Source organism: Microbacterium sp. APC 3901 (assembly GCF_030407765.1).
Lineage (GTDB): Bacteria > Actinomycetota > Actinomycetes > Actinomycetales > Microbacteriaceae > Microbacterium.
Map to the genome: position 1 here is coordinate 1 of NZ_JASDCU010000005.1, position 229889 is coordinate 229889.

The 229889-nt window shown below is 67.3% G+C and carries 219 protein-coding genes, 5 tRNA genes, 1 other RNA gene and 2 pseudogenes; 158 read left to right on the forward strand and 69 right to left on the reverse strand.

Translation table 11 applies throughout. The features are described from left to right. From QMA07_RS05695 to QMA07_RS05790, 20 genes are all read left to right on the forward strand, one after another. A partial coding sequence (locus QMA07_RS05695; RefSeq protein WP_356762404.1) for a flagellar hook protein FlgE occupies positions 1-1200 on the forward strand: 1200 nt, incomplete at its 5' end. A 137-nt stretch (positions 1201-1337) separates the two neighbouring features. After that, on the forward strand, positions 1338-3215 hold the full coding sequence (locus QMA07_RS05700; RefSeq protein ID WP_290160535.1) for a heavy metal translocating P-type ATPase: 1878 nt from the start codon (positions 1338-1340) through the stop codon (positions 3213-3215). 126 nt (positions 3216-3341) lie between these two features. Then, positions 3342-3557 carry a flagellar FlbD family protein gene (locus tag QMA07_RS05705; RefSeq protein ID WP_290160536.1) on the forward strand — a complete coding sequence of 72 codons (216 nt, stop codon included), beginning with the start codon at positions 3342-3344 and terminating at the stop codon, positions 3555-3557. Position 3558: 1 nt separating this feature from the next. Then, complete coding sequence (locus QMA07_RS05710) at positions 3559-4356, forward strand: MotA/TolQ/ExbB proton channel family protein (RefSeq protein WP_290160537.1); 798 nt, start codon at positions 3559-3561, stop codon at positions 4354-4356. Beyond that, the gene (locus tag QMA07_RS05715; RefSeq protein WP_290160538.1) at positions 4353-5162 is read left to right on the forward strand and encodes a flagellar motor protein MotB; all 810 of its coding nucleotides are present in this window, start codon (positions 4353-4355) and stop codon (positions 5160-5162) included. The genes QMA07_RS05710 and QMA07_RS05715 overlap by 4 nt, the downstream gene beginning before the upstream one ends. A 35-nt stretch (positions 5163-5197) precedes the next feature. Continuing rightward, positions 5198-6091 (forward strand): flagellar motor switch protein FliM, encoded by an 894-nt coding sequence (locus QMA07_RS05720; RefSeq protein ID WP_290160539.1) that lies wholly within the window; start codon positions 5198-5200, stop codon positions 6089-6091. Further along, positions 6091-6747, forward strand: coding sequence for a FliM/FliN family flagellar motor switch protein (locus QMA07_RS05725; protein ID WP_290160540.1), 657 nt, complete (start codon positions 6091-6093; stop codon positions 6745-6747). The genes QMA07_RS05720 and QMA07_RS05725 overlap by 1 nt, the downstream gene beginning before the upstream one ends. A 2-nt stretch (positions 6748-6749) precedes the next feature. Beyond that, positions 6750-7178: a flagellar biosynthetic protein FliO gene (locus QMA07_RS05730; RefSeq protein ID WP_290160541.1), complete on the forward strand. Its 429-nt coding sequence runs from the start codon at positions 6750-6752 to the stop codon at positions 7176-7178. 127 nt (positions 7179-7305) lie between these two features. Then, on the forward strand, positions 7306-8160 hold the full coding sequence (gene fliP, locus QMA07_RS05735) for a flagellar type III secretion system pore protein FliP (RefSeq protein ID WP_290160542.1): 855 nt from the start codon (positions 7306-7308) through the stop codon (positions 8158-8160). Continuing rightward, positions 8160-8435 (forward strand): flagellar biosynthesis protein FliQ, encoded by a 276-nt coding sequence (gene fliQ / locus QMA07_RS05740; RefSeq protein WP_042541106.1) that lies wholly within the window; start codon positions 8160-8162, stop codon positions 8433-8435. Before fliP ends, fliQ begins: the two co-directional genes overlap by 1 nt. Then, the gene (locus tag QMA07_RS05745; protein WP_290160543.1) at positions 8435-9196 is read left to right on the forward strand and encodes a flagellar biosynthetic protein FliR; all 762 of its coding nucleotides are present in this window, start codon (positions 8435-8437) and stop codon (positions 9194-9196) included. Before fliQ ends, QMA07_RS05745 begins: the two co-directional genes overlap by 1 nt. Further along, positions 9193-10296 (forward strand): EscU/YscU/HrcU family type III secretion system export apparatus switch protein, encoded by a 1104-nt coding sequence (locus tag QMA07_RS05750; RefSeq protein ID WP_290160544.1) that lies wholly within the window; start codon positions 9193-9195, stop codon positions 10294-10296. Before QMA07_RS05745 ends, QMA07_RS05750 begins: the two co-directional genes overlap by 4 nt. 48 nt (positions 10297-10344) lie before the next feature. Continuing rightward, on the forward strand, positions 10345-12411 hold the full coding sequence (locus QMA07_RS05755) for a flagellar biosynthesis protein FlhA (protein ID WP_290160545.1): 2067 nt from the start codon (positions 10345-10347) through the stop codon (positions 12409-12411). A gap of 89 nt (positions 12412-12500) precedes the next feature. Beyond that, positions 12501-12749, forward strand: coding sequence for a carbon storage regulator CsrA (gene csrA, locus QMA07_RS05760; RefSeq protein WP_290160546.1), 249 nt, complete (start codon positions 12501-12503; stop codon positions 12747-12749). A gap of 121 nt (positions 12750-12870) precedes the next feature. Then, positions 12871-13353 (forward strand): flagellar export chaperone FlgN, encoded by a 483-nt coding sequence (gene flgN, locus QMA07_RS05765; RefSeq protein WP_290160547.1) that lies wholly within the window; start codon positions 12871-12873, stop codon positions 13351-13353. 7 nt (positions 13354-13360) lie between these two features. Further along, entirely contained in the window at positions 13361-14767 is a 1407-nt protein-coding gene (gene flgK / locus QMA07_RS05770; RefSeq protein WP_290160548.1) for a flagellar hook-associated protein FlgK, read from the forward strand. Between the two features lie 17 nt (positions 14768-14784). Beyond that, positions 14785-15672 carry a flagellar hook-associated protein FlgL gene (gene flgL, locus QMA07_RS05775; RefSeq protein WP_290160549.1) on the forward strand — a complete coding sequence of 296 codons (888 nt, stop codon included), beginning with the start codon at positions 14785-14787 and terminating at the stop codon, positions 15670-15672. Continuing rightward, on the forward strand, positions 15669-16067 hold the full coding sequence (locus QMA07_RS05780; protein ID WP_290160550.1) for a flagellar assembly protein FliW: 399 nt from the start codon (positions 15669-15671) through the stop codon (positions 16065-16067). The genes flgL and QMA07_RS05780 overlap by 4 nt, the downstream gene beginning before the upstream one ends. A gap of 240 nt (positions 16068-16307) precedes the next feature. Further along, a complete protein-coding gene (locus tag QMA07_RS05785; protein ID WP_140037226.1) occupies positions 16308-16622 on the forward strand; it encodes an HU family DNA-binding protein in 315 nt (104 codons plus the stop codon). A gap of 170 nt (positions 16623-16792) precedes the next feature. Next, positions 16793-17596: a sigma-70 family RNA polymerase sigma factor gene (locus QMA07_RS05790; RefSeq protein WP_290160551.1), complete on the forward strand. Its 804-nt coding sequence runs from the start codon at positions 16793-16795 to the stop codon at positions 17594-17596. 35 nt (positions 17597-17631) lie between these two features. Here QMA07_RS05790 and QMA07_RS05795 read toward each other — a convergent pair whose 3' ends face one another. Further along, on the reverse strand, positions 17632-18720 hold the full coding sequence (locus QMA07_RS05795) for an AAA family ATPase (protein ID WP_290160552.1): 1089 nt from the start codon (positions 18718-18720) through the stop codon (positions 17632-17634). Positions 18721-18851: 131 nt separating this feature from the next. On the opposite strand from QMA07_RS05795, the gene QMA07_RS05800 reads away from it, so the two are divergent. Then, positions 18852-19229, forward strand: coding sequence for a hypothetical protein (locus tag QMA07_RS05800; protein WP_290160553.1), 378 nt, complete (start codon positions 18852-18854; stop codon positions 19227-19229). Positions 19230-19265: 36 nt separating this feature from the next. Here QMA07_RS05800 and QMA07_RS05805 read toward each other — a convergent pair whose 3' ends face one another. Further along, positions 19266-20099: a zinc-ribbon domain-containing protein gene (locus QMA07_RS05805; protein ID WP_290160554.1), complete on the reverse strand. Its 834-nt coding sequence runs from the start codon at positions 20097-20099 to the stop codon at positions 19266-19268. A 101-nt stretch (positions 20100-20200) separates the two neighbouring features. On the opposite strand from QMA07_RS05805, the gene QMA07_RS05810 reads away from it, so the two are divergent. Then, complete coding sequence (locus QMA07_RS05810; RefSeq protein ID WP_290160555.1) at positions 20201-21091, forward strand: TIGR01777 family oxidoreductase; 891 nt, start codon at positions 20201-20203, stop codon at positions 21089-21091. Between the two features lie 27 nt (positions 21092-21118). Here the strand turns inward: QMA07_RS05810 and QMA07_RS05815 are convergent, their stop codons facing one another. Continuing rightward, positions 21119-21883 (reverse strand): SDR family oxidoreductase, encoded by a 765-nt coding sequence (locus QMA07_RS05815; protein WP_290160556.1) that lies wholly within the window; start codon positions 21881-21883, stop codon positions 21119-21121. A 100-nt stretch (positions 21884-21983) separates the two neighbouring features. On the opposite strand from QMA07_RS05815, the gene QMA07_RS05820 reads away from it, so the two are divergent. Beyond that, the gene (locus tag QMA07_RS05820) at positions 21984-22820 is read left to right on the forward strand and encodes a helix-turn-helix transcriptional regulator (RefSeq protein ID WP_290160557.1); all 837 of its coding nucleotides are present in this window, start codon (positions 21984-21986) and stop codon (positions 22818-22820) included. Here QMA07_RS05820 and QMA07_RS05825 read toward each other — a convergent pair. Both QMA07_RS05825 and QMA07_RS05830 read right to left on the reverse strand, forming a co-directional pair. Beyond that, on the reverse strand, positions 22792-23727 hold the full coding sequence (locus tag QMA07_RS05825; protein WP_290160558.1) for an isoprenylcysteine carboxylmethyltransferase family protein: 936 nt from the start codon (positions 23725-23727) through the stop codon (positions 22792-22794). The genes QMA07_RS05820 and QMA07_RS05825 overlap by 29 nt on opposite strands. Before the next feature lie 49 nt (positions 23728-23776). Next, positions 23777-24616: an aldo/keto reductase gene (locus QMA07_RS05830; protein ID WP_290160559.1), complete on the reverse strand. Its 840-nt coding sequence runs from the start codon at positions 24614-24616 to the stop codon at positions 23777-23779. Between the two features lie 22 nt (positions 24617-24638). On the opposite strand from QMA07_RS05830, the gene QMA07_RS05835 reads away from it, so the two are divergent. The 5 genes from QMA07_RS05835 to QMA07_RS05855 all read left to right on the forward strand — a co-directional run bounded on the left by QMA07_RS05835 (position 24639) and on the right by QMA07_RS05855 (position 28587). Then, positions 24639-25061 carry a YchJ family metal-binding protein gene (locus QMA07_RS05835; RefSeq protein ID WP_290160560.1) on the forward strand — a complete coding sequence of 141 codons (423 nt, stop codon included), beginning with the start codon at positions 24639-24641 and terminating at the stop codon, positions 25059-25061. A gap of 34 nt (positions 25062-25095) precedes the next feature. Next, positions 25096-25827, forward strand: a complete 732-nt coding sequence (locus tag QMA07_RS05840; RefSeq protein ID WP_290160561.1) for a C4-type zinc ribbon domain-containing protein — start codon at positions 25096-25098, stop codon at positions 25825-25827. A 25-nt stretch (positions 25828-25852) separates the two neighbouring features. Further along, positions 25853-27550, forward strand: a complete 1698-nt coding sequence (locus QMA07_RS05845) for a bifunctional 3'-5' exonuclease/DNA polymerase (RefSeq protein ID WP_290160562.1) — start codon at positions 25853-25855, stop codon at positions 27548-27550. A gap of 30 nt (positions 27551-27580) precedes the next feature. Next, positions 27581-27966, forward strand: an RNA gene (gene rnpB / locus QMA07_RS05850) — RNase P RNA component class A. A 93-nt stretch (positions 27967-28059) separates the two neighbouring features. Further along, positions 28060-28587 carry a hypothetical protein gene (locus QMA07_RS05855; RefSeq protein ID WP_290160563.1) on the forward strand — a complete coding sequence of 176 codons (528 nt, stop codon included), beginning with the start codon at positions 28060-28062 and terminating at the stop codon, positions 28585-28587. 98 nt (positions 28588-28685) lie between these two features. On the opposite strand, the gene ppgK is transcribed toward QMA07_RS05855, so the two are convergent. Next, complete coding sequence (ppgK, locus tag QMA07_RS05860; RefSeq protein WP_290160564.1) at positions 28686-29432, reverse strand: polyphosphate--glucose phosphotransferase; 747 nt, start codon at positions 29430-29432, stop codon at positions 28686-28688. A 70-nt stretch (positions 29433-29502) separates the two neighbouring features. On the opposite strand from ppgK, the gene QMA07_RS05865 reads away from it, so the two are divergent. The 4 genes from QMA07_RS05865 to QMA07_RS05880 are packed head-to-tail and all read left to right on the forward strand — an operon-like array spanning position 29503 to position 34982. Continuing rightward, positions 29503-29718 carry an SPOR domain-containing protein gene (locus QMA07_RS05865; protein ID WP_290160565.1) on the forward strand — a complete coding sequence of 72 codons (216 nt, stop codon included), beginning with the start codon at positions 29503-29505 and terminating at the stop codon, positions 29716-29718. Positions 29719-29720: 2 nt separating this feature from the next. Beyond that, on the forward strand, positions 29721-31058 hold the full coding sequence (glnA, locus tag QMA07_RS05870; RefSeq protein WP_042541155.1) for a type I glutamate--ammonia ligase: 1338 nt from the start codon (positions 29721-29723) through the stop codon (positions 31056-31058). 9 nt (positions 31059-31067) lie between these two features. Continuing rightward, positions 31068-34043: a bifunctional [glutamine synthetase] adenylyltransferase/[glutamine synthetase]-adenylyl-L-tyrosine phosphorylase gene (locus QMA07_RS05875; protein ID WP_290160566.1), complete on the forward strand. Its 2976-nt coding sequence runs from the start codon at positions 31068-31070 to the stop codon at positions 34041-34043. A gap of 9 nt (positions 34044-34052) precedes the next feature. Beyond that, entirely contained in the window at positions 34053-34982 is a 930-nt protein-coding gene (locus QMA07_RS05880; RefSeq protein ID WP_290160567.1) for a diacylglycerol kinase family protein, read from the forward strand. Here the strand turns inward: QMA07_RS05880 and QMA07_RS05885 are convergent. Then, positions 34969-36123 (reverse strand): AI-2E family transporter, encoded by a 1155-nt coding sequence (locus QMA07_RS05885; protein ID WP_290160568.1) that lies wholly within the window; start codon positions 36121-36123, stop codon positions 34969-34971. The two genes, QMA07_RS05880 and QMA07_RS05885, sit on opposite strands and share 14 nt — an antisense overlap. Before the next feature lie 133 nt (positions 36124-36256). Between QMA07_RS05885 and QMA07_RS05890 the strand changes: the two genes are divergently transcribed. Continuing rightward, positions 36257-36757 carry a GNAT family N-acetyltransferase gene (locus QMA07_RS05890; protein WP_290160569.1) on the forward strand — a complete coding sequence of 167 codons (501 nt, stop codon included), beginning with the start codon at positions 36257-36259 and terminating at the stop codon, positions 36755-36757. A 206-nt stretch (positions 36758-36963) separates the two neighbouring features. Here QMA07_RS05890 and glnA (QMA07_RS05895) read toward each other — a convergent pair whose 3' ends face one another. Continuing rightward, the gene (glnA, locus tag QMA07_RS05895; protein WP_140037208.1) at positions 36964-38388 is read right to left on the reverse strand and encodes a type I glutamate--ammonia ligase; all 1425 of its coding nucleotides are present in this window, start codon (positions 38386-38388) and stop codon (positions 36964-36966) included. Between the two features lie 160 nt (positions 38389-38548). Here glnA (QMA07_RS05895) and QMA07_RS05900 point away from each other — a divergent pair, with 160 nt between their 5' ends. Beyond that, entirely contained in the window at positions 38549-38935 is a 387-nt protein-coding gene (locus QMA07_RS05900) for an RDD family protein (RefSeq protein WP_140038711.1), read from the forward strand. A 6-nt stretch (positions 38936-38941) separates the two neighbouring features. Here the strand turns inward: QMA07_RS05900 and QMA07_RS05905 are convergent, their stop codons facing one another. Beyond that, entirely contained in the window at positions 38942-39421 is a 480-nt protein-coding gene (locus tag QMA07_RS05905) for an ATP-dependent zinc protease (RefSeq protein ID WP_140037207.1), read from the reverse strand. Between the two features lie 26 nt (positions 39422-39447). Between QMA07_RS05905 and QMA07_RS05910 the strand changes: the two genes are divergently transcribed. Next, positions 39448-40635 carry a RimK family alpha-L-glutamate ligase gene (locus QMA07_RS05910; protein WP_290160570.1) on the forward strand — a complete coding sequence of 396 codons (1188 nt, stop codon included), beginning with the start codon at positions 39448-39450 and terminating at the stop codon, positions 40633-40635. A gap of 65 nt (positions 40636-40700) precedes the next feature. On the opposite strand, the gene QMA07_RS05915 is transcribed toward QMA07_RS05910, so the two are convergent. Continuing rightward, positions 40701-41411 carry a DUF4191 family protein gene (locus QMA07_RS05915; protein ID WP_290160571.1) on the reverse strand — a complete coding sequence of 237 codons (711 nt, stop codon included), beginning with the start codon at positions 41409-41411 and terminating at the stop codon, positions 40701-40703. Positions 41412-41572: 161 nt separating this feature from the next. Between QMA07_RS05915 and QMA07_RS05920 the strand changes: the two genes are divergently transcribed. Further along, a complete protein-coding gene (locus tag QMA07_RS05920) occupies positions 41573-43093 on the forward strand; it encodes a hypothetical protein (RefSeq protein ID WP_290160572.1) in 1521 nt (506 codons plus the stop codon). An 8-nt stretch (positions 43094-43101) separates the two neighbouring features. Here the strand turns inward: QMA07_RS05920 and sucB are convergent, their stop codons facing one another. The 3 genes from sucB to QMA07_RS05935 form a co-directional block, all read right to left on the reverse strand. After that, entirely contained in the window at positions 43102-44874 is a 1773-nt protein-coding gene (gene sucB, locus QMA07_RS05925) for a 2-oxoglutarate dehydrogenase, E2 component, dihydrolipoamide succinyltransferase (protein ID WP_290160574.1), read from the reverse strand. A 67-nt stretch (positions 44875-44941) separates the two neighbouring features. Further along, positions 44942-46315 (reverse strand): dihydrolipoyl dehydrogenase, encoded by a 1374-nt coding sequence (gene lpdA / locus QMA07_RS05930; RefSeq protein ID WP_290160575.1) that lies wholly within the window; start codon positions 46313-46315, stop codon positions 44942-44944. Between the two features lie 2 nt (positions 46316-46317). Then, the gene (locus QMA07_RS05935; protein ID WP_290160576.1) at positions 46318-47793 is read right to left on the reverse strand and encodes a leucyl aminopeptidase; all 1476 of its coding nucleotides are present in this window, start codon (positions 47791-47793) and stop codon (positions 46318-46320) included. 103 nt (positions 47794-47896) lie between these two features. Here QMA07_RS05935 and QMA07_RS05940 point away from each other — a divergent pair, with 103 nt between their 5' ends. The 3 genes from QMA07_RS05940 (at position 47897) to QMA07_RS05950 (ending at position 50930) form a co-directional block, all read left to right on the forward strand. Continuing rightward, on the forward strand, positions 47897-48838 hold the full coding sequence (locus QMA07_RS05940; RefSeq protein ID WP_290160577.1) for a PAC2 family protein: 942 nt from the start codon (positions 47897-47899) through the stop codon (positions 48836-48838). Positions 48839-49005: 167 nt separating this feature from the next. Continuing rightward, positions 49006-50238, forward strand: coding sequence for an RNA polymerase sigma factor (locus QMA07_RS05945; protein WP_042540194.1), 1233 nt, complete (start codon positions 49006-49008; stop codon positions 50236-50238). Continuing rightward, the gene (locus QMA07_RS05950; protein WP_290160578.1) at positions 50238-50930 is read left to right on the forward strand and encodes a coenzyme F420-0:L-glutamate ligase; all 693 of its coding nucleotides are present in this window, start codon (positions 50238-50240) and stop codon (positions 50928-50930) included. Before QMA07_RS05945 ends, QMA07_RS05950 begins: the two co-directional genes overlap by 1 nt. A gap of 102 nt (positions 50931-51032) precedes the next feature. Here the strand turns inward: QMA07_RS05950 and QMA07_RS05955 are convergent, their stop codons facing one another. Then, positions 51033-52049 (reverse strand): sugar-transfer associated ATP-grasp domain-containing protein, encoded by a 1017-nt coding sequence (locus QMA07_RS05955; protein ID WP_290160579.1) that lies wholly within the window; start codon positions 52047-52049, stop codon positions 51033-51035. Between the two features lie 79 nt (positions 52050-52128). Here QMA07_RS05955 and QMA07_RS05960 point away from each other — a divergent pair, with 79 nt between their 5' ends. Together QMA07_RS05960 and QMA07_RS05965 are read left to right on the forward strand one after the other, a co-directional pair. Beyond that, positions 52129-52836: an alanine racemase C-terminal domain-containing protein gene (locus QMA07_RS05960; protein ID WP_290160580.1), complete on the forward strand. Its 708-nt coding sequence runs from the start codon at positions 52129-52131 to the stop codon at positions 52834-52836. Further along, entirely contained in the window at positions 52833-53873 is a 1041-nt protein-coding gene (locus QMA07_RS05965; protein WP_290160581.1) for an alanine racemase, read from the forward strand. Before QMA07_RS05960 ends, QMA07_RS05965 begins: the two co-directional genes overlap by 4 nt. A gap of 54 nt (positions 53874-53927) precedes the next feature. Here the strand turns inward: QMA07_RS05965 and QMA07_RS05970 are convergent, their stop codons facing one another. Continuing rightward, entirely contained in the window at positions 53928-54140 is a 213-nt protein-coding gene (locus QMA07_RS05970; RefSeq protein ID WP_042540282.1) for a hypothetical protein, read from the reverse strand. A gap of 179 nt (positions 54141-54319) precedes the next feature. Here QMA07_RS05970 and QMA07_RS05975 point away from each other — a divergent pair, with 179 nt between their 5' ends. Then, positions 54320-56425 carry a DNA topoisomerase IV subunit B gene (locus tag QMA07_RS05975; RefSeq protein WP_290160789.1) on the forward strand — a complete coding sequence of 702 codons (2106 nt, stop codon included), beginning with the start codon at positions 54320-54322 and terminating at the stop codon, positions 56423-56425. A gap of 3 nt (positions 56426-56428) precedes the next feature. On the opposite strand, the gene QMA07_RS05980 is transcribed toward QMA07_RS05975, so the two are convergent. Next, entirely contained in the window at positions 56429-57646 is a 1218-nt protein-coding gene (locus tag QMA07_RS05980; RefSeq protein ID WP_290160582.1) for a glycosyltransferase, read from the reverse strand. A 32-nt stretch (positions 57647-57678) separates the two neighbouring features. On the opposite strand from QMA07_RS05980, the gene QMA07_RS05985 reads away from it, so the two are divergent. From QMA07_RS05985 to QMA07_RS06000, 4 genes are all read left to right on the forward strand, one after another. Further along, positions 57679-58668 carry an NAD-dependent epimerase/dehydratase family protein gene (locus tag QMA07_RS05985; protein WP_290160583.1) on the forward strand — a complete coding sequence of 330 codons (990 nt, stop codon included), beginning with the start codon at positions 57679-57681 and terminating at the stop codon, positions 58666-58668. Continuing rightward, a complete protein-coding gene (locus QMA07_RS05990) occupies positions 58665-59462 on the forward strand; it encodes an MBL fold metallo-hydrolase (RefSeq protein ID WP_290160584.1) in 798 nt (265 codons plus the stop codon). Before QMA07_RS05985 ends, QMA07_RS05990 begins: the two co-directional genes overlap by 4 nt. Continuing rightward, positions 59462-60754 (forward strand): F390 synthetase-related protein, encoded by a 1293-nt coding sequence (locus tag QMA07_RS05995; RefSeq protein ID WP_290160585.1) that lies wholly within the window; start codon positions 59462-59464, stop codon positions 60752-60754. The genes QMA07_RS05990 and QMA07_RS05995 overlap by 1 nt, the downstream gene beginning before the upstream one ends. Before the next feature lie 104 nt (positions 60755-60858). Continuing rightward, entirely contained in the window at positions 60859-61683 is an 825-nt protein-coding gene (locus tag QMA07_RS06000) for a 3-oxoacyl-[acyl-carrier-protein] synthase III C-terminal domain-containing protein (protein ID WP_290160586.1), read from the forward strand. Between the two features lie 76 nt (positions 61684-61759). On the opposite strand, the gene QMA07_RS06005 is transcribed toward QMA07_RS06000, so the two are convergent. Continuing rightward, positions 61760-64201 (reverse strand): DNA topoisomerase (ATP-hydrolyzing), encoded by a 2442-nt coding sequence (locus QMA07_RS06005; RefSeq protein WP_290160587.1) that lies wholly within the window; start codon positions 64199-64201, stop codon positions 61760-61762. Positions 64202-64260: 59 nt separating this feature from the next. On the opposite strand from QMA07_RS06005, the gene QMA07_RS06010 reads away from it, so the two are divergent. Further along, complete coding sequence (locus tag QMA07_RS06010) at positions 64261-65382, forward strand: nucleotide pyrophosphatase/phosphodiesterase family protein (protein ID WP_290160588.1); 1122 nt, start codon at positions 64261-64263, stop codon at positions 65380-65382. A gap of 21 nt (positions 65383-65403) precedes the next feature. Here the strand turns inward: QMA07_RS06010 and sepH are convergent, their stop codons facing one another. Beyond that, positions 65404-66441 (reverse strand): septation protein SepH, encoded by a 1038-nt coding sequence (gene sepH / locus QMA07_RS06015; protein WP_290160589.1) that lies wholly within the window; start codon positions 66439-66441, stop codon positions 65404-65406. A 196-nt stretch (positions 66442-66637) separates the two neighbouring features. Here sepH and QMA07_RS06020 point away from each other — a divergent pair, with 196 nt between their 5' ends. Next, positions 66638-66931, forward strand: coding sequence for a DUF4193 domain-containing protein (locus tag QMA07_RS06020; RefSeq protein WP_042540214.1), 294 nt, complete (start codon positions 66638-66640; stop codon positions 66929-66931). A 69-nt stretch (positions 66932-67000) separates the two neighbouring features. Here the strand turns inward: QMA07_RS06020 and QMA07_RS06025 are convergent, their stop codons facing one another. Then, complete coding sequence (locus QMA07_RS06025; protein WP_290160590.1) at positions 67001-67465, reverse strand: DUF3093 domain-containing protein; 465 nt, start codon at positions 67463-67465, stop codon at positions 67001-67003. A 12-nt stretch (positions 67466-67477) separates the two neighbouring features. Here QMA07_RS06025 and dut point away from each other — a divergent pair, with 12 nt between their 5' ends. From dut to dxs, 5 genes are all read left to right on the forward strand, one after another. Next, complete coding sequence (gene dut, locus QMA07_RS06030) at positions 67478-67951, forward strand: dUTP diphosphatase (RefSeq protein ID WP_042540218.1); 474 nt, start codon at positions 67478-67480, stop codon at positions 67949-67951. Further along, complete coding sequence (locus tag QMA07_RS06035) at positions 67944-68531, forward strand: DUF3710 domain-containing protein (protein ID WP_290160591.1); 588 nt, start codon at positions 67944-67946, stop codon at positions 68529-68531. Before dut ends, QMA07_RS06035 begins: the two co-directional genes overlap by 8 nt. After that, positions 68528-69262 carry a DUF3159 domain-containing protein gene (locus tag QMA07_RS06040; RefSeq protein ID WP_290160592.1) on the forward strand — a complete coding sequence of 245 codons (735 nt, stop codon included), beginning with the start codon at positions 68528-68530 and terminating at the stop codon, positions 69260-69262. The genes QMA07_RS06035 and QMA07_RS06040 overlap by 4 nt, the downstream gene beginning before the upstream one ends. 153 nt (positions 69263-69415) lie before the next feature. Then, positions 69416-72253: an aconitate hydratase gene (locus tag QMA07_RS06045; protein ID WP_290160593.1), complete on the forward strand. Its 2838-nt coding sequence runs from the start codon at positions 69416-69418 to the stop codon at positions 72251-72253. Positions 72254-72424: 171 nt separating this feature from the next. Continuing rightward, on the forward strand, positions 72425-74383 hold the full coding sequence (gene dxs / locus QMA07_RS06050; RefSeq protein WP_290160594.1) for a 1-deoxy-D-xylulose-5-phosphate synthase: 1959 nt from the start codon (positions 72425-72427) through the stop codon (positions 74381-74383). 54 nt (positions 74384-74437) lie between these two features. Here dxs and QMA07_RS06055 read toward each other — a convergent pair whose 3' ends face one another. The 4 genes from QMA07_RS06055 to QMA07_RS06070 all read right to left on the reverse strand — a co-directional run bounded on the left by QMA07_RS06055 (position 74438) and on the right by QMA07_RS06070 (position 77323). Continuing rightward, the gene (locus tag QMA07_RS06055) at positions 74438-74602 is read right to left on the reverse strand and encodes a hypothetical protein (protein ID WP_290160595.1); all 165 of its coding nucleotides are present in this window, start codon (positions 74600-74602) and stop codon (positions 74438-74440) included. Next, positions 74599-75132, reverse strand: coding sequence for a hypothetical protein (locus QMA07_RS06060; RefSeq protein ID WP_290160596.1), 534 nt, complete (start codon positions 75130-75132; stop codon positions 74599-74601). The genes QMA07_RS06055 and QMA07_RS06060 overlap by 4 nt, the downstream gene beginning before the upstream one ends. A gap of 140 nt (positions 75133-75272) precedes the next feature. Then, on the reverse strand, positions 75273-76718 hold the full coding sequence (locus tag QMA07_RS06065; RefSeq protein ID WP_290160597.1) for a glycerol-3-phosphate dehydrogenase/oxidase: 1446 nt from the start codon (positions 76716-76718) through the stop codon (positions 75273-75275). Further along, positions 76715-77323: a TetR/AcrR family transcriptional regulator gene (locus tag QMA07_RS06070; protein ID WP_290160598.1), complete on the reverse strand. Its 609-nt coding sequence runs from the start codon at positions 77321-77323 to the stop codon at positions 76715-76717. The genes QMA07_RS06065 and QMA07_RS06070 overlap by 4 nt, the downstream gene beginning before the upstream one ends. 20 nt (positions 77324-77343) lie before the next feature. On the opposite strand from QMA07_RS06070, the gene QMA07_RS06075 reads away from it, so the two are divergent. The 3 genes from QMA07_RS06075 to QMA07_RS06085 are packed head-to-tail and all read left to right on the forward strand — an operon-like array spanning position 77344 to position 81528. Next, positions 77344-78966, forward strand: a complete 1623-nt coding sequence (locus QMA07_RS06075) for an FAD-binding oxidoreductase (RefSeq protein WP_290160599.1) — start codon at positions 77344-77346, stop codon at positions 78964-78966. Between the two features lies 1 nt (position 78967). Next, complete coding sequence (locus tag QMA07_RS06080; protein WP_290160600.1) at positions 78968-79879, forward strand: YegS/Rv2252/BmrU family lipid kinase; 912 nt, start codon at positions 78968-78970, stop codon at positions 79877-79879. Continuing rightward, positions 79876-81528 carry a GMC family oxidoreductase gene (locus QMA07_RS06085; protein ID WP_290160601.1) on the forward strand — a complete coding sequence of 551 codons (1653 nt, stop codon included), beginning with the start codon at positions 79876-79878 and terminating at the stop codon, positions 81526-81528. Before QMA07_RS06080 ends, QMA07_RS06085 begins: the two co-directional genes overlap by 4 nt. A gap of 47 nt (positions 81529-81575) precedes the next feature. On the opposite strand, the gene QMA07_RS06090 is transcribed toward QMA07_RS06085, so the two are convergent. From QMA07_RS06090 to QMA07_RS06105, 4 genes are all read right to left on the reverse strand, one after another. Then, the gene (locus QMA07_RS06090; RefSeq protein WP_290160602.1) at positions 81576-83735 is read right to left on the reverse strand and encodes a 3-hydroxyacyl-CoA dehydrogenase NAD-binding domain-containing protein; all 2160 of its coding nucleotides are present in this window, start codon (positions 83733-83735) and stop codon (positions 81576-81578) included. A gap of 5 nt (positions 83736-83740) precedes the next feature. Further along, the gene (locus tag QMA07_RS06095; RefSeq protein WP_290160603.1) at positions 83741-84946 is read right to left on the reverse strand and encodes a thiolase family protein; all 1206 of its coding nucleotides are present in this window, start codon (positions 84944-84946) and stop codon (positions 83741-83743) included. 73 nt (positions 84947-85019) lie between these two features. Next, entirely contained in the window at positions 85020-86213 is a 1194-nt protein-coding gene (locus QMA07_RS06100) for a ribonuclease D (protein ID WP_290160604.1), read from the reverse strand. Next, entirely contained in the window at positions 86206-86787 is a 582-nt protein-coding gene (locus QMA07_RS06105; protein ID WP_290160605.1) for a DUF3000 domain-containing protein, read from the reverse strand. The genes QMA07_RS06100 and QMA07_RS06105 overlap by 8 nt, the downstream gene beginning before the upstream one ends. Positions 86788-86812: 25 nt before the next feature. Here QMA07_RS06105 and QMA07_RS06110 point away from each other — a divergent pair, with 25 nt between their 5' ends. Next, entirely contained in the window at positions 86813-87967 is a 1155-nt protein-coding gene (locus QMA07_RS06110; RefSeq protein WP_290160606.1) for an alpha/beta fold hydrolase, read from the forward strand. Here the strand turns inward: QMA07_RS06110 and QMA07_RS06115 are convergent. Together QMA07_RS06115 and QMA07_RS06120 are read right to left on the reverse strand one after the other, a co-directional pair. Next, a complete protein-coding gene (locus QMA07_RS06115) occupies positions 87951-88382 on the reverse strand; it encodes a SufE family protein (protein ID WP_290160607.1) in 432 nt (143 codons plus the stop codon). The genes QMA07_RS06110 and QMA07_RS06115 overlap by 17 nt on opposite strands. 19 nt (positions 88383-88401) lie before the next feature. Beyond that, positions 88402-89295, reverse strand: a complete 894-nt coding sequence (locus QMA07_RS06120; RefSeq protein ID WP_290160608.1) for a sulfurtransferase — start codon at positions 89293-89295, stop codon at positions 88402-88404. 145 nt (positions 89296-89440) lie between these two features. Here QMA07_RS06120 and zapE point away from each other — a divergent pair, with 145 nt between their 5' ends. From zapE to QMA07_RS06140, 4 genes are all read left to right on the forward strand, one after another. Then, on the forward strand, positions 89441-90493 hold the full coding sequence (gene zapE / locus QMA07_RS06125) for a cell division protein ZapE (protein WP_290160610.1): 1053 nt from the start codon (positions 89441-89443) through the stop codon (positions 90491-90493). A 115-nt stretch (positions 90494-90608) separates the two neighbouring features. Beyond that, the gene (locus QMA07_RS06130; protein ID WP_290160611.1) at positions 90609-91847 is read left to right on the forward strand and encodes an ammonium transporter; all 1239 of its coding nucleotides are present in this window, start codon (positions 90609-90611) and stop codon (positions 91845-91847) included. Positions 91848-91867: 20 nt separating this feature from the next. Continuing rightward, positions 91868-92446 carry a type II toxin-antitoxin system PemK/MazF family toxin gene (locus QMA07_RS06135; RefSeq protein ID WP_290160612.1) on the forward strand — a complete coding sequence of 193 codons (579 nt, stop codon included), beginning with the start codon at positions 91868-91870 and terminating at the stop codon, positions 92444-92446. An 83-nt stretch (positions 92447-92529) separates the two neighbouring features. Then, positions 92530-92910 (forward strand): SPW repeat protein, encoded by a 381-nt coding sequence (locus QMA07_RS06140; protein WP_290160613.1) that lies wholly within the window; start codon positions 92530-92532, stop codon positions 92908-92910. Between the two features lie 50 nt (positions 92911-92960). Here QMA07_RS06140 and QMA07_RS06145 read toward each other — a convergent pair whose 3' ends face one another. From QMA07_RS06145 to QMA07_RS06190, 10 genes and pseudogenes are all read right to left on the reverse strand, one after another. Then, positions 92961-93383: a GIY-YIG nuclease family protein gene (locus tag QMA07_RS06145; protein ID WP_290160614.1), complete on the reverse strand. Its 423-nt coding sequence runs from the start codon at positions 93381-93383 to the stop codon at positions 92961-92963. Between the two features lie 29 nt (positions 93384-93412). After that, positions 93413-93865 (reverse strand): hypothetical protein, encoded by a 453-nt coding sequence (locus QMA07_RS06150; RefSeq protein ID WP_290160616.1) that lies wholly within the window; start codon positions 93863-93865, stop codon positions 93413-93415. A gap of 34 nt (positions 93866-93899) precedes the next feature. After that, positions 93900-94516, reverse strand: a pseudogene (locus QMA07_RS06155) (ABC transporter ATP-binding protein). Continuing rightward, positions 94513-95580 (reverse strand): iron chelate uptake ABC transporter family permease subunit, encoded by a 1068-nt coding sequence (locus tag QMA07_RS06160; protein ID WP_290160618.1) that lies wholly within the window; start codon positions 95578-95580, stop codon positions 94513-94515. Before QMA07_RS06160 ends, QMA07_RS06155 begins: the two are co-directional and overlap by 4 nt. Next, positions 95577-96605, reverse strand: coding sequence for an iron chelate uptake ABC transporter family permease subunit (locus QMA07_RS06165; protein WP_290160620.1), 1029 nt, complete (start codon positions 96603-96605; stop codon positions 95577-95579). Before QMA07_RS06165 ends, QMA07_RS06160 begins: the two co-directional genes overlap by 4 nt. Before the next feature lie 10 nt (positions 96606-96615). Further along, entirely contained in the window at positions 96616-97506 is an 891-nt protein-coding gene (locus QMA07_RS06170) for a siderophore-interacting protein (RefSeq protein ID WP_290160622.1), read from the reverse strand. After that, a complete protein-coding gene (locus QMA07_RS06175) occupies positions 97503-98468 on the reverse strand; it encodes an ABC transporter substrate-binding protein (RefSeq protein WP_290160624.1) in 966 nt (321 codons plus the stop codon). Before QMA07_RS06175 ends, QMA07_RS06170 begins: the two co-directional genes overlap by 4 nt. A gap of 107 nt (positions 98469-98575) precedes the next feature. Continuing rightward, complete coding sequence (locus QMA07_RS06180; protein WP_290160626.1) at positions 98576-99364, reverse strand: AraC family transcriptional regulator; 789 nt, start codon at positions 99362-99364, stop codon at positions 98576-98578. A gap of 68 nt (positions 99365-99432) precedes the next feature. After that, positions 99433-100332, reverse strand: a complete 900-nt coding sequence (locus tag QMA07_RS06185) for a hypothetical protein (RefSeq protein ID WP_290160628.1) — start codon at positions 100330-100332, stop codon at positions 99433-99435. A gap of 25 nt (positions 100333-100357) precedes the next feature. Continuing rightward, positions 100358-100430, reverse strand: a tRNA-Val gene (locus tag QMA07_RS06190). 152 nt (positions 100431-100582) lie between these two features. Between QMA07_RS06190 and QMA07_RS06195 the strand changes: the two genes are divergently transcribed. The 3 genes from QMA07_RS06195 to QMA07_RS06205 all read left to right on the forward strand — a co-directional run bounded on the left by QMA07_RS06195 (position 100583) and on the right by QMA07_RS06205 (position 100874). After that, a tRNA-Gly gene (locus QMA07_RS06195) sits at positions 100583-100655 on the forward strand. Between the two features lie 53 nt (positions 100656-100708). Beyond that, positions 100709-100779, forward strand: a tRNA-Cys gene (locus tag QMA07_RS06200). 23 nt (positions 100780-100802) lie between these two features. Continuing rightward, positions 100803-100874, forward strand: a tRNA-Val gene (locus tag QMA07_RS06205). An 83-nt stretch (positions 100875-100957) separates the two neighbouring features. Here the strand turns inward: QMA07_RS06205 and QMA07_RS06210 are convergent. The 3 genes from QMA07_RS06210 to QMA07_RS06220 form a co-directional block, all read right to left on the reverse strand. Further along, positions 100958-102304 (reverse strand): deoxyribodipyrimidine photo-lyase, encoded by a 1347-nt coding sequence (locus tag QMA07_RS06210; RefSeq protein ID WP_290160630.1) that lies wholly within the window; start codon positions 102302-102304, stop codon positions 100958-100960. Positions 102305-102360: 56 nt separating this feature from the next. Beyond that, positions 102361-102780 carry a hypothetical protein gene (locus tag QMA07_RS06215; protein ID WP_290160632.1) on the reverse strand — a complete coding sequence of 140 codons (420 nt, stop codon included), beginning with the start codon at positions 102778-102780 and terminating at the stop codon, positions 102361-102363. Between the two features lie 62 nt (positions 102781-102842). Further along, on the reverse strand, positions 102843-103793 hold the full coding sequence (locus tag QMA07_RS06220) for an alpha/beta hydrolase (protein WP_290160633.1): 951 nt from the start codon (positions 103791-103793) through the stop codon (positions 102843-102845). A 176-nt stretch (positions 103794-103969) separates the two neighbouring features. On the opposite strand from QMA07_RS06220, the gene QMA07_RS06225 reads away from it, so the two are divergent. The 5 genes from QMA07_RS06225 to QMA07_RS06245 are packed head-to-tail and all read left to right on the forward strand — an operon-like array spanning position 103970 to position 108807. Beyond that, complete coding sequence (locus QMA07_RS06225; RefSeq protein ID WP_290160635.1) at positions 103970-105127, forward strand: histidine kinase; 1158 nt, start codon at positions 103970-103972, stop codon at positions 105125-105127. Continuing rightward, a complete protein-coding gene (locus QMA07_RS06230) occupies positions 105124-105813 on the forward strand; it encodes a response regulator transcription factor (protein ID WP_290160637.1) in 690 nt (229 codons plus the stop codon). Before QMA07_RS06225 ends, QMA07_RS06230 begins: the two co-directional genes overlap by 4 nt. 43 nt (positions 105814-105856) lie before the next feature. Continuing rightward, complete coding sequence (locus QMA07_RS06235; RefSeq protein ID WP_290160639.1) at positions 105857-106216, forward strand: YnfA family protein; 360 nt, start codon at positions 105857-105859, stop codon at positions 106214-106216. Between the two features lie 45 nt (positions 106217-106261). After that, positions 106262-108262 (forward strand): threonine--tRNA ligase, encoded by a 2001-nt coding sequence (thrS, locus tag QMA07_RS06240; protein ID WP_290160641.1) that lies wholly within the window; start codon positions 106262-106264, stop codon positions 108260-108262. Then, positions 108259-108807: an HIT domain-containing protein gene (locus QMA07_RS06245; protein ID WP_290160643.1), complete on the forward strand. Its 549-nt coding sequence runs from the start codon at positions 108259-108261 to the stop codon at positions 108805-108807. Before thrS ends, QMA07_RS06245 begins: the two co-directional genes overlap by 4 nt. A 6-nt stretch (positions 108808-108813) precedes the next feature. Here the strand turns inward: QMA07_RS06245 and pdxY are convergent, their stop codons facing one another. Both pdxY and QMA07_RS06255 read right to left on the reverse strand, forming a co-directional pair. Continuing rightward, entirely contained in the window at positions 108814-109665 is an 852-nt protein-coding gene (gene pdxY, locus QMA07_RS06250; protein WP_290160645.1) for a pyridoxal kinase PdxY, read from the reverse strand. A gap of 46 nt (positions 109666-109711) precedes the next feature. Continuing rightward, a complete protein-coding gene (locus tag QMA07_RS06255; protein WP_290160647.1) occupies positions 109712-111019 on the reverse strand; it encodes an aminotransferase class I/II-fold pyridoxal phosphate-dependent enzyme in 1308 nt (435 codons plus the stop codon). A gap of 112 nt (positions 111020-111131) precedes the next feature. Between QMA07_RS06255 and pdxS the strand changes: the two genes are divergently transcribed. From pdxS to QMA07_RS06280, 5 genes are all read left to right on the forward strand, one after another. After that, positions 111132-112025 carry a pyridoxal 5'-phosphate synthase lyase subunit PdxS gene (gene pdxS, locus QMA07_RS06260; protein WP_290160649.1) on the forward strand — a complete coding sequence of 298 codons (894 nt, stop codon included), beginning with the start codon at positions 111132-111134 and terminating at the stop codon, positions 112023-112025. After that, positions 112015-112620 carry a pyridoxal 5'-phosphate synthase glutaminase subunit PdxT gene (gene pdxT / locus QMA07_RS06265; protein ID WP_290160651.1) on the forward strand — a complete coding sequence of 202 codons (606 nt, stop codon included), beginning with the start codon at positions 112015-112017 and terminating at the stop codon, positions 112618-112620. Before pdxS ends, pdxT begins: the two co-directional genes overlap by 11 nt. A gap of 73 nt (positions 112621-112693) precedes the next feature. Further along, positions 112694-114157, forward strand: coding sequence for a DUF3375 domain-containing protein (locus QMA07_RS06270; protein ID WP_290160652.1), 1464 nt, complete (start codon positions 112694-112696; stop codon positions 114155-114157). Further along, positions 114150-114809 carry a DUF4194 domain-containing protein gene (locus tag QMA07_RS06275; protein WP_290160654.1) on the forward strand — a complete coding sequence of 220 codons (660 nt, stop codon included), beginning with the start codon at positions 114150-114152 and terminating at the stop codon, positions 114807-114809. Before QMA07_RS06270 ends, QMA07_RS06275 begins: the two co-directional genes overlap by 8 nt. Next, positions 114806-118165, forward strand: coding sequence for an SbcC/MukB-like Walker B domain-containing protein (locus tag QMA07_RS06280; protein ID WP_290160791.1), 3360 nt, complete (start codon positions 114806-114808; stop codon positions 118163-118165). Before QMA07_RS06275 ends, QMA07_RS06280 begins: the two co-directional genes overlap by 4 nt. Before the next feature lie 18 nt (positions 118166-118183). On the opposite strand, the gene QMA07_RS06285 is transcribed toward QMA07_RS06280, so the two are convergent. Beyond that, positions 118184-119563: an aminotransferase class V-fold PLP-dependent enzyme gene (locus QMA07_RS06285; protein ID WP_290160656.1), complete on the reverse strand. Its 1380-nt coding sequence runs from the start codon at positions 119561-119563 to the stop codon at positions 118184-118186. Positions 119564-119739: 176 nt separating this feature from the next. Between QMA07_RS06285 and QMA07_RS06290 the strand changes: the two genes are divergently transcribed. The 8 genes from QMA07_RS06290 (at position 119740) to QMA07_RS06325 (ending at position 128336) form a co-directional block, all read left to right on the forward strand. Further along, on the forward strand, positions 119740-120501 hold the full coding sequence (locus QMA07_RS06290) for a YebC/PmpR family DNA-binding transcriptional regulator (RefSeq protein WP_290160792.1): 762 nt from the start codon (positions 119740-119742) through the stop codon (positions 120499-120501). 45 nt (positions 120502-120546) lie between these two features. Beyond that, a complete protein-coding gene (ruvC, locus tag QMA07_RS06295; RefSeq protein ID WP_290160658.1) occupies positions 120547-121131 on the forward strand; it encodes a crossover junction endodeoxyribonuclease RuvC in 585 nt (194 codons plus the stop codon). Between the two features lie 9 nt (positions 121132-121140). Further along, complete coding sequence (ruvA, locus tag QMA07_RS06300; protein ID WP_290160660.1) at positions 121141-121746, forward strand: Holliday junction branch migration protein RuvA; 606 nt, start codon at positions 121141-121143, stop codon at positions 121744-121746. After that, on the forward strand, positions 121739-122764 hold the full coding sequence (gene ruvB / locus QMA07_RS06305; RefSeq protein WP_140037145.1) for a Holliday junction branch migration DNA helicase RuvB: 1026 nt from the start codon (positions 121739-121741) through the stop codon (positions 122762-122764). The genes ruvA and ruvB overlap by 8 nt, the downstream gene beginning before the upstream one ends. A gap of 74 nt (positions 122765-122838) precedes the next feature. Further along, on the forward strand, positions 122839-123246 hold the full coding sequence (locus QMA07_RS06310; RefSeq protein WP_290160662.1) for a preprotein translocase subunit YajC: 408 nt from the start codon (positions 122839-122841) through the stop codon (positions 123244-123246). A 52-nt stretch (positions 123247-123298) separates the two neighbouring features. Next, entirely contained in the window at positions 123299-125029 is a 1731-nt protein-coding gene (gene secD / locus QMA07_RS06315; RefSeq protein ID WP_290160663.1) for a protein translocase subunit SecD, read from the forward strand. After that, complete coding sequence (secF, locus tag QMA07_RS06320; protein WP_290160664.1) at positions 125029-126018, forward strand: protein translocase subunit SecF; 990 nt, start codon at positions 125029-125031, stop codon at positions 126016-126018. Before secD ends, secF begins: the two co-directional genes overlap by 1 nt. Positions 126019-126086: 68 nt before the next feature. Further along, a complete protein-coding gene (locus QMA07_RS06325) occupies positions 126087-128336 on the forward strand; it encodes a bifunctional (p)ppGpp synthetase/guanosine-3',5'-bis(diphosphate) 3'-pyrophosphohydrolase (protein ID WP_290160665.1) in 2250 nt (749 codons plus the stop codon). On the opposite strand, the gene QMA07_RS06330 is transcribed toward QMA07_RS06325, so the two are convergent. Then, the gene (locus QMA07_RS06330; protein WP_290160666.1) at positions 128323-128874 is read right to left on the reverse strand and encodes a type IV toxin-antitoxin system AbiEi family antitoxin; all 552 of its coding nucleotides are present in this window, start codon (positions 128872-128874) and stop codon (positions 128323-128325) included. The genes QMA07_RS06325 and QMA07_RS06330 overlap by 14 nt on opposite strands. A gap of 61 nt (positions 128875-128935) precedes the next feature. Further along, on the reverse strand, positions 128936-130297 hold the full coding sequence (locus QMA07_RS06335) for a DUF349 domain-containing protein (protein ID WP_290160667.1): 1362 nt from the start codon (positions 130295-130297) through the stop codon (positions 128936-128938). A gap of 215 nt (positions 130298-130512) precedes the next feature. On the opposite strand from QMA07_RS06335, the gene QMA07_RS06340 reads away from it, so the two are divergent. Both QMA07_RS06340 and QMA07_RS06345 read left to right on the forward strand, forming a co-directional pair. Continuing rightward, on the forward strand, positions 130513-131583 hold the full coding sequence (locus tag QMA07_RS06340; RefSeq protein WP_290160668.1) for an FAD-dependent oxidoreductase: 1071 nt from the start codon (positions 130513-130515) through the stop codon (positions 131581-131583). Between the two features lie 31 nt (positions 131584-131614). Continuing rightward, the gene (locus QMA07_RS06345; RefSeq protein WP_290160669.1) at positions 131615-132334 is read left to right on the forward strand and encodes a winged helix-turn-helix domain-containing protein; all 720 of its coding nucleotides are present in this window, start codon (positions 131615-131617) and stop codon (positions 132332-132334) included. A 77-nt stretch (positions 132335-132411) separates the two neighbouring features. Here QMA07_RS06345 and QMA07_RS06350 read toward each other — a convergent pair whose 3' ends face one another. Continuing rightward, positions 132412-132711 (reverse strand): hypothetical protein, encoded by a 300-nt coding sequence (locus tag QMA07_RS06350; RefSeq protein WP_290160670.1) that lies wholly within the window; start codon positions 132709-132711, stop codon positions 132412-132414. 111 nt (positions 132712-132822) lie between these two features. On the opposite strand from QMA07_RS06350, the gene QMA07_RS06355 reads away from it, so the two are divergent. The 45 genes from QMA07_RS06355 (at position 132823) to QMA07_RS06575 (ending at position 183274) form a co-directional block, all read left to right on the forward strand. Further along, positions 132823-134154 (forward strand): replication-associated recombination protein A, encoded by a 1332-nt coding sequence (locus QMA07_RS06355; RefSeq protein ID WP_290160671.1) that lies wholly within the window; start codon positions 132823-132825, stop codon positions 134152-134154. Between the two features lie 161 nt (positions 134155-134315). Further along, entirely contained in the window at positions 134316-134945 is a 630-nt protein-coding gene (gene rpsD, locus QMA07_RS06360) for a 30S ribosomal protein S4 (RefSeq protein WP_052677824.1), read from the forward strand. 106 nt (positions 134946-135051) lie between these two features. Continuing rightward, positions 135052-135240: a hypothetical protein gene (locus tag QMA07_RS06365; protein WP_140037135.1), complete on the forward strand. Its 189-nt coding sequence runs from the start codon at positions 135052-135054 to the stop codon at positions 135238-135240. Positions 135241-135320: 80 nt separating this feature from the next. Then, on the forward strand, positions 135321-137981 hold the full coding sequence (alaS, locus tag QMA07_RS06370; protein ID WP_290160672.1) for an alanine--tRNA ligase: 2661 nt from the start codon (positions 135321-135323) through the stop codon (positions 137979-137981). Continuing rightward, positions 137978-138454, forward strand: a complete 477-nt coding sequence (gene ruvX / locus QMA07_RS06375) for a Holliday junction resolvase RuvX (protein ID WP_290160673.1) — start codon at positions 137978-137980, stop codon at positions 138452-138454. Before alaS ends, ruvX begins: the two co-directional genes overlap by 4 nt. Beyond that, a complete protein-coding gene (gene mltG / locus QMA07_RS06380) occupies positions 138454-139989 on the forward strand; it encodes an endolytic transglycosylase MltG (RefSeq protein WP_290160674.1) in 1536 nt (511 codons plus the stop codon). Before ruvX ends, mltG begins: the two co-directional genes overlap by 1 nt. After that, the gene (locus tag QMA07_RS06385) at positions 139986-140798 is read left to right on the forward strand and encodes a shikimate dehydrogenase (protein WP_290160675.1); all 813 of its coding nucleotides are present in this window, start codon (positions 139986-139988) and stop codon (positions 140796-140798) included. Before mltG ends, QMA07_RS06385 begins: the two co-directional genes overlap by 4 nt. Before the next feature lie 54 nt (positions 140799-140852). Then, the gene (gene aroC / locus QMA07_RS06390) at positions 140853-142082 is read left to right on the forward strand and encodes a chorismate synthase (protein WP_290160676.1); all 1230 of its coding nucleotides are present in this window, start codon (positions 140853-140855) and stop codon (positions 142080-142082) included. Continuing rightward, positions 142066-142584, forward strand: a complete 519-nt coding sequence (locus QMA07_RS06395) for a shikimate kinase (protein WP_290160677.1) — start codon at positions 142066-142068, stop codon at positions 142582-142584. The genes aroC and QMA07_RS06395 overlap by 17 nt, the downstream gene beginning before the upstream one ends. After that, positions 142581-143669, forward strand: a complete 1089-nt coding sequence (aroB, locus tag QMA07_RS06400; protein ID WP_290160678.1) for a 3-dehydroquinate synthase — start codon at positions 142581-142583, stop codon at positions 143667-143669. The genes QMA07_RS06395 and aroB overlap by 4 nt, the downstream gene beginning before the upstream one ends. Then, a complete protein-coding gene (locus QMA07_RS06405) occupies positions 143666-144103 on the forward strand; it encodes a type II 3-dehydroquinate dehydratase (protein ID WP_290160679.1) in 438 nt (145 codons plus the stop codon). The genes aroB and QMA07_RS06405 overlap by 4 nt, the downstream gene beginning before the upstream one ends. Before the next feature lie 74 nt (positions 144104-144177). Next, on the forward strand, positions 144178-144738 hold the full coding sequence (gene efp / locus QMA07_RS06410) for an elongation factor P (RefSeq protein WP_140037127.1): 561 nt from the start codon (positions 144178-144180) through the stop codon (positions 144736-144738). Between the two features lie 3 nt (positions 144739-144741). Further along, complete coding sequence (gene nusB, locus QMA07_RS06415; protein ID WP_042536620.1) at positions 144742-145152, forward strand: transcription antitermination factor NusB; 411 nt, start codon at positions 144742-144744, stop codon at positions 145150-145152. A gap of 56 nt (positions 145153-145208) precedes the next feature. Further along, on the forward strand, positions 145209-148508 hold the full coding sequence (locus tag QMA07_RS06420; protein WP_290160680.1) for a DEAD/DEAH box helicase: 3300 nt from the start codon (positions 145209-145211) through the stop codon (positions 148506-148508). 75 nt (positions 148509-148583) lie between these two features. After that, positions 148584-150161, forward strand: a complete 1578-nt coding sequence (locus tag QMA07_RS06425) for a Rieske 2Fe-2S domain-containing protein (protein ID WP_290160681.1) — start codon at positions 148584-148586, stop codon at positions 150159-150161. A 76-nt stretch (positions 150162-150237) separates the two neighbouring features. Then, the gene (gene pyrR, locus QMA07_RS06430; protein ID WP_042536623.1) at positions 150238-150768 is read left to right on the forward strand and encodes a bifunctional pyr operon transcriptional regulator/uracil phosphoribosyltransferase PyrR; all 531 of its coding nucleotides are present in this window, start codon (positions 150238-150240) and stop codon (positions 150766-150768) included. Beyond that, the gene (locus QMA07_RS06435; protein ID WP_290160684.1) at positions 150765-151730 is read left to right on the forward strand and encodes an aspartate carbamoyltransferase catalytic subunit; all 966 of its coding nucleotides are present in this window, start codon (positions 150765-150767) and stop codon (positions 151728-151730) included. The genes pyrR and QMA07_RS06435 overlap by 4 nt, the downstream gene beginning before the upstream one ends. Continuing rightward, positions 151727-153031: a dihydroorotase gene (locus QMA07_RS06440; RefSeq protein WP_290160686.1), complete on the forward strand. Its 1305-nt coding sequence runs from the start codon at positions 151727-151729 to the stop codon at positions 153029-153031. The genes QMA07_RS06435 and QMA07_RS06440 overlap by 4 nt, the downstream gene beginning before the upstream one ends. Further along, on the forward strand, positions 153028-153555 hold the full coding sequence (locus QMA07_RS06445) for a hypothetical protein (RefSeq protein ID WP_290160687.1): 528 nt from the start codon (positions 153028-153030) through the stop codon (positions 153553-153555). The genes QMA07_RS06440 and QMA07_RS06445 overlap by 4 nt, the downstream gene beginning before the upstream one ends. Continuing rightward, complete coding sequence (gene carA / locus QMA07_RS06450; RefSeq protein ID WP_290160689.1) at positions 153552-154697, forward strand: glutamine-hydrolyzing carbamoyl-phosphate synthase small subunit; 1146 nt, start codon at positions 153552-153554, stop codon at positions 154695-154697. The genes QMA07_RS06445 and carA overlap by 4 nt, the downstream gene beginning before the upstream one ends. Continuing rightward, positions 154697-157984 (forward strand): carbamoyl-phosphate synthase large subunit, encoded by a 3288-nt coding sequence (gene carB / locus QMA07_RS06455; RefSeq protein WP_290160691.1) that lies wholly within the window; start codon positions 154697-154699, stop codon positions 157982-157984. The genes carA and carB overlap by 1 nt, the downstream gene beginning before the upstream one ends. Further along, complete coding sequence (gene pyrF, locus QMA07_RS06460; RefSeq protein WP_290160693.1) at positions 157981-158826, forward strand: orotidine-5'-phosphate decarboxylase; 846 nt, start codon at positions 157981-157983, stop codon at positions 158824-158826. The genes carB and pyrF overlap by 4 nt, the downstream gene beginning before the upstream one ends. After that, the gene (gmk, locus tag QMA07_RS06465) at positions 158819-159727 is read left to right on the forward strand and encodes a guanylate kinase (RefSeq protein ID WP_290160695.1); all 909 of its coding nucleotides are present in this window, start codon (positions 158819-158821) and stop codon (positions 159725-159727) included. Before pyrF ends, gmk begins: the two co-directional genes overlap by 8 nt. Before the next feature lie 64 nt (positions 159728-159791). Continuing rightward, entirely contained in the window at positions 159792-160049 is a 258-nt protein-coding gene (gene rpoZ, locus QMA07_RS06470) for a DNA-directed RNA polymerase subunit omega (protein WP_042536631.1), read from the forward strand. A 93-nt stretch (positions 160050-160142) separates the two neighbouring features. Next, a complete protein-coding gene (metK, locus tag QMA07_RS06475) occupies positions 160143-161336 on the forward strand; it encodes a methionine adenosyltransferase (RefSeq protein ID WP_290160702.1) in 1194 nt (397 codons plus the stop codon). A gap of 29 nt (positions 161337-161365) precedes the next feature. After that, entirely contained in the window at positions 161366-163324 is a 1959-nt protein-coding gene (locus tag QMA07_RS06480) for a primosomal protein N' (RefSeq protein ID WP_290160704.1), read from the forward strand. A 60-nt stretch (positions 163325-163384) separates the two neighbouring features. Further along, positions 163385-164305, forward strand: coding sequence for a methionyl-tRNA formyltransferase (fmt, locus tag QMA07_RS06485; RefSeq protein ID WP_290160706.1), 921 nt, complete (start codon positions 163385-163387; stop codon positions 164303-164305). Further along, positions 164302-165831, forward strand: a complete 1530-nt coding sequence (locus tag QMA07_RS06490; RefSeq protein ID WP_290160708.1) for a transcription antitermination factor NusB — start codon at positions 164302-164304, stop codon at positions 165829-165831. Before fmt ends, QMA07_RS06490 begins: the two co-directional genes overlap by 4 nt. A gap of 4 nt (positions 165832-165835) precedes the next feature. Next, entirely contained in the window at positions 165836-166516 is a 681-nt protein-coding gene (gene rpe, locus QMA07_RS06495; protein WP_290160710.1) for a ribulose-phosphate 3-epimerase, read from the forward strand. Further along, entirely contained in the window at positions 166513-166776 is a 264-nt protein-coding gene (locus QMA07_RS06500; protein ID WP_042536637.1) for a phosphoribosyl-ATP diphosphatase, read from the forward strand. Before rpe ends, QMA07_RS06500 begins: the two co-directional genes overlap by 4 nt. Positions 166777-166814: 38 nt before the next feature. Next, complete coding sequence (gene hisG, locus QMA07_RS06505; protein WP_290160713.1) at positions 166815-167657, forward strand: ATP phosphoribosyltransferase; 843 nt, start codon at positions 166815-166817, stop codon at positions 167655-167657. Continuing rightward, positions 167657-168418, forward strand: coding sequence for an imidazole glycerol phosphate synthase subunit HisF (gene hisF, locus QMA07_RS06510; protein WP_290160715.1), 762 nt, complete (start codon positions 167657-167659; stop codon positions 168416-168418). Before hisG ends, hisF begins: the two co-directional genes overlap by 1 nt. Next, positions 168415-168774, forward strand: a complete 360-nt coding sequence (hisI, locus tag QMA07_RS06515; RefSeq protein WP_290160717.1) for a phosphoribosyl-AMP cyclohydrolase — start codon at positions 168415-168417, stop codon at positions 168772-168774. The genes hisF and hisI overlap by 4 nt, the downstream gene beginning before the upstream one ends. Beyond that, entirely contained in the window at positions 168771-169361 is a 591-nt protein-coding gene (locus tag QMA07_RS06520) for a Trp biosynthesis-associated membrane protein (RefSeq protein ID WP_290160718.1), read from the forward strand. The genes hisI and QMA07_RS06520 overlap by 4 nt, the downstream gene beginning before the upstream one ends. A gap of 48 nt (positions 169362-169409) precedes the next feature. After that, on the forward strand, positions 169410-169655 hold the full coding sequence (locus QMA07_RS06525) for an HGxxPAAW family protein (RefSeq protein WP_290160720.1): 246 nt from the start codon (positions 169410-169412) through the stop codon (positions 169653-169655). Positions 169656-169657: 2 nt separating this feature from the next. Then, the gene (gene trpC, locus QMA07_RS06530; protein WP_290160793.1) at positions 169658-170428 is read left to right on the forward strand and encodes an indole-3-glycerol phosphate synthase TrpC; all 771 of its coding nucleotides are present in this window, start codon (positions 169658-169660) and stop codon (positions 170426-170428) included. Then, positions 170428-171696: a tryptophan synthase subunit beta gene (gene trpB, locus QMA07_RS06535; protein ID WP_290160721.1), complete on the forward strand. Its 1269-nt coding sequence runs from the start codon at positions 170428-170430 to the stop codon at positions 171694-171696. Before trpC ends, trpB begins: the two co-directional genes overlap by 1 nt. After that, positions 171693-172496, forward strand: a complete 804-nt coding sequence (trpA, locus tag QMA07_RS06540) for a tryptophan synthase subunit alpha (RefSeq protein WP_290160723.1) — start codon at positions 171693-171695, stop codon at positions 172494-172496. The genes trpB and trpA overlap by 4 nt, the downstream gene beginning before the upstream one ends. A 10-nt stretch (positions 172497-172506) precedes the next feature. Beyond that, entirely contained in the window at positions 172507-173535 is a 1029-nt protein-coding gene (gene lgt, locus QMA07_RS06545; RefSeq protein ID WP_290160724.1) for a prolipoprotein diacylglyceryl transferase, read from the forward strand. A 135-nt stretch (positions 173536-173670) separates the two neighbouring features. Then, positions 173671-178194 (forward strand): glutamate synthase large subunit, encoded by a 4524-nt coding sequence (gltB, locus tag QMA07_RS06550; protein ID WP_290160794.1) that lies wholly within the window; start codon positions 173671-173673, stop codon positions 178192-178194. Further along, a complete protein-coding gene (locus QMA07_RS06555; protein WP_290160725.1) occupies positions 178187-179653 on the forward strand; it encodes a glutamate synthase subunit beta in 1467 nt (488 codons plus the stop codon). Before gltB ends, QMA07_RS06555 begins: the two co-directional genes overlap by 8 nt. Positions 179654-179709: 56 nt before the next feature. Beyond that, positions 179710-181161, forward strand: coding sequence for a pyruvate kinase (gene pyk, locus QMA07_RS06560; protein ID WP_290160727.1), 1452 nt, complete (start codon positions 179710-179712; stop codon positions 181159-181161). A 123-nt stretch (positions 181162-181284) separates the two neighbouring features. Further along, positions 181285-182040 carry an alpha/beta hydrolase gene (locus tag QMA07_RS06565; protein ID WP_290160729.1) on the forward strand — a complete coding sequence of 252 codons (756 nt, stop codon included), beginning with the start codon at positions 181285-181287 and terminating at the stop codon, positions 182038-182040. Further along, positions 182019-182696, forward strand: a complete 678-nt coding sequence (locus QMA07_RS06570; protein WP_290160730.1) for an alpha/beta hydrolase — start codon at positions 182019-182021, stop codon at positions 182694-182696. Before QMA07_RS06565 ends, QMA07_RS06570 begins: the two co-directional genes overlap by 22 nt. 125 nt (positions 182697-182821) lie before the next feature. Further along, the gene (locus tag QMA07_RS06575) at positions 182822-183274 is read left to right on the forward strand and encodes a hypothetical protein (RefSeq protein ID WP_290160731.1); all 453 of its coding nucleotides are present in this window, start codon (positions 182822-182824) and stop codon (positions 183272-183274) included. Positions 183275-183281: 7 nt separating this feature from the next. Here the strand turns inward: QMA07_RS06575 and QMA07_RS06580 are convergent. Beyond that, a tRNA-Leu gene (locus tag QMA07_RS06580) sits at positions 183282-183364 on the reverse strand. A gap of 101 nt (positions 183365-183465) precedes the next feature. Here QMA07_RS06580 and QMA07_RS06585 point away from each other — a divergent pair. Together QMA07_RS06585 and QMA07_RS06590 are read left to right on the forward strand one after the other, a co-directional pair. After that, positions 183466-184086: a response regulator gene (locus QMA07_RS06585; RefSeq protein WP_140037099.1), complete on the forward strand. Its 621-nt coding sequence runs from the start codon at positions 183466-183468 to the stop codon at positions 184084-184086. Positions 184087-184089: 3 nt separating this feature from the next. Further along, positions 184090-184653 carry a GNAT family protein gene (locus QMA07_RS06590; protein WP_290160732.1) on the forward strand — a complete coding sequence of 188 codons (564 nt, stop codon included), beginning with the start codon at positions 184090-184092 and terminating at the stop codon, positions 184651-184653. Here QMA07_RS06590 and QMA07_RS06595 read toward each other — a convergent pair. Beyond that, positions 184628-185056, reverse strand: coding sequence for a hotdog fold thioesterase (locus QMA07_RS06595; RefSeq protein WP_056376870.1), 429 nt, complete (start codon positions 185054-185056; stop codon positions 184628-184630). The two genes, QMA07_RS06590 and QMA07_RS06595, sit on opposite strands and share 26 nt — an antisense overlap. Before the next feature lie 45 nt (positions 185057-185101). Between QMA07_RS06595 and polA the strand changes: the two genes are divergently transcribed. The 6 genes from polA to QMA07_RS06625 all read left to right on the forward strand — a co-directional run bounded on the left by polA (position 185102) and on the right by QMA07_RS06625 (position 193536). Continuing rightward, positions 185102-187735, forward strand: coding sequence for a DNA polymerase I (gene polA / locus QMA07_RS06600; protein ID WP_290160733.1), 2634 nt, complete (start codon positions 185102-185104; stop codon positions 187733-187735). Between the two features lie 93 nt (positions 187736-187828). Next, positions 187829-189505 (forward strand): DUF885 domain-containing protein, encoded by a 1677-nt coding sequence (locus QMA07_RS06605; RefSeq protein ID WP_290160734.1) that lies wholly within the window; start codon positions 187829-187831, stop codon positions 189503-189505. A gap of 53 nt (positions 189506-189558) precedes the next feature. Next, the gene (locus tag QMA07_RS06610) at positions 189559-190593 is read left to right on the forward strand and encodes an LLM class flavin-dependent oxidoreductase (RefSeq protein WP_290160736.1); all 1035 of its coding nucleotides are present in this window, start codon (positions 189559-189561) and stop codon (positions 190591-190593) included. A gap of 42 nt (positions 190594-190635) precedes the next feature. Beyond that, positions 190636-191988 carry an MFS transporter gene (locus QMA07_RS06615; RefSeq protein ID WP_290160737.1) on the forward strand — a complete coding sequence of 451 codons (1353 nt, stop codon included), beginning with the start codon at positions 190636-190638 and terminating at the stop codon, positions 191986-191988. 37 nt (positions 191989-192025) lie between these two features. Beyond that, complete coding sequence (locus QMA07_RS06620; protein WP_290160738.1) at positions 192026-192784, forward strand: SGNH/GDSL hydrolase family protein; 759 nt, start codon at positions 192026-192028, stop codon at positions 192782-192784. Beyond that, positions 192781-193536, forward strand: coding sequence for an SUMF1/EgtB/PvdO family nonheme iron enzyme (locus QMA07_RS06625; RefSeq protein ID WP_290160740.1), 756 nt, complete (start codon positions 192781-192783; stop codon positions 193534-193536). The genes QMA07_RS06620 and QMA07_RS06625 overlap by 4 nt, the downstream gene beginning before the upstream one ends. Positions 193537-193538: 2 nt before the next feature. Here the strand turns inward: QMA07_RS06625 and QMA07_RS06630 are convergent, their stop codons facing one another. Further along, positions 193539-193964 carry a GNAT family N-acetyltransferase gene (locus tag QMA07_RS06630; RefSeq protein WP_290160742.1) on the reverse strand — a complete coding sequence of 142 codons (426 nt, stop codon included), beginning with the start codon at positions 193962-193964 and terminating at the stop codon, positions 193539-193541. Between the two features lie 20 nt (positions 193965-193984). Beyond that, complete coding sequence (locus QMA07_RS06635) at positions 193985-195310, reverse strand: MFS transporter (RefSeq protein WP_290160743.1); 1326 nt, start codon at positions 195308-195310, stop codon at positions 193985-193987. A gap of 95 nt (positions 195311-195405) precedes the next feature. On the opposite strand from QMA07_RS06635, the gene QMA07_RS06640 reads away from it, so the two are divergent. The 6 genes from QMA07_RS06640 to QMA07_RS06665 all read left to right on the forward strand — a co-directional run bounded on the left by QMA07_RS06640 (position 195406) and on the right by QMA07_RS06665 (position 198120). Then, positions 195406-195774 carry a VOC family protein gene (locus QMA07_RS06640; protein WP_290160745.1) on the forward strand — a complete coding sequence of 123 codons (369 nt, stop codon included), beginning with the start codon at positions 195406-195408 and terminating at the stop codon, positions 195772-195774. 117 nt (positions 195775-195891) lie between these two features. Further along, positions 195892-196344 carry a GNAT family N-acetyltransferase gene (locus QMA07_RS06645; RefSeq protein WP_290160746.1) on the forward strand — a complete coding sequence of 151 codons (453 nt, stop codon included), beginning with the start codon at positions 195892-195894 and terminating at the stop codon, positions 196342-196344. A 27-nt stretch (positions 196345-196371) separates the two neighbouring features. Beyond that, on the forward strand, positions 196372-196704 hold the full coding sequence (locus tag QMA07_RS06650) for a metalloregulator ArsR/SmtB family transcription factor (protein WP_290160748.1): 333 nt from the start codon (positions 196372-196374) through the stop codon (positions 196702-196704). Beyond that, the gene (locus tag QMA07_RS06655; protein WP_290160749.1) at positions 196701-197192 is read left to right on the forward strand and encodes an SRPBCC domain-containing protein; all 492 of its coding nucleotides are present in this window, start codon (positions 196701-196703) and stop codon (positions 197190-197192) included. Before QMA07_RS06650 ends, QMA07_RS06655 begins: the two co-directional genes overlap by 4 nt. Before the next feature lie 133 nt (positions 197193-197325). Then, positions 197326-197559 carry a hypothetical protein gene (locus QMA07_RS06660; RefSeq protein WP_290160751.1) on the forward strand — a complete coding sequence of 78 codons (234 nt, stop codon included), beginning with the start codon at positions 197326-197328 and terminating at the stop codon, positions 197557-197559. Further along, positions 197560-198120: a GNAT family N-acetyltransferase gene (locus tag QMA07_RS06665; RefSeq protein WP_290160753.1), complete on the forward strand. Its 561-nt coding sequence runs from the start codon at positions 197560-197562 to the stop codon at positions 198118-198120. 31 nt (positions 198121-198151) lie between these two features. Here the strand turns inward: QMA07_RS06665 and QMA07_RS06670 are convergent, their stop codons facing one another. Continuing rightward, on the reverse strand, positions 198152-198559 hold the full coding sequence (locus QMA07_RS06670; protein WP_290160755.1) for a TM2 domain-containing protein: 408 nt from the start codon (positions 198557-198559) through the stop codon (positions 198152-198154). Between the two features lie 581 nt (positions 198560-199140). Between QMA07_RS06670 and QMA07_RS06675 the strand changes: the two genes are divergently transcribed. Both QMA07_RS06675 and QMA07_RS06680 read left to right on the forward strand, forming a co-directional pair. Continuing rightward, the gene (locus QMA07_RS06675; protein ID WP_290160757.1) at positions 199141-199647 is read left to right on the forward strand and encodes a BON domain-containing protein; all 507 of its coding nucleotides are present in this window, start codon (positions 199141-199143) and stop codon (positions 199645-199647) included. 37 nt (positions 199648-199684) lie between these two features. Next, positions 199685-200524: a universal stress protein gene (locus tag QMA07_RS06680; protein ID WP_290160759.1), complete on the forward strand. Its 840-nt coding sequence runs from the start codon at positions 199685-199687 to the stop codon at positions 200522-200524. 55 nt (positions 200525-200579) lie between these two features. On the opposite strand, the gene QMA07_RS06685 is transcribed toward QMA07_RS06680, so the two are convergent. Both QMA07_RS06685 and QMA07_RS06690 read right to left on the reverse strand, forming a co-directional pair. Beyond that, positions 200580-201059, reverse strand: a complete 480-nt coding sequence (locus tag QMA07_RS06685) for a universal stress protein (RefSeq protein ID WP_290160760.1) — start codon at positions 201057-201059, stop codon at positions 200580-200582. 104 nt (positions 201060-201163) lie between these two features. Continuing rightward, positions 201164-201586, reverse strand: a complete 423-nt coding sequence (locus tag QMA07_RS06690; protein ID WP_290160762.1) for a pyridoxamine 5'-phosphate oxidase family protein — start codon at positions 201584-201586, stop codon at positions 201164-201166. A 158-nt stretch (positions 201587-201744) separates the two neighbouring features. Between QMA07_RS06690 and QMA07_RS06695 the strand changes: the two genes are divergently transcribed. Beyond that, positions 201745-204258, forward strand: a complete 2514-nt coding sequence (locus tag QMA07_RS06695; protein ID WP_290160763.1) for a phosphoketolase family protein — start codon at positions 201745-201747, stop codon at positions 204256-204258. 15 nt (positions 204259-204273) lie between these two features. Here QMA07_RS06695 and QMA07_RS06700 read toward each other — a convergent pair whose 3' ends face one another. Beyond that, positions 204274-204927, reverse strand: a complete 654-nt coding sequence (locus QMA07_RS06700) for a response regulator transcription factor (RefSeq protein WP_290160764.1) — start codon at positions 204925-204927, stop codon at positions 204274-204276. A gap of 179 nt (positions 204928-205106) precedes the next feature. On the opposite strand from QMA07_RS06700, the gene QMA07_RS06705 reads away from it, so the two are divergent. Further along, positions 205107-205709, forward strand: a complete 603-nt coding sequence (locus QMA07_RS06705; RefSeq protein ID WP_290160765.1) for a pyridoxamine 5'-phosphate oxidase family protein — start codon at positions 205107-205109, stop codon at positions 205707-205709. 167 nt (positions 205710-205876) lie between these two features. Here the strand turns inward: QMA07_RS06705 and QMA07_RS06710 are convergent, their stop codons facing one another. Continuing rightward, positions 205877-206464 (reverse strand): universal stress protein, encoded by a 588-nt coding sequence (locus QMA07_RS06710; RefSeq protein WP_290160766.1) that lies wholly within the window; start codon positions 206462-206464, stop codon positions 205877-205879. Between the two features lie 399 nt (positions 206465-206863). Here QMA07_RS06710 and QMA07_RS06715 point away from each other — a divergent pair, with 399 nt between their 5' ends. The 6 genes from QMA07_RS06715 (at position 206864) to QMA07_RS06740 (ending at position 213575) form a co-directional block, all read left to right on the forward strand. Continuing rightward, entirely contained in the window at positions 206864-208468 is a 1605-nt protein-coding gene (locus tag QMA07_RS06715; RefSeq protein WP_290160767.1) for a GAF domain-containing protein, read from the forward strand. Next, positions 208465-209112 carry a response regulator transcription factor gene (locus tag QMA07_RS06720; protein ID WP_290160768.1) on the forward strand — a complete coding sequence of 216 codons (648 nt, stop codon included), beginning with the start codon at positions 208465-208467 and terminating at the stop codon, positions 209110-209112. The genes QMA07_RS06715 and QMA07_RS06720 overlap by 4 nt, the downstream gene beginning before the upstream one ends. Positions 209113-209452: 340 nt before the next feature. Continuing rightward, a complete protein-coding gene (locus QMA07_RS06725) occupies positions 209453-210001 on the forward strand; it encodes a flavodoxin domain-containing protein (RefSeq protein ID WP_290160769.1) in 549 nt (182 codons plus the stop codon). Beyond that, on the forward strand, positions 209998-211431 hold the full coding sequence (locus QMA07_RS06730; RefSeq protein ID WP_290160770.1) for an MBL fold metallo-hydrolase: 1434 nt from the start codon (positions 209998-210000) through the stop codon (positions 211429-211431). The genes QMA07_RS06725 and QMA07_RS06730 overlap by 4 nt, the downstream gene beginning before the upstream one ends. Before the next feature lie 109 nt (positions 211432-211540). Beyond that, entirely contained in the window at positions 211541-212599 is a 1059-nt protein-coding gene (locus QMA07_RS06735; protein WP_290160771.1) for a zinc-dependent alcohol dehydrogenase, read from the forward strand. Between the two features lie 130 nt (positions 212600-212729). Beyond that, positions 212730-213575 carry a class I SAM-dependent methyltransferase gene (locus QMA07_RS06740; protein ID WP_290160772.1) on the forward strand — a complete coding sequence of 282 codons (846 nt, stop codon included), beginning with the start codon at positions 212730-212732 and terminating at the stop codon, positions 213573-213575. Positions 213576-213589: 14 nt separating this feature from the next. Here the strand turns inward: QMA07_RS06740 and QMA07_RS06745 are convergent, their stop codons facing one another. Both QMA07_RS06745 and QMA07_RS06750 read right to left on the reverse strand, forming a co-directional pair. Continuing rightward, positions 213590-215938, reverse strand: a complete 2349-nt coding sequence (locus QMA07_RS06745) for an excinuclease ABC subunit UvrA (protein WP_290160795.1) — start codon at positions 215936-215938, stop codon at positions 213590-213592. Between the two features lie 136 nt (positions 215939-216074). Beyond that, positions 216075-216182, reverse strand: a pseudogene (locus QMA07_RS06750) (AraC family transcriptional regulator); the annotation flags it as partial. Positions 216183-216363: 181 nt separating this feature from the next. Here QMA07_RS06750 and QMA07_RS06755 point away from each other — a divergent pair. Continuing rightward, positions 216364-216963 (forward strand): DUF308 domain-containing protein, encoded by a 600-nt coding sequence (locus QMA07_RS06755; RefSeq protein WP_290160774.1) that lies wholly within the window; start codon positions 216364-216366, stop codon positions 216961-216963. Positions 216964-217028: 65 nt separating this feature from the next. On the opposite strand, the gene QMA07_RS06760 is transcribed toward QMA07_RS06755, so the two are convergent. Next, positions 217029-217793 carry an SDR family oxidoreductase gene (locus tag QMA07_RS06760; RefSeq protein ID WP_290160775.1) on the reverse strand — a complete coding sequence of 255 codons (765 nt, stop codon included), beginning with the start codon at positions 217791-217793 and terminating at the stop codon, positions 217029-217031. A 120-nt stretch (positions 217794-217913) separates the two neighbouring features. Here QMA07_RS06760 and QMA07_RS06765 point away from each other — a divergent pair, with 120 nt between their 5' ends. The 4 genes from QMA07_RS06765 (at position 217914) to QMA07_RS06780 (ending at position 220602) form a co-directional block, all read left to right on the forward strand. After that, the gene (locus QMA07_RS06765) at positions 217914-218387 is read left to right on the forward strand and encodes an NfeD family protein (protein WP_290160776.1); all 474 of its coding nucleotides are present in this window, start codon (positions 217914-217916) and stop codon (positions 218385-218387) included. 9 nt (positions 218388-218396) lie between these two features. After that, complete coding sequence (locus QMA07_RS06770) at positions 218397-219323, forward strand: SPFH domain-containing protein (RefSeq protein ID WP_290160777.1); 927 nt, start codon at positions 218397-218399, stop codon at positions 219321-219323. Continuing rightward, positions 219320-220093: a glycerophosphodiester phosphodiesterase family protein gene (locus QMA07_RS06775; RefSeq protein ID WP_290160778.1), complete on the forward strand. Its 774-nt coding sequence runs from the start codon at positions 219320-219322 to the stop codon at positions 220091-220093. Before QMA07_RS06770 ends, QMA07_RS06775 begins: the two co-directional genes overlap by 4 nt. Positions 220094-220218: 125 nt before the next feature. After that, positions 220219-220602, forward strand: a complete 384-nt coding sequence (locus QMA07_RS06780) for an RNA polymerase-binding protein RbpA (protein ID WP_042536672.1) — start codon at positions 220219-220221, stop codon at positions 220600-220602. Here QMA07_RS06780 and lnt read toward each other — a convergent pair. The 9 genes from lnt to QMA07_RS06825 all read right to left on the reverse strand — a co-directional run. Further along, positions 220599-222122 carry an apolipoprotein N-acyltransferase gene (lnt, locus tag QMA07_RS06785; RefSeq protein ID WP_290160780.1) on the reverse strand — a complete coding sequence of 508 codons (1524 nt, stop codon included), beginning with the start codon at positions 222120-222122 and terminating at the stop codon, positions 220599-220601. The genes QMA07_RS06780 and lnt overlap by 4 nt on opposite strands. An 11-nt stretch (positions 222123-222133) precedes the next feature. Then, entirely contained in the window at positions 222134-224611 is a 2478-nt protein-coding gene (locus QMA07_RS06790; RefSeq protein WP_290160781.1) for a DEAD/DEAH box helicase, read from the reverse strand. Continuing rightward, positions 224608-225366 (reverse strand): twin-arginine translocase subunit TatC, encoded by a 759-nt coding sequence (gene tatC, locus QMA07_RS06795; RefSeq protein ID WP_290160796.1) that lies wholly within the window; start codon positions 225364-225366, stop codon positions 224608-224610. The genes QMA07_RS06790 and tatC overlap by 4 nt, the downstream gene beginning before the upstream one ends. A gap of 55 nt (positions 225367-225421) precedes the next feature. Next, a complete protein-coding gene (tatA, locus tag QMA07_RS06800) occupies positions 225422-225679 on the reverse strand; it encodes a Sec-independent protein translocase subunit TatA (RefSeq protein WP_140037037.1) in 258 nt (85 codons plus the stop codon). 27 nt (positions 225680-225706) lie between these two features. Then, positions 225707-226696, reverse strand: coding sequence for a WYL domain-containing protein (locus QMA07_RS06805; RefSeq protein ID WP_290160783.1), 990 nt, complete (start codon positions 226694-226696; stop codon positions 225707-225709). Beyond that, a complete protein-coding gene (locus QMA07_RS06810) occupies positions 226693-227688 on the reverse strand; it encodes a WYL domain-containing protein (protein ID WP_290160784.1) in 996 nt (331 codons plus the stop codon). The genes QMA07_RS06805 and QMA07_RS06810 overlap by 4 nt, the downstream gene beginning before the upstream one ends. Continuing rightward, positions 227688-228605, reverse strand: a complete 918-nt coding sequence (locus QMA07_RS06815) for a hypothetical protein (protein WP_290160785.1) — start codon at positions 228603-228605, stop codon at positions 227688-227690. The genes QMA07_RS06810 and QMA07_RS06815 overlap by 1 nt, the downstream gene beginning before the upstream one ends. A gap of 10 nt (positions 228606-228615) precedes the next feature. Then, positions 228616-229635 (reverse strand): tRNA (adenine-N1)-methyltransferase, encoded by a 1020-nt coding sequence (locus QMA07_RS06820; RefSeq protein WP_290160786.1) that lies wholly within the window; start codon positions 229633-229635, stop codon positions 228616-228618. Beyond that, positions 229632-229889 (reverse strand): HAD-IA family hydrolase (locus tag QMA07_RS06825; protein WP_290160787.1); only part of this gene is annotated, 258 nt, incomplete at its 5' end. The genes QMA07_RS06820 and QMA07_RS06825, both read right to left, overlap by 4 nt.

Genomic DNA, 229889 nt, shown 5'->3' on the forward strand with positions numbered 1-229889 from the left:
GATATCCGTCTCACCCCAGGAAGAGAGAACCCCATGCTCCGCTCGCTCTACTCCGGAATCTCCGGCCTCCGCTCACACCAGACCATGCTCGACGTCACCGGCAACAACATCGCGAACGTCAACACGGCCGGGTTCAAGGGCTCGTCCGTGCTGTTCCAGGATTCGCTGTCACAGCTCGTCGGCAACCCCGGCATCCCCGACGACGAGGTCGGCGGTCGCAACCCCGCCCAGGTCGGTCTCGGTGTGCAGGTCGCCGGTGTCCGGACCAACTTCGCGCAGGGTTCCGCTCAGGCGACCGGCCGCGGAGGTGACCTGATGATCTCGGGCGATGGATTCTTCGCCGTCCGCTCGGGTGGCGAGACCCTGTACACACGCGCAGGCGGATTCTCGTTCGACCCCACGGGCAAGATGGTCACCGCCGACGGCTCTGTGGTGCAGGGGTGGTCCGCCCAGGACGGCGTGGTCAACACCGGGCAGGCGACGGGCAACATCGTGCTCCCGCTCGATGCGGTGTCGCCCGCGAAGGCGACGACCGAGGCGACCGTCACCGGCAACCTTCCGTCGACGGCAGCGACCGGCGATGAGCTGGTGCGCGATGTCACGGTCTACGACGCGCAGGGCACGCCCTCGACGCTCAGCCTGACCTTCACGAAGACGGCGACCGGATGGGACGTCACCGAACCTGCCAGCGGCGCGACCGGGTCGCTGGCCTTCACCGACGGCAAGCAGACCGGAGCAGGCCTCACGCTCGCCGCCGGTGCCGTGAGCGTCGACCTCGGTTCGGTCACCGGCTACGCGGAACTGTCGACGGTCGCGGTGACTGAGCAGGACGGGTCGGCCGCCGGCACCCTGAAGTCATACAGCATCACGGGCGACGGATCCATCGTCGGCACGTTCAGCAACGGTGCGACCCAGACGCTCGGCAAGATCGCCATGGCGACGTTCGCCAACCCCGAGGGGCTCGAGAAGGCCGGTGGCACGGCCTACCGGGCGTCCGTCAACTCCGGTGCCGTGCGCATGGGCGAGCCGGGACAGGCCGGATTCGGCGACCTCGTCTCGGGCGCGCTCGAGATGAGCAACGTCGACCTCTCGCAGGAGTTCACCAACCTGATCGTCGCGCAGCGTGGCTTCCAGGCCAACGCGCGCATCATCACGACCAGCGACGAGGTCCTTCAGGAGCTCACCCAGCTGAAGCGTTGATACCGACGGACCCGGCGCCTTCTCACGGCACCGGGTCCGTGCGGAACGACCCGGTGGCTCGGGGTGCGCGGCGTCGAGACGCGAAGGGGCATGCGCAACCCCTGGCGCCGGAGTCGGGCGGGCGAGATGCTGAGGCCATGCGCTTCGTCCTGCGGTACCCCGTGATCATCATCACCGCCCTGGTCCTCGCGGGGGTGCTCACTCTGCACCTCGTCGGCACGGACGCCGTCGGACGATGGGCGGCGACTGCCTATGTCGGAGCATTCGTCCTGTGGACACTCTTCAGAATGGTGCGGGATGTGCTCCGCGGCCATGTCGGGCTCGACATCCTCGCGGTCGTGGCGATGGTCGCCACTCTCGCAGTCGGAGAGTACATCGCGGCGCTCATCATCGTCCTGATGCTCTCCGGCGGTGAGGCGCTCGAGCAGGTCGCGGGCCGCCGGGCGAAACGGGATCTCTCGGCGTTGCTGGATCGGTCTCCGCGCATCGCCCATGTCCTCGTGGATCCGCTGGCACCCGACTCAGAGGAAGTTCGGGATGTCGCGGTCGACCGTGTGTCGGTCGGAGACACGCTGCTGGTGCGTCCCGCCGAGATCGTGCCGATCGACGGCATCCTGCTCTCGGAGGCGGGGGAGTTCGACGAATCGTCGCTCACCGGGGAGAGCATGCCGGTGGTGCGCGACTCCGGGGGCGAGGTGCTGTCCGGAGCGATCAACGGAGCACGGGCGGTTCGAATCCGCGCACTGCGCTCGAGCGCCGACAGTCAGTACCAGCAGATCGTCGCGCTGGTGCACGCAGCCGAAGAATCGCACGCCCCCGTCGTGCGTCTCGCGGATCGCTTCGCGATTCCGTTCACCGCAGTCGCACTCGTGCTGGCCGGCACCGCATGGGCGATCTCCGGCGACTCGACGCGGTTCGCCGAGGTGCTCGTGCTCGCCACCCCGTGTCCTCTCCTCATCGCGGCGCCCGTGGCATTCCTCGGCGGGCTCTCCCGTGCGGCCAAGACCGGTGTGATCATGAAGGGCGGTGCGGTGATCGAGCAGCTGGCTCGCGTGCGGTCCGCGGCCTTCGACAAGACGGGCACCCTCACCCAGGGGCGCCCCGACCTCGTCGCTGTGCGACCCGCCTCGGGGATCGATGCAGACGAACTGCTGATGCTCGCGGCATCCGCCGAGCAGTACTCATCACATGTGCTCGCCGAAGGAATCCGCCGCGCCGCTGCCGAACGTCGGCTCGTTCTACATCGCTCCGACGACGCGAGCGAGGTCGCGACCAACGGCGTCGTGGCCGTCATCGACGGTCGCACCGTCGTCGTCGGCAAGCCCGCATTCGTCGCATCGCTCGCCCCTGACACTGTGCGCGCGACGCTCGGAACGGGCGAAGCCGCGGCCTACGTGGCGATCGACGGGCGGTTCGCGGGCGTCCTCGTCCTCGCGGATGCGCCGCGACCGGAGGCGGCCGCGGTCGTGTCCTGGCTCCGCGCTCACGGGATCGAACGCATCATGATGCTGACCGGAGACGCCCGGTCGACCGCGGATTCCGTCGCGGGCGCGGTCGGGATCGACGATGTCCACGCAGAGGTCCTCCCGCCCGAGAAGGTCCGGCTTGCCGCCGACCTCCGTCCGCGACCGATGATGATGGTCGGCGACGGAGTCAACGACGCGCCGGTGCTGGCGGCCGCCGACATCGGGGTGGCGATGGGCGCGCGAGGGGCGACGGCCGCGGGCGACGCTGCAGACGTCGTCATCCTCGTCGATTCGCTGACGAAGGTCGTCGATGCGGTCGCCGTCGGACGACACACGCTGCGGGTTGCGCTCACTGCGATCTGGATCGGCATCGGGCTGAGCGTGGGGCTCATGCTCATCGCGATGACAGGAATCATCCCGGCAGTCGCGGGTGCTCTCGTCCAGGAAGCCGTCGACCTTGCGACGATCCTCTATGCGCTCCGCGCACTGGGAGGTCCGCCCACCGGACTCGTCACGGATGTGACCTCACCCCGCGGCGCCATCCGCTAGGACGCGAGCACCGCCCGGGGTCGAGCGTGTCGCCATGCGACCCGCCGGTGGTTACCGGGGGCGGGCCGCGTCGCGATAGTCGGCGCAGACTTCCCCCTCTCGTCCGAAGCCCGGAGACCCCACCCGATGATCATCGTCACCCGCCTCGACCGCACCCGGTTCGCGGTGAACCCCGACCTGATCGAACGCATCCAGGCGTCACCGGACACGACGCTGCACATGGTCGACGACCGTGTATACGTCGTGGTGGAGGACCTGGACGTCGTGATCGACCTGATCGTCGCGTACCGCGCTCGCGTCCTCGGTGCGGCCCACTCGCTGACCTCGCAGACGGGGGCGTGACGTGGATCCCGCGTTCATCATCGGAGTGATCCTCGCGTTCGGCGCCCTGGTGGCGATGATCACGATGGAGGGCGCGAGCTTCGAGGCTCTGCTCATCCCCGCGCCGATGATCCTGGTGCTCGGCTCGACGATCGGCGTGGGCATCGCCAGCCACACTCTGCGTGACACGATCCTCGCGGTGAAGAGCCTGGGCCGCATGGTGCGCGGACCGAAGTCGACGCCCGAGGCGGTCATCCCGTTCCTCGTGGGCTACGCCGAGAAGGCGCGCGGCGAGGGGCTGCTCGCGCTCGAGCAGGAGCTCGACAGCGCACCGGACGACTTCACCAGACAGGCACTCCAGGCTCTCGCGGACGGAACCGATGCGGAGGATCTCCGCATGGTGATGGACGACGAGATCGCCGCTGCGTCGTCGCGAAGCCGTATCGCGTCGAAGTTCTTCGGCTCGTTGGGCGGGTATGCGCCGACGATCGGCATCGTCGGCACGGTCGTCTCACTGACGCATGTGCTCGAGAAGCTCGACGAACCCGATCACCTCGGTCCGATGATCGCCGCGGCCTTCGTCGCGACGCTCTGGGGCCTGCTCTCGGCGAACTTCATCTGGAACCCGATCGCCGGACGACTCGGCCGGATCGGAGCCGTCGAACTCGAGCGGATGACCCTCGTGTCCGAGGGGATGCTCGCGATTCAGGCCGGCAGCGCACCCCACCTCCTGCAGGAGCGCCTCGAGGCGCTGTCGACCGTCAAGCCCAAGGCCGGCAAGCAGAAGCGGGAGTCGGAGACGGCAGAGGGCATGCAGTGAGCGCAGCCCGTCGAGCTCGCGGTCGCGGGCATGAGGATGACTCGCACGACGAGCCGGACGAGCGCTGGGCCGTCTCGTACGCCGATATGGTCACCGTGCTGATGTGCCTGTTCATCGTGCTGTTCGCGGTGTCGAACGTCGACAAGACGAAGTTCGAGATGCTCGCGAACAGCCTGGCGACGGGGTTCGGACAGGAGAGCACCGAGGGGGGTGCCGACAGTGCGGAGGGCATGATCGTGCCGCCCGAGCTGCAGGACGACGACGGCGTGGTCGACCTCGCCGCCCGCGCAGAGACCGAGTTCGAGTCGCTCGTGGGCCTGCGTGATCGCATGAGCACGTCGCTGGCCGCCCAGGGACTGCAGGACACCGTGCAGTTCGTGATCGACGACAGAGGACTCCAGGTGGGACTCGTCGGCGCCGAGACCTTCTTCGCCGACAACAGCACCGACCTCTCGGCGAAGGCGAATGCCGTGCTCGACAACATCGGAGACGTGCTGGCCACGGTCGACAACCCCGTCAGCGTCGAGGGGCACGCCGACCACAGGGTTTCGGCCGCCCCGTTCCCGACCAACTGGGAGCTCTCGGGAGGTCGCGCGACCCAGGTGGCTCGATTCCTCGTCGAGCACGAGGGCCTGGGTGGGCCGCGCGTGAAGGCGACCGCGTTCTCCGACACCCGCCCCATCGTGCCCGGCGACAGCCCCCAGGCACTCGCCAGCAACCGCAGAGTCGACATCGTCGTCGAGTCGAACGAGGAAGAGCAGGTGAGAGCGCTGATCCCTGCGCTCGCGGCTGCCGCGAACAAATGAGCACTCACGTGAACACCACCGTTGAGGAGACCGTCATGACCGTATCCGCTGTGCTCGACGACCCTGCCGTGCGCTACCCGGCCTACGATTTCGGACGCCCCGCCCAACTCGGACGCGAGAGCACCCGGCACCTCGAGGCGGCGTTCGAGTCGTTCGCCCGGCTGTGGTCGTCGCAGCTGACAGACAAGATCCGCGTGCGGGCGCACCTCGCGCTCGAGAGTGTCGACCTGGTGTCGTACGAGGAGTACTCCGATACGCTCCCCGGCACGACGGCCATGGTCGCGGGGTCGTTCGCCGATCGCGATGAGCCGTGCGTCGTGCAGTTCGGCCTCGACAGCGCCCTGCTCTGGGTCGTGCAGATGATGGGCGGCAGGAACACGTCTCTTCCGGCATCCCGCACCTTCACGCCGATCGAACTCGCTCTCGTCCGCAACCTGATGGAGGGCACGTTCGAGCACCTGCACGCCAGCCTCGGCGCCCTTCTTCCCGGGGCGCCGCGATTCAGCGCAGTGCATTACAACCCCCAGTACATGCAGGTCATCTCCGCCACGGCCGCGGTGATCGTCGCCCGCTACACGATGCGGCTGGGGGACTCGGAGTCGACGGCGACCGTCATGCTGCCCGCGTCGGCAGTGGTCGATCGACTTGCGGCGACGGAATCGGATTCCGCCTCCGCTCATTCAGCCGATCACACCCTCGAGCAGGTGCGCAGCACCCCGTTGGAGCTGACCCTGCGTCTCGCCCCCATCACGATCGGCACCGGCGAGATCCTCGATCTCGCCCCGGGCGACCTGCTGCGCCTGCCGCACCCCGAGACACGGCCCTACGAGCTCATGGCGGGACAGACCCGAATCGCCCTCGCCACGCCCGGCAGCAGGGGCTCACGCCTCACCTGCAAGATCACGACCACCCATGAGGAGACCCACTGATGAGCACCTTCCACGAGACCGCCATCGCCGCGGCGATCGCCGGCAAGCTGCCGTTCGGCTACCCCGTGATCCCGGCCCCCTCGACAGACCCCGGTGCGTCGGGAGATGCGGTCGTCGTCACCTTCACCGGCAGCCCCGGCGCGCGTCTCGCGATCCAGATCGTCGACCCGTCACAGCTCGAGGACGGCTCGAAGAACGCGCCCCTCACCGATCGACTGCACCCGATCTTCGAGGCGGCCACCGCCGTGCTCGGCAGCGGCTCGCTCGGAGACGGCGCGCTGATCGCCGCCACGGACGTCTTCACTGACGCGGGCACGCAGGTGTTCGACATGGTCGACGCCGACGGCAGCGTCGTGGCGCGTGCAGCCGTGCGCATCGACGGCGCCCGATCTGCCACGGCAGCGGGGCCTCAGCGGTTGAACCGCATCGCGGGCGTCGAGATGGAACTCGTGGTCGAGATCGGACGCACGCGGATGCCGGTGCGCGACGTGCTCTCACTCGAACCGGGGCGTGTGGTGGAGCTCGATCGCGCCGCCGGCTCACCGGCAGACATCAAGCTGAACGGTCGCCTGATCGGCCACGGCACCGTCGTGGTCGCCGAGGGCGACTTCGCCATCCGCGTCGAGCGCATCCTCGACGGCGCCGAGACGGTCTGACCATGGACGACATCCTGGTCGCGCTCCGCGCGATCGTGGCGCTCGGAGCGGTGCTCGGACTGCTGCTCTTCCTGAGCCGTCGCCTGCAGAAGTCGCAGGCGAAGGGTGTGAGCCCACTGGCCGGACTGATGCCGAAGAGGCTCGCCAAGCTGTCGGAGCTCGTGCCTTCGCGTCCCGTGACCGCCCCGCGCGCGCGGCCGGAGAAGATCACCGTGGTGGCGCGGTCGGGCATCGGGGGCAAGGCCCAGCTCGTGGTGGCCGAGTTCGGCGGCATCCGCTACGTGCTCGGCGTGACCGAGCATGGGATCAACGTCGTCGACACCCAGGAGGCTCCTGCGCTGGCAGAGGAGATCCCCGCAGAGGAGGAGCGCTCCGTCGTCTCCGAGACGCCTGACGACATCGTAGACCGCGCGTTGCGCTCGGTCGCCTGACGGCATTCACCCCGTCGTCGGTCGCGGTTACGAGCACCTCGTCGTGTCGCGATAGTCGATTGCGAGCACGGATCGCTCGACCCTCTGGCTACGGATCGGCCACGTCACCCTTCTTCGGAGTGCCGCCGTGCCCGTACCCGCCGCAGTCGCCGCGTCGCCTTCAGCGCGCGCCCCGCGACTGTCGCGTCGTGCCTGGGTGATCCTCGGCGCCGTCCTGGTCGTCGCCACGGCGCTGGTGCTGCTGCAGACAGCCGGTGCGCAGGCGGCCACCATGCTGCTTCCGTCGCAGATCGGCGACGGTGACGGCGACAGCGTGACGATCAACGGCATCAACGGCATCAACGGCGCGCCCTCCGACAGCATCATGACGCTGCTGGGCATCACCGTTCTCAGCGTCGCTCCGGCTCTGCTGCTGATGATGTCGAGCTTCACCAAGATCTTCGTCGTGCTCGCCCTCACCCGCAATGCGCTCTCGCTGCCGTCGATCCCGCCGAACCAGGTGCTCGCCGGGCTCAGCCTGTTCCTGACACTGTTCATCATGTGGCCGGTGCTCACCGACATCAACACGGTCGCGGTCGCGCCGTTCACCGACGGTCGGATCGACTTCGGCAGAGCCTTCGAGCTCGCGCAGGAGCCGCTGCGGCAGTGGATGCTCACCTACACCCGCGAAGAGGACATCGCCCTCATGCATCGGGCGGCGCAGATGGAGAACCCCACCGATGCCGCCAGCATCCCGCTGCAGACCCTCGTGCCGGCGTTCATGATCAGCGAGCTGCGCGCCGCCTTCCTGATCGGGTTCATCATCTTCGTCCCCTTCCTCGTGATCGACCTCGTCGTCGCCAGCGCTCTGATGTCGATGGGCATGATGATGCTCCCGCCGGTCATGATCTCACTGCCGTTCAAGATCCTGCTGTTCCTGCTCATCGACGGCTGGGGCATGGTCATCACCGCGCTCGTCCAGTCATACAACGGGGGCGGCTGATGAACCCGGAGGCTGTCATCGACATCGGCCAGGCGGCGCTGATCGTGGGAGCGAAGCTCTGCGCGCCCCTGCTCATCACCGCCCTCGTGGTGGGATTCGCGATCTCGCTGCTGCAGTCCATCACCCAGGTGCAGGAGATGACCATCTCGTTCGTGCCGAAGCTCGTGGCCGTCGGCATCGCCCTGCTCGTGACCGGGCACTGGATGATCGCCGAGATGATCGCCTTCACGAACGAGATGTTCGCGCGGATCCCGTCGCTGCTGAACGGCGGCTGATGAACATCCCCATCGACTTCACGTGGCTGGAGGCGACGTCCCTCGCATGCGTGCGGATCACGGCCTTCCTGGTGCTGGCCCCGCCGTTCAGCCACGGCACGATCCCGATGCGGGTCCGTGCGATGCTCGGCGTCGGACTCGCTCTCGCCGTGTCGCCCGTGGTGACGGCAGGCTACGAGCGCCTCGACACCGGAGCCTTCATGCTCGCCCTGGCAGGTCAGGCCCTGACAGGGGCGCTCCTCGGCTTTCTCGTGATGGTGCTCTTCAGCGCGATCCAGGGAGCGGGGCACCTGGTCGACACCTTCGGCGGGTTCCAGCTGGCGCAGGCGTTCGACCCCGGCATGGCGATCAACGGCGCCCAGTTCACACGACTGTTCCAGATGACGGCGATCATGCTGCTGTTCGCCTCGGATGGATACCAGCTCGTGCTCGGAGGCCTGTTCCGATCGTTCGACGCGGTGCCGGTCACCGGGATGATCGACCTCGCCCGACCGGCGGAGGCACTCGTGGGCGCTGCGGGACAGATGATGCTCAGCGCCGTGCAGATCGCAGGCCCGCTGCTCATCGTCCTCTTCCTCGCCGATGTCGGGCTCGGACTGGTCAGCCGTGTCGCGCCGGCGCTGAACGCGTTCGCGATGGGCTTCCCGATCAAGATCGGCCTCACGCTGCTGCTCGTCGGGTTCGTCTACGCGGCGCTGCCCAGTGTGGTCGCGGTCATCGCGGAGGAGGCCGCGAGGCTGCTGTTGGGGGTGACGCGATGAGCGAGTCCGACAGCGGCGAGCGCTCCGAGAAGGCGACCGAGCGTCGCCTGAAGGAGGCGAGGAAGAAGGGTCAGATCGGCCGCAGCCAGGACTTCACCGCCTGGGTCTGCATCGCGGCCGCCGCCGTGATGATGGTGCCGACGATCGCCTCGGGCACACAGGTCGTCACCGAGCTCTTCCTCGCTGTGACACCCGTCGCGATGAACCCCACCGACGATGCGGCCCTGGACGTGCTCGGCTCGGCGATCGCGTCGCTCGGCGGCATTCTGCTTCCGATGCTGGTGGTGGTGCTGCTCGCCACGACGGCCACGGCTGTCGCCCAGGGCGGCATCCATCTGCGGGGTGTGACGATGCGCACCGAGCAGTTCAACATCGTGTCGGGCATGAAGCGGGTCTTCGGGCAGCAGGCGCTCTGGGAGGGCGCCAAGGCACTGCTGAAGACGGTCGCGATCGGTCTCGCGCTCTGGATCGTCGTCTCGGGGCTCGTGCCCGTGCTCATGGCGAGCGGCAGCCACAACATCACCTGGCTGCTCGAGCAGGCGGCCGGGGGAGCGGTCGCGCTCCTGCAGGTCGCCGTCGCTGTGGGCATCCTGCTGGCCGCGATCGATGTGGCCGTGGTGATGCGACGCAATCGCAAGCACACCCACATGACGAAGAACGAGGCCAAGGACGACCACAAGAAGAGTGAGGGCGACCCGCTCGTGCGATCCCAGCGTCGTTCCCGTCAGCTCGCCATGAGCCGCAATCGCATGATCGCCGCGGTCGGCGACAGCGATGTCGTTCTCGTGAACCCCACGCACGTCGCGGTCGCGCTGCGGTACGAGCCGGGCAAATCGGCCCCTCGGGTGGTGGCGAAGGGTGCGGGAATAGTCGCGCAGAAGATCCGCGAGAGGGCGGAGGAGGCCGGCGTTCCGATGATCAAGGACATCCCGCTCGCGCGCGCGCTGCACTCGGCCTGCGAGATCGGGCGGGAGATCCCCGAAGAGCTCTACACCGCCGTCGCCCAGGTGCTCGCCTTCATCGAGCATCTCAAACGACGAGGGTCAGCCAGAGGGACGCACACGATGCCCTTCGCGAGCACCAGGGACCGCGGCCTCTGAGCCGGGGCCGCGAAGAGAACGAGCAGAGAGCATGAGAAGGCGAGACGCATGATCGGTCAGCTGTTGTCCAAGGCGACGGTGCCCGTCGGGGTGGTGGGCATCATCCTCCTGCTCATCGTGCCCATCCCGACCGGGCTCCTCGACGTCCTCATCGTCCTGAACATCTCGTTCGCGCTGTTGATCCTGCTCACGGCGATGTTCGTGAAGAAGCCGCTCGACTTCTCGGTCTTCCCCAGCCTGCTGCTCGTCGCGACGCTCTTCCGGCTCGGTCTGAACGTCGCATCGACGCGTCTCGTGCTCAGCGAGGCGCATGCGGGTCAGGTGATCCAGGCGTTCGGACAGATCACGATCAGCGGGTCCCTCGTGATCGGTGCGGTGATCTTCCTCATCCTCACCGTGATCCAGTTCGTCGTCGTCACCAAGGGTGCAGAACGCGTCGCCGAGGTGGGGGCTCGATTCACCCTCGATGCCATGCCGGGCAAGCAGATGGCGATCGACGCCGATCTGAATGCCGGACTGATCACCGACGCCGAGGCGCGCAAGCGGCGAGCCGAGGTGGCGGCGGAGGCCGACTTCTACGGTGCGATGGACGGTGCGTCGAAGTTCGTCAAGGGTGACGCGATCGCGGGCATCGTGATCGTCGTCATCAACTTCGTCGGCGGCATCATCATCGGCATGGTGCAGCACGGAATGGAGGTCGGCGACGCGCTCGAGACCTACAGCATCCTGACGATCGGCGACGGTCTGGTCACCCAGATCCCCGCGCTGCTGATGGCCGTGTCCACCGGCATGATCGTGACTCGCGAGAACGCCGAGTCCGAGATGGGGCAGGCGGCCGGCCGCCAGCTCATGCAGTCGCGCAACGCTCTCGTGATCACGGGACTCGCGGCCATCGCCATGGGCTTCATCCCCGGGATGCCCCTGGTGATCTTCCTGGCGATCGGGGCGGTGCTGCTGTTCGCGGCATCCCGCGTCAAGGCGAACGAAGACCGCGATGCCGCGCTCGAAGCCGATGCGCTGCAGCAGGAGGCCGTCGAGGCCGGGGCGGAGGGGCCGGAAGAGCTCATGGACAGGATGCGCGTTCATGCTCTCGAGATCTCGCTGTCTCCTGACATCGTCGACCTGGCGTCCGGGGGAGCAGGGGACCTGCTCACCCGGGTGAAGTCCCTTCGTCGCAAGCTCGCTCTCGACATCGGCATCCTGATGCCGCCGGTCCGCACCCGCGACAACATCGATCTGCCGGCGCAGACGTACTCGATCCTGGTCGCCGGGGTCGAGGCCGGGCGCGGCTCGGTCCCGCGGGGACACGTGCTCGCGATCGGCACGGGGCTCGAGCAGCTTCCCGGCACGGCCGTGGTCGACCCCGTGTTCGGTCTCGAGGGCAAGTGGGTGCCCGCCGAGATGTCGCACGCCGCCGACATGGCCGGTGCGACGGTGATCGATCGGGCCAGCGTGATCATCACACACCTCTCGGACATCGTGCAGAGTCAAGCCGATCGGCTGCTCTCTCTCGAAGACGTGCGCCAGCTCACCGAGCACCTGAAGCAGTCCAGCCCGGCGACGGTCGAGGAGCTCACGCCGGCCGTGCTGTCGCTCGCCGCGATCCAGCGTGTGCTGGCGGGACTTCTCGCCGAGCGTGTGCCGATCAACGACCTCGCCCGCATCTACGAGGCGCTCGCCCTTCGAGGCAAGATCTCGACCGAGACCGCGGGGCTGATCGATGCGGCGAGGGCAGCGCTCGGACCGGCTGTGGCCGCACGTTTCGCGGAGGACGGGCGGATCCGTGTCGTCATGTTCGATCCGATGCTCGAACAGCAGATGCTCGAGGGGATGCGGGTCGTCGACGGTCATCCGCAGATCGTGCTGACGCCGGAGTCGACCATGCAGGTGCTCGAGAACGTGCGGCGCACCGTCGCCGAGCTCGAGCAGGTGGGTCCGGAACCGGTGCTCGTGTGCGCTCCATCCCTCCGTCAGGCCGTGCGTCGCATGGTGTCGTCGCAGGTCAGCGGCCTTCCCGTGCTGTCATACGACGAGGCGGCGGCAGGCGGCCTCGCGACCGATGTGGTCGGAGTGGTGCGCATGACGCAGTCGGCGCTCCCGAGTGCCGCGGTGTAGCGCCGGATTCTGCTCATTTACGAGCTGAGTGCGATACGTTTGTGAGCAGAGGGCGCACCGGCGCTCACGCCATGGAAGGCAGACGACGCATGCTGGTACTCACGAGACGCGCCAACGAGAGCATCGTGATAGGCGACGACATCACCGTCACCATTCTCGCGGTGACGCCCAGCGGCGTGCGCGTCGGCATCGATGCTCCTCGGGACAAGCGCATCAACCGCGCCGAGATCGTCCTCGCTGTCAGCGATGCGAACCAGGAGGCCGTGCAGACATCCTCCGACGAGTCCGCAGAGGCGGCTCTCCTCAGCATCCTGGGACGAACGCCCCCCGCTCCCTGAACCGGCGCTCCGAGCGTCATCTCCCTGCACTCGGAGTTACTGGCCCGCTCCTTGTCGCGATAGTCGTGAATGTGACGGGCGATCCCGTCATGGAAACCGTGACATGACGAGGTGACGAATCGTGGCCGCTCACGACCTGAGCATGCAACTGATGCGAGAGCGCGACCTTCTCGAGGTGCTGCTCTTCAAGCTCGACGAGCAGCAGATGCTTCTCGCGACCGGACGCAACCGTTGGATCCACCATGCGGCGAACGAGATCGAGCGGGTCCTCGCGGCCATGCCGACCGTCGCCCTCTCGCGTGACACCCTGGTCATCGCGGTGGCAGACGAATGGGGCGTGCCAGAGGTCACGACGCTCCGCGATCTGATCGCGGCAGCGCCGACCGATGCATGGCGAGAGATCCTCTCGGGCCACCTGGAGGCCATGACGACGCTCGCCGACGAGATCGGCGACATGAAGAAGGTCAACGAGCAGCGTCTGCGCACCGCCATCCGTGTGACCCAGGAGACGATCGCGGGTCTCGGCGTTCCGACCGGCGAGTACGACACGCACGGCGACGTGGTCCGCGGCGGGGACGCCCGACTGCTTGACACGAGGGTGTGAACCGGAGATGTCTTCATTCTCAGGGCTCCGCCTCGCAGAATCCGCGCTGTCGGCGGCACGAGCGGGCATGACCGTGACCGGCCAGAACATCGCCAATCAGGCCACCCCCGGCTACACACGTCAACGCGTGGAGCAGACGTCGTTCTCGGCGCCCGGGCAGACGGGCCTCTGGCCATCGGGACTCGGCATCGGCGGCGGCGTCGGCGTGACCGGGATCGCGCGTCTCGGCGACGACATCCTCGACGCCCGCGTCCGCGATGCCCTGTCGACGTCGGGCTTCTGGGGCGCTCGTGCGACGGCCGCGAGCAGCGCGGAAGGGGTGATGGCCGAACCGACCAAGGACGGTCTCGCGGCGAACCTCGATCGCTTCTGGGCCGGTTGGTCCGACCTCGCCAACACGCCGGACTCGGCGGCGGCGCAGGTCGTGCTCACGAACGCCAATGTGCTCATCGGACAGATCGCTGCGGGATACCAGACGATCGCCGGACAGTGGAGCGACATGCGCGGACAGGTCGACAGTCAGCTCGCCGACGTCAATGCCGTCGCGGGTCAGGTGGCCTCGCTCAACGGGCAGATCAGGGATGCGCTGCAGTCCGGTCGCAACGCCAATGAGCTGATCGACCAGCGCAACGTCCTCGCCCAGCAGCTCGCGACCGCGGTCGGTGCGAAGGGCAACGTCGAGGCGGACGGAACCCTCACTCTACGCATCGACGGCAACGCGCTCGTGTCGCGCGACAGCAGCCGAGCGCTCTTGGCGAGCGGGCCGCGTGACATCGCCGACGCCGGTCGGATCACCGTCGCGTGGGCCGATCGACCGGGGCTGGCAGTGCCGATCACAGGCGGCGTCGTCGGAGGCACGATCAGCGCCCTCGCCCCTGCGTCCGATGGAGGCACGCTCGCCGGCGTCGCAGCGGCGTACAACGAGACGGCGACGGCGCTCGCGACCGCCGTGAACGACGTGCACCGCACGGGTGCCACCCCGTCTGGGGGTGCCGGTGGCGACTTCTTCGCGCTCAACGGCGCGGGCCCGGCCGCTCTCGGCCTCAGTGTGGTTCCCACCGGCCTCGACCAGCTGGCCCTGGCGGCACCGGGAGCCGGAGCCAAGGACACGACGATCGCCGACCGCATCAGCGCACTCAGCGCATCGGCGACGGGGCCCACCAAGACCTGGTCGACCTTCGTCACCGGGTTCGCGGTATCCGTCGCAGGCGATCTGCAGCGCGCCGACATCGCCGACATGGGAGCTGTCGCGGCGGTCACCGCCCAGCAGTCGAACTCGTCGGTGGACGGCGATGAGGAGACGATCAACCTCCTGACCTACCAGACGGCCTACCAGGCAGCGGCTCGTGTGCTCACCGCTGTCGACGAGGCACTGGACCTGTTGATCAACCGCACCGGCCTCGTCGGCCGCTGACTCTGGGGAGAGTGAACATGATCGGTCGTATCACCAGCAGCACCATGACGCAGCAGTCCCTGCGGACGCTGCAGACCAACCTCGCAGACCGCGAGCGTCTGCAGAATCAAGCGGCTTCGCAGCGCTCCTTCCGCTCGCCGAGCGAAGACCCCGCTGCCGCGGCCACTGCGCTCGGCGTGCACGGCGACCAGGCGCGCGTCGCGCAGTTCGCTCGCAACCTCAGTGACGGGATGGCGTGGGTCACCACTGTCGACACAGCTCTCGGGGCCAGTGCCGACCTGCTCAATCGCGCGCGGGATCTGACCGCTCAGGGTGCCAACTCCGGGGCGCTCAGCCCGACTGCGCGCGAATCGATCGCGCAGGAGCTGGAGTCGATCAGCGCGGAGCTGCTCGCCAAGGCGAACACGAGGGTGCTCGGTCGGAGCGTCTTCGCAGGCACGAGCGACGGGGGATCCGCGTTCGATCCGACCACCTTCACCTTCAACGGCGGGCCGGGCGACGGGGTGCACCGCCGCATCAGCGACAACGAGACCGTGCGCGTCGACTTCGACGGCTCGCAGGCGTTCGGCGAAGGTGCCGGCAGCGCGTTCGCCCTGCTGAACGACATCGCGGCCGATCTGCGCAGCGGCGTGGAGGTCGGCGCGCGTCTCGGCGACATCGACGCGCGCTTGACGGATGTCACCGCGGCTCGAGGATCGACAGGGGCGCGCCAGGTGCAGATCGAGCGCGCCTCGGCGCAGAACCTCTCCGCATCGATCGACCTCGAAGCCCGCCGCACCGAGGTCGAGAACGTCGACAGCCTCGAGGTGCTCGTGCGACTGCAGTCGGCCGAGCTCGTGTTCCAGTCCGCCCTGCAGGTGACAGCCCGATCGCTGCAGACCAACCTGATGGAGTTCCTGCGATGAGCGCGTCCACCGACCAGAGGGCCGGGGTGCTGGACGTCGAGTTCGCCGCGCCGATGCCAGGGCTCAGCCCGCACACCGCGTTCACTCTCGAGCAGATCGACGGGGCGGAGGGTCTGCATGCACTGCGCGCGACGGGTGCGGATGTGCGGTTGTTCCTCCTCGATCCGGCCTCCGGGGACTACGGCTACGACCCCACGATCCCGGCCGAAGTGCGGGGGCAGATCGGTGCCGCGGACGATTCGGACATTCGGGTGTTCGTCGTGGCGAACCCTTCGGCCGACGGCGTCTACATCAACCTGCGCGCTCCGATCCTCATCCACGCCGAGTCCGGCCGTGCGGTGCAGGTGATCCTCGAGGATCAGCGATACCCGATTCGCGCTCGCCTGGGCGGCTGAGCGGGCTGCTCGTTCGACGGCTCTTCCGTGGGGGTGAATTCTCGGCAAGCAGAGGATTCTGGAATTCACCGCATATACCAAGGAAGAGCGACTATCCTCTGAAGGCACAGGCTGGGGTACTGGCGGGATCCCGGCGTCGTCGCAGGAGATCGGGGCCTGGGGCGCGTCACGGATGCGGTTGGTAGGGGTACAGCGCACGGCGCTCGGTGACGAGCGACATTCCATGGGACGGAAGACAACATGAGCACATCAAGGACGCTCGAGACGAATCGTGTGAGCAAGCGGGAGTTCGTGCAGAGGTTCGCACGGCGCGGCGGCATCTCGGTTCAGGCGGCACAGACTGCATACACGGCGATGATCGACGAGCTCCTCGACCTCGTCGGCAAGGGCAACACGGTCACGCTCACGAATTTCGGAAAGTTCTATCCGCAGACGCACAAGGGGCATCGTGTGCAGTTCGCGAAGGACGACGGAGACGCCGAGGTCAACGACTACACGGTGCTGAAATTCTCTGCGACTCGAGAGGTGAACCGTCGAGTCAAGGTGAACGACTAGTCATCGTTATCTGAACGTAAACGAGAATCCCCGGGGGTTTTGGCCTCCGGGGATCTTTTGTGCCCGTCTCGCCCCTAGCATGTAGGTGAAAGCAGTTCTGGTCGCTGGGGAGAGGCCACGCTGTGAGTCGCTGGGGAGGGCTTGCACTTACAGTGAAAGAGGCTAATCCGGTGCCTGAGCGCGCGCGCGACCAACTCGTGGTCGATCACCTGCACATCGTCGGCGCGGCAACGGCGTACGTGGCTTCACGCATGACCCACGTCTCCCGCGACGACCTCGCCTCAGCCGGTGCGCTGGCGCTGGTCCGTGCAGCTGAGAAGTTCGATGCGAGTCACGGCGTGCCGTTCGGGGCGTTCGCTCGGGCGCGCGTCAACTGGGCGCTGAAGGACGAGCTGCGGTCTATGGATTGGGCACCGCGAGATGTTCGTGTGCGGGCCAAGCAGACGGTCAAGGTCAGGCAGACCCTGTCGGCGGCGCTCGGGCGCACGCCCACAGTGACGGAGATCGCGGCCGCCATGGGCGTCGACATCGCTGTCGCGCGAGAGGGGCTGGCAGACGCCGAGCGTCTGCTCACCAGCCTCGATGCGCCGGATGCGCCGGAGATCGTGTGGACCGGGTACCTGCCGGAAGAGCTCGCGATCGCTGCGGAGCGCGATGAGTACCTGCGACGGGCCGTCGCTGCGCTGCCGGAGCGCAAGCGAGCGATCATCACGGCCATCTACTTCGACGATCGCACGGTGACGGAGCTCGCGGACGAGCTCGGCGTCTCGCACGCTGCCGTCTCGCAGCAGCGAACCGCCGCGGTGCGTATGCTCCGCGATGCGCTGGACCGTCACTACGCCGACACTCCGCCGAGCGAGTCCGCGCCGGCCGCGCGCTCATCGGCCTCAGCGCTGGACGCGTATCTCGAGCGCCTCGCCGCCAGCGGACAGCGGTTCACGCGTGCGATCCTGTCGCACGCCATCGGCGTCTGATCAGGGCCCGCCGGCAGACACATCGACGGAATCGGTCAGAGACTGAACCCGTAGCTCGCCTGAGCTACCAGGATGAGGTTGACCGTCGTCGGGTAGACCTCGGGCTCTTCGTCGTCATCGTCGAGCAGCTCGAGCTTGTGGATCGGCACGAAGATGCTGCCGTCCGGTTCGAAGATCAGGTCTTTGGGCACGAAGGACGCGAAGATCGACCGCGTCGCGTGCCGCAGCTCGAACGTTCGACCGACGTCGCCGCGCTCGAAGAGGTTCATCTCGACTTCGTCGGACCAGACCTTGCCGTCGGGGAAACGAGCCTCGATCCGATAGGTGCTGGGTTCGATCGCTTTGATGTTGAGGTCCTCGACGACATCCGCGAACAGCGCGTCGGGCTGCTCGAGCTCGAACGCGATGGCGCGGAGGTGGTCGTAGTTGAGGCGAGCCCGACGGGAGAACAGGGCGACGTTCTCGATCTCATCGGGGTCGGCGTGCGGGGCCTGGTCGATCAGGTACTGACGCACCTCGTCGGGACCGGGGTACTCGAATCGCATGTGGTAGTGAAATCGCCCCGGGCGGTTGACGATGTACGTGCTGACATCGCTGATGTCGTTCACGGTGAGGCAGTAGATCCGCTTCACAGACGAGAGGCCGTCGAACAGCGACAGGAACTGATTCTGCCGATTGCCTCCCTCCGTCCCGCCGCGGCGCCCTGCAGTGAAGACCTTCTCGAACTCGTCGAAGATGATCAGGCACTCGTCGAGTGTGTCGAGGAACTCGACGATGCCGTCGTTGTCCTCGGAGACGATCACGACGGGCAGGCACTGCTCGCGGGCTTCCTCTGCGACCATGCGCAGGAACAGGGTCTTGCCGATTCCCTTGTCGCCGGAGAGCATCACACCGAGGCTGCGATCGGTGAGGGCGTAGGAGCGGAAGATCTTGTCGACCTTCCTGTCACGGCCCCCGTAGACGCGTTCAGTGCCGACGGTGAGGTCGTCGATCTTGATCAGGCTGAATCCCTCTTTCGAGGTGAAATGCACCCGATACGTACCGAGGGGGAATTCGTGATGCGTGCGGACGGCCGCGTCATACACGCGGACGTGTCCGCCCGTCTCGATGTAGGTGCTGGTCAAGATCCTTCTCCTTTTCTCCCCGTTCTCATATATCGGTCGAGATCCGATCGTCGTAAGGCATTCGGGCGAAACTTTTCGCAGTACTCTGAGCGGACAGTGGGCGTGGGGACGCCCGGATCAGGGGATCCATCATGGGCGAGTACACAGGGGACGAAGAGCCGGTCGCAGGTTCGATCGTCATCGTGGTCGAGGCGGCGCCTCAGGGGCTGATGCAGTTCACGCTGGATCCAGACGCCCGGCAGCCCGCATGGCAGGTGATGCTCGTCGCTCACGACGACGCCGTGATGGGGGCTGTGACGACGCCGGAGCAGACGGCTGAGCTGCTGGTGCGCGGAAGCGTCGAGTGCATCAGGCAGCGCATCCCGAGCCTCGAGGTCGGCGGCCTGACCATGCGACCCGAGCTCGGCCCGAACGACAGTGCGCAGATCGTCGCTGCCGGAGACGCCAGCTTCCTGAAGTCGGAGTGGGACGCTGTCGTGAGGCCGGGTGAGGATCCTCCCGAGGGATGAGGCCGAGCACGGTCGCCCGGGTGCGCCGTGGCGCCGTCAGTGTGGCGTCAGGTATGCGTCGACGATGATCGGTCCGCGGATCCGGCGGAGCTCGTCGATGATGCGATCGATACCGCGGGCGGAGACCGCTGGCATCTGCAGGTCGTGGGGGCCCAGCGGTTCGAGCCGCCCCGTGCGGATGCGGATGACCTCCCAGCCGACCGCGCGCAGGGCGCGATCCTTGCGCAGGTCCGTGTCCTGGCGCTTGCCGACGTGCTCGAGTCCGTGACGTCCGACGGTGTCGTACTCGATCGCGACGCGAAGCTCGGGAAGCAGGATGTCGGGCCAGACCTCGGTGTGGCGGAAGAACGGTCGCGAGACCTTGACCGCGTTGACACCCGGCGTGAAGGCGATGCGAGAGGCGAGCGCTGCGCGGAGTCGGGCTTCGGCGGCGGATGCCGGTGCCGGAGCACACACGCTCGAGAAGGCCTCGCCGGTCGGCAGATCGGGAGTCTTGCCGCAGAGCGTGAGCTGCGGTTTCGGGCGCCGTGGGATCGCGCGGGCCTCTCCCAGCACCACGGGCTGAGGGCGGGCGAGCATGGAGCATTCGGGGCACCATGCCGACTGGCGACGCACCCGCCCCGGTCGCTCGCGCTGTTCCGACGGCGTGGCGGCGAAACGGTGGCCGACCCGGCACTCCCAGCACAGCAGCACGTCGGCCGCCAGCGGCACTTGGGAGAGCGCGATGCCGTGGTTGAGCTCGGGGTGGTACTGGCGGATCAGCTCGGGGTAGGCGGCCCATTGCGAGCGATAGGCGCCGACCTCGTAGGGCACGTCTCGCCCTCGCGAGAACTGACGTCTCGCCCACCACGACTGCACTGGTTCGGCCACGTCGGGCAACCTACCCGCCGCCCCGGACATCGCCAGAGGGCGTCGGACGTGACAGACTCGCGGAGAAGAACGAGTCCGGTGAACGGACGGAGGGAGTCATCATGCCGCAGCGGATCGTGATCAGTGGCGCATCGGGTCTGATCGGCACGGCCCTCGCGTCGTCGTTGCGCTCAGACCACGTGGAGGTGACGACCCTCGTGCGTCGCACCCCGCGGGACGCCTCCGAGGTGCAGTGGGCGCCGGGCGAGCGCGAGCTCGACCCCGACGTGCTGGCGGGGGCTGACGCTGTGGTCGCCCTGGGCGGGGCGAGCGTGGGTCGTCTGCCCTGGACCCCGCGCTACCGCCGTGAACTCGTCGAGTCCCGGCTGACGACCACTCGCACCCTCGCGACAGCGGTGCGCATGCTGCGAGACGATGCTCCGTCGCTCATCTCGGCATCCGCCGTCGGCTATTACGGCTCGGCACCCGGCGAGATCCTCACCGAGGCGTCGCTCGCCGGCGACACATTCCTCGCGCAGCTCTGCGTGCGCTGGGAGCAGGAGGCACTGCGCGCGGGGGAGCAGACGAGGGTTGCGCTGCTGCGCACAGCCCCGATCATCCATCGCCAGGGTGTGCTCAAGCCGCTGATCCAGCTCACCCGATTCGGGGTCGCTGGTCCCATCGGGCCCGGCACCCAGATCTGGCCGTGGATCTCTCTGGAGGACGAGGTCCGCGGCATCCGGCACGTGATCGACCAGCGCCTCGAGGGCCCCGTGAACTTCACCGGCCCGACGCGCGCCTCGGCGAACGACATCGGTCGCGCACTCGCAGAGAAGATGCGGCGTCCGTTCTGGATTCCCGCTCCGACCTGGGCGCTGAGGCTCGCACTGAGCCGCGCGGCCGCCGACTCGCTGCTCGTCTCGGACGCCGATGTGCGACCCTCGGCGCTCGAGGAGTCCGGCTTCGAGTTCAGCCACAGGACCGCGAAACAGGCCGTCGACGCAGCGATCTGATCGCGCTGCGTCGACGTCCGACTCGGCTCAGCGGGCGTGGGGGTCGCGCCGGTTGAGCGTCTCGACGACCTGCGAGTAGTCGCCCCGCGCCTCGCCGTAGCGCAGGAACTTCACGTTCTCGACCTGGATCTCGGTGGCCTCCGGCTGCGTCTCGATCAGTTCGACGACCTCGGTGACGAACTCGTCGAGGGGCATCGCGAAATCGCTGGTCTCCTGTCCGGGCATGAGGGAGGTGCGCACAGCCGGCGGTTCGAGCTCGAGCACGCTCACGCTCGTGTCGGAGAGCTGCAAGCGCAGCGATTCGCTGAGCATGTGGATGGCGGCCTTCGTGGCGTTGTACGAGGGCGTGACGCGCAGCGGGGCGAAGGCCAGACCGGACGACACGGTCATGATCGTGGCATCCGGCATGGTGCGCAGGTGCTCGATGAATGCCGCGATCAACCGAATCGGCCCGAGCAGGTTCGTGGTGACCGTCGCCTCGGCCGTCTCGAGGAAGCCTTCGGGCGATGTCCAGTCCTCGGGACGCATGATGCCGGCCATCGCGATGACGACGTTGAGCGAAGGGTGCTCGGCCAGGACGGTCTGCGCCGAAGCAAGGATGCTGTCGGCATCCGTCGTGTCGACCTGGACGGTGTCGATGCCCGGGTTCACCGCCGCGATCTCGTCGAGCAGCTCGACACGTCGCCCGCCCACGATCACGGTGTTGCCTCGCTCGCTGAGTCGCCGAGCGAGCGCGAGCCCGATGCCGCTCGTGGCGCCGGGGATGAAGATGGTGTTTCCGCTGATGTTCATGCGTCCACTCTTCGTGCTCCGGCAGTCCCTCTCCAGAGACGGTGCATCCAGGGATCCGCGGTCCCTGGATGCGCGAGGGCGAGCAGGAGATACTGCAGTGGTGGAGAGAGAAGCACTGGCGGAGTTCCTCGTGCGACGCAGGGAGCAGCTGCAGCCGTCCGACGTGGGCCTCGGCGAGGGAGCGCGCCGGCGCACTCCCGGCCTGCGCCGCGAGGAGGTCGCGCAGCTCGCAGCCATGTCGACCGACTACTACGCGCGCCTCGAGCAGCAGCGGGGTCCGCAGCCCAGCGTGCAGATCCTCGCTTCGCTCGCGCGGGCGCTGCGGCTGACTCCCGACGAACGCGACTACCTTCACCGCATCTGCGGTCACAGCGCCCCGGATCGCACGATGTTCACCGACTATGTGCACCCGGGCATGCTCCGTGTCCTCGACCGCCTCGACGACACGCCCGCCTTCGTCGTTTCCGTACTCGACGAGGTTCTGATCCAGAATGACGCCGCACGGGCTCTGCTCGGTGATGTGAGCGGCCTGGAGGGGATGGAGCGCAGCGGGATATACCGCTGGTTCGCGAACCCGCAGGACGAGCGCCGGCGCTATCCGGAGCAGGATCATCCTCGACACGGCAGCGTGCTCGTGGCCTCGCTCCGATCCGCCTACGGCGCGCTCGGTGAGCGCTCACGGGCCGGGGAGATCGTCAGGGAGCTCACCGCCCGCAGCTCCGAATTCGTCGAGCTGTGGGCTGTGCACGAGGTGCGGCGGCGTTTCGAAGACCACAAGGTCCTCATCCATCCGGAGGTCGGCCCGATCGAGGTCGACTGCCAGGCCCTGTTCACCGAGGACGAATCCCAGGCGCTCATCGTGCTGACAGCAGCGCCGGGCAGCGACGCAGCGAGCAAGCTCGAACTGCTCAGAGTGCTCGGGACACAGCGGGTCTGACCGGCAGCCAGCACGACACCCTGTTGCTGTACTCCACGAACTCCGACCCGAATCTCGCTTCCAGATCCGCTTCCTCGAGCGGCCGCACGACGGAGTTCCAGAGCAGGGATCCGAACAGCGAATAGGCGACGACGAGCCAGGAACCCAGGATGAGGCCGACGCTGATGCCCTGTGCGATGCCCGCGACGGCCATCGGGTTGCGCACATACCGATACGGGCCGGTGATCACGAGTCGTCGCGCCATCTGCGAGGGGAGCGGGGTGCCCTCACCCTCGACCGACATCGACACTGCCGACCAGATTCCGAGGGCGGTCGCGGCGACGAGCAGCACACCGCCGGCCAGATGGACGATGGGCGGAACCTCCATGCGCAACGACCATCGGGCCTCGACGAGCGACACGACGAGGGGGATGACCAGCAGGAAGGTGCCCCAGAAGAACAGAGTCTGCAGCCCGGTGCGGGCGAGCAGCGTTCGTGTGCCGACCTTCGCCGCAGACCGGAACGCGAGCGGACCGGTGATCAGCCACTCCACGGGAGCTCGTCCGCAGAGCAGCACGATTCCGGCCGCGATGCTCGCTCCGGCAGCGATCACCATGACGAGGGCGCCCCACCCGGCGAGACCCGTGGCCGTGGCGTAGACGGCCATGCCGACGGCGACGATCGCCGTCCAGGGAACGGTGATCCACAGAGCCCATCGGGAACCGGCTGCGATCATCGCCGAACCGATCACGAAGAGCGGGAGGTCGAACACCGCCACGAGTCCGGCGGGCAGGTCTCCGAGGGTGAGGTGACGCACGTCGGCCGACAGTGCCACCGCGATCCACCAGGCCGCTCCGGCCAGAGCCTGCACAGCGAAGTACAGCCGAGCCGTCACCGGGGTGATCGGGATCCCTGCGATGACCGGCATACGGTCAGTCTATGAGCGCCGACTGCCGCAGCCTGCTCAGGACGCTGCCTCAGGACTCCTCGTGCGATGCGGGATCCGCGTCGAAGAGCCGCCCGTCCGCGCGTCCGAGCGCAGTGATCGCCTCGACCTCGGCTGTCGTCAGCACGACTTCTCCTGCGGCGAGGTTCGAGACCTGGTGCTCGAGGGAGGATGCCTTCGGAATCGCGACCGTCTCCCGTGCGACGTGCCACGCGAGCACGGTCTGCGCGGGGGAGATGCCGTGCGCTGCCGCCACCTCCCCGATCACGCGCTCTTCGATCAGCTCCTTCGCGCGACCGAGCGGACTCCACGCTTCGGTGAGGATGCCGTGCTCTCGGTGATAGGCGAGCTGCTCGTCCTGCGGGAAGTACGGGTGCACCTCGATCTGGTTGACGACCGGGCGGACGCCGGTCTCGCTTTCGATGCGTTCGAGGTGCTCGGGAAGGAAGTTCGAGACACCGATCTGCCTCACGACTCCTCGCTGCTGAGCCTCCACCAACGCCTCCCAAGCCTGCACGTACTCGTCCTGATGCGGGTTCGGCCAGTGGATGAGGTGCAGGTCGATCGCATCGACGCCGAGCCGTGACCGGCTCTCTTCGATGCTCGTCCGCGCCTTCGCGCGGGGGTGATGGCGGCCGGGCAGCTTGGTCGTGACGATCAGTTCTGCGGCGTCCACGTCGGATGCGCGCACGCCACGGCCCACAGACCCCTCGTTCTCGTAGTTGAACGCCGAGTCGATCAGGCGGTACCCGGCGCCGATCGCTGAGGCGACGGCGTCGGCGCCCGCATCCCCGTTCAGGGCATACGTGCCGAATCCGAGAGCCGGAAGAGTGAAGCCGTTGTGGGCCGTGAAAGAGGGAAGAGCCGTCATGGCGCCAGCGTACGCTGGAGGCATGGATGAGGTGCAGAGGATGGCGTCAGACGACGGCGTCCCCGATAATGCCGCTCGGTGTCCGTGCGGCTCGGGAGACCTCTTCGGCGGATGCTGTGGCCCGTTGCTCGGCGGGATTCCCGCGCCCACGGCAGAACGCCTGATGCGCTCGCGCTTCACGGCGTTCTCGATCAAGGAAGCCGCATATCTCTCGGCGACCTGGCATCCGTCAACGCGACCCGGCGAGATCGACCTCGACGACGACGTGGTCTGGCGACGCCTCGTGATCGTCGACCGCACCGCCGGCGGCCCGTTCGATCGCGACGGCGAGGTCGAATTCGAGGCCTTCTGGCAGCAGCGCGCCGAGCGCGGTTCGCTCCGAGAGCGGAGCCGCTTCGTGCGAGAGGACCGCAGGTGGCTGTACCTCGACGGGCAGGTCGGGTGATGGACGTGACCGCGCAGCGACTAGATTTGAGAGCGTGAACGCCAGCCCAGAACACCAGCGCATCCTGCTCGACGTCGCCGACCTGGACCGGCGCATCGCGCAGGCGGAGCGCGCACGTACCAAGCCGCCTCAGGCCGCTCGCATCACCGAGCTGGTCGCGATCCGTCAGGATCAGCTTCGCGAGCTGACTGCTCTCACCGGCACGCGCGACGACGTGCGCACCGAGCTCACGCGGCTCGAGTCCGATGTCAAGCTCGTCGAGCAGCGCCGGGCCCGCGACGCCGACCGCCTCGCCACGGCGACGAACTCGAAAGAGGCGCAGGCGCTCGAACACGAGATAGCCAGCCTCGCCAAGCGTCAGAGCGATCTCGAGGACATCGAGCTCGATCTCATGGGCCGTGTCGAAGACGCCGAGGCAGCGGTCGCGGCGCAGCAGGCTCTGCTCGGCACGACGACATCCGAGGGCACGGCGCTGACTGCGCAGGCCAAGGCCGATGTTGCTGCTGCGACCGATCTCCTCGCCCAGCTGACCCGCGATCGCGAGGCTGTGACCGCCTCCCTTCCCGAGCCGCTCCTGGCCGACTACACGCGTCGCGCCGCGAACAGCGCCGGTGCTGCCGTCTTGACGCGTGGCACGTGCGAGGGCTGCAGGATGCTGCTCCCGGGCACCGACCTCAACGACATCCGCAACGCGCCCGACGACCTCGTGGTGTTCTGCCCCGAGTGCGGCTGCATCCTGGTGCGTACCGAGGAATCCGGGCTGTGATCTCCGCGCCGCGAGCGCGACGGCGGTGAACTCGCGGCAGCAGACCGAGCGTCGCGTCGTCCTCGTGGCGGCCGGCTCGGGCGGATACACCGCGGTGGAACTCGATACCGACGATTCCGAGATCGGTCGAGTCGATCTCTCTGCGTCTGAGCTGTCCTCGTGGGTCGCGGCTCAGGAACACGACAACCCGCCGCGCTGGGTGATCCGCAGCGCCAGGGAGATCTATCCGGTGCTGCTCGCGGCAGGTATGCTTCTCGGTCGTTCGCACGACCTGCTGCTCTGCCACGCGATCCTTCGCGACACCGACAAGGTTCCGCGCCCGCTCGCCCCCTCGGAGGCCTGGGTGCGCCGCGAGCCCGTCGATGAAGCACCGGCACTCTTCGACGTCGTCGCGCACGATGCACCGGATGATCCTGTCAGTGAAGCTCTCGACCAGTACCGGGAGCAGCGCCGCGTGCTTCGCGACAGCAAGGACGGGCGGCTCACGCTGCTCACCTCGGCCGAATCGGCCGGCGGCCTCATCGCCGAGGAGATGAGAGCCGCGGGCCTGCCGTGGAACGAGTCGGTGCACGACGGCATCCTCACCGAGATCCTCGGCACCCGCCCGGTCGCCGGTGGCCTTCCCAGTCGCATGGTCGCGCAGGGCGAGCGGGTGCGCTCGATCCTCGGCGACCCGCACCTCAACCTCGAGAGCCAGCCGAAGCTGCTCCGCGCGCTGCATCGCGTCGGCGTGCAGGTCGAGTCGACCGGTCGGTGGGAGCTCGCCCAACACAGCCACGCCGTGGTCGAACCGCTGCTGGCCTACAAGAAACTGTCGCGGCTGCTGAGTGCCAACGGATGGGGATGGCTTGCCGAGTGGGTGCATGACGGACGTTTCCGACCGATCTACATCACGGGCGGTGTCGTGACGGGGCGCTGGGCCTCGGCCGGAGGCGGCGCTCTGCAGCTGCCGCGCAATCTGCGCGCCGCGGTGCGCGCCGACGAAGGATGGACGCTGGTGGTCGCCGACGTCGCTCAGCTCGAGCCGCGCATGCTCGCAGGCATGGCCGGCGACCGCGCGATGGCGCGAGCAGCACAGGGCAAAGACCTGTATGCGGGAGTCGTGGAATCGGGTGCCGTGGCTACGCGCGAAGAGGCGAAGTATGCCGTTCTCGGTGCGATGTACGGGGCGACGACCGGAGACAGCGGGCGCCTGGTCCCTCGGCTGCGCAAGGTGTATCCGAGGGCGATGGCGCTCGTCGACAAGGCCGCACGGTTCGGTGAGGACGGGGGAGTCGTCTCGACCTGGTTGGGGCGATCGTCTCCTCGTCCGTCGATGGAGTGGGAGGCGATGCAGGCTGCTGCCACCGATTCCGACGCCGATCCTGCAGAGGTGGCTCTCGCGCGGCGGCGCGCTCGCGACTGGGGGCGGTTCACCCGCAACTTCGTGGTGCAGGGAACCGCCGCCGAATGGTCGTTGATCTGGCTCGCCGAGATCAGACACCGCCTGCATGCTCTTCCCGAGGCAGAGCTGACGGCCCCCGCATCCGGGATCTTCGGCACGCGTGCGCACCTGGCGTTCTTCCTGCACGATGAGGTGATCCTGCATGTGCCTCGGGAGCAGGCGGATGCGGCCGCGGATGCCGTGCGCGACGCAGCAGTGGTGGCCACTCGACGGCTCTTCGGGGGGTTTCCGATCGATGTTCCGCTCGATCTGCGGATCACGGAGTCTGCGGAGAAGTAGGCCGCTCTGGTCGTAGACTGGAGCTGCGAATGGGTCGACTGGACGGTCGCGTGGCGGGCAACCGCACCGAGGAACGTCCGGGCTCCTCAGGGCAGGACGGTGGGTAACGCCCACCCGGAGCAATCCGCGAGAAAGTGCCACAGAGAGCAGACCGCCCCGTCTCGGTCCCCGAGCTTGTCGAAGGGCCCGAAGGGGTAAGGGTGAAAGGGTGGTGTAAGAGACCACCGGGGGCCATGGTGACATGGCCCGCCAGGTAAACCTCGTCCGGAGCAAGGTCAGACAGAGGATGTTGACGCGGCTCGCCGAGTCCTCGGGTAGACCGCTAGAGTGCCACGGCAACGTGTCGCCGAGAGAGATGGCCGTCGAAGGGGCGAAGAACCCCGGAACAGAACCCGGCGTACAGGTCGGCCCATTCGCATCGACCCGCTGATCACGATCATCGTGGTCGGCGCCTCGCGGTGGCCGGACCTCTGCTGGCGTCTCTGCCGAATGCTCGGTAGCGTTCGTCCATGTCGTACCGCACAGCTGCCGCCGTGTCGCTTCTCGCCGCCCTGTGCGTCGCGGCGATCACCGGATGCACCGCACCGACATCGGAGGCCATGGAGACTCCCGCGCCCGCTCGGCCCGTGGCCGACCCGACACCGATCGACACGCCGGCACCCACGCCGACCTCGACCGCCCCGGCGAGCCGCTGCGCCGTGCTGTCGCAGATCTCGATCCCCGGCTACAGCGAGGGAGACGAGGAGCCGACCTGGTACGCGACATGGAACGGTGTGGTGCCGGTGGACAACGGGGAGACGGACTTCGCGCGCGGTACGGTCGCGAAGACAGCGGACGGCCGTATCGCGACCTACACGGTCGCCGCTGGCGATGCACCGTCGGCGATCAGGGAGCGACTGTGCACTGACGTCTACGCGGCGATGACCTACAACCGTCTGGGCTCGTTGCTGTACCCGGGCGATGTTCTGATGCTGGGGCCTGGGGCCATGGAACCGCTCGCGACGGAGCCGTTCATCATGGAGCCTCAGCGACGCTGACGCTGCTGCAGGTGTCTGCCGAGAAGGCCGGACACAGCCCGCAGATGCAGAAGGCCCCGCCGGATCGGCGGGGCCCTGTGCTGTCGATGGTGGTGGGGTCAGTCGCCGGCGAGGGACGCCGCGCCGATGATGCCCGAGTTGTTGCGGTGGATCGCCGGGACGATCGGAGTCTTGAGGTCGAGCAGCGGGAGGAAGTCTCCGGCGTTCTTCGACACGCCGCCGCCGACCACGAACAGGTCGGGGCTGAAGAGGAACTCGATGTGCGAGTAGAACTTCTGCAGACGTTCGGCCCACTCCGACCAGCTGAGTCCTTCGCGCTCGCGCGCGGACGTGGCGGCGTAGGTCTCGACGGACTCGTACTCGCCGAAGTTCAGGTGACCGAGCTCGGTGTTCGGCAGCAGCACGCCGTCGTTGAGGAAGGCCGAGCCGATACCGGTGCCGAGGGTCGTGAGCAGTGTGAAGCCGCGCACGTCGCGGGCCGCACCGTGCCGTGCCTCGGCGACACCCGCCGCGTCGGCGTCGTTCACGAAGACGATGTTGCGTCCCAGCCCGTCGCGGAAGAACTTCTCCGCATCGAAGTCCACCCACTCCTTCGAGACGTTGGCGGCCGACAGGGTCTTGCCGCGCTTCACGATGGCGGGGAACGCCACGCCGAGCGGCAGAGTCGGGTCGTGAACGTCGAGGGTCTTCAGCACTGTCTGCACCGCCTGCAGGACGTCCTGCGGAGATGCGCCCTCAGGAGTGGGCACGCGCACCCTGTCCGAGGCCATGGTGCCGTGCTCCAGGTCGACGAGACCTGCCTTGATTCCAGTGCCGCCGATGTCGACGCCGATCGCTTTTGCCATGGTCGATAGCTTAGCGACCGACGTCAGCGCCGATAGGATCGATGACACCACGTGAAGAAGGGGATCGGCCATGTCGAACGGCGATGAGAAGTACTGGTACAACCTGGAGACCGGTCAGGTGGAGTTCGGCATGATCTCCGCATCCGCTGACCGCGTCGGTCCTTTCGACACCGAGGTCGAAGCATCTCGTGCCCCCGAGAAGCTCAAGGAGCGCTCGCGCGCCTGGGCCGAGGAGGAAGCAGCCGAGAACGGCTGGGACGCCGGCACCGGCAAGGGCGCTGAGTGACCGTGGACAAGCAGAGAGATTTCGTCCTCCGGACGATCGAAGAGCGCGGCGTCAAGTTCGTGCGCCTGTGGTTCACCGATGTCATCGGCACCCTCAAGTCCGTCGCCATCGCGCCGGCCGAGGTCGAGGGCGCGTTCGCCGAGGGGATCGGGTTCGACGGCTCTGCCATCGAGGGCCTGACCCGCAGCTACGAATCCGACCTGCTCGCGCAACCAGACCCCACCACGTTCCAGACCCTGCCGTGGCGCGGTGAGATCGACCCCACCGCGCGCATGTTCTGCGACATCACCACGCCTGACGGGCGACCGGCCGTGTCCGACCCGCGGCACGTGCTCAAGCGCACCCTGGCCAAGGCCGCCGATGCCGGGTTCACCTTCTACACGCACCCCGAGATCGAGTTCTACCTGCTCAAGTCCTCGTCGTTCGGTCCTGAGGGACCGGTCCCCGTCGACTCGGCCGGGTATTTCGACAACGTGCCCGGCGGCACGGCCCACGACTTCCGCCGCCGGTCGGTGCGGATGCTCGAGGATCTCGGGATCTCCGTCGAGTTCAGCCACCATGAGGGCGGGCCGGGGCAGAACGAGATCGACCTCCGCTACGCCGACGCGCTGACCATGGCCGACAACGTGATGACGTTCCGCACGGTCATCAAAGAGGTCGCGATCGAGCAGGGCGTCTACGCGACGTTCATGCCGAAACCTCTGAGCGGCCACCCCGGCAGCGGCATGCACACGCACATGTCGCTCTTCGAGGGTGAGCGCAACGCGTTCTATGAGGAGGGCGCGAAGTACCAGCTGTCGAAGACGGGTCGCCACTTCATCGCCGGGCTCCTGCGGCACGCCAACGAGATGGCGGCCGTGACCAACCAGTTCGTCAACTCGTACAAGCGCCTCTGGGGCGGCGACGAGGCTCCGAGCTTCGTCACGTGGGGCCACAACAACCGGTCCGCGCTCGTCCGCGTGCCGATGTACAAGCCCAACAAGGGCGGATCGTCGCGCGTCGAATACCGTGCGCTCGACTCTGCAGCGAACCCCTACCTGGCCTACGCGCTCATGCTCGCAGCGGGTCTCAAGGGCATCGAGGAGGAATACGAGCTTCCGCCAGAGGCTGAGGACAACGTGTGGTCGCTGAGCGACGCCGAGCGCCGTGCGCTGGGCTACTCCGCGCTGCCCGCGAGCCTCGACCACGCGCTCGAGTACATGGAGAGCTCCGAGCTCGTCGCCGAGACCCTCGGTGAGTCGGTCTTCAACTACGTGCTGCTCAACAAGCGCAAGGAGTGGGAGGCCTACCGCGGCCAGGTCACGCCGCTGGAGCTGAAGAACAACCTCGAGCTTCTCTGAGCGTCGCCCATGGCCCGTTCGGACGATTCCGTCTCTCTCTCCGCGCTGGCCAGGCTGGGGTTCGCCGAGCTCAGTGAGGCGGCGGCGAACCTCAGCGAGCTCGCGACGCTGATCGGTGTCGAGCGATCGCTCCTGCTCGGCGAAGCCGACGGAGCCGACCCCGATGCAGCGGTCGAGGGGATGCTGCGCGTGGCGAGGCGCGATCCGGCTCCCCTTGCGGCGCTGTTCTCCGACGCTCAGTCGCGCAGGCGCGTGTGGCGGGTGTTCGGCGCATCCCAAGGTTTCGCGGACTTCTTCCTGAGACACCCCCGCGAGATCGCGGTGCTGGGCGAGCCGACGGACGAGTTGCCATCGGCAGACCAACTGCGCGAGCGGATGCTGGATGCGGTTCGCGCCCGCGACGGTTTGGCAGAGTCCGGAGACGATGCGGCGGTGGTGACGCTTCGTGTCGCCTACCGGCGCAACCTCGCGGCGATCGCCGCGTTCGACCTCACGTCGTACAGTCCCGTTCGCATCGTCGGCGACGTCGCCGCAGCGCTGGCCGACATCGCCGGCGCGGCGCTGGAGGCAGCCCTCGCGGTCGCTCGTCGACGGCTCGTCGACACGATGAGCCACGAGCAGGTCGCCGCCACGCAGCTCGCGATCATCGGTATGGGCAAGGCCGGCGCACGCGAGCTGAACTACGTCAGCGACGTCGACGTGATCTTCGTGGGGGGAACTGCAGACGAAGAGCTCGTCTCCGAATCGAAGGCGATCGACATCGCGACGCGCCTTGCCAGAGAGACGATGCGCGGCCTGAGCGGCATCGAGGTCGAACCGCCGCTCTGGGAGGTCGATGCTGCCCTCCGTCCAGAGGGCAAACAGGGCGCGCTGGTGCGATCACTCGGCTCGCATCTGGCGTACTACGACCGCTGGGCCAAGAGCTGGGAGTTCCAGGCGCTGCTGAAGGCGCGACCTCTCGCGGGCGATCCAGACCTCGGCGCCGAGTACATCGCCGCGGTGCAGCCCAAGGTCTTCTCCAGCGCCGCGCGTGAGAACTTCGTCGACAGTGTGCAGCGCATGCGCGAGCGGGTCATGGAGCACATCGATCCCGAGGATGCGCCGTACCAGCTCAAGCTGGGATCCGGTGGCCTGCGGGACATCGAGTTCACCGTGCAGCTCCTGCAGCTCGTGCACGGCCTCACCGACCCGCGCCTGCGCACGCGCGGCACGCTGGAGAGCCTCGATGCCCTCGTCGAGGGCGGCTACATCGGTCGGGCCGAGGCAGCGTCGTTCGCAGACGACTACTGCGTGCTGCGGCTGATGGAGCACAGACTGCAGCTGAGGGAGCTCAGCCGCACCCATCTGATGCCTCGCACTCCCGCCGGCCTGCGGGTGCTGGCTCGCAGCACGGGTCTCGGCGAATCCGGCGAGGCGATCTGGGCTCGATGGGAGAGCACTCGGCGGGAGGTGCGCGACATCCACACCCGGCTGTTCTACCGTCCTCTTCTGAGCGCCGTGGCCTCACTGCCCGAAGAGGAGCGCACCCTGTCGACCGCGCAGGCGCACGATCGGCTCATGGCCATCGGCTTCCGCGACCCGGCCGGTGCTCTGCGGCACATCGGCGCGCTCACGACGGGGTTGAGTCGCAAGGCGACCATCCAGCGGCACCTGATGCCCGTGATGGTCCGCTGGTTCGCCGACGGCAGTGATCCCGACTACGCGCTGATCGCGTTCCGTCGCATCAGCGAGCGCCTCGGTGACACCCCCTGGTTCCTCAGGATGCTGCGGGATTCGTCTGGCGCCGCCGAGAGTCTCACACGGCTGCTGTCGTCGTCGCGCTACGTCGGCGAACTCATGGAATGGATCCCGGAGTCCGTCGCCTGGCTCGACAGCAGCGAGCTGCTGCGCCCGCGAAGCGGGGCCGCCCTCGACGAGGAGGCCAGGGCGATCCAGACACGCCACAAGAACGTGGGTGACGCACTGCAGGCGGTGCGAGCGCTCCGACGTCGAGAGCTCCTGCGCACGGCGATGGGCGGAGTCCTCGACGTGCTCTCGATCGAGCAGATCGCGACCTCGCTCACCGAGATCACCGACGCCACGATCCAGGCCGCGCTGCGCGCGGTTCGGCGTGAGATCGTCCCCGCCGAGGATGAGGCGCTCGACTTCGCGGTGATCGGCATGGGGCGGTTCGGGGGAGCGGAGCTGGGATTCGGCTCGGACGCCGACATCCTCTACGTGTACGACGCGAACGGCGTCGACCCTCAGCGAGCGCAGTCGCTCGCGACGCGCATCGTGGCAGGGCTCCGGGAGCACCTGACCGATCATCGGGTGCCGCTCGATCTCGATGCCGATCTCCGACCGGAGGGGCGCAACGGCCCCGTGGTGCGGTCGATCGAGGCCTATGCGGAGTACTACCGGCGCTGGTCGCTCTCGTGGGAGGCGCAGGCGCTGCTGCGGGCACGCGGAGTGGCGGGGAGCACCACTCTCATCGCGAAGTTCACGGCTCTTGCCGACAGCATCCGCTATCCCGCGGAGATCGATCTGCAGGGCACCCGTGAGATCAAGCGGATCAAGGCGCGGGTCGAGGGCGAGCGGCTGCCGCAGGGAGTGGATCCGCGTCGTCATCTCAAACTCGGCCCTGGCACGCTCAGCGATGTCGAGTGGCTGGTGCAGCTTCTGCAATTGCAGCACGCGCACGACGTCCCGGAGCTGCGGACCACGTCGACCCTCACGGCCCTCGGGGCAGCCGTCGACGCGGGATTCGTGCCGGCCGAAGCCGCCGATCTCCTCCGCGCCGCATGGCTGCTGTCGAGCCGCCTGCGCTCCGCGATCACCCTCTACACGGGCAAGACGAGCGACGTGCTGCCGACGGATCCGCGCGACCTCGATGCGATCGGTCGACTGCTCGGATACCCCGACCGCTCGGCGAGCGTGCTCGACGACGACTACCTGGGAGTCACGAGGCGTGCGCGCCGGGCATTCGAGCAGCTCTTCTACGGCTAGCCTGTCTTCATGACGATCTCGAAGCTCGGTGTGATCTGGAACCCGTCCAAGGTCGACGGGGATTCGCTGCGCGATGCCGTCGCCGCGACCTTCGTCTCGGACGGCGTCGAGACGCCCGTCGAGTGGTGGGAGACCAGCATCGAGGACCCGGGTCGAGGCATGGCCGCCGAGGCCGTGGACGCAGGCTGCGACGTGGTGATCGCGGTCGGTGGAGACGGCACCGTCCGGGCTGTCGCGGAATCGTTGGCGGGCACGGACTCCGCGCTCGGCATCGTGCCGCAGGGCACCGGCAACCTGCTCGCGCGCAATCTCGAGATCCCCTTGAATGACATCCCCGCGGCGCTGGCTCGCGTCCGCGACGGCGAGCCGCAGCGGATCGACATGGGCTGGGTCGATCACGACGGCACCGAGCATGCATTCGTGGTGATGGTCGGCTTCGGCATCGACGCGCAGATGCTGGTGGAGACCGACGAAGATCTGAAGAACCGTGCCGGATGGATCGCATACGTGGAGGCGATGGGGCGTGCCCTCGCCGGCACGGAGATGACCGACATCACGCTCACACTCGACGATCAGGAACCGCAGGCTCTTCGCGGCCACACGATGCTGATCGGCAACTGCGGCATGGTCCAGGGCGGCATCCGTCTTCTGCCCGACGCCGTGCTCGATGACGGGCTGCTCGACATGCTGCTCGTGAGTGCCGATGGGCCCTTGCAGTGGCTCGACACCGTCCGCGCCTTCGTCTGGGAGAACGGCATCCGCCGCATGATGGGCAATGTCGATACTGCCGTGAGCACCGACTCGACGACCCACATCTCCGCTGAGCGAGTGCGAGTGCAGCTGGCGTCGCCGCAGACGTTCGAGATCGACGGAGAAGAGGTCGGAGCGATCTCCGACTTCACCGTGCGGGTTCAGCCCGCAGCTCTCACCGTTCGCTGAGAGTGCCCGGCGGGACGACCTTGCTGTCCTGCGTCGGGAAGACCACCTTCTGCACGATGATGATGATGCTGGCCGCGACCGGGATGGCGACGAGAGCACCGAGGATCCCGCCGAGCGCGCCGCCGGCGATGGCCGCGATCACGACGAGAGCACCGGGAACGGCAACCGCCTTGTTCATGATCCGCGGCGAGAGCACGTAGGCCTCGATCTGCATGTAGACGAGGTAGTAGCCGAACGCGATGAGCGCGGTGATCGGGCTCGCGATGAGGCAGATCAATGAGTTGATGATCGATGCGCTCAGAGTTCCGACGAGCGGGATCAATGATCCGATGAAGGCGATCAGCGCGAGCAGCGCCGGCACCGGGGCCCCGATGATGCTCAGCACGATGAGGCTCAGGATGCCGTTGATCAGCGCGAGGCTCGCCTGTCCCATCACGTAGCGACCGACGGCGCCTGAGACGTCTTCGAGCAGTCCTCCGAAGGTCTCGCGCTGGTACGAGGGCACGAACCGCACTGCGACGCGCTTCATGCTGCGCAGCGAGGCCATGAAGTACAGGGTCAGGATGAGCACGATGGTGATGCCGGTGAAGCCACCGGCGATGCCGGCACCGACCGCGAAGACGCCGCCGCTGATGTTCAGGATGTTGCCCGGATCCTGGACGAAGCTCAGCACTCCCTGAGCCGCATCGTCGAACGTGGAGCCGAACTGCTCGCTCACGTCCTTGAACCAGGCGCTGGCCATGAAGTCCTCGACCATCCGGGGGCCGTCCTGGATCAGATTGGTCACCTGTTCGACGAGGAGCGGGATGATCGCGAGGATGATCCCCGCGAAGGCCAGGATCACGATGGAGACCACGATCGCGACTGCGGCCGGACGGGGAAGTCGACGCTCGATGAACGACACGATCGGGTCGAGACCGAGAGCCAGGAAGAGCGCGACTCCGATGTAGACCAGCACGGTCGCGAGCTGATTGACGATTCCGCCGAGCAGCAGTGCGACCAGCACGCCGAGCGCCCCGAGGAGGCCGAACATGAAGGGGTTGATCCGGGCGATAGCTGCAGCCGCGGTCTTGGGCTGAGCCGGGGGAGTCTCGGTCGTGTGGACCTTCTTCGGCTGCAGCCTGTCGTTCTTGCGGCGCATGATGGCCCCTCGCTTATGTTCGTTCGGACCCCTCAGTTGACCAGTCGGTGCAGGGGAAAGCAAGCGCGACACGGTCATGCCCGTTGTGGTGTATGGCGTGTTGAATGTCGGATGCCTGTGGCATCGTGCACGTATGGATGCGCTGACTCTCAGACCTTGGTCTGCCGGTGATCTTGAGCTGCTGCGTATGGCGAACACGCCGGAGATGACGGCCCATCTGAACGGCATCGAGAGCGAGCATCAGCTGCTCGACCGGAACGCGCGCTACCTGCGCCTGTGGGAGGCAGGAGAGGCGAGGATGTTCGTCATCGCAGACGAGCACGGATGCTCGCTCGGTTCGATCGGCTTCTGGAACGTCGAGTGGCGCGGCGAGCCGGCGTTCGAGACAGGGTGGTTCGTTCTTCCCGAGGCGCAGGGGAGAGGTGTGGCATCTCGTGCTCTCGGACCGATGCTCGATGAGGCGAGGCAGCACCGTGCCGGGCGGAGGTTCGGGACAGCATTCCCGTCCGTCGAGAACGCGGGCTCGAACGGAATCTGTCGACGCGCCGGATTCGAGCTGGTAGGCACCGTCACCGACGACTTCCGTGGCGCGGCCCTGATGATGAACGAGTGGGTGCTGGACCTCAGCGGCTGAGTGCGCGGACGTGCCCTACTCGGGCTTCTTCATCGAGTTCTCGGGCGCCTCGGAGTTCTCGTGTGATTCGGTCATGTGCAGGACCATATGTCAGCGATCGACTGCCCGCATCCCCTCACGACGGAACCGCTGCATGAGGCGGTGACGCAGGAAGACGAGAACGCCCCCGAGCCGCGGCTCGGGGGCGTTCTCGGTGACTCCGCGGGTCAGACGCCGAAGTACAGCTCGTACTCGAACGGGTGCGGGCGCTGAGCCATCGGCAGGATCTCGTTCTCGTACTTGTACGAGATCCAGGTCTCGATGAGCTCCTCGGTGAACACGCCGCCTTCGAGGAGGAACTGGTGGTCGGCCTTCAGCGCCTCGAGCGAGTCCAGCAGGGAGTTCGGAACCTGCGGGATGTTCTTGGCCTCCTCGGGGGGAAGCTCGTAGAGGTCCTTGTCGACGGGCTCGTGCGGCTCGATGCGGTTCTTGATGCCGTCGAGTCCTGCCATGAGCTGCGCCGCGAACGCGAGGTACGGGTTTCCCGATGCATCCGGCGCGCGGAACTCGATGCGCTTGGCCTTCGGGTTGGAGCCCGTGATCGGGATGCGGATCGCAGCCGAGCGGTTGCCGGCCGAGTACACCAGGTTGACCGGCGCCTCGAAGCCCTTCACCAGACGGTGGTAGCTGTTCAGGGTCGGGTTGGTGAACGCGAGCACGGCCGGAGCATGTGCGAGCAGTCCGCCGATGTACCAGCGAGCGATGTCGCTGAGCTGGCCGTATCCGGCCTCGTCGTAGAACAGCGGCTTGCCGTCGTTCCACAGCGACTGGTGTGTGTGCATTCCCGAGCCGTTGTCGCCGTACAGCGGCTTCGGCATGAAGGTGGCGACCTTGCCCCACTCTTCCGCGGTGTTCTTGACGATGTACTTGAACTTCAGGATGTCGTCCGCCGAGTGCACCATGGTGTCGAAGCGGTAGTTGATCTCCTGCTGGCCGGCGGTGCCGACCTCGTGGTGCGAGCGCTCGAGGATGAACCCGGCGTCGATCAGCTTCAGGGTGATGTCGTCGCGCAGGTCAGCGGTCTTGTCGACCGGGCTGACGGGGAAGTAACCGCCCTTGTACGGGGTCTTGTTGGCGAGGTTTCCGCCCTCTTCTTCGCGACCGGTGTTCCACGCGGCCTCTTCGGAGTCGACCTTGTAGAAGCTCTCGCCGGCGGTCACCGAGTAGCGCACGTCGTCGAAGATGTAGAACTCTGCCTCGGGGGCGAAGACCGCGGTGTCGGCGATGCCGGTCGATGCGAGGTACTTCTCGGCCTTCTTGGCGACCTGACGCGGGTCCTTCGAGTAGATCTCACCCGTGCGCGGGTTGTAGATGTCGAACACCATGACCAGGGTGCTCGCCTCGCGGAAGGGGTCGACGTAGGCCGTGGTCACGTCCGGGATGAGCTGCATGTCGGACTCGTGGATGCTCGCGAAACCGCGGATCGAGGAGCCGTCGAACAGCTGGCCGTTGACGAAGAAGTCCTCATCGACAGTGGACGCCGGGATGTTGAAGTGCTGCTGGACACCAGGGAGATCAGTGAATCGGATGTCAAGGAACTTGACGTCGTTCTCCTTGATGTAGGTCAGCACCTCGGACGAATCTTTGAACATGTACGACTCCTGGATTGCGGATCGATGGCTTCACGGCCATTGTGCACAGTACGTGCGGGGCGTTACCCCACGGTATCCGCTTTGTTTCCGGGATGTTACGCGCCGGTAGGCTGGATACGTGACGGATGCTGTGAACACGTACCCCGGAGAACGACTCGGAATGCCGCAGACGGGGACGGGCAGCATCGCCCGCCCTGGGCGGCGGATCGGGGCGCTCCTCATCGACTACGTCGCAGCGACGATCATCGCTACGGGCTTCCTCGGGTACGACCAGTTCGCATTGCCCGGGGAGGCGGGCCTGACGATGTTCGCCCCGATGGCCGTGTTCGCCCTGCTGCAGATCCTGTTCATCCCGACAGCGGGCGGCAGTCCCGGGCACCGCATCCTCGGCATGCGCGTCGTGCGCCTCGGCGGTGGCTGGGTGGGTGTGTGGCGACCGATCGTACGCACACTGCTCATCGTCGTCGTGATCCCGGCGGTCATCTGGGATGCCGACCAGCGCGGAATCCACGACAAGGTGACCGGACTCGTTCTCATCCGCGCCTGACGCGGCTCACTCCTTGCCGCGGTTGCGGCGTCTCGCTTCGCGCGGTGCGCGACCTCCGAGGAATGACCGCGCTGGGTCGACGACATAACCCTGTCGCAGGGCCTCGCGTCCGATGAGCATCCGGAAACCCATCTCATCTCGGTTGCTCAGCGTCACCTCCGCGAGCACCTCTCGGTCGTGCAGACGGATGAGCATCTCGACGACGAGTCGCTCCTGCGCGTGACCCGAAGAGCTGCGCACGGCGCGGCGGTCGTGCACGGGGGATTCGACGATCACGGCGTCCTCCTGGCTGTCCTGCCAGGGCTTCACCCGGAACCGAACCCACGACACGCCGTCTCGCTCGAACTCCTGGATCTGAAATGCATGCAGCGAGGAGGTCCGGGCGCCCGTGTCGATCTTGGCTTTGAGCCAGTCCACGCCGAGATCGGGCAGGCTCACCCATTCTCGCCACCCGATAAGGGTGTTTGAATGGGATGACTTACTCACCCGACCATCCTGGCAGGAAAACCCCCGTGAAGATCGCAGTGCTCTCCCGCGCGCCGCAGGCGTACTCCACCCAAAGGCTGCGCGCCGCCGCGCTCCAGCGAGGTCATACCGTCAAGGTGCTCAACACGCTGCGATTCGCGATCGATCTCACGGCCGACGAGCCGGACCTGCATTACCGAGGTCGGCAGCTCAGCGACTATGACGCGATCCTGCCCCGGATCGGCAACTCGATCACCTACTTCGGCACCGCGGTGGTCCGCCAGTTCGAGCAGATGGACGTGTACACGCCGAACACGGCGAACGGCATCTCGAGCGCGCGCGACAAGCTCCGCGCGAACCAGATCCTCTCCCGTCACAACATCGCGATGCCGCCCACGGCCTTCGTGCGCAATCGCGCGGACGTGCGGCCGGCTATCGAGAGGGTCGGCGGTGCTCCCGTCGTCATCAAGCTCCTCGAGGGCACGCAGGGGATCGGCGTCATCCTCGCACCGCAGGTGAAAGTGGCCGAGGCGATCATCGAGACCCTCCACTCGACCAATCAGAACGTGCTCATCCAGAAGTTCATCTCCGAGAGCCGCGGACGAGACATCCGGGCGCTCGTGGTGGGTGACCGCGTGGTGGCGGCGATGCGACGTTCGGCAGCCGGAGACGAGTTCCGCTCCAATGTGCACCGCGGCGGCTCCGTCGAAGCCGTCGAGCTCGACCCCATCTACGAACGCGCGGCTGTGCGCTCGGCGCAGATCATGGGCCTTCGGGTCGCCGGCGTCGACATGCTGGAGGGTGACGACGGCCCGCTGGTCATGGAGGTCAACTCGTCGCCGGGACTGCAGGGCATCGAGACGGCCACCAAGCTCGACGTCGCCGGAGCGATCATCGACTACATCGCAGGACAGGTGGCGTTCCCCGAGATCGATGTGCGCCAGCGCCTGACGGTCTCGACAGGCTATGGCGTCGCCGAGCTGATGGTGCACGGCGCGGTCGACCTCGTCGGCAAGACGCTCGGCGAGGCAGGGCTCTGGGAGCGAGACATCACGGTGCTCACGCTGCACCGCGGCGTCTCCGTCATCCCCAACCCGCGCAAGCATGTCGTGCTCGAGGCCGACGATCGGCTCTTCTGCTTCGGCAAACTCGACGAGATGAGATCGATGGTGCCCGAGCGTCGGAGGCGCCGCGCCAAGGTCCGCCGCCTTCCGCGTCAGCCGCTCTCGGAGTGAGACGACGAAGCGCGGCCGCCCTCGCAAGAGGCACGGCCGCGCTTCGTCGTATGGAAAGCGTCAGATCAACGCGGGCGCTGTGCCCTGACCTTGGTGGGGTCGATGCCCTTCGGGATCGGCAGCGACGAGATCGACTGCGATACGGACTCGATGCGTCGGATGACAGCGCCCATCGTGGCCTTGTCGATGACCTTCGGAAGCTTCTTGATGGTCTTGGCGAGGTCGGCGATGGCGACATCGTCATCGCCGTGGCCGACGTAGAGCACGGTGACAGGCACGCCGTGCGCGACGCGTGCGGCCTTGCTGCGCTCGTCGTTGACGAGGCGGGTCAGGCGCCCTCGCGAGCCTTCTCCGACGACGACGACGCCGCCGCGTCCGACCGTGCGATAGACGGCGTCCTGCGTCTTCGGGTTGATTCCCACCGGGGTCTCGGAACCCTGCCAGTTGCGGCCGAGGCTGGTGCTGAGCACGTGGCCCGTGGCGCCGGGCATCCCGTCGATCTTCTGGTACATCGCAGAGGTCGACAGACGCGTCATCAGGAACATCGCGCCCAGCAGACCGAGCATCAGACCCGAGATGCCCCAGAGGATCAGGGTCCACACCTGGAACGGCGGGATGAGGTAGCCGACGATGAGGCCGACGAGCACACCGATGATCAGCAGCGCGATCTGAGCCCAGGGCAGCCAGGGGTAGATCTCCCTCGTGAACTTGAAGAGGGACTTGATCTGGGAGAAGAACCCCGGACGCTTCTCGGGCGCGGACGTGCGGTTTGCCATGTGCATAAGAATACCGACTCCGGGAGGCGCGCATGGCGTCCGTTCGCGTCAGGCGGATTCCAGGTGTCGTCCTTCTCTGCACAGGTCGCCGATCCCCGCGGATGCGTCCACATCGCTCCTCCCGAGCACACCCGATTCGCGCGATGCGCTGACATGGGACGATGGGACACACGGAAGCGCGACCGCGAGGGCCGGTGCTCGTGCCCGGGGCTCATCGTGCGATCAGGAAGATCGACGCGGGTGAAGGGCCCTATGCGGGCACGCTGGTCACCCGAGACGGGTCAGTGGCGGTGCAGGTCGACGCTGAGGCGATCAGCGGCTGGGCAGGGTGGGAGCACGCGGGCGACGATCACGTCGCCGCACCGCTCGACATCGTGCGGCGATCCGACGGGCATGATGTGCTTCTGCCGTGGTGCACCGAGCGCGTCTCCGCGTTCTTTGGCCGCCGGGCCGCAGCCGGCGCCGTGCTCGCTGCCGGAGAGACGACGACTCTGGTGGCCAGCATTCTGCGCGGGCTGGGTGAACTCACGAGAGCCGAGGGGCAGGAGGAGACAGGCGAGTGGTGGCTCACGGACGACGGACGACCGATATTCGTGATCGGCGCGGGCGAGACTGCGCGAGCGGCGACTGCGGGTCTCGTGGCTCGGCTCCGGAGGGACAGTGCGGATCGCGCACTCACTCGCCTGCTCATCGTGGTCGAGGAGGGACTGAGAGCGGACACCGCGAGACCGGGGATGCCGGCGCGACAGCTCGAGAAGTGGGAGGCGGAGCTGTGTGACACGGCCGCTCCGAAACCGCTGAGACGGGATGTGCATGCGCCCGAGCTGGCGAGGGATGTTGATGCGGCGGGCCGCGCGGTCGTCGTGCGGCCCGACGCGCGGAGTCGGTTGCGAAGCCGCGGGTCGCTTCCACGGGGGGCCGGCGGAGTCGTCGCGCTGTCGACGCGCTTCGATGCAAGGCTCGTGCATCGCCTCGGCGACTGGCGAGCCGCGCTCGTCCGCCGGATCGAGCGCCGAACCCGGCGCAGCGGTGTCGGGGTGCCCATCCGTCGAGAGAAGGCTGCCGACGTGAACGCCGCCGCCCCGGACGGCCGCGACCCCGTGAGACGCGGTCGGCGAACGATCGTCGCCGCGGCGGCCGCCGCCGTTGTGCTCGCAGGCGGCCTTCTCTGGCCAGGTGGAGCGACGGGTGAGCCCGACGGGAGAGGTCCGACCGCCGTCCCGGAGAGCACTCCCCGTGCGTCGGACGTCGACCGCCTCACCGCCGATCCGTCGACGACGTCGTCGCCGTCTTCACCGGAGCCGGATCAGGTGCCGGATGCGGTGACACGGGGGGAGGGATCGCCGCGCGACGGATCTGAATCCGCGGATCCCGTCGAGGCGGCGCAGGCGCTCATCGGCGCGATCAGCATCTGCGCGGAGAACGACGACAAGGTCTGCGACGGTGCAGTGGCTCAGGGGTCCACCGCAGTCGTGGATGCGCTGGGCGGGGGCCGAGGTGAAGCGCTGCAGCTCGAACCGGTGGATGAGTACGGAGACGTCGCTGTGATCCGAGCGTCTCCGCCCCACGGCAGAGTCGACGGAGCGGTGGCCGATGACGGGGAGCGAATGGTCGTGCTCGTCCGCGTGGCAGAGAAATGGCTGGTCCGCGACGTGTACGACGTCGCGGACCAGCCAGGATGATGCTGCGGTCAGGCTCCGAGCTGAGCGGCGAACTGCGCCGACTCGAGGCGGGCCTTCACTGCGCCGAGGAAGCGGGCGGCGTCAGCTCCGTCGATGATGCGGTGGTCGTACGAGAGCGCGAGGTACACGTACGAGCGGACGGCGATCGCATCCGCGCCGCCGACCTTGACCAGACCGGGGCGCTTGACGACCGTTCCGGTGCCGAGGATGGCCGACTGCGGAAGGAACACGACCGGCGTGTCGAACAGCGCGCCACGCGAACCCGTGTTGGTCAGCGTGAACGTGCCACCGGCGAGCTCGTCGGGCTTCAGCTTGTTGTCGCGCGTGCGTGCTGCGAGATCAGCGATCTCGTGCGCGATCTCGGCGATGTTCTTGGACGCCGCGTCGCGCAGCACCGGCGTGAGCAGGCCACGCTCGGTGTCGACCGCGATCGACACGTTCTCGGACTCCGGGTAGACGATGTTCTCACCGTCGACCGTGGCGTTCACGATCGGGAACGCGCGCAGGGCCTCCGCGGCAGCCAGAGCGAAGAACGGCAGGAAGGACAGCTTGTCGCCGGTCTTCTCGAGGAACGAGCCCTTGACGCTGTCGCGGTACTCCGCAAGAGCGGTCACATCGACCTCGACGACCGTCGTGAGCTGAGCCGTCTGCTGCATCGACTCGACGGCGCGCTTGGCGAGAACCTTGCGCAGGCGCGACATCGGCTGAGTGGTGCCGCGCAGGGGCGAGACCTCGAGCGGAGCGGGGGCAGCAGGAGCCGCGGCCGCAGCCGGCGCGGACGACGCGCTCTCGGCGGCCTTCAGCACGTCTTCCTTGCGGATGCGTCCTCCGACACCGGTGCCGGTGACGCTCGCGAGGTCGACGCCCTGCTGCGAAGCCAGACGGCGCACGAGCGGGGTCACGTACAGGTTGTCGCTCTCGGTGGGGAGAGACAGCTTCTGCTCGGCCTGAGCCGGAGCCGCCGCGGCGCCGCCGGTGGCCTGCTCAGGAGCTGCCTGCGCGGGAGCCGCAACGGGCGCCTCAGCGGCAGGTCGCTCTGCGGGCTTGTCGACGGGGGCCTCCGAGACGGATTCCTTCGCCTCGGGAGCTTCTGCGGCAGCCGGCTGCGCGGCGGGGGCCGGAGCCTCTGCGGCGGGGGCGGTCGGAGCAGCACCGGAACCGACTCGAGCGAGCACTGCGCCCACCTCTACGGTCTCGTCTTCGCCTGCGACGATCTCCTGCAGCACGCCCGCGACGGGAGACGGGATCTCGGTGTCGACCTTGTCGGTCGAGATCTCGAGCAGGGCCTCGTCGACCTCGACGGTGTCGCCGATCTGCTTGAGCCAGCGCGTCACGGTGCCTTCGGTGACGCTCTCGCCGAGTTCGGGGAGGACGATGTCGGTGGCGTCGCCTGAGGGTGCGGCGGCGGGCGCTGCCTCGTCGGCTGCGGGCGCGGCGGCCTCCGGCTCTGCAGGGGCCTCTGCCTGCGGCGCGGCCGGCTCAGCGGACTCTTCTGCAGCGGGTGCGGCGGCCGCGGGAGCGTCCTCTGCCGGAGCAGATGCGCTGCCGTCGCCGATGCGCGCGAGCAGCGCGCCGACCTCGATGGTCTCGTCCTCGGCGACGAGGATCTCCTCGATGACACCGGTGACAGGCGAGGGGATCTCGGTGTCGACCTTGTCGGTCGAGATCTCGAGCAGGCCCTCATCCGCCTGAACAGTGTCTCCCACCTGCTTGAGCCAGCGGGTGACGGTACCCTCTGTGACGCTCTCGCCGAGAGGGGGGAGGACGACGGATGTGCTCATGACTGAGTCTCCTTCAAGAAGTTAAATGACGCGTGACTAGCTTAGTGAACTGTTCACCGGTTGGTGTTCAGAGGGCGTGCAACGGCTTTCCCGCGAGGGCGAGGAAGGCTTCTCCGAGTGCCTCGCTCTGCGTGGGATGCGCGTGGATCAGGGGAGCGATGTCCTCGGGGTGGGCTTCCCACGCGACGGCCAGCTGGCCCTCCGTGATGAGCTCGCCCACACGGTCGCCCAGCAGGTGGACGCCGATGACAGGGCCGTCCTTGAGCCGGACGACCTTCACGAGCCCGCCGGTGCCGATGATCTCGCTCTTGCCGTTTCCGGCGAGGTTGTACTCGTAGGCCACGACGGAGTCTGCGCCGTGCTCGGCGACGGCAGCGTCTTCCGTGACACCGACGGAGGCGACCTCCGGGCTCGAGTAGGTGACCTTCGGGATCTGGATGTCGGGGACGTTCACCGGTGACAGCCCGGCGATGCGCTCTGCGACGGCGATGCCCTGCTGGAATCCGCGGTGCGCGAGCTGCAGACCGGGCGTGATGTCGCCCACGGCCCACAGTCCGGGGACGCCGGTCCGGAGGTCGTCATCGACCGTGACGAAGCCGCGGTCGAGCGTCACCCCCGCCTCTTCGAAGCCGAGATCGGCCGTGACGGGTCCACGACCGACGGCGACGAGCAGGTAGTCCGCGGTGAACTCCTTGCCGTCCTCGAGCGTGACGGTGACCGAGCTGTCATCCTGAGTCGCGCTCTGGTAGCGGATGCCGAGGGAGTACTGGATTCCGCGACGCCGGAACGCCCTCTCGAGACCCTTGCTCATCGCGATGTCCTCATTCGGGACGAGATGCGGCAGCGCCTCGATGATCGTGACCTCGGTGCCGAACGACCGCCACACGCTCGCGAATTCGACGCCGATGACACCACCGCCGAGCACGAGCACACGCTCAGGGATCACATCGAGCGACAGCGCCTGCTCGCTGGTGAGGATCCGACCGCCGATCTCGAGTCCGGGGAGAGTGCGGCTGTAGGAGCCGGTGGCCAGCACCACGTCTGCGCCGACGTACACGTCGTCGCCCACGCTCACCGAGCGGTCGGGATTGAGGCGACCGAGGCCTGCGACGGTGGTGATGCCTCGAGCCTTCACCAACCCCTCGAGACCCTTGTACTTCTTCGCGACGATTCCTTCCCGGTAGGCGCGGACGCCTGCCGGATCGATCCTGTCCAGAGTCGCTGAGATGCCGACATGTGCAGCATCCCGCACGTGCTCGGCGACCTCTGCGGCGTGCAGCAGTGCTTTCGTCGGGATGCAGCCGCGGTGCAGGCACGTGCCGCCGACCTTGTCCTTCTCGATCAGCGCGACGGACTTGCCGAGCTCGCTCGCACGCAGAGCCGCGGCATACCCGCCGCTGCCTCCGCCCAGGACGACGATGTCGAAGGTGTGCGTGGTCATGGTCATGCCTCCTTGTGGGATGCTTCGGCGAACGCGATGATCGATCGGACCATCGCTCCTGTGGGGCCCTTGTCGGTGAAGCCGTACGGCGCACCGTTGTGCTCGCCGGAACCGGCGATGTCGAGATGCACCCAGGGGATGCGGGGCGCGTCCTTCTCGTCGGAGACGCGGCCGACGAATCGGCGCAGGAAGAGACCGGCGTACGAGGCTCCGCCCATGCGATCGCTCATGTTGGCGTTCTGCATGTCGGCGATGGGGGAGTCGAGCGAGTCCTCCATGTACGTCGGGAGCGGCATGTGCCATGCCAGTTCGTCGGCTGCGTCGGTCGCGGTGAGGAACTCGGCGACCGCGTCGTCGTCACCGAACACACCGGTGTGGCGGTGGCCGAGAGCCATCACGATCGCCCCGGTGAGGGTCGCGACGTCGATGATGACGTCGGGGTTCTCGCGGCTCGCGGCCACGAGACCGTCAGCCATGACCAGGCGGCCCTCGGCATCCGTGTTCGGGACCTCGACGGTCGTGCCGTCGAGGATGCGGATCACGTCGCCCGGGCGCAGCGCTCGCCCTGAGGGCATGTTGTCGGTGATGCAGAGCCACGCGGTGACGTGCGCGGGCAGCCCGAGTGCGGCGATCGCACGCACAGCGGCGGCACTCGTCGCGGCGCCCGCCATGTCGAACTTCATGCCCACCATCGAGGCGGCCGGCTTGAGCGAGAGTCCGCCGGTGTCGAACGTGATGCCCTTGCCGACGAGGGCGATGTGGCGTGTGGCGTTCGCAGGTGCGTAGTCGAGTCGCACGAGGCGTGGCGGCCTGTCGGAGCCCTGCGCGACACCGAGGATGCCGCCGAAGCCCTGCTCGGCGAGTGCGTCCTCGTCGAAGATCTCGACGGTGACGTCGGCCAGGCCCGCGACGCTGTCTGCCGCGCTCTGGGCGAGCTGAGCGGGGCTCTGCCATTCGGCGGGGACGAACACGAGGTCCTTGACCAGGGCCACGGCTTCGCCGACGGCGATCGACTTGGAGATGGCGGCGTCATCGAGCTCTGCGTGCAGCAGCACCGACGATGCACGGCTCTTGCCCGCATCCTTTCGGTAGCCGTCGAAGCGGTATCCGCCGAGCACTGCACCCTCTGCGGCGGCAGCCGCGAACTCCTCGAGGCCCGGAGTCAACGCGACGGACACCGTCTCGAACCCGGTCAGCGAGCGGAGCGCCGCACCCACCGCGTTGCGCACGGACCGGGCGTCCGGAGTGCGCCCGACGCCGACCACGGCGAGCGGCAGCGTCGTGACCTCAGGCGCGTAGGCGCGGGTGAAGGCGGACGCCGAACCCGTGAAGCCGATGCCCTGCAGCGAATCCGCGAGTCCGGGATAGTCATGCAGTGGCTCCGCCGAGTCCGAGATCTCGGGGATGACGAGCACTGCGGCGTCTGCAGCGCTTCCGGGGAAATGATCTGAGGTGCGCGAGAGCGCGGGAAGCGTCATGACTCCATCCTAGGTTGGTCGCGCGCGTGGCCGCCGAGCGTGTGTTCGCTCTCAGCTTGAAGGTCACCGCCCGGCCGTCCGACGCTGCTCGTAGCATTGACTCATGCCCTTCTCCGGAGAGATCCATGAACGCGTGGCGAACGCGCCGGTCGTGCCGCGCGGACTGCCCCTTGTCCTGCTCCTCACCGGTTTCACCGACGCGGGCAACGCGGTCTCGGGCCTCATCGAGCACCTGCGGGAGACGACCTCTCCTCAGCCCGTCGCGGTCTTCGACAACGACGTGCTGCTCGACTACCGCGCGCGTCGCCCGGTGATCTCGTTCGATCAGGACCACCTGACCGAGTTCCGCCCCGCACGTCTCGAGCTGTCGCTCGCGACGGACGCACTCGGACAGAAGTTCCTCCTCCTCGCCGGCTACGAGCCCGATTTCGCATGGAATGAGTTCGCACGCACCGTGCTCGACCTCGCCGACGAGTTCGAGGTCTCCGGGCTCAACTGGGTGCACTCGATCGCGATGCCTGTTCCGCACACCCGCCCCATCGGCACGACGGTGAGCGGCAACAGACGCGAGCTCACGGTCGCGCACTCGGTCTGGCGCCCGCGCACTCAGGTGCCGGCGACCGCGGGCCACCTCCTCGAGTTCCGTTTCGCCGAGCACGGCGATCGCGTCGTCGGCTTCGTCCTGCTCGTCCCGCACTATCTCGCCGAGACCGAGAACCCTGATGCGGTGATCGCGGCTGCCGAGAAGCTGATGGCGGCGACCGGTCTGGTGATCCTGCTCGACGAGGTGCAGGAGCGCCGAGAGGACTACCTCACCCGCGTCGACGAGCAAGTGCTCGGCAACGACGAACTGCAGCAGATGGTGCAGGGGCTCGAGCGCCGCTACGACGCATACATGGCTGGTCGCGATCCCGAGGACGGGTCGTACGACGAAGGGGGTTTCAGCGAGCGCGACCTGCCGAGCGCAGACGAACTGGCCGCAGAGCTCGAGCGCTACCTCGCCTCACGTCCCAGCGGCGACGAGGACAAGCCGGGTCGGGGCTGACCTCCGCGACGCGAAGTTCGGCGGATTGCGCCTGCATGCCCACACGTGTGCGATACTAGGAGTCTGACCCGTTGTCAATCGATCTTTCCGGAGATCGGACTTGACAAGGGTCTTACTAGTGTCCGAAATGCTCCGGGGCCTGCGAGCGGCCCCGTGAAAGGCGAAACGTGACTCCTGCCACGACGAAGAAGACCCGGACGAAGAAGACCGCCGACGCTCCTGAGGTCGACGCTCCTGTCGAGGAGGCGGCCGAGAAGCCGGCCCCCAAGACGGCTGCGCAGCGGGCCGCCGCCAAGCGCGCGCCTGCGAAGAAGAAGAAGGCCGAAGACATCGTCGAAGACGACGAGACCCCTCCCGCCGCAGAGCCCGACGAGGACGACGAGGACTCGAAGCCCAAGTTCACCGAACCTCTGCCGACCGGCGCCATCGTCATCTCGTCGAACGACGACGAAGACGTGCCCGTCTACTCGACGCAGATCACCGGTGCGACCGCCGACCCGGTCAAGGACTACCTGAAGCAGATCGGAAAGGTCGCCCTGCTGAACGCGGCCGAAGAGGTCGAGCTCGCGATGCGCATCGAGGCCGGACTGTTCGCCGAGGAGAAGCTCTCCACGATGACGGCCGCCGAGAAGGCCAGCCAGCTCGGACTCGACCTGCAGTGGGTCGCCCGTGACGGCCAGCGCGCCAAGAGCCACCTGCTCGGTGCGAACCTGCGTCTCGTCGTCTCGCTCGCCAAGCGCTACACCGGCCGTGGCATGCAGTTCCTGGATCTGATCCAGGAGGGCAACCTCGGTCTGATCCGCGCGGTCGAGAAGTTCGACTACACCAAGGGCTTCAAGTTCTCGACGTACGCCACCTGGTGGATCCGTCAGGCGATCACCCGCGCCATGGCCGATCAGGCCCGCACCATCCGCATCCCGGTGCACATGGTCGAGGTCATCAACAAGCTGGCCCGCGTGCAGCGCCAGATGCTGCAGGACCTGGGTCGCGAACCCACGCCTGAAGAGCTCAGCCGTGAACTGGACATGACGCCCGAGAAGGTCGTCGAGGTGCAGAAGTACGGCCGCGAGCCGATCTCTCTCCACACGCCGCTCGGTGAAGACGGCGACAGCGAGTTCGGTGACCTCATCGAGGACACCGAGGCCGTGGTCCCTGCCGACGCCGTGGGCTTCACGATGCTGCAGCGCCAGCTCGAGCAGCTGCTCGACTCGCTGTCCGAGCGCGAGGCCGGTGTCATCCGGATGCGCTTCGGACTCGGTGACGGTCAGCCCAAGACCCTCGACCAGATCGGTGACACGTTCGGCGTGACGCGTGAGCGCATCCGTCAGATCGAGTCGAAGACGATGGCGAAGCTCCGCCACCCGAGCCGCTCGCAGTCGCTGCGGGACTACCTCGAGTGATGCAGGCGAACGAGGGCAAAGCGCTCGAGGCGCGTGTCGACGGCAAGAACTACGCGCGCATCCCGCTGCGGACGCGCGTGGTCATGCCGAACGACGATCTCGACGCAGTCGTCATGGAGTACGCGAAGGATGCGGTGCAGCCGGGCGACCTGCTGTTCGTGACCGAGAAGATCGTCGCGATCACGCAGGGTCGGTCGTACCGACTCGATGAGATCTCGCCGCGCCCTCTCGCGCGCTTCCTCTCGCGATACGTCGTCCGCACCTCCTACGGCATCGGACTCGGAATGCCCGAGACCATGGAGATGGCGCTGCGGGAGTGCGGCACGCTGCGGATCCTGTTCGCTGCCGGCGTCTCGGTCATCACCAAGGCCTTCGGCCGTCGCGGCGATTTCTATCGCATCGCCGGCGACAAGGCCCGTGCGATCGACGGTCCGACGAAGAACACGATCCCGCCGTACAACCAGGCTGTCGTGCTCGGACCGAAGGATCCCCGCGGGGTCGCGGAGCGCCTGAAGAGGATGCTCGGCGGAAACCTCGAAGTGGCCGTCGTCGACATCAACGACATCGGCGGCAACATCCTCGGTTCGACGCTCGACAAGGCGGGCGAGCGTCGGCTCGTCGAGATCCTCGGCGACAACCCGCTCGGACAGGCGACGCAGTCGACCCCGATGGGTATCGTCCGCGAGGTCTGACCCTCCACCTTTCGACAGGCTCAGGGACTCAGGTCCAGTGCCCCAGACAGCAAGAAGGCCCGGATGTTCGGCATCCGGGCCTTCTTCGTGTCTTGAGCGCGGTCAGAAGCCGATCGCGGCCTGGTAGCGCGGCTTGTGACCGGTGCGGATGCCCGTGACGCTCGGCTTGTTCTCGTATACGCCTGCCCCCCAATTGCCCTCGACCAGGACGGGCCCGTCGGGGGTGACGACGACATCCCAGCCGACGTACTGGATCTGCGGCACGACACGAGCGACCTGATCGACGAACTCGCGGACCTCATCCATCATCGGCAGCTGGAAGTCGGCGATAGGGAACCCGGAGTCGGGGTGCGTGACGTGCACGTGGCCGTGCGAGTCGTACCCGGAGCCCACCGAATGACCGTTCTCGTCGAGCATCGTGTAGAAGCCGCCGAAGCTCATCTGGTCGCTCACCGCGCCGCGCCCGAACTTCTGCGCCATCGCGAGGATGTGCGTCCTCTCGCCGTCGAAGAAGGCCGTGATGCGCGTGGTGTTGACGGTGCCTGGGCAGACGGCCGCGAGATCGGCGTGCTGGCGGATGACTTCTTCGACGAGCACCTGCTTCTTCGAGAGCAGCTCGGCGTGGAACGCGTTCCAATCGGTGACGTCGGCGGCGTGGTAGCGGTGCACTCCGGTGCCAGCCTGGCCGTGGGTCTCTTTGACGACGATCGTGCCCTGACGCTCCGTGAAGTCCCGCAGCTCGTCTGCGTTGTCGTCGGTGATGAGCATCCACTCCCGCTTGAGGAAGGCGTCGAAGACGGCGTTGAACTCCGCCTTGTCATGGAAGAGGTGACGGTAGTCGGGGTGGTCGTACTTCTGCGAGATCTCGTTCGACACCGGGTGGGTCATGAACGTGTCGCGCTCCGCCTTGGTGAGGATCGCGAAGTCGTAGTCGATGTAGTCCTGGAACCCGACGTTGTGACGGCCGGCAGACCAGAGCATGTCGACGACCACGAGCGGCACGGCCTTGCCATGCTGGGACGACGCCTCTTTGGCTCTCTCGATGACCGAGGCGACGTCGATGCGGCGGGCACGCGCCAGCAGATAGCGGACGCGGGGCGCGAGGGAAAAGCGTGACATGGATCTCCAAGGTCGGGGTCTCCTCCAGTCTACGGTGGGTGCGCAGGGCATCCTGAGAAGGCGGAGCTAGGCTGGAAACGTGTGTGAGAAGACATCGAGCTCCCGTCCGCGCGCGCTGATCTCACGGTCCGCGCTGGCCGCTGCATCGGCTGCCGCGGTCGATGCCGGGGGCCGCGTGGCCGACCTTCGGCGGGATGCCTGGGGGCACGGTCTGTTCGCTGTCGCCCACGCCGTCGTCGCTGCAGGCGCGGCTGCCGTGCGGGTGGATTGCGCGGCAGAGGCCGAGGCATTGGCGCTGGAGGGCATAGACGCGGTGACGGACGTCGCTGCGGACATCGACCCGACCCTGCTCTACGGCCTGCCTGACGCTGACGGGACGCTGCGGACGCGGCCGGTGATGCGTCTGGTGGGCAGAGTGCTCTCGACCAAGCCACTCGCAGCCGGAGACGCGGTCTCGTACGGCTACACGCACCGAGCGACGCACGATACGACCGCCGCACTGGTGACGGGCGGATACGCGCAGGGGATCGTTCGCGCTCTGGGCAATTCTGCCCATGTCGAGATCGAGGGCGTTCAGCGTCCGATCATCGGGCGTGTCGCGATGGATGTCTGCGTGATCGATCTGCAGGGCTCGGCCGGAGTCACCCCCGGAGCCGACGCGACGTACTTCGGAGGACGCGGATCCGCCGCTCCTGGCCTTGCGAGGTGGGGGGCGGTGACAGGACTCACGATCGCCGAGCTCATCGTGGTCGCGGGCTCCCATGCCGAGCGGGGGTGGGAGGCATGAGGCGCCCGGAGCTGCGCGTCGACACGGACCGCTTCCGATCGAACATCCGCGCCGTACGCGATCGCATCGCTCCGTCAGAGCTGATGATCGTGCTGAAGGATGACGCCTACGGTCACGGTCTCCGCTGGGCGGTGGAGGCCGCCCAGGGAATGGGCGTCGAGTGGTATGGGGCGTACGACGTCCGTAGCGGAGTCGAGACCAGGCGCGTACTGGGTGGCACCGGGCGCATCTTCGCCTGGGCCACCTCGACCGACGATGAAGTCGACGAGGCGCTGCGCGCAAGCATCGACCTGGGAGTCGGATCGGCGGAGTATCTGGCCCGCATCACGGCGGTGGCGGAGCGACTGCGAGTGCGGGCGCGGATCCACCTGAAGATCGACACCGGACTGCATCGCAACGGTCTGCTTCCCGCCGAGTGGGACCGCACCATCGGCGAGGTGCGAGCGGGTGAGGCCGCGGGGCATCTGCAACTCGTGGGCATCTGGAGCCATCTCGCCGAGGCCAGCGATGGCGAGGACGACGAGGCTCAGAACCTGTTCCTCGATGCCGTGCGAGCGGCCGAGCAGTCGGGCACGACTCCCGAGGCTCTGCACCTGACGGCATCCGCCGCGTCCTGGTGGCGCCCTGAGCTTCGCGGCTCGGTGTCACGGATCGGCGCGTTCTGCTATGGAGTCCGCTCCGCCGACGGCCCGGAGCTCGCCGGGGTGACACCGGTCGCGGAACTCTCTGCGACGGTCGTCGACATCGTCGACGGGAACGCCGTGGTGGGCATCGGAGCATTCGACGGCATCCCGTCGACGCTGACAGGGGCCCGAGTCGGCACGCCGGCCGGGGCCCGTGGCTTTCTGAGCATCGACGCGACGACCTCGATGGTCGAGGGGTGGCCGGGAATGCGGCTCGGCGACCCGGTCTGGATCTTCGGCGCAGGCGAGCACGGCGAGCCCAGCGCCACGACCCTCGCCGAGCGCATCGACACCGTCGGCGAGGAGATACTGACCCGGCTCACGGCTCGCGTCCGACGGGTCAGCACCCCTTAACGAATGCGGAGCCCGTCAGATGACGGGCTCCGAGGCGGATCGAACCGCAGCTGATCAGTCGATCAGGCGAGCGGTCTCGTCGTGCCAGCTCGTTGCGATGCTGCGGAGCTTCTCTTCGTACTTGCGCCCGTGGTGCGCGCAGAAGAGGAGTTCGGAGCCGTTGACCTCGGCGGCGATGTAGGCCTGAGCGCCACACGAATCACAGCGATCCATGGCGGTCAGGCGGAACTCGACGGCGGAGGTCTCACGTTCGGTCGTTGCGTTCATCATGGTGCCTCCTTGAGTGTCGGGTTCGCTGGTTGGGCGTGTTCAATACAACCACGCTGACGCTGTGCGCATGCCCGCTTTGCGGCGTGTTTCGCTCAGCGCGTACGCACCGCACCCGTCCCGGGCCTTCGCGGGGAGTGTCTGCGGCTCGATCAGAGGGATCGCGAATAGAATCGGAGATTGTGACCGCCGAGTATTCCGCCCATCATCTCCAGGTGCTCGAAGGGCTCGAGGCCGTCCGCAAGCGTCCCGGTATGTACATCGGTTCGAACGGATCCCCGGGCCTGATGCACTGCCTCTGGGAGATCATCGACAACGCCGTCGACGAGGCCGTCGCGGGCAACGGCTCGAAGATCGACATCATCCTGCATGAGGACGGCAGCGTCGAGGTGCATGACCGCGGCCGTGGCATCCCCGTCGACGTAGAGCCCCGCACCGGCCTCACCGGAGTAGAGGTCGTCTTCACCAAGCTGCACGCCGGTGGCAAGTTCGGCGGCGGGTCGTATGCGGCATCCGGCGGTCTGCACGGTGTCGGCGCCTCAGTGGTCAACGCCCTCTCCGAGCGCCTCGACGTAGAGGTCGACCGAGGTGGCAAGACCTACGCCATGTCGTTCCACCGCGGCGAGCCGGGGCTCTTCGCCGACAAGGGCGAGAAGCGTCCGGATGCCCCGTTCACGCCGTTCCAGGACAAGAGCGAGCTGCGCGTGGTCGGCAAGGCGCCCCGCGGCACGAGCGGCACCCGCATCCGCTACTGGGCGGACCATCAGATCTTCACCAAGGACGCTGCGTTCCAGCTCACTGACCTGGTGACCCGTGCGCGTCAGACGGCCTTCCTCGTCCCGGGGCTGGAGCTCGTGATCCGCGATGAGCGCGCGGCCAACGGCTCCGAGGTCGAGGGGCAGCCCACCGAGACCTCCTACCGCTATGACGGAGGCATCTCGGAATTCGTCGAGTACCTTGCGAACGATGCACCCGTCACAGACACGTGGCGCATTCAGGGCGAAGGAACCTTCAAGGAGACTGTTCCGGTTCTGCAGGCCGACGGCCACATGATCGCGACCGAGGTCGAGCGCGTCTGCGCCGTCGACATCGCGATGCGGTGGGGCACAGGCTATGACACGACGACCCGTTCGTTCGTGAACATCATCGCCACGCCCAAGGGCGGCACTCACAACCAGGGCTTCGAGCAGGAGCTGCTCAAGGTCCTCAGGGCGCAGGTCGATCAGAATGCCCGCCGGCTGAAGGTCGGCAGCAACGACAAGCTCGAGAAAGACGATGTGCTCGCCGGACTCACCGCGGTGCTCACCGTGAACGTCCCCGAGCCGCAGTTCGAAGGCCAGACGAAGGAGATCCTCGGCACACCGGCGGTACGTCAGATCGTCGCCCAGGTGCTTCGCAAGGATCTCGCCGCCCGGTTCAGCTCGACCAAGCGCGACGACAAGAGCCAGGCGACGCAGCTGCTCGACAAGGTCGTCGCCGAGATGAAGGCTCGAGTCTCTGCGCGAGCCCACAAAGAGACCCAGCGGCGCAAGAACGCCCTCGAGTCGTCGACGCTTCCGACCAAGCTGGTCGACTGCCGCACCAACGAGGTCGAGCGCAGCGAGCTGTTCATCGTCGAGGGCGACTCGGCTCTCGGCACCGCCAAGAACGCGCGCAACAGCGAGTTCCAGGCGCTGCTGCCGATCCGCGGCAAGATCCTCAACGTGCAGAAGGCTTCGGTGGGCGACATGCTCTCCAACGCCGAGTGCGCCTCGATCATCCAGGTGATCGGCGCGGGCTCCGGGCGCAGCTTCGACATCGACGCCGCACGGTACGGCAAGGTGATCCTGATGAGCGATGCCGATGTCGACGGCGCACACATCCGCACGCTGCTGCTCACGCTCTTCTACCGGTACATGCGTCCGCTCATCGAGCACGGTCGGGTGTTCGCCGCTGTGCCTCCGCTGCACCGTGTGATCGTGATGAACCCGGGGTCCAAGCCCAACGAGACGATCTACACCTACAGCGAGCAGGAGATGCACGCGCTGCTCGCGAAGCTCCGCAAGTCGGGCAAGCGCTGGCACGAGCCGATCCAGCGTTACAAGGGGCTCGGCGAGATGGACGCAGAGCAGCTCGCGAACACCACGATGGAGCGCGGCGGACGCCTGCTGCGCCGTGTGCGCATGGAGGATGCCGAGGCGGCCGGTCGGGTGTTCGAGCTGCTGATGGGCAACGAAGTCGCACCCCGCCGCGAGTTCATCATCGACTCGTCCGACCGTCTGTCGCGTGAGTCGATCGACGCCTGATCGTCAGCGCTGCAGAGCCAGTGCGGCTCGGTAGGCGTCCAGCAGTGCGTCGCGGTGGGTGTCCTGAGCGACTCTCTCCCGATGAGCGATCGCGGCTGTGCTCATCTGAGTGAGCCGCACCGGATCGTCGCGCAGCTCTCGGATCGCGGTCGCCAGGCCCTCGGCATCCGGTGTTCGGGTGATCACACCACCGCCCTCGGGCAGCATCTCGACGAGGTCGGGATCCGTGACGATCACCGGCAGACCGGCGGCGATGCCCTCGAGGATCACCATCGGCTGGTTGTCGAAGTCGAGAGAACTCGACACCAGCACGTGAGCGTCCCGCATCGCCTCGAGCACGCGCGATTGGGGGACGCCGCCATGCACCGTGAGCCGGCCGGCCGCCATGCCCGCCGATGCCGCGGCGATGCGACGCCTGGCCACACCGTCTCCCAACATCTCGGCTCGGATGCCGGAGGTCCGCCTCACGGCGTCGACGAAGACCTCGGGACGCTTCTCGGGCGAGAGCCTGCCGCACCACACCACACGAAGCGGCTCTCCGGGCTCGAGGGTGCGCGGCAGCGCAGCGCCGACCTCGTCGAGCACCGTCGCTTCCAGCCCGTTCGAGAGCACGGTGAGCGGTGTCCGCACCCCCTGAGCCGAGAGCTTCGCCGCGAAGTGGGCTGAGGGCACGATGACCTGATCTGCGTGGTTCGCCTGGCTGACCATGAGGCGCCACATGCGCCGTGCCGCTCGCGTCTTCGTATAGGGCGCGCTGCCGTCGACAGTCACACCGTCATGGCTCAGGCGGCGGCGGTGCATGGCGGCGAGCAGCGCCGTGGTGATCGAGGGCAGCGGCAGCACGGAGCGGGTGTAGACGTCGATGCGCCCGTGCATGGTCTGCACGACCGGCAGGCCCAGAGCCTTCGCCGCCTCGAACCCGCCCAGCGCTGCGAACATCTCGGTGTGCACGTGGACGAGCTCGATGCCGCGCGAGCGCATACCGTCTGTGAGTGCCACCGCCACTGCCGAGGGTGGCCAGGCGAACGGGTATCCGTCCGGCGCGAAGCCACGAGAGGTCGGAAGGCGCACGACGTGCGGGTCATCGCCGGACTCGGCCAGGGGTGCGAACACGAAGACCTCGTGTCCGGCATGCTCGAGCGCCTCTCGGTGCGCCTTGATGACGGTCTGCACGCCGCCGAGCGTGGGCAGGTAGTAGTCGGTGACCATGGCGATGCGCACTCGACCACAATAGGGCGACTATCGTGATGAGCATGTCCGGAGCCCGTGTGCTGGTGACGGGGGCGAGCGGGTTCCTCGGCGGCTACGTCGTGCCCGAGCTGCAGAGATACGGATACGAGGTCTTCGCCGCCGGTCGCAACGAGCAGGCACTCGAGCGGGTCGCCGATGACGAGCACCGCGTGCTCGGCGATCTGTCGTCTCTCCGCTCGCTGGATCTCCCGGTGGACGCCGTGATCCATTGCGCTGCGCTGTCGACGCCCTGGGGGCGCTGGAGGGACTTCCGCGAGGCGAACATCGACGGCACCGGTCACGTCATCGAGTTCGCCCGTCGCAACCGTGTGCGCCGTGTCATCCATGTCTCGTCTCCCAGCGTGTATGCCGAGCCTCGGGACCGTATCGACATCCGCGAATCCGAGGTCGACCGCTCCAATCGACTGAACGGGTACATCCGCTCGAAGATCGCCGCAGAGGATCTGCTGTTCGAGGCGCTGGACAGCGGCACGATCGCGGAGCTCGTGATCGTGCGTCCTCGCGGCCTGATCGGCGTGGGCGACCCGAGCCTCGTGCCCCGTCTCCTCGACGTGCACGCGCGCATCGGCGTGCCGGTCTTCGACGGCGGGGAGAACCTCATCGACGTCACAGCGGTCGAGAACGTGGCCTCGGCGCTGCGGCTCGCGGTGACTCGGGGCGACGCCGCGGGCGGGGTGTACAACATCACCAATGACGACCCGCGGCGATTCCGCGCGCTGCTCACGATCCTGCTCGAGCGGATGGGGGAGACCCCGCGATTCCGCCGGATGAACCGGCGTGTGGCCTGGGTCCTCGCATCGTCGATGGAGAGACTCTGCTTGGCCCTGCCGTCGCGGCCGGAGCCGCCGCTCACCCGATATACGCTCAGCACGATCGCGTTCTCGCAGACACTCGACATCACGCGGGCGAAGACGGAGCTCGGATACCGCCCGGAGGTGTCGCTCGATGACGCACTGGCCGGTGTGGCCGCGCACCTGAGGGAGAACACGTGACCGGTCGCCTCCGCCACTACGTCTGCGGCAGCACCTCGCATGACGTCGGCGCGATGTTCCGCGGCGCACCGCATGGTGTCCGCGAGTTCCCCTCCGGCGTGTTCTTATACGATGCCGCGGGCGGCCGGCGCGTGTTGTTCGACACCGGCTACGCGACGGGTGAGTGGAACACCGGCTGGCGCGGTGCCGTCTACCGCCGGCTGCTTCCGCCGACGGTCCGCGACGCCGACGATGTGGCCGACCGCCTACGCGCAGACGGCGTCGACCCGGCATCCGTCTCGCACGTCGTGCTGTCTCACCTGCATCCGGATCACGTCGGGGGAGTCCGTCGTTTTCCCCACGCCACCTTCGTGCTGAGCGCGGGGCACGTGCGGACGCTGTCGGCTCCACCTCTGCGCGCAGGGGTGCTCACCGGGCTGTTCCCGAGCTGGTTCCCGGATGCAGAGCGGCTCGTGCTCGACGACGAGGCGTTCTCCACGGTCGAGATCGGCGGCACCGCGCTGCGCGCTCACGATCTCCTCGGCGACGGCTCGTACCTCGTCGTCGATCTGCCCGGCCATGCCGACGGGCACCTCGGCGCGCTGATCGAGCGCCGCGTGCTGCTCGCCGGCGATGCGGCGTGGGGGAGCGATCTGATCCACGCCTCCGGGACTCTGAGAGCCCTGCCTCGCGCCGTCCAGCACGATCCGGCACGGTACTCCGCCACGGCACGGAGTCTCGGCGAGATCGCCGCCTCCGGCATCCGCGTGGTCTGCAGTCATGATCCGCTCGAGGCGAACGAGCTGCTGAGCTGATGTCGAAGCTCCGGATTCTGCGCGAGTTCGTCGCGGTGCGGTGGCTCCGCCAGTTGCGCACCCGGGCTGCGATCGAACGGCGGCAACGGCGCCTGCTCCGTTCCCACCTGAGATTCCTGCGTCGGCGGTCGCCCTATTTCCATGACCTCCTGGCGACTCGTTCGTTCGCGGACCTGCCGCTCATGGACAAGAGCGCCATGATGAGCCGCTTCGACGACATCAACACCGTCGGCATCGGGAAGGACCAGGCGCTCGCGCTGGCGATCGCGAACGAGCGCTCCAGAGACTTCGACGCAGACCTCGGCTCGAACTCGGTCGGGCTCTCGAGCGGCACCAGCGGCCACCGCGGTCTCTTCGTGGTGAGCAGCGCCGAACGCGATGCCTGGGTCGGAACCGTGCTCGCCCGCACCCTGCCACGGGGCACGCTCTTCGGACACCGGATAGCGCTGTTCCTCAGGGCGGACAACACCCTGTATGAGTCGGTCGGCTCGCGGGCGGTCTCGTTCCGCTACTTCGACGTCTACGCCGACATGGACGACAACATCGATCGGCTGCGGCAGTACCGACCGACCATCCTCGTCGCTCCGCCCTCGGTCCTGAGGCTGATCGCGCGAGCGGCCGACGCCGGTGGGTTCGATGTCGTGCCCCAGCGGGTGTACTCGGTGGCCGAGGTGCTCGAGATCTCCGACGAGCAGCGCATCACAGCCTCGCTCGGTCAGCCCCTTCTGCACCAGATCTACCAGTGCACCGAGGGGTTCCTCGCACACACCTGCGAGCACGGGGTGATCCATCTGAACGAGGACAACATCCTGGTCGAGCGCGAGGCGCTGGATGCCGAGCGGTTCACGCCGATCGTGACGGACCTGCGCCGCCGCGCGCAGCCGATCGTGCGGTATCGGCTCGGTGATGTGCTGCGCGAGCGGACGAGTCCGTGCCCCTGCGGCAGCGCGCTCACGGCCATCGAGCGCATCGAGGGGCGAGAGGGCGACACACTGTTCTTCCGGTCACTCGGCGGCCGCGATGTGCCCGTCTTCGCGGACGTGATCACGCGCGCGCTGCTCTTCGCCGAGGGGTTCGACGAGTATCGCATCACCCAGATCGGCGAGTCGCGGCTGCGGATCGCGCTCGACACCGCCGACGATCGATCTCGACGTCTCGTCGAAGACGAGGTGCATGCGCTGGCCGACCGGCTGGGCTGCGAGCGACCGGACATCGCATTCATCGACTATGTGAGCGACGGGTCCGTGAAACTGCGGCGCGTGGTGCAGGAATGGGGGGACCGGAGATGGTGAGGAACTGCGAGATCGTGGGCTGGGGGACGTCTCTGCCTTCGCGCGTCGTCCGATTCGGGGAGGAGACGCGATACCGCATCGAGGACGACGTTTCTCATCTGGACATGCTGGCGGAGGCGTGCGAGCGGGCACTCGCGCACGCGGGCATCACGGCGAACGACGTCGACCTCGTGCTCGGCGCATCGGCCGCAGGGATCCAGCCGATCCCGTGCACGGCCGCACTCGTGCTCGAGAGACTCACGCTCACCGGGCACGCCGCGGCCTTCGACGTGAACTCGACCTGCACGAGCTTCATCACGGCTCTCGACATCGCCTCGCGGTATCTCGACGCCGGCGACCACGAGACGATCGTCGTGTTCGCGGGCGACGTCGGAACTCGGTTCCTCAACCCGGAGCAGCGGGAGAGCTTCGAACTCTTCAGCGACGCGGGCGCCGCGGTCGTGCTGCGCCGCTCGAACGACCCGGGCCGCGGGGTGATCGCCAGCGCTCAGCGCACCTGGCCCGCCTACGCTCACGACACCGAGATCAGGGGAGGGCTGTCGAGGTCACCCTCTCAGGCGTATGCCGCCGGCGACCCTGCCGACTACCTCTTCGACATGAACGGGCGACGGGCGCTGCTGGGCATGATGCGCGTGCTTCCCGAGTTCTTCGACACCTTCCATCGGTCGTCAGGCGTCTCGTTCGACGAGGTGGCGCTCTGGGTACCCCACCAGGCGTCGGCGGCGCTCGGGCCGATGCTCGACCGTCTCGGAATCCCGATCGAACGCCGCGTCGACGAGGTGCGCGAGTTCGGCAACATGGTCTCGTCGTCGGTGCCGTTCATGCTCGCCCGGGCTCTCGACACCGGTCGCGTCGGGACCGGAGACACCGTGATCCTGTGCGGCACCGCAGCGGGCCTCACGGCGAACGTCTTGGCTCTCCGGCTCTGAACCGCGTCGTCGGATCGGAGACGGAGCCGCCCGTCGAGTCGGGTGCCGCGGAGAGCCGCTGAACCGTCTCGAGCACTCAGACCAGGGTGCGGCCGATGCTCCCGATCACGCCGTCGATCGGCTGACCCGATGCGTCACGTCGTGCGCCGGGTTCGGGGAGCTTGCGCACCGCACCGGTCGGGTCGACTGCCTGTGCGGGGCTCGGCCCGACCCAGGCGACCGTGAGACGGTCCTCGCCCTTCAGGAACGAGTGTGCGCGCACACCGCCGGTCGCTCGACCCTTCGACGGGTACTCCGAGAAGGGCGTGACCTTGGCGCGACCCGGCTCGGTGCCGGGCAGGATGCTGTCGGACCCCGAGACGGTGGCGACGACCGCATCCGCATCGGGTGCGACCGCGCCGAAGAACAGCACGGACGATCCGGAGCCCAGCTTGATGCCGGCCATTCCACCGGCGGGAGCGCCCTGGGGGCGCACGGCGGATGCGGAGAAACGCAGCAGCTGGGCATCGCTCGTCACGAACACGAGGTCGGCGTCGTCCTGAGCTTCCACGGCCCCGACGACGGTGTCGCCGGGCTTCATGCCGATGACCTCCAGATCGGGACGCACGGGCAGGGTCGAGGGGACGATGCGCTTGACCGTTCCCTGCGCCGTGCCCAGGGCGATCGGAAGGTCGCTGTCGAAGCGCACGAAACCCAGGATCCGCTCTCCGCGGGTGGTGATGCCCAGATAGTCGCGCAGCGGGACACCCGCCGCGAGCTGCACGGAGGAAGACGGAACGGACGGCAGATCCACGGGGGAGAAACGCAGCACGCGACCCTCGGTGGTCAGCGCGCCGATCTCTGCGCGGACCGTTGTCTCGACCGTCGTCAGGATCGCGTCGTGCTTGCTCCGTCGGGCCGGAAGCGTCAGCTCCTGGCCCTCGGCGAGGTCGACTCGCACGGCACGGCCCGTCGTCGACAGCACGAGCACGGTCGGAGCGTCGGCGATCTGCAGGTCTACCGCTCCCTTCGTGGCGCGCGGCTTCGGGGGCGCGGCGTTCATCAGCAGTGTGCGGCGAGGGGTGCCGTATGCGTCAGCCGCGGCATCCAACTCTTGGGCGACCACCGCTCGAAGGAGCACGTCACTCCCGAGCAGCTCGCGCAGCTTGGCGATCTCGGCGAGAAGCGCGTCGCGCTCGGTCTCGAGCTCGATGCGCGAGAACTTCGTCAGGCGCCGCAGGCGCAGCTCGAGGATGTACTCGGCCTGAAGCTCGCTGAGATCGAACACCGAGCGCAGGCGTGCACGCGCCTGCTCGGAGTCGTCGGACGAGCGGATGACCTGGATGACCTCGTCGATGTCGAGGATCGCGATGAGCAGACCCCCCACCAGGTGCAGGCGCTCTTCTCGACGCGCGAGGCGGTAACGGCTGCGACGTGTGATGACCTCGAGCCGGTGCGCGACGTAGACGCGCAGCATCTCCTTGAGACCGAGCGTGCGCGGCTGCCCGTCGACCAGGGCGACGTTGTTGATGCTGAAGGAGTCCTCGAGCGGGGTGAGGCGGTAGAGCTGTTCGAGCACGGCATTGGGGTCGAAGCCGGTCTTGATGCCGATCGCGACGCGCAGCCCGTGATTGCGGTCGGTGAGATCGGTCACGTCGCTGATGCCCTGCAGCTTCTTGGACTGCACGGCGTCACGGATCTTCTCGATCAGTCTCTCCGGGCCGACCATGTAGGGCAGCTCGGACACGATGATCCCGGTGCGTCGCGGCCCGAGCGGCTCGACCGACACCTTTCCGCGCACCTTCAGGGCGCCGCGTCCGGTGGCGTACGCGTCTCTGACGCCGTCGAGCCCCATCAGGATGCCGCCCGAGGGGAAGTCGGGGCCGGGCACGAACTCCATGAGCTCTTCGGTGGTGGCGTCGGGATTCTCGAGCAGGTGGGTGGCTGCGGCGACGACCTCGATCAGGTTGTGCGGTGCCATGTTGGTCGCCATGCCGACCGCGATGCCGCTCGCGCCGTTGACCAGGAGATTCGGGAAAGCGGCGGGCAGCACGGAGGGCTGCTGGAACTGACCGTCGTAGTTCGGGATGAAGTCGACGACGTCCTCATCGAGATTCTCGGTGAGAGCCATCGCGGGGGAGGCGAGCCGTGCTTCGGTGTAGCGAGCGGCTGCGGGCCCGTCGTCGAGCGAGCCGAAGTTGCCGTGGCCGTCGATCAGCGGCACGCGCAGAGCCCATTCCTGGGCGAGGCGCACGAGGGCGTCGTAGATCGCTGAATCGCCGTGCGGGTGCAGCTTTCCCATGACCTCGCCCACGACACGAGCGCTCTTGACGTGACCGCGGTCGGGGCGGAGACCCATCTCGGCCATCTGATAGAGGATGCGACGCTGCACCGGCTTCAGGCCGTCGCGCGCGTCGGGCAGAGCCCGCGAGTAGATCACCGAGTAGGCGTATTCGAGGAACGAGCCCTGCATCTCTGTTTCGAGATCGATGTCCTGGATTCGCTCGGGGGCGAGCTCGGCAGGCGGGGTCTTCGGCATGGGCATCCTGAATGGTGCGAGGCTGAGGGCGTACGGGAGCCTATGTCAGACTGGCTCGGATGTCCCTCATTCTACCGTCCGAGTCGCTCGCAGCCCGCAGCGTCGTCGGGGTGGCGGACGACGTGTTCGCCGCTCTGCGCGGCGAATCGGCGAGCCTGCCGCGTGCCGAATCCGTCGTTCTCGTGCTCATCGACGGACTCGGCGCCATCAGTCTGCGCGCCCACGCGGGCCACGCCAGGGCGCTCACGTCCGGGATGGCGAAGAAGGACGTGGCGCACTCGGTCTTCCCGTCGACCACCGCAGCCGCCCTCACCAGCATCCTGACCGGGGTATGGCCGGGGCAGCACGGTCTGGTCGGCTACCGGGTTCTCGACGCCGCGCGGGGCATCCTGGTCAACCAGCTCACCGGCTGGGAGTCGGAAGGGCTCGATCCGGCGACCTGGCAGGCTGCTCCGACGGTCTTCGAACGCGCCCGTGCGGAGGGGCGCCCGACCTATGCGGTGGGCGTCGCAGCCTACGCGGCGAGCGGGTTCACCCGAGCCACGCTGCGCGGGGCCGACTTCGTCGCCGCGCAGACGCCCGCAGAGCGCGTCGAGGTGGCCTACGACCTCGCCGAGCGCCACCCCGGTTCACTGATCTACTGCTACCTGCCCGAAGCCGACAAGGCCGGGCACAGGTACGGCCTCGACTCGGTGCACTGGGTGTCGGCGCTCGAAGAGATCGATGCCGCGCTGTCGCGGCGCGTGCCGTCGGGCGTCGGCGTCCTCGTGACCTCGGACCACGGCATGCTCGACGTGCCGGCGCACCGGCAGGTCGTGCTCGAAGCCGAGCACCTCGTCGGGGTGCGGCACATCGGCGGAGAGCCCAGGATGCTGCACGTCTACCTCGAGCCGGATGCCGATTCGACCGAGGTCGGCGAGCGGTGGCGCCGCGATCTCGACGGCCTCGCCGACGTCGGCACCCGGGAGCAGGCGATCGCATCCGGATTGTTCGGCCCCGAGGTGACGCTGGCCGCCGCATCGCGGATCGGCGATGTGCTCGTCGTGGCCAGGGGCAACGGGGCCGTCTATGACGGCACCGCAGCAGATCAGCGCAGTAGAGGGATGATCGGTCAGCACGGCGGCATGACTCCGGAAGAGCGTCAGGTTCCGCTGCTCAGGTTCGGCGCTTTCGCCCGCTGAGCGCGGGCACCCCCTCAGGGCCTATTCGTCGGTGCGAGCCCCGAACACGATCTCGTCCCATGACGGCATCGCGTTGCGGCGGCGGCGTCTTCCGTTGCCCTCGTTCGAGGGCTCGGGTGCGGCCTTCGGCTCGTCGTCTTCGTCGGGCTCGTCGTTCTCGAGGGCATCGAACAACGCGATCGGATTCTGGTCCGTGTCGCCGTCGTCTGCGTGGTCGAGGATCGGCGCGGTCTCGCGCTGACCGCGCCGGCGTCGCAGCGCCTCGAGCAGATCGGCGGTCTCCGGGCTCGTCGTCGCCGACTCCGGTGCACGCTTGATGGCCGCATCCTGCACAGCGGCTGCCGATCGCTCAGGCGCGATGCTGTCATCGTCATCAGCGTCGGGCGTCGGGAGCAGACGAGGGCCGAACGCGCCGGAGTCGAAGCGGCTGTCGTCCTTGTAGGGCGACGCCTGCCGTTCGGCCTCGACGGCGCGCAAGCGCGGGATGAGACCGTCGGGCAGCGAGCCCTGGCGTGACAACTGGGTGGCGTCGGCGTTGAGGGGCGCCAGTGCACTGCGTCGGGGGTCGAAGCTCCAGCGAGCGTCGTGCTCGACCTCGTTGGCGGTGAACTCGAGCTTGATGATCCAGCCGGTGTCGTCCTTCCAGCTCGCCCAGCGCTCGGCTGAGGCCTCGACGTCTGCGAGCTTGGCGCGGATCGCGGTGCCGAAGGTGGGCTGAGCGTCGGGCTCCACGTCGCTGCCGATCAGCACCGGCACGGCGAGGGCCTGGCCGATGACGTGCTCACGCTCGGCGAGAACCGGTCCCTCGAAGCGGATGACGTCGTCGACGCCGATGCCGAGGAGTGCGGCGACCTCGGGTGCCGTGAGGCCGGCGCGGATCTGCGCCTGGATGTCGCGCGGACTCGCGGCGAGCCGCTGGGCCGTGGGCTCGCTCTGTCGCGTCGCCCGCCGGATCTCGCGGTGCAGGACGTCGTCGATGGGCAGCGCGAACCGCTCGCCCGACTCGGTCGCGAGTACGAGCAGTCCTGCTTCTGTGCCGACGATGGTGACGTTTTCCATGCGAATGCCCCTCTGATGGGTGTGCGTTCATGGTGTCACGCAGGGCCGCTCAGAACCGGGAATACTCTGGGCGTGCCGTGAGTTTGGTCTGTCGCAGCCGCGGGCATTTGCTTATTCCTCCGCGGTCATGCAAACTATGGCCGCCGATTACCCCGACGGCGCACCACCCACTCGCATGAAAGTGGAGATTCACCACATGGCAACCGACTACGACGCTCCCCGCAAGAGTGAAGACGACTCCGAGTCGATCGAAGCCCTCAAGGAGCGTGTGCCGGACAAGCTCTCCGGCTCCTCAGGCGACGAAGACGCGGACAACCCGTCCAGCTTCGATCTCCCTGGAGCCGATCTTTCCGACCTCGAACTTGATGTCGTCGTGCTGCCCGCGCAGCAGGACGAGTTCACCTGCATGAACTGCTTCCTCGTGAAGCACCGTTCGCAGCTCGATCACGAGGGCGCTTCCGGCCCCATCTGCAAGGAGTGCGCTGCCTGAGCGCACCTGAGAACAAGAACTCACGCGCCCCCGACCTCACGGTCAGGGGCGCGTCGTCTTGTGGTCAGGTCAGCGCTGGGCTGCGACGATCGCGGCGGCCAGTCGATCGGGCGTGCGCGTCGAGATGGTCCAGGTCTCCACGGGGTCGTCAGGGTCGTCGTTCGGAACGACGACGACACCGTCGACACCACCGCGGATGAGATGCCAGCCTCGTGCCGGCAGACCGGGCCCCCGCGCCTGGCGCGCCTCTTCGGCGCTCAGCGCTGTGGGCGTGCCGAGGTGCCGGACCTCGATGTGCGCTCGACCGGCACGGAGTACGTCGCCGTCGACCGCGACGACCGGGGCAAGGCCTATGAAGGCGACCACGAGCACGGCCGAGACGGCGGCTCCGACGATCAGGGCGACGGTCGAGCCGATGGGCACGAAGATGAGCGCCACCATGGGGCCGGCCAGAGCGACCGTCACCAGCAGCCACAGGCTGGGGGACAGTCTCTCGCGGTAGCGGGTCCGCGTGTCAGGAGCGATGTTCTGCATTAGCCTCGGGGGGTGACTGAATCCGTTGATGTCCCCATTATCGCCTCTGTCGTGCCCGGCTACGCCCACCCAGGCGATGCCGGAGCCGATCTGGTGGCGGCCGAGGCCGTTCATCTGGCCCCGGGGGAGCGGGCGCTCGTCGCGACCGGCGTGCGCATCGCGCTTCCTGAGGGCTATGCGGCCTTCGTGGTTCCGCGCAGCGGTCTCGCGGCCAAGCACGGGATATCGATCGTGAACTCCCCGGGCACGGTGGATGCCGGATACCGCGGCGAGATCAAGGTGAGTCTGATCAACACCGACATCCACACGGCGTACGATGTCGCCGTCGGTGATCGCATCGCGCAGCTGATCGTGATGCCCGTGACCCGTGCCACCTTCATCCCGGTCGAGGAGCTGCCCGGCAGCGTCCGCGGCGAGGGCGGCTTCGGCTCGACCGGCTACCAGGCAGGACTCCATTCATCTTCGGCAGGACAGATCAATGACTGACAACAACGCGACTCCCTCGAAGTCGGCACCGGACGACCGGGCGACGCAGGGTCCCTTCGACGACTCCGAGGCGAACCCGGTTCGTCCGTACATCGACCTCGGCGGCATCAAGATCCTGCCGCGCGAGGGGCTGAATCTCCGACTCGAGGTCGAAGAGCAGTCCAAGCGCATCGTCGCGGTCGGACTCGACTACGCCGACTCCTCTCTCCAGGTGCAGCCGTTCGCAGCGCCCCGTTCGGGCGGACTGTGGGACGAGACCCGGGTGCAGCTTCGCGATCAGGTCCGCACCCAGGGCGGACGGGTCGAGGAGCGTGAGGGGCCGCTCGGCAAAGAGCTGCTCGCCGAGGTCCCCGCGGCCGCCAATGAGGGCTCTGGGCTTCGGCTCGCCCGGTTCATCGGGATCGACGGTCCTCGATGGTTCCTCCGTGGCGTGATCGGCGGAGCTGCCGCCTCGGACGTCGAGGCCGCTGCCAAGGTGGAGGATCTCTTCCGGTCGATCGTGGTCGTCCGCGGTGGAGCGCCGATGCCTCCGCGTGACCTGATCCCGCTGAAGATGCCCGCGACTCCCGGCTCCGCGTGACCACCCCGGCTCCCGATCCCGAGCGCGAGCAGAGCGCATCCGACATCGTCGGGGCCGCGCTCGGCGGCGCTGCCCGACGCGCTGGTCTCGACCCGGCCGAGAGCGACGCGACGCACAAGGTGGTGTGGTCCGCGATGGGCGGATGGCGCGGCATCCTCGAATCGGTGCTGCCCAGCCTCGCGTTCGTCATCCTCTTCACGATCCGCCCGGAACCCCTGATCCTCCCTCTGGGAGTGTCGGTCGGACTCGCAGCCGTGTTCACCGTGGTCAGGCTGATCCAGAAATCTCCGCCCTCGGCTGCCATCGGCGGTCTCGTGGCCGCTGCGGCGGCCGCCGCTCTCGCACTGTGGACGGGGCGGGGCGAGGACAACTTCGTGCCCGGGCTCATCACCAACGCCGTCTACGGCACCGGCATGCTCGTCTCGGCCCTGATCGGCTGGTCGTTGATCGGTCTCGCCGTCGGCTTCCTGATGGGAGAGGGCACGGCGTGGAGGCGCGATCGGCGCAAGCGGCGCGCGTTCCTGTGGCTCGGCATCGCATGGGCTGCTCTGTTCTACGCGCGTCTCGCAGTGCAGCTGCCGCTGTACCTGGCAGGGGACGTCACGGCGCTCGGCACGCTGAAGCTCATCATGGGGCTGCCGCTGTTCGCCCCGCTGATCGCAGTCACCTGGCTCGTCGTGCGTGCGCTGTATCCGCGCCCCGCCGGTGCCGACACGACGCGGCGGTCGTGATAGATTTATCTTGACATCAAGATAAATTGCAGGCTTTCGCCCGGAGGCAGAGCAGAGCAGACTGGTTAGGTCTGCCTTGCTAGCCGCAGGGGCTCGCTGGCGAGCAAGATGGAGGCGCCTGTCGCTCCCATCCGAATAGAAGGAGACGGAATCGTGTCCACGGTGAACAGCTTCGGTGCCAAGAGCACCCTGACGGTCGGCAGCACCGACTACGAGATCTTCCGCATCGACACGGTGCCCGGTTTCGACAAGCTCCCTTTCAGTCTCAAGGTCCTCCTGGAGAACCTGCTTCGCACCGAAGACGGCGCGAACGTGACGAAGGCGCAGATCGAAGCCCTGGGTTCGTGGGATGCCGCGGCTGATCCGAGCACCGAGATCCAGTTCACGCCGGCCCGTGTGGTCATGCAGGACTTCACCGGTGTGCCCTGCATCGTCGACCTCGCCACCATGCGCGAGGCCGTCACGGCGCTGGGCGGCGACGCGAACAAGATCAACCCGCTCTCGCCCGCCGAGATGGTCATCGACCACTCGGTGATCGCCGACCTCTTCGGCTCGGAGAACGCTCTCGAGCGCAACGTCGAGATCGAGTACGAGCGCAACGGCGAGCGCTACCAGTTCCTGCGCTGGGGCCAGACGGCCTTCAGCGACTTCAAGGTCGTTCCCCCGGGAACCGGCATCGTCCACCAGGTGAACATCGAGCACCTGGCCAAGGTCATCTACGACCGCGACGTCGACGGCGTGCTTCGCGCCTACCCCGACACCTGCGTCGGCACCGACTCCCACACCACCATGGTCAACGGTCTGGGCGTGCTCGGCTGGGGCGTCGGCGGCATCGAGGCCGAGGCTGCGATGCTCGGGCAGCCGGTGTCGATGCTCATCCCGCGCGTCGTCGGCTTCAAGCTCTCGGGCGAGATCCCCGCAGGCGTCACGGCGACCGACGTCGTCCTCACGATCACCGACCTGCTGCGCAAGCACGGCGTCGTCGGCAAGTTCGTGGAGTTCTACGGCGAGGGCGTCGCCTCCGTGCCGCTCGCGAACCGCGCCACCATCGGCAACATGTCGCCCGAGTTCGGCTCGACCGCCGCGATCTTCCCGATCGACGACGTCACCCTCGACTACCTGCGCCTGACGGGTCGCAGCGAAGAGGCCGTCGCACTGGTCGAGGCCTATGCCAAGGAGCAGAAGCTCTGGCACGACGCCTCTCAGGAGCCCGTCTTCAGCGAGTACCTCGAGCTCGACCTCGGCACCGTGGTGCCGTCGATCGCCGGCCCGAAGCGCCCGCAGGACCGCATTCTGCTCTCCGAGGCGAAGTCGCAGTTCGAGCAGGACATCGTGGCGTACGCCTCGGCGTCGACGTCGGACTCCGTCGTCGACCTCGAGTCGAAGCACTCCTTCCCGGCATCCGACCCCGGTTCGGTGCCCGGCGAGGAGGAGCCCGCCACCACCCGCCCCGTGCACATCAACAGCGGTGCTCCGGCGCACGCGTCGAAGCCCGTGCCGGTCACGACTCCGTCCGGCGAGAAGTACATCCTCGACAACGGCGCGGTCACCCTCGCGGCGATCACCTCGTGCACCAACACCTCGAACCCCTCGGTGATGATCGCCGCAGGTCTGGTCGCCCGCAAGGCGCTCGAGAAGGGGCTCAAGCAGAAGCCGTGGGTCAAGACCACACTCGGCCCCGGCTCGAAGGTCGTCACCGACTACTACGAGAAGTCCGGTCTCGACAAGGACCTCGAGGGCCTCGGCTTCTACACGGTCGGCTACGGCTGCACGATCTGCATCGGCAACTCGGGCCCGCTGATCGAGGAGGTCTCCGCGGCCATCAACGATCACGACCTCGCCGTGACCGCCGTGCTCTCCGGAAACCGCAACTTCGAGGGACGCATCAGCCCCGACGTCAAGATGAACTACCTCGCCAGCCCGCCGCTGGTGATCGCCTACGCGCTGGCAGGGTCCATGCACTTCGACTTCGAGAACGACGCGCTGGGCAAGGGCACCGACGGCGAAGACGTCTTCCTGAGGGACATCTGGCCCACGCCGGCCGAGGTCCAGGAGCTCGTCGACTCGTCGATCTCGCGTGAGCAGTTCATCAAGCAGTACTCGACCGTCTTCGACGGCGACGAGCGCTGGCGCAGCCTGCCCACTCCGGACGACGACATCTTCCAGTGGGACGAGAACTCGACGTACGTGCGCAAGGCGCCGTACTTCGACGGCATGACGATGGAGCTCACCCCGGTGCGCGACATCGACGGAGCTCGTGTCATGGCGACCCTGGGCGACTCTGTCACGACGGACCACATCTCGCCCGCCGGCAACATCAAGCCCGGCACGCCCGCGGCGCAGTACCTCACCGAGCACGGTGTCGACCGCAAGGACTTCAACTCCTTCGGATCGCGTCGTGGCAACCACGAGGTCATGATCCGCGGCACGTTCGCGAACATCCGCCTGAAGAACCTCATGGTCTCGGCCGTCAACGACGGTCAGGTCGTCGAGGGCGGGTACACCCGTGACTTCACGAAGCCCGGCGGACCGCAGTCGTACATCTACGACGCGAGCATGAACTACCAGGAGCAGGGCACGCCGCTCGTCATCTTCGGCGGCAAGGAGTACGGCTCCGGCTCGTCGCGGGACTGGGCCGCCAAGGGCACCAGCCTGCTGGGCGTCAAGGCCGTCATCACGGAGAGCTTCGAGCGCATCCACCGCTCGAACCTCATCGGCATGGGTGTCGTCCCGCTGCAGTTCCCCGCCGGCGAGAGCTGGGAGTCGCTCGGTCTCGACGGCACCGAGGTCGTCTCGATCTCGGGACTCGAGGAGCTCAACAACGGAGTGACGCCGAAGACGGTGCATGTGACCGCGACGCCGACCGAGGACTCACCCGAGGGCAAGCAGGTCGTGGAGTTCGACGCGGTCGTGCGCATCGACACCCCCGGTGAGGCCGACTACTACCGCAACGGCGGAATCCTGCAGTACGTGCTGCGCTCGCTGGTCTGATCACAGCGACGACAGGGGCCCGGTTCTTCGGAACCGGGCCCTTTCGCGTGTGCGCAGCCTGTGTCAAGGGGGCGAGGCGTTCTCCGAGCTTTCGCGGATGGCCGCGGTAGGATCGATCAGGCTTCCGAACCGGAATCGGATGCCGCAAACGGTGCCTAAGAGGAGGTGCAGATGCCCATTCTTCCGAGCATCTCAGGACCCCGTGATCTCGACTCCCTCTCTGAGGAGCAGCTCATCGAACTCGCCGGCGAGGTCCGCGAGTTCCTCGTCGAGAACGTGTCTCGTACCGGCGGCCATCTCGGCCCCAACCTCGGAGTGGTCGAGCTCACGATCGCTCTGCACCGGACCTTCTCGTCGCCCGACGATCCGTTCATCTTCGACACCGGACACCAGTCCTACGTGCACAAACTGCTCACGGGGCGACAGGACTTCTCGTCTCTCCGTCTCCGCGGCGGACTCGCAGGCTACCCCCAGCGCGGCGAGAGCGCGCACGATGTGGTCGAGTCCTCCCACGCCTCGAGCTCTCTCAGCTGGGCGGACGGCGTGTCGCGTGCACTGACGGCGACCGGTCGCGGCGATCGTCACGTCGTCGCGGTGGTCGGAGACGGCGCGCTCACAGGCGGAATGACGTGGGAGGCCCTCAACAACATCTCGGATGACAACGACCGCAACCTGGTGATCGTCGTCAACGACAACGGGCGCTCGTACGCCCCGACGATCGGCGGGATGTCGCGATACCTGAACCGGGTGCGCACCGCCGCGACCTATAAAGAGCTGCACCACAAGTCCGATCGGCTCTTCCGCGCCTTCGGGCCCGTCGGTCGGGCGGTCTTCCGAGGTGTACGGGGCGGTACGCACGGATTCCTGTCACGCTTCACGAACAACGAAGCGCTGTATTCCAATCTCGACATCAAGTACCTCGGGCCGGTCGACGGGCACGACCTCCCGGCTCTCCTCGAGACCCTCGAACTCGCGAAATCCTACGGCGCTCCGGTCATCGTGCACGCCATCACGGAGAAGGGGCGCGGATACCAGCCGGCCCGTGACGACGAGGCCGACCAGTTCCATGCTGTCGGGCGCATCGATCCGACCACGGGCGAGACCCTCTCGTCGGGCGGCACCGGCTGGACTGATGTGTTCTCGGACGCACTGGTCTCGGTGGGCGAGCGTCGAGATGACGTCATCGCCATGACGGCAGCGATGCTGCGTCCCACGGGGCTGGCTCCATTCGCCGAGCGCTTCCCCGACCGCGTCTATGACGTGGGCATCGCCGAGCAGCACGCGGTGGCCTCCGCCGCAGGACTCGCGTTCGGCGGGCTGCACCCCGTCGTGGCGCTGTATGCGACCTTCATCAACCGCGCCTTCGATCAGGTGCTCATGGACGTCGCTCTGCATCGTGCGGGCGTCACCTTCGTCCTCGACCGCGCGGGTGTCACCGGGCCAGACGGCCCCAGCCACCACGGCATGTGGGACCTCGCGATGCTGCAGATCGTCCCGCACATCCGCATCGCGGCACCGCGAGACGCGGCGCGCCTGACGGAGGCTCTCGACGAGGCCGTCCTGGTGGACGACGCCCCCACGGTCATCCGGTTCCCCAAGGGCGATGTCTCGCCCGAGCTGCCCGCGATCGAACGACTGCACGACGGTGTGGACGTGCTGGCGCGAGGAGAATCCGAGGACGTCCTGCTGGTGGCCATCGGCCCGTTCGCGGCTCTCGCGATGGATGTCGCCGAGCGACTGCGCGCGCAGGGCATCGGCGCGACGGTGATCGATCCGCGCTGGGCGATCCCCGTGCAGCCCTCGATCGTGAGCATGGCTGCACGGCATCGTCTGGTGATCACCATCGAAGACGGCATCCGCGTCGGCGGCATCGGCACTCGCGTTCGTCAGGTGCTTCGCGAGGCGGGTATCGACACCGCCGTCGACGAGCTGGGACTGCCGGATGAGTTCATCGATCACGCCTCGCGGGACCAGATCCTCGCGGACGCGGGTCTCACCGCGTCGAATATCGCGCAGGATGTCGTCTCTCAGGTGCTCGGAACGCGGATCCCGGTCGCACGGGACGCCGGTGCGACCGGAACGAGCGACGCGGACGGTGCGATCGACGTGCCGCTCCACGACCGACGCTGATCGACGTCGCGTGCCGCGCGTCGGACGCTGACGGGGACGCAGGGAACCCGGCGATCAGTTCAGGGCGTGCAGGGCGGCGACGGCCTGGGCTCCTCGATCGGACTCGCGGAGCGCGGTGGAGAGCAGGTAGCCGTCGGTCAGCGCATCGCCGGTGACCATGACACGCACCAGCTCGACTCCGCACGCGCGGCGCACCTCCTCGGCGCTGGCCGCGATCACGCGGGTGTTGATCTCGTCGTTGTGCGGCAGCTCCGCGCCGTCGAGTCCACGGATGACGTCTCGCAGCGCTGCGCCGACGATGTTCGAGGCGCGTTCCTTACGTTGACGACGTCGAGCTCGAAGACCCGGAGATCTCGTCCGGTCGGTATCGGGCGCCACTCGAACGATGCATGCACGCGGTGCTGATGCCCGTTCGCGCCGGTCATCTCGCGCGCAGGCAGATCAGTGGCGCGACAGCGCACATCGATGAGCCGGTACCAGTAGAACAGCGGGAACGCTCCGTGGGATCCCGGGTCGAGCACGACGACCTCGCCCACTGCACCGCCGCGGGACGTGGGACGACGCTGTGGACGGTTCCGGATGATCGGCTTTCCGTTCCGCGTGCGGATCGCCGCCCACCCCTCGTCGACTGTGACGACGAAGATCTTCAACAGCGCCGGCACGACCAGGAGGATCGTGAGGATCGCCGTGCCGGTCTTGAAGAGGCCCGACATTCCCTTGCCGCCCAGCATCGAGAGGAGCATGTCCATGCCACAACTGTGCCTCCTCGAGCGCACGCAGATGACGATCTTCGACCCGCCCGCACAGGTGTTCATGCTCTGTTCCGCGCTCGTTACCCGGCCTGCCGCGAGGCGGATACGGGAGCGCGGCGCTGCGGCGAGCGGCGTCGTCAGGAGAGCTCGGAGAGGATCTCGGCGACCACTGATTCGACGTGTGCTCGCTGGCGCTCCCGGTCCGCATCGACGAGTCCGACGCGCGTGCGTCGATCGAGCACGTCATCCGCGGTCATCGCACCCTCGGAGCGGACGGCGAAATCGATGTGCGCACGCGTGACCTGCCCGCGTTCCACGCCGGGCCTCACCGCGACGGCAGTGTCGGTGAGCCGCAGGGATGCCGTGCTGCTGGGGCCCGCGTCGAGGCCCGCGGTGTCGACGGCGAGGTCGACGGCATCCTCGGCCATCCGTCGGTAGGTGGTCAGCTTGCCTCCGAGCACGTTGATGAAGCCCTTCTCGGAGACGGCGACGAGATGACGACGAGAGATGTCCGCGGTCGAGGTCGCGCCGGTGTCGACCAGCGGGCGCAGCCCCGCGAATGATCCGCGGACCTGATCCCGCGTGATCGGCGCGGACAGCACACGGTTGAGGTTCGTGAGCAGGAACGCGATGTCGCCCTCGGTCGCCACGGGCACGCGGGGCACCGGCCCCGGAGAATCCTCATCCGTCAGTCCGACGATCACCCGTCCGTGCTGCTGCGGCAGTGCGAACACGTATCGACTGATCGAGCCCTCGTGCGGAATCGTCAGCGCGGCCGAGGGGTCGCCGAGATCTGCGGCGTCGAGCACGATATGCGTCCCGCGACTGGGACGCACCGTGATCGACTCGTCGAGGCTCCCGGCCCAGACGCCGGTGGCATTGACGACCGCACGGGCGCGGACATCGAGACGCTCGCCCGTCAGCACGTCTTCTGCTGTCGCGCCGTCTGCACGCAGTTCGAGCGCTCGCACCCGGGTGAGGATGCGAGCCCCGCGACCGGCTGCGGTCCTGGCGACCGTGACGACCAGGTGTGCATCGTCGGCGAGCTGGCCGTCGTACGACAGCATCCCGCCTCGAAGCCCCGCGTGGCCGAGCGCAGGAACAAGGCGCTGCGCCGTTCGCGCCGACACGAGGCGCGGCGGAGGGAGGAAACGACGCGGCGTGCGTGCTCGCACTCGGAGCACGTCTCCCATCGCCATCCCGAGCGACCCGGCTGCGCGCTGGCGCGCCGTCACTCCGGGCGCGAAGGGAAGGAGCTGACCGAGCGGGCGGATGAGATGCGGCGCGATCCGCGTCATCAGCAGGTGGCGCTCGACGGCGCTCTCCTTCGCAGTGGCGAGATCACCGGTGGCGAGGTAGCGAAGTCCGCCGTGCACGAGCTTCGAGCTGAACCGGCTGGTCCCGAACGCGAGGTCCTCAGCCTCGAGAAGAGTGACGCTCAGACCTCGTGCTGCAGCGTCGAGCGCCACACCGACGCCCGTGATGCCACCGCCGATGACGAGGACATCCACCGGCTCGTCGCCGGCTCGGCGCAGCTCTGCGGCCCGACGCGCGACGTTGAGGTCGGGGGAGTGCGAGGTCATGGCCGGAGCAGCCCGTCTAGCGCGGCGCGCAGCTCTCGCTCCCACGATTCCTCGGAGAGGAGCTCCGAGACCGTCCCGTGCGAGAGCACTGCCGACTGGGCGATGAGCAGCAACATGACCGCGATCTCGCCTGGATCGCCGGCGCGAACCGTCCCGCCACGCTGGGCAGCGCCGATCGCCGTGGCCAGCCAGCCCAGGATCATGCGCTGGCTCGACCCGACCCTCTGCAGCGTGTACCGGGTGAACGCTTCCGGCTCTTCCTCCAGAAGTCGCCCGTACACGGTGTCGGCGCGGAAGAGAGTGGAGAAGCGGAGAACGTCATCGACGAGTTCGTGACGGGTGGTGGCATGACTCGGGAAATCCTCGAGGATCAGGGCGACTCTGCGGAGAAGGGCCGCTCGCACGACGTCGTCGGCGTCGCTCCAACTGCGATAGATGGTGGGCCGGCTGTGCCCGGCACGCCGAGCGAGCTCCGCGATCGTCACGCCGTGCACGCCGCGACGGGCGATCAGGTCGTCGGCTGCGTCGAGGATGCGGGATCGCGTGGGATCCCGATCGGGCGCACTGCGGTCTGATGCCTCGGCGAGTGCTTGACGTTCTTCCATGATGTGTCACACTGTAACGCATGAGTCGAGAGAGCGGCAGAGTCGCCGTGCGGTCGGAGATGCGCTGGAACGGCTGGGGGGATCCAGCCCGGGCATCGGATCTGCCGCGCGCGGTGCGGATGCTTTTGCCGTTGCTGCTGGGACGCCTGCAGAAGCCCGCATCCGCGGTCGACCTCGCCGACGTGCAGCTCGAGACATCGTCACTTCGCGGGGACGACCTGCGGGAGTTCGCGGCAGTGGTCGGAGCCGAGCACGTCGACACGACGGACGAGTCGAGGATCCGCCATGCAGGTGGGCGCTCGACACCGGACCTGCTCAGACGGCGGAGGCGGCATCAAGCTGCGCCGGATGCGATCGTGTGTGCAGGGAACCACGACGAGGTCGTGGCCGTGCTCCGCCTGTGCGCTGACCGGGGGATAGCGGTGATCCCGTTCGGCGGAGGGACGAGTGTGGTCGGCGCCCTCGACCCCGAGCGCGGCGCCCACCGCGCGGTGATCAGCCTGGATCTGCGGCGGCTCTCCGGCCTCATCCGTCTCGACGAGGTGAGCGGAGAAGCCCGTATCGCCGCAGGGACGACCGGTCCGGATGCCGAGGCGCTGCTGGCTGCTCGGGGCTTCGAACTCGGGCACTACCCGCAGAGCTTCCGATATGCCACGATCGGCGGATTCGCCGCTGCGCGCTCGTCGGGGCAGAACTCGGCCGGGCACGGACGGTTCGATTCGATGGTCACCGGTCTCAGAGTCGCGACCCCGACCGGAGACGTCGATCTCGGTCGATCACCGGGCTCCGCAGCCGGGCCCGATCTCATCAGGGTCTTCCTCGGATCGGAGGGCATCTTCGGAGTCATCACCGAGGTCTGTGTCCGCGTGCATCCGGTGCCACGAGAACGAGTCCTCGAGGCGTGGAGCTTCGCGGACTTCGCGCACGGAGTCGACGGTCTGCGGCAGGTGGCCCAGAGCGGTGGCGGCCCCACCGTCATCCGCCTCTCCGACGAGGCCGAGACCGCCGTCAGCCTCGCCCAGGTGGGCCGGATCGGAAAGGCGCTCGCGAAGGGTGCGAGCATCGTCACGGTGTACGAGGGTGACGGCATCGCCGAGCGTCGAGCACGTACGTCCGAGATCCTGACAGCTGCGGGAGGAGTGTCATCCGGCGAGGGCGCTGCGGAGGGATGGCTCGACGGCCGTTTCGACGGTCCGTACCTGCGCGATTCCCTGCTGGATGCGGGAGTGTTCTGCGAGACGCTGGAGACTGCGACCACCTGGTCGAACCTGTCGGCGCTCAAGGCCGAGATCACCGCCGCACTTCGCGATGGATTCGCGGATGCCGGCGCCAGATCGTATGTGATGTGCCATGTCTCGCACGTCTATCCCACGGGGGCCTCGCTGTATTTCACGGTGCTCGCGAACCTCCGATACGACCCCCTGGAGGCGTGGACGGAGATCAAGAGACAGGTGAATGATTCGCTCATCTCGGCTGGGGGCACGATCAGCCATCACCACGCGGTCGGTCGCGATCATGCCCCATGGCTCGAGCAGGAGATCGGAGCGACGGGGGTGCGAATTCTGACGGCGATCAAGCGAGAGCTCGACCCGACGTGGATCCTCAACCCGGGCGCGGTCATCACCTCGGATCGGTCGGGCTGACGTGGCTGAGCACGTCGCCGTGCTGTCGAACCCGTTCTCCGGCAAAGGGCGCGGCGCGCAGGAGGCCGAGGCCGCCCTCGCCCATCTGCGCGCCAGAGGCCTGGACGTGCGGGTGTACGCGGGAGAGTCGGCCGCGTCCGGGCGGATGCTGGTGGCGCAGGCCCTCGATGAGAGCCCTCGGGTGCTCGTCGTCATCGGAGGCGACGGCACGCTGTCCGGCATCCTCGACGCAGTGTGCGCGGCCGGCATCCCCGTCGTGCTGGTGCCGGCTGGCACCGGCAACGACCTTGCTCGAGCTCTGGGGCTGCCCCGCCGCGACCCGGTCGCCGCGGCCGAGCTCGCCCTGACCGGCGTTCCGCGCGCGATCGATGTCGGCGAGGTCCGCGCCGCGGGGCGGACCGACCTGTTCCTGACGATCGCCGCCCTCGGATTCGATGCGAAGGTCAGCGATCGCACCAACCGGCTGCGCTGGCCGCGCGGCGTGCTGCGCTACTACCTCGCTCTGGTCGTCGAGCTCGTGCGTCTCCGGCCGATGGAGTTCACTGTGTCAGTCGACGGCGAGCCGCCGAGCCAGGAACCGGGCACACTCGTCGCGGTGGGCAACACCGCGAGCTACGGAGGAGGGATGCCCCTGTGCGTCGGCGCCGCCGCAGACGACGGGCTGCTGGACATCGTGCAGGTCGCGCCGCTGACACGACTCCGGCTGCTGCGCTTGTTCCCCCTGCTGCTGCGGGGAGCGCATCTGACGAGATCCGAGGTGACCCGCCGTCAGGCCCGTTCCGTGACGGTCAGCGCCCCGGGGCTCGTCGTCTACGCCGACGGAGAGCGGATCGCCGAGAACGAGTGCACCATCGGAATCCGCCGGGCGGCTCTGACGATCCTCGTGCCCGCCGCTGCGGGGGAGCGGCGATGAACGACACCTCGCGCGATCCGCAGCACGGCGGTCCCTTCGATGAGGAGGTCGTCGTCATCGGCTCGGGGTTCGGCGGCTCGGTGGCCGCGCTGCGGCTGGCGGAGAAGGGCTATCGCGTCCGCGTGTACGAGGCCGGTCGTCGCTTCGAGGACGAGGACTTCCCGAAGACCAACTGGAACGTCCGCCGCTACCTGTGGGCGCCCAGGCTCGGCTGCTTCGGCATCCAGCGCATCCATCGGCTGCCGCATGTCATGATCCTCGCGGGAGCAGGGGTGGGCGGAGGCTCTCTCAACTACGCGAACACCTTGTATCAGCCCAGCGGTGCGTTCTTCGACGATCCGCAGTGGAGTGCTCTCGCGGAGTGGGAGGCCGATCTCGCGCCGCACTATGCGACGGCGAAGCGGATGCTCGGAGTGGTCGAGCGTTATCCGCACACCGGCCCGGTCGAGCGCATCATGGCGGGTGCAGCCGACGACCTCGGTGTGGGCAGCACGTTCCGGCACGCACCGGTCGGCGTCTGGTTCGGAAAGCCCGGCGAGCGCACACCGGATCCCTTCTTCGGCGGCGAGGGCCCCGACCGCACAGGCTGTACGCTGTGCGGAAACTGCATGGTCGGATGCCGCGTCGGCGCCAAGAACACCCTGATGAAGAACTATCTCGCACTCGCCGAGAAACGCGGTGCCGTCATCGAAGCGCTGCGCACCGTCACCGAGGTGCGTGAACTACCCGACGGTGGCTTCGCGGTGACGACGGAGCGAAGCGGGGCGTGGTTCCGGCCCGAGCGTCGCACCGTCCGCGCACGTCAGGTGGTGCTGGCCGCGGGGACGTGGGGTACGCAGCAGCTGCTGCACCGGATGAAACGCGCCGGGGCGCTTCCTCGCGTGTCCGATGCGGTCGGCCGCCTCACCCGGACCAACTCGGAGGCTCTCGACGGCGCCGTGGCCGTCTCGGTTCCTGCCTCTCTCGAACTCGCCCGAGGAGTCGCGATCACCACGTCGTTCCACATCGACGCGAACACGCACGTCGAGAATGTGCGGTACGGGCCGGGATCGAATCTCATGGGTGCGCTCGCGTCGGTCATGGTGCCGGGCGACCGCGGGCTCGGACGACGACTGGCGAGTCTGATGGGTCAGTTCCTTCGAGGTCCGATCCGTCAGCTGCGTCTGGGGTCGCTTCGACGCTGGAGTGAACGCGGCATCATCGCGCTCGTGATGCAGACCGCCGACAACTCGCTCACGCTGTCGCTGCGTCGACGCCTCGGGCGGCTCGTGATGACGAGCAGACAGGGGCACGGCAAGCCGAACCCGAGCTACCTGCCGCAGGCGCACCGCGCGGCCGCGGCGATCGCGGCGCGCGTCGAGACCGAGGGCGGCGTCGCGGCTGCGGCCCGAGGATCATGGCCCGAGGTCTTCGGCATCCCGCTGACCGCTCACTTCCTCGGCGGTGCCGTCATCTCATCCAGCCCCGAGACCGGCGTGGTCGATCTCTACCACCGCGTGTGGGGGCATCCGGGCCTGCATGTGGTCGACGGCGCCGCTGTGCCGGCCAACCCCGGAGTGAACCCCTCGCTGACGATCACCGCGCTCGCTGAGCGAGCGCTCTCGCACTGGCCACGCTGCGGCGAGGTCGACGAGCGCCCGACGCTGTAGACACGAAGGAGGGGGCCGCCTCATGGCGACCCCCTCCGATGTTCAGATCAGCGGTTCTCGATGCCGCGGATCTGCGGGGTGTGGAAGTCGCCACCGAACGCCCGCTGTGACGCGCCCTCTCGGTCGAGGTACGGCGATGCGCCGCCATCGATGAACGGCCAGCCGGCGCCGAGGATGAGGCACAGATCGATGTCCTCGACCTCGGGCACGACGCCCTCGTCGAGCATCAGCTTGATCTCGCTCGCGAGGCCGTCCTGCACGCGCTGCAGGATCGTCTCCGCCGATGCCGGCGTCTTGCCGACGGCCGGCTTCAGCAGCTTCTCGGCCGGCTTCGTCCAGCCGGTGACGCGACCGCCCTTGTCCTTCTCGACGACCGCATCGAGCTCTGCGAGAGCGTGGAAGTTCTCGTTCGCATAGAAGCGGTCGGGGAACGCGTGCGCCATCGTGTCCTGCACGTGCGCGGCGACCTTCCATCCGACCAGATCGATCAGCTGGAAGGGACCCATCGGCAGGCCGAGCGGTGCGAAGGCCTTCTCGACCTCCGTGATCGGGGTGCCCTCGTAGACTGCACGAGCCGCTTCGCCCATGACCTTGGCGAGCAGACGGTTCACCACGAAGCCGGGTGCGTCCGCGGTGAGCACCGCGTTCTTGCCGAGGTTCTTGGCGACGACGAAGGCGGTCGAGAGCGCGGCCTCGGAGGTGCCAGGCGTCTTCACGATCTCGATCAGCGGCATGACCGCAACCGGGTTGAAGAAGTGGAAACCGACGAGGCGCTCGGGATGAGCGAGCTTCGCGCCGATCTCCTCGACAGACAACGACGAGGTGTTCGTCGCGAGGATCGCGTCTTCGGCGATGACCTTCTCGATCTCGCCGAACACCTGCTGCTTGACCCCGACCTCTTCGAAGACGGCCTCGATGACGAAGTCGCAGTCGGCGTAGAGGCTCTTGTCGGTGGTGCCGGTGACGAGCGCCCGGAGCTTGTTGGCGGAGTCCGCGTCGAGGCGGCCCTTCGCCTCGAGCTTGCCGATCTCCTCATGGATGTAGGCGACGCCCTTGTCGACGCGCGCCTGGTCGAGGTCGGTGATCAGTACGGGCACCTGCAGTTTGCGCACGAACAGCAGCGCGAACTGGCTCGCCATGAGGCCGGCGCCGATGATGCCGACCTTGGTGACCTTCTTGGCCAGCGCCTTGTCGGGGGCTCCCACCGGGCGCTTCGCGCGCTTCTGCACGAGATCGAAGGCATACATCGAGGCCGCGAACTGATCACCCGTGACGAGATCGGCGAGCGCCTCGTCTTCGCGGGCGAATCCCTCAGCCTTGGTTCCGCTCTTCGCCTTGTCGAGCAGATCGAGAGCGGCGTACGGAGACTTCGGAACAGTGCCGATCTTCGACTCGAGCATGCCGCGGGCCATCTTGATGGCGATCGGCCACTTGGTGAGACGCTCGATCTTGCCCGGCTCGTTCTTGCGCTCGACCTTCTTACCGCTGAGGACGGCATCCGCCCAGGCCAACGAGTTCTCGAGGTAGTTCGCCGCCGGGAAGATCGCGTCGACGATGCCCAGATCGAAGGCCTGCTGCGGCTTCAGCATCCGGTTCTGCTTGAGCGGGTTCGAGATGACGACCTCGAGGGCGTTCTCGATTCCGATCAGGTTGGGCAGAAGATACGCCCCGCCCCACCCGGGGATGATCCCGAGGAAGACCTCGGGGAGCGCGATCGCCGCTGCGGACGCGTCGACCGTGCGGTAGCTGGAGTTCAGCGCGATCTCGAGACCGCCGCCGAGCGCGAGGCCGTTGACGAAGGCGAACGACGGGACGCCGAGCTCGCCGAGCTTGCCGAGCACCTTGTGACCGAGTTGCGCGATCAGACGTGCGTTGTCACGCGAGCCGACCTTGCTGATGTCGGAGAGGTCGGCGCCCGCGGCGAGGATGTACTGCTTGCCGGTGATTCCGACCGCCTGGATCTCTCCGCTCGCCGCGCGTGCGGCGAGTCCGTCGAGCGTCTCGCCGAGGGCGGTGAGCGTGGCGGGACCCAGGGTGTTCGGGCGGGTGTGGTCGCGTCCGTTGTCGAGCGTGATCAGCGCAAGAACCTTGCCCGACGTGAGACGGATGTCACGAACAGGGGAGTGCGTGATCACCTCGCCGTCGGTGAGGGCCTGGATGGGAGAGAAGTCGACGTTCGCGTACTGCTCGGAAATCGAGTTGGCCATCGGGCTTACTTCCTCTTCTTGCCGTCGTAGTGCGGGTTCTCCCAGATGACGGAGCCGCCCTGTCCGAGACCGACGCACATGGCCGTCAGGCCGTAGCGCACGTCCGGGCGCTCGGCGAACTGCGCCGCGAGCTGGATCATCAGACGCACACCGGATGCCGCGAGGGGGTGACCGAGTGCGATGGCGCCGCCCCACTGATTGACCCGCGGGTCGTCGTCGGCGATGCCGAAGTGGTCGAGCAGGGAGATGACCTGGATCGCGAAGGCTTCGTTCAACTCGAACAGCCCGATGTCGGCGATCGTCAACCCGGCCTTCTTCAGCGCCTTCTCCGTCGAGGGGATCGGCCCGATTCCCATGATCTCCGGCTGCACACCTGCGAAGGCGAACGAGACCATGCGCATCTTCGGCGCGAGGCCGAACTCCTTCACAGCGCCGCCCCCGGCGAGCAGCGACATCGTCGCGCCGTCGGTCAGCGGCGACGAGGTGCCCGCCGTCACACGACCGTGCGGACGGAAGGGCGTCTTCAGCGCTGCGAGATCCTCCATCGTGGTCTGAGGACGACGCCCCTCGTCCTCGGTGGCGAGGCCCCAGGCGCCGTCAGCGCCCTTGGTCGCGACCGAGACGAGGTCGGGCTGGATCTTTCCGGCGTCGTACGCCGCCTGCACCTTGTGCTGACTCAGCATGCCGAACCGGTCGGAGCGCTCCTTGGTCAGGTGCGGGAAGCGGTCGAAGATGCGCTCGGCCGTGACACCCATGTTCAGGGCGCCGGGGTCGACCATGCGCTCCGAGACGAAGCGGGGGTTGGGGTCGGCGTTGCCGCCGATCGGGTGGTGGCCCATGTGCTCGACGCCGCCGGCGAGGGCGAAGTCGTACATGCCGACGCCGATCGACGCGCCCATGGTCGTGACGCTGGTCATCGCGCCGGCGCACATGCGCTCGACGGCCAGTCCTGGCACCGTCTGCGGAAGCCCTGCGAGGATCGCCACGGAGCGGCCGAGGGTCAGTCCCTGGTCTCCGGTCTGGCTGGTCGCGGCGATGGCGACGTCGTCGATACGGTCAGCGGGGACGGCGACGTTCCGCTCCATGAGGCCGATGGTCGCCTTGACAGCGAGGTCATCAGCGCGGGTGTTCCAGTACATGCCCTTTTCGCCGGCGCGCCCGAAGGGGGTGCGCACTCCATCGACGAAGAAGACGTCCGATATTTCGGCCACTCTGCCTCCAAGTTTGTGCGGTGGCCTCAGTCTATGGAGGGCCGGAAACGGGGAGGAATCGGTTGGATCGAACCTACGAAGCGTCCGACGGGGCCACGTCGACGGTTTGCGCGGCCTCTACAAAGGCGTCGGCGATCTTCTGTGCAGTCTGTGCAATCTGCCAGGGGCGCGCACCGAGCTCGGCGAGGGCGTCGCCGATGGCTTCAGGCGTCGTTCCCGGCACATCCCAGGCCACTCGACGGAGGTGATCGGGGGTGAGCAGGTTCTCCGTCGGCATCCCGAGCTCTTCGGCAGTGGCCTCGACGACCGGCCGCGCCGCCTTGAGGCGAGCATCGGCTTCGGGATTGCGGTCCGACCAGGCCCGCGGCGGCGGCAGTGTGTCGCTCGGAACCCGCTCGCGCGGGAGCTCCTCCGTCGCGCGGCCGTCGACCATCGCCTGCCACCAGCGATCGAGCTGCGTTCGGCTCGCTCGACCTTGAAAATCCTTGATGCCGGCGAGCGCCTGCTTGCTCTGCGGGTTCGCGAGCACCGCCGCGATCAGCGAGCGATCCGGCACGAGACGCCCCGGAGAGACATCCTGATCCTGCGCGAAGGCCTCTCGGGCCTGCCACAGCGAGCGCGCGACGGCCAGGTTTCGGGCGCCGCGCACTTGGTGGAGGCCGCTCAGGCGGCGCCAGGGGTCTTCACGCGGAGGCTTGGGAAGCCGGGTGAGAGTGGCGGCGAACTCCTCGGCCGCGAACTCGGTCTTGCCCTGCTCCTCGAGTTCCGCCTTCAGCGCCTCGTAGACGTCGATGAGATGCAGCACGTCGAGCGCCGCGTACTCGAGCCACGCAGCGGGAAGCGGTCTGGTCGACCAGTCCGCCGCGGAGTGCTCCTTCTTGAGGGTGATGCCGAGCGTGTTCTCCACGACCGCAGCGAGGCCGACGCGCTCGTGACCCAGCAGACGCGATGCGAGCTCGGTGTCGAAGATCTCCTGAGGCAGCAGATCGAGTTCGCGGAGCGACGGGAGGTCCTGGCTGGCGGCATGGAAGACCCAGAGCACATCGCCGATCGCTTCCTGCAGCGGGCTGAAGTCGCCGAGCGCGGGAGGATCGAAGAGGAAGACCCCCGCGTCACGGCGGAACACCTGAACGAGATACGCCCGCTGGGAGTAGCGGAATCCGGATGCCCTCTCGACGTCGACGGCGACAGGACCCGTGCCTGCGGCCAGAGCGGCGCATGCCGCATGGAACTCCGAGACGTCGGAGATCACGGAGTATTCAGTCACGTGCTGCCTTTCGCGCGCCGATAACGGCGATGCCCTCGGAACCCGGCGGAAGGCCCGCCAGCATCCCGACCAGTTCGACCCAGGCCTCGACGTGGGGTGTGAAGGGGCCCTCGGGTGTCCAGGACGCCCTCAACTCTATCTGTGCGCCGTCCCCTTCGAGAGCGAGGCCACCGAACCCCTTCGACAGGGTCTTGGTCGACGTGCCGGACGCGGAGTGATAGCCGGCGCCTCTGGAGTCGAGCGCGTCGACGAGCCACGACCACGTGACGTCAGCGAGCAGGGGATCGGTGCCGATCTCCGTCTCCAGTGGCGCCTGGGCGAAGATCACGATGCGCCAGTCCCCGTCCCACGCCGCCGGATTGTCCGGGTCGTGCAGCAGCACGAAGCGCCCGGTGCCGTAGGCGGACTCTCCGACGTCGTCCGGGCGGACATCGGCGGCGAGCGCGAGGGCGTGCGGAGCGAGGCCTTGCGGCGTGGGTATCTCGCGGATGGTGATGTCTGCGCGGAAGGCGATATCGCGCAGTTCGGCCACGGCGGCGTCGAAGATCGTCCCGGCATCGGGGTGAGCGGTCACGGCAACAGGCTAGAGTCAGGAAGCGATGAAGAGTCTCAGGCACGCCGTTGCGCTCCTTGTCCCTGCACTGCTCGCTCTCGGGACGGCGCTGGCCCTGCTCGTGTTCAGTGTGGCCCGCCGGGTCGTGATTCCGAAGAAACGGCCGGCCGACGTCGAGATCCTCGCTGTCGACACCGGCGCGCAGACGATCGAGCTCACGCGGACACGAGACACCGAGCTGCCGGGGCGATACGGTCTCTTCACCTCCGGCACGTACGGGTACGTCAAGCTCGGTGCCGTGCTCAGCGCCGACGCGACGACCGTGCGGCGCAAGCTGCTCACGCAGATCGAGCCCGGCGCTCGCGTCGACAGGACTGCGGCGTTCAGCGGCTGGTACTACTCCTCACCGACGGAGCTGCACCTGCCGTGGCAGAACGTGCTCATCGGATCGCCGGCGGGGCCGTGCCCGGCATGGCTCTTCCCCGGCGAGTCGTCGACGTGGGTGGTCCAGGTGCACGGCCGCGGCGTCACCCGTGCCGAGTGCCTGCGCGCAGTCCCGGTGCTGCACGCGGCCGGCTTCCCGAACCTCGTCGTGTCCTATCGGAACGATGGCGAGGCTCCGCGCAGCAGAGGCGGCGCGTACGCGCTGGGGGCATCAGAGTGGCGTGATGTGGACGCCGCAGTGTCTTTCGCCCTGCGCCACGGGGCTGAGCGTGTGATCCTGATGGGGTGGTCGATGGGTGGTGCCGTCGCGATGCAGACCGCCCTGAACTCCGGCAACCGCGACCGCATCGCGGGACTGATCCTCGAGTCGCCCGTGATCGACTGGCGCAGCGTGCTGCGCTTCCAGGCGCGGGCGGCGGGAATGCGCGCGCCGCTGCCTGATCTCGCGATGGGCGCGCTGTCCGTTCCGTTCACGGCGCGGCTCAGCGGCGCGGAGAACGCGATCCCGTTCGACAGCCTCGACATGGTCGCGCGAGCCGAAGAGCTGAAGGTGCCCGTGCTCATCCTGCACAGCGACGATGACGGATTCGTGCCGGCCGACGCTTCTCACGCGCTGCAGGAGGCCCGCCCGGATCTCGTCACCATGCCGGCATTCTCGGGTGCACGGCACACGAAGATCTGGAACTACGACCAGACCGGGTGGAGCGATGCCATCACGGGCTGGCTCGCAGCCGAGGGCTTCAGCGCTTCTGCCTGACCTGGTTCTTGGCGCGCATGAGCATTCCGGTCATTCCGCCGATCCGCAGTGGCGACACGGCTCGGGTGAGCCCGATCGACTGGGGGTAGTCGTCGGGGATCCCCAAGACCTCATCGGCGGTGAGGCCGGTGAGGCCCTGCACGAGGATGCTCGCGAATCCGCGCGTGGTCGGAGCCTCGGGCGGAGCCGTCGCGTGCATGGTGACCACGTCGTCGTTGACCTCGACGTAGATGTAGACGGGTGACTGGCACTCCGCCACGCGTTCGTACATCTCCGGATGGTTCGCGACCTCTGCGGAGACCTCAGGCAACTCGTCCGAGTACTCCAGCAGGAGCAGCAGGCGATCAGCCTCGGGGGTCTCGAGGAATCCGTCGCGGATCTCGGCGAGGGTGTCAGGAAGTTCGCTCATGCTCATCCCTGTCATCCTTCCACGATCACAGGGATCCGGGCTCCGATCCGGTGACGATCGGTACCCGAACCGCGCTGCCCCACTCGGTCCACGATCCGTCGTAGTTGCGGACGTTCTCGAATCCGAGCAGGTGCTTGAGCACGAACCAGGTGTGGCTGGAGCGTTCACCGATGCGGCAGTACGCGACCACCTCGTCGCCGTCTGCGAGACCGGCGCCGTCGCGGTAGATAGCGTCGAGTTCAGAGCGCGACTTGAAGCCGCCGTCTTCTGCGACCGCCTTCGCCCACGGCACGCTCTGGGCCGTCGGGATGTGCCCTGCGCGCAGTGCGCCCTCGTCGGGGTACGCCGGCGCGGTGGTGCGCTCACCGCTGTACTCCTCGGGAGAGCGCACGTCGATCAGGGGGTTCCCGATATGGGCGAGGACGTCCTCCTTGTACGCGCGGATGACGGAGTCGTCGCGCTCGACGACCGGGTAGTCCGCAGGCGTGACCTGAGGTGCGTCTCGGGTGATGTCACGTCCCTCCGCGATCCAGCGATCGCGACCGCCGTCGAGAAGTCGCACGTCTTCGTGACCGAACAGCGAGAACACCCAGAGCGCATAGGCGGCCCACCAGTTGTTCTTGTCGCCGTAGATCACCACGGTGTCGTCGCGCGAGATCCCCTTGCTGTTCAGCAGCTTCGCGAATCCCTCCCCGTCGACGTAGTCGCGAACGACCGGGTCGTTGAGCTCGGTGTGCCAATCGACCTTCACGGCGCCCGGGATATGGCCCGTCTCGTAGAGCAGCACGTCCTCGTCGGACTCGACTACCACCAGTCCGGGCGTGCCCAGGCGCTCAGCGAGCCACTCGGTGGTCACGAGCCGGCCGGGCTCGGCGTACTCGGCGAACTTGGGTGAAGTGGTGTCGAACTCGATGGCCACAGGGATCTCCTCAGACGGTGAGCGGCGATGATGCAGGGGCGACGGCGTAATGTGGAGCCGATACTTCGACGATAGATCCACGCCGTGCGCCCTGCACCCGATTCGTAAGACTTCGACACAGGTGCGCCCCCGATACAGGACCGTGATGACCGACACGCCCACCCGCACGGGCATCGTGCACCTGACAGATCGACAGCCGACCGTCACCGGTCCCGAGATGCTGGCCAGCCTCGTGCCGCCGCCGCAGTTCGACGGGGCCACCTTCGACAGCTACCGGGCGGATCCCGCATATCCGTCGCAGGAGGAGGCGAAGGAGACTCTGATCCGCTTCGCGGGACGCGGCGGAGCTCCGGCGAAGCGCGGCGGCTTCTTCAGCCGAGCCAAGAAGGAACCGGAGACCAAGCCCGGCGTCTACCTCGACGGCGGCTTCGGAGTCGGGAAGACCCACCTGCTCGCGTCGATCTATCACGCGATGCCCGCCCGCAGGAAGTACTTCGGCTCGTTCATCGAGTACACGGCCCTGGTCGGTGCACTGGGATACAAGAACACCGTCGACCTGCTCAAGGGCGCCGACCTGCTGTGCATCGACGAGTTCGAGCTTGACGATCCGGGCGACACCATGGTCATGACACGCCTGATCGGCGAACTCGTGCCTACAGGCACCAAGCTCGCCGCCACCTCGAACACCCCGCCCAACGCGCTGGGTGAAGGGCGCTTCGCCGCGCAGGACTTCCTGCGGGAGATCCACGCGATGTCCGACAGCTTCCAGACGATCCGCATCGACGGCGTGGACTTCAGACAGCGCGCCCTCGACGGCCACGCCGTGGTGAGTGACGCGTCCACGTACAGCGCTGCAGTGCAGACCGGCTCGGCGGACGGGGTCGCATCCGACGACTCTTTCGCCGATGTCATCCGTCATCTCGCCCGGGTGCACCCTTCGCGGTACCTGCGGGTCATCTCGGGGCTCGACCTCGTAGGCCTGAAAGACGTGCACGTGCTGACCGACCAGTCCGAAGCTCTGCGATTCGTCGCTTTCGTCGACCGCGTGTACGACGCGCAGATCCCCATCGTCGCCACCGGGGTGAGCCTCGATCAGGTGTTCGCGGAAGAGATGCTCAACGGCGGCTATCGCAAGAAGTACCTGCGTGCTATCTCCAGACTCAATGCACTTACACACGCGGATCGCAGTGTCGCGTAACGCGATGTTCACACACACGGCGTCTCTGTAACGCTGCCGCAACAAACCTCACGCATTCCGGAAATCGGGCGTCGTCACACTGAAGCTCTCAGTTTCCCGAATGTGAGGTTTGACTATGGATGCTCCAGGCAACATCTCCTGGGCGATCACCGCGACCGCCCTCGTACTGCTCATGACGCCCGGCGTCGCCTTCTTCTACGGCGGTCTCGTCAAGGCCAAGAGCGTCGTCAGCATGATGATGATGAGCTTCGGCTCGATCGGCCTCGTCGCCGTTCTGTGGATCCTCTTCGGATTCTCGATGAGCGCCGTCGACAGCCCCACCGCCTTCGCAGGCAACCCCTTCGCCGACATCGGCCTCTCCAGCCTCGCGGCCGGTGAGGGCTCGAACGTCGCACTTCTCGGAGTCGCCTACGGTGCGACCTTCGCGATCATCACCGTCGCGCTCATCTCGGGCGCCATCGCCGACCGCGCGAAGTTCGGCAGCTGGCTGATCTTCGCCGGCGTCTTCGCCACGGTCGGGTACTTCCCGGTCGCCGCATGGGTCTGGGGCGGCGGTTGGATCATGAACCTCGGCACCACCCTCTTCGGCGAGGACAGCGGCATCGGCGTGATCGACTACGCCGGCGGTACCGCTGTGCACATCAACGCGGGTGCAGCAGCACTCGCCCTCGCGATCGTCCTCGGCAAGCGCATCGGCTTCCAGAAGGGCATCCTCAAGCCGCACAACGTCCCTCTGACGCTCCTCGGTGCCGCACTGCTGTGGTTCGGCTGGTTCGGCTTCAACGCCGGAGCCGAGTGGCTCGCAGAGGACATGGGAGGGGTCGGACTCATCGGTCTGAACACCCTCGGCGCGACGGCGGCCGCGATCCTCGGTTGGATCCTCATCGAGAAGATCAAGGACGGAAAGCCCACCTCGGTGGGTGCCGCATCCGGTGCCGTCGCCGGTCTCGTCGCCATCACCCCGGCCTGCGCCAACCTCACGCCCGGATGGTCGCTGCTGCTCGGTGCTGTCGCCGGTATCGTCTGCGCACTCGCGGTGGAGATGAAGTTCCGTCTCGGTTTCGATGACTCGCTCGACGTCGTCGGCATCCACCTCGTCGGTGGACTGATCGGAACGCTCTACCTCGGCTTCTTCGCGACCGGAACCGGTCTCTTCGTCGGTGGCGATGCGCGTCAGCTCGCCGTCCAGGCGATCGCAGCCCTCGGTGTGCTGATCTACTCCTTCGTCGTCGCGTTCATCATCGGCTTCGCGATCGAGAAGACGATCGGCTTCCGCGTGACCAGCGAAGACGAGATCGCCGGTGTCGACCAGGTCGTGCACGGCGAGGAGGGCTACGCGCTGGCCGACGCCTGACCTGCCGTTAGGGTGACCGTGTGAGCAACTCGAACGGCATCCTGGCAAGACTCGCGGAGATCCTCTTCACAGCACTGGGATCTGACCGGGCGTCTCAGACGAGCAATCGTCCGAGACGCCCGGTCTCGCGTGTACGCAGCTCCGAAGAAGTGCGCTCCGCGGCATCCGATGCGAGAGGATCGCGGCCGGGCACGGAGACCGTGCGCATCGACCCCGATCGGGTCGAGCGGCTTCGCGTCGGCTACGCGCCTGATCGGGATGGAGCGCCGGACGCCGGCGAGATCATCTGGACCTGGGTTCCGTATGAGGAGAACGACGGACGAGGCAAGGACCGTCCGGTGCTCGTGATCGGTCGTGAGTCCACGGATCGCGTGTACGCGGTGCGCATGACGAGCAAGGCGCACGACGGCGACCACGACTACCTGTCGATCGGTTCCGGCGACTGGGACTCTCAAGGGCGCGAGTCATGGGTCGACATCGAGCAGCTCTACAGCGTGCACGAGAGCGGGCTGCGCCGTGAGGCGGCTGTGCTCGACCGGTCACGCTATGGTCGCGTCGCGTCGGCGCTGGCCAGCCGGTACGGCTGGGCGAGCGCCTGATCGACTGACTCCTGCAATCCGTTCGACGAAGCGCTGCGAACCATCTGTGAGTCGCAGCCCGCGACGACATCACAGGAGGCATCATGCGTTTCATCCCCACCAAGGTCCATGGCATCCTCGACTACGTCGTCGGCGTGGCGCTGATCGCTGCTCCGTGGCTGTTCGGTTTCTCGACCGTGGGCGGACCCGCCGTCATCATCCCGATCGTGCTCGGCATCGGGCTCATCGTCTACAGCCTGTTCACGAAGTACGAATGGGGCCCCTTCGGCGTCATCCCGATGCCGGTGCACCTCGTCTTCGACATCGTCGCAAGCCTGTTCCTGGCGCTGTCGCCGTGGATCTTCGGCTTCTCGACCGAGGCACCCAACGTGTGGGTCCCGCACGTCGTCGTCGGTGTCGCCGTGATCCTCGTCGTGCTGTTCTCGCAGCCCCAGCCCGCGAAGGTCAAGGCCGCACGCGTCTGACCCCGCTGAACTCTGAAGCCCCGCACGGAACGTCGGCCCCGTGCGGGGCTTCAGTTCTGCAGCGCCGAGCTCACCCAGCGTGCGTACAGCTGCCATGGCTCGCCCTCAGCGCGCAGCGCCGCGATGTGGGTCGCGAGCCCGGCGTCGAGCGTGAACCATTCACCGCCCTCCCGGATGTCGGCGAACTCGCGATGCCTCGCCTGCTCGACATCCCGACCGCCGGGCTCGAAGGCCAGGAGCTCTTCGTGACGGATGCTGGAGAGCCGCTGACGAGGACGACGACTGGTGCCGATCTTCACGCGGCGGTCGTAGCGGATGTAGTAGACGACCTCGATCACGGGGCGCGGCAGATCGGGATCCGGTGAATCCCCGTATCGCCACCCGCACCATGCGCACATCAGCGCCGAGGCCACGCGCACTGCATCGGCATGGCCGCAGAGCGAGCAGGGGCTGGGAAGCGGGATGGCCGACACGCTGGGCACGCTACCCGCGGCCACCGACCTCAGACCTCGCCGCGACGCCTCTTGAGGCCGCGAGGCACCCAGTTCCACCAGGTGAAGTGGTGATCGCCCTGTTCGATGTCGAACTGCTGTCCGCACACGGTGCACTCGCACAGGTATGTCATGGACCAGCCGGGCTCGCTCGTCGAAAGGATCAGGACGTGGCCGCGCGTCTCCTCCTTGCGCGGATCGTGCGTGAGCTGGCCGGGGTAGGCGGCGCACCAGCACTTGCCGTCTCGATAGTGTTCGAGTTTGCTCAGGGCGTGCGCGAAGTGGCCGTCGTTCGAATAGATCGCGCCGCCCAGGTCGAGCTGCGCAGCCGCGAGCCGGAGTCTCGGAAGTGCTTCGAGGAGCGGGTCGAGCGTCTCGGGATCCCGGGAGTGGATGGTCTCCCACACCGCCGGCATCACGCGGCTGCGGTCACCCGAGAGGAAGTCGTCGAGCAGGGTGGTCATCCGGCCAGGCTAACAACTCCGCGTCGCCGCCTTCTCAGCGGGGGACGACGAGGGGAGTACCCGTGTGCGGGTCGGAGATGACGGTGCAGTCCAGCCGGAAGACCTCTGCGACGCGATCCGAGGTCACGATCACCGACGGTTCACCGCAAGCCACGATCCTGCCGTCGCGCATCATGATCATGTGATCCGCGAACCGCGCAGCTTGGTTGAGGTCGTGCAGCACAGCGACGATCGTCCGACCTTCGGCGTGCAGCTCGTGGAACAGCCGAAGCAGCTCGTACTGGTGAGCGATGTCGAGGAATGTCGTCGGCTCGTCGAGGAGCATGGTGGGCGACTCCTGTGCGAGCAGCATGGCGACCCACACGCGCTGCCGCTGTCCACCGGACAGCTCATCGACCAGGCGCCCGGCGAGTTCGGTCGTGCCTGTGGCGGCGAGCGCTGCGGCCACGGCCGACTGATCGCGATGAGACCACTGGCGCGGGCGAAGGCGCGCAGCAGCGTCGACTTGCCGCAGGCGTTCGGCCCGACGATGACCGTGAAGGCGCCTGCGGGGATGTCGACGCCGAGGTGCTCTGAGACGATGCGGCCGTCGTAGCCGATCGTGAGGTCATCCGCGCGCAGCCGCGCAGTGTCGCTGTCGATGATGGTCATCGTCTTCTCGCTTCCTGAATGAGCAGCCAGACCAGATAGACGCCGCCGAGGCACACCGTGACGATGCCGACGGGGATCTGCGTGGGCGCGAACAGTCGTTGTGCCAGGACGTCGCTGGAGATCAACAGGAGCGCTCCGACGGCCGCGGACCCCGTGAGCGTCACACTCGCCGAGCCGGTCAGACGTCGAGCGATCTGCGGTGCGGCCAGCGAGATGAAGGCGATCGGGCCCGCCATCGCCGTGACGGCGGCGGTGAGGCAGACCCCCAGGACGATGAGCGTCAGTCGAGTGCCGCCGGTGCGGACGCCGAGCGCGGATGCCGTGTCGTCACCGAGTTCGAGCAGGTGCATCCGATCTGCGAGCAGCGCCACGGCGACACCGACGGGGACGATCACGCACGCGGCGATGGCGACCTGCTCGGCGGTGATGACGTTCAGGGATCCGGCGCCCCACGCGCTCGCGAGCATCGCGATCCTGAGGTCGGCGTTGAGGATGATCCAGGTGTTGACGGATGCCAGCATCGATGCGACGCCGATGCCGACGATGATGAGCCGGAAGCCCGTGAATCCTCGGCGGAACGCGAGGAGGTAGACGAGCAGAGCTGTCGTCGCGCCACCCGCCAGGGCCGCAGCGGCCGTCGAGGCGACGCTGACACCCATCGTCGTGATCACGAGCAGCGCGCCGGTGTAGGCACCGGCGTCGAATCCGATGACATCGGGGCTGCCCAGCGGGTTGCGGGTGAGCGACTGGAAGATCGCGCCTCCGACGCCCAGCGCGATGCCGAACACCAGAGCTGCCAGGACGCGGGGGAGCCGCCACTCGACGATCACGAGTTCGGCCCGCGGCTCGCCCATGCCGAGCAGCGTCACCAGCACCTCGCCGGGTGAGAAGGCGACATCGCCGAGAGTCAGGGCGAAGATGCCGACGGCTGCTGCGGTCAGGAGAGCGGATGCGGTCACGATCGTGGCCCGTACACCTATCCGTCGGGAGAACACCGGGGTGCGCAGTGTGAAGACGCGTCGGCCGGCGTCGACCGCGACCGGCGATGTCAGGAGAGCCGTCACAGACCGCTCACCTTCCGCCGGCGCACGAGTGCGATGAGCACAGGTGCACCGATCAGCGCAGTCATCACCGAGACCGGAAGCTCTCCGCTCTGGAGCACCGATCGGCCGACCACGTCAGCCGCGAGCAGCAGCAGCGGGGCTGCGAACAGGGTCCCGAGGAGGATCCACCCCTGGTGGGGGCCGACGAACCAGCGCACGGCATGGGGAACCATCAGACCGACGAAGGCGATCGGTCCGGCCGCGGCGGTGGCCGCGCCGCATAACAGCGTCACGGCGACGATTGAGAGCACCCGGGTCAGGACGACACGCGAACCGAGGGCGGTCGCCAGGTCGTCGCCGAGCGCGAGTGCATTGAGCGAGGGCGCGAGGCAGAAAGCGAGCACGAGGCCGGCCAGGAGGAACGGGATCACGGTGTAGACATCCGGCGTGAGAGCGGTCAGTGATCCGGCGTTCCACGTGCGGATCGCATCGAAGGCCTGGGGGTTCAGCAGGCCGATCGCCGCCACGACACCGCCCATCACAGCTCCGAGGGCCACGCCGGCGAGGGTCATCCGCAGTGGATCCGGTGCCGTGCGACCCGCGGATCCGATCAGGTAGACGAGGACGGTCGCGACGATGGCTCCGGCGAACGAGAACCAGATGTACCCGCTGGCCGCGCTGAGTCCGAAGAATGCGACCCCGATCGTGACGCCGAGGCTGGCGCCGGCGTTCACGCCGAGGATGCCGGGATCGGCGAGCGGGTTGCGGGTGAAACCCTGGATCAGCGCACCGGCGATGCCGAGCGCGGCGCCCACGGCGAGCCCGATGAGGGTGCGCGGGACGCGCATGCCCTGGACGATCGCGCCGGGGTCGCCCTCACCCGTGGTGAGGCCGCTCCAGACCTCGTCGAGGTCGATGCGCTGCGAACCGAAGAAGATGCTGGCGACGCAGACGATCGCCAGTGCGATGGCGAGGAGGACGACCACCAGGCCCCGGCGCGTGGCCGAGACCTGGACCGTCTGCTCCTCCGTGAGAACGTCGGTCATGAGGCGGCGGTCACAGGCCCAGTTTCTCGAGCTCGGCCTCGTACGCTTCCTCGATGTCCTCTGCGGGTCGAGTGGCGTCGTCCCACATCGCCATCAGACGCGCGTGGGTGCCCTCATCGAGTGAGTCGTAGCGCTCTCGCCACGCCTCGGCGTTCTCGGTCCAATACCCGATCACCTTGTAGGCAGACGCGGGCAGCTTCAGCTCGTGGCGCAGATGCTTGCGGACCCCGCGGGTCGCCTTCGTCTCGCCGGCGACCCAGACGTAGCCGGGACCGCTCGGAAGCTCGGACGCCCGGAGGATCTCCTCGATGCGCGTGGGTGCGTGGCCGTTGCCGCCGTGCACCCAGTGCAGCTCGACGCCCTTGGCCGGACTGATGTCGAGTTCATCCTCGGGGGACGACACCTCGAGGACGACTCGGGTGCGGATGCCTGCGGGAGCGTTCTCGGCGAGGCGCGCGGCCGCGGGAAGACCGGTGGCGTCGGCGATCAGCAGCTGCCACTCGATCTCGGACGGCGGATCGTAGAGCCCCTTCGGAGTGTTCACACCCACGACGTCACCCGGTCGGGCGTTCAGCGCCCACGCGGCTGCGACGCCGCCGTCGTGCACGACGAAGTCGATCGTCAGCTCGGCGGCCTCGGCATCCCATCCCCGCACCGTGTAGGTGCGCATCGGAGCAGGCTCGACGCCTTCGGGGAAGTCCCAGTAACCGTCTGCCGTCGGGAAGGGGAGATTCGGCTCGTGCTGTCCCTCAGCGGGGAAGAAGACGCGGAAGTACTCGTCTCCGATCCCGGTCGAGACGAATCCGTCGAGCCCATCGCCGCCGAACACGATGCGGACCATGCCGGGACTCAGACGCCGGATGCGCTCGACGACGATTCGGTGGATCAGATTGACGGTCATCCGAGAAGAGCCTTCTCGACCACGGTGAGGAACGCGTCCATGCCGCTGGGGGAGCCGTAGATCATCTCGTAGTTGTAGGGGTGGTAATCGCCGCCGTCGACGAATGGAAGGTCCTGCCAGAGCTGATTCTGCTGCAGCGCGGCGTCGTCCTCGATCCAGACGGTGCCGTCTTCGTCGGCCCCCGTGAAGACGATGTCCACGGCGTCCAGCTGACCGACCTGCTCGGGGCTGAGCCTCGCATAGTCTTCGCTCGCAGGAAGGCCCTCTTCTGTGGCGTTCATGAGCTCGTGCATCTCGAGGCCTAGGTCGGCGAACACGAGGCAGGGCACGCCGTAGCAGGATGTCGTGACGTGGCCCTCGAAGTAGCCGACGTCGGCGACAACAGGATGGATGTCGGCAGCGTCGAGACGAGCCTTGATGTCTGCTACTCGTTCTTCGTACTGGTCGACCCAGGCCTGCCACTGCTCTTCGCGTCCGAGATCTTCCGCAGCCTGAGCCACCACATCCCGCCAGTCACCGCCGTCGAACGCGTTGTAGGTGTAAGTGGGCGCGATCTTCTGCAGCTTGCCGTCGAGGTCCTCCTCGTAGCCGAGACCGTTGAGGATGAAGTCCGGCTCTGCCCCGAGCACGGCTTCGAGATTGAACTCGGGGAAGTTGCCGAACGTCGCGAGTCCTTCGAGCTCTTCCTGGGGGAAGAAGTCGGGGAACGCTGTGAAGTCGTCGCGGATCGGCTGGGTGTCGGCGAGCTCGAATCCGAGGGTGATGAGGATGTCGAGGTCGGTCGTGTAGAAGCCGAGTGCCGACTGAGGTTCGGCGGGGATCTCGATGCCGGCGCCTGCGGGCGTCGTCACTTCGACGGTCTCGCCGTCTTGTGCGGAGCCGGCTGCGGTCGAGCCGGCGCAGGAGGTGAGCAGAAGGCCGGTCGCGACGAGCGCGACGAGAGAGAGGGGCGTGGAGCGCATGGATCGTCTTCCAGTGTGGATTCGGGAGGCGCCAAGAAGTTAGCTAAGGCTTGGCTTACCAAGTATGGATCGACCCCGTGTCGTCCAGGTGCCAGCCCGTGTCGTGCTCAGGCCGACTTCTTCGTGGCGTCGCTCCGCACCGTCGCGAACTCGCCGGGGGTGCGTCCGAGTTCGCGTCGAAACGCCTGCACGAACGCACTCGGTGTCGCATAGCCCGCTCGTCGGCTGACGTGAGCGACGGTGTAGTCGGCGGCGAGCCATTCGATGGCACGCCGCATGCGCGCGCGGGTGCGCCAGGTGGAGAAGCTCATGCCGGTCTCAGACACGAAGAGGCGCGACAGATTGCGGGCGCTCGCGCCCACGTGGTGACCCCAGTCCTCGAGCGAACGATCGTCGGAAGGATCGGCGAGCAGGGCCCCCGCGACGAGTCGCGTCCTCGTGTCGCGGGGGAGAGGGAGGTCGATCGTCGACACCTCGACGGGTTCGAGCAGGCTCAGAGCGAGCTCCTCGGCGTGGATGCGCGGGGAAGCCGAGAGGTGCGGGGATGCCCCGAGTCTGTCGAGCACGGCACGGACCACCTCGGGAATCGCCACGGCCGTCGTGCGGGTGGCGATCGGGGGGATGTCGACATCGATGAATGTGCAGCGGAACGCGGTACCTGCTGCCGCCACCACCCGGTGCGTGACGCCGGCGGGGATCCAGAGCCCGAGGGATCCGGGAATCGCGAAGTAACCGTCGTCCGTCTCGGCAGTCAGCGCTCCCCGTGTGCCCCACAGCAGCTCGTGCTGATCGTCGTGGGAGTGCGCATCCCACTCGACATGATCTGCGAGTTCGAAGGAGCGGGTGTCGATCCGCCAGACGACGGACTCGTCGAGGTGCTGTCCGATCAGCGACATCGTCTCCCCGCCTGTCCTCTCGCGGTTGCGGTTAGGTCACCCTAAGTTACCACGGTGGACGGGCGCGCTCAGCGTGGGGTGAACGACACCCCGGCGCTGATCAGCCGCAGTCGGGCGGCGATCAGTTCGGCATCGAGTGTCGCGCCGGAGATCTGGAACTCGCCGGCGAGCTCTTCGGCGACCGTGGGTGCGCTGATCACGCCGATGAAGTCGACGAGCGCGATCTGATTGCCCGGTGCAGTCGCTGCGGATGCCTCCCTGGTCCACGCTGCGAAGTCCTCGGCAGCGGCGTCGGACAGGGTCACGGCCACGACGTCGCCGCTCACCTCGACCTCGATGATGGCGTCTCCGACCAGGCGTGCAGAGGAGGGGAGGAGCAGCTGGGTCAGCATCGCCTCGTCGCAGGCGATGACGTGCCCTTCGACGGAGATCGGACCGAAGCGCAGAACGTCGCACGGGGGAGTCGCCGAACCGTCGCCGAGGTCTGCGCCGCCCGTCGCCGGGTGCACGGCGTCGACCGCGTAGAAGCCCTCGGCGGCGGGGGCCGAGATCGCGCGAGCGAACGCGTCGATGTCGGTGCTCGTGACATCCGCGCCGAAGGTCACGGCGAGTTCGTCGGCATCCGTCTCGGTGACGTCGACCACCTCGATACCGGCGTTCTCCGCGTGGAAGGCGAGCGCGGTGCGGGCGGCGTCGAGAGTCGCCGGGTCCAGCTCACGCTCCGCCGCGAGTTCGATGACGAGCGCGTCGCCGGATTCGGATTCCGCCGGCGGCGTCGACTCGGACGGCGCCGGGGTGTCGGGCGTCGTCGGCGCGGGCTCGCCGGAGAGCACTCCTCCGAAAGCGAGCAGGAGCACGATCGCGACCGCCCAGACGACGCTGAGGATCGCGGCGATGGCGACGGCAGGACGACGGCCGCATGCGGACCCGGCGGAGCTGCTCAGTCTGACGAGAGAAGCCCCGCACAACCTGAGTTGTGTGGGGCTTCGTCTGTGGGCGATACCGGACTCGAACCGATGACCTCTTCCGTGTGAAGGAAGCGCGCTACCAACTGCGCCAATCGCCCATACCTGTGGGGTACGTCAACCGATACTACCCGACGCTCGGAGGCGAAGTTGACCACCCTGGGAGACACGCGCGAGATTCGGTTTGAGTTTTGACAGTCGCCGATCATCGGCTAATGTTTCATAAGTGCCCGGAACAACAACCGGGAACAACGCGGATGTAGCGCAGTTGGTAGCGCACAACCTTGCCAAGGTTGGGGTCGCGAGTTCGAGTCTCGTCATCCGCTCAAGTGCAGGGGCCTTCTTCGGAAGGCCTTACGCACGTGGGGTCAATCCACACGGTGGCGTGGCCGAGCGGCTAGGCACCGGCCTGCAAAGCCGTTTACACGGGTTCGAATCCCGTCGCCACCTCAGTAACTGAATAGCCCACATGGGCGCGATTGGCGCAGCGGTAGCGCGCTTCCCTGACACGGAAGAGGTCACTGGTTCGATCCCAGTATCGCGCACAGAGAAACCCCCGGTTTTCCGGGGGTTTTTTGTTGTCCGGTGCCAGTGCGGCGGCGGACGACGACGCCCGCCGCCGCACTGGCTAGGACGTGGCGGACGAACGTTTGACGACGTCGTACGCGGCGAGCGCCGCCTTGCGTGTTGCGCCGAGATCGACGATCGGCTCCGACGGGGCATCCGATGCCCACTGCGAGATGTAGAGACCGCGCGGGTCGAACTTCTTCGCCTGCAGCTCGGGGTTGAAGACGCGGAAGTACGGCGCGGCGTCAGCGCCCGACCCTGCCACCCACTGCCAGTTGAACGGGTTGCTCGCGCCGTCAGCGTCGACCAGCGTGTCCCAGAACCACTCTTCGCCGCGACGCCAGTCGATCAGCAGGTTCTTCACGAGGAAGGAAGCCGTGACCATGCGCACACGGTTGTGCATGAAGCCTGTGTGCCAGAGTTCCCGCATGCCCGCATCCACCAGCGGGATGCCGGTGTCGCCGTGCTGCCACGCCTCGAGCTGCGCCGGATCGAGCGGCGGCCACGGGAACGCGTCGTACTGACGACGCAGATTGACGGTCGCCAGATCGGGGGAGTGGAATGTCGTGTGCCACGCGAACTCGCGCCAGCCGAGCTCCGAGAGGAACCCCGCGGCGCCGTCGGCGTCGACTGCCTCATGCCAGACGGTGAACGGGCTGAGCTCGCCCCAGCGGAGACGCGGCGAGAGCAGGGAGGTGGCCCCGGCCGACGGCTCGTCGCGGGCGCGGTCGTACGACCCGATGTCCTCATGCAGGAAGGAGTGCAGCCTGGCGCGCGCTGCGGGCTCGCCGGGCTCCCAGGTCTCGCGCAGCCCGCCTGCCCAGTCAGGACGAGTGGGCAGCAGGTTCCAGTCGTCGAGGTCGTCTGAGGTCGGCGCGCTGGCGACTCCGTCGAGGCTTCGCGGCGCGGGGAGCGGCGCGCGGGGCGTGGGAAGTGCGAGGCAGGCGCGCCAGAAGGGGGTGAACACCGAGAAATGAGTGCCGCCACCGGTCTTCAACGTCCACGGCTCGTGCAACAGCGATGCCTGGAACGACGTCACCTCGAGTCCGTCGGCGCGCAATGACGTCTTCAGATTCGTGTCGATGTCACGTTCGGCACCGCCGTAGCGCCGGTTCCAGAACACGGCTGCGGCTCCCACATCGGTGACCGTCTGCGACACCACGCGCTCTGCCGGCCCACGGCGCAGCGTCAACGTCGCACCACGCTCAGCCAGCGCATCGCGCAGAGATGCGAGGGAGTGATGAAGCCACCAGCGCGCAGCACCGCCCAGCGGTCGGATACCGGGGGACTCCTCGTCGAGGACGTACAGCACGACCAGAGGCTCGCCGCGATCGATCGCCGCCCTCAGCGCCGGGTTGTCGGCGAGCCGGAGGTCGTCACGGAGCCAGACGAGTGAAGGAGAGGCCATGGCTCCATTCTCGCCCGAGTGGCGGAACTGGTGCGCGGGGTTGCGCGCCCGGGAGCTCAGCGGGTACGGCGGCTCGGTCGCCTCCGAGTGGGAGCGGGGTCGGCCGTCGACCACAGTGCCCACAGCACCAGGAGCGGCTGCAGGAAGAGACGCACGAAACGACGCGCCTCGGTGTCGAGCCCCGGCGTCGACCGGTGAGTGCGCCACTGGTGCACGTTGCCGGGGAGCACCGCGACGAAGAACGCGGCGGTCGCGAAGCCGATGCGGCGTCTCTCCTTCGGGAGAGCGAGAAGCCCGACCGCCAGAGCGACCTCGGCCGCTCCCGAGGCGATGACGATCGCGTCCTTGTCGAGGCGAGTGGCCTTCGTGGCCCAGTCCGGCACGACGACCCGGAAGCCGCGGGTGCTCACGAAATGGACGATGCCGATCGCCCCGAGGGCGAGTGCGAGGATCCAACGCGCCAGTGCTCTGATCATCTGCTCACGCTACCCCGACGGTTCCTGATGGTCTGCGGTTCGCCGGAGCGCGTCGCGCCGGGTCACTCGAGACCGAGTGCGCGGGCAGCTTCCCATCCGCGAAACCCGTCGGCGATCTCGGGTGCGTGGGTGTGGTGAAGATAGTGCTCGCCGTCGATCGGGATGACGGTTCCGTCGTCGACGTCTGCGGCCTGGCGCTCGTGCAGGTCGATCCAGTCCGGAGTGACGGGATTGTCGGCCACCACGAACAGCAGGAGCGGGAGTGCCTGGGGAAAGCTGGTGCCTGCCGCATCCGCGAAGTTGGTCCTGATGTGCGTCATCTCGTCGAGGTAGGTGGGGGAGAGCGAGTTCCGATGGCTGACCAGCACCATCTGCTCACGGGCGTCGTCGTCGTAGTCGAGGCCGTCCAGGTCATCGCCCGTCAGGCCGGTGATGAGTCGAACCAGTCCCAGGCTCTTCGCCGCGCTCATCAGGCCGGTGGGGAACTCCGTGTCCATGTTCGGCTGGCCTGGCACGCTCGTGTCGATGCCGACGAATGCCGTCACCTCGTCCCGATATCGGTCGGCATACCCGATGGCGTAGAGCCCGGCGATCGAATGCCCCATCAGCACATACCTGTCGACCTCGAGCACCTGGAGCGCCTCATGGATCTCCTCCACGATGTTCGCAGTGGTTCTCTCTCTGTCGGTGCCGTCGCTCAGGCCGTAGCCGAAGGGCTCCACGACGATCACCCGGTGATCCTGCGCGAGATCGGACACCAGCGGTTCGAAGTCGAGCGCGGGAGAGGCTGTGCCGAAGCCCGGAAGCAACACGATGTCCGTCGCACCCTCGCCTGCGATGAGGACGTTCATCTCCCGGTCATCGACCACCACCGTCTGTCCGTAGGGTTCGATGCGGTCCCGCTCGGTGGCGGTGGCGACTGCGTTCACGGTCGTCGTGGTCGTGAGGCCGGCCGCAAGCACGCCGCCGATCACGCTCAGCACGACGAGGGTTCTCTTGATGGATCTGCGCACGGTGGCCTTCCCGACGCGCGGGAGTTCGAGAGGGGCGCGCGCCTGCGGTTCAGCCTGACGAACTCGGGGCCGCCGCGCGTCAGTCCTCGGCAGACACCCGCATACCGCGTCCGCGGTACAGGGATGTCATCCGCCGGGAGGATCCGGGCGACGCGAAGACGCGAAATACTGGAAGCATGCCGGCGACCAGGGAACCCCGTGACGGGGTCCGGATGACCGATGTCGTCGTCGTCGCATTGATCGTGATCTTCGCAGTGCTGCCCTTCCCCGACGAGATCTTCCGCGCGCGGGGGCTTCTCCTCGTGCCGGCGCTCCTCCCTGCGGCTGCCATGCCCTTCCGCGGTCGCTGGCCGCTCGTGGCGCTAGGGATCAGTCTGCTCTGCGCCGTCGTATGCGCGTCCGCGGGCACGATCTCTCCGAGTGCCCTCCTCGCCGCGGCGTTCGGCTGCTACTCGGTGATAGATCGACGTGGCCGCGGCATCGGACTGATCGCGGTCGGACTCGCAGGCGTCGTCGTGTTCCTCTCGAACGGCTGGGCACTCGCGGGAGACTTTCTCGACTCGACCGCGCTGCAGTTCGTCCTCTTCGTCGTACTGGGTGGTGCACTCGGAGACGCCGCCAGATCACGTCGTGAGTTCGCCGCCGCGATGATCGAGCGCGCGGAGCGCGCCGAGCGGAATCGCGATGGCGAGGCGCGCAGACGCGTCGCTGAGGAGCGGGTGCGGATCGCCCGAGACCTTCACGATGTCGTGGCCCACCAGATCGCGGTCATCAGCCTGAACGCCGGCGTCGCCTCCTCGGCGCTCGACAGCAGGCCGGAGCGCGCCAGGGAGGCACTCACCACTGTGCGCAGCGCATCGCGCACGGTGCTCAGCGATATCGGCGGGCTCATGTCGCTGCTTCGCTCCGATGCTCTCGACGACCAGGACGAACTGCGACCGCAGAGGGGGCTGGCACAGCTCGACACTCTGGTCGACGAGTTCCGGGGAGGCGGGCTCCGCGTCGATCTGCGTCGGCAGGACGACGGATTCACGCTCTCGCCAGCGAGCGACCGCGTCGCGTATCTCGTGCTGCAGGAGGCACTCACCAACGCCCACAAGCACGGTCTCGGAGGCACCGCCACCGTGGCGCTGCGCATCGAGAGCGCGGCATTGCACCTGACGATCGTGAACCCGACCAGAAACGTCGCACCTGCGTCGCCGGCCCCCGGCAACGGACTCCGTGGCATACAGGAGCGGCTCGGAGCGGTGCGAGGAGCCGCGCATTTCGGCAGCGACCGAGGTGTGTTCTCGCTCGAGGCGTGGATTCCGGTAGACGGCGTCGATACGCCATGACCGTCTCGGTGCTGGTGGTCGACGACCAGCCGCTCGTGCGACACGCCGTGCGGGAGATCCTCATCGACGGCGGACTCACGGTCGCGGGGGAGGCCGCGAACGGACTCGATGCGGTGCGACTGGCGAAGACAGCCGCACCCGACGTCGTGCTGATGGACATCAGGATGCCGGAGCTCGACGGAATCGCCGCCACCGCGCTCATCTGCGCTCAGCACGCCTCAGCCGCTCAGGACGACTCAGCCGCGCAGTCGCGAGTCCTCATCCTGACCACCTTCGAGGAGGACGAGAACGTCGTCGCGGCGCTTCGCGCGGGTGCCAGCGGGTTCATCGGCAAAGGTGCGGAACCCGACGAGATCGTCCGCGCGGTGCGCACCATCCACGGCGGAGAAGCTCTGCTGTCGTCCACGGCCACGCGCGCACTGATCGAGCGTTCGATCCGTCGCGGTGGATCAGACCCCGCCGCTCGGTGCACCAGCGCCCTCGCTCTCCTGACTCCGCGCGAGCGCGGGGTGCTGGTTCTCGTCGCCGAGGGGTTCGCCAACGCGGAGATCGCCGCTGAGCTCACGATCTCGCCGCACACCGCGAAGACCCATGTCAACCGGATCATGGCCAAGGTCGGCGCCCGCGACAGGGCGCAGCTCGTGATCCTCGCCTACGAGGCCGGGCTCGTCGTGGCCGGAGCCTGATCCGCGCAGTCAGGTGCGACAGCTCTGCGCCACACTGGACACCATGACCGTCCTGCGCATCAGCATCCTGTTCGTGCTCGCCGCCGTCGCCGAGATCGGTGGGGCCTGGCTCATCTGGCAGGCCGTCAAAGAGAACAGGGGCTGGGTGTTCGCGGTCCTCGGGGTCATGGCCCTGGGAGCATACGGGTTCCTCGCGGCGCTGCAACCCGACGCGAACTTCGGCCGCGTGCTCGCCTCGTACGGCGGCGTGTTCATCGCGGGTTCGCTGGCGTGGGGGATCATCGTCGACGGCTTCAAGCCGACGGTGTGGGATTGGGTCGGCTCGGCGATCGCGCTGGTCGGAGCAGCGATCATCATCCTCGCCCCGACGGCGGCGAACACGGCGTCGGAGGCCACGCTGTAGCGGTCAATCACCCCCGGGCATGCGAGTAGCCTAGATCCAGACCAGATGGAGTGTGCAGTGCCTGAAAATGCCCAGCCGAAAGACGGCTTCGCCCTGTTCTCTGACCGTTCAGTCGTCGCGATGCGCGTCAACGGAACCCTCAAGGACCTCGCCGCGACAGTGACGGATGCCGACGAGGTCGAGCCGGTCACGATCGACAGCCCCGACGGACTGAACATCCTCCGCCACTCGGCGGCGCACGTGCTCGCACAGGCGGTGCAGCGGATCAACCCGCAGGCGAACCTCGGCATCGGTCCGCCCATCACCGACGGCTTCTACTACGACTTCGGCGTCGAGACGCCGTTCACCCCTGAAGACATCAAGGCCATCACGAAAGAGATGCAGCGCATCGTCCGTGAGGGCCAGCGTTTCGTGCGCCGTGTCGTCACCGACGACGAGGCGCGAGCAGAGCTCGCCGACGAGCCCTTCAAGTTGGAGCTCATCGGTCTCAAGGGCGGCAAGGAGGCGGCAGAGGGCGCATCCGTCGAGGTCGGCGAGGGCGAGCTCACGATCTACGACAACACGACCCGCGACGGTGAGGTCGTCTGGAAGGACCTCTGCCGCGGGCCGCACCTGCCCAACACGCGCATGATCGGCAACGGCTGGGATCTCACCCGCATCGCCGCGGCCTACTGGCGCGGCAGCGAGAAGAACCCGCAGCTGCAGCGCATCTACGGCACGGCATGGCCGTCGAAGGACGAACTGCGCGAGTACCAGCACCGCCTCGAGGAGGCCGCCAAACGCGACCACCGCCGACTGGGCAAGGAACTCGATCTGTTCTCGTTCCCCGAGGAGATCGGCTCGGGTCTCTCGGTCTGGCACCCCCGCGGCGGCATCGTGCGCGGCGAGATGGAGCAGCACGCGCGCAAGCGCCACATCGAGGGCGGCTACACCTACGTGTACACCCCGCACATCTCGAAGGAAGACCTCTTCCTCACCTCGAACCACCTCGTGACGTACAAGGAGGGCATGTACCCACCGATCGTCATGGACGAGGAGCGCGACGACGAGGGCAACATCACCAAGCAGGGTCAGGACTACTACCTGAAGCCCATGAACTGCCCCATGCACATCCTCATCTACCGGGAGCGTGCTCGCAGCTACCGCGACCTGCCGCTGCGCTTCGCCGAGAACGGCACCGTGTATCGCAACGAGCTGTCCGGAGCTCTGCACGGCCTCACTCGCGTGCGCGGCTTCACCCAGGACGACTCGCACCTCTTCGTGACGCCCGATCAGCTCGAGGTCGAGGTCGCCAAGGTCCTCGAGTTCATCCTGTCGATGCTGCGCGACTTCGGCCTCACCGACTTCGAGCTCGAGCTGTCGATGAAGGACGACGAGAAGTCGAAGTGGATCGGATCCGACGAGTTCTGGGAGTCGTCGACGGATGCACTGCGGCGCGTCGCCGTGGCATCCGGTCTGAAGCTCACCGAGGTCCCCGGGGAGGCCGCGTTCTACGGTCCCAAGATCGACCTGAAGACGCGCGACGCGATCGGCCGCACCTGGCAGCTGTCGACGGTGCAGGTCGACCCGAACCTTCCTGAGCGCTTCGAGCTCGAGTACATGGACAAGGACGGCCAGAAGAAGCGTCCGATCATGATCCACCGTGCGCTGTTCGGCTCGATCGAGCGGTTCTTCGCGATCCTGCTCGAGCACTACGCCGGGGACTTCCCGGTGTGGCTGTCGCCGGTGCAGGTCGTCGGCATCCCCGTCGCAGACGAGTTCGCCGATTACCTCGGCGAGGTCATCACCACGCTGCGGGACTCGGGTGTGCGCGCTGAGCTCGACACCTCGGACGATCGGATGCAGAAGAAGATCCGCACGCACACGACCGGCAAGGTTCCGCTGCTGCTGATCGCGGGGGAGAAGGACCGCGATGCCGGCACCGTCTCGTTCCGCTACCGCGACGGCACGCAGGAGAACGGCGTGCCGATCACCGACGCGGTCGCTCGTATCCGTGCCGCTATCGATGCGCACACCCTCGTGCAGACAGCAGGGGACCTGGCGTGACGACGCCCTCGGAACCGTGGGAGGACGCCGGCGAGTTCGCCGGCGTCCCCGACGAGTTCCAGCGTCTGTGGACCCCGCACCGCATGGCGTATATCCAGGCGGGCCCGGAGCCACTGCGTGAGGAGTGCCCGTTCTGCGAGGCCCCGAAGTTCCCGGATGCCGAGCGCCTGATCGTCGCACGCGGAGAGAGCGCCTACGTGCTGCTCAACCTGTTCCCTTACAACTCCGGACATCTGCTGGTCTGCCCGTATCGCCATATCGCGACCTACGATCAGGCGACGCCGGAAGAGGTCGCCGAGATCGGTGAGCTGACCCAGATCGGCATGCGCGTGCTCCGCGAGGTGTCACGCTGTGACGGCTTCAACCTCGGGATGAACCAGGGTGCCGTCGCGGGAGCGGGCGTCGACGGCCACCTGCACCAGCACATCGTGCCGCGGTGGACATCGGACGCCAACTTCTTCCCGATCATCGCGAAGACGAAGGCGCTGCCGCAGCTGCTCGGCGAGGTCCGTGAAGCCGTAGCGACCGCGTGGCCCAAGGCCTGACGCCGGTCAGCGCACCTGGCGTGCGGTGAACTGCATACGCGGGTTCGCGTAGAACTCCTGCGCCTCGACCAGCTGCAGTTCGCGTGCACCGGACTCGAGGGTCGCCGCAAGCAGATCGAACACGCTGGATGCGGTGCGCTCGAGCGCCGTCTTGGCGTCGCCCGTCGCGACGTAGTGCGCCGTGAAGAGGGCAGCGGTGACGTCACCCGAGCCGTTGGCCTTCATCGGAAGACGCGGCGTCTGCACGATCCAGGCGCCGTCCGGGTCGGCGACGAGCATCTCGATGGTGCCCTCTTCGCGGTCGGGGCGCTCGACGCTCGTCACGAGCACCGTCCGCGGTCCCATCGCCATCGCCAGGTCGACCGACGTCAGAGTGGATTCCAGGGTGTCGGGCTCGGTGTCGGTGAGGAAGCCGAGCTCGAACTGGTTGGGGGTGATGATGTCGGCGGCCGGCACGACCTTCTCGCGCAGCAGGATCGGTATGGCCGGTGCGACGAAGCATCCGGACTTCGCGTTGCCCATCACAGGGTCGCACGCGTACACGGCGTCGGGATTCGCCGCCTTGACTCGTGCGACGGCGTCGATGATCACGTCGCCGATGCCCTCGCCGCCCTGATAACCGCTGAGCACCGCATCGATCTCGCCGAAGACGCCGCGCTCCTCGATGCCCGTGATGACCTCACGTACGTCGGTGGGGTCGATCAGCGGTCCGCGCCAGGCGCCGTACCCGGTGTGGTTCGAGAAGTTCACCGTGTAGACGGGGAGCACCTCGACGCCGATGCGCTGCAGCGGGAAGACTGCCGCGGAGTTGCCGACGTGGCCGTACGCGACGGCGGACTGGATGGAGAGGATCTTCATTCTCCGATCCTTTCAGAGAGGGCGGGACGGGTCCCGCGGCGGGTGATCATCGTACGGCCGCGACGAGGTCGGCGATGAGCGTCTCCGCATCATCGTCCGACAGATCGTGCACGGTGAGGCGCAGGTGCTGCGAGGGTTCCGCCCGCTCGTCGAGGGCGAAATCGTCTCCGGTGCGTGCGAGCCAGCCGCGACGCATCAGCCGCTCGGCGACGACCCTCGCCGGCTTCGGAAGCTGCACCCACAGGCTCAGTCCGTCGGTGGCGGGGGTGTCGAGTCCCTCCTCGCGCAGGCGGGCGGCGAATGCGGCATTCCTCGCCGCGTAGTGCTCGCGGGCCTCGGTGATGCGGGAGGCGACCGTGTCATCGGTCAGTTGAGTCAGAGTGAGGCGCTGCAGCAGGTGGCTGACCCAGGTGGTGCCGGGGCTCAGCCGCATGGCGAGGCGCTCGGCTGTGGTCGCGTCCGTCGCGGCGATCGCGAGGCACATGTCGGGTCCGAGGAACTTCGACACCGAGCGCACGAGGGCGAACCGTCGATGTTCCGGCCCGATGAGTGATTCGTACGGCTGATGGGACAGCATCGAGAAATGGTCGTCCTCGATGATCAGCACATACGGGTGGTCGGCGAGCACGGCGCGCAGCTCGGCAGCGCGCGTGGCCGTGAGGCTCGCGCCGGTCGGATTCTGGGCGCGCGGGGTGCAGATCACCGCGCGGACGCCGGCATCCAACGCGTCCCGGAGACCCTGAACGGTCATGCCCTCATCGTCGACGGGCACTGGCACGGCACGGTACCCGCCGAGACGCACCGTGTGGATGCTGGCGAGGAAGCAGGGGTCTTCGAGCGCGACGGCGTCGTCGCGCATCAGGGCCTGCGCGAGAAGACGCTCGACCGCATCGACCGCACCACTGGTCACAGTGATGCGGAAGTCGAGGTGTCCGATGTCGTTCGCGATCCACTGCTGCGCCCAATGCTCGAGCCCACGGTCGATCACGGGTTCGCCGTAGAGCACGGGCCGCCCGGCGACGGTGGCGAGTGCCTGCGACGGATCGGGGATCAGCCGGGGGTCGGGGTTGCCGGTGCCGACGTCGCGCAGCACGGTGTCGGATGCGTAGCCCTCTTGGGCGACGGCTTCCAAACCCGTGATGACGGTGCCCGCGCGACCGCGCGAGATGACGATGCCCGCCTGCGCGAGCTGCCGGTAGGCGGCGACAGCGGTGTTGCGATTGACGCCGAGCGTCGCAGCGAGCTCACGAACGGGCGGAAGCGGGCTGCCTGCACGCAGGACTCCGCGATCGCGCAGCCCTCGCACGCTGTCGGCGATGTCCGCTGCGGTCGTTCCGGTGATCTGGTCGCTCATGTGTCCTCGACTCCGATTCTAGGTCGTTCCGGACAGTGCTACTGTTTGGCCTAGATCAAACGAGGCATCGTTCGACACCCGTGCACATCGTGCTTCCCCGACAGGAGCTCTCATGACCGAACAGACCACCACCGGATCCCCGCGCGTCAAGCGCGGTCTCGCCGAGATGCTCAAGGGCGGGGTGATCATGGACGTCGTCACCGCCGACCAGGCGAAGATCGCCGAGGACGCGGGCGCTGTCGCCGTGATGGCCCTCGAGCGGGTTCCCGCTGACATCCGCGCCCAGGGCGGCGTCTCGCGTATGAGCGACCCCGACATGATCGACAGCATCATCGCCTCTGTGTCGATCCCTGTGATGGCCAAGGCGCGCATCGGCCACTTCGTCGAGGCGCAGGTGCTGCAGCAACTCGGTGTCGACTACATCGACGAGTCCGAGGTGCTGTCGCCCGCCGACTACGTGAATCACATCGACAAGCACGGCTTCGACGTGCCGTTCGTCTGCGGTGCCACGAACCTCGGTGAGGCGCTCCGTCGGATCAACGAGGGCGCGGCCATGATCCGTTCCAAGGGTGAGGCCGGCACCGGCGACGTCTCCGAGGCGATGAAGCACATCCGCAAGATCCGGGGCGAGATCGCCGCACTCACCGCGCTTCCGAAGGACGAGCTGTTCGTCGCCGCGAAGGAGCTGCAGGCGCCCTACGAGCTCGTGGCGGAGATCGCTGAGACCGGCAAGCTTCCCGTCGTGCTGTTCGTCGCCGGCGGTGTGGCCACACCCGCGGACGCCGCCATGATGATGCAGCTGGGCGCGGACGGTGTGTTCGTCGGATCCGGCATCTTCAAGTCGGGGAACCCAGTCGAGCGCGCGAAGGCGATCGTGAAGGCGACCACGTTCTTCGATGACGCGAAGGTCATCGCCGAGGTCTCACGCGGTCTCGGCGAGGCGATGGTGGGCATCAACGTCTCCGACCTCCCCGCCCCGCACCGCCTGGCCGAGCGTGGCTGGTAGTCCACGGGTCGGCGTTCTGGCGCTGCAGGGCGACGTGCGCGAGCACGTCGCCCTGCTGGTCGGACTCGGCGCCGAAGCGGTGCTGGTGCGCCGCCCGGAGGAGCTCGCGGCCGTGGACGGCCTCGTCATCCCCGGCGGCGAGTCCAGTGTGATCGACAAGCTCTCGCGCGCCTTCGGCATGCAGGAGCCGATCCGTGCCGCGATCAGCGCGGAGCTCCCGGTGTACGGCACCTGCGCCGGGTTGATCCTGCTGGCGGACGAGATGCGGGACGGAATCGGGGGGCAGCAGTCGTTCGGAGGCATGGACATCGCCGTGCGCCGCAATGCCTTCGGTCGCCAGACGGAGTCCTTCGAGATGTCCCTCGACGTTCCGATGCTCGGTGAGCCCCCGGTTCACGCGACCTTCATCCGTGCTCCGATCGTGGAGCGCGCGGGCGACGCGGTCGAGGTGCTCGCCACGCTGCCGGACGGCGGGATCGTCGCGGTGCGTGAGGGCCCGCTTCTCGGCACCAGCTTCCATCCCGAGGTCGACGGCGAGACCCGGTTCCACCAGGTGTTCCTCGAGAGCGTCCGGGAGTACACCTCCGGGCGCTGACGCTCCGTGGTGCGACCCGCCATGCGCCGGCGCATGACGAACCCGGGCCTCAGGTCGGACTAGTCTCTTTGGAGTGACTGGATCCAGGGCTGAGGCCGCGTACGCGCGCGCCATCACCGCATTCAGCACCCCGACACTCGATCTTCTGCATGGTCGATTCGCCCCGTTCGTGGTGGCGTCCCTCACCCTTCTGTTCAACGCCGACCGCGCATCGGTCGCGGTGGCGGATGCGCATGCCGAACTGGCCGAGGTGCTGGATGAGCTCCGCGCGGCGGGGGACGACGAGGACGACAGAAGGCTGCCGTCCGGAACCGGACGCGACGTGTGTCGCAGCTGGGTGCGTCTGGGGTGGCTGATCCAGCAGATCGACGACGACGTCGAGGTCTATCGTCTGTCGGCGCATGCCGTCGCCGCGCTCGAGATATCGGGCCGCACCGGCGGCGGGCGGACCCGGGTGTCGAACTCCCGTGTGCGCACACTGCTCGACGCCGTGGAGCATCTGTCGGTCAGCGCCGAGGTCGACCCCGTCCGTCGTCTGTCTCGGCTGCATGCTGAACGTGACCTGATCGACGCCGAGATCGCTCGCATCCGGGAGACCGGACACGCGGAGCCTGTGGATGACGAGGAATTCCTCGAGGAGGCGGAGAACGTCCTTCATCTGGCACGGGAACTGCCGGCCGATTTCACCCGAGTCGCTGAATCGCTCAGGTCTATGCAGCGCGACGTCGTCGCCCACCTTCGGAGGGATGAGCGGCCGACGAGCGAAGTGCTGCGCGAGTATCTCCAGCGCGCCCAGGATGTGATGCAGTCGACCCCGGAGGGACGTGCATTCGCAGGAGCCCTCCGCCTGATCGGCGACCCCGAGCGCATCGATGCCCTCACCGAGCAGCTTCGCGGGCTCCTCGACCTGCCATTCGCACGCATGCTCGACGGCTCTCAGCGTGCCGAGCTCGATGCGATCGCCCGACGAGTGGAACTGGGAGTCGAGGAGGTGCTGGCCGCGCAGCGCCGCGCCTCGCACGTGATCACCGGACAGGTGAAGACCCACGATCCGCTGCGTGATCGTCAGATCGACGATCTCCTGCGAGACGTCATCGCCGGGCTCCACGGCTGGTCGGGGCCGGCCACGGTCGTCGACCCGGTGCGCAGCATGCCGCTGGTCGATCTCGGGCATCTCCGTCAGACGACCAGCGACATCCGCCCGCCGCGGGCTCCCGCCCCTCTCACGGATGCCGGCGACGTCGACTTCCTCGATCACGACACGCGTGCCTGGGGCGGTCCGAGGTACGCCGAGCTCGAGGAGTACGTCGCCGGCCTCGGCTCGGAGTTCGATCTCGCCGAGGCGTTCCGGGCGGTTCCCGACGCGGTTCGACGCCCCGTCGACCTCCTCGGCCTGCTCGAGATCGCGCACCGCAACGGTCTCACGGAGGGCGATGGCATCTCGACGGTCGAAGCGCTGCGGCCGGACGGGACGACTCGCCGCTTCGCCTTCGGAGCCGTGGTCGCCCGCAGCATGAAGGAGGATGCAGATGAGTGACGACGACCTCACGACGGCCGTCGCTGACGAGGGTTTCATCGCTCCCATCGCGATGGAGGACGACCTCGAGGCGCACTTCCCGGGTGACCGCGGCACGCTCGACCCCGAGATCAGGCGTGTGCTGGTGCACCTGCTCCAGCGCCGGTTCCTCTCGATGGAGCGCAACCGGCGCGAGTGGATGCTGCTGATCGAGCACCAGCACGTCATCGAGTCGCGGCTCAATGACATCTACCTGCGACTGATCATCGATCATGCGCGAGGATTCGCATACAAGCAGCAGCTGCGCTCCGATGAGGTCGAGATGCCCGTGCTGCTGAAGGACTCGCCGTACTCACGTGCCGAGACCCTCGTGCTGGTGCACCTGCGAACCGTCTACCAGCGCGAGTCCGCAGCCGGCGAGGGCTCGGTGCGGATCGACATCGAGGACGTCGAGCAGACCGTCCTGAGCTACTTCGCCGACGTCGACGGCGGGACCGCGAAGCAGCAGAGGGCGATCCGCAGCGCATTGGACAGGCTGGACAGAGAGGGCATCGTGCAGGAGGAGACCAGCGGGCGGTATCGGATCACCGCTCTCGTCGAGGTGGTGCTCAGCGCCGAGACGCTCAAGGAGCTGAGGGAGTGGCTGCGAGCTCAGTCGGCGGTGGCGCGATGACGATGATGGACACGCTCTTCGGGATGATCCCCGCGAGCTCTCGCGGCCAGCAGTGGGTCGCCGAGGAGCTGCAGCTCATCAATTGGGGCGGTTACGACGGCGGACCGCACCGAGTGCGGTTCTCACCGGATGCCACCCTGCTGTGCGGCGGGTCCGGCTCAGGCAAGTCCACGCTGATGGACGGCTACATCGCCCTGATGATGCCGCACACCACACCTTTCAACGGCGCCTCGAACGGTGGCGTCACGGGGCGTCCGCGCGGTGAGGAGCAGCGGAACATCCTGTCGTACGGGCGAGGCAAGATCGACGAGTCCCGCACCGACGAGGGCACGAAGCTCCGCGTGCTGCGCGGCGACGGCGAAGACACATGGAGCGCCGTCTCGATGACCTGGTTGGATCACGACGGATCGCGCTTCACGGCGGTGCGCGGGTGGTACATCCCTGCAGATGCCCGAACTCTCGAGGACACGACGAGGGTGCGAGCCACGGTCGACGGCGCATTCGACCTCACGCAGCTCGAGCGCGCTGCGGTTCAGCGCCTCAGCGACGCGTCAGTGCGCGCCGTCGGGCTGGATCCGGTTCCGACCGATCGCGAGTTCTCGGCACGGCTGCACGCTGTGCTCGGCATCGGCGCCGCCGGTTCCGGGGCGAAGGCCATCAGTCTTCTCGCCCGGATCCAGGCCGGGCAGCAGATCACCACGGTGGACGACCTGTACAAGAAGCTCGTACTCGAAGAGCCCGAGACGATGGCGACCGCCGACGCGGTGGTCGCCCATTTCGATGAGCTGGAGAGCACGCGCACGCGAATGCTCGTCGCCAAGCAGCAGGTGGCGGCTCTCGAGCCGATCCGCGGGATCTCGCACCGCATCGAGGCGGCCTCGGAGCGGATGCGGGTCGTGGATGAGGTCGGAGTCTTCTCCGAGCCGACCTCGCTCGCGGCGCTGTGGAGCGCCGAGCGTCGTCTGGATCTGCTGCGCGAGGTGGAGACGGAACTGCGTGACCGGACCCAGGCGCTCCAGCTGGCCGTGCGTGAGAAGAACGCCCTCATCACCGCCGCGGAAGTCGAGCGCGAAGGGCTTCTCGACGTCCTGCGACAGTCCGGAGGCGATCGTCTCGAGACCGCCCAGCGAGAACTGCGCGGCGTCGAGCGTCGCCTCGCAGACGTTCAGCGCGAGCGGGCCCGTTTCGAGGCCGTCGCCGGCGAACTCGGCGCCGAGGTGAATGACGCGGCCCAGTTCGAGAGCCTGCTCACCCGTAACGGCAGGGAACTCCCGCAGGCCGGGGTCCGAGGCGCCCGCGCCGACTTCGCCGACGCCGAGTCCGCACGCAGAGCGGTGGAGACCGAGCTCGCACAGGCGCGTGCCGAGCGCGACCGCACCCGAGACCTGCGGGGGAGCATCCCCGCACATCTGCACGAATCGCGAGCCCTGCTCGCTCATGCCGCCGGGCTCGCTCCGACCGATCTGCCCTTCGTCGGCGAGCTGATCGAGGTCCGCACCGAGTTCGAGCCGTGGCGGGACGCGTTCAACCTGGCGCTCGGCGGGTTCACGAGGACCCTGCTGATCGACGTCGCGAACCTCCCGCGATTCCGCACCGCGATCGACTCAGTGCGCACCGCGGAGCGGATCAGCTATGAGGGAGTGCACACCGGTCTCGCGGACTCTCGGACGGCCGACCCTCGGACGCTCCCCGGTCGTCTCGATCACAGATCGACGCCGTTCACCGGGTGGCTTCAGCAGCGACTGCGTGAGCGGTTCGAATACGTGTGCGTCGATTCCACGGCCGAGCTCGCCGATCATCCCCGTGCGCTGACGCTCGCGGGGCAGGTGTCGCAGGGAGACCGGGGGTCCCACGGCGGGCACGGCCGCGCGAACATGCTCGGATTCTCGAACGCGCGCCGTCTGCGGGAGCTCGACGAGCAGATCGCCGAGCTCGAGATTCGACGGGATGCGGCGTCCGCGGTGGCCGAGGCAGCCGAGTCGACTCTCGATCGCATCGAGGCCACCGCGAAGGCTCAGGCGAAGATCGAGGACCTCACCTGGGAGCAGATCGATGTCGAGGCCGTCTCGGCGGAGCGCGACCGATGGCTCGCGGTCGAGGCGGAGGTCACCGACAAGAACCCGAAGATCGCCGAACTGCGCTCTCAGGCTGAGGAACTGAGAAAGCGGGCGGGCCGCCTGCGGGACGAGAGCTCCCGTCTCGGGGGAGACCTGACGCTCGCCCAGGACCGTTGGGTGGAGGTGACCGACCAGGTCGACGACTGTCAGAGGATAGTCGATGCGGCCGAGGTGGCGGAGATCGCGCTCGAGGAGCGGCACCGTTCCTTCCTCGACGCACGCTTCCTCGGCGCGGATGCGGCCGTCAGCGTCACCGCGTCAGAACGACTCGCCCACCTCGACTCCGCATTGCGCACCGCGTCGACCAGGCTGCTCGAGGACCGCACGTCGGCGGCCACGGCGCACGCGGATCAGCGAGAGCAGATGCGCCGGCTGATGACCGGGTTCCTCGAGCGCTGGGACTCCCTCACGATCCTGCCTGACCCCGACGAGTCGGTCGCCGAGTTCGAGGGGATCCTCGATGCGCTGGAGACCAACGGCCTGCACGAGCTCGAGTCCGAGTGGCGTGACAGCCTGCTCAAGCTCTCCGGGAACGACCTGACGAGTCTGGACTCGACGCTCGGTCGATCGCTGCGTGAGATCAAGAATCGCATCGAACCGATCAACCGGATCATGGAGGAGCTGCCGTTCTACGACGACGAGCACCGCCTTCAGATCACACCGCGCGAGAATCAGTCCGAAGCGCGCAGGCGATTCCGCAAGGAGCTGCGCGAGGTGCGCGCCCTCATCGACGCCGCGGAGACGGATGCCGACCGTGAGAGCGTCTACCGGAGGATGAGCCGTCTCATCGGCCGGATGCGGCGGACGGCACCGGATTTCGCTGAACTCATCGACGTGCGCAACCACGTGCGGGTGAGTGCGGAGCGGATCCATGCCACGACCCGCGAGCACGTCGCGCTCTACGATCACATCGGCGAGAAGTCGGGCGGAGAGTCGCAGGAGCTCGTCGCGTTCATCGTGGGCGCGGCACTGCGATATCAGCTCGGCGATGCGGGAGCGGAGCGTCCGCGATACGCGCCCGTCTTCATGGACGAGGCACTGATCAAGGCGGACGCCCATTTCACGAAGCGTGCGATCGGCGCGTGGCGAGGTCTCGGGTTCCAGCTCGTGATCGGTGCGCCGAACGACAAGTACAGCGCGATCGAACCGCATGTCGACGTGGAATACGACATCCTGAAAGACACCAGGGGCCGCTCGTGGGCCCGGCCGAAGGTGGGTCTCCCGGCTGGGGGAGACTGACCGCGGGCGGGGCGCGCCTCAGCGCGACACCAGAGTGCGGATCGCGCCGACAGTGCGGTCTATGTCGTCTCGGGTGGTCGCCCACGACGACATCGAGCAGCGCAGCGCTGCGCGACCTCGCCACTCGGCGCCGGTCAGAGCGGCTGTGCCCTCGGCGAGCACGGCGTCACCCAGCGCCCGGGTCGCATCGTCTTGTTCGAGCCGGAACATGACCTGCGTGTAGTCGACGTCGTTGAGGATGCGGATGCCGTCGATCGAGGCGAGCCCCTCGGCCATCGCCACCGCGTTCTCGTGAAGTCCGTCGAGCAGACGCGCGATGCCGCTTCGCCCCAGACTGCGCATCGCCGCCCAGGCAGGAACACCGCGCGCTCGACGTGACAGCTCGGGTGTGACGTCCCACGGATCCAGGCTCGTGTAGATCAGATAGTCGCCTCCGGTGCGGAATGCGGCGATCGAGTCGGCCGGGTCGCGGACGATCGCCATGCCGCAGTCGTACGGCACGTTGAGGGTCTTGTGCGCATCGGTCGCCCAGGAGTCGGCACCGGACATCCCCGCCGTGAGCGGTCGCAGCGATTCGGAGGCCGCGGCCCACAGCCCGAACGCCCCGTCGATGTGCACCCAGGCGCCGTGTTCGTGAGCGATCGGCACGAGTGAGGCGAAGTCGTCGAACGCGCCGGTGTGGACTTCGCCGGCCTGGAGACAGACGATGGTCGGTCCTTCGCCGTCCGCGAGGGCTCTGCGCAGCTCTTCGGGGCGCATGCGGCCCTGTGCATCGGATTCGACGACGGTGATCTCGCTGCGGCCGATCCCGAGGAAGCGTGCTGCTCGATCGATCGACCCGTGACGGTCGGCGCCCACGACGAAGCGGAGCGGAGGCGACCCGCGAAGGCCCTTTTCGCTCAGGCTCCAGCCGACGCGGGAGAGCACGGCGTGGCGTGCGGTGGCGAGGCAGGTGAAGTTCGCCATCTGACCACCGGTGACGAACCCGACGCTCGCGGATTCGGGCAGGCCGAGGACATCGAGCATCCATTGTCCGGCAATGCGCTCCAACGCGACGGTCGTCGGAGTGAGCAGAGCAGAACCCGAGTTCTGGTCCCACGCCGACACGAGCCAGTCGGCGGCGAGCGCGGCGGGGTGCGTGCCGCCGATCACGAACCCGAAGAAGCGCCCGCCGGGGATCGCGACGAGGCCGGGATCGGCGCGCGAGACGATCTCGTCGATGACATCTTCCGCGTCCATGCCCTCTGCGGGCAAAGGCCCGCCGAACGCCTCGAGCATGTCGGCGAGGGTCGCGCGCGGCCACACCGGTCTCTCCTCGAGTGATCCGAGGAACTCGAGTGCCGCGCGGTGGGCGGCGTCCAATCCGCGGATCCTGTCATCGTCGACACTGTGGTCCATGAGTCTGGACTACACCCGCGATCCGCGTCACGCCAGAGGGATGCCGTGCGGATCGACGCCACGAGTGGGCGACCGGAGCCCGTCGGCGCTGGTGCAGCCACGGAACGGGGGCATGGTTCGATAGAATGGACGACGCCCTGGGCAGTGCCCACGGCGGATACGACGAGCGGAGAATTATGTCCGGGCATTCCAAGTGGGCCACCACGAAGCACAAGAAGGCCATCATCGACTCCAGGCGCGCCAAGTCCTGGGCCAAGCTCATCAAGAACATCGAGGTCGCCGCCAAGCTCGGCGGAGCCGATCTGCAGGGCAACCCGACCCTCTTCGACGCCGTGCAGAAGGCGAAGAAGACCTCGGTCCCGAAGGACAACATCGACCGCGCGGTGAAGCGCGGGGCGGGTATCGGCGGCGAGGCTGTCGAGTACACCTCGATCATGTACGAAGGCTACGGCCCCAACGGCGTCGCCATGATGATCGAGTGTCTGACGGACAACAAGAACCGAGCGGCGGCCGAAGTGCGCACCGCGCTCAGCCGCAACGGCGGAACGCTCGCCGACCCCGGTAGCGTGGCGTACAACTTCAGCCGCAAGGGCGTCATCGTGGTCGGCTCCGAGGGCACCACCGAAGACGACGTGATGATGGCCGCTCTCGAGGCGGGCGCAGAGGAGATCGAGCCGCACGCCGAGGGCTTCGAGATCATCACCGAGGCGACCGATCTCGTCACCGTGCGCAGTGCCCTTCAGGAGGCGGGGATCGACTACGAGTCCGCCGACGTCGAGTTCGTTCCGAACCTGAAGGTGGAGATCGACGCCGACACCGCGCGCAAGATCTTCCGCCTCATCGATGCGCTCGAAGACAGCGAGGATGTGCAGAACGTCTTCACGAACTTCGACCTCACCGCCGAGGTGCAGTCCGAGCTCGAGAACGACGACGCATAGGCGCGCCGACGCCTCGCGCGTCGACGCGACGCCTAGCCTGGGGGAGTGACCTCCTCCTCGCTTCGCGTGCTCGGCATAGACCCGGGTCTCACCCGATGCGGTGTCGGCGTGGTCGATGTGGATCGCGCCCGGCGCGGAACGCTCGTACACGTCGGAGTCATCCGCTCCGACCCCGATCTGCCGATCGGCGAGAGACTCGCGCTGGTCGCCGCCGGCATCCGCGAGGTGATCGACGCCCATCGCCCCGATGCCGTCGCGGTCGAGAGGGTGTTCGCACAGCAGAACACCCACACCGTCATGGGCACCGCGCAGGCGAGTGGCGTGGCGCTGCTGCTGGCCGCCGAGGCCGGTCTTCCTGCGGCCACGCACACTCCGAGCGAGGTCAAGGCGGCCGTCACCGGCTACGGCTCGGCCGACAAGCGCCAGGTGCAGGCGATGATCGCGCGCATCCTCCGCCTCGACGCACCTCCGCAACCGGCCGATGCCGCCGACGCACTGGCGATCGCACTCTGCCACGCATGGCGACGTGGAGCCGCCGGTGCACCAGGGGAGGACTCGATGACACCGGCGCAGAAGGCATGGGCCGATGCGGAGCGTGTCGCTCGAACATATCTACGATCCGGTGCGTAGGCTGATCGGATGATCTCCTCGCTGCACGGCGCTGTCCTCCACTCGACCGCCGATCAGGTCATCATCGACGTCGGTGGCGTCGGATTCTCGGTCGCCGTTCCGGCCGACGTGGCCCACACCGCCACGGTGGGCGAGAAGTTGCTGCTGCACACGAGCCTGATCGTCCGCGAAGACTCCCTGTCGCTGTTCGGCTTCGCCGATCGCAGCGAGCTCGAGATCTTCGGCCTGCTCATCAGTGTCACCGGCGTCGGACCGAAGTCGGCGCTCGGTGTGCTCTCCCACCTGACGGTCGATCAGATCGCGGAGGCTGTGACCGGCGAGGACGACGCCCCGTTCCGGCGTGTCTCCGGGATCGGGCCGAAGACGGCCAAGCTCATCGTGCTCCAGCTCGCGGGAAAGGTGCACCCCGTCGGCACCGGGTCGAAGCCGACGAAGGTCGGTCCGGACGATGTCGTCGATCAGGTCACCGCCGCTCTGGTGGGCCTCGGGTGGTCGGAGAAGGTCGCCGCCGATGCCGCCGCGCAGACGGCCGCCGAGGCCACAGAGGCAGAGCGAGCGGCCGTAGCGCCCCTGCTGCGCCGCACTCTGGCTCTCCTGGGGCCGGCGCGTGTCTGACGTCCGCGACGCCGCCGAGCCGTCTGACGACACCGAGCTCGCCATCGAAGGCGCCCTGCGTCCCACGAGCCTGGGTGAGTTCGTCGGTCAGCAGAAGGTGCGTGGGCAGCTCCAGCTCCTGCTCGATGCCGCTCGCATCCAGAACCGTCCCCCCGACCACATCCTGCTCGCGGGACCTCCAGGACTCGGCAAGACCACGCTGGCGATGATCGTGGCGCACGAGAGCGAACGCCCGCTGCGACTCTCGAGCGGACCGGCGATCCAGCACGCCGGCGACCTCGCGGCCCTGCTCTCGAGTCTCGTGCCGGGTGAGGTGCTGTTCATCGACGAGATCCACCGCATGGCACGCTCGGCGGAGGAGATGCTGTACCTCGCGATGGAGGACTTCCGCATCGACATCATGGTCGGAAAGGGCGCGGGTGCGACGAGCATCCCGCTGGATCTCGCCCCGTTCACGCTCGTCGGCGCGACCACCCGCTCAGGCCTGCTCCCGAACCCGCTGCGCGACCGGTTCGGATTCACCGGCCACCTCGAGTTCTACGACGAACCGGAGCTCGAGCGCGTCATCGCCCGCTCCGCTCTCATGCTGCGAGTCGATCTGCCCCATGATTCGCTCTCCGAGATCGCCCGCCGGTCGCGGGGCACACCTCGGATCGCGAACCGCCTGCTCCGACGAGTGCGCGACTACGCACTCGTCCACGGCGGCGGGGAGGCCTCGCTGCACGGCGTCCAGGCTGCGCTCGAACTCTACGACGTCGATCCGATCGGCCTCGATCGTCTCGACCGAGCCGTGCTGGAGGCACTCGTGCGTCGCTTCCGCGGCGGTCCCGTCGGCCTCAGCACGCTCGCCGTCGCGGTCGGCGAAGAGGCAGAGACCGTCGAGAGCGTGGTGGAGCCGTACCTCGTGCGCATCGGATTCCTCGGCCGGACGCCGCGCGGTCGGGTGGCCATGCCGGAGGCCTACGCCCACCTCGGCATCGCGCACCCCGACGGGGCGCTTCGTCTTGATGACCTATAATCGCTGAAGACTTCCCCCGATAGAACTGCGCGCCCGTCTGTGGTGCGCGCACCTGAGAAAGGCCCTTCGCCACCATGCCCATGGAAATCCTCCTCTTCGGCCTTCTCGCCGTGCTCGTCGTCTTCATGTTCGTCAATGGACGCAAGCGCCAGAAGCAGATGAAGGCGGAGCAGGAGGAGAAGGCCACCAAGACGGTTCCCGGTGTCAAGGTGCTCCTTCAGGGCGGCATCTACGGCACGATCGTGGCCTACGACCACGACGACCTCGACTCGCCCGCGCTCGTCGAGATCGCGCCCGGCACCGTCATCGAGGTGCACAGCCAGGCGATCCTGCGCATCGTGGAGCCCAAGGACGCCATCGTCGAGGACGCTGACGACTCGGTCGTCGTGATCGACGAGGCACCCGTAGTCGAGGACGCTCCGGCCGTCGAGACCACCGAAGAGACCCGTCGTCGTCTCGAGCGCGACGCCGACGACAAGTAGCCTTCGCGCTGCACCGCTTCGGCACTCCGGCATCTTAGAAAGCTGATCACACGTGGCCACTTCCTCACCGGTCCGTCATGCCTGGCGGGTCCTCATGGGCCTGCTCCTGGTGACGGGCGTCCTCTTCGGCATCAACGCTCTCGGCGTCCACGTGTTCGAGAAGAGCTCATGGGCTCCTGAACTCGCGCTCGACCTCCAGGGCGGCACGCAGATCGTGCTGAGCGCGGAGACCGAAGACGGCGCTGCGCCCTCGTCGGAGCAGCTCGATCAGGCGGCGGCGATCATCCGACAGCGCGTCGATGCGTCGGGTGTGGCCGAGGCCGACATCACCACCGAGGGTGGCCGCAACATCGTGGTCCAGATCCCTGGTGTGGCCGACGAGCAGACGCGTGCGCGCATCCAGTCCAGCGCGCAGCTGGAGTTCCGTCCGGTTCTCGCCACCACCGCCGGGACGAACCAGTACGTGGGCGAGGACGGCAACGAGACGCCGTACCCGACCCCGGACGACTCGCTGAACGCGACGCCGACGGCCGAGCCGACCGACGCGAGCGACCTCGCGTGGGTGACAGACCGGCTGGCCGCAGAGTTCCAGGCCTACGATTGCGCGAATCCTGAGAACGACCCGTCGAACGCTCCCCAGGACCAGCCTCTGATCGCGTGCGATCCCACCGGCCAGGCGAAGTACCTTCTCGGCCCGACCGAACTGACCGGCGACGCGATCACCGACGCCACAGCGGGTCGCGATCCGCAGTCCGGCGCATGGAACGTGCAGCTCACGATGAACGGCGACGGTGCAGAGGCGTTCGGCGAGGTCAGCACCCGTCTCAACCAGAACCGCCTGGCGGAGCTCTCGCCCCGTGATCAGTTCGCGTTCGTGCTCGACGGGTCCGTCATCAGCGCACCGCGGATGAACGGGCAGATCCTCGACGGCCGCCCCAGCATCTCGGGCGACTTCGATCAGGAGTCGGCGACCGCTCTGGCCGACCAGCTGAAGTTCGGCGCGCTGCCGCTGAGCTTCGAGGTGCAGAGCTCCGACACGATCTCGGCGACCCTGGGCACCCAGCAGCTCCAGATCGGCCTCATCGCGGGACTCATCGGTCTCGCCCTCGTCGCGATCTACTCGCTGATCGTGTATCGAGCACTCGGAACCGTGATCATCGCATCGATCGCCGTGATGGCGGTGCTGACCTACGTCATCATCTGCATCCTGGCCTGGCGTCTCGGGTTCCGCCTGTCGCTCGCCGGCGTCGCAGGTCTCATCGTCTCGATCGGATTCACCGCCGACTCGTTCATCGTCTACTTCGAGAGGATCCGAGACGAGCTCCGCGACGGCAAGTCGATCACCTCGGCGGTCGAAGACGGCTGGGGGAGAGCCAAGCGGACCATCTACATCTCGAAGTCGATCAACATCCTCGCGGCCGTGGTGCTCTACATCCTCGCCGACTCCACGGTGAAGGGCTTCGCATTCACGCTGGGGCTGACGACCCTCATCGACGTGTTCATCTTCGTGATCTTCACTCACCCGGTCATGCAGCTGCTCGCTCGCACCAAGTTCTTCGGTGGCGGACACAAGCTCTCGGGCCTCGACCCCGAATCGCTGGGAGCGGTGTACCGCAGTCGATCGCAGTTCCGTCAGGTGTCCACCGTGACGGCCGGCCGCGGCGCGAAGAACACGAGGGCCAGGGGCGAAGCCGAGCGCCGTCAGACCATCGCAGAGCGCAAGCGCGCCGAAGCACTAGCCGGTGACAGATCCACCCGCACCGGAAGCGAGGGGGACGCCTGATGGCTTCCATGAATGAGTTCGGCAACAACCTGTACACGGGAAAGACCTCTTTCCCGTTCGTCGCCAAGCGTCGCCTGTGGTTCATCATCGCGATCGTGCTGGTGGTGGGTTCGGCGCTCGTGCCCCTGTTCCGCCCGATCCAGTTCTCCATCGAGTTCACCGGTGGATCGCAGTTCACCGTGCAGGCGCCCGACACCACCGACCAGCAGACCGCGACCGACGCCGTGCAGTCCGTCGTGCCGGGAGCGGCGACCAAGGTCGTCGTCATCAACGGCAGCGACATCCGGGTGCAGACCGACCAGATGGGCGCGGACGAGACCCAGCAGGTCTCCAACGCGCTGGCCGATGCGTTCGGAGTGGAGCCCGACAGCGTGACGTCGTCCTTCATCGGCCCGGCCTGGGGCGAGAACGTCACGAAGCAGTCGCTGTGGGGCCTTGCGATCTTCCTCGCGCTGACCTTCCTCATCCTCGCCATCTACTTCCGCACCTGGAAGATGTCGGCCGCTGCGATCGTCGGCCTCCTCGACGTGCTCGTGATCACGGTCGGCGTGTACGCACTCGCCGGTTTCGAGATCTCGCCTCCGGCGGTGATCGGATTCCTGACGATCCTCGCCTACTCGCTGTACGACACCACGGTCGTGTTCGACAAGATCAGGGAGAACACGACGGAAGACGGGGAGAACTCGTCTCGGACGTTCGGCGAATCGGTCAACCTCGCGGTCAATCAGACCCTCGTGCGGTCGATCAACACGTCGGTCGTCGCAGCGCTGCCCGTGGGGGCCGTGCTCTTCATCGGCGCCTTCTGGCTCGGTGCGGAGTCGCTGACCGACATCTCGCTGTCGATCTTCGTCGGCATTCTCGTCGCGACGTATTCGACCCTGTTCGTGGCCGCTCCGCTCTACTCGCTCTTCCGCGAGAACGAGCCGCAGATCGCGGCCCGCGACGCGAAGATCCGCGAGGCGCGAAGCCTCGCCACCGCAGAGGCCTGATAGTCCCCGCTCTGCGGGGCCGCACCCCGCAGAGCACGCGTAAGCTGTTGTGATTCGGAGGTGAGCGGATGGCGGAACCGCAGACGGCGTCGCAGGGATCCAGCCTGAGGCGACTGGTTCCTCGCATCTTCTCCCGCGCGCCCAGGATCAACGACCTCGACAACCTGATCCGCACGGTGCGTGCGAATCATCCCAAGGGTGATCTGGCCGTCATCGAGCGCGCCTACGCCGTCGCGAAGGAGAAGCACGCGGGGCAGCAGCGCCAGAGCGGTGAGCCGTACATCACGCATCCGCTCGCCGTCGCGCAGATCCTCGCCGAGATGGGCCTGGGACCTCGTGCGATCGCCGCGGCTCTGCTGCACGACACGGTCGAGGACACCGGCTACGCCCTCACGGACCTCACGGCCGAGTTCGGTGACGAGGTCGCGATGCTCGTCGACGGCGTCACCAAGCTCGACAAGGTCAAGTACGGCGAGAGCGCACAGGCCGAGACCGTCCGCAAGATGATCGTGGCGATGTCGAAGGACATCCGGGTGCTGCTGATCAAGCTCGCCGACCGGCTGCACAACGCCCGTACGTGGGGGTTCGTTCCGCCTGAGAAAGCTGCGAAGAAGGCGAAGGAGACGCTCGAGATCTACGCGCCTCTGGCCAACCGCCTCGGTATCCAGGCGATCAAGTCCGAGCTCGAAGACCTCTCGTTCGCCGTGCTGCATCCGAAGATCTACAACGAGATCCATAACCTCATCGCGCAGCGCACCCCGCAGCGCGAGAAGTACCTCGCTCAGGTGGTCGAGGAGATCGACGAGGATCTGCGCGATCTGCGCATCCGCGGCAAGGTCGTCGGACGCCCGAAGCAGCTCTACTCGGTGTACCAGAAGATGGTCGTGCGCGGTCGCGAGTTCGACGACATCTACGACCTCATCGGCATTCGGGTGCTCGTCGCCTCGGTTCGTGACTGCTACGCGGTGCTCGGTGCGATCCACGCCCGGTGGACCCCGCTTCCCGGTCGCTTCAAGGACTACATCGCGACCCCGAAGTTCAACCTCTATCAGTCGCTGCACACCACAGTCATCGGGCCGTCGGGGCGCACGGTCGAGATCCAGATCCGCACGCATGAGATGCACCAGCAGGCGGAGTACGGTGTCGCCGCGCACTGGATGTACAAGGAGCGGATGAACGGCGGAAAGGCCGAAGTCCGCGCGTCGGACAGCGATATGGCCTGGCTCGCGCACATCTCGGACTGGCAGGCCGAGACTGCCGACCCGGGGGAGTTCCTCGACTCCCTCCGCTTCGAGATCGGCGCCAAAGAGGTCTACGTCTTCACCCCCAAGGGCCGCGTCGTCGGGCTCCCGGCCGGTGCGACTCCGGTCGACTTCGCGTACGCCGTGCACACCGAGATCGGTCACCGCACGATGGGGTCGAAGGTCAACGGGCGTCTCGTGCCGTTGGAGTCCGAGCTCAAGAGCGGCGACGTGGTCGAGGTCTTCACGTCGAAGAACCCCGACGCGGGCCCGAGCCAGGACTGGCTCGGCTTCGTCAAGAGCACGCGCGCGCGCAACAAGATCCGCGGATGGTTCACGAAGGAACGTCGCGAAGAGGCCATCGAGCAGGGCAAGGAGGCCATCGCCCGCGCGATGCGCCGCCAGAACATGCCGCTGCAGCGGCTCATGAGCCAGGACTCGTTCGCCGAGGTCGCCCATCAGCTTCGCTACGAAGACGTCTCCGCGCTGTATGCCGCCGTGGGCGAGGGACATGTGTCGACGCAGTCGGTGCTCGAGAAGGTCACCGCCCTGGTCGCGGCGAGCGACCCCGCGACCGGCCCGATCGACCTGCCCGGAAGCATGCCCTCGCGAGAGCCCCGTTCCGGCGATTCCGGAGTGCTCGTGCGTGGCGCATCCGACATCCTGGTCAAAGTCGCGAAGTGCTGCACGCCGGTGCCTGGCGATGCGATCGTCGGCTTCGTCACCCGTGGCAGCGGCGTCTCGGTGCATCGAACGGACTGCCCGAACGTCAAGGCGCTTCAGAGCGACGAAGACCGTTTCGTCGAGGTGTCGTGGGCGCCGACGACGAAGAGCGTGTTCCGAGTGCAGATCCAGGTCGAGGCTCTCGACCGCTCGGGGTTGCTGTCGGATGTCACCCGCGTACTGAGCGAGCACCACGTCAACATCCTGTCGGCGACGGTCAGCACCACGGACGAGCGTCTGGCGATCAGCCGCTTCGTGTTCGAGATGGGTGACGCCGTGCATCTCGATCGCGTGCTGAACGCCGTGCGTCGCATCGATGCGGTGTACGACGTCTACCGCGTCACCTCGTCCTGACGAGGATCCTTTCGAGAGCACCGCGTCCGGCTCGCTTGCCGGGCACGCGGATCATGGCGTCGAGTGCGATCGCCGCTGCCGGCACCAGGCTCGGCTCGGCGTGGGCCAGGAGCAGCATCCAGCGACGCAGCGACTCGTCGCGGTGAAGCCCGAGGGCGAGATCGACCATCGTGCGCTCGGGCGTCATCACCGGGATCCCGCCGATCAGCACGACGTGCGCGCCAGGCAGAGCCGTGTCGTGCAGGATCACCCGCGGTGGCAGCGCGGGCCGGATGCGATGACCGACCGCGCGCCGGACGTGGTGACGGGCCGGTGGACTGTCACCGGCCCCATGGATCCAGGCTGCGGATGGCCCGGAGGCCGCGGTGTCGACGGGGATGAGGCCGGCGATCGACGCCGCCCTCGCACTCGGGCTCTCGACGAGATCAGCGGGAATGTACCCCTCGCCGAGATCGACCAGGTAACCGTCGATCCTCGCCGCGCTGAGCTCGGGGACACTGAGCCGATCTCCGGGCAGGTACAGGAACGCGGGATGCACCACGCCAGTCTGGCGCGGAGCATCCCGCGTTCCGGTGCGATCCGGATATCTGTGGAGAAGGTCAGCCGCCGAGCGCGCTGAGCCAGGTGCGTCGCGCTTCGAGAGCGTCCGCCGCGGCCTTGGCGGCCTTCTTGTCGCCCGACTTCTCTGCGGCTGCGAGCTCGGTCTCGAGCTTCTCGATGGCGTCGAGAAGCTGCGAGCTCATGTCGTTGGCGCGTGCCTTGGTCTCGGGGTTGTTCTTCTTCCAGTCGACCTCTTCGCGGGCCTTGAGCGCCTGCTCGATCACGCGCAGGCGATCGTCGAGCGCGCGCTCCTTGTCACGCGGGAAGATGCGACCGATCTCGTCCCACTGGCGCTGGATGCCGGTGAGCAGTGCGCGTGCGCGCTTGATGTTGGGCTCGTCGGCCACGGCCTTGGCCTCTTCGAGCAGGGCCTGGCGGGCCTCGATCTTCGGAGCGGAGTCTGCCTCTTCGGCAGCCGACTGCTCGGCACGAGCAGAGTACAGTGCGTCTCCGGCTGCCTTGAACCGCGCCCACAGTGCATCGTCGGCCTTGCGTCCGGCGCGACCGGCGGCCTTCCACTCGTCGAGCAGTGTGCGGTAAGCGGGGATCCCGTCGACTCCACGGGGGGCGAGTGCCTCGGCGCGCTCGACCAGACGGGTCTTGGCATCGCGGGCGCTCTTGTGGGTGTCATCGAGCTCGGAGTAGAAGGCGCGGCGCGCCTTGTCGACCGTGCCGCGTGCGTCACGGAACCGCTTCCAGAGCTGCTGAGAGATGCCCTTCGACAGACGGGGCCCGTTCTGCTGCTGTGCCTGCCAGGCGTCGAAGAGCTCGCCGAGCTCTGCAGTGACCTGCTTCCACTGCACCTTCGACAGGTCGCGGGCGGCGATCTCCTCGGCGCGCTCGACGAGGGCGGTGCGCTCTGCGATGGCCTTGTCGACCAGTTCCTTCGCCTGCTGGGCCTCCTGAGCCGTCGCCTCGGAGAGTGAGGAGGTCAGGGCGTTCAACCGGTCGCGAAGTCCGGCGAGGTCGCCCACGGCGGCCGCATCCGTCGCTTCGGAGAGAAGGTGGCCCGCCTGCTTAACGAGGTCACCGGCTGAGGCACCTCCCGCCTGGTGACGCTGTTCGAGCGTGCGCACCTTGAAGGCGATGTCGTCGTACTTGCGCACGAAATAGGCGAGTGCTTCGTCCGGGGTGCCGTCCGGGTACTGACCGACGACGCGCCATTCCTCGCCCTCGCGGACCTCGACGGTGCCGTCATCGGCGACGCGGCCCCACTTCGCGGCGTCGGACGACGCGGTGCCGGCCGCGGCTGCTGCTGCTGTCGGAGCGACAGCAGCGGGCGTCGGCACCTTGCGCGGCAGGGGCGCAGCGGGGGGAGCGGGAACGGGGGGAGTCGGCTTCGACGGCTCTGTGGCAGACACGGTGATTCTCCTTGCGCGGTAGGGCCCGCGGGAGGCGGAAAGGACGAGCTTCAGCCTAGTACGAGAGCGAGGTCGCAGTGTGGTCGTCAATGCTCACGATGGCCGTTACCGATCTGTGAGCGAATCGTTCGACGCGTGAAACATCGCGCGTCATATGCGAGAAACATCGTGCTCCTATCGTCGCCTTCACGACGTCCCTTGGCGATTGGAGCAGTATGAGCGAGGCCGTCCTCACCCCCGCGGAGATCGTCGTGGTCGGAGCAGGCATGGTCGCGCACCGATTCGTCGAGAATCTGATCGCCACCGCCGAGACGCCGATCCACGTCACCGTGATCGGCGACGAGGCTCGACACCCCTACGACCGGACGGGTATCTCCGGGCTGCTCTCCTCAGCCACGCCCGAGGCTCTGGAGCTGGACCGCTCTGTCTTCGAAGACTTCCGTGTGCGCTTCGTGGCGGACGACAGGGTGCTTCGCATCGACCGTGGGGCGCGGACCGTGATGACCCGAGCACGTCGGATCGTCGGGTACGACTCCCTCGTGCTCGCGACGGGGTCCTATGCCGGGAGCGGCGGCATCGACGGCTCCGACCTGCGCGGCTGCTTCGGCTATCGCACTCTCGACGACGTCCAGCGTCTCGAGCGCTTCGCGCATCGCCGCAGGCATGAACTCCGTCGTCCTCTCCGCGGTGCTGTCATCGGCGACGGACCGCTCGCGATCGAGGCCGCCGGAGCTCTGCAGCTCCTCGGTGTCGCACCCGTCGTCGTGCAGCACTCCGACCGTCTGACGTCCGCGACTGCGGTCTCCGAGGCGCGGGGCTTCTCATTCGCCGGTCTCCTCGAGGCGAGAGGCGTCGCCCTCCGCGCGGGGTCTCAGGTAGCGCGTGTGGCGGCGGACTCGTCGGGTGCTGTGGGCGCCGTCCATCTCGGGGACGCTGTCGAGCCGGTCGATCTGGTCGTTCTCGCAGTCGGCGTGCGCCCTCGAGACGAGCTCGCCCGCAACGCGTCGATAGGTGTCGACCCCAGGGGCGGCATCGTGGTCGACGAAAGCGGCACGACCTCCGACCCACATGTCTTCGCGATCGGCGATGTCGCGTGCGTCGAGGGACGACCGGTCCACGCACTGGCTCACGGCTACGCCATGCCGGACGTCACGGCAGCGCGGATCCTCCATGCCAACGAGATGAAGCCTCGTCGACACCTCATCGCGTCGACGACCGGAGCGCTGCGGCCGAGCATGCCCGTGGCGACAGGATCACGACGAGTGCGTGCTCTCCAGGCTGTCTGATGTCGGTCGTGACGGTGCGCTGGGTGCGGCCATGACGCCCGCCCGAACCCTTGACACGACTCTGGCGGGATGCGCGGTCGTCATCGCGGACGAGTGCTCCACAGGCGACCTCGACGCGATGCTGAGCAGCCGGGGCGCGACCGTCCGGCGTGCAGTCGTGGAGGGCCCGGGCGCGAACGAGCTGGGCGAGGCTGCGATCCGCGCGGCTGCCGGTGAGGTGGATGCGGTGATCCTCGTCTCCACCTCGGCGGCCGCATACTGGGTCGAAGCGGCAGATCGGGCAGATGCGCTCGAGAGCATCCGGAGCCGCGCCGGTTCGGGTCGCCTGCTCCTCGTCTCGAGCGGGGCCGGCGTCGCTGACAGGCTGCGTGACGCCGAGCTCCGGACTGCGGTCTCCGACCACGAAGGCGTCACGTCGTCGGCCGACCGGGTGATCGAGCATTTCGGGCGAGGCGGTGCGCCGTCTCTCCCCACCGATGCCGGACTGGTCGAGGTCCGAAGCGGTGGTGTCATCGTCGACGGGGTGTTCGTCCCGCTCTCGCGTTCCGCCGTCGCGCTGATCGACGCCCTGGCCGCCGCAGGGGGTCGCGTCATCTCGAGGGCTGAGCTCGGCGCGGCGCTTCCCGGGCGACAGCGCACACCTCACGCGGTGGAGGCAGCGGTGGCGCGCCTCCGTGAGGCGCTCGGGCAGCGGGTGCTCGTGCACACGGTGGTCAAGCGCGGCTACCGACTCGCCGTCACCGACACCTGACCGGCCTCGGAGCGGCGGCGATGGGCTCCAGGCGAGTGCGGGGCCGTGGACGCCCCCGCTCGTTACGGGACCGAGCGCTATTCGCTCGGAGCGTCCGACGGGAGAGGCTCGGGCAGGGGAGTCTCCGTCGGCACCGGTGCGACTGTCGGCTCGACCGTGGGCGTGGGAGCCGGTTCTTCCGGCGGCCTGGTCTGCGCGAGCGCGACCTGGCTGACGATCGCGCCGGCGATGACCAGTGCGGCGCCCACCGAGGCTATCGCGTTGTCGCGGACGCGGCGTCGGATCTGCCCCTCGTGCCACGTCGTGCGGGCGGTGTGCAGGCGTGCGCGCTCCGCCTCGGTGCGCGACTGCTGCGTGCTCTTCCCGCGTCCGGCCATTGCGTGCTCCCTTACTGGACGTGAATGTGCACCGTCGCCTGAGAGCCTACCGTCGTGATCGTGCCGTGCTGTCTCGCCCGAAGTGTCGGCGCCCCACGTTAGCCTGGAGCGATGACCTCCGCAGCCGCACTGCTCTCCGGGCAGACGCCCCTCGCCGTGCGCATGCGCCCAGTGTCACTCGATGAGGTGGCCGGCCAGAAGCACCTGCTGCGCGCGGGCTCCCCGATCGTCGCGCTGGCCGACCCCGCTGCCACCTCGCCGGGCGCCGTCTCGATCATCCTGTGGGGGCCTCCCGGAACCGGCAAGACCACCCTCGCGCAGGCGATCGCACGGTCATCCGGTCGCAGGTTCGTCGAGCTCTCGGCGATCACCGCCGGTGTCAAGGACGTGCGCGAGGTCATGCAGGAGGCGATCACCCAGCGTGACCTGTACGGCCAGACCACGATCCTGTTCCTCGATGAGATCCATCGATTCACCAAGGCCCAACAGGACGCGCTGCTGCCGGGCGTCGAGAACGGATGGGTCCTGCTGATCGCCGCGACCACGGAGAACCCCTCGTTCTCGGTGATCTCCCCGCTGATGTCGAGGTCGCTGCTGCTGACGCTCCAGCCCCTGACCGATGACGACGTCGGCCTGCTCGTCGATCGGGCGGTCACCGATGCGCGCGGCCTCAACGGTGCGGTCACACTGGCCGATGACGCGCGCGCTGCTCTGATCCGACTGGCTTCCGGCGATGCACGGCGTGCGCTCACCGGACTCGAGGCCGCCGCCGCCGTCGCTCTGTCGAAGGGCCAAGAGGGCACGGTGCCGGCCGCGACCGCCGACGACGTCGCTCAGGCCGTCGACAAGGCGCTGCTGCGGTACGACCGGCAGGGTGACGAGCACTACGACGTCATCAGTGCGTTCATCAAGTCGATCCGCGGATCCGACCCGGACGCCGCACTGCACTACCTCGCCAGGATGATCGAAGCGGGGGAGGACCCCCGCTTCATCGCACGGCGCCTGGTGATATCGGCCTCCGAGGACGTGGGGCTCGCCGATCCTCAGGCCCTGTCGATCGCGGTCGCCGCCGCTGATGCGGTCGCGTTCATCGGCATGCCGGAGGGGCGGATCCCGCTCGCCGAAGCGACCGTGTACCTCGCGACGACAGCCAAGTCGAACGCCGCCTATGTGGGCATCGACCAGGCGATCGCCGACATCCGATCGGGAGGCTTCGGGCGGGTGCCGCTGCATCTGCGCGATGCGCACTATCCGGGCGCGAAGCGGCTCGGCCATGGTCGCGGCTACGTCTACCCCCACGACAGCGAATTCGGCATCCTTCCGCAGCAGTATCTGCCCGACGAACTGAGCGGCAAGCGGTACTACGAACCCAAGAACCTGGGTGCGGAGCGTGACATCTCGGCGCGGCTCGAGCGCATCCGCCGCATCCTCGACGGGCGCTGACGCGGATCTGTTAGACTGGGTCGGCTCGAAACCGTGTTTTCGGGCATCTCCTCGTTCATACCCCACCTTGCTGGCGCCCCGGCGTGCGCTTCGAGGCAGAACGCGGACGATACGTCCGTGAGTCGTGAAAGACGCGACCACGTCATCGGAAGGATAACTTCGTGACCACGAAGTCCCAGGACCGCCGCAAGGTGCGCCTCAGCCGCGCACTCGGCATCCCGCTCACCCCGAAGGCCGCCCGCTACCTCGAGAAGCGTCCCTACGCTCCGGGTGAGCACGGCCGCACCAAGCGCAAGGCTGACAGCGACTACGCCGTCCGTCTGCGTGAGAAGCAGCGTCTGCGCGAGCAGTACGGCATCCGCGAGAAGCAGATGCGCAACACGTTCAACGAGGCCCGTCGTCAGGACGGCCTGACCGGTGAGAACCTGGTCGAGCTGCTCGAGATGCGTCTCGACGCCCTCGTCGTGCGTTCGGGCTTCGCCCGCACCACCGCGCAGGCTCGCCAGCTCGTCGTGCACCGTCACATCCTCGTCGACGGTCAGCTCGTCGACCGCCCGTCCTTCCGCGTGAAGCCGGGTCAGCTCATCCACGTCAAGGCCAAGAGCGAGGGCACCGAGCCCTTCCAGGTCGCAGCAGCCGGCGGTCACGCCGAGGTTCTGCCTCCCGTTCCCGGCTACCTCGAGGTCGAGCTCGACAAGCTCCAGGCTCGCCTGGTTCGTCGCCCGAAGCGCGCCGAGGTCCCCGTGACCTGTGAAGTGCAGCTCGTCGTCGAGTACTACGCAGCTCGCTGAGTTCAGCTTTTCCGCAGAAGGCGTCGGGGTGACCCCGACGCCTTCTGTCGTTTCCGCATACGATGGGAGCACCGCGCCCACGCGGGCCAGAGACAAGGATGGCGACATGAAGAACGTGCAGTGGTTCCTGATCGGTGTGATCGGCGGCTTCATCGCGGCGCATCTCATGAACAACGACCCGCGCGGTCATGAAATCCTCGCCGAGGTCGACGCCCGCTTCAACGAGTTCACGGGAATCGTCGGCGACGCCTTCCGCGAAGAGCAGGCTCGCCTCACCGACCCCGCTGGCGACTGACCGTCGAGGCACCCTCGCCGCGGCATCACGTCAGTCGGCACGTCTTTCCACACCTGTACGCAAGGACACCTGGCACCCCTATGAAAACTGCGGAGATCGCGGAACGGTATCTCGACTTCTTCGAGAAGAACGACCATCTCATCGTCCCTTCGGCATCGCTGGTCAGCGACGACCCGTCGTTGCTGTTCACGGTCGCCGGAATGGTGCCGATGATCCCGTACCTCACCGGGGTCGTGCCCGCACCGCACCCCCGCATCGCGGACCTGCAGAAGTGCATCCGCACGAACGACATCGAAGAGGTGGGCAAGACCGCTCGTCACGGCACTTTCTTCCAGATGATGGGCAACTGGTCGTTCGGGGACTACTTCAAAGAGGGCGCGATCCGTTACGCGTGGGAGCTGCTCACGAGCTCCGAGGCCGACGGCGGCCTCGGTTTCGACGAGAAGGACCTCTGGGTCACCGTGTACGAGACGGACGACGAGGCCGAGGCCATCTGGCGCGACATCATCGGTCTCAAGCCCGAGCGCATCCAGCGTCTCGGACGCGCCGACAACTACTGGAACACCGGACAGCCCGGCCCCGGTGGACCTGACTCCGAGATCTTCTTCGATCGGGGCCCCGCATATGGCAAGGACGGCGGTCCGGCTGCCGACGACTCGAGGTTCCTGGAGATCTGGAACCTCGTGTTCATGCAGGACTTCATCGAGAACATCCGGGGCAAGACCGAGTTCGACATCGTGGGGGAGCTGCCCCAGAAGAACATCGACACCGGCATGGGACTCGAGCGCGTCGCGTTCCTCAAGCAGGGTGTCGAGAACATGTACGAGACCGATCAGGTGCGTCCGGTGCTCGACCGCGCGGTCGAGCTCTCGGGCCGCCGCTATGGCGCCGTGCACGAAGACGACGTCCGCTTCCGGGTGGTCGCCGACCACGTGCGCTCGTCGCTCATGCTGCTGTCAGACGGCGTTCGTCCGTCCAACGAGGGCCGCGGCTACATCCTCCGACGCCTCATGCGTCGCACCGTGCGCTCGATGCGCCTGCTCGGTGTCGACGAGCCGGTGTTCCCCGAGCTGTTCGCGACCTCGCGCGATGCGATGAAGTCCGCGTACCCCGAGCTCGAGAAGGAGTGGTCGACTCTCTCGGCCTCTGCAGTCGCCGAGGAGGAGACCTTCCGACGCACGCTGGCATCGGGGTCGACCATCCTCGACCTCGCTCTGGATGAGACGAAGAAGGGCGGCGGAGCCTCACTGAGCGGCTCCGAGGCGTTCCTGCTTCACGACACCTACGGCTTCCCGATCGATCTCACACTCGAGGTCGCAGAGGAGGCGGGCCTGGCCGTCGATCGCGAGGCGTTCGACAGCCTGATGCAGGAGCAGCGTTCGCGCGCCAAGGCTGACGCACGCAATCGCAAGCGTCAGCTCGCGGATGTCTCGGTGTACCGCGATCTCCGTGCCCTCGGCGAGACAGGCTTCGACGGATACTCCGAGCTCGAGGTCGACTCGCGCATCCTGGGGATCCTCGTCGACGGTCAGACTGTTCGCAGCGCTGCGGAGGGGCAGATCGCCGAGGTCGTGCTCGCCGAGACCACTCTGTACGCCGAATCCGGTGGACAGGTCGCCGACAAGGGCGTGATCGTGGGCCCCGGGTACGAGCTCGAGGTGCTCGACGTCCAGCGCCCGGTGCCAGGACTCATCAGTCACACCGTCGAGGTCACTCGCGGAGTCGTCGCCGTCGATGATGCGGCCACGACCATCGTCGACGCGGCGAATCGCCGTGCTGCGCGCCAGGCGCACTCGGCGACGCACCTCGTGCACGCCGCCCTCCGCGACACGCTCGGACCGACGGCGACGCAGGCCGGTTCGCTCAACCGTGCAGGTTACATGCGGTTCGATTTCTCGTGGTCGCAGGCGCTCTCCGCCGATGCACGCGCCGAGATCGAGGAGATCACCAACCGGGCCGTCAACGACGCTCTCGAGGTCACGACCCGCATCGTCACGCTCGACGAGGCGAAGGATGCCGGAGCCATGGCCCTCTTCGGCGAGAAGTACGGCGATGTCGTGCGCATGGTCGACATCGGAGGGCCCTGGTCGCGTGAGCTGTGCGCGGGAACCCACGTCAGCACGAGCGCCGAGATCGGTCTCGTCAGCGTTGTCGGCGAATCGTCCGTCGGCGCATCGAACCGCCGCATCGAAGCGCTGGTCGGTCAGGATGCGTTCCGCGAGCTTGCGGCGGAGCGCGCACTCGTGTCACAGCTGACGACCTCGCTCAAGACGCCGCGCGACCAGCTCGCCGAGCGTATCGCCGATCTCTCCGCGAGTCTCAAGGCTGCCGAGAAGCGCATCGCGCAGTTCGAGTCCAAGGAGCGCGCCGGTCGAGTTCCCGCCATCGCCGATGGGGCGAGCCGCGTGGGCGCGTTCCGCGTCGCTGCGCAGTCGCTCGGCGAGGTTGCTTCGGCCGACGATGTGCGTGAACTCGTCCTCGGCGTCCGGGACCGCCTGGGTTCCGACGCGGCGGTCGTCGCTCTCGGCGCCTCTGTCAACGGTCGCCCGGTGGTGGTCGTCGCGACGAACGACGCGGCGCGTGCCGCCGGTGCCAAGGCCGGGGCGCTCGCGAAGCGTGCGGCTTCCGTGCTCGGAGGAGGCGGTGGCGGTCGTGACGACGTCGCTCAGGGTGGCGGCACAGATGTCTCTGCCCTGCAGCCGGCGCTCGAGGCCGTGACGCAGGAGCTGCAGTCAGCGTGAGCGGATTCCGCCGCGGCGTGCGCATCGGCATCGACGTCGGGCGAGCACGAGTCGGCGTCGCGCGATGCGACCCGGACGGCATGCTGGCGGTGCCCATCGAGACCGTGCAGCGGAATGATCAGGCGATCGACCGGATCGCCGCGATCGCGGCCGACTTCGACGTGCTCGAGTTCGTGGTGGGGCTGCCCGTCAACCTGATGGGGGCTGACACGGCGTCGACGACGGATTCTCGAGAGTTCGCCGCCGCGCTGCACGCTCGCACCGGGACTCCGGTCCGGCTCGTGGACGAGCGTCTCAGCACCGTCACCGCACACGCCGCTTTGCGTTCTTCGGGCAGATCACAGAAGAAGTCTCGTAGCATTGTTGATCAGATCGCCGCGGTGGTCCTGCTGCAGCAGGCGATCGACACGGAGAAGAGCACTGGAAACCCGACCGGTGCCACGATTCCGCTCGATGAGGAGTCCCCCCGATAATGCCCGAACGTGAGAGTGCTTCGCCCCAGCACGATCCGGACGCCCGCCTGGGTGACCTGTTCGAGAACCTTCCCGACCCGTCGCAGCAGATCCCGACGGTCGACAACACGCCCCCCGCACCGGGGTCCCGCAGAGCGGCACGCGAAGCGGCAGCCGTGCAGTCGTCCAGCGGTCCGGCAGGGGAACCCGCCGACACCTCGCCGAGCGAGGACGCGACGACCCGAGCGATGCCGACTGCCGCCGCGGGCGACGCTGCCGATCCACGCCCGGCTTCGTCCACGCCCTCGGCTGAAGCGGGACCGTCCTCAGACCGGGTCTCTGGCAGCACATCAGCCGAGTCCGCCGCCGCCGGTGCCTCGGCCCCTGCCGTCGCAGGCTCGGCAGCAGGAGGCCGCCTCGAGGACCTCTTCCAGGGACACCCGGAGGAGCACAGCAGCAATCGACCGCCGGTGAAGAAGAAGCGTCGCACCGGGTGCCTGGTCGCCCTCGTCATCGTCCTCGCGGTGATAGGCGGCATCGTCGGCGCAGGTGTCTGGGCATGGAACGCGTACGGCGACAGGATCAGCAACGCCCTCGGCTGGGGTGAGCCCGAGGACTGGGAGCCGGGGCTCGCCACCGGTGAGGTGCTCGTCACGATCTCTGAGGGTGACACGGGCGGACCGGTGTCGACGGCACTCTACGAAGCCGGCGTCACCCGCTCGGAGGACGTCTTCTACGACTACCTGGTGTCCGAGAACATCGCCGTCACCTTCTATCCGGGCATCTATTCGCTGCAGGAGAAGATGACGGCTGAAGCAGCTCTCGAGGCGCTGCAGAACCCTGAGAACAAGCGTGAGAACTCAGCCAGTGTCGGCGAGGGCGCGACGATCGAGTCCTCACTGCCCGGCATGGCCGAGTCCCTCGGGATGCCCATCGAGGAGCTCCAGGCTGCGGTCGATGCGGATCCTGCGACCTACGGTGTGACCGCTCAGAACCTCGAGGGGTGGCTGTTCCCGGCTGTCTACACGTTCGACCCGGGGGTGACCGCGACGCAGGTCATCCAGCGCATGGTCGATCGCACGAGGGAATCGCTGACCGAGGCCGGGGTTCCCGCTGAAGACGCTCAGCGCGTGCTGACGATCGCGTCGATCATCCAGCGCGAGGGACTCACCGCAGACTTCCCCAAGGTGTCCCGCGTGATCGAGAACCGTCTCGACATCGACATGAAGCTGCAGATGGACTCGACGGCGCAGTACGGCTACGGCTCGCTCCACGAGGGCGTCGTGTCGAGCTCCGCCGAGGCCCTCGAGGACGACAACCTGTGGAACACCTACGTGCACACGGGGCTGCCCGTCACGCCGATCGCGAGCCCGAGCTACGCGGCGATCGACGCCGCGATGCACCCCGCTGACGGACCGTGGCTCTACTTCGTGACGACGAACCTCGCCACCGGAGAGACGCAGTTCTCGGTGACCTACGAGGAGCACCTGCAGGGTGTCGAGAAGTGGGAGCAATGGTGCCAGGAGAATCCAGACGGAGGATGCTCGGCCGGATGACCCCGCGGCGCCTCGCGGTGTGGGGAGACCCGATCGCGCACTCCAAGTCCCCCCAGCTGCACGCCGCGGCATACGCAGCTCTCGGGCGTGACTGGGAGTACACGCGCCGCCAGGTCGATGAGGCGACGTTCGGCGATGCGCTGGGCGCTCTCGACGAGTCGTGGCGGGGTCTCTCTCTCACGATGCCCCTCAAAGAGAAGGCGCACCGAGCCGCGGTGACGCACGATCGATACGCGGACCTCACCGGCGCGGTCAACACGCTGCTGTTGACCGACGGCATCCGCGGCTTCAACACGGATGTCGGCGGGATCATCGACGCCCTGGACGAGCAGCGTCTGCTCGGTATCGAGAGGGTTCGCATCCTCGGCGCCGGGGCGACGGCCTCATCCGCGCTGGTCGCGTGCGTCGAAGCGGGAGCCCGTTCTGTCGATGTGCGTGCCCGCCGACCTGAACGAGCCGCCGACCTCGTGGCCCTGGGACGGCGCCTCGGGGTCGCCGTCTCGGCATCCCCCTTCGATGCAGACGCGGTGGACGTCGGTCTCACCGTGGCGACGCTACCCGGCGGCACGGCCCTCGACGGGGAGACCTCTGCGCGCCTGAGTGCGAGCGGGGGAGTGCTGTTCGATGTCGCATACTCCCCGTGGCCGTCGGCGCTCGCATCCGTGTGGAACGACGACCGAGCGGTCTCCGGCGAGGGGATGCTCCTGCGTCAGGCCGTCCGCCAGGTCCGGATCTTCCTGCACGGGGACCAGCGTCTTCCGCTGCCCTCGGAAGAGGCTGTGGTCGCCGCGATGAAAGCCGCCCTGTAGTCATCGGTCGTCACGCGGCACGATACGAGGCGAAACGCGTGGGAGACTAGAGCAATGCTCCGCGTGCTCACTGCCGGCGAATCGCACGGCCCAGAACTCATTGCCGTCATGGAGGGTCTGCCTTCGGGCGTCCCTGTGTCCTCCGAGGCGATCCAGGCAGATCTCGCACGTCGCAAGCTCGGGTACGGGCGCGGCTCGCGTATGAAGTTCGAGCAGGACGAGCTGACGATCTCGGGCGGCGTCCGCCATGGAAAGACCCTCGGCAGCCCCATCGCTCTGCGCATCGGCAACACGGAGTGGCCGAAGTGGATCGAGGTCATGAATCCCGAGCCCGTCGAGCTGACCGACAGGTCCCGCGGCCGGAGCGCGCCGTTGACCCGCCCCCGGCCGGGTCACGCCGATCTCGTGGGCATGCAGAAGTACGACTTCGATGAGGCGAGGCCCATCCTCGAGCGTGCCAGCGCACGAGAGACGGCCGCCAGGGTCGCCCTCGGCGCCATCGCTCGCTCGTTCCTCGGCGAACTGGGCATCCGTCTCGTCAGCCACACACTGTCGATCGGTCCGGTGCGAGTCCCGGACGACGCTGCTCTCCCGACCCCCGACGACGTCGATCGGCTCGACTCCGATCCGCTGCGCTGCTTCGACGCCGCGACCTCCGCTCTCATGGTGGCCGAGGTCGATGACGCGAAGAAGGACGGCGACACCCTCGGCGGAATCGTCGAGGTGCTCGCATACGGTCTGCCACCCGGGCTCGGCTCGCACGTTCACTGGGATCGCCGTCTCGACGCGCGCCTCGCACAGGCCCTCATGAGCATCCAGGCGATCAAGGGCGTCGAAGTCGGCGACGGCTTCGAGACCACACGCCGACGCGGCTCCGCCGCCCACGACGAGCTGTTCGCGACCGCAGAGGGCATCTCCCGCGGCTCGGACCGCGCAGGTGGGACCGAAGGCGGCATGTCGACCGGGACCGTGCTGCGCGTGCGCGCGGGTATGAAGCCGATCGCCACAGTGCCGCATGCGCTCCGCACGATCGACGTCGCGTCCGGCGAGGATGCGACGGCACACCATCAGCGATCCGACGTGTGCGCCGTACCGGCAGCCGGCGTGGTGGCCGAAGCGATGGTGGCTGTCGAACTCGCGAACGCCGTGCTCGAGAAGTTCGGGGGCGACAGCATCGGCGAGACGCGCCGCAACCTCGACGCCTACCTCGCGGCCATTCCGGCCGAGCTGCGCACGACGCCCGCGTCCGAGGCGGCGCTCATCGCGCATGACGAGCGAGACTGATCGGCTCACGCTGGTGCTCGTCGGTCCGATGGCGGCCGGCAAGACCAGCGTCGGACGCCGTGTCGCGCGCAAGCTCAGCGTGCCGTTCGTGGACACCGACAAGCGCGTGGTCGCAGCGCACGGCCCCATCCCCGCGATCTTCGAGGAGCACGGAGAGGCGCACTTCCGCTCCCTCGAGCGCGCCGAGGTCGCAGAGGCTCTGCACGCGGGCGGAGTGATCTCCCTCGGTGGAGGGGCGGTGACCGACGCGGGCACTCGGAGGCTGCTTCTCGAGCACCCGGTCGTGTTCCTCACCGTCAGTCCTGCAGCCGTGGCCGACCGGATCCACAGCGGCGGACGCCCCCTGCTCGCAGGTGACGACCCCGTCGGGCGATGGACGAAGATCTTCGAAGAACGTCGAGACTGGTATGACGAGGTGGCATCCGTGACGTTCGACACGTCACGGCGCCCCATGCAGCGCATAGCCGACGACATCGTGGCATGGAGGAGAGAACTGGGATGAGTACGACAACCATCAGCGTGACGGGGGAGAACCCCTACGACATCGCCATCGGACGCGGCATCCTCGACCGGGTGTCAGAGGCCCTCGACGCCGGAGTGCGCAAGGTGCTCGTCGTCCACCCGCCCACGCTCGCCGCACGCGCGGCGGAGTTGCGCGACCGGCTGCTCGCAGACGTCGAGAACGGCCAGCGGGAGGTGCTGCTCGCCGAGGTGCCGGATGCCGAGCAGGGCAAGCGCGTCGAGGTGGCCGCGTTCTGCTGGCAGGTGATGGGGCAGGCCGACTTCACCCGCTCCGACGCTGTGGTCGGGTACGGCGGCGGTGCGGTGACCGATCTCGCCGGCTTCGTCGCGGCGACCTGGCTGCGTGGGGTTCAGCTTGTTCAGGTGCCCACCACGGTGCTCGGCCTCGTGGACGCATCGGTGGGCGGTAAGACCGGGATCAACACCGCTGAGGGCAAGAACCTCGTCGGCGCCTTCTGGGCCCCTCGTGCGGTGATCGGCGATCTCGACGAGCTCGCCAGCCTCAGCCCGAACGAGGCGACCGCGGGTTTCGCGGAGGTGGTGAAGGCCGGATTCATCTGGGCGCCCGAGATCCTGGACATCATCGAGGCCGACGCCGCGCGCGCCGTCGACACGACCACTCCGGAGTTCCGGCGGGCGATCGAGCTCGCGATCGACATGAAGGCCCAGGTCGTGTCCGACGACTTCCGCGAGGCCGGACAGCGCGAGATCCTCAACTACGGTCACACCCTCGGCCACGCGATCGAGCACGCAGAGCGGTACCGGTGGCGCCACGGAGCGGCGGTCTCGATCGGCATGCTCTACGCGGCCGAGCTGTCGCGACTCGCCGGGCGCCTGTCGGACTCCGCCGCCGAGCGCCACCGCACGATCCTCGACTCACTCGGATTGCCGACGGGCTATCGTGCCGGAGCATGGCCGCAGCTGCTCGCGACGATGCAGCGCGACAAGAAGAGCCGCGGCGGCATGCTGCGGTTCATCCTCCTCGACGACATCGCCAAGCCGACCGTGCTGCAGGCCCCGGACGAATCGCTGCTCTTCGCCGCGTACCAGGAGATCGGCGAATGACCCGTCGCATCCTGCTCGTCAACGGACCGAACCTCAACCTGCTCGGCAGCCGCGAGCCCGAGGTCTACGGCACGGCGACGCTGGCCGACGTCGAGCGTCTCACCGTCGATGCAGCCGAGGCCGAGGGCTACGAGATCAGGGCGCTGCAGAGCAACCATGAGGGGGTGCTGATCGATGCCATCCACGCCGCCAGGGAGGACTGCGCGGCGATCATCATCAACCCGGGCGGGCTCACGCACACGAGCGTGTCGCTGCGCGACGCTCTCACCGGCGTCGCTCTGCCGTTCGCTGAGGTGCACATCTCCGATGTGTACGCGCGCGAGGATTTCCGGCATCATTCCTACCTCCACGATGTCGCAGCGGTGCGTGTGATCGGCGAGGGCGTCGACGGCTACGCGAGTGCTGTGCGGCAGCTCGCAGCGCTCATCGCGTAGAATCGACTCTCGGCCCGACCCGGTCCACCTCGGACGCGAGCGGCCCCCAGACTCAGAAACGGAAAGTCCAGCTCATGGCATCTACCGCAGACATCAAGAACGGCGTCGTCCTCAGCATCGAGCGGCAGCTCTGGAGCGTCGTCGAGTTCCAGCACGTCAAGCCCGGCAAGGGCGGCGCGTTCGTCCGCACCAAGCTCAAGAACGTCATGAGCGGCAAGGTCGTCGACAAGACCTTCAACGCCGGCGCCAAGATCGAGATCGAGAACGTCGATCGCCGTGACTACACGTACCTCTACACCGACGGTGACGGGTACGTGTTCATGGACCAGACCGACTACGACCAGATCACGGTCCCCGCTGCGACCGTCGGCGACGCGAAGAACTTCCTGCTCGAGAACCAGCAGGTCACGATCGCACTCAACAACGGCAACCCGCTGTACATCGATCTTCCGGCGTCCGTGATCCTCGAGATCACGTACTCCGAGCCCGGCGTGCAGGGCGACCGTTCGTCGGCTGGCACCAAGCCGGCCACGCTCGAGACCGGCTACGAGATCCAGGTGCCGCTGTTCGTCGAGACCGGCACCAAGGTCAAGGTCGACACGCGCACCGGCGACTACCTCGGTCGCGAGAAGTAAGGCGTGAGCGCCCGCACGAAGGCGCGCAAGCGCGCACTCGACATCCTGTTCTCCGCCGACGTCCGCGGCGACGAGGTCGCCGTGGCCTTGGCCGCAGAGGCGAAGCGAGCCGCGAGCGAACCCGCCCGCGAGGCTTCCTGGCTGTATGCCCGCGAGGTCGTAGACGGCATCATCGACCACCGCGACGAGATCGACGAGCTCATCACGACGCACAGCCGCGACTGGAAGCTCGAGCGGATGCCCGCGGTCGACCGTGCGTTGCTGCGCATCGGCGTCTGGGAGATCCTCTTCAACGCCGAGGTGCCGACGGCTGTCGCCATCGATGAGGCAGTCGAGCTCGCCAAAGAGTTCTCCACCGACGATTCGGGCGCATTCGTGCACGGTGTGCTCGCCCGCGTCTCTCGCGCGGCCTGAGCGACGACTCAGGACGCGGTCTCCGGGATGTCGGAGGCCGCGGGAAGGATGGGTTCATGCCCGCGCCGCACGTCGATCTTCGAGATCTCATGCAGATCACCGATGCGGGTGGTTATCAACGTGGTCTCGCCTACTTCCGCGCGGGCAACGTGCTCGACGTGGTCTGGCATGAGGATCTCCTCGAGCTCGAGGGGCATGTTCGCGGCAGCTCGGACGCCCAGTATGTGACCGATATCCTCTTCCACTCGTCGAACGGCACGAGGCGCCCGCGGACGACCCGCTGCACGTGCCCGGTGGGCAGCGGGTGCAAGCACGTCGTAGCCACGCTGCTCGCATCCAACGTGCACGAGTACTCCCAGCAGGCTGCCGCCCTTCAGCGGCAGCCTGACGCCCAGACGGAGTCGGCCGCGCCTCGCAGTGCTGTGACGCCGTCTTGGCGCAGCCTGCTCGACCCGTCCGTGTCCCGGCACCCGCAGCGGCTCGCGCTGGGAATCGAGTTGCGGCACCGCGACGCCCGGAGCGAGAACCACTGGGGGCCGCGCCCCGTCCGCGCTGCGACGGCGCGCGACCTGGCACGCCCGCAGGGTGAGCTGCTGCTGGCGATCCGCCCGATGATGCGCAGCGCACAGACCGGAGCCTGGATCCAGGGCGGCGCAGGCTGGGATGCGGTCCGCCGCGATGCCGCGCAGTTCGGTCGCGACCAGAACCGCTGGTTCGGGGACCTGCTCAGCATCTCGCGCGATTCGCTGCTCTCGGGCAACGCCGGCGAGTGGCTCGTGCTCGACCAGGTCGAGTCTCCGTTGCTCTGGAGGCACCTCCGGTCCGGCGCCGAGCTCGGCATCCCCCTCGTCGCGAGCCAGAAGAGCGCCTCGGTGCGCATCGCGACCACGGCCGAGGTCTCGACGCGGATCACCCGATCGGATGACGGCTCCCTGGTGGTGTCCGCCGATGTGCGCATCGATGATCACGACGTTCCCGACCGGGAGGTGCATCCGATCGGCCGCACGGGCGTGTACTCGGCCGCGCTTCTGGGCGCGCGGATCGAGATCGTCCTCGCCGAGGTGTCGCTGAGCGAGCAGACGCGCGCGCTGCTCGCGGCCTCCGACCCGATCGTCGTGCCCTCCGACGATGAGCAGGCGTTCATCGCCGACGCCTATCCGCTTCTGGCGAGGCGCAGCACGGTGCGCACAGTCGGGGCGGTGGCGCTTCCCGACGTTCCTGAGCCGGAGCCCGTGTTGACGGTCACATACGACCGCGGCGATGTCGTGAGCTATTCCTTCGAGTGGTCGTACGGTCAGTTCGGGCGCGTTCCGTTCGCATGGAACGACGCAGCCGTGCGCGACGCCGCCGTCGAGACCGCCAAGAGAGGCGCGATCGAGGCTGCATGGCAGGAGTTCCGCTCGACCAGCTTCCGGCCGAGCGGCTCGTTCCACGACATCGACGCTGCGGCGTTCGTCGCGGAGGGGGTTCCCGCACTCGAGGCGGTGGGAGTCCGCGTCGAATCGAGCGGAGAGCGCAAGGCGTACCGCGAGCTGACCGGTGATCCGCAGGTCAAGGTCACGACCGTCGAGTCGACGGACTCCGACTGGTTCGACCTCGGCATCCTCGTCACGATCGACGGCCGGACGATCCCGTTCGGCCCCCTGTTCACGGCACTGAGTAAGGGACGCAAGAAGCTGCTCCTCTCCGACGGCGGGTACTTCTCGCTCAGCCACCCGTCGCTGGATCGACTCAGAGACCTCATCGAGGAGGCGGGCGAGCTCGACGAATGGGAGACGGGCCCGCGGATCAGTCGCTACCAGACCGATCTCTGGGAGGAGTTCGAAGATCTCGCCGACGAGGCCCAGCCTGCGGTGAGCTGGCGCGCCACTGCGGACGGCCTTCGTCAGGCCACCGGTGTGCCGGCTACGCCCGTGCCCGACGGGGTTCAGGCCGAGCTGCGCCCGTACCAGAAGACCGGCTTCGACTGGCTGGTCTTCCTGTGGCGACACCGGCTGGGAGGGATCCTCGCCGACGACATGGGCCTCGGCAAGACGCTGCAGCTCCTCACGTTCGTGCAGCACACGCGCGATGCCGGCGAGACGCGCCCGTTCCTCGTGCTCGCCCCCACGTCGGTGCTCAGCACCTGGCGGTCAGAGGCCGCGCGATTCACCCCAGGGCTTCGCGTGTCGATCGTCGACAGCACGAGCGGCAAACGCGCCGACGTACTGAGGGCGGCGGCACGGTCCAGCGATCTCGTCGTCAGCTCGTACACGGTCGCACGACTCGACGAAGAGGAGTTCCGCGAAGTCGACTGGGCCGGATTGATCCTCGATGAGGCCCAGTTCGTCAAGAACCCCAAGACGAGACTCCACCGCGCCATCTCGACGTTCCGTGCCGACGTCACGTACGCCGTGACCGGCACGCCGATGGAGAACAGCCTCTCCGAGCTGTGGTCGCTCCTCAAACTCGCCGCGCCCGGGCTCTTCCCCTCAGCGCGCAAGTTCAAGGATCGGTACATCCAGCCGATCGAGAAGGGCAAGGTCCCTGAGAACGAGGAGGGGGGCGAATACCGCGCTCGTCGCCTCGCCCAGCTCCGTCGTCGCGTCCGGCCTCTCATGCTGCGACGGACGAAGGAACTCGTGGCGCCCGATCTCCCTGCCAAGCAGGAGCAGCTGCTCGAGGTCGAGATGAGTCCGGAGCACCGGGCCCTCTACGACGTCGTGCTGCAGCGCGAGCGCCAGAAGGTCCTGGGCCTCATCGACGATCTCGATCGCAACCGGTTCATCGTCTTCCGCTCCCTCACGCTGCTGCGCATGCTGAGCCTCGCGCCCGCGCTGGTCGACGAGGCCGACGCAGACATCGGCTCGAGCAAGCTCGACACGCTTCTCGAGCGCGTGATCGAGCTGCAGGCCGAGGGGCACCGCGCACTCGTGTTCAGCCAGTTCACCTCGTTCCTCGATCTCGCGGCCGCCCGACTCGAGGCCGCCGGCATTCCCTATGCGCATCTCGACGGATCGACCAGGCGCAGAGAGCAGGTGATCGACGGCTTCAAGGCGGGGGAGCAACCGGTGTTCCTGATCAGCCTGAAGGCCGGTGGCTTCGGGCTCACCCTGACTGAGGCCGACTACGTCTTCCTGCTCGATCCCTGGTGGAACCCGGCCGCCGAGGAGCAGGCGATCGACCGCACCCACCGCATCGGACAGACGAATCAGGTGTTCGTCTATCGGATGATCTCGACCGGCACGATCGAGGAGAAGGTCCTCGAGCTGCAGCGTCGCAAGGCCAGGCTCTTCACCGCCGTGATGGACGACGACGAGCTCTTCGCGCAGTCGCTCACAGCCGATGACATCAAGGGTCTGTTCGACGAGGTGTGATTTGTTCCGGCCGGGTCACCGGATCCGTCCAGGACCCCGTCGGTAGAATCGAACGGTTCACCTCAGGAGGAATGCATGCGGATCACGGGACTCGGCCACGCCGGGATGTTCATCGAGACAGTCGGCGGGAACATCATCTGCGACCCGGTTCTCGGGCCGTCGTTCTTCGGCTCGTGGTTCCCTTTCCCCGACAACCGCGGGCTCGACTGGGAGCGTTTCGGCAGGGAGGCGGACTTCCTCTACATCTCGCACCGCCACCGCGACCACTTCGACCCGGCACTGCTCGAGCGCTACATCCGCAAGGACATCGAGGTGCTGCTGCCCGAGTACCCCATCGACGATCTCGAGCAGGACATCCGGGCTCTGGGTTACACGAACATCACCTACGCGCCGGCGGGGAAGATCATCGAGCGCGGCGAGCTCAAGATCATGATCACGCCGCTGCGGGCCCCGAGTGACGGGCCGATCGGCGACTCGTCACTGAGCGTCGACGACGGCACCGCTTCGGTCCTCAACCAGAACGACTCGCATCCTCTCGATCTCGACACTCTGCTCCATTTCGGAAAGCCCGACGCGTACTTCACGCAGGTCTCGGGCGCGATCTGGTGGCCCATGGTCTATGACCTGCCGATGGACGCGAAGCAGAACTTCGCGAAGCTCAAGCGCGACGCGCAGAACAAGCGAGCGATGTACTACATCGACAAGGTGGACGCCCCGCACGTCTTCCCGATGGCAGGGCCGCCCATGTTCCTGCGCGACGATCTCTTCGACTTCAACGGGATCGGCCGCAACGGTGAGTCCATCTTCACGGACCAGAAGCAGTTCCTCGCCCACATGAATGAGCTCTCGCCCCAGTACGACGGCCACCTCTTCGTACCCGGCACGGTCGTGACCGTCGACGCCGGTCAGGTCTCGACCGAGCAGTCGCTGTACACCGAGGCGGAGCTCGCTCACGTCTTCGACGAGAAGTGGGAGTATCTCGAAGAGCAGCGGGCGTCCCGCCAGCAGGAGATCCTCGACGAGGAGGCTTCGCGTGCGGCGGTCATGCCGGCGGCGGAGATGCTCGAAGAGCTGAAGTCCTGGTGGGAGCCGCTGCTGAAGAAGTCGCGCACGATCCGCCTCGGAGTCGGCGGGTGCGTGCGATTCAAGATCGGCGACCTCGACATGGTCGTCGATTTCCCTCGGGCGAAGGTCCGCGAGTACGCGGGCGAGGAGTGCATCTACTGGTACACGATCCCCGCCGACCTCGTCTCGACGAACATCCGTGATCACGAGATCGACTGGTCGAACTCGATCTTCCTCTCGATGCAGTTCCAGGTGGGACGCAGCGGCAAGTTCAACGAGTTCCTCACGACGTTCCTCAAGTGCCTCTCGGTCGACCGCATCGAGTACGTCGAGAACTGGTACCAGGAGCAGACGGACCAGACCGAGGATGCCGAGATCGGCGACTGGGTCGTGCAGCGCCGCTGCCCGCATCTGCGTGCGGACCTGACGAAGACCGGCAAGGTCGACGAAGACGGCATCCTGACCTGCAGCATGCACGACTGGAAGTGGGACCTCAAGACCGGCCGTTGCCTGTCGACGAGCGGCCATCCCATCCGCTCGACGAAGATCGACGAGGTCAGCGACGCTGTGCTCAGTGAGGCGAGCTGAGGCGCCGAGCCACGCTAGACTGGATGCATCAAGCAACCTTTAACACCGTCCTGTGAGGCGGAGAAGGGAGCGGCCGATGAGTGCACGAACCGTGCTGCATGAAGCCGATATCTCGCGGGCGTTGACCCGCATCGCACATGAGATCCTCGAGTCCAATCGAGGGGCTGAGAACCTCGTCCTGCTGGGCATTCCGACCCGCGGAGTCACTCTCGCCCATCGCCTGTCGGCGGTGATCGGCGAGATCGCGCAGACCGCCGTTCCGGTCGGCGCACTCGACGTCACGCTGTTCCGCGACGACCTGGCGAAGCAGCCCACGAGGTCTCCTCGTCCGACAGACATCCCCGCCGGCGGCATCGACGGCAAGACCGTCGTCCTCGTCGACGACGTGCTCTTCTCGGGCCGCAGCATCCGCGCCGCGCTCGACGCGCTGCAGTCGATCGGTCGCCCCTCGATCGTCCGACTCGCGATCCTCGTCGATCGGGGCCACCGCGAACTGCCGATCCGACCCGACTTCGTCGGCAAGAACATCCCGTCGTCCCGTCAGGAGCGCGTCAACGTGCGGCTGGCCGAGCACGACGGCGCCGAGGAGGTGACGATCGAAGCATGAGGCATCTCCTCGATACCCGCACCCTCGATCGCGACACGGCTCTGCGCATCCTCGATGTCGCTGAGGACATGTCCGACACGCAGTCACGCGAGGTCAAGAAACTCCCCACTCTCCGGGGCAAGACCGTCGTCAACCTCTTCTTCGAGGACTCGACGCGTACCCGCATCTCCTTCGAGGCCGCAGCGAAACGTCTGTCGGCCGACGTGATCAACTTCGCGGCCAAGGGCTCGAGCGTCTCGAAGGGCGAGAGCCTGAAGGACACCGCGCAGACACTCCAGGCGATGGGCGCGGATGCGGTCGTCATCCGCCACCCCGCATCGGGTGCGCCGCAGACTCTCGCCACTAGCGGCTGGATCTCGGCCGGTGTGGTGAATGCCGGCGACGGCACGCACGAGCACCCGACGCAGGCGCTCCTCGACGCGTTCACGATCCGCAAGCGTCGTTTCGGCGTCGACAGTCGTGGTCGCGATCTCGCCGGCGTCCGGGTCGTGATCGTCGGCGACGTGCTGCACTCCCGGGTCGCGCGATCGAACGTCTGGCTGCTCGCCACGCTCGGCGCCGAGGTCACTCTGGTCGCTCCGCCCACCCTGGTGCCGCAGAACGTGTCGCTCTGGCCTGCGAAGGTCGTGTACGACCTCGACCAAGCCCTGGCCGACGGGCCGGATGCCGTCATGATGCTCCGCATCCAGCTCGAGCGCATGAACGCCGCGTATTTCCCCACTGAGCGGGAGTATTCCAGGCGCTGGGGTCTTGACGCACTGCGAGTCGCCGGTCTTCCGGACGGTAGCATTGTCATGCACCCCGGACCCATGAACCGCGGGTTGGAGATCTCCTCCGAAGCCGCCGATTCCCCGCGCTCGACCGTGCTGGAACAGGTGACGAACGGGGTGTCCATCCGCATGGCGGTGCTGTATCTGCTCCTTGCAGGAGAACGAGACGACGAACGAGGGGGAGACCAGTGAGCGAGACCCTCGTCATCACCGGCGCGCAGCTTCTCGGTGCCGAGCGCGCCGACATGATCGTGGAGAACGGTCTGATCACCGACATCGGCCGCGGGCTGAGCCGTGCGGGTGCTCGAGTCATCGACGCCGACGGTCTGGTGGCCCTTCCCGGGCTCGTCGATCTGCACACGCATCTGCGCGAACCCGGCTACGAAGCATCCGAGACGATCCTCACCGGAACCAGGGCAGCAGCAGCCGGCGGCTTCACTGCCGTCTTCGCGATGCCCAACACCTCGCCGGTGGCCGACACCGCCGGCGTCGTCGAGCAGGAGCTCGCGCTCGGTGACGCAGCCGGGTACGCGACCGTGCAGCCCATCGGTGCGGTGACCGTGGGGCAGAAGGGCGAGCGACTCGCCGAGCTCGGCGCGATGGCGACGTCGCGCGCGCAGGTGCGCGTCTTCAGCGACGACGGCTTCTGCGTCTTCGACCCGCTGATCATGCGTCGCGCGCTCGAGTACGTGAAGTCCTTCGGCGGCGTCATCGCACAGCATGCGCAGGATCCCCGCCTCACCGAGGGCGCCCAGATGAATGAGGGCACGGTCTCGGCCGAGCTCGGACTCGCCGGATGGCCCGCCGTCGCCGAGGAGTCGATCATCGCCCGCGATGTGCTCCTGGCCGAGCACGTGGGCTCGCGTCTGCACGTCTGCCACCTCTCGACAGCAGGCTCGGTGGACATCATCCGCTGGGCCAAGAAGCGGGGCATCGACGTCACCGCCGAAGTCACACCGCATCATCTGCTGCTCACCGATGAACTCGTGCGCGGGTACGACGCACGCTACAAGGTCAATCCGCCGCTGCGCCGCGAAGAAGACGTCATGGCTGTGCGTGAAGGCCTCGCAGACGGCACCATCGACATCGTCGCGACCGATCACGCGCCGCACCCGAGCGAGCACAAGTCGTGCGAGTGGCAGGCTGCCGCGAACGGCATGGTCGGGCTCGAGAGCGCGCTGCGCGTCGTGCACCAGTCGATGGTGCAGACCGGCCTGATCGGATGGGAGGACGTGGCTCGAGTGATGAGCGCCGCGCCCGCTCGGATCGGACGTCTCTCTGGCCACGGACTGCCTCTGGAAGCGGGCGCCCCCGCGCAGATCACCCTCTATGACCCGTCGGTCGTCGGTGTCTTCACTGAATCCGACCTGCACGGCCGCAGCGTGAACTCGCCGTACCTCGGCCGCGACCTTCCCGGCCGGGTCGAGTACACGATGCACCACGGTGTCCTGACGGTCGACGGCGCACACGTCGTCGAGGAGCTCGACGCATGAGTGCACGCGACATCGCGATCGCGATCACCATCGCCGCGGCGGCGCTCGTACTGGTCATCATGTTCACCGCGTGGCGACGACGTCTCCGACGCGACTCGGGTCTCGCAGCCCCCCTGGGCGTGCCCGAGCACGCCGAAGTGATCGACCGTCACGAGGTGCTCTACGTCTCGACGACCAAGCACGACCAGCCCCTGGAGCGGCTGACCCTGCACCCGCTCGCGTACCGGGCCAGGGGAGAGGTCGCCGTCACGGACCGGGGGCTCGCACTCTGCCTCGACGGAGCGCCGACCGTCTTCCTCGCGTCTGCCCGGCTCGCGAGCGTCGACCGTGCGACAGTGACCATCGACCGGGTCGTCGAACCCGGCGGACTCGTCCGCGTCGCCTGGAACGCAGACGACGACACGATCGTCGACTCGTACCTGCGTCTCACAGACGGCGACCCCCAGACCTTCATCTCAGAACTGCAGCGCCTCGTCCCCGCCACGGACGACACCGCCGCCCCCGACACAGGAGCAACGCCATGACAGCCCTCCCCGAACCCGCCGTCCTCGTCCTCGAAGACGGGACTCGCCACACGGGCCGTGCATACGGCGCTCGAGGCACCACCTTCGGCGAGGTCGTCTTCGCCACCGGCATGTCCGGCTACCAGGAGACGCTCACCGATCCCTCGTACGCAGGTCAGATCGTCCTGCAGACGGCACCGCACATCGGCAACACCGGGATGAATGACGAAGACCGCGAGTCTCGTCGCATCTGGGTGGCCGGCTACATCGTCCGCGATCCCTCACGCGTCGTCTCGAATTGGCGCGCCAACGCCTCGCTCGACGAGATCCTCGAGCGCGACGGAATCGTCGGCATCAGCGGGATCGACACGCGGTCGATCACCCGGCACATCCGCTCGGCCGGTTCGATGCGCGGCGGCGTGTTCTCGGGCGACGCCGCGACGATCGACGCAGACGAGCAGTTGCGCCTCGTGCGCCAGGCCCCCCAGATGGCCGGTCAGAACCTCTCGTCGCAGGTTTCGGTCGACGTCGCCACGGTGACGACGGCGATGGGGGAGCGCGTCGGCAATCTCGCCGTCCTCGACCTCGGCGTCAAGCAGGCCACGATCGACAACCTCGCGGCTCGCGGGTTCGAGGTGCACGTGCTGCCCCAGAACGTCACGATCGACGACATCCGCTCGATCGACCCCGTCGCCGTCTTCTACTCGAATGGCCCCGGCGACCCCGCTGCCTCGGGGGACCACGTCGAGCTGCTGCGCTCGGTGCTCGACGACGGCCTCCCGTTCTTCGGCATCTGCTTCGGGAACCAGCTGCTCGGCAGGGCGCTCGGGCTCGGCACCTACAAGCTGCCGTTCGGCCACCGCGGCATCAACCAGCCGGTGCTCGACAAGTCGACCGGGCGCGTCGAGATCACCGCTCACAACCACGGATTCGCCGTGGAGGCGCCGCTGGAGGGTTCGTTCGACAGCCCTCACGGCTACGGCAAGGTCGAGGTCAGCCACGTCGGTCTGAACGACAACGTCGTGGAGGGACTCCGCGCCCTCGACATCCCCGCGTTCTCGGTGCAGTACCACCCGGAGGCTGCCGCCGGCCCGCACGACGCCAACTATCTCTTCGACCGGTTCCGTGACATGGTCATCGTCAGCAAGAAGGACGCCAAGTAATGCCCAAGCGCGACGACATCAACTCCGTTCTCGTCATCGGCTCCGGCCCGATCGTCATCGGTCAGGCCTGCGAGTTCGACTATTCCGGCACCCAGGCATGCCGCGTCCTCCGCGAGGAGGGCGTCAGGGTCATCCTGGTCAACTCCAACCCGGCGACGATCATGACCGACCCCGACTTCGCCGACGCGACGTACATCGAGCCCATCACGTGGCAGGTCATCGAGACGATCATCGCGAAGGAACGTCCGGACGCCATCCTTCCGACCCTGGGCGGGCAGACCGCCCTGAACGCCGCGATCGAGCTGCACAACCACGGCATCCTCGAGAAGTACGACGTCGAGCTGATCGGCGCCAGCTTCGAGGCGATCAACAAGGGCGAGGATCGTCAGATCTTCAAGCAGCTCGTGCTCGACGCCGGAGCCGACGTCGCCCGCAGCATCATCGCGCACACGATGGACGACCTGCTCGAGGGGGCTGCCGAACTGGGCTACCCGCTCGTCGTGCGCCCCTCGTTCACGATGGGCGGTCTCGGCTCGGGCTTCGCCTACGACGAAGAGGACCTCCGCCGCATCGGCGGTGCAGGTCTGCGCGACTCTCCCACCACTGAGGTGCTGCTCGAGGAGTCGATCCTCGGCTGGAAGGAGTACGAGCTCGAGCTCATGCGCGACACGGCCGACAACACGGTCGTCGTCTGCTCGATCGAGAACGTCGACCCCGTCGGCGTGCACACGGGAGACTCGATCACCGTCGCCCCGGCACTGACGCTCACCGACCGCGAGTACCAGAAGCTCCGCGACATCGGCATCGACATCATCCGCGCCGTCGGCGTCGACACCGGTGGCTGCAACATCCAGTTCGCCGTGGACCCGAGCAACGGCCGCATCATCGTGATCGAGATGAACCCGCGCGTCTCGCGCTCGAGCGCCCTCGCCTCGAAGGCCACCGGGTTCCCGATCGCCAAGCTCGCGGCCAAGCTCGCACTCGGCTACCGCCTCGACGAGATCCCCAACGACATCACGGGTGTCACACCGGCGAGCTTCGAGCCCACGCTCGACTACGTCGTCGTCAAGGTGCCGCGATTCGCGTTCGAGAAGTTCCCGGCCGCCGATGCGACGCTGACGACCACCATGAAGTCGGTCGGTGAGGCGATGGCGATCGGCCGCAACTACGCGACCGCGTTGCAGAAGGCGCTGCGCTCGCTCGAGAAGCGAGGGTCGAGCTTCCACTGGGGTGAGGAGAGCCGCTCGGCAGCCGAGCTGCTCGAGATCTCGAAGATCCCGACCGACGGTCGCATCATCACCCTGCAGCAGGCGCTGCGCAAGGGCGCGACGGTCGAGCAGGCGTTCGAGGCGACCGCGATCGACCCGTGGTTCATCGACCAGATCGTGCTGATCAACGAGGTCGCCGAGACCGTGCGCACGGCGCCCGAGCTCGACGCGGCCACCCTCCGCTACGCCAAGGAACACGGCTTCTCCGACGCGCAGATCGCGCAGCTGCGTGGCGACGATGAGGCCGAGATCCGCGGCGTGCGCCACGGCTTCGGGATCCGCCCCGTGTACAAGACGGTCGACACCTGCGCCGGCGAGTTCCCGGCTCTCACGCCGTATCACTATTCGAGCTACGACTTCGAGACCGAGGTCGTCCCGTCCGATCGCACCAAGGTCGTGATCATCGGCTCCGGTCCCAACCGCATCGGTCAGGGCGTCGAGTTCGACTACTCGTGCGTGCACGCGTCGTTCGCACTCTCGGATGCCGGCTTCGAGACGATCATGGTCAACTGCAACCCCGAGACGGTGTCCACCGACTACGACACGTCGGATCGGCTGTACTTCGAGCCGCTGACGCTCGAAGACGTGCTCGAGGTGCTCGACGCCGAAGCCGCCAGCGGCACCATCCTCGGCGTCGTCTGCCAGCTCGGCGGTCAGACGCCGCTCGGTCTCGCCAAGGGCATCGAGGCCGCTGGCTACACCGTGCTCGGCACGAGCCCCGCGGCGATCGACATCGCCGAGGAGCGCGAGCTGTTCTCTCAGCTGCTCGACTCGGCCGGTCTCATCGCGCCCCGTCACGGCACCGCAGTGGACGCTGACGGCGCGGTGGCCGTGGCCGACGAGATCGGCTACCCCGTGCTCGTGCGCCCCAGCTTCGTGCTCGGAGGGCGGGGAATGGAGATCGTCTACAGCGCGGAGTCACTGCGCGAGTACTTCGTGCGCACCGCGGGTGAGGTCATCATCGAGGAGGGCAAGCCTCTGCTCGTCGACCGGTTCCTCGACGATGCGATCGAGCTCGACGTCGACGCGCTGTACGACGGCACCGACCTGTACATCGGCGGCGTGATGGAGCACCTCGAGGAGGCCGGCATCCACTCGGGCGACTCCAGCTGCACTCTGCCGCCGGTCTCGCTCGGCCGCACCGACATCGACCGTGTGCGCGAGGCGACCCTGGCGATCGCCAAGGGTGTCGGCGTGCGCGGATTGCTGAACGTGCAGTTCGCGATCAGCGCGGGCGTGCTCTATGTCATCGAAGCCAACCCGCGCGCGAGCCGCACGGTGCCGTTCGTCTCGAAGGCGCTGGGCATCCCGATGGCGAAGGCCGCGAGCCGCATCATGGTCGGCTCGACGATCGCGGAGCTCCGCGCCGAAGGCATGCTCCCCGAGCAGGACGGCTCCCGTGTGCCTCTCGACGCTCCTGTCTCGGTGAAGGAGGCCGTGCTTCCCTTCAAGCGGTTCCGGACGGCAGACGGCAAGACCGTCGACTCGATCCTCGGCCCGGAGATGCGCTCGACGGGCGAGGTCATGGGTATCGACCGCGACTTCCCGACCGCGTTCGCCAAGAGCCAGGCGGCCGCATACGGGGGGATGCCGACCTCGGGCACCGTGTTCATCTCGGTGGCCGACTCCGACAAGCGCGCGGTGATCCTGCCGGCGCACCGCCTGCAGCAGCTCGGGTTCACGATCGTTGCGACCGAGGGCACGGCCGAGATCCTCTCGCGCAACGGCATCGCGGTGACCGTCGTCGAGAAGTACAGCGAGACCCAGGAGTCGGGCGCGACCAACATCGTCGACCTCATCAACGACGGGTCGATCGACATCGTCGTCAACACGCCTTCGGGTGGGGCGGCGCGCGCTGACGGCTACGAGATCCGCGCGGCGGCAGTCGCGGCCGACAAGGCGCTGTTCACCACGATGGCGGTGCTCGGCGCCGCCGTGAGCGGCATGGACGCAGCCCACGAGGGCTTCCAGGTGAAGAGCCTCCAGGAGTACGCACTCGACCGGAAGGCCGCTTTGTGAGCGCACGCTTCGGCGAACGGGTCCGTGCCGCCCTCGCGGCGCACGGCCCGCTATGCGTGGGAATAGACCCCCATGCGGCGCTGCTCGCGGCCTGGGGCCTCGGTGACGATGCCTCCGGCGTCCGCGAGTTCGGGCTGCGCACGGTCGAGGCCGCCGCCGGCCGCGCCGCGATCGTGAAACCGCAGGTGTCGTTCTTCGAGCGCTTCGGCTCCGCGGGAATCGCGGCTCTCGAGGAGGTGCTCGCGGCTGCGCGTGCGGCCGGACTCGTCGTCATCGCTGATGCGAAGCGCGGCGACATCGGCTCGACCATGGATGCGTATGCTGCGGCGTGGCTCACGCCGGGGGCTCCGCTCGAGGCCGACGCGCTGACCGTGAACCCGTTCCTCGGGGTGGGTGCGCTCGACGGCGCCTTCGCCCTCGCCGACGAGCACCACAAGGGTCTCTTCGTGCTCGCCGCCACGAGCAATCCGGAGGCGCAGACACTGCAGCGCTCGGTTTCCGAGACCGGCCGGGCCGTGTCAGCGGACATCATCTCGGTCGTCTCGGCACGCAATGCGGAGCACACCGAGACAGGCGAGTGGGGGAGCTTCGGCTTCGTCGTCGGAGCGACCGTGGATTGGACTGATGCCGGCATCGCCGCGTTCGCGCCGATGGCCCCCATCCTCGCTCCGGGGTTCGGCACACAGGGCGCGACTCCGGCAGACCTCCGCCGTCGGTTCGGCTCGATGAGCCCCGCGGTCATCGCGAGCGAGAGTCGCAGCATCCTCTCGGCCGGACCCGCGGGTCTCGCCGCCGCCATCGACGCACGCGTCGCAGAGTACAGGGAGGCCGGCCGTGGCTGAGCCCCGTCCCGTCCCCGAGGTCGACCGTGCCGCCGCCGCCCGCAAAGCGGTCGAGCGGCGCCGTGCCCGTGCGTCTCTCAAGCGCGATCTGACGACGCGTGTAGTGACTCCCCAGTCCGTGCTCGAACGGGCCACCGCCGACCCCGACTCGGTCGAGGGCTCGATGCGCATCACGGACTTCCTGCTCGCCCTGCCCGCCATCGGGGCGGGAAAGCGTGACCGGATCCTGGCAGACCTGCACATCTCGCCGGTCAAGCGGCTGGGCGGTCTCGGCGTCAGGCAGCGGGTGGCGCTCTCGCAGTGGCTCGATTCTCGCTTCCCACTCCTGCAGCCGCGGGGTGAGCGAAGCCGCCTCCTGGTGCTCGCCGGTCCGACCGCTGTGGGCAAGGGCACCGTTGCAGCCCACATCCGTGAGAACAACCCCGAGATCCATCTGTCTGTCTCGGCGACGACCCGTGCGCCGCGCCCGGGCGAGATCGACGGCGTGCACTACTACTTCGTCGACGACGCGGAGTTCGATCGGCTGATCGCCGAAGACGAGCTTCTCGAGTACGCGGTCGTGCACAACAGGTCGCGATACGGAACGCCCCGCGCCCCGATCGATGCCGCACTGGCAGCAGGCAAGACGGTGCTGCTCGAGATCGACTTGCAGGGTGCCCGCCAGGTGCGCAAGGCGGAGCCTGCCGCGACGCTCATCTTCCTGCTGCCGCCGACCTGGGACGAGCTGGTTCAGAGACTGGTCGGTCGAGGCACCGAGGGGGCCGAGGAACGTGCTCGCCGACTGCGCACCGCGAAGGTGGAACTCGCCGCGCAGAACGAGTTCGATCACCTCATCGTGAACGAGGACGTCGCCGCTGCGGCCGCAGAGGTCGTAGAATTGTCTTCAAGCTCTGCGCGCTGAGCGTTTTCGCGCGCCGTTGCACAGTCTTCGCGACGACCCCGTCGCCTGATCAGGAGGTCCCACCATGGCCGGACACCACACCAACGGAATCATCGATCCCCCCATCGACAACCTGCTCGACCGCGTCGACTCGAAGTACGAGCTCGTCATCTACGCCGCCAAGCGCGCGCGTCAGATCAACGACTACTACTCCGATCTGCACGAGGGCAACCTGTTCGACAACGTCGGTCCGCTCGTCGACTCCTCCGTCGAGGACAAGCCGCTGACCATCGCTCTGCACGAGATCAACGAGGACAAGCTCCGCCTCCGTCACGCCGAGTGACGTCCGATGACCGCGCCGCCGACTGATGTCGGCGGTGCGGTCCATCATGGGAGCCACCCCCTTCCTGCTGTCCGATTCCGTTCTGGAGCCCTGATGAGCGCGCTGCGTCTGTTCACGTCCGAGTCCGTCACCGAGGGGCACCCGGACAAGATCTGCGACCAGATCTCGGACAGCATCCTCGACGGACTCATCGCGAAAGACCCCGGCTCACGCGTCGCGGTCGAGACGCTGGTGACCACCGGTCTCGTGCACGTCGCCGGCGAGATCCGCACCGACGCGTACGTCGACATCCCGACCATCGTCCGACAGGTCGTCAACCGCATCGGCTACACGTCGAGCGACACCGGCTTCGACGGGGACTCCTGCGGCGTGAGCATCTCGGTGGGCGAGCAGTCGACCGACATCGCCCACGGCGTCGACAGCGCCCAGGAGCACCGCGACGGCTCATCCGTCGATCCGCTCGACGGACTCGGTGCGGGCGACCAGGGCATCATGTTCGGCTTCGCCACGAACGAGACGCCCCAGCTGATGCCGATGGCCGCATGGACCGCGCACCGCATCGCCGAGCGTCTCGCCGAGGTTCGCCGCTCCGGCGCGCTGCCGTTCCTCCGTCCTGACGGCAAGACGCAGGTCACGCTCGGATACGATGGTTTCACGCCCAAGACGGTCGACGCCGTCGTGCTGTCGACCCAGCATCACCCCGACATCTCACAGGACGAGCTCAAGTCGCAGGTGCGCGAACACGTCATCGACCCGATCCTCGAGACCACGGGTCTCGACCTCGACGACATCACCTACTACATCAACCCGGCCGGCCCGTTCGTGACCGGCGGCCCCAAGGGCGACGCCGGCCTCACCGGCCGCAAGATCATCATCGACACGTACGGCGGCGCAGCCAGACACGGTGGCGGCGCGTTCAGCGGCAAGGATCCGTCGAAGGTCGACCGTTCAGGCGCGTACGCGACTCGCTGGGTGGCGAAGAACGCCGTCGCGGCAGGACTCGCCGACCGGCTCGAGGTCCAGGTCGCGTACGCGATCGGTGTCGCACGCCCCGTGGGTCTCTACGTCGAGACCTTCGGCACCGGCAAGGTCTCGGATGAGGTGATCACCCGTGCGATCACCGACGTCTTCGATCTCCGTCCGCAGGCGATCATCGAGCACCTCGATCTGCTGCGCCCGATCTACGCGCAGACGGCCGCCTACGGACATTTCGGCCGCGAGCTGCCGGAGTTCACCTGGGAGCGCACCGACCGCGCCGAGGAGCTGCGGCGCGCTGCAGGCCTCTGACGGAGCGCGGGCCTGATGGCGATCCGCTCATGACGGCCGAGAGTCGTCGTATCGCGCGCGTGCTGCTGGACTCTCCGCTTCCGCAACTCGACCGCCTCTTCGACTACGCCCTGCCGCCGGAGCTCGGAGACGTGCCGATCGGGGTGCGCGTGCGCGTTCCGCTTCGTACAGCCGGTCGGGTGATCGACGGGTACGTGGTCGAGATCGACACCGAGGACGACGCCGACAGGCCTCTCTCCGAGGTCGAGAGCATCGTGTCGGCGGTGCCCGTGCTTCCGGAGCGCACCTACCGTCTGGCTCGTCGCGCAGCCGACCGCGCGGCGGGGTCGGCATCCGACGTGCTGCGTCTCGTCATCCCCAAGCGCCAGGTGCGGGTCGAGAAGGCCTGGACCGCGGACGCACCGGCGCCCGTGCCGACCGATGACGCCGTCGCCCACGCCGCCTCGCTCCTCGCCACGTACGACCACCTCGAAGAGGTCCTCGACGACGACGGCCGGGCCGCGGTCGAGGCGATCCCGGTTCAGCACCGGGGCGAGCCGGGCTGGACGGCTCTGCTGGCCGCGACGGCGACGCGGATGCTCGCAGCCGGACGCTCCAGCATCCTGATCGTCCCGGATCATCGAGACCTCGATCTTCTGCTCGCCGCGCTCGGGTCGCTCGTTCCGCCCGAGGCTGTCGTGCGATACGACTCACGGCAGACGAACCCCGATCGATACCGCTCGTTCCTCAGATCGCTCGAGGATGCTCCGTGCATCGTGGTCGGCAACCGCTCGGCCGTGTACGCGCCGGTGCGCGCCGGGCTCGTCGCGGTGTGGGACGACGGCGATCCACTGCTCGGCGAACCGCTCGCGCCCTACATCAACGCCCGAGATGCCGCGCTGCTCCGTCAGGAGCAGGAGGACTCCGCTCTGCTGTTCGTCGGCCACACCCGCACGACAGACGTCGAACGCCTCGTCGCGCACGGCTACCTGCAGGACGTGCGAGCCGCACGGCGGGTGATGCCGAGGGTGATCCTGAGCACGCCGCAGGAGATGGACGCGCCGACAGCGCAGCGGATGCCGTCGTCGGCGTTCCTCTCAGCCCGCAACGCCGCAGCCGAGGGGCCGGTGCTCGTGCAGGTCTCGCGACCCGGTTTCGCGCCGTCTCTCGTGTGCGCGGAGTGCCGCGCTCCCGCCAGATGCGCTCACTGCGGCGGGCCGCTGGGCGCCACGCATCGTGGTGCCGTGCCCGTGTGCGCCTGGTGCGGCCGGGGCGCACGGGCCTGGGCCTGCCCGACGTGTTCGTCGACCAAGCTGCGTCTGGCGTCCTCGGGCAGCGAGCGCACCGCCGACGAGCTGGGCAAGGCGTTCCCCGGCGTCCGCGTGATCGTCGCCGACAGCGCGCACCCGGTCGAGCACGTGGCCGACAAGCCGGCGCTCGTGGTGGCCACGCGCGGCGCCGAACCACTCGCCGAGGGGGGTTATCGCGCTGTGGTGCTGCTCGACGGTCCACGGATGCTCCAGGCACCGGATCTCCGGATCGGTGAGGCATGTCTGCGGTGGTGGTCGAACGCGGCCGCACTCGCTGCGCCGGGGGCGCCGATCCACCTCGTCGGCGTAGACGGCACGATCGCACGCGCGCTGGCGACCTGGAACCAATCGGGCTACGCACGGGCCGAGCTCGCGGAGCGCGCGCCGCTCCACATGCCGCCGGCCGCGCGGGTCGCACTGGTCGAAGGGTCCGCAGCGGCCGTCGGCCGTGCACTGGCCGCACTGCAGGAACTCACCCTGCCGTCTGACGCGGTACTGGGCCCTGTGCCCATCGAGTCCGCCGACTATCCGCCGCGCGTGCGCGCGCTCGTCCGATTCGAGTACGGCACCGGAGCCAAGGTCGCGGCGACGCTGCGAGCGGCCGTCGTGGCCGAGGCCGTCAGCAATCGCCGAGGCAAGGGCAAGTCGACTCGGAGCACCCTCTCGGTTCGGCTCGATATCCTCGACCCAGAGCTCTGATCAGTCCGCACCGATCCGATCTCATCCGATCCACACACCGCATCCCTCCGGAGCACCTTCATGCGACTCGTCTTCGCCGGCACACCGTCGGCAGCCGTCCCCACACTCCTCCGCCTCGCGGCCGAGCACGACATCGCGGCTGTGATCACGCGACCCGATGCGCCCCTGGGGCGCAAGCGTGTGCTGACACCGTCGCCGGTCGCTCAGGCAGCAGCCGACCTCGATCTGCCCATCATCAAGGCTGCGCGGCTCGACGATGAGGCGACCGAGGCCATCGCCGCCCTGCATCCCGAGCTCGGTGTGATCGTCGCGTATGGCGGCCTCGTGCGAGAGCCGCTGCTCTCCGCTCCCGCGAAGGGGTGGATCAACCTGCACTTCTCGCTCCTGCCCCGGTGGCGCGGTGCCGCTCCCGTGCAGCGCGCGCTGATCGCCGGCGACGCTGAGCTCGGAGCGAGCGTCTTCCAGCTGGTACCCGCCCTCGACGCAGGCGACGTCTTCGCCACGCGCGTCGTCGACGTGGCGGCGGGGTCGACGGCCGACGCGGCCCTCGAGGCCCTTGCCATCGACGGGGCGCAGCTGACATCAGAAGTGGTGGAGGCCATCGCCGACGGCACTGCGCATGCGGTTCCGCAGCACGGAGAGCCGAGCCTGGCGCCGAAGCTCACGCTCGATGACGGTCTGCTCGACTGGAGCCAGCCCCTCGCACAGGTGTTCGCGCGCTTCCGCGGCGTCACTCCCGAGCCGGGAGCGCACACCACCGTCGACGGGCTCCGCGTGAAGATCCTCGAGGCCGCGCCGTCGAGCGACGACACCGCCCTCGAACCGGGAGAGATAGCCGCGACGAAGACGACACTCCTCATCGGCACCGCCTCGACGCCGCTCTCCGTCACGCGCGTGCAGCCGGCGGGCAAGGGAGCCATGAACGCGGTCGACTGGTGGCGTGGCCAGCGCGACACCGACAGTCTGCGAGCCGGCGCATGAGCGAGCAGGGAGACGCGAAGCGTCGCGACGGTCGTCCGGGCGGGTCGCAGGGCCGAGCGCGCGGGCAGCGCGGCGGTCAGGCCCGGGGTGGTCAGCCTCAGGCCCAGCGCAGCGACCAGCCTCGCGGGCCGCAGCGCACGGTGCAGCCCGCTCGTCGGGTCGCGTACGACGTGCTGCGAGCGGTCTCCGAGTCGGACGCCTACGCCAACCTGATCCTGCCTCCGGCCATCGCCGAGGCTCGCCTCGACCCGCAGGACGCCGCGCTCGCGACGGAGCTCGCATACGGAACCCTCCGTCGTCGTGGCACCTATGACGCGATCATCTCCGCCGCCGCCGATCGCCCGACGGAGGAGATCGACCCCGCCGTGCTCGACGCGCTGCGGCTGGCCACCCATCAGCTGCTCGCCACACGGGTCGCCTCCCACGCAGCCGTGAACGAGTCCGTGAACCTGGTCGCCGCGGCTCAGGGGCGAGGCGCATCGAGCTTCGCGAACGCCGTGCTGCGCCGGATCTCTCGAGAGACACCGGGGGAGTGGGAGGAGCGCATCGAGAGTTCGGCGCGGTCCGACGATGAGCGTCTCGCACTGCGCTCTGCCCACCCCGTCTGGGTCATCAGAGCGCTGCGACGCGCTCTGGCGGCCGAGGGGCGCGCCGACGAACTCGACGAGCTCCTCGACGCCGACAACGCCTCACCGGAGGTGACGCTGGTGGCGCTCCCCGGACTCGCGGAGCCGGGCGAGCCGCGGCGCCCGTACGCTCCGACGGCATACGGATCACCCGGTGGCGATCCGCATCGTGTGATCGCCTCGACCGGCGGCACGGTTCGGGTCCAGGACGAGGGCTCGCAACTGGTGGCACTCGCACTGACGGCGGCCGCGCCGATCACCTCGGGCGAGCGCTGGCTCGATCTGTGCGCCGGCCCCGGAGGCAAGACCGCGCTGCTCGCGGCGATCGCCCTCGAGCATGACGTCACGCTCGAGGCCAACGAGGTCATCCCGACACGAGCACGTCTCGTGCGCAACGCCCTGCGTGCCGTACCGGGTGAGGTCGTCGTGCGCGAGGAGGACGGGCGCTCATTCGGCACCACCCATCCCGGCGCGTTCGATCGCATCCTCGTCGATGCGCCGTGCACCGGCCTCGGCGCCCTCCGGCGGCGGCCCGAGGCGCGCTGGCGCAAGACCCCTGCCGATGTCGCCGAGCTCGTGCCGCTGCAGGTCGAACTCCTGCGCTCTGCGCTCGACGCACTCGCTCCGGGCGGCATCGTCGCGTATGTGACCTGCTCGCCGCATCTCGCCGAGACCACGGGCGTCGTCCAGGAGGCGCTTCGCGGCCGCACCGACGTCGGCGAGATCGATGCGCGTGCCGTGCTCGAGGGTGTGTCCGAGTCACCGATCGACCTCGCCGATGACGGTTCGGGCCGGGTGCAGCTGTGGCCGCATCGCCACGGCACGGATGCCATGTTCCTCGCGCTCCTCCAGCGCGACTCCACCGCGCAGAACGACACGAACTCCGAAGAGAGAGACTAGAGACGTGGACCTCCCCAGCGCACCGCGCATCAACCCCAGCATCCTCGCTGCCGATTTCGTCAACATGCAGCGCGATCTCGCCAAGATCGCGACCGCCGACTTCGCGCACGTCGACGTGATGGACAACCACTTCGTACCGAACCTCACGTTCGGTCCGCAGATGGTCGAGCGAATCCAGGCGACCAGTCCCATCCCGCTCGACGTGCACCTGATGATCACCGAGCCCGAGCGCTGGGCCCCCGCCTACGCCGAGCTGGGGGCCGCCAGCGTCACCTTCCACCTCGAGGCGGCCGCAGATCCGATCTCACTCGCCCGCACTCTGCGCAGCATCGGGGCCAGGGCGGGCGTCGCGATCAAACCCGACACGCCGGCCGAGGGTCTCTACAGCGTTCTCGAGGAGTTCGACCAGATCCTCGTGATGACCGTCGAACCCGGGTTCGGCGGGCAGGGATTCATGCCCGAGACCATGCCGAAGCTGCGTGCTCTCGCCGATGAGGCCAGGCGCCGCGGATCGAACGTCTGGCTCCAGGTCGACGGCGGGATCTCGGATGCGACCATCGAGGCCGCGGCCGCCGCGGGCGCCGACACGTTCGTGGCAGGATCCGCGGTCTACGGCTCCGACGACGTCGAGGCCGCCGTCACCCGGCTCAGAGACCGCGCCAGAGCCGCTAGCCTGGAATCGTGAAGACTTTCGACGAGCTGTTCGCCGAGCTCAGCGTCAAGGCCGAGACCCGCCCAGAGGGGTCGGGTACGGTCGCGGAGCTCGACGGCGGCGTGCACACGATCGGCAAGAAGATCGTCGAGGAGGCCGCCGAAGTCTGGATGGCATCCGAGTACGAATCCGACGAGGCCGCTGCGGAGGAGATCTCGCAGCTGCTATACCACGTCCAGGTGATGATGATCGCGAAAGGCCTGAGCCTGCAGGACGTCTACCGACATCTGTGAAGCGCTCCGCCCCACTCGCTTCGATCTGAAGGCTTCCCATGCTGCGCATTGCTGTTCCCAACAAGGGCTCTCTCTCCGAGACGGCCGCCGACATGCTCGCGGAGGCCGGCTACGCCGGTCGTCGTGATCCCAAGACACTCCACGTCGTCGATGCCGACAACGACGTCGAGTTCTTCTACCTCCGCCCCAAGGACATCGCGACCTACGTCGGCTCCGGCGCCATCGACGTCGGCATCACGGGCCGCGATCTGCTCCTCGACGCCCGTATGCCCGGGGCTCGCGAGATCGAGGCGCTCGGCTTCGCCGGGTCGACCTTCCGCTTCGCCGCGCCTTCGGGGCGTTACACGGAGGTGTCCGAGCTCGACGGGCTGCGCATCGCGACGTCGTACCCCGGCCTCGTCGACGCGTTCCTCGACGAACGCGGCATCGCGGTCGATCTCGTGCCGCTCGACGGCGCCGTGGAGTCGGCCGTGCGCCTCGGCGTCGCAGACGCGGTCGCCGATGTCGTCGAGACGGGCACGACGCTGCGTCAGGCGGGACTCGACGTCTTCGGCCCTGTGATCCTGCAGTCCGAGGCCGTGCTGATCGCCGGCCCGCATGATGCGGAGGGCTCTGACACCCTTCTGCGTCGCCTGCGCGGCGTGATGGTCGCTCGCCGGTTCGTGATGATCGACTACGACCTGCCGCTGGCTCTCCTCGATGACGCCGTCAAGATCGCGGGCGGCATCGAGTCGCCCACGGTCTCGCCCCTGCGCGACCCGGAGTGGGTCGCCGTCCGAGTCATGGTCGCACGCGCCCGAGTCAACCCCGTGATGGACGCTCTGTACGCGCTCGGCGCTCGCGCGATCCTGGTCACGGCGATCCACAACGCGAGGCTCTGATGACGCTCGCGAGTCGCGTCATCCCGTGCCTCGATGTCGCAGACGGCCGTGTCGTCAAGGGCGTCAACTTCGAGAACCTCCGCGACATGGGCGACCCCGTCGAGCTCGCACGCCACTACGCGGCGCAGGGCGCAGACGAGATCACATTCCTCGACGTCACCGCGACCGTCGATGCCCGTGCCACGACCTACGACGTCGTGCAGCGCACGGCTGAGCAGGTGTTCGTTCCTCTGACGGTCGGCGGGGGAGTGCGCAGCGTCGACGACGTGGCGCGGCTGCTCTCGGTCGGCGCCGACAAGGTCGGGGTCAACTCCGCCGCGATCGCCCGCCCTGAACTGATCGGCGAGATCGCCGACCGCTTCGGCGCTCAGGTGCTGGTGCTGTCGCTCGACGTCAAGCGGGCGGCCGGCACGGCCTCCGGTTTCGTGGTCACGACTCACGGCGGGCGCACGCAGACGACCCTCGATGCGCTCGACTGGGCGCGTGAGGCGGCAGAGCGCGGGGCAGGAGAGCTGCTGGTCAACTCGATCGATGCCGACGGCACGCGAGACGGCTTCGACCTCGAACTGGTGAAGCTGATGCGCGAGGCCGCGTCTGTGCCGGTGATCGCGTCGGGCGGCGCCGGCAAGGTCTCCGACTTCGCTCCGGCCATCAAGGCAGGAGCGGATGCGGTACTGGCGGCCAGCGTGTTCCACACCGGTGCGCTCACGGTCGGCGACGTCAAGGACGCGCTGCGCGCAGAAGGAGTGATCGTCCGATGAGCGATGTCGAGGCGCGTATCGCCCAGGTCGCCTTCAACGACGACGGCCTCGCACCGGTGATCGTGCAGCAGTGGGACTCGGCTGAGGTCCTCATGCTGGCGTGGGTCGATGCCGAAGCGCTGCGCCGAACCCTCACGACGGGCCGCGCGGTGTACTGGTCGCGCTCCCGTCAGGAGTACTGGCGCAAGGGAGACACCTCCGGGCACGTCCAGGTGGTGCACGAGGCGAGACTCGACTGCGACGGTGACGCGATCCTGCTGCGAGTCGACCAGACCGGCCCCGCCTGCCACACCGGCACCCGGACCTGCTTCGACACGACGGACCTGCATGCCGTCGAGGGGAGCTCGGCCGAGTGAGTTTCGTGCAGAGAGGTCGGTCGATCGCCGTCTCCGGCTTCCTCCTCTCCGGTGCGATCGGGATCATCTCGTCGACCCAGACGTGGCTCACGGTCGCACGCGCCGATGCCGGGGAGGCGATCCTCGTGCCCGGCGCGTCGGCCCTGCCGCTGCTCGCTCCGCTGAGCCTCGCGGTCCTGGCGCTCGGCATCGCGCTCTCGATCGTCGGCCCTGTGATGCGACTCGTGTTCGGCGTGCTCGCCACCGCAGCCTCGCTCTTCCTCGGCTGGACGACTCTGCAGCTGCTCCTGACCGCGCCGCTGAGCGCTGTCGGCCCCACCGTCACGGAGACCACGGGGCTCGCAGGCAGCGCGGCGATCGCCGATGTCGTCGCCGGAATCGAGCTCTCGGCCTGGCCCGTGATGACGCTCGTCGGCTGGGTCATCCTGCTGGCGGCGTCTCTCGTCGTGCTCCTCACCTGGCGACGCTGGAAACGCGGAGGACGCCGTTACCGCACCGACGCCGCACATGTCGACTCGACCGCGGGGCCTGTCGACGCGATCGATTCGTGGGATGACCTGTCTCGCGGAACCGACCCGACACGATGACCCCGATAGACTTGACCCGAACCAGCACGTCGTCCCCCGGAGGAGACCATGACCAACCCGATCGCTGACCCCGGCCACGGACACTCGCCTGCCGCATGGACGGGCGTCATCATCATGCTCGCCGGCTTCACGATCGGCACGCTGGCATTCTGCCTCGCCGAGTTCAGCCCCGTGTGGGTCGCACTGATCTGGGTGGGTGCCGCGATCGTTCCGATCGGCGCGCTCGTGGGCTGGCTGCTCTCGCGCGCCGGCTACGGCGTGAAGGGCCCCAAGTACTCGCCGAAGGCGCACTAATGGTGCTCGCCGACCTCACGGCCGGCGCAGTCGCAGACGCTGAACGTCGCGCCCTGACCCGGCCGCTCGCCGACGTCGAGCGCGATGCTCTCGCGCGCCCCGCCGCAAAGGATGCGCTCGCGTTCCTCGCTCCCGCCGAGCGCGTGAAGATCATCGCCGAGGTGAAGCGCGCGAGCCCGTCGCGCGGCGCTCTTGCCGAGATCCCCGACCCGGCACTCCAGGCCTCGCTGTATGAGACGGGCGGCGCGTCGGCGATCAGCGTCCTCACCGAGGAGCGTCGCTTCGGCGGCAGCCTCGCCGATCTCGAGGCCGTCACGGCCCGCGTGTCGCTGCCTGTGCTGCGCAAGGACTTCATCGCGAACCGATACCAGGTGCTCGAAGCGCGAGCGGCCGGTGCCGACCTCGTGCTGCTGATCGTCGCCGGGCTCGAGCCGCACGTGCTCCGTGACCTGTTCGGCTTCATCACCGAGCTCGGCATGACTCCGCTCGTCGAGACGCACTCGGCCGACGAGCTCGAGGTCGCGATCGACCTCGGGGCACCGTTGATCGGCGTCAACGCCCGCGATCTGACGACACTCGAGCTCGACCGCGACCTGTTCGGCCGTCTCGTCGACCGCATCCCCGACTCCGCCGTCAAGATCGCCGAGTCCGCGGTCCTCACCCCTGCAGACGTCACGCACTACCGCTCCGCGGGTGCTGACGTCGTCCTGATCGGGGAGGCGCTCGTCACGGGCGACCCGGTCGCCACACTCAAGAGCTTCCTGGAGGCGTGATGAGCCTGCGAGATCAGCATGGTCCCCTGTTCGGCGAATACGGCGGGCGATACATGCCCGAGTCGCTTGTCGCCGCGATCGACGAGCTCTCCGCCGCCTACGCGGAAGCGATCGTCGACCCGGCGTTCCGCGACGAGCTGGCCTCCCTGCTCAGCTCGTACGCCGGGCGTCCGTCTCCGCTGACCGAGGTCGCCCGGTTCGCCGAGCACGCCGGCGGGGCGCGAGTCTTCCTCAAGCGGGAGGATCTCAACCACACCGGCTCGCACAAGATCAACAACGTGCTCGGCCAGGCGCTGCTGACCAAGCGCCTCGGCAAGAAGCGCGTGATCGCCGAGACGGGAGCGGGCCAGCACGGCGTCGCCACGGCGACGGCCGCGGCTCTGTTCGGCCTCGAGTGCACGATCTACATGGGTGAGGTCGACACCGAGCGCCAGGCGCTGAACGTCGCGCGAATGCGGCTGCTGGGCGCGGAGGTCGTCGCTGTGACCTCCGGCTCCCGCACCCTGAAGGATGCGATCAACGACGCCTACCGCGACTGGGTCGCCTCGGTCGAGACCACCAACTACATCTTCGGCACCGCCGCGGGCCCGCACCCGTTCCCCGCTATGGTCCGCGATTTCCAGAAGATCATCGGCGAAGAGGCTCGACAGCAGCTGCTCGACGAGGTCGGGCGTCTGCCCGACGCGGTCATCGCCTGTGTCGGAGGCGGCTCGAACGCGATCGGCATGTTCGATGCGTTCCTCGACGACGAGGGCGTGAAGCTCTACGGCGTCGAGGCTGCCGGAGATGGCGTCGACTCCCCGCGGCATGCCGCATCGATCGAACGTGGTCGCCCCGGCATCCTGCACGGCGCCAAGACCTACGTCCTCCAGGACGAGGACGGTCAGACCGTCGAGTCGCACTCGATCTCGGCCGGTCTCGACTACCCTGGCGTCGGCCCTGAGCACTCCTGGCTCGCCGACATCGGCCGTGCCGAGTACATTCCTGCGACCGACGACGAGGCCATGCAGGCCCTGCGTCTGCTGAGCCGCACCGAGGGCATCATCCCGGCCATCGAGTCCGCGCATGCCCTGGCCGGCGCACTCCGCCTCGGTCGCGACCTCGGACCGGATGCCGTTCTGGCGATCTGTCTCTCGGGGCGCGGCGACAAGGACATGGACACGGCTGCCCGGTACTTCGACCTCTACGACGCCGAGGCACTCGCTCACGATGTCGAAGAGGAGAGCGACGCCGAGGCAGCCGCGTCGAAGGGGGAGCCGGAACTGTGAGCCGCGTGGAACAGGCGATCGCCGCAGCCCACGAGGCCGGTCGCAGCGCCTTCGTCGGATACCTCCCGGTCGGGTTCCCCGATCTCGAGACCAGCATCCAGGCCGCGATCGCCCTCGCCGAGAACGGCGTCGACATCATCGAGCTCGGCCCGCCCTACAGCGACCCGGTCATGGACGGCGCGGTGATCCAGGAAGCCACCACCGCTGCGCTCGCGAACGGGTTCAAGATGAAGGACCTCTTCACCGCCGTGCGTGCGATCACCGCAGCGACCGATGTGCCCGTGCTGGTCATGACGTACTGGAACCCCGTGTTCCAGTACGGAGTCGATCGTTACGCCGATGATCTGCTCGCCGCCGGGGGCGCCGGGCTCATCACCCCCGACATCACCCCGGAGGTCGCAGGGGAGTGGATCGCCGCGAGTGAGCGCACCGGCCTCGACCGTGTCTTCCTCGCTGCCCCCACCTCGTCGGACGAACGCCTCGAGCTCGTCGTGAAATCCTCGACCGGCTTCGTCTACACCGTCTCCACGATGGGCATCACCGGTGAGCGCACCGAGCTCGACCGGGCTGCGCGCACCCTGGTCGGTCGCCTGCGCGAGCACGGCGATGTCCGTGCCTGCGTCGGCATCGGCATCTCGACCGCCGAGCAGATCGCCGGAGTCTCCGAATACGCGGACGGCGCGATCGTCGGCACCGCACTGGTCCGCGCCCTCCGGGACGGCGGCATCCCCGCCCTCGCAGAGGTCACCCGAAACCTGGCGGTCGGCACGTCGTCGGCACGCCCCGTACACGAGAACTAGAATCGCACTCATGTCCCTCGCGCTTCACAGCACCTTCACCGGCGTGCTCGCCAGCATCCCGAGTCCCACGGTCTCCTACATCGACCTCGGCCCCCTCCGGATCCACTTCTACGCGCTCTGCATCATCGCCGGCATCATCGCCGCGGTCCTGCTGACCAACCACCGCCTCACCAGGCGTGGGGCGGAGCCGTGGGTCGTGATCGACATCTCGATCCTCGCTGTTCCGCTCGCCATCATCGGGGCGCGCATCTTCCACGTCCTCACCCACCCGAACTTCTACTTCGGCGAGGGCAGGAACACCTGGAACCCGTTCGAGCCGGGGTCGGTCTGGGCGATCTGGGAGGGCGGCATCGCCATCTTCGGCGCACTCATCGGTGGAGCCGTGGGCGCGTACCTCGGATGCCGCTGGACCGGCATCCGCTTCTGGACCTTCGCGGATGCGCTGGCGCCGGGACTGCTGCTCGCGCAGGCCATGGGCCGTTTCGGCAACTGGTTCAACAACGAGCTCTACGGGCTTCCGACCGACCTGCCGTGGGGTCTCGAGATCCCCTCTGACAACTCGGCGTTCCCTCCGGGGCTTCCCGAGGGCACGCTCTTCCACCCGACCTTCCTCTATGAGGTGCTCTGGAACGGCCTCGGCGTGATCGTCCTCCTCTGGCTGAGCCGCAAGGCGACCGCATTCCAGTGGGGCAGGCTCTTCGCGATCTACCTCATCTGGTACAGCGCCGGACGAGTGGTCTGGGAGTCGATCCGCATCGATCCGAGCGAGATCCTCCTGGGTCTCCGCAGCAACGTCTGGGCCGCGATCATCGGCATCGTCGTCGGTCTCGCGATCCTCATCGTGCAGTCGCGCCGTCACCCCGGGCTCGAGCCGTCACCGTATCAGCCCGGTCGCGGCCGGAAGGATCTCGACGCTGATGTAGAATCGCAGAACAATCCCTCCGATTTCGTGGACGTGAGTGAGCCTCCGTCCGAAGAGGTCGCCGCAGGAGCCAGCGCCACAAGCACCGCTCCCACGGACACCGAAGGCGCTCGATAGCCGACCGGTCCGTGCGGACCCCATCACATCCACCCGGCCAATGACGTCCCCGGGTCAGCTGCAGATCTGAGGACGGTACTGGTGTATTTTCAGCCTCCCTACGGCGCTTCCGGCGCTTACCCCCCGAAGCAGGGCATGTACAACCCGGCGTTCGAGAAGGACGCCTGCGGCCTCGCCATGGTCGCGACCCTGCGTGGCGAAGCGGGTCACGACATCATCGCGTTGGCGCTCGAAGCGCTGCGCAACCTCGAACACCGCGGCGCGATCGGCTCGGATGCGGGCACCGGTGACGGCGCAGGCATCCTGACGCAGATGCCGGACGCGTTCCTGCGGGCGGTCACCGATTTCGAACTGCCTCCCGTCGGCGAGTACGCCGCAGGTCTGGCATTCCTCCCACGCGACTCCAGCGAGCGCCGTCAGCAGAAGGCGGGCATCGAGAAGATCGCCCGCTCCGAGGGCCTCCGCGTCCTCGGGTGGCGCGAAGTTCCCACGGTGAACGACAACCTCGGAAAGCTCGCCGACGAGGCACGCCCCGCCTTCGAGCAGCTCTTCGTGAGCGCCGGGGGAGCCACGCACTCCGATGCGCCGCTCACCGGCATCGCCCTCGACCGCGTCGCCTATCGACTCCGCAAGCGCGCAGGACATGAGCTGGGCGCGTACTTCGTGACGCTGTCCGCCCGCACGCTCGGTTACAAGGGCATGGTCACGACGCTGCAGCTCGAGCCGTTCTACCCCGACCTGCAGGACGAGCGGTTCATGTCGGAGCTCGCCGTCGTGCACTCCCGGTATTCCACGAACACGTTCCCGTCGTGGCCGCTCGCGCAGCCGCTGCGCATGCTCGCGCACAACGGTGAGATCAACACCGTGGGCGGAAACCGCAACTGGATGCGCGCACGCCAGTCGCAGCTCGAGTCCGAGCTGCTCGGCGACGTCGCGCCGCTGCTGCCGATCTGCACTGACGGCGCCAGCGACTCGGCTTCCTTCGACGAGGTGCTCGAGCTGTTGACCCTCACGGGCCGCAGCCTGCCGCACGCCATCATGATGATGGTGCCCGAGGCCTATGAGAAGCAGTCGGACATCTCGCCGGAACTGCGCTCGTTCTACGAGTATCACTCGAACCAGATGGAGCCGTGGGACGGCCCGGCCGCCCTCATCTTCACCGACGGCACCGTGGTCGGAGCGACGCTCGACCGCAACGGTCTGCGCCCCGGACGCTGGACCGAGACCACCGACGGTCTGATCGTCATCGGCTCGGAGACCGGCGTGCTCACATTCGAGCCCGAGCGGATCAAGCGGCGTGGGCGCCTGCAGCCGGGCAAGATGTTCCTCGTCGACACCTCGCAGCGGAGGATCATCGAAGACGAGGAGATCAAGCACGACCTCGCGACCCTGCACCCGTGGCAGGAGTGGCTGGATGCCGGATCCGTGCGTCTCGCCGAACTGCCCGAGCGTGAGCACATCGTGCACCCGCCGGCGTCGATCACCCGTCGTCAGCGCACCTTCGGCTACACCGAGGAAGAGGTGCGTCTGCTGCTGACTCCGATGGGGCAGACCGGTGTCGAGCCCCTCGGCGCCATGGGGTCGGACACTCCGATCGCCGTGCTGAGCAAGCGCCCGCGTCTGCTCTTCGACTACTTCACCCAGCAGTTCGCGCAGGTCACCAACCCGCCGCTCGACTCGATCCGCGAAGAGGTCGTCACGAGCCTCAAGCTGGGCCTCGGCCCCGAGAGCAACCTGCTCACCTGGGGCCCGGACCACACGCGCACCGTGTCGCTCGACTTCCCGGTCATCGACAACGACGAGCTCGCGAAGATCCGTCACATCGACAAGGCTCTGCCAGACCGCTCCAGCGTGACGATCAAGGGCCTGTACCACTTCGACGCGGGATCGAACACGCTCGAGAAGCGTCTCACCGAGATGTGCGCCGAGGTCGACGAGGCCATCGAACAGGGCGCCGAGTTCGTCATCCTGTCGGACCGCGACTCGAACAAGGATCTGACCCCGATCCCGTCGCTGCTGATGGTCTCGGCCATCCATCACCACCTGATCCGCCGTGAGAACCGCATGAAGGTCGGTCTGATCGTCGAGGCCGGCGATGTGCGCGAGGTGCACCACGTCGCGACGCTGATCGGCTACGGTGCCTCGGCGGTCAACCCGTATCTCGCGATGGAGACGGTCGAGCACCTCGTGCGCACCGGCTACATCACGGGCATCACGCCCGAGAAGGCCGTTCGCAACCTGATCTACGCGCTCGGCAAGGGCGTGCTCAAGATCATGTCGAAGATGGGCATCTCGACCGTGTCGTCCTACGCCGGGGCCCAGGTCTTCGAGGCCGTCGGCCTGAGCGAGGAGTTCATCGACAGGTACTTCACTCGCACCGAGTCGAAGCTCGGCGGAATCGGCATCCAAGAGATCTTCATCGAGAACCAGGCTCGTCACGACTACGCCTACCCCGAAGACGAAGCCGCTCGTGCGCACGAGCGACTCTGGACCGGTGGCGAATACCAGTGGCGCCGCGACGGCTCACCGCATCTCTTCAACCCCGAGACGGTGTTCAAGCTGCAGCACGCGACACGCGAACGTCGATACGACATCTTCCGCGAGTACACGAAGATGGTCGACGACCAAGCGGCAGAGCTCAAGACGCTCCGGGGGATGTTCACGCTGCGCACCGGCACGCGCAGGCCGGTGCCGCTCGACGAGGTCGAACCGGTCTCGGCGATCGTGAAGCGCTTCTCGACGGGTGCCATGAGCTACGGCTCGATCTCCAAAGAGGCTCACGAGACGCTCGCGATCGCGATGAATCGGCTCGGCGGCAAGTCGAACACCGGAGAGGGCGGCGAGGACACCGATCGTCTGCTCGACCCCGAACGTCGCAGCGCGATCAAGCAGGTCGCCTCAGGACGCTTCGGTGTCACGAGTCTGTACCTCACGGAAGCCGACGACATCCAGATCAAGCTCGCCCAGGGCGCCAAGCCCGGCGAGGGCGGCCAGCTGCCTCCGCAGAAGGTCTACCCCTGGGTGGCCCGTACGCGTGGCGGGACGCCAGGCGTCGGCCTCATCTCGCCGCCGCCGCACCACGACATCTATTCGATCGAAGACCTCAAGCAGCTCATCTTCGACCTGAAGAGGGCCAACCCCGAGGCGCGCATCCACACCAAGCTGGTCAGCCAGTCAGGCATCGGCGCGGTGTCGGCCGGAGTGGCCAAGGCGCTGAGCGATGTCATCCTGGTGTCCGGACACGACGGAGGCACGGGCGCGAGCCCGATGAACTCCCTCAAGCACGCAGGAACGCCGTGGGAGCTCGGCCTCGCCGAGACGCAGCAGACGCTCATGCTCAACGGCATGCGAGACCGCGTGGTCGTGCAGGTCGACGGCCAGCTGAAGACCGGACGCGATGTCATCATCGGCGCTCTGCTCGGCGCTGAGGAGTTCGGCTTTGCCACCGCTCCGCTGGTCGTCAGCGGGTGCATCATGATGCGGGTCTGCCACCTCGACACCTGCCCGGTGGGTGTCGCGACGCAGAATCCCGTGCTGCGCGAGCGCTTCACCGGCAAGCCGGAGTTCGTCGTGAACTTCATGGAGTTCATCGCCGAGGAGGTCCGTGAGATCCTCGCAGAGCTCGGCTTCCGCTCGATCGACGAGATCGTCGGCCGCGCCGAGCTCATCGAGGCGAACGCCGCCCTGCAGCATTGGAAGGCAGAGGGTCTCGACCTGAGCCCCGTGCTCGAGGGCCCCGCGTTCCCCGCGAGCGAGCCGCGTCGCAACCGCCGCACCCAGGATCACGAGCTCGAGAAGCACTTCGACGTGCAGCTCATCGACATCGCCAAGCCCGCTCTCCTCAACGGAGAGCCGGTCGTGGTCGAACTGCCCATCGCGAACACCGAGCGCGCCGTCGGCACGATGCTGGGGCACCAGGTCACATCGCGCCACGGCGCCGCGGGGCTGCCGAGTGGCACGATCGACGTCACCCTGCACGGCACAGCCGGTCAGTCGCTGGGAGCGTTCCTCCCCTCGGGCATCGTGCTGCGCCTCGAAGGAGACGCGAACGACTACGTCGGCAAGGGGCTCTCGGGGGGCGACATCTCGATCCGCCCTGCTCGCGGCTCTGACATCGCGCCGCACGAGAACGTGATCGCCGGCAACGTCATCGGATACGGAGCGACGTCGGGAACGATGTTCCTCTCCGGCGTCGTGGGCGAGCGATTCCTCGTCCGCAACTCCGGCGCGACCGCGGTCGTCGAGGGCGTGGGCGACCACGCGCTCGAGTACATGACCGGTGGGGTCGCGGTGATCCTCGGCTCGACGGGGCGCAACCTCGGTGCCGGCATGTCCGGGGGAGTGGCCTACATCCGCTCGCTCGACAGCGGCAAGATCAACGCCCAGTCACTCGGCAGCGGCGAGCTCATGCTCGAACCGCTCGACCGAGCCGACCTCGAAGTGCTGCGCAGCCTGATCGTCGCACACGTGGAGCGCACGGCCTCGCCGCTCGGCTCCGACATCCTGGCGCGGTTCGATGAGACCGCAGGCCAGTTCACGAAGGTGCTTCCGCGGGACTACGCCGCAGTGCGCAGCATGCGCGAGGAAGCAGTCGCCGAGGGTATCGACCCCGATGGCGACATCGTCTGGAACCGCATCCTGGAGGTGACCGGTGGCTGATCCCAAAGGTTTTCTGAAGGTCACCGAGCGTGAGCTTCCGAAGCGTCGTCCGGTGCCGGTGCGCATCATGGACTGGAAAGAGGTCTACGAGGCCGGCGATCAAGCGGTCCTGAAGCGTCAGGCCGGACGCTGCATGGACTGTGGCGTGCCGTTCTGCCACCAGGGCTGCCCACTGGGCAACCTGATCCCCGAGTGGAACGACCTCACCTGGCGCGGCGAAGGGCGTGCGGCGATCGATCGCCTGCACGCGACCAACAACTTCCCGGAGTTCACGGGTCGTCTGTGCCCCGCTCCGTGCGAGAGCTCGTGCGTGCTCGGCATCAACCAGCCGGCGGTCACGATCAAGCAGATCGAGGTCTCGATCATCGACGAGGCCTTCGCCAAGGGCTGGGTCGAGCCGCAGCCGCCTGCTCGGCTCACCGGCAAGACGGTCGCCGTCGTGGGCTCCGGTCCCGCTGGACTGGCGGCGGCGCAGCAGCTCACGCGAGCGGGGCACACGGTCGCGGTCTTCGAGCGCGATGACCGCATCGGCGGTCTGCTGCGCTATGGCATCCCCGACTTCAAGATGGAGAAGGGGCAGCTCGAATCGCGCCTTCGCCAGATGCAGGAGGAGGGGACGAGATTCCGTGCCGGAGTGGAGATCGGCAAGGACATCTCGTGGTCCGACCTCCGCGCCCGCTACGACGCCGTCGTGATCGCCACCGGATCCACGATTCCCCGCGATCTGTCGATCCCGGGCCGCGATCTCGACGGAGTGCACTTCGCGATGGAGTACCTCGTCGAGTCCAACCACGCGGTGGCCGGAGACAAGGTCCCCGAGCAGATCACCGCCGAGGGCAAGCACGTCATCGTGATCGGCGGCGGCGACACCGGTGCTGACTGCATCGGAACCGCACACCGTCAGGGCGCGATCAGCGTCACGAACCTCGCTATCGGCAAGCAGCCGGGAACCGAGCGACCCGGTCACCAGCCCTGGCCGATGATGCCGACGCTCTTCGAGGTCTCCTCCGCTCATGAAGAGGGCGGTGAGCGCGTCTTCCTCGCCTCGACCGTCGAGTTCCTCTCCAACGATGTCGGGGAGGTCCGTGCTCTGCGCGTCGCCGAGACCGAGTTCATCGACGGCCGCCGCGTGCCCAAGAGCGGCACCGAGCGCGAGATCCCCGCGGACCTCGTGCTGATCGCGATGGGCTTCACCGGACCGGAGCAGGACGGCTACACCGAGGACACGCTTCCGCAGGTCACCGACCGGGGCGCCTTCCGGCGTGATGACAGCTACGAGTCGACCGTTCCCGGTGTCTTCGTCGCCGGCGATGCCGGCCGCGGGCAGTCCCTCATCGTGTGGGCGATCGCGGAGGGTCGTGCGGCTGCGGCGAACGTCGATCGATTCCTCATGGGCACGACCGTCCTGCCCGAGCCTGTGCGACCGCATGAAGTCGCTATCGGTCTCCAGCCCGCGTAGGCTGAGCCGCGGCACCGTCGCCTGATTTCCATCCCCCACTACCCTGGAGCAATCTGTTGAGACGCGCGAAAATCGTCGCCACCCTGGGCCCCGCCACCTCCACCTATGACACCGTGCGTGCACTGATCGACGCCGGCGTGGACGTCGCGCGCCTGAACCTCAGCCACGGTGACTACTCCGTGCACGAGAACAACTACGCCAACGTCCGCAAGGCCGCCGATGATGCTGGTCGCGCCGTGTCGATCCTCGTCGACCTGCAGGGACCGAAGATCCGCCTCGGCAAGTTCGAGGGCGGCCCCTACGAGCTCGCCAAGGGCGACATCTTCAAGATCACGACCGAAGACATCATCGGCAACAAGGAGATCTCGGGAACGACGTTCAAGGGCCTCCCCAACGACGTCAAGCCGGGAGACTTCCTGCTCATCGACGATGGCAAGGTCCGCGTCGAGGTCGTCGAGACCGACGGCGTCACGGTCACGACCCGCGTGATCGTCGCCGGAGCCGTGTCGAACAACAAGGGCATCAACCTCCCGGGCGTCGCAGTCAACGTCCCCGCCCTGAGCGAGAAGGACGAGGAAGACCTCCGCTGGGGCCTGCGTATCGGCGCCGACCTCATCGCCCTGTCGTTCGTCCGCAACGCGGAGGACATCAGCCGCGTCCACGAGATCATGGCCGAAGAGGGCGTCAAGGTCCCCGTGATCGCCAAGGTCGAGAAGCCCCAGGCCGTCGATGCGCTCGAAGAGATCGTCGACGCGTTCGACGCGATCATGGTCGCCCGCGGTGACCTCGGTGTCGAGCTTCCTCTCGAAGCGGTGCCGATCGTGCAGAAGCGCGCCGTCGAGCTCGCTCGCCGCATGGCCAAGCCCGTCATCGTCGCGACGCAGATGCTCGAGTCGATGATCAACAGCCCGGTGCCGACCCGCGCCGAGACGTCGGACGTCGCGAACGCGGTGCTCGACGGAGCCGATGCCGTGATGCTCTCGGGCGAGACCAGCGTCGGTGACTACCCGGTCGTCGTCGTCGAGACGATGGCTCGCATCATCGAGTCGACCGAGGAGCACGGTCTGGAGCGCATCGCGAAGCTCACGACAAAGCCGCGCACCCAGGGTGGCGCGATCACGCTCGCCGCTCTCGAGGTCGCCGAGTTCGTCGAGGCGAAGTACCTCTGCGTCTTCACCCAGTCGGGCGACTCGGCACGCCGTCTGTCGCGACTGCGTTCGCGCATCCCGATGATCGCCTTCACCCCCGAGCCCGGAATCCGCCGTCGTATGGCGCTGACCTGGGGCATCCAGTCGAAGCTCGTCGACATGGTGCAGCACACCGACCTGATGTACCTGCAGGTCGACGACTACCTGCTCAGCAGCGGCCTCGCGGTCGAAGGGGACAAGGTCGTCGTGATCTCCGGTTCCCCTCCTGGAATCGTGGGCTCGACCAACGACATCCGCGTCCACAAGGTCGGGGACGCGGTCAACGGCGCAGCTCCGATCTACAAGGAAGCCACGATCTGATCGAGGTCGCACAGCGAAGGGGCGGAACGATTGTTCCGCCCCTTCGTCGTCCACTCGGCGATGCTCCACGCGATGGTGTCAACCGGCTGGCGTAGGAGTGGGGACCGCACCTACGGTGAGCGGATGACTCTTCTCCCTCGGCGCATCGTCGTGGCGGGCCATGCCTTCCGTCTGCACGAAAGCACTGAGACGAAGGCGTCGGATGCCGTCATGTACGTGCTGATCCACGGCGTCGGCATGTCCCATCGCTACTTCGCTCGTCTGCACGAGACCCTGCCGGAGTCCGCGCGGGTGATCTCGATCGACCTCCCCGGTTTCGCCGGGCTTCCACAGCCGGAGCGCGATCTCGAGGTCCCCGAGATGGGACGCCTGCTGGCGGAGCTCGTCGCCATGCTGGGCCCTGAGCGCGTCGTCTACGTCGGGCATTCGATGGGAGCCCAATGGGTGCTCGAGGCTGCGCGCGCGCATCCAGAGCACGTCGCGGGAATCGTGATGATCGGTCCGGTCGTCGATGAGCGGCACCGAACGCTCGGAGCGCAGGCACGGGCACTGGTGGTCGACACGCTGGGGGAGACCCCGGCAGCGAACGCCGTCGTCCTGGTCGACTACCTGCGGTGCGGCATGCGCCGGTATCTGAAGCAGGCCCGACGGATGGTCGAGTACTCGACGGCGTCGGCGGTTCAGTCCATCCGGGTGCCGGTGCTGGTCATCCGAGGAGGCGACGACCCTGTCGCCGGATCGGAATGGGGCCACACACTCAGCGCCGCGGCGCGGCGCGGTGTGCTCACAGAGATCCCCGGTCAGTTTCACAATGTGCACTTCACCGCGCCCCACGCGGTCGGACAGGCGATCGAGGGGTGGGCGTCATCCGCGCACTGAGACGAGCGGGCTGGTGGATCGCCGATTACGCCTACGCCGTGTATTGGCAGTTGCGCGCGGCCGTCGATCGTCGCGACGCCGGATCCTTCGTGACCGGCTCGCAGGTGCCGATCGTGATCCTCCCCGGAGTGTACGAGACATGGCGGTTCATGCAGCCCCTCATCACGGCGCTGCACGCCCGGGGCCACCCCGTGCATGTCCTCGATTCGCTCCGGCACAACCGGCAGCCCGTCGTCGAATCGGCTCAGCTCATGACCGAGTTCCTCGAGGCGGCACAGCTCACCGATGCGCTCATCGTCGCACACAGCAAGGGCGGCCTCGCGGGCAAGATGGCGATGGCGGGCCCTGCCGGCTTCCGCGTACGCGCCATGGTGGCCGTGGCGACGCCCTTCGGCGGTTCCCGCTATGCACGGATGCTGCCGGTCCGGTCTCTCCGAGCGTTCTCGCCCTCGGATCCGTCGATCATGCAGCTCGCGCATCGACGCGATGTCAACGAACGGATCGTGTCGATCTACGGTGAGTTCGACCCGCACATCCCCGAGGGCAGTGAGCTCGGCGGCGCGATGAAGAACGTCCGTCTCGAAACCGGAGGTCACTTCCGGGTTCTCGCGAACCCCCGGGTCCTCGCGGAGGTCGCCGCGCTGTCCGAGCGGTGAGCGACGACGGGTCGATGCTCGCGCCTCACGCCCTCCTGTCACGGCAGCGCGGCCTCTCAGGTGCCGGGCTGTACTCTGGTCGAGGCGCAGGCCCACCGCACAGCGACGGGTCCGCACCCACACCCATGGATGACCTGACCATCGACCCCACCGTGGCCGAGCGACACGATCGCTCCCGCCCGCTGGTCGGAGCGCCGCTGGAGCCGGACGATGCCCCACCGCTGTCCGGAAAGCCGGGAAGCATCGGCGTCCGGTATCGCCTCAAGCGCCGATTCCGCACGTACGATGCCATCGCATGCGTCCCCGTCTATCTGGCACAGACGAGCGCGCGTCACACGATCCTGGCCCCGGGCGGCGCCCGGATCCACGGCGGACGAGCATTCGAGCCGGTGCTGGTGGGCGGGGCGGGCGTCGACGCGACGGACGACAACCTCGACGCGATCATCCGAGCCATGGTCCCTCGAACCGTGGTCACTGCCGATCATCCCGCGGTCGCGGAGCGGATGATCCTCGAGTCGATGCGACCCGCTCTTGATCGTTACCTGCTGATCGACGGTCGGGTATGGATCAGCATCTGATCTGATGTGCCGGCGGTGGGACTCGAACCCACACGCCCTTTCGGACAAAGCATTTTGAGTGCTCCGCGTCTGCCATTCCGCCACGCCGGCTCGTGTGTCGCGTCTACGACTTTAGCGCAGGCCATCTGCGCTCACCCGCACCCGCCGCGCCGTCGGGGGACCTCCGAGGTCGTCTCCACTAGGATGGGTCTGTGACCGAGCAAGAACAGGCAGCAGAAGAGCCCACGTCATCCGCACCCCGACGCGTCGTCGTCGCCGAGGACGAGTCGCTGATCCGGCTCGACATCGTCGAGATCCTCCGCGACAACGGCTTCGACGTCGTCGGTGAGGCGGGTGACGGCGAGACCGCGGTGGCGCTCGCGACCGAGCTGCGCCCGGACCTCGTCATCATGGACGTCAAGATGCCGCAGCTCGACGGCATCAGCGCGGCTGAGAAGCTGCACAAGGGCAACATCGCCCCCGTCGTACTTCTCACGGCGTTCAGCCAGAAGGAGCTCGTCGAGCGCGCGAGCGAAGCCGGAGCACTGGCCTACGTGGTCAAGCCCTTCACCCCGAACGACCTGTTGCCCGCGATCGAGATCGCCCTCGCCCGCCACGAGCAGATCATCACGCTCGAGGCCGAGGTCGCCGACATGGTCGAGCGCTTCGAGACCCGCAAGCTCGTCGACCGGGCCAAGGGCCTGCTGAACGAGAAGATGGGCCTCTCCGAGCCTGAGGCGTTCCGCTGGATCCAGAAGGCATCGATGGATCGCCGCCTCACGATGCAGGATGTCGCCAAGGCGATCATCGAGCAGCTCGCTCCGAAGAAGTAGTCTTTGCTGCGGCTCGACGCGGAGCACCTCCTGCGTCCGGTGCGGATCGGCGACGGCGCTGCACTGGCGAGAGCGTATTCGGCGAACCGAGAGCATCTCGCACCCTGGGAGCCCCTCAGATCGCCGGAGTTCTTCACCCCGGAGTGGCAGGAGTTCCACGCCGAGCAGTGCGTGTTGGAAGCATCCTCCGGACGCAACATCCGCTTCGTGATCGAGTCGTCCGACGGAGAGATCCGCGGACGCATCAACCTCAACAACATCGTTCGCGGTGCGTTCTGGAATGCCGATCTGGGCTACTGGATCGATAAGACCCGTCTCCGTCGCGGTCTCGCATCCCGCGGAGTGCGTCATGTCGCGGCGTTCGCACGGGACGAGGTGCGATTGCACCGCCTGCAGGCGGCCACGCTGCTGCACAACTCCGGTTCACAGCGAGTCCTCGCGGACAACGGCTTCGAGCGCATCGGCATCGCACCGCAGTATCTGCGGATCGCGGGGGAGTGGCAGGACCACCTTCTGTTCCAGGTGCTGCTGGACGAGCCGCTCAGCGAGCCTCGGGAACGTCCTTGATCATGTTGGTGATCCGGATCGTCGAGCACCGGCGGCCCTGATCGTCGGAGACGACGATCTCGTGCACCGTGATGCTGCGTCCGAGGTGCACGGGCGTGCACACCCCGGTCACCACGCCGGACGTCGCCGAGCGGGTGTGCGTGGCGTTGATGTCGACACCGACAGCCAGTCGCCCTGGACCCGCGTGCAGGTTGGCGGCCATGGATCCCAGCGACTCGCCGAGCACCACATAGGCGCCGCCGTGCATGAGGCCGACGGGCTGGGTGTTGCCCTCGACCGGAAGCGTGGCGACGCAGCGCTCGGTGGTGAACTCGAGGAACTCCATGCCCATCTTCTGAGCGAGGGCACCCATTCCACGGGCTGTCGCCCAGTCGAGTCCTGCACTGGTCGCGGTGTCGCTCATGGTTCCTCCTCAGCGGGTGTCTGTCGTCCTCGTTAGGCTGACAGGGTGACGGACTCCGCAAAGCCTACTCTCATGGTCGTCGACGGCCATTCGCTCGCCTATCGTGCCTTCTTCGCCCTCCCGGTCGAGAACTTCACGACCAAAGACAATCAGCACACGAACGCCATCTACGGCTTCCTGTCGATGCTGGTGAACCTCATCAAGGCCGAGCAGCCGACGCACATGGCGATCGCTTTCGACACCTCACGTCACTCGTTCCGTACGGACGTCTACCCGGAGTACAAGGCGACCCGCTCCGAGTCCCCGCAGGAGTTCAAGGGGCAGATTCCGCTCCTGCAGGACTGTCTCGCCGCGATGTCCATCCCGGTGCTCACGAAAGAGGGGGTCGAGGCCGACGACATCCTCGCGACCCTCGCGGCGCAGGGCGCCGAGCAGGGTTATGACGTGCTCGTGGTGTCCGGCGACCGCGACACCATCCAGCTGGTCACGGACGACGTCACGCTGCTGTACCCGTCGGTGCAGGGCGTCTCGCAGCTCAAGCGGTACGACCCGGTGACCGTGCAGGAGCGCTACGGCGTGCGGCCCGAGCAGTACCCCGACATCGCGGCTCTCGTCGGCGAGACGAGCGACAACCTTCCCGGTGTGCCCAAAGTGGGCGAGAAGACGGCCGTGAAGTGGCTGACCCAGTTCGGTTCGCTTGACGATCTGCTCGAGCGCTCAGACGAGATCAAGGGCGTCGTGGGCGGCAATCTGCGTGACCACATCGAAGACGTGCGGCGTAATCGTCGGCTCAACCGTCTGCTGCGGGACGTCGAACTCCCCGTCGCGCCCGACGACCTCGCCGTCACGCCGATCGATGCCCAGGCCGTACGCGACATCTTCGCCCGTCTCGAGTTCCGGACCCTGCTGCCTCGCGTCTTCGAGGCCGTCGGCGCCGGCGAGGTCGCCGACGACCCGACGACGACAGTGGTGCTGCCCGAGCCGACCCAGGTCACCGCGGCGGACTTCGTCAGCTGGGCCGAGGCGCAGACCGATGACGTCGCCGTGCGGATCGTCGTGCAGGGTGGAGCTCCGACGAGGCTCGGTGCCGCGTCCGGGGGTGAACTCCGCGAACTCGACTGGAACGACGACGTCGTCGAAGTCCTGCGGCCGTGGCTCGAGTCCGCGAGCCCAAAGGTGCTCCACGATGCGAAGCCCCAGGTCAAGGCTCTGCTCCGACGGGGTGTGCGAATGAGCGGCCTGGCCTATGACACGAGTCTGGCGGGATGGCTGCTGCGTCCGAGCTTCCCCGACAAGACGCTCGGCGACCTCGTCGAGCGCTACCTCGGCGAGAAGCTGCCGGAGGCAGACCCGACGCAGCTCGTTCCTGAGACCGAGGGCGCAACTCCCTCGCAGGAGGCCTGGTTCGCGCTCCGTGTCGCCGCGGCACTGCGCGAGGACATTCCTGAATCCGTCGCCGCGGTGCTCACCGACATCGAGCTGCCGACGCTGCTGACGCTGGCTGATATGGAGGTCGCCGGTGTCGCGGTGTCGCACGACGTGCTGTCGACCTTCTCCGGTGAGTTGGCGACACGCGCCGAAGGTCTCGCTCAGGAGGCGTTCGGGATCGTCGGTCGCGAGTTCAATCTCGGGTCTCCCAAGCAGCTGCAGGAGGTGCTGTTCGACGACCTGCAGCTCCCAAAGACCCGCAAGACCAAGACGGGGTACTCCACGGATGCCGCGGTTCTCGCCGATCTGCAGGAGTCCCACCCGCACCCGTTCCTCGGGCTGCTGCTGCAGCATCGTGAGGCGACCAAGCTCCGCCAGATCATCGAGTCGCTCGACACCGCCATTCAGCCCGATCACCGGGTGCACACGACGTACGTGCAGACAGGCAGCCAGACCGGACGCCTGTCGAGCACCGATCCGAACCTCCAGAACATCCCCGTTCGCACAGAAGAATCCCGTCGCATCCGCAGCGCCTTCCAGGTGGGAGAAGGCTACGAGTCGCTCCTCACCGCCGACTACTCGCAGATCGAGATGCGGATCATGGCCCATCTCTCCGGCGACGAGGGCCTCATCGAGGCGTTCAACAGCGGTGAGGACCTGCATCGGTTCGTCGGTGCGCGGGTGTTCGGTGTCGAGCCGAGCGAAGTGACATCCGCGATGCGCACGAAGGTGAAGGCGATGTCGTACGGCCTCGTCTACGGCCTCTCGGCATTCGGACTGTCGAAGCAGCTCCGCATCGAACAGTCCGAGGCGAAGCAGCTGATGATCGAGTACTTCGCACGATTCGGAGCGGTGCGCGACTATCTTCGGGCATCCGTCATGAAGGCCAAGGAGGTCGGGTACACCGAGACCATCTTCGGCCGCCGCCGCCCGTTCCCCGACCTTGCGAGCCCGAACCGCGTCCTTCGCGAGAATGCCGAGCGCGCAGCGCTCAACGCTCCGATTCAGGGAAGCGCGGCCGACATCATGAAGATCGCTCTCCTGCACATCCACGAGGACCTCCGCGACGAGGGTCTCGCGTCGCGCGCGCTGCTGCAGATCCACGACGAACTCGTCGTCGAAGTGGCCCCGGGGGAGTGGGACGCGGCGGAGCGGATCGTGCGGACCCGAATGGGCGACGCCGCGAATCTCACGGTGCCCCTCGACGTGCAGGTCGGGCGCGGACGCGATTGGAACGAGGCCGCGCACTGATGCCGACCGACGCCACGTGACGGCGACGGCGCCGAGCTCGGCCACGCGGTACACCGATATCCTGCGCCGGGGGTGCGGGGCTACGCTGGAGGGATGACTTCAGCTCCCCGCACTCCGTCTGCCATCGACAAAGTCGCCGATGAGTGGGTCGACACCATCGCTGTACTCGCCCCGACTCTCGGCACCTACATCGGCAGAGACGAGGTCAACGACCGTTTCGGTGACTTGAGCCCAGAGGGGCACGAGCAGATCGCCTCTGCCACGCGATCGACGCTCGCGAAGCTGCAGGCGCTCGACCCGGTCGACCCGATCGACGAGGTCACCAAGACCGATCTCTCGGCCGAGCTCAGCCTGGATCTCGAGCTGCACGATGCGAAGTGGCACCTGCGCGACCTCAACGTGATCGCGTCCGCCGCTCAGGATGTGCGCTCAGCTTTCGACCTGATGCCCACGGCGACCGCAGACGATTGGTCGGTGATCGCGACCCGTCTCGCCGCAGTGCCCGATGCGCTCCGCGGCTACACCGAGACCCTCCGCGCAGGTATCGCCGCCGGAGTCACCCCGGCTCGACGCCAGGTGGTGGAGGTCGCGACGCAGATCGACCGTTACACGGCCGACGACGGATTCTTCGCTGCGTTCGTGGCTGATGCGGCTCCGCAGGAGGGCAACCTCCCCGCGTCGCTCGCTCGTACTCTGGCAGACAACTCCGCTGCGGCGCGAGTCGCGTATGACGAGCTGCGCAGTTTCCTGGCCGAAGAGCTCGCTCCCGTCGCGACGGAGGTCGATGCCGTCGGTCGGGAGCTGTATGCGCTGAACTCCCGCCGCTTCCTCGGAGCGACCATCGACCTCGATGAGACCTACGAGTGGGGCCGAGAAGAACTCGCCCGGATGGTCGCCGAGCAGACCGCGATCGCGAACGAGATCCTCCCCGGGGCCTCGGTCGAAGAGGCCGTCGCGCACCTCGAAGCCGACCCCGCCCGCAAGCTCGTCGGAACAGACGCTCTCCAGAAGTGGATGCAGGAGACGAGCGACCGAGCCGTCGCAGAGCTCGGCGCCACGCACTTCGACATCCCCGAGGCGATTCGCACTCTCGAGTGCATGATCGCGCCGACCCAGGAGGGCGGCATCTACTACACCGGTCCGACCGACGACTTCTCGCGTCCTGGGCGCATGTGGTGGTCGGTTCCCGAGGGCGTCACCGAGTTCGACACATGGCGTGAGTTGACGACGGTCTATCACGAGGGCGTCCCGGGCCATCACCTGCAGATCGCGCAGGCGGTCTACAACCGCGCAGAGCTCAACTCATGGCGGCGACTGCTCGCCGGCACCTCCGGCCATGCAGAGGGGTGGGCGCTGTACGCCGAGCGCCTGATGCAGCAGCTGGGCTACCTCGACGACCCGGCCGACCGTCTGGGCATGCTCGACGGACAGCGCATGCGTGCTGCCCGCGTCGTGCTCGACATCGGTGTGCACCTCGGCAAGCCGCGTCTCGATGGCGAAGGCACCTGGGACGCCGACTACGCGCTCGACTTCATGCGCAAGAACGTGAACATGTCCGATCAGTTCGTGCAGTTCGAGGTCAACCGCTACCTCGGCTGGCCGGGCCAGGCGCCCTCCTACAAGGTCGGGCAGCGCATCTGGGAGCAGGTACGTGAGGCTTACCAGGCCGAGCGGGGCGCGGACTTCGACGTGAAGGAGTTCCACAAGCGGGCTCTCGACATGGGCGGCGTCGGGCTCGACACGCTCCGAACCGCCCTCCTGACGCGCTGAGGGAATGCGCCGGCCGCGTCCGCTGTTCATTCAGCTGAATAGAAAGGGCTGACATGAGCATCGAGTTCGGGCTGGACACCTTCGGCGACATCACGAGAGGCGACGACGGCGAGCTGCTCACCGGCGCGCAGACAATCCGCAACATCGTCGATCAGGCGGAGCGAGCCGACAGCGTCGGAGTCGACTTCTTCGGAGTGGGGGAGCACCACCGCACGGAGTTCGCCGTGTCGGCGCCGGAGATGGTGCTCGCCTCGATCGCCGGTCGCACGAAGAACATCCGTCTCGGAACTGCCGTCACGGTGCTGTCATCCGATGACCCGGTGCGCGTGTTCGAACGCTTCGCCACCCTCGATGCCCTCTCGAACGGACGCGCTGAGGTCGTGCTCGGCCGGGGATCGTTCATCGAGTCCTTCCCGCTGTTCGGCTACGACCTTCGCGACTATGACGCGCTCTTCGAGCAGAAGCTCGAACTGTTCGTCGAGCTTCTCAAAGAGCAGCCGGTGACGTGGTCTGGGTCGATGCGCGCATCGCTCGAGAACGCGGATGTCTTCCCGAAGACGGAGAACGGACTGCGCACCTGGGTGGGCGTGGGCGGCAGCCCTGAGTCCGTCGTGCGCGTCGCCCGTCATGGGCTGGGGCTCATGCTCGCGATCATCGGCGGACCCGCGGGGCGCTTCCGCCAGTTCGTCGACCTGTACCACCGCTCTGTGGCGTCCTTCGGCACGACGTCGCACCCGATCGCGGTGCACTCGCCGGGGCACATCGCCGACACCGATGAAGAGGCATGGGAGGCCGCCTACTCCGGGTTCGAGGCGATGAACAACACCATCGGTCGCGAGCGCGGATGGCCTCCGTACAGCCGGGCTCGATTCCAGAACGACGTGGGCCCGGCAGGAGCTCTGTACGTCGGCTCGCCCGAGCGGGTCGCAGCCAAGATCGCCGACACCGTGACGACGCTGGGACTCGGGCGCTTCGACATGAAGTACGCCACCGGAACGCTGTCTCACGACTCGATGATGCGCAGCATCGAACTCTACGGCTCCGAGGTCATCCCCCGGGTGCGCCGGCTGCTCGCCGACCGGGACTGACGCACAGCTCGGCACCGCGGCGCGCCCCTCTACGATGAAGGAATGGCCAACACCGCGCTGCCGAGCCGGGCGTCGATCGCCGGGCGTCTCGACGAACTCCCGTTCACGCGCCGACACCTCCGGCTCCTCACCGGCTCCGGAGTCGGCTGGGCGTTGGACGCGATGGACGTCGGACTCATCTCGTTCATCCTCGCGGCTCTCACCCAGCAGTGGGGCCTGACGAAGACGGATGCTGGATGGATCGCATCCGTCGGCTTCATCGGCATGGCGATCGGCGCCACCCTCGGTGGACTGCTCGCCGACAGGCTCGGACGGCGCCAGGTCTTCGCGCTCACCCTGCTGGTCTACGGCGTCGCAACGGGAGCAAGCGCGCTCGTGGGCGGTCTCGCCGCCCTCCTCGTGCTGCGGTTCTTGGTCGGCCTGGGGCTCGGGGCCGAGCTGCCCGTGGCTTCCACGTACGTCAGCGAGTTCGCGCCCGCCCGCATCCGAGGTCGGCTGATCGTCATCCTCGAAGCGTTCTGGGCGCTGGGGTGGACGGCGGCCGCTCTGATCGGATTCTTCGTGATCCCCGCATCCGACAACGGCTGGCGCTGGGCGTTCGCGCTCGGCGCGATCCCCGCGGTCTATGCACTGATCGTTCGATGGGGGCTGCCCGAGTCGCCGCGGTGGCTCGCCTCGCGCGGGCGCATCGCCGAGGCCGACCGCATCGTCGCGACCTTCGAGGCCGACGCGGGCGTGGAGCCGGCGCCCGCGATCAGGAGAGAGCCGGCGTCGCGCGCTATCGCCGTCACCACGCGCGCTCGTTTGACCACCTTGTGGAACGCGGAGTTCCGGCTGCGCACCATCTGCCTCTGGATCGTCTGGCTCTGTGTGAACTTCGCGTACTACGGCGCATTCATCTGGATCCCCAGCATCCTGGTCGATGCGGGATTCGATCTCGTGCGCTCCTTCGGATTCACGCTCATCATCACTCTCGCTCAGCTACCCGGCTATGCGGTCGCGGCGTGGCTGATCGAGGTGTGGGGCAGGCGCACGACGCTCTCCGTCTTCCTCGTCGGCTCGGCCGTGTCGGCTGTCTTCTTCGGGACATCGACGACCGAGGGCGCCATCATCGCCTCGGGCATGGCCCTCTCGTTCTTCAATCTCGGCGCCTGGGGTGCGCTGTACGCCGTGACTCCCGAGATCTATCCGACCTCGTTGCGAGGGACAGGAGCGGGCTGGGCTGCGGGAGTGGGACGCATCGCGTCGATCGTCGCCCCGCTGGCCGTGCCGGTCGTGCTCGTCGCCGGAGGCGCGCCGATGCTGTTCGCGGTGTTCGGCGCGTGCTTCGTCGTTGCGGCAGCGGCAGCGTGGGGCTTGGTCGATCGCGGTGGAATGGCCCTCGACGACCGGTGAACGCCTCAGTGTCCGTGCGCGGGAATAGGCTGTCGAGGTGACAGAAGTACGTTATGTGGCCATCGGAGATTCCTTCACCGAGGGAGTGGGTGATCTTCTGCCCGACGGCCGTGAACGAGGGTGGGCCGACCTCGTGGCTCAGGGCTGGGCCGATGCAGCCGGTCATCCGATCAGTTACGCGAATCTCGCGATCCGCGGCAAGCTGGCCTGGCCGATCGTCGAGCAGCAGCTCGAACCCGCGCTCGCGCTGCGTCCGACGCATCTGTCGTTCAACGGCGGTGGCAACGACATGCTCCGGCCGAGGACCGACCTCGAGCACATCGCCGACGCGTTCAGTCGAGTCCTGCGCCGGTGCGACGAAGAGGGCGTCACCCTGATCCTTCTCTCGGGGGCGAATCCGAGTGGGCAGCTTCCGATGGGGTCGCTCGTGCAACGACGCGGCGACCTGCTCTCCGACGCAGTGCTGCGCCGCGTCGAGGGTCGCGACGACGTCGTGCGCGCACTCAACTGGGCCGATCGAGAGCTCGCCGATGCGAAGTACTGGTCGGAGGATCGACTTCACATGAACGCCGCCGGTCACCACCGTGTGGCCGCGCGGGTGCTCCACGGCCTGGGTTTCGAGCCGCCGTCGACGTGGTGGTCTCCGACCGCTCTCACGGCCGGCGGGCCGGCCGGCCTCGCTTACTACCGCGAATTCGTCGGCCCCTGGGTCAGGCGACGCGTGACCCGCACCTCGTCCGGTGACGGACGCGCGGCGAAGTACCCCGATTGGGTCGAGAGAGTTCCGCACACGTGACCGACATCGAGATGCGCCGCATCACAGGCGGTTCGGTCACCCTGCATGACGCGCGTCTCAAGGTCGAGCGCACCGTCGCCGTCGAGGACTTCGAGATCGGAGTGTTCCCGATCACCGAGGAGCAGCTCGCGGAGATCCTTCCCATCGCGTCACGGCATCCGCGGCGACCCGCCGTCGATGTGAGCTGGTTGCGCGCGATCCATTTCTGCAATGCCGCCTCCGAGTGGGAGGGGCTCGACCCGGTCTATCGGTTCGACGGCGAAGACGTCAGCTGGGATGCGACGGGAGACGGGTATCGGCTGCCCACCGAGGCCGAATGGGAGTACGCCTGCAGGGCGGGTTCGGTCGGTCCTCATTACGCGCCTCTCGCCGATGCCGCCTGGACGAGCGCCGATGCGGTCTCCGCCCCGCAGGATGTCGGTGGCAAGCTGCCGAACCTGCACGGCCTCTTCGACACGCTCGGCAACGTGTGGGAGTGGTGCTGGGACCTTCTGGACCCGGCCCGCTACGGCGACTACCGGGTGTTCCGCGGGGGCGGATTCGCCGACGATACCTGGAGCGTCCGGGCGTCCGTGCGGCGAGGGGGTGGGCCCCGCATGCATCATGAAGACGTCGGCCTGCGCGTCGCCCGAGGAGCATCCGACACACCGGATGAGGCGCAAGGGTGGTCAGCGCGAGCAGATCGCGAGCGCGCGGTCGTCGACGGACCAGTGCCCTTCGGCTGGACGCCACTGAGGCGACCCGGGCGCTGACGTCACCCTCGGTCGATCAGCTTCACCATGTAGTGGTTCGGATCGGCCGACGGTGCGAAGCCATATTGCGCGTACAGACCGTTGGCGGTGCTCGTGGCGAGCATGATGCGCTTGACCGTCGAGGATTCGCGGAGGTCCTCCAGCACGCCCTCGACCAGCATCCGACCGACTCCGTGCCCTCGTGCCCGTTCGTCGACGAACACGTCGCACAGCCACGCGAAGGTCACGCCGTCGGTCACGACGCGGGCGTGCCCCACCTGCCGATCGACCTCGTCGCGGATCGAGTAGTTGCGCGATGCGTCGATCGCGGCGTCCTGAGTCGCGCGACTGCGGCCTTTCGCCCAGTACGATTCCTCGCTCAGCCAGCGATGCACCAGGCCACGGTCGATCAGGGCAGGGTCGTTCGAGAGGGTGAAGCTCGTGGGCATGAGCTTCATCCTAGAAGCAGTCAGCGTCGCCTTTCGGGATCCAAGCCCATCCTGATGCGCGTGCGCTTGCGCTCGATCAGGATGAAGGTGACGCCGAGGATCCAGAGCGGGATGGGCATGAGGAACGCGACACGGAAGGCCTCCAGCGAGTACGTCTCCGGCGTGCCCGCACCCTGCAGGTCGAGCGCGAGACCGATGAGGAAGATCGCGATCAGAGCCGCGATGAATCCGCCTGCGTTGGTCACACCGGTCGCCGTGCTCAGGCGGTGCGACGGATTGTGTGTGCGGGCGTGGTCGAAGGCGATCATGCTCGCGGGGCCTCCCGTAGCAAGAGCCACGGCCAACACGTAGAGCAGCCAGAGCGGAGCGGGCTCGGGCATAGCGATGACGGCCACCCAGGCGATGAACTGCACCCCGACAGCGGGCAGGACCAGTGCGAGCGAACGCTGATTGGGCAGACGGCGCGAGAGGTCGCCGATGAGGGGACCGAGCGCCATTCCGGCGACCACGTACACCGAGATGATGCCTGCCGCGTGCGCGGTGTCGAGCCCCTGGGCCGCGGTGAGGAACGGCATTCCCCAGAGCAGGATGAAGGCGGTGCCGGCGAACGGCGTGGTGAAGTGCGACCAGAAGGCCAGTCGGGTGCCGGGGTGCGCCCATGCGGCGCGGATGCCCACGCCGGTATCGATCGCCGAGGTGACCACACGGATCACACCCGTGTCGGTGTCGACGGTCACATCTGCGCCACGCTCAGCAGGGTGATTGCGGATGACGAGCGCGACGAGGATCGTGAACAGGACGCCGAGCCCCGCGATGCTGCCGAAAGTGATCGTCCACGTGGTCGCGTGCAGAAGGGCCGCGAGCGGGACGAGAGCGATCAGCTGACCCGCCTGACCGATGATGCCGGTGAACTGCACCATGATCGGTCCTCGCTGCGCGGGGAACCACGTGGCCACCAGCCGGAGCACGGCGGGGAAGACCGCCGCGTCGCCGGCACCGAGCAGGATGCGGGCGAAGATCGCGATCCCGATGCCGGGCGAGAGGGCCATCGTGAGCTGGCCCGCTGCCATGAGCAGCATGCCGATCGTCATGATGGGGCGCGAACCGAAGCGGTCGAGCAGGATGCCGATGGGTATCTGCATGCCGCCGTAGACGGCGAGCTGCACCACGGCGAACAGGGCGAGGGTCGACGCATCCGCCTGGAATCGATCGGCGGCCTCTACTCCGACCGCGCCGAGCGACGTGCGGTTGGTGATGGCGAGAACGTATGCGGCGACACCCACGCCCCAGATGAGCCAGGCTCTCCATCCCGGGGTGGTCACGGGAGAGCGGGGAACCTGTTGCACTCCTCCCACGGTACTCCTCGTGGGAGAACCTCCCGACGCACGGACGGCTCGAGCATGGGGTGCCGGATGTCCGATGCTCTCGATACCGTGGCCGCATGACACCTGTACCCGTGCACCACTCCATCAACTACGTCGAGCTCGTCGTCAATGATCTCGAGACAGCCAAGCGCTTCTATCGAGATGCGTTCGGCTGGGTCTTCGTGGACTACGGTCCCGCCTACGCGGGTATCGCGTCGCTGAGCGGAGACGGCTCGGAGGTCGGCGGTCTGCTGCTCTCCGACCAGGGGCGTCCGCCCGGTGGGCCGCTCGTGCTGCTCTACTCCGACGATCTCGACGCCACGCAGCAGGCGATCGCCGACGCAGGCGGCGCGGTCACCCAGGGTCCCTACGAGTTCCCGGGTGGGCGACGACTGCACTTCATCGACCCGAGCGGCAACGAGCTGGGAGTCTGGGCTGCACAGTGACGACAGAATGAGGGAGTGACGTCGCATCCTCTTCCTCATCCTCATCCGCCGCATGACGAGCGCCGTCTGTCGATCCGCGTCCGGGAATCGACCTGGGATGACGCCGATACAACCGCGGTGAGTGAGCTCGTCCGCACGTACCTGCTGCAGACCGAGACGGAGAAGATCGAGCGTTCCCAGGCGGAGTCGCCTGCACCGCTGACGGAGTTGCCACAGAGATACGAGCGGGAGGTGGCGGATCCGGGCGCCGCCTACGCGGACTGCACCACTCTGCTGGCAGTGACCACGCAGGAGCCCGTCGGTGTGGTGATCGTGCGGATCGATGGGGGAGAAGCCGAGATCAAGCGCCTCTGGGCTGACCCGGACCTCCGAGGGCGAGGAGTCGGATCCGCGTTGTTGGATGCGGCCCTCGCGCTGACGTCCGGACGAGTTCGACTGTCGGTCTGGGAGTGGCGGACTCCGGCGATCCGACTCTACGAATCTCGCGGCTTCGAGCGCGTCGCGTCGTGGGACGAACGCGCGGGACTCGTCTGTATGGAGAGATCCGCAAACACTTTGCCCTTGCGCTAACCATTTGCGTACGTGATACTTATCTCCATGGCTAACCATCAGGATCTGAACGGGGTATTCCTCGCTCTCGCGGACCCGACTCGCCGCGAGGTCATCCGAGCACTCGGGCCTGGGCCCGCAAGCGTGGGCGAGCTCGCGCAGCCCTTCGCGATGACGCTTCCGTCGTTCATGAAGCACATCCGCGCGCTGGAGGACAGCGGACTCATCCGCACATCCAAGAGCGGTCGCGTGCGCACCTGCACACTCGACCGCGACCGGCTCGCGGTCGTGGGGCACTGGCTTGACGAGCAACGGCGAGTCTGGGCTGGCCGCACAGACCGCCTCGAGTCCCTGACGGCCGATCTGGAGGAGAATCGATGACCAGCACAGCACTCGACCCGCGGCTCGACCTGACCCTGGAGAAGACGATCCGGGCATCACCGTCGTCGGTGTGGCGAGCCTGGACCGATCCAGAACTTCTCGCGCGGTGGTGGGTTCCCGCCCCCATGCAGGCACGGGTCGATCGACTTTACGTGCAACCCGGAGGGGCTTTCGTCACCAGCGTGCGTGAGGCTGCGGGGGAGTACATGCCTCACACGGATGGGATCTTCCTCGTCGTGGAGCCCGAGAGGCGATTGGTCTTCACCAACGCCATCGACAGCTCCTGGCGTCCCGCGAAGCCGGAACCCGTCTCGATGACGGCGGAGATCACCCTCGGCGAACATGCCGAGGGCACGACGTACCGTGTGATCGTGCGTCATGGCGATCCCGCCGCCCGGAATCTGCACGAAGACCTCGGCTTCTTCGAGGGCTGGGGCTCGGTGACGTCCGCTCTGGCTGAACTCGTCGAGGCCGGGCCGTCGACATGAGTATGAACGCCTCAGCCCCCGCGCGAGGAGTGCTGGGTGGAGAGACACTCCGCACCGACCGGTTGATCCTCCGGCCACAAGCGGTCGAGGATGCGGAGGTCTTCAACCGGTTGTGGACCGACGCGACGAGCGCGTGCCGGCTCATCGGCAGCTCGATGCTGACGGCCGCCCCACGGTCTCCGAGATAGCGGCCGACATCGCGAACAAGGGAAGGGAGCGCTCCGACCTGCTGTCTGTAGAGGACGCCGCGAGCGGCGAGGTCTACGGCTGCTGCGGACTCGCGAGCGAGCACGGGCGGAACATCATGACAGTGACGGCGCTGGGTCTGACGCCCACCGTCGTCATTCCGGCGCACGGCGGTCTCTGAATGACGGACCAGGTCGCCGTCGTCGAGCACGATGCCCTGTCCGAATCGCAATCGGCGGCGCTGAGAGAACTCTTCGATCGTGAGTACCGAGCGGAGTATGGAGAGTGGAGCCCCGACCGCCCGTACGGGTATTCGCCCGCGGATGTGCACACGATCGTGTTCCGTGGCTCCATCACTGTCGCGCACGTCGGATTTCAACGGCGCCTGATACGCGTCGGCGCACGCGAGGTCGCGGTCGCTGGAACCGGGGGAGTCCTCGTCCATCCGGATTGGCGCTCCGATGGAGTCGGCCGCCTCGTGATGACGCACGCCCAGCAGGCGATGCGCGACGACGATCGCGTCAGTTTCGGCTACCTCGGGTGCCGAGAGGAGGTCGTGTCGTTCTACGAGCGCACCGGCTGGTCACGGGTGAACGCCCTGGAACGTCACGTGTCGATGAACGACTCGAACGCGACGGTGACATCTTCGGCGGGACCGATACTCGTCTTCGCAGCCGGCTCGGGCACTGACGCAGATCCATGGCCGGAGGGCGACATCGACCTGCGAGGCACTCCATGGTGACCTGCGCGAGTGTGTCGCGCTGGACGACCGGTCAAGGCGCGTACCACCACGGCATCATTGGCCAGAACTGATCTGGCATCCGGTCGAAGATGCCGGAGATCGCCGCCACGACAAGCCAGAGTCCGAACCCTGCGGCGGTGATGATCCACGCGATGGTCTTGTGCTCGTCAAAGTCGGGGAGCAATCGCCCTGTTCTATCGCGTTGCACCCCAGCAAGCGTCGGGATCAGATCGATCAGCCACCAGATCCCGAAGCCGCCGGCGGTCAGGAGCTTCAGAATTCCTGTTCCCGTCTTGCCGAGATAGAACCTGTCGACTCCGAGGAAGCCGAGAAGCCAGTCGAACATCCAGGTGGCGATGAAGGAACGATCCGACGCTTCGGCCGATTCCGGTGACGCGCCGGCGTCGCGTGCTTCGACTCGAGGAAGGTTTGTGGACATGGCGTGCTCCTTTCGCATTCACAGTCTGCGCGTTGTTCGCTGCCAGACGGGGCCGAAGGTCCTCTCGGCACCGAGCCGCCCTCGTTGCGCGCGCGGCCAAGACACAACACGCAACCGGTCGATCATGGCGCTTCAGCTTTCGAGTCGAAGTGCGCGTTCCGGGCTCCTCCGACGTGGGACGTTGGACTCTATGCCTTCGGACGTGGAGGGACGAGCGTGGAGGCATGGCGAGACCAGACGCTCCGGATCCCTTTGGAAGCCCGCGCACGGTGCAGAGAGATGGCTGAGGGCGAGGTCTGGGACAGATTCGCGGACGCCGACGTCCGCATCGCGGCGCAGGTGGTGACGGGACGAGCGATCACTTCGGTTTCTCCCGTCGTCGAACATGGTCGCCTCGTGTTCTGAGGTTCGTGCCGATGACCATCGCGGGTCGAATCTTCGCGGTCGATGCCGACCTGTCGACTCGAGAGCCGTCGACGGAGGCGCGACTGCGCGGGACCAATGACCCTGCATGGGGTTCGCGATGACGGGAAGGGTATGAAGTACGCGCGATATCGCCTGCACCGAAGAGAGGACGAGCAATGAGCACTCCCACCGTGGCTCGCAGCGACCACGACATCCAGATTGCCGTTCAGGACGAACTCGATTGGACCCCGGACGTGGACGCGGCCGGAATCGGCGTTGCTGTCGAGGACGGCGCCGTCATCCTGACTGGTGAGGTCGACCAGCACTCGGAGCGTCTCGCTGCCAAGCGTGCGGCACGGCGTGTGAGAGGCGTGTCGACCGTTGTCGACGCATTGACCGTACACCCGAAGTCCTCGATCACGATCACGGACACGGACGTCGCCCGGGAGGTGCGACGCGCTCTGCAGTGGGCGGACAACGTCCCAGACACAGTCAGAGCTGAGGTGTCGGATCACAACGTGATTCTCACCGGCGAGGTTCTTTGGGACTTCCAACGCGGGAACAGGGCCACCCTGTCCGGACACGTGCGGTCGTGGGGAGAGAAGGAGCAAGCCGGTCGTGCCGCGTGGGCCTCTCCGCACATCACTGAGGTCGAGAACAATGTGCGGGTGAAGTCGGATTGATGACGAGAGTGCGCCCTGAATCGGAAAGTAGGATCCCATGCCGGAGAGCATCCTGGTCGGAGTCGTCGACACTCATGCTTCGCGTGAGGCCGTCGAGTGGGCGGCACGACGCGCATATGACCGAAGTGGCAGACTCACCCTCATCTCGATCGTCGGTGGTGCCATGGGTGCGGTCGGGGAGGGGGAGGTGCTCAGAGAGGCTCTCTCGTTGACGGAGAGGATGCTCGAGCGTGAGGCGACGCGGCTGCAGTCACGCGGACTGACCGTGGACACGCGTGTGGGGCGCGGCGATCCGGTCGGCGAACTCATCGACGCCTCGATGGTCTGCGACCTCCTCGTCATCGGAAGCGACCACCGCGGTCCGTCGAAAGGGCACCGACGCGGTCTGAACGGTGTCCGCATAGCGGCGGGCGCTCATAGTCCGGTCGCGGTGGTGCCCGACATCGATCTCACCGACCGCAGTGGCGTTGTCGTGGGCATCGACGGATCACCTGATTCCGAGCGGGCGCTCGAGTTCGCTGCCGAGGAGGCTGACAGAGCTGGCGACGTCCTCACGGCTGTGACGACATGGACGACCGTTCCGCTGCCTATGGGTATGCATGGCTACCCGTCGACCTACCTGTCAGGGATGCAGCAGACGGCAGAGGAGGCACTTGCCATCGCGCTGGCGGGCATCGGGCAGAAGTATCCGGACCTCGTGGTGCATCGCGTGGTGGAAAGAGGGAGCCCGGGCCTGACGATCAGCGATCGGGCAGCGAAAGCGCGATTGGTGGTGGTCGGATCTCACGGGCGCGGGGCGATCGCTCGTTTTCTTCTCGGATCCACGAGCGAAGAAGTCCTCGTCCGCCTTGCGACGGCCACCGTCGTGGTCCGCTAGTGACATCCCGCGGGCCACGCGACGCACGCACTGCGTAGAGGATCGTGGCCAGGTCTCAAGAACCCAGGGCTTCGTCCGAAGATGACCGAGAGGACTCGCTGTCGACTGCCTTGTTCGCGTGCACGATCAGTACGGGGCAGTGGGCGTGTTCCGCGCAGGCAGCGCTGACCGATCCCAGGAGGAGCCCGACGAAGCCGCCGTGACCGCGGCTGCCGAGCACCAGCATCGATGCCGAGTTGCTGAGACCGATCAGTGTTCGGGCAGCCGACCCGAGCAGCACTTCGCTGGTGAGGTCGTGTGGTGGGTTGCCGGCGAATGCTCCCTGGATAGTCTCGTCCAGAGCTTCGCGGGCGAACTCAGAGGGTGACCACTCGATCGCCAAGTAGGGATCGATCGGGGGAGCGGTCCAGGTCGTGACGACGTGCAGAGGCTCCTTGAGCGCCTTACCGAGACGTGCGGCGTAGCGAAGGGCGTCGATGGACGATTCGGATCCGTCCACTCCGACGACGATGCGGTGTGAGTGTGTGTTCGACATAGCTTCACGATCCCGCTCTTGGCTCTGCGCCACTGGGCCAAAGGTCACACGGAGCAGATCGGCGTCGATCCCAGGGTGTGTCCGAATTCTCAGGCTTCGAGGGGTCAGGGCCCGCTCGGCGCCTCAAGATCGAAGACCCTGCCGCGAACGTCGGATGCATCGATACGCACCCAGCGGTCTTTCTCTTCCGGGGCCCAGGGGTGCACACCCAGTCGTTCGGCCTCGAGCACGTCGGCGTCTCGGTCGAACTCCTGGGCTCTCCCTTTCACCACCACGCTGAAGGCTTCACGCTCGTCGTAGCCGTCGATCTCGAAAGCGACGGACTCGCGGATCGTCAGCTCGAGAAGCTTGGTCCCTGCCGAGGTGCGGAAGATGATCGTCCGTCCGTCGGTCTTGTGGTTGATCGGGAAGATGTCGATCTCACCGGCGGCACCACAGGCGATCCGGCCGTACGGGGCTCGAGCGAGACGTTCCCAGCATTCATCCTCGGTCAGCGGTCGTGTCGGTGAGCGTTCGATCTCAGTCATGATTTCTCCCGTCATGAGAGGTTCCGGTCTCGCTCTCATCGTGCCCCGGGGCCCCAGCCAGCCGGGGGACCAAGGTCCCGTCATCGCGTGGGCTGCGTAGGCGCCGGCGCGGGACCTTCGGCTCTATCCTGAGACCGACCCCGAGCAAGACTGCGTGCATGGACGCATCTCGGACTCCTTCTCCCGCGCAGACCGAGAGTCGGGTCGACAACGCCGCCACATCTGCGTGGCCCCGCGGAACCGGAGGCCACCCTACGGCGTCGACTCTGGAGGTTCTGAACGCCTGGTGGCGGGCGGCGAATTACCTGTCAGTGGGGCAGATCTACCTTCTCGACAACCCGCTTCTCCGCGAGACACTCAGACCCGGGCACATCAAGCCTCGACTCCTCGGGCACTGGGGAACGACACCGGGACTGAACTTCATCTACGCCCACCTCAACCGAGTGATCCGGGAACGCTCTCTCCACACGATCTACATCGCCGGGCCAGGACACGGGGGACCAGGAATGGTCGCGAACGCCTACTTGGACGGCACATACAGCGAGGTCTACAACAGCATCGACCATTCCGAGGACGGACTGCGCAGTCTCTTCCGCCAGTTCTCGTTCCCCGGAGGAATCCCGAGCCATGTGGCACCGGAGACTCCCGGGTCGATCCATGAGGGCGGCGAACTGGGCTATTCCCTCTCTCACGCGTACGGCGCCGCATTCGATAATCCCGACCTTCTCGTCGCCGCAGTCGTCGGAGACGGCGAGGCGGAGACGGGGCCGCTCGCAACGAGCTGGCATGGGAACAAATTCCTCGATCCGCTGCACGACGGCGTCGTCCTACCGATTCTTCACCTGAACGGGTACAAGATCGCCAACCCGACTGTGCTCGCACGCATCCCCGAGAAGGAGCTGCTCTCCCTGATGCGTGGGTACGGGCACACTCCGCATCTCGTCTCCGGCGGGTTTGACGGTGAAGACCCGATCGACGTGCATCGACGTTTCGCGATAGTGCTGGACGAAGTGCTCGACCATATCGCACAGATCAAGGCGGATGCCGCGGCCGGTGCTCTCCACACCCGGCCGGCATGGCCGATGATCATCCTGCGCACGCCGAAAGGGTGGACATGTCCGCGCGAGATCGACGGGCATCCGGCGGAGAACAACTGGCGCTCACACCAGGTGCCTCTACGTGATGCGCGTGACACCGAAGCGCACACGCAGCTGCTCCAATCGTGGATGCTGTCCTACCGGGCGGAGGAGCTCTTCGATCAGAACGGCGCAGTCGCTGAGTGGGTGACGGCACTGGCTCCAGACGGAGAGCTCCGGATGAGTGCGAACCCGGTCGCCAACGGCGGACTGCTGAGGAAAGAACTACGACTCCCGGACTTCCGCGACTACGGCGTCGACGTGCGGAGCCCCGGGGCCACGATGAGCGAGGCCACCCGCGTCCTCGGAGGGTGGCTTCGGGACGTGATCACGGCCAACCCCGAGAACTTCCGCATCTTCGGTCCCGACGAGACGGCATCCAATCGGCTCGATGCGGTCTTCGAGGTCACCGACAAACAGTGGAACGCGGAGTCGCTGCCGATGGATGCCGACAATCATCTGTCGCACACCGGCAGGGTCGTGGAGATGCTCAGCGAGCATCAGTGTCAGGGCTGGCTCGAGGGGTACCTGCTGACGGGACGCCACGGCGTGCTCAACTCGTACGAGGCGTTCATCCACATCGTGGACTCGATGTTCAATCAGCACGCCAAATGGCTGAAGACCACCCGGAGCATCCCCTGGCGTCGGCCGATCTCCTCGCTGAACTACTTGCTCAGCTCGCACGTCTGGCGGCAGGACCACAACGGGCTCTCGCACCAGGACCCCGGATTCATCGACCATGTCGTCAACAAGAAGGCCGACGTCGTGCGCGTGTACCTGCCGTTCGATGCGAACACCCTGCTCTCGACCTACGACCACTGTCTGCGCTCACGCGATTACGTCAACGTCGTCGTCGCAGGAAAGCAGCCCTCACCGAACTGGCTCGGGATGGATGCGGCGATCGAGCACTGCACCCGTGGGCTCGGCATCTTCGACTGGGCCGGTTCCGAACGTGCCGGCGAAGAACCGGATGTGGTGCTCGCTGCGGCGGGCGACGTACCGACCTTGGAGGTCCTCGCGGCGGCGTCCATCCTGCGCGAGCGACTTCCCTCCTTGAAGGTGCGTGTGGTGAACGTCGTGGATCTCATGCGCCTGCAGACCGAGGGGGAGCATCCGCATGGCCTCGGCGATCGAGAGTACGACGCGATCTTCACCACGGACAGACCCGTGATCTTCGCCTACCACGGGTACCCGTGGCTGATCCATCGTCTGACATACCGTCGACACGGCCACGGTCAGCTCCACGTCCGCGGGTACATCGAAGAAGGAACGACGACCACCCCGTTCGACATGGTGATGATGAACGACCTCGACCGCTTCCACCTCGTGATGGACGTGATCGACCATGTGCCAGGCCTCGGACCGCGTGAGGCTGTCCTGCGTCAGGAGATGCAGGATTCGCGCGTGCGAGCACGGGCCTACACACGGCTCCATGGAGAAGACGCACCTGAGATCAGGAACTGGGCATGGCCGGAGCCAGAGCCATCGGCAGGAGATGATGTCCGCGACGAAGAGCGGTCAATCGGAACAGGCTGAGAAGTATGCCAGGAGCTACGGGGCGCGATGGTCGAACGCGCGGCTGGCCCTCTCGGCCTGAAGCACCGCCGCCTGCGTGCGCCGCTCGAGACCCAGTTTGTTCAACAGAGATGAGACGTAGTTCTTGACGGTCTTCTCCGCGAGGCCGAGCCGGTCTCCGATCTGTCGGTTGGAGAGCCCCTCGGCGATGAGGGCGAGGACCTCCTTCTCGCGCGTGCTCAGAGCGCCGAAGCGAGGGTCAGCAGTGTCGGCGCGATCGACCATGCCCGCGACGTGGCGAACCATCGAGGGTCTGATCAGTCGCTGGCCCTGCGCGACAGCACGGATCGAGCGGAGTAGTTCATCGGTTCGCAGCGTCTTCATCAGGTAGCCGGCCGCGTCTCCGAGAACGGCAGCGAACAAGGCATCGTCATCATCGAATGCGGTGAATATCAGACACTGCACCTGCGGGTGCGTCTGGCGGATCTCACGACACAGATCGATGCCACTGCCGTCGGGGAGGTGCACGTCCAGAACCGCCACATCCGGCAGAGTCGCGGCGACGACCGCTCGTGCATCGTGAACCGTCGCTCCTTCACCGACGACGCTGAAATCAGACTGCGTCCCGAGGAGATCCGCGATCCCGCGCCGCACCATCTCATGATCGTCTACGAGAACGATCCGGAACATGTCGTCCTCCGATCCCCTCACACTGATGGGTAAGCACAGAGTACAACTCCGCGGTGACGCACCCTCGGGACTTTCGACCCTGCTCACAGCGAGGCGTGGCGATTGACTGGACGTGTCTCGACCAGCGACGACGACATGTCCTCGACTGATGCGAAGACCGGATATGCAGGAGACCCACCATGGCGAACGATGACCCCAACCCGTACTACCGGGATACGCCGACCGCACCGGAAACCGCGGCCTCAGCAGGCGTGGAAGAGATCGGAACGGCCGCGTGCTGGAAACTGGTCGAGGCGAACTCGCTCGGGCGCCTTGCGATTCAGAGCATTGACGGTCGCCCGGATCTGTTTCCCCTGAACTACCTGGTGCATGAGGGCAGCGTGTTCATGAGATCGGCGCCCGGGACCAAGCTGAGAAGCCTTGCTCGGCATCCGGATGTTGCTCTCGAGATCGACGGGGTGGATGGCGCCTTCCGATGGAGCATAGTGATCCGGGGACACGCGACGCGCATGGACAACGACGCCGACATCGAAGCCTCGGGAGTTCTCACCCTCGAGTCAAGAAGTCCCACCGCGAAGCACAACTACGTGCGCCTCGTACCCGATACGGTAACGGGCCGCCGCTTTCCGGTCCGCAGCTCCTCCTCGACACGGAGAAACATCTCATCCTCTTCCGGTTCGGGTAGGCGCGCACCTGACGAGCACGTCGATCATGGCGCACCAGGGACGCGGACGGCGGATAAGCCGCAGCCCATTCCGCATCTTCCGCCATGGGGTGGATAGCTGGTCGACGCTCCGGCATCGCACCCGACAGGGTCGTGGTCAGCCGCCTCTCATGGGGCTTCACCGTTCGCCGGGTGTGGGGCCTTGGCAAACGAGGAAGGGCGGCGCCGAGGGGGGACGTGGGCAGGGGTGGTGCCTCGGGCAGACCACCCCTGCCCATACGAGCGTCAGCCGTCAGTGGCTGCAGTGCGTCGCACCACGAGGACAGGGGCGTCGATATTCACGAGGACGTCGTGCGTCACAGCGCCGAGCGCGTGCCCGGCGCCACGTGGGTGCCCTGCCCCTACGACGAGAAGTGCGGCGTTACGCGAGGCGTTGAGCAGTGCCTCCGCGGGCGGTCGGTGCGTGTAGCGCGTTCGGACCACCGTGTCCTCATCGACCATGCTCTTCACGGCCGCGACGCGAGCCGCAACGGTCGCGTGCGTTTCGACCATCGCGGGAATCACCCCACTGAAGGACGAGTGGATGAGCTCGATCGGCTCCTGGCGGGCACGCGCCTCACGGGCGGCTGCGCTGATGATTGAATGCATGAGGTCGTCGTCCTTCACACCGGCTACGATTCCCTTTCTGAACCGTAGATCGATGGAGGGGATCACCGCCACACTGCACTGCACCTCGGCAGCGATCTGCAGACTCACCGTGCCGAAGACACGGCTGTGGATGAAGCCGGTCTTGCCCGTGCCGATGACCAGAACGTCGTCGACGGTGACGAATCGTGCGAGCGCTTCAGGAACCCTCCCGACGATAGTGACCATGTCCGTTTCCTTCGTGCCTCGCACAGGACCTGTCGGTCGATCCGTAGCGTCACCACCGACGTGTACTCTCACCAGCGGAACGCCAGCACTGTGGGCGTGGGTCTCAGCCCACCGTCCGGCGGCGTCCGCGTCGGAATCGCCGACGCCAAGTACATATCGAGCGGGCATGCGTGCATCGCCTTCACAGATCGGATCGGTCAGTCACACGATGGTGCGACTCGCACCACCGCCTTCGCAGAGTCGAAGGTCCCGCGGGCTGTGTGTGAGAGTAGGGTCAGCACCAGCGGGAGCCCGGAAGGGAATGTGATGACCGACGATCACCTCCAACGGCCTGGCCGGAGCCGAACAGATCGAGAGCACACGATCGGGAAATCGTTGGATCGTGCGCATCTCGTCCTCATGGATCAGGGACGACTCAGAAGCCTTCTGCGCGCCAATCAGGCCGTCGTAGAGGATATCGAACTCGAGCATGTGCTCCGTCATATCGCTGAAGCAGCGGTCGCACTCGTGGAAGCGCAGTACGGCGCGCTCGGCGTCATCGACCGCGACGGAGGCCTCGAACAATTCATCCATGTGGGCATGAAGGAGGAGCTGGCCCAACAGATCGGGCATCTTCCCGAGGGGCTGGGCATTCTCGGGGCAGTCATCGAAAGCGAACATCCGATCCGGCTTGACGATCTCGGAGAAGACTCGCGGTCCGTCGGATTCCCCGCGCATCACCCGCCTATGCGCAGCTTTCTCGGGGTGCCGATTCGCGTGCGAGGTGAGATCTACGGAAATCTGTATCTCACGAACCCGGCCGCAGGCTCGTTCTCGGAAGAGGACGAAGAGCTCGTGCTCGCCCTCGCATCGACAGCGGCGATCGCGATCGACAACGCGCGACGCTTCGAGGAGTCCCGCAGACTGCAGCGACTGAGCGGCGCACTCGCGGAGATCAACGCTGCACTCCTGTCGCCCGACGCCGGAGACGTTTTCGGTGTTCTTGCCGAACGCGTTGCGATATTGGTCGACGCCGATGTCGTGTGCATCGTGGTGTCGGACCCGATCACGGGGGACTACCGTATAGAGACCGCCCGCGGCTCCGGCGCCGAATCTCTCGAGGGGTCTGAGGTACCTGCCGATAATTCGCTGATCTCAGCCGCGATGACCGGCGGAGGTGTCGTAGTGGCCGACGGAGTCACGGGGATTCTCTCGGAGCAGCAGCAGGACAATGGCGGATCGACCGTGGCCGTGCCACTCATCGCCACGGGTGCACCTGTCGGTGCACTATGCGTGACACGGGATGAGGGCGGTCGTCGGTTCTCACCCGAGGACCTTTCCACTCTTGCTGAGTTCGCAGCGCAGGCGGGGCTCGCCCTCGCGCTTGTCCAGGCCCGGGTCGATCGCCAGCGTTTGGATCTCATCGAAGAGCGCGCCCGTATCGCGAGAGATCTTCATGACAACGTCATCCAGCGGCTGTTCGGCACAGGTCTGGGCTTGCAGGCGCTTGCCGCACGGTTGCCTGCACACGCTGCCGCCATCAGTGCGCAGGTGGCGGAGATCGACGGTGCGATCGCCGATTTCCGAACGGCGATATTCACTCTTCAGACCGCTGACCCCGAATCCGTTCGACGTCGACTCATCGATGTCGCGGACGAACTCGCGCCGCTGCTCCAGAGTCCGCCCCGGATCGCTTTCGCCGGCCCGGTCGATCTGCTGGTGACCGGCAGAATCGCGGACGACATCATCGCGGTGGTGCGAGAGGCTCTCAGCAACGTGGCTCGTCACGCCCACGCGAACAGCGCGGAGGTGAGCGTCTCCGTCACAGCGTCGCTCGTCACAGTTCTCGTGGAAGACGACGGAGTCGGGGTTCCCGACAAACTGCCTCGGTCCAGCGGCACTGCGAACCTCCTCATGCGCGCACAAGCGCACGGTGGTGCGTGCGAGATCGAGCGGCGAAGCACGGGTGGCACGCGGGTCCGCTGGCGCGCGCCGCTCGGATCGACGTCGCAGGCTTCTTCATGACCCGGGTATTCCTCGTGGACGATCACGAAATCGTTCGCCGCGGCATCGCTCAGATCATCGATGCAGACCCGGGTCTAGAGGTTGTGGGGGAGTCCGGCTCGGTGCAGGGGACTCGCGGCCGTGTCTCGGCGACGCTTCCGGACATCGTCGTGCTCGATGTGAACCTTCCTGACGGCAATGGCGTAGATCTGTGCCGGCGCATTCGATCCGACCACCCGGAGATCCGCTGTCTCATGCTGACTGCATTCGACGACGATGCTGCGAGCATCGCAGCGGTGATTGCAGGTGCATCCGGATACGTGCTCAAGACGATCCGTGGAACGGACCTCGTCGACTCGATCCATCGTGCGGCGCGGGGAGAGAACCTCATCCCCGCGGAGGTCTCCGATGGCGTGCACCGCAGGCTTGAGGCTCGAGTAGCGGAAACTCGATCGCCAGCGGTGGAGTTGACTCTCAGAGAACGCCAAGCGCTGACGCTGATCGCGGAGGGGCTCACCAACCGTCAGATCGGGGAACGTCTCGGCCTCGCGGAGAAGACCGTGAAGAACTATGTCTCCGGGCTCCTCGCCAAGCTCGGCATGCAGCGCCGCACCCAAGCTGCCGTGTTCGCGACAGAAGAGCGGGAAGGTCGCGTCCGCCCGTAAGTCAAGCGGCGGTCGGCTGTGCCGGACGCTCATCGCAAGCCCGAGAGCCAGATGGCCCCGAGGTGCGCGGGGTACGCGGTCCAAGGACCCGACGTCACTACCTCCGCCGGGGGACCTTCGGCCCTGCCCGGCGAGTCGGTGAGAGGAAACGATGAATGGAGGGGACCTCACATCTCTGTTGAAGGAGCACCATGAACGACTCGATCTTCACCGTCCTTCCACCTCTGCAGGTTGGTCCGGCTGACCTTGCACTCCCGCCGACCCAGCCCATCGACATCACCGCTCTGATGCACGAGGAGAAGGAATCGTGACAGCGAACAGCTCGCCGACCCCGGGGCCGATGGTCGCGATCGTCTACGAATCGCTGTTCGGCAACACTCGTCTCATCGCAGAGAGGATCGCGGACGGCATCCGAGAACAGCACATGCCGGTCACCGTCGTGCCCGTCGCGAGAGCATCCGCGCTCCCGGAATGCGATGTTCTCGTGGTTGGCGCTCCCACCCACGCACACTCGTTGAGCAGCCCGGCATCACGCACGGAAGCCGAACGATGGGCGCACAATCCCTCGAGGCGCCTGGCGCTGGAGAATGGGAGTCTGATCACAGGGATCAGAGAGTGGATCGAGCTGCCGCACGCTGCGCGTCACGGCTATATGGCGTTCGATACTCGTGTCGACATGCCCCGGATCTTCACAGGCGCCGCGTCATCCGCGATCGGGAGGCGTCTGAAGAAAAACGGGCTGCGCGAAGTACTCCCCTCGGAGAGTTTCCTCGTGGACAAGGACAGCCGTCTTCTCCCGGACGAGCTTGATCGCGCGCTGCGCTGGGGCCGTGAGATCGCGGCAACAACACGGGCGCTGACAGGCCCCTCGACGCGGGTGCACACGTGAACGCCTCGAATACGCGTCACCCGCGGACGGCATCAGGCGCTACCCTCGCCTTCCTCGGCGGCGCTGACACTGTGACCGGGTCGCGCTACCTGGTCACTGACTCCACCTCACGGGTCCTGGTCGATTGCGGTCTCTTCCAAGGGTTCAAGGTGCTGCGCCAGCGCAACCGAGCGCCGTTCCCTGTTCCGCCGGGTTCGATCGACGCCGTCGTGCTCACCCATGCCCATCTCGATCACTCCGGGTATCTTCCGGCGCTCGTGCGCGCCGGGTATCGCGGACGCATCTACGCAAGTGAGGGCACGGTTGCTCTCTGTCGGATCATGCTCCTGGACAGTGCGCACCTGCTCGAGGAGGAAGCACGCCACGCCGCACGCCACGGGTGGTCCAGGCACGAAACGCCACGCCCGCTCTACACGGTCGACGACGCACATGCGGCGCTCGAACGATTCGTCGCCGTCCCCGCTGGGGAAGCGGTTTCGCTGGCGGGTTCGATGACCGCGAGGCTTCTCGGTGCCGGCCACATCCTGGGGGCCAGTAGCGTCTACCTCGACGTCGACGCACGGCGGGTATGCTTCACCGGCGACCTCGGCCGATCCGACGACCCGCTCATGCGCGCACCACAGCCGTTCGACGGAGCAGACGTACTCGTCACCGAGTCGACCTATGGAGATCGCCGACACAGCACGGTCAATCCCGAAGAGCAGCTGCGTGACATCGTCAATCGCACCGTCCATCGCGGGGGAGTGGTGCTGATCCCGGCGTTCGCTGTCGGGCGCACAGAGACAGTGCTTCTGCACCTGTCGCGGCTTCGAGAACGCGGCGACATCCCCGACGTGCCTATCTATGTCAACAGCCCCATGGCGGTCAGCGTCGCCGACGTCTATCGCAACCGTCCTGAGCAACACCGCATTTCGAAGGATGAGGTCGAGCGGATCTACGGTCTCGCCACTTTCGTCCGGAGCGTCGACGAATCGAAGCTCCTCAACCTGCGCGGCGGTCCGATGATCATCGTCTCCGCGAGCGGAATGCTCGACGGTGGCCGAATCTTGCATCATCTCCGCGCGTATGGGCCAGAAGACCGCAACACCATCGTCCTGACCGGCTATCAGGCCGGGGGCACACGGGGCGCGCGGCTGCTCGCGGGGGAACGTTCTCTTCGTATCTTCGGAGACGATGTGCCGATCAGGGCCGAGGTCGCGATGATCGATGCGATGTCGGCGCATGCGGATGCCGACGATCTCATCGCATGGATGAAGGATGCTCCCCGTCCGCCCCAGGCCGTGTACGTCACCCACGGCGAACCCTCCGCCGCGGACACGCTCAGGCTCAGAATCGAACGGGAATTGGGGTGGCCGGCTCAGGTCCCCGATCAAGAGCAGCAGGTCCAGATCGAGGCCCACCGCGCAACTGCACACGCGATATCGGGCTAATGCCTGAGATCAGCGGTTTCGCCGACGCCGCAGCGAAGGACCTTCGACCCGAACGACACGCCTGACCAGCGAAAGACTTCGTGGGTACCCATCCCGTCAAGGAGGAATGATGCGAGCAGCAGTTGTCTCAGAATTCGGTTCGCCGGCGCACATCGACGAGCGGCCGCTCCCACAGCCTGGCGCCGGGCAAGTCCTGGTCCGCCTGGAGACGTGCGGACTGTGCCACACCGACATTCACGCCATGCGCGGTGATTGGCCGGTCACGCCGAACCTGCCTCTGGTCCCCGGTCATGAAGGCGTGGGGATCATCGAGCAGGTCGGTGACGGGGTGACCAGCCGTACTGTCGGACAGCGAGTGGCGATGCCCTGGCTCGGACATGCGTGCGGAGAGTGTCGGTACTGTGTCAGCGGCCGAGAGAACCTCTGCGAGAGCCAATACAACAACGGCTACGCCGTTGATGGAGGATTCAGCGAGTACATGCTCTCGGACGCGCGCTTCGCGACTCTCGTCCCTGACGGTGTCACCGCCCTCGACGCCGCGCCTCTCACGTGTGCCGGAGTCACGACATATGCCGCGATCAAGAATGCACATGTCACCGCGGGGGAGACGGTCGTCATCTTCGGTGTCGGTGGACTCGGCCATCTTGCTGTTCAGTACGCCCGCCTCGTGGGTGCGAAAGTCATCGCCGTGGATGTGACGCAGGAGAAGCTCGAGCTCGCGACAGAGCTGGGCGCGGATCATGTCGTCAACGCGGCTGACACAGATCCGGTCCAAGCGATCCAGGATCTCGGTGGCGCCGATGTCGTCGTGGTCCTCGCCGTCGCCCCGTCTGTCTTCGACCAGGCGTTCAAGGCGCTGAATCGCGGAGGCCGACTTGTTCTGGTCTCACTGCCCGCTGGAGGGGAGCTGACCATACCCGTCTTCGACACGGTCCTGAAGGGCGTCAGCATCATCGGCTCCATCGTCGGTACCCGACAGGACCTCGCCGAGGTGTTCGCTCTGCATGCCGCCGGCCGAACCAGGGTCGTCACGGAGACGCGCGAGCTGCAGCAGGTGAACGCCTCCGTCGACGAGGTGCTTGCCGGGACGGTGCCTGCTCGACTCGTGTTTCAGTACCACACAGCCGATGTCGTCCCAGTCCGAGAACCGGCTTCGGCGGCTCAGTGAGAGATCAGGAGGGGAGTCGGGTCAACCGTGCCCGCTCGAAGTGCAACCTCTATCCTGACATAATGTGCATTATCGGCTATAACGCAAGCGGGGCGATCGGGGTGATCGAGGCTGTCGCTAGGCTCGATATGTGAACGGAAGCAACGTCGAGATCGACTGGGAAGCCGCGCGCCGCGCGAATCTGCAGAACTGGGACGACCGAGTCCCTCTGCACGAAGCAGCATACGGGCTGGATGCGTTCGACGAACCGACACACATGAGCGACGTCGTGAGCGACGATCTGCCGGTGCTCAGCCGTTTCGTCGGCGGTGGAACTCTCGCAGGACTCGACCTCTGCCATCTTCAATGCCACATCGGCACGGACACGATCTCTCTGGCTCGTGCCGGGGCGACCGTGACGGGTGTCGACTTCTCGGGGCCGGCATTGCGAGCCGCAGCGGCACTCGCCGACCGCGCGGGTGTCTCGGCCACATGGGTCCAGGCAGACGTCCTCGACGCGCGCGATGCGGTGGCAGGCGACTTCGACGTCGTCTACACGAGCATCGGCACGATCTGCTGGCTCGCAGACCTCGACCGCTGGGCGGAACAGATCGTCGCGCTGCTGCGTCCGGGCGGCACGTTCTTCATCCGCGACGGTCATCCCGCGCTGCTCGCCCTCGACGAGGAGGCGCCAGACCTCACGACGCGATACCCGTACTTCGGAGACGGCCGTGCACAGCGCTGGGACGACGAGTCGACCTACGCCGGCGATGGCAAGGTCGCGCACCCGCGCACGTACGAGTGGCCGCACCCCCTCTCCGAGATCCTCGGATCGCTGATGCGAGCCGGCCTGCGCCTTCTCCACTTCGATGAGAGACGCACCCTCCCCTGGCAGTTCAGCCCGCGGATGGTCGAGGTGCCTCGTGGCTACGCCTGGCCCGAGACCGAACGCGATCTCATCCCCTGCACCTTCACGGTCATCGCGCGCAAGGACTGAGCGGGCCCCTCGCTCTAAGAGCCGACGTAGGCCGCCAGGTGCTCCGCCGTGACCGTCGACTTGGCCGCGACGAGATCTGCGGGACTCCCTTCGAAGACGACTCGACCCCCGTCGTGTCCGGCGCCCGGACCGATGTCGATGATCCAGTCAGCGTGGGCCATCACCGCCTGGTGATGCTCGATCACGATGACCGTCTTGCCGGATTCGACGAGTCGATCGAGGAGGCCGAGGATGTTCTGGACGTCCGCGAGGTGAAGCCCCGTGGTCGGTTCATCGAGCACGTACGTGTCGCCCTTCTCCCCCATCTGGATCGCCAGCTTGATGCGCTGACGCTCACCGCCCGACAGCGTCGACAACGGCTGCCCGAGGGAGAGATACCCCAGGCCCACGTCTTCGAGGCGCCCGAGGATCGTGGCTGCAGCGGGAAGCTTCGCTTCGCCCTCGGAGAAGAACACCCTCGCCTCGGCGACGGGCAGATCCAGCACCTCCGTGATGTCCTTGCCTGCGAGCTTGTACTCGAGGACGGCTGCCTGGAACCGCTTTCCGCCGCAGTCCTCACAGGGCGTCTCGATCGTGTCCATGAAGCCGAGCTCGGTGATGATGACGCCAGCACCCTTGCAGGTCGGGCACGCTCCTTCGGAGTTCGCGCTGAACAACGCGGGTTTGACCCCGTTGGCTTTGGCGAAGGCCTTGCGAATCGGTTCGAGCATGCCGGTGTAGGTGGCGGGGTTGCTCCGTCGTGATCCCTTGATCGCTCCCTGGTCGATCGCGACGACGCCCTCGAGCTTCGACACCGATCCGTGGATCAGCGAGCTCTTGCCCGAACCGGCGACCCCGGTGACGACAGTGAGTATGCCGGTGGGGATGTCGACGTCGACGTTCTGCAGGTTGTTGGCGGTGGCGCCGCGGATCTCGATCGCACCGGTGCTGCTGCGCACTGATTCCTTGAGCATGGCTCGGTCGTCGAGATGATCACCCGTGCGCGTGCCGCTGGCTTTCAGTCCTTCGACAGTCCCCTCGAAGCAGATCTGACCCCCCGCGCTCCCCGCGCCCGGGCCGAGGTCCACCACATGGTCGCCGATGACGATGGTCTCGGGCTTGTGCTCGACGACCAGCACCGTGTTGCCCTTGTCGCGCAGGCGCAGCAGCAGCGTGTTCATCCGCTGGATGTCATGCGGGTGGAGGCCGATGGTCGGCTCGTCGAACACGTAGGTGACGTCGGTGAGAGACGACCCCAGATGGCGCAGCATCTTGATGCGCTGCGCCTCCCCGCCGGAGAGCGTGCCGGAGGGCCGCTCGAGGCTCAGGTACCCCAGGCCGAGGGTGACGAACGCGTCGAGGTTGGCACGCAGGGCCTCGAGCAGCGGAGCTGCGCCCGGAAGCTCCAGACCGCGCACCCACTCGGCGAGATCGGTCACCTGCATTCGGCAGGCATCCGCGATGCTGATCCCGTCGATCTTCGACGACCGCGCCCCCTCTGTGAGACGTGTCCCGTCGCACTCGGGGCACGTCGCGAATGTCGCGACCCGCTCGACGAAGGCGCGGATGTGCGGCTGCAGGGCGTCGAGGTCCTTCGACAACATCGACTTGGTGATCTTGGGGATGAGCCCCTCATAGGTCATGTTGATGCCCGAGATCTTGACCTTGGTGACCTCACCGTAGAGGAAGAGTTGGCGCTGCTTCTCGGTGAACTCGGCGACCGGCTTGTCTGCAGGATAGAAACCCGACGCGGAGAAGCCCTTCACCATCCAGCCGTCCGCGGTGTACCCCGGGACCATGATCGCCCCCTCGTCGAGAGACTTCGACTCATCGACGATCTGAGAGAGGTCGAGATCGGACACCGCTCCCCTGCCCTCGCACCGCGGGCACATCCCGCCGAGGTAGATCGCGTCCTTGACGATCTTCTTCTCGCCGCCCGGCCCGGTCATCACCCCGCTGGCCCTCTGGGTGGGGATGTTGAAGGAGAAGGCTGTGGGGCCTCCGATGTAGGGCTGCCCCAGCTTGCTGAAGAGGATCCGCAGCATCGCGTTCGCATCCGTGACCGTGCCGACCGTCGAACGCGGATTCGCCCCGAGCCGTTCCTGGTCGACGATGATCGAGGTCGTGAGCCCCTCGAGCACGTCGACGTCGGGGCGTGGCACCGACGGCATGAACCCCTGCACGAAAGCGCTGTAGGTCTCGTCGATCATGCGCCGAGACTCGGCGGCGATCGTATCGAAGACCAGCGAGCTCTTGCCCGACCCCGAGACGCCGGTGAACACCGTGAGACGACGCTTGGGGATGTCGACGCTCACTTCTTTCAGATTGTTCTCGCGCGCACCCTGCACGCGGATGATGTCGTGACCGTCAGCGGGGTGCGTCATCATGAGGATCCTCGAGTAGGGACCGGGTCAGCCGGCCTGGTTGATGCGGAGCAGATTGCCCGCGGGGTCGCGGAACGCGCCGATATCGGCCGCGCGCTCACGATACACGTGGGGTGGGACACCGACCAGCTCGGTGGAACCGTCTGCTGAGATGCCCCGCGGACATGTGAGCGCCGCGCACCAGAGCCTCTGCATCGAGAGGTGTCGCGTAGTCGTGATCGATGCGATCCCGCACCCCGCGCATCACGACGAGCTCACGGAGCCGTGCATCGTCGTCCGGGGTCACCCCTCGATTGTCCCATGACGTCCTGTAACAGAGTGTGAACGACCGCGACATATCGATATCGACCTCCCCCCATCTCGCCCCAGACAGCGCTACTCTGTGACCATCCCTCACAGGGATTTCTCAGAAAGGGTCCCCCACCATGTCTGATTCACTCGCATCCGAAGCGAAATCACTGTTCAAGTCCATTCGCGTCGTTCTCGCGGTCTCGGGCGCGATCGCCCTCATCGCCGGCATCGTCCTGCTCGTGTGGCCGCTCAAGTCCGCCGTGATCGTCACAGGCATCTTCGCCACCTACCTCGTGATCGCAGGTCTCGTCTACATCGGCCTGGGCATCTTCTCGAAGGCCAAAGGCGGATGGGCCCGAGTCGGCCACATCGTCCTGGGTCTCGTCTACATCGTCGCCGGCGTGATCGCGTTCGCGAACCTCGGAGTCGCCGCGGCTACTCTCGCGCTCGTCGTCGTCATCTTCATCGGCATCAGCTGGATCGTCGACGGAGTGGTGGCGCTGTCCCTCCTCGGACAGGACGGCTCGCGGGTCTGGACGCTGCTCTACGCACTGCTCAGCATCATCGCCGGTATCGTCGTGCTCTTCTCCCCGCTGTACGCGGCGGCGGTGCTCTGGCTGGTGCTCGGCATCTCGCTCGTCGTTCTCGGGATCGTTCAGATCGTCCGCGCGATCACCCTCGGGAAGGACGCGAAGGAGTTCGAGGCCTCGGCGAAGGCCGACCCCGCGATCTGACTCGCTGTCACAACGCGAAGAGCCCCGTCCGGCAGGACGGGGCTCTTTCTGTTGCTCTCAGAGATTCACTCCGCTGCGAAGGCGCTCACGTCGCCGACAAGTCGGGTGTTGTCGGCGGGAACCTCGTCGACCACCGCACGCGCGACCTCCGCCGCGAACTCGGAGACGTTGTAGAGCTTTCCCGCGGACTCACGGCGCTCGGCGATCGCGCCGGGATTGGCGCGCTCGAGCAGCGTCGCGGTGATCGTGCCCTCGATCATGTCGCCGGAGACGACCGTGAATCCGATGCCCCTCTCGGCGAGACCAGGGATGCGCTCGCGGAGCGCATCCTCTCCTGCGCGCTTCGACAGCGCGACCGGCTCGTACTCCGGCATCGTGGGCGTGGTGCGGATGAAATGAGCCTGGTGGCTCGTGACGAAGACGACGCGCGCGCCGTCGCCGAGCAGAGGGACCGCTGCGTCGAGGACGTTGATCTGCGCGTCACGGTTGAGGGTCAGGGCGTAGTCCTCGGCCATGCCCGATTCCATGCCGCCTGATGCGTTGAGAACCAGCACGTCGAGGCGTCCGAACTCGGCCTTCACCGCGTCGAACATCTCACCGATCGACGCGGGGTCGGTGAGGTCGGCACCCACGACGAGGACACGGCGTCCGAGCTCGCGCAGCTGTGCGGCGAGCTTCTCGGCGCGTGGGGCCTTGTTGCGGAAGTTGATGACCACGTCGGCGCCTGCCTCAGCGAGGTAGCGCACGGTGTCGGCCCCGATCCCCCGAGACGAGCCGGTGACAAGGGCGACCTTGCCGTCGAGAGAACCTGCGGGAAGAACGTCGGTCACGGTGACTCCTCTGATGCGTGAATCGCCGTGATGACACGGCTCTTTCAGACTATCAAGCCGGCCCAGCCGAGCCGGGCCACGGCTCGTGCTGCGTGATAGGTTGACCGCAAGGGAGGCCGCATGGACAACTTCGCGACATTCGTACAGTTCATCGACCAATGGGCATGGATCGGGTGGCTGATCCTGATCGCCATCTTCCTCGTGATCGAGATGCTCACTCTCGACTTCACCTTCCTCATGCTCAGCTTCGGCAGCGTCGTCGGACTCGTCACCGACTTCGTCGGCATCCCGGTGTGGGTCCAGGTGCTCATCGCAGCCGCAGCCGCCGGTCTCTTCATCCTGTTCCTGCGTCCGCCGCTGATCAAACGGCTGCATCGCGGCGAGGACCCGACGAAGTCCAATGTGGACGCACTCATCGACCTCAGAGGCACCGCGCTGCAGGACATCACTCAGATCTCAGGCCAGGTGAAGTTGAGCAACGGCGACACCTGGACCGCCCGCACCGCCACGGCCGTACCGATTCCCCAGGGCTCACCGGTCGCAGTGATCGCGATCAACGGCGCGACCGCGACCGTCCGTCCCGTCAACGACTAGGAGAACCTCTTGGACGATGCATCGTTCATTCCCGCAGCGATCGGGTGGATCCTCGTCATCGCGATCATCATCTTCGTGGTGGTCACGCTGGCCCGATCCATTCGCATCATCCCCCAGGCCACGGCCGGCGTCGTCGAGCGTCTGGGCCGGTATCACAAGACGTTGATGCCCGGACTCAACATCCTGGTGCCCTTCATCGACCGCCTGCGTCCTCTCATCGACATGCGCGAGCAGGTCGTCTCGTTCCCACCGCAGCCTGTGATCACCGAGGACAACCTCGTCGTCTCGATCGACACCGTGGTCTACTTCCAGGTGACCGATGCGCGTGCCGCGACGTACGAGATCGCGAACTACCTCGGCGCCGTCGAGCAGCTCACGACGACGACCCTCCGAAACGTCGTCGGTGGCCTCAATCTCGAAGAGGCGCTGACCAGCCGCGACAACATCAACGGACAGCTCCGCGTCGTGCTCGATGAGGCGACAGGCAAGTGGGGCATCCGCGTCGGTCGAGTGGAGCTGAAGGCTATCGACCCTCCCCTATCGATTCAGGATTCGATGGAGAAGCAGATGCGCGCCGAGCGTGATCGCCGCGCCGCGATCCTCACCGCCGAGGGAACCAAGCAGTCGGCCATCCTCGAAGCCGAGGGCGCACGGCAGGCCGAGATCCTCCGCGCCGAGGGTGACAAGCAGGCCGCGGTTCTGCGTGCTCAGGGTGAAGCCGAGGCGATTCAGAACGTCTTCAGCGCCATTCACCAGGGTGAGCCGGACGACAAGCTCCTCGCGTACCAGTACCTGCAGATGCTGCCGAAGATCAGCGAAGGACAGTCGAACAAGCTCTGGATCATCCCGAGCGAGCTGACCGAGGCGCTCAAGGGCATCGGAAGTGCTTTCACTCCGAAGCCCGGTCAACCCCCGACGAACCATCCGGGCGCGTGACGCACCCGTATTTCGCGAAGGCACGACACCCCAGAGTCCTCGCTCACCGCGGTCTGATCACCACGGCGGGCGGGGACTCCGGTGTCTGGGAGAACTCGGCAGCAGCCTTCGCAGCCGCACACGCGGCCGGCGCCGAATACATCGAGACGGACTGCCAGGTGACGGCCGACGGCGATGTCGTGCTCTTCCATGATTCGACGCTCGAGCGACTCGTCGGCGATCCTCGCCCGATACGAACCGTCCGCACTCGCGAACTCGCCCTCATCTTCGCCGACCATGGCGGACTGCTGACGGTCGGTGACGCGCTTTCCACGTTCCCCTCGACGCGCTTCAACATCGATGTGAAGACCGCCGAGGCCGCTGATCCCCTCGGCCCGATCCTCGTCGACCACACGCACCGTGTGCTGATCACGAGCTTCTCCGACGCGAACCGCCGAGCCACCGTCGCATCCGCCCTTCGGGCCGGAGCCGATCTCCGCCCGGCCACCTCCGGCGGCAGTCGCACCATCGCAGCACTCCGCGCCGTCTCTGCTCTCCACCTCTCCCCCGCTCGCCTGTTGCGCGACATCGATGCGCTGCAGATCCCCGAGCGACATGGCGCGCTCAGGGTGCTCACGCCGTCTCTTCTGCGCGCCGCGCACCGACGCGACGTCGAGGTGCACGTATGGACCGTGAACGACCCCGACTCGATGCGGCGGCTGGTGGGGGCCGGTGTCGACGGGCTCGTCACCGACTGTGCGGACCTCGCGCTGGCGACGATCGGGCGCTGATCGCGCCACGCCGCCATTACGCTGTGGCGCTGGGATTCCGCTGTGAATCGCGCCGAGAATCCGCCCGCGTGGATGAAGCGCACAGGCTGGAGCGTTATACCTGACAGCGACGAGAGGACCACACAATGGCAGATCGCAGCCTACGCGGCATCCGACTCGGCGCCCAAAGCCTACAGAGCGAAGAGGGCGTCGTTTTCATGGAGCGCCGTGAAACCACCTACATCTGTGACACCTGCGGCCATGTCACGAACCTGATGTTCTCGGCGGACGCAGAGCCGCCTCAGACCTGGGAATGCCGTGCCTGCGGAGCGGACGCCCGCCTGAACGTCGACGGCCAGGCCGTCACGCTCGACGCCACCGACGAGAAGGCGGCACGCACGCATTGGGACATGCTCCTGGAGCGTCGTACCCGCGCAGAGCTCGAAGAGCTTCTCGAAGAGCGACTCGCCTTCATCCGCGCCCGTCGCGGAGCGGGCGAAGACCCGACCCGCGAGAAGATCGGCGCCTAGCGCCGACGGGCGCGCAACCACCCGAAGGCCAGCGCGCCCACACCTCCCCACAGCAGAATCTGCTGAATCCAGGGGCCGAGGATCATTCCCGCGGTCAGGCCGGAACGCAGCTCGACGTCCTCGAGCAGCGCTCCGGCCTTTCCCGCATCCAGACTCGAGACGGTCGACCCGTCCGGGCGAATGATCTGGCTCGTTCCGACCGTCGAGATGTTGACCACGCTGCGACCGGTCTCGATCGCGCGCATCCGCGCGAAGGCCAGCTGCTGCCGGTTCTCATCGGTTCCGCGGAAGTCGGCATTGTTGGTCTGGAAGACGAGCACCTCGGCGCCCTCGTCGATCCCCTCGTTGATCACGTCGTCATAGATCACGTCGAAGCAGATCGCCAGACCGACCCTGACCCCGTCGACCTCGACGATCGGCGGGTTCGTTCCCGGGGTGTATTCGCGTTGGATGAGACCGATCAGATCGGGAGCGAGCGCGTTGAAGAACGGTCGATCCGGCACGTACTCGCCGAACGGCACCGGATGGCGCTTGTCGTGGATCTGTCCGGTCGCGCCGTCCTCCGTCCACAGCAGCGAGGTGTTGTAGAAGAGGCCGTCACGTTCCGTGGCGGCGTTGGCGAGCAAGGGCGCGCCGATGCGTGAGGCGATCGCGCTCATCCGTCTCTCGAGAGAGTCGGACTGGAAAGGGTCGAAGTCGAGCGATCCCTCTGGCCACACCAGGAGGTCGACATCCTCGCCGTAGAGCGGCTCGGTCGCATCCGTCTGCGCGTCGATGAGCGAGTACGGCTGGCGCTCGTCGAAGTAGCCGCTCGGACCGTTCCCCTGCACAGCAGCGATGCGCAGGGATCCGCTGGCGGTCGTGGGGAACAACGGTGTGAGCAGCAGCGCGACTGCCACGACGACCGGTGCGATCAGCGCCGCCGGGCGACGCCAGACGCGCTCGCGCACCACCTGGATGACGAGGGCGACGAAGAACACCATCAGGAAACTGAGTCCGCTCACGCCGATCCACGACGCGACGTGCGCCAGCGGGCTCTCGGCCTGGCTCATGCCCAGACGCGCCCACGGGAAGCCTCCGTAGGGCCAGGAGCCGACGAACAGCTCCCGCCCGACCCAGAGCGCGGCCACGACGGCCGGAAGAAGCAGGAGGCGCGCCCAGACACTCGGGAAGGCCCTGGGGATCCAGCGATACGCGAGCGTGATCAGGATCAGGGCCGCGGCCGTGAGAACCCCTTCCAGGACGCTCAGTGCGGCCCAGGGCAGCGGCCCCAGGTAACGCGACGTGAATGACACGAGCAACCCGAAGAAGATCACTCCGTAGACCAGACCCACCGCCAGGGCGCCTCCGGCCCGGCGTCCGATGAGTGCGACCAGCAACAGGGCAGTGGCCGGGAACGCGAGCGCCCACACCGCGGTGTCCGGATACGACAGATCCATGAGGATCGCCGCCAGTGCCGCGGCGGGCAGAGCGAGCGACAGCGGCAGCAGAGGGCGCAGTCGCGCTGGGGTATCCGGCATGGGTCCTGTTCTCACATCGAGGAGTAGGCGACGATGCCGCGGCGCACGCCGTCGAGAGCGACGCGGGCGTTTCGCGCCAGTGTCCCGTCTTCCGCGACGATCGAGAGCTGGTCGAGCAGGTCGATCGTCTGCTTCGCCCAGCGCACGAAGTCGCCCGCGGCCATGTCTGCGTCGATCAGCACCCGATCGAGCATCCCACCGCGTGCCCAGGAGTGCATCGCTCCGGCGAGACCGGCTGCCAAGGGTTCGGACCCCGGGAGATGGTGGTCCTTCTCCAGATCATCGAGCTCGGCCCACAGCGTGGTGGTCTTCTCGTATGCCGCACGGAAGGCGCCTCTCGGCAGATCGCGTTCGCCTGAGTTCGCCTCGTCACGGCGCGGTTCGTAGACAAGACAGCAGGCCATCGCGGCGAGCGACGGCGCATCCAGGCCGTTCCAGAGGCCCTGGCGCAGCGACTCGGCAACCAGCAGGTCGCGCTCACCGTAGATCCGCCGCATCGTGCGGCCGGCCTCGGTGAGGGTGGTCTCGTCCTGGTCGTCTCGGCGGATGTAGTCGAGCGTCTCGAGCACCTCGACGACCCGGTCGAACACGCGAGCCACCGTGCCGGTCCTCGTCTCGATCTGACGACGGATGCGGTCGTTCTGCCTCTTGAGCTTCCAGTACCGCTCCGCCCAGCGGGCATGGGCCTCACGATCGGGACAGCGATGGCAGCCGTGGCGCTGCATGCGGGTGCGCAGGCTCTGGATCTGCTTCATGCGCTTGTCTCGCGATGCCCGGGGCGCGTTCGAGTCCTGGCGGTTCTTCTTCTCGAGGTCGCTGAGCTCTCGACGGATCGAGGCGTAGTCGAGGAAGTCCCCGTGGTCGCAGACCATCGCTGCCTTGTAGCCCTCGAGAGACTCCTCGGCCTCGCGCACCTGCCGGGCGAGGCCGACCACCGCGCGATCGGCCTGGAACTGAGCGAATGACGACTCGAGCACCTCGCGCGCCCGCTGTTTGCCGAACAGGTCGATCAGATTGACGGCCATGTTGTACGTGGGCCGGAAGCTGGAGTTGAGCGGATACGTGCGTCGAGACGCGAGCGCGGCGACAGCCTGCGGATCCATCCCCTCGGTCCACTGCACCACGGCGTGGCCCTCGACGTCGATCCCGCGTCGTCCTGCTCGTCCGGTGAGCTGGGTGTACTCCCCCGAGGTGATCGCCACGCGGGCCTCACCGTTGAACTTCTCCATCTTCTCGAGCACGACCGTGCGCGCCGGCATGTTGATGCCGAGCGCCAAGGTCTCGGTCGCGAACACGACTTTCACGAGCTTGCGCTTGTAGAGCTCCTCGACGACCTCCTTGAAAGCGGGCAGGAGACCGGCGTGATGGGCGGCCACGCCGCGTTCGAGGTTCTCCAGCCACTCCCAGTACCCGAGAACACCGAGATCCTCGTCCTGCAGGGTCCGGGTTCTGTCTTCGACGATCGCGCGGATCTCGGCGCGTTCCTCGGTCGAGGTCAGGCGGACACCCGACCTGCGTACCTGTTGCACCGCGGCGTCACAGCCGACCCTGCTGAAGATGAAGAAGATCGCCGGCAGCAGATTCGCCTGTTCGAGCAGCCGCACCACGTCGGGGCGATCCATGCGCTCGATCCTGTGCACGTTCGCCGAGCGCACGGCACGGCGTCCTCCACGAGGCGGGCGCTGCGCCTGTCGTCCCGCGTGACGGTTGCTGCGGTACGACTGCGCCTCGCGGTTGTTGTCGTAGTTGGAACCGGTGGAGGAGCGGATTCGCATCAGCTCCTGGTTCACCAGCGCCGTGGCGATCCCCGCGCGGTCGTCGAAGAGCGGGAGCAGATCGTCGCGCACGAGCACGTGCTGCTCGAGCGGCACCGGGCGGATCTCCGAGACGATCACCTCGGTGTCGCCACGCACCGTGTCGAGCCAGTCGCCGAATTCCTCGGCGTTCGACACCGTGGCGCTCAACGAGACCAGACGCACCTGCTGCGGCAGGTGGATGATGACCTCTTCCCACACGGCACCGCGGAAGCGGTCGGCGAGATAGTGCACCTCGTCCATCACCACGTAGCGGAGATCGCGCAGAGCCGCGGAGTCGGCGTAGATCATGTTGCGCAGCACCTCGGTCGTCATGACGACTATCCGGGCGTTGCCGTTGATGTTCGTGTCACCGGTGAGCAGCCCCACGTCGTCCGCGCCGTAGACGTCGACCAGCTCGCGGAACTTCTGATTCGAGAGAGCCTTCATCGGTGTCGTGTAGAAGGCCTTGTCACGTGGCGTCTGCATCGCGAGGTGGATCGCGAACTCTCCGACGATCGTCTTGCCGGCTCCGGTCGGGGCAGCGACCAGCACGCTGTTCCCGTCTTCGAGGGCGTGGCACCCCTCGATCTGGAACGGGTCGAGGGCGAACTTCTGGCTCGCGGCGAAGGCGACCGTCGCCGGATGGCCCGCGGCTTCGCGAGCGGCGGCGTATCGTTCGGCCGGGGAGCTCATGCGCTCAGGGGTTCGATGCCCGCGGCCGCATCGGCCTTGCGCTTGCGCCGATCGAACAGCATCGAGATCAAGGTCGCCGCGAAATAGAGAACGATCATCGATCCCATCAGCAGCAGCATCGAGAAGACATCGGCGGGAGGCGTGGTGACGGCGGCGAAGATCGTGCACACGAGAATGGCAACGCGCCATCCCTTGAGGATCTCCTTGCCCGAGACGATCCCCGCGAGGTTGAGTGCGACGAGGAAGACGGGGAGCACGAAGGCGATGCCGAGCACCAGCAGGAACTTGAAGACGAAGTCGTAGTACGTGGCGTAGTCGAAGAACTGTGCCATGCCGGTCGGGACGAACGAGGCCATGATCTCGATGACGTGCGGCAGCACGAAGAATGCGACGGTGCATCCCCCGAAGAACAGCGGGATGGCTGCCCCCAGGAACCCCCAGGTGTACTGGGTCTCCTTCTTCGTGAGCCCCGGCATCACGAACGCCCAGGCCTGCCAGAGCCACACCGGCGCGGAGATGAGCAGCCCGATCGCGAAGGCGATGCGCATGCGCAGATCGAATCCGCTTGTCACGGTCGTGAAGTTGAGTCCGACGTACTCGCGGCCCTCTTCTTCGGCGATGGCGGCGATCGGAATCGACAGGAGGTCGATGACGGGTCCCGTGATGATGAACGCGATGATCATGCCGACCACGAGCGCGCCGGCGGCGATGAACAGGCGCCGACGAAGCTCGATCAGATGCGCGCCGAGAGACATCCGCCTGTCGCGACCGGGTGTCACCTGGTCGGCGGAATCGAGAGCGGACAACGAACTATGCGGATCGAGGTGGCTGACCCGGATCCGTGTCGCGAGCCGTCACCGTGGTGTCCGCGACCGAGGGCGCGGGTGTCGGGGATGCCGGATCCGCGGCGTCAGTCGCGTCCTCGTTCTTCATCGCCTTCATCTCGCCCTTGAACACACGGGCGGACTGTCCGAGGCTCTTCGCCAGCGCGGGCAGCTTCGCCGCACCGAAGAGCAGCAGGATGACGGCGAGGATGATCAGCAGATGTGGCCAACCGAAAGCGCCCATGATTCTCCTTCGTCGTTTAGTAGCAGTCTAACCGGCGTTGTCGTCGTCTGGTCGGCGATACAGCGCGAGTCCTGCGGCGGCCCACTCGCGTGCAGCGGTCCGGGCGATGCCCGGGTCCACGACTTCGAGCGCTCCGCCGAACTTCGCCGCCAGTCGTTTCACTCCTCGGGGGTCGGCCAGATGCAGCCGTACGGTGACGATCCCGTCGCTGACCTCGGCGTTGTCCGCGGTGAGGAAATCCCCGAGAAGTGGCGCCATCCGCTCGGGCACGCGTACTCGCACCTCGCCCTCGTGCTCGACCGCGGTGAACGCCTCCGGCACGTGGTCGCCCGCGTGGGTGATCGGAATGTCGGTCAGGCGCGCATCGCTCACCCGATCGAGATGGAACGTCCGCATCGCCTGTCGCATATGGCACCACCCCTGCAGATACCACTGCGCGTTGGTGATCAGCACCTGCACCGGGTCCACGGTGCGCGTGGTCGGAGCGGCATCGGGCGCCTGATAGGTGAACGACACGGCGACACCGCGCTGCACACCCCGCGACACGACCTGGCGCACCTCGTCGACGGCGCTCGGAGCGACGACGACCTCGGCAGGCGAATCCGCCGCGCCGCGGGAGAGCTTCGAGATGAGACCGCTGACGAGTCCCGAGTCGGAGACCGCCGGCACGGCGGCGACCATCTGCAGACCGGCGAGCAGCGCTGCGGCCTCGCGGGCGGTGAAGCGCGGAACCCGCCGTAGGGCGACATCGTTGGTGATCTCGATGACGTCCTCTTCGTCGAGGAGGTCCCAGTTGATGTCGAACATCTCCTGCGGCTGCTGCCAGAAGCCGGAGTCGCCCGGCAGGCCGATCACCGTGAGCTTCTCGACCATCTGACGCATCTCGGTCGGAGTGACCCCGAACTCCGCGGACGCCTCAGCGAGAGACACCTGGCCGTGCTCGAGAAGGTAGGGCACGAGCGTCAGGTAGACGCGCACGCGGTCGGCGGCGAGGAGCGGCTTCACCTGGGCGCTCATCGCGACTCCCCTGTCTCCGCGTTGGTCTCGACGACGGCGGTCAAGCGTTCGACGACGGCGGAGCGGAGCGCGACAGGTTCGACCACGCGCACCTCGGGGCCGTACGAGGCCAGTTCGTCGGCGAAGATGTGCAGGTCGACGAACGGGACGAGAATCCCCTGCGTCGCCGCCGGCGTCGCGCGGCGGCCCAGACGCAGCGACGCTTCGGTGCCGGGGGTGACCTCGAGCAGCGCGGAGTTCTGCGCGGCGACGCGCTCGAGACCGCTCAGAGCACGCTCGCCCGCTCCCTCGCGCAGCGCCGGGTCGAAGGACTTCGCAGTGAGCTTCACGTCTCCGACGATTCTGCTGAGCAGGAACATGCGGTCCTCTTCGATGTCCACATCTACCCCGAAGACATGCCATCTCGCCTCGTAGTCGACGAGCGCGAGCGGACGGATACTGCGTCGGCGGGGCGCATCCTCTCCCGGCTTGAGATAGTCGAAGACGACGACACGGCTCTTCTCGATCGCGTCCTGCAGCTGCGGGAAGGCCGCATCGCGGGCGGTGATCCGTGGCGCGAAGCCGATGATCGGCTCATCGCCGTCGATCCCGAGAGCCCGGATCTTGCGCACGCCGGCCGTGGCGTCGCCCGACGCGGACTCCGCACTCCACACGCTGCCGGCAAGCTGCAGCACGGCGAGCTCAGCAGCGGTGAACTCGATGTCGCTGGGCAGATCGTATTCCGCCTGGGGAATGCGATAACGGGCTTCGCGGAGATCATTGGGATCGGCCTGGTCACCGATCGTCTCGACCGGGACACCGAGCGTGCGGAGCTCGTCCTTGTCGCGCTCGAACATCTTCTCGAGCGCGTCGGAGCGCACACCCGCATCGGCTCGCTGACGATAACCCGAGACGTTGTCGAGGATCTGCTGCTTGGTGAGCCCGATCTCCGTGGCCATGAGCGCCACGACGAGATTCGTCAGACGCTCTTCCGCCGGAATACGGGCCGCCATCACTGCTCCGGGACCGGAACGATGCCCAGGATGTCGACGACGATGGCGGTCGCCGGATTTCCGTCGGCCTCCGGCACGACGACGAGGAGCTGCGAACCGACCGTCGCACCGACGAGCTCGTTCGCTGCCGGTCCGATGTTGGGCTCAGCACCCCAACTGCTCGATGTGACCGTCTTGTCGTCCCAGCCCACGGCCATGATGTTGGTCACGACGGTCGAATCCTTCTCGACCTTCGCCCCGTCGCCCTTGATGAGGGTCTCGGTCACGGCCTCCGTCGGTGCATCACTGTCGGGGATGATCACCCCTGGGGTGCCGTCGGGAGCGCGAACCACGCTCGGCAGGCCACGGGCGTCGTTGAACTGCGATGCGCCTTCGGCGCGTGCCAGGTAGACATCCTGCAGATCGACGATCGCGACGACGTTCTCGTCCTTCGCGAGTCCGAAGGCCTCGACATTGGCCTCACCGAAGTCCTCGGGGGTCAGCACGGCGACGATCCGGCTGCCGCCGGTGGCGCACTCGAGCACCGTCTCAAGCCCGGCGGACCGCTCTGCCCAGTACGAGATGCTGTGCACCCGGCTCGCATCGCCGTTGAACTCGGACTCGTAGAGCTTCTCGCCGCTCTCCCCTCCGTAGAAGGCGATGTCGAGCACCATGGGCTGAGAAGTCGAGGTGAGGGTGTTCCCCTCTCCGACGATCACGTCAGCGAATGACGTGCTGTCGCCCTTCACGGGGCTGTAGACAGTGACGTCGGGAGTTTCGCCCACCTCACCCTCGACGGAGACGGAATCCTTGACGGATGCGGTCGACGCGGCCTCGCGATCGCACACATCACCGGCGAACGACGGCGCCGAGGCACATCCGGTCAGAGTGAGGACGGCGAGGCTGAGGGTGGCCAGAACGGCGGACGTTTTACGCACGCGTTCCAGTCTATTCCGTCGGTGGCTCCGATTCGCGCGAACCGGATGCGAGACGTGCGCCTTCGGCGGCCTTCGCCGCCTCCCTGGCACGCTTGCGGAGGTTCTTGTCGTTGATCTCCCGATCGCCGACGGCGCCGGGCGTCCACGCGTCGACGTCGGCGTCGCCATAGCTGCTCTTCGACGCCCTGCGCTTGACCTGGGGAGCCACGGCCCCCGGTGCCAGCCGACGCGCCGTGAGCAGGAATCCGGTGTGCGCGACCATGCGGTGATCGGGCCTAACGGCGAGTCCTTCGACGTGCCACCCTCGCACCATCGTCTCGGACGCCTCCGGATCGGTGAACAGCCCGGTGCCGCGGATGTACTCGGCGACCCGCGAGAGCTGGGTGGCCGTCGCGACGTAGCAGAGTACGACGCCGCCGGGGGTGAGCGCGTCGGCGACGACGTCCATGCACTCCCACGGCGCGAGCATGTCGAGCACGACGCGATCGACCGTGCCGGCAGGGAACTCGACCGGAAGCGCCTCGGCGAGATCCCCGACCACCACGTTCCAGGTGTCGGGCGTCTCGCCGAAGAAGGTCTCGACGTTCCCACGTGCGACCTGGGCGAAGTCCTCACGACGCTCGAACGAGACCAGGCGACCGACCGGACCGATGGCGCGGAGCAGCGACAGCGAGAGGGCACCGGATCCCACGCCCGCCTCGACGACGACTGCGCCGGGGAAGATGTCGGCCTGCATCACGATCTGCGCCGCATCCTTCGGATACACGATCGCCGCTCCGCGCGGCATCGACATAGCGAAGTCGCGGAGCAGAGGCCGTAGCGCGAGGTACTCGTGACCGGAGCTGTTGGCGGCCACAGAACCGTCCGGCAGGCCGATCAGGTCGCGGTGTCGGAGCACTCCCTGATGGGTGTGCAGCTCGCCGTCCTCACGGAGGGTCACGGTGTGCAGGCGGCCCTTCGGCCCGGTCAGCTGCACTCGATCGCCCTCTCGGAACGGCCCGCTCGGCCGGTGTGAGGTGGTGTCGGTCATCGGGTGACTCCCGTCATGGAGGTCTTGCGATCGAAGAGTTCGATCAGATCGGCGGCCGTGCGGCCCTCGAGGCTGGGCCAGAGTTCGTGTGCCCCGACATCGTCGAGGGAGACGATGTGCGGCACCCCGAGAGCGACGGCGCCGGCCGCGATGCCCGCGCGAAGCCCTGTCGGCGAGTCCTCGATCACGACGGCGTCGGCGATGTCGATATCGAGCAGCGACGCTGCGTGCAGGTACGGCTCGGGGTGGGGTTT

Bases quoted from the DNA above. Each gene is read 5' to 3' on its own strand.
- QMA07_RS05700 (WP_290160535.1), top strand. From the start codon at position 1,338: ATGCGCTTCGTCCTGCGGTACCCCGTGATCATCATCACCGCCCTGGTC.
- QMA07_RS05705 (WP_290160536.1), top strand. From the start codon at position 3,342: ATGATCATCGTCACCCGCCTCGACCGCACCCGGTTCGCGGTGAACCCC.
- QMA07_RS05720 (WP_290160539.1), top strand. From the start codon at position 5,198: ATGACCGTATCCGCTGTGCTCGACGACCCTGCCGTGCGCTACCCGGCC.
- QMA07_RS05725 (WP_290160540.1), top strand. From the start codon at position 6,091: ATGAGCACCTTCCACGAGACCGCCATCGCCGCGGCGATCGCCGGCAAG.
- QMA07_RS05730 (WP_290160541.1), top strand. From the start codon at position 6,750: ATGGACGACATCCTGGTCGCGCTCCGCGCGATCGTGGCGCTCGGAGCG.
- fliQ (WP_042541106.1), top strand. From the start codon at position 8,160: ATGAACCCGGAGGCTGTCATCGACATCGGCCAGGCGGCGCTGATCGTG.
- QMA07_RS05745 (WP_290160543.1), top strand. From the start codon at position 8,435: ATGAACATCCCCATCGACTTCACGTGGCTGGAGGCGACGTCCCTCGCA.
- QMA07_RS05750 (WP_290160544.1), top strand. From the start codon at position 9,193: ATGAGCGAGTCCGACAGCGGCGAGCGCTCCGAGAAGGCGACCGAGCGT.
- QMA07_RS05755 (WP_290160545.1), top strand. From the start codon at position 10,345: ATGATCGGTCAGCTGTTGTCCAAGGCGACGGTGCCCGTCGGGGTGGTG.
- csrA (WP_290160546.1), top strand. From the start codon at position 12,501: ATGCTGGTACTCACGAGACGCGCCAACGAGAGCATCGTGATAGGCGAC.
- flgK (WP_290160548.1), top strand. From the start codon at position 13,361: ATGTCTTCATTCTCAGGGCTCCGCCTCGCAGAATCCGCGCTGTCGGCG.
- flgL (WP_290160549.1), top strand. From the start codon at position 14,785: ATGATCGGTCGTATCACCAGCAGCACCATGACGCAGCAGTCCCTGCGG.
- QMA07_RS05780 (WP_290160550.1), top strand. From the start codon at position 15,669: ATGAGCGCGTCCACCGACCAGAGGGCCGGGGTGCTGGACGTCGAGTTC.
- QMA07_RS05785 (WP_140037226.1), top strand. From the start codon at position 16,308: ATGAGCACATCAAGGACGCTCGAGACGAATCGTGTGAGCAAGCGGGAG.
- QMA07_RS05800 (WP_290160553.1), top strand. From the start codon at position 18,852: ATGGGCGAGTACACAGGGGACGAAGAGCCGGTCGCAGGTTCGATCGTC.
- QMA07_RS05810 (WP_290160555.1), top strand. From the start codon at position 20,201: ATGCCGCAGCGGATCGTGATCAGTGGCGCATCGGGTCTGATCGGCACG.
- QMA07_RS05815 (WP_290160556.1), bottom strand. From the start codon at position 21,883: ATGAACATCAGCGGAAACACCATCTTCATCCCCGGCGCCACGAGCGGC.
- QMA07_RS05825 (WP_290160558.1), bottom strand. From the start codon at position 23,727: ATGCCGGTCATCGCAGGGATCCCGATCACCCCGGTGACGGCTCGGCTG.
- QMA07_RS05830 (WP_290160559.1), bottom strand. From the start codon at position 24,616: ATGACGGCTCTTCCCTCTTTCACGGCCCACAACGGCTTCACTCTTCCG.
- QMA07_RS05835 (WP_290160560.1), top strand. From the start codon at position 24,639: ATGGATGAGGTGCAGAGGATGGCGTCAGACGACGGCGTCCCCGATAAT.
- QMA07_RS05855 (WP_290160563.1), top strand. From the start codon at position 28,060: ATGTCGTACCGCACAGCTGCCGCCGTGTCGCTTCTCGCCGCCCTGTGC.
- ppgK (WP_290160564.1), bottom strand. From the start codon at position 29,432: ATGGCAAAAGCGATCGGCGTCGACATCGGCGGCACTGGAATCAAGGCA.
- QMA07_RS05865 (WP_290160565.1), top strand. From the start codon at position 29,503: ATGTCGAACGGCGATGAGAAGTACTGGTACAACCTGGAGACCGGTCAG.
- QMA07_RS05875 (WP_290160566.1), top strand. From the start codon at position 31,068: ATGGCCCGTTCGGACGATTCCGTCTCTCTCTCCGCGCTGGCCAGGCTG.
- QMA07_RS05880 (WP_290160567.1), top strand. From the start codon at position 34,053: ATGACGATCTCGAAGCTCGGTGTGATCTGGAACCCGTCCAAGGTCGAC.
- QMA07_RS05885 (WP_290160568.1), bottom strand. From the start codon at position 36,123: ATGCGCCGCAAGAACGACAGGCTGCAGCCGAAGAAGGTCCACACGACC.
- QMA07_RS05890 (WP_290160569.1), top strand. From the start codon at position 36,257: ATGGATGCGCTGACTCTCAGACCTTGGTCTGCCGGTGATCTTGAGCTG.
- glnA (WP_140037208.1), bottom strand. From the start codon at position 38,388: ATGTTCAAAGATTCGTCCGAGGTGCTGACCTACATCAAGGAGAACGAC.
- QMA07_RS05900 (WP_140038711.1), top strand. From the start codon at position 38,549: ATGCCGCAGACGGGGACGGGCAGCATCGCCCGCCCTGGGCGGCGGATC.
- QMA07_RS05915 (WP_290160571.1), bottom strand. From the start codon at position 41,411: ATGGCAAACCGCACGTCCGCGCCCGAGAAGCGTCCGGGGTTCTTCTCC.
- QMA07_RS05920 (WP_290160572.1), top strand. From the start codon at position 41,573: ATGGGACACACGGAAGCGCGACCGCGAGGGCCGGTGCTCGTGCCCGGG.
- sucB (WP_290160574.1), bottom strand. From the start codon at position 44,874: ATGAGCACATCCGTCGTCCTCCCCCCTCTCGGCGAGAGCGTCACAGAG.
- lpdA (WP_290160575.1), bottom strand. From the start codon at position 46,315: ATGACCACGCACACCTTCGACATCGTCGTCCTGGGCGGAGGCAGCGGC.
- QMA07_RS05935 (WP_290160576.1), bottom strand. From the start codon at position 47,793: ATGACGCTTCCCGCGCTCTCGCGCACCTCAGATCATTTCCCCGGAAGC.
- QMA07_RS05940 (WP_290160577.1), top strand. From the start codon at position 47,897: ATGCCCTTCTCCGGAGAGATCCATGAACGCGTGGCGAACGCGCCGGTC.
- QMA07_RS05950 (WP_290160578.1), top strand. From the start codon at position 50,238: ATGCAGGCGAACGAGGGCAAAGCGCTCGAGGCGCGTGTCGACGGCAAG.
- QMA07_RS05955 (WP_290160579.1), bottom strand. From the start codon at position 52,049: ATGTCACGCTTTTCCCTCGCGCCCCGCGTCCGCTATCTGCTGGCGCGT.
- QMA07_RS05965 (WP_290160581.1), top strand. From the start codon at position 52,833: ATGAGGCGCCCGGAGCTGCGCGTCGACACGGACCGCTTCCGATCGAAC.
- QMA07_RS05970 (WP_042540282.1), bottom strand. From the start codon at position 54,140: ATGAACGCAACGACCGAACGTGAGACCTCCGCCGTCGAGTTCCGCCTG.
- QMA07_RS05985 (WP_290160583.1), top strand. From the start codon at position 57,679: ATGTCCGGAGCCCGTGTGCTGGTGACGGGGGCGAGCGGGTTCCTCGGC.
- QMA07_RS05995 (WP_290160585.1), top strand. From the start codon at position 59,462: ATGTCGAAGCTCCGGATTCTGCGCGAGTTCGTCGCGGTGCGGTGGCTC.
- QMA07_RS06000 (WP_290160586.1), top strand. From the start codon at position 60,859: ATGCTGGCGGAGGCGTGCGAGCGGGCACTCGCGCACGCGGGCATCACG.
- QMA07_RS06005 (WP_290160587.1), bottom strand. From the start codon at position 64,201: ATGCCGAAGACCCCGCCTGCCGAGCTCGCCCCCGAGCGAATCCAGGAC.
- QMA07_RS06010 (WP_290160588.1), top strand. From the start codon at position 64,261: ATGTCCCTCATTCTACCGTCCGAGTCGCTCGCAGCCCGCAGCGTCGTC.
- sepH (WP_290160589.1), bottom strand. From the start codon at position 66,441: ATGGAAAACGTCACCATCGTCGGCACAGAAGCAGGACTGCTCGTACTC.
- QMA07_RS06020 (WP_042540214.1), top strand. From the start codon at position 66,638: ATGGCAACCGACTACGACGCTCCCCGCAAGAGTGAAGACGACTCCGAG.
- QMA07_RS06025 (WP_290160590.1), bottom strand. From the start codon at position 67,465: ATGCAGAACATCGCTCCTGACACGCGGACCCGCTACCGCGAGAGACTG.
- QMA07_RS06035 (WP_290160591.1), top strand. From the start codon at position 67,944: ATGACTGACAACAACGCGACTCCCTCGAAGTCGGCACCGGACGACCGG.
- dxs (WP_290160594.1), top strand. From the start codon at position 72,425: ATGCCCATTCTTCCGAGCATCTCAGGACCCCGTGATCTCGACTCCCTC.
- QMA07_RS06060 (WP_290160596.1), bottom strand. From the start codon at position 75,132: ATGGACATGCTCCTCTCGATGCTGGGCGGCAAGGGAATGTCGGGCCTC.
- QMA07_RS06065 (WP_290160597.1), bottom strand. From the start codon at position 76,718: ATGACCTCGCACTCCCCCGACCTCAACGTCGCGCGTCGGGCCGCAGAG.
- QMA07_RS06070 (WP_290160598.1), bottom strand. From the start codon at position 77,323: ATGGAAGAACGTCAAGCACTCGCCGAGGCATCAGACCGCAGTGCGCCC.
- QMA07_RS06075 (WP_290160599.1), top strand. From the start codon at position 77,344: ATGAGTCGAGAGAGCGGCAGAGTCGCCGTGCGGTCGGAGATGCGCTGG.
- QMA07_RS06085 (WP_290160601.1), top strand. From the start codon at position 79,876: ATGAACGACACCTCGCGCGATCCGCAGCACGGCGGTCCCTTCGATGAG.
- QMA07_RS06090 (WP_290160602.1), bottom strand. From the start codon at position 83,735: ATGGCCAACTCGATTTCCGAGCAGTACGCGAACGTCGACTTCTCTCCC.
- QMA07_RS06110 (WP_290160606.1), top strand. From the start codon at position 86,813: ATGAAGAGTCTCAGGCACGCCGTTGCGCTCCTTGTCCCTGCACTGCTC.
- QMA07_RS06115 (WP_290160607.1), bottom strand. From the start codon at position 88,382: ATGAGCATGAGCGAACTTCCTGACACCCTCGCCGAGATCCGCGACGGA.
- zapE (WP_290160610.1), top strand. From the start codon at position 89,441: ATGACCGACACGCCCACCCGCACGGGCATCGTGCACCTGACAGATCGA.
- QMA07_RS06130 (WP_290160611.1), top strand. From the start codon at position 90,609: ATGGATGCTCCAGGCAACATCTCCTGGGCGATCACCGCGACCGCCCTC.
- QMA07_RS06140 (WP_290160613.1), top strand. From the start codon at position 92,530: ATGCGTTTCATCCCCACCAAGGTCCATGGCATCCTCGACTACGTCGTC.
- QMA07_RS06150 (WP_290160616.1), bottom strand. From the start codon at position 93,865: ATGACCACCCTGCTCGACGACTTCCTCTCGGGTGACCGCAGCCGCGTG.
- QMA07_RS06165 (WP_290160620.1), bottom strand. From the start codon at position 96,605: ATGACCGACGTTCTCACGGAGGAGCAGACGGTCCAGGTCTCGGCCACG.
- QMA07_RS06170 (WP_290160622.1), bottom strand. From the start codon at position 97,506: ATGACCGTCAATCTGATCCACCGAATCGTCGTCGAGCGCATCCGGCGT.
- QMA07_RS06175 (WP_290160624.1), bottom strand. From the start codon at position 98,468: ATGCGCTCCACGCCCCTCTCTCTCGTCGCGCTCGTCGCGACCGGCCTT.
- QMA07_RS06180 (WP_290160626.1), bottom strand. From the start codon at position 99,364: ATGTCGCTGATCGGACAGCACCTCGACGAGTCCGTCGTCTGGCGGATC.
- QMA07_RS06210 (WP_290160630.1), bottom strand. From the start codon at position 102,304: ATGGCCTCTCCTTCACTCGTCTGGCTCCGTGACGACCTCCGGCTCGCC.
- QMA07_RS06215 (WP_290160632.1), bottom strand. From the start codon at position 102,780: ATGATCAGAGCACTGGCGCGTTGGATCCTCGCACTCGCCCTCGGGGCG.
- QMA07_RS06225 (WP_290160635.1), top strand. From the start codon at position 103,970: ATGCCGGCGACCAGGGAACCCCGTGACGGGGTCCGGATGACCGATGTC.
- QMA07_RS06230 (WP_290160637.1), top strand. From the start codon at position 105,124: ATGACCGTCTCGGTGCTGGTGGTCGACGACCAGCCGCTCGTGCGACAC.
- QMA07_RS06235 (WP_290160639.1), top strand. From the start codon at position 105,857: ATGACCGTCCTGCGCATCAGCATCCTGTTCGTGCTCGCCGCCGTCGCC.
- thrS (WP_290160641.1), top strand. From the start codon at position 106,262: ATGGAGTGTGCAGTGCCTGAAAATGCCCAGCCGAAAGACGGCTTCGCC.
- pdxY (WP_290160645.1), bottom strand. From the start codon at position 109,665: ATGAAGATCCTCTCCATCCAGTCCGCCGTCGCGTACGGCCACGTCGGC.
- QMA07_RS06255 (WP_290160647.1), bottom strand. From the start codon at position 111,019: ATGAGCGACCAGATCACCGGAACGACCGCAGCGGACATCGCCGACAGC.
- pdxS (WP_290160649.1), top strand. From the start codon at position 111,132: ATGACCGAACAGACCACCACCGGATCCCCGCGCGTCAAGCGCGGTCTC.
- QMA07_RS06275 (WP_290160654.1), top strand. From the start codon at position 114,150: ATGAGTGACGACGACCTCACGACGGCCGTCGCTGACGAGGGTTTCATC.
- QMA07_RS06280 (WP_290160791.1), top strand. From the start codon at position 114,806: ATGACGATGATGGACACGCTCTTCGGGATGATCCCCGCGAGCTCTCGC.
- QMA07_RS06285 (WP_290160656.1), bottom strand. From the start codon at position 119,563: ATGGACCACAGTGTCGACGATGACAGGATCCGCGGATTGGACGCCGCC.
- QMA07_RS06290 (WP_290160792.1), top strand. From the start codon at position 119,740: ATGTCCGGGCATTCCAAGTGGGCCACCACGAAGCACAAGAAGGCCATC.
- ruvA (WP_290160660.1), top strand. From the start codon at position 121,141: ATGATCTCCTCGCTGCACGGCGCTGTCCTCCACTCGACCGCCGATCAG.
- QMA07_RS06310 (WP_290160662.1), top strand. From the start codon at position 122,839: ATGCCCATGGAAATCCTCCTCTTCGGCCTTCTCGCCGTGCTCGTCGTC.
- secF (WP_290160664.1), top strand. From the start codon at position 125,029: ATGGCTTCCATGAATGAGTTCGGCAACAACCTGTACACGGGAAAGACC.
- QMA07_RS06325 (WP_290160665.1), top strand. From the start codon at position 126,087: ATGGCGGAACCGCAGACGGCGTCGCAGGGATCCAGCCTGAGGCGACTG.
- QMA07_RS06340 (WP_290160668.1), top strand. From the start codon at position 130,513: ATGAGCGAGGCCGTCCTCACCCCCGCGGAGATCGTCGTGGTCGGAGCA.
- QMA07_RS06345 (WP_290160669.1), top strand. From the start codon at position 131,615: ATGACGCCCGCCCGAACCCTTGACACGACTCTGGCGGGATGCGCGGTC.
- QMA07_RS06350 (WP_290160670.1), bottom strand. From the start codon at position 132,711: ATGGCCGGACGCGGGAAGAGCACGCAGCAGTCGCGCACCGAGGCGGAG.
- QMA07_RS06355 (WP_290160671.1), top strand. From the start codon at position 132,823: ATGACCTCCGCAGCCGCACTGCTCTCCGGGCAGACGCCCCTCGCCGTG.
- QMA07_RS06365 (WP_140037135.1), top strand. From the start codon at position 135,052: ATGAAGAACGTGCAGTGGTTCCTGATCGGTGTGATCGGCGGCTTCATC.
- alaS (WP_290160672.1), top strand. From the start codon at position 135,321: ATGAAAACTGCGGAGATCGCGGAACGGTATCTCGACTTCTTCGAGAAG.
- mltG (WP_290160674.1), top strand. From the start codon at position 138,454: ATGCCCGAACGTGAGAGTGCTTCGCCCCAGCACGATCCGGACGCCCGC.
- QMA07_RS06385 (WP_290160675.1), top strand. From the start codon at position 139,986: ATGACCCCGCGGCGCCTCGCGGTGTGGGGAGACCCGATCGCGCACTCC.
- aroC (WP_290160676.1), top strand. From the start codon at position 140,853: ATGCTCCGCGTGCTCACTGCCGGCGAATCGCACGGCCCAGAACTCATT.
- QMA07_RS06395 (WP_290160677.1), top strand. From the start codon at position 142,066: ATGACGAGCGAGACTGATCGGCTCACGCTGGTGCTCGTCGGTCCGATG.
- aroB (WP_290160678.1), top strand. From the start codon at position 142,581: ATGAGTACGACAACCATCAGCGTGACGGGGGAGAACCCCTACGACATC.
- QMA07_RS06405 (WP_290160679.1), top strand. From the start codon at position 143,666: ATGACCCGTCGCATCCTGCTCGTCAACGGACCGAACCTCAACCTGCTC.
- efp (WP_140037127.1), top strand. From the start codon at position 144,178: ATGGCATCTACCGCAGACATCAAGAACGGCGTCGTCCTCAGCATCGAG.
- QMA07_RS06420 (WP_290160680.1), top strand. From the start codon at position 145,209: ATGCCCGCGCCGCACGTCGATCTTCGAGATCTCATGCAGATCACCGAT.
- QMA07_RS06425 (WP_290160681.1), top strand. From the start codon at position 148,584: ATGCGGATCACGGGACTCGGCCACGCCGGGATGTTCATCGAGACAGTC.
- pyrR (WP_042536623.1), top strand. From the start codon at position 150,238: ATGAGTGCACGAACCGTGCTGCATGAAGCCGATATCTCGCGGGCGTTG.
- QMA07_RS06435 (WP_290160684.1), top strand. From the start codon at position 150,765: ATGAGGCATCTCCTCGATACCCGCACCCTCGATCGCGACACGGCTCTG.
- QMA07_RS06445 (WP_290160687.1), top strand. From the start codon at position 153,028: ATGAGTGCACGCGACATCGCGATCGCGATCACCATCGCCGCGGCGGCG.
- carA (WP_290160689.1), top strand. From the start codon at position 153,552: ATGACAGCCCTCCCCGAACCCGCCGTCCTCGTCCTCGAAGACGGGACT.
- carB (WP_290160691.1), top strand. From the start codon at position 154,697: ATGCCCAAGCGCGACGACATCAACTCCGTTCTCGTCATCGGCTCCGGC.
- rpoZ (WP_042536631.1), top strand. From the start codon at position 159,792: ATGGCCGGACACCACACCAACGGAATCATCGATCCCCCCATCGACAAC.
- metK (WP_290160702.1), top strand. From the start codon at position 160,143: ATGAGCGCGCTGCGTCTGTTCACGTCCGAGTCCGTCACCGAGGGGCAC.
- QMA07_RS06480 (WP_290160704.1), top strand. From the start codon at position 161,366: ATGACGGCCGAGAGTCGTCGTATCGCGCGCGTGCTGCTGGACTCTCCG.
- fmt (WP_290160706.1), top strand. From the start codon at position 163,385: ATGCGACTCGTCTTCGCCGGCACACCGTCGGCAGCCGTCCCCACACTC.
- QMA07_RS06490 (WP_290160708.1), top strand. From the start codon at position 164,302: ATGAGCGAGCAGGGAGACGCGAAGCGTCGCGACGGTCGTCCGGGCGGG.
- hisG (WP_290160713.1), top strand. From the start codon at position 166,815: ATGCTGCGCATTGCTGTTCCCAACAAGGGCTCTCTCTCCGAGACGGCC.
- hisF (WP_290160715.1), top strand. From the start codon at position 167,657: ATGACGCTCGCGAGTCGCGTCATCCCGTGCCTCGATGTCGCAGACGGC.
- hisI (WP_290160717.1), top strand. From the start codon at position 168,415: ATGAGCGATGTCGAGGCGCGTATCGCCCAGGTCGCCTTCAACGACGAC.
- QMA07_RS06525 (WP_290160720.1), top strand. From the start codon at position 169,410: ATGACCAACCCGATCGCTGACCCCGGCCACGGACACTCGCCTGCCGCA.
- trpB (WP_290160721.1), top strand. From the start codon at position 170,428: ATGAGCCTGCGAGATCAGCATGGTCCCCTGTTCGGCGAATACGGCGGG.
- lgt (WP_290160724.1), top strand. From the start codon at position 172,507: ATGTCCCTCGCGCTTCACAGCACCTTCACCGGCGTGCTCGCCAGCATC.
- gltB (WP_290160794.1), top strand. From the start codon at position 173,671: ATGTACAACCCGGCGTTCGAGAAGGACGCCTGCGGCCTCGCCATGGTC.
- QMA07_RS06565 (WP_290160729.1), top strand. From the start codon at position 181,285: ATGACTCTTCTCCCTCGGCGCATCGTCGTGGCGGGCCATGCCTTCCGT.
- QMA07_RS06575 (WP_290160731.1), top strand. From the start codon at position 182,822: ATGGATGACCTGACCATCGACCCCACCGTGGCCGAGCGACACGATCGC.
- QMA07_RS06595 (WP_056376870.1), bottom strand. From the start codon at position 185,056: ATGAGCGACACCGCGACCAGTGCAGGACTCGACTGGGCGACAGCCCGT.
- QMA07_RS06605 (WP_290160734.1), top strand. From the start codon at position 187,829: ATGACTTCAGCTCCCCGCACTCCGTCTGCCATCGACAAAGTCGCCGAT.
- QMA07_RS06610 (WP_290160736.1), top strand. From the start codon at position 189,559: ATGAGCATCGAGTTCGGGCTGGACACCTTCGGCGACATCACGAGAGGC.
- QMA07_RS06615 (WP_290160737.1), top strand. From the start codon at position 190,636: ATGGCCAACACCGCGCTGCCGAGCCGGGCGTCGATCGCCGGGCGTCTC.
- QMA07_RS06630 (WP_290160742.1), bottom strand. From the start codon at position 193,964: ATGCCCACGAGCTTCACCCTCTCGAACGACCCTGCCCTGATCGACCGT.
- QMA07_RS06640 (WP_290160745.1), top strand. From the start codon at position 195,406: ATGACACCTGTACCCGTGCACCACTCCATCAACTACGTCGAGCTCGTC.
- QMA07_RS06650 (WP_290160748.1), top strand. From the start codon at position 196,372: ATGGCTAACCATCAGGATCTGAACGGGGTATTCCTCGCTCTCGCGGAC.
- QMA07_RS06655 (WP_290160749.1), top strand. From the start codon at position 196,701: ATGACCAGCACAGCACTCGACCCGCGGCTCGACCTGACCCTGGAGAAG.
- QMA07_RS06665 (WP_290160753.1), top strand. From the start codon at position 197,560: ATGACGGACCAGGTCGCCGTCGTCGAGCACGATGCCCTGTCCGAATCG.
- QMA07_RS06670 (WP_290160755.1), bottom strand. From the start codon at position 198,559: ATGTCCACAAACCTTCCTCGAGTCGAAGCACGCGACGCCGGCGCGTCA.
- QMA07_RS06675 (WP_290160757.1), top strand. From the start codon at position 199,141: ATGAGCACTCCCACCGTGGCTCGCAGCGACCACGACATCCAGATTGCC.
- QMA07_RS06680 (WP_290160759.1), top strand. From the start codon at position 199,685: ATGCCGGAGAGCATCCTGGTCGGAGTCGTCGACACTCATGCTTCGCGT.
- QMA07_RS06685 (WP_290160760.1), bottom strand. From the start codon at position 201,059: ATGTCGAACACACACTCACACCGCATCGTCGTCGGAGTGGACGGATCC.
- QMA07_RS06690 (WP_290160762.1), bottom strand. From the start codon at position 201,586: ATGACTGAGATCGAACGCTCACCGACACGACCGCTGACCGAGGATGAA.
- QMA07_RS06695 (WP_290160763.1), top strand. From the start codon at position 201,745: ATGGACGCATCTCGGACTCCTTCTCCCGCGCAGACCGAGAGTCGGGTC.
- QMA07_RS06700 (WP_290160764.1), bottom strand. From the start codon at position 204,927: ATGTTCCGGATCGTTCTCGTAGACGATCATGAGATGGTGCGGCGCGGG.
- QMA07_RS06705 (WP_290160765.1), top strand. From the start codon at position 205,107: ATGGCGAACGATGACCCCAACCCGTACTACCGGGATACGCCGACCGCA.
- QMA07_RS06710 (WP_290160766.1), bottom strand. From the start codon at position 206,464: ATGGTCACTATCGTCGGGAGGGTTCCTGAAGCGCTCGCACGATTCGTC.
- QMA07_RS06715 (WP_290160767.1), top strand. From the start codon at position 206,864: ATGGATCAGGGACGACTCAGAAGCCTTCTGCGCGCCAATCAGGCCGTC.
- QMA07_RS06720 (WP_290160768.1), top strand. From the start codon at position 208,465: ATGACCCGGGTATTCCTCGTGGACGATCACGAAATCGTTCGCCGCGGC.
- QMA07_RS06725 (WP_290160769.1), top strand. From the start codon at position 209,453: ATGGTCGCGATCGTCTACGAATCGCTGTTCGGCAACACTCGTCTCATC.
- QMA07_RS06735 (WP_290160771.1), top strand. From the start codon at position 211,541: ATGCGAGCAGCAGTTGTCTCAGAATTCGGTTCGCCGGCGCACATCGAC.
- QMA07_RS06745 (WP_290160795.1), bottom strand. From the start codon at position 215,938: ATGACGCACCCCGCTGACGGTCACGACATCATCCGCGTGCAGGGTGCG.
- QMA07_RS06755 (WP_290160774.1), top strand. From the start codon at position 216,364: ATGTCTGATTCACTCGCATCCGAAGCGAAATCACTGTTCAAGTCCATT.
- QMA07_RS06765 (WP_290160776.1), top strand. From the start codon at position 217,914: ATGGACAACTTCGCGACATTCGTACAGTTCATCGACCAATGGGCATGG.
- QMA07_RS06780 (WP_042536672.1), top strand. From the start codon at position 220,219: ATGGCAGATCGCAGCCTACGCGGCATCCGACTCGGCGCCCAAAGCCTA.
- lnt (WP_290160780.1), bottom strand. From the start codon at position 222,122: ATGCCGGATACCCCAGCGCGACTGCGCCCTCTGCTGCCGCTGTCGCTC.
- QMA07_RS06790 (WP_290160781.1), bottom strand. From the start codon at position 224,611: ATGAGCTCCCCGGCCGAACGATACGCCGCCGCTCGCGAAGCCGCGGGC.
- tatC (WP_290160796.1), bottom strand. From the start codon at position 225,366: ATGTCTCTCGGCGCGCATCTGATCGAGCTTCGTCGGCGCCTGTTCATC.
- tatA (WP_140037037.1), bottom strand. From the start codon at position 225,679: ATGGGCGCTTTCGGTTGGCCACATCTGCTGATCATCCTCGCCGTCATC.
- QMA07_RS06805 (WP_290160783.1), bottom strand. From the start codon at position 226,696: ATGAGCGCCCAGGTGAAGCCGCTCCTCGCCGCCGACCGCGTGCGCGTC.
- QMA07_RS06810 (WP_290160784.1), bottom strand. From the start codon at position 227,688: ATGGCGGCCCGTATTCCGGCGGAAGAGCGTCTGACGAATCTCGTCGTG.
- QMA07_RS06820 (WP_290160786.1), bottom strand. From the start codon at position 229,635: ATGACCGACACCACCTCACACCGGCCGAGCGGGCCGTTCCGAGAGGGC.